Here is a 230,686-nt window from a genome sequence, read left to right as displayed (position 1 = left end):
TGGCAAATCGTCACTTGCATTTGACACACTATATGCCGAAGGTCAAAGAAGATATGTAGAGAGTCTATCTTCGTATGCGAGACAGTTTTTGGGGCGAATGAGCAAACCGGAGTGTGATTATATAAAAGGACTCCCACCTGCTATTGCTATCGAACAAAAGGTTATTGCAAAGAATCCACGCTCTACGGTTGGCACTTCAACCGAGATTTACGAATATCTGCGATTGCTTTTTGCACGTATCGGGCGTACATATTCTCCAATAAGCGGAGAGGAAGTAAAAAAACATACGACAGAGGATATTATCTCTTGTACGAAACAATATGGAGAAGGTACACGTTTTGTGGTTCTCTCCCCAATCCGTCTTCATGGCGACAGAACTCTTGAACGCCAACTACAGATGTATATACAAGAAGGTTTTTCACGTCTGTGGGTTGATAATGATTTTATAAGGATTGAGGATTTTATAGAAGGTAATAAAAATTTTGATAGGAAACCAAACGAGATGATGCTTCTTATAGACCGTCTTTCGGTAGATAATTCGCCAGATGCAATATCTCGCCTTATCGACTCTACCGAGACGGCATTCTATGAAGGAGATGGCGAATGTCGTCTGATGTTCCTGCCCTCAAACATTTTCTATGATTTCTCTACACGCTTCGAAACTGATGGAATAAAGTTCGAGGAACCTAATGACAACATGTTTTCATTCAACTCCCCGCTTGGTGCATGTCCTAAATGCGAGGGATTCGGCAATGTGATAGGTATTGACGAGAAACTTGTAATACCCAATTCTTCGCTCAGTGTATATGAAGGTTGTGTGCAGTGTTGGCACGGCGACAAGATGAAAACATGGCAGGACGAGTTCTGCCGACGTGCTGCAAACGACAATTTTCCGATATTCGAACCATATTATAGTCTTTCACAGAAATACAAAAATATGCTTTGGCACGGACTTCCAAGCGACAAGGGTCGCGCCGAAAACGAACGCGTGTCAATAGACGATTTCTTCAAAATGGTGAAAGAAAATCAGTATAAGATACAATACCGTGTGATGATGAGTCGCTATCGCGGAAAAACAATATGCCCGGAATGTCATGGCACGCGACTGAAACGTGAAGCGAACTACGTCAAAATCAATGGCATGGGAATAACAGACCTCGTAGAGATGTCTACGGCTAACTTGTATGAATGGTTCAAAAAAATAAAACTTAACGAGCAGGAAGAGAAAATTTCAAAACGATTGATTGCAGAAATAACCAACCGACTGGGGTTTATCGTTAACGTGGGATTGGGTTATCTTACATTGAACAGACAATCAAGCACCCTTTCCGGAGGAGAAAGTCAAAGAATAAACCTCACCACATCGCTTGGAAGCAGTCTCGTTGGTTCACTTTATATTCTTGATGAGCCGAGTATCGGGCTGCACAGTCGTGACACGTTCCGCTTGATAAACGTACTGAAAGGTTTGAAAGATATTGGCAATACGGTGGTTGTGGTTGAACATGACGAGGACATACTGCGAGCCGCCGACTATCTTGTTGATATAGGTCCAGATGCCGGCAGGCTCGGTGGTGAGATCGTTTTTCAAGGAGATACCGATGTCATTGCACAACTTACAAAGAATAATCATGCCGACAACAGTTCGTCAATGAGTTACACCATGCGATACCTTACCGGACAGGAAACCATTACGCTGCCAACAAGCAGAAGGCCGTGGAATATGAGTATAATGTTGAAAGGAGCACGCATGAACAACCTGAAAGGGATTGATGCACGCTTCCCATTGAACGTGATGACTGTTGTTACAGGTGTCAGTGGATCAGGAAAATCATCGCTCGTTAAGGGAATACTCTACCCTTCCATGAAACGCCATCTCAACGAGGTTGCCGACCAACCAGGCGAATACGTTGCTCTCGAAGGCGATTGGGAGCAAATAAGTCATGTCGAGATGATTGACCAGAATCCTATAGGAAAGAGTACAAGATCAAATGCCGCCACTTATGTGAAAGCGTATGATGCCATAAGACAACTGTATGCCGATCAGCCACTGGCAAAACAAATGGGATTTACTTCACAATATTTTTCCTTCAATACTGACGGAGGAAGATGTGAGGAATGTAAAGGAGCCGGAGTAATAACCGTGGAAATGCAATTCATGGCAGATATTTCACTGCAATGCGAAACCTGTCACGGCAAACGTTTTAAGAAAGACATTCTTGACGTGCATTTCAAGGATAAAGACATAAACGACATTCTTGAGATGACCGTTTCAGAGGCTATCGAGTTTTTTGATGAGTATAATGAGAAAACGATTGCTGACAGGCTGAAACCACTTGAAACAGTAGGCCTCGGATACATCAAACTCGGACAGAACTCTTCAACGCTTTCGGGTGGAGAAAACCAGAGAGTGAAACTTGCATACTATATCGGACAAGAACGTCAGGCACCGACCTTGTTTATTTTCGACGAGCCTACCACCGGCTTACACTTCCACGACATACGTAAACTGCTTTCTGCTTTCGATGCCTTGATAGAAAGAGGGCATACGATTATTGTCATTGAACATAATATGGACGTGATAAAATGTGCCGACCATATCATTGACTTGGGACCCGAAGGAGGCTCGGCAGGAGGATTTATCGTTTGTGAGGGAACACCGGAAGAAATCGTTCAGTGTAATAAAAGCATTACAGGAAAATATCTTAAATCAAAACTATAACACCCTATCCCTTAAAAGCAAATCGGTTATTATAACGCATTTACTTCGATTTGCTATTGATACCTGCTTTCATATTGCTTTAGTCCGATTGCCGGCATCCACACAGCCATTATATCTCGACGTATCCAACTATGCCTTCGATGAAATGTGAACACATCTGCTCAACAATCGAACAAAATCAGTTAAGGATTCTAAATCACCGATTATGGATAAAACAGAGCGGCAAACGGGACTCGAACCCGCGACCCTCGGCTTGGGAAGCCGATGCTCTACCAACTGAGCTATTGCCGCGTTTAAGAGAAAATAATGGTATAAGAACTTTGGAGCCGATACCGGGACTCGAACCCGGGACCTACGCATTACGAATGCGTTGCTCTACCAACTGAGCCATATCGGCATTCCATAATTCATCAATATGTGAAAGAAGCATTTCTGTTAAATGCGGTGCAAAGGTAGTTAATTTCCGTAACTTTCAATAATTATCAACCTGTTAATTATCTCAATTTATTTTTTTTAACAACTAAATCAATTTATTACTAATACCACAATATACATATAGCGAGTAACATACGGAACGTTCTTCCGCTGAGCCGCCATTTTTTATAAATGATACTTAATCGAAAAGGGCAAGGCCTCACGGTCTCACCCTTTCATGCTAAAAAAAACTTATATAATAATACACGTAGGTTCTAAAAACACGTCACGGCATAAGATACCTATGCACTATGTGCAATTTATGTAACTTTTGTCTCGAATTTTATGCCTGGCCCCCTTACATCGAGAGAAACAGACCTTCGCGGCTTAAGGCAGGTCTTCTGACTACGTCCCATACTGATGCTCCTTCCCGCCCAAGATTAAAACAAGGGGCAGTGGTATTTATGCTTCAGTACTTATAAAGGGACTCACAGCTGCGAGACAGTCGGGGAATTTCGCCCCGTTCCCTATTAATCACCAATTTGGTGAACCTTAGCGGGTGCAAATATACGACTTTTTTAATTATCCACAAACTTTTTATCACAAAATTATTAAAATATTTGCCCGATAGAACATTTCTCCTTATCTTTGCAGCGTTTTCAACAAGTTATGAGAGCAAAGACAAGTTTACTTGATATTTGCACAGGCAAGAAAATGGACATTATAAAGAACATTTTTGATAGGCCATAAGAGCAAAGACGAGTTCTAACTTAAACTTAATCTCGACTTTAAAATAATATTAATTTAAAATCACGGTTGCCTATAGAATACATCTTTACTTCGATAAAATAAAAATATAGAAGATGAAAGATTTGCATGATATGACCAACGAGGAGTTGGCACTATCTTATGTTGATGGAAATAACCGTGCATTCGACTTGCTCTTGGGACGCACTCAGGACAAACTGTTTCAGTACATATTGTTCGTAGTGCGCGACAAGGACATTGCAGAAGATATTTTCCAAGAAACTTTTCTGAAGGCTATAGCCAAACTTAATCATGGGCAGTATCGTCCGTGCGGTAAGTTTTTGGGCTGGATGATGCGCATTGCCCACAATGCTGTGATGGACTGGTTTCGCGATCAGCGGGCACAAAACATCATAGAGCCTACTCACGATAACGACTTGAGCAACCTCAACCCTAAAGATATTCTTGATGGATATGTCGAAGCAGACTACGTTAACGACCAAGTGCTTCGTGATGTAAGACGCATAATGGACAATCTTCCGCCATCACAGAGGGAGGTGGTGTTCATGAGATACTACCAAGGGTTGTCGTTCAAAGAGATTGCAGAAACAACGGGTGTGAGCATAAACACTGCGCTCGGACGTATGCGTTATGCCATAATCAACATGCGGCGAATAGCGAGAGAAAATAATGTTGTCCTCAATATGATGTAACACATTAAGGACAACATATTCTACAAATCTCAAGAATGTTTACAAATCCTTAAGTTGCCTTATTATTTCCTGCGGATTAGGTGCACCGAAAACATAACTTCCGCTAACAAGAACATCACACCCTGCGGCCACAAGTCGCGGGGCTGTTTTTCCTTGTACTCCACCATCAACCTGAATAAGAGCATTTGAGCCATGTTCGGTTATGAGTTTGCGCAAACGCTTTGTTTTCTCAATGGTATTCTCGATGAATTTCTGTCCGCCGAAACCGGGATTTACGCTCATCAGCAACACCATATCAACATCACATATAATATCCTCAAGACAAGATACCGGTGTAGAAGGATTGAGAGTTACACCGGCCTTCATTCCGGCTTCGTGTATTTCCTGTACCGTGCGACTAAGATGTGTGCAAGCCTCGTAATGAACATTCATCATCATAGCGCCGGTCTTGGCAGTCTGTGCTATGTAACGTTCAGGATTGACAATCATGAAATGCACATCAAGTGGTTTCTTGCATGCCTTGGCTACGGCCTCAAGCACAGGGAAACCGAAAGAGATATTAGGAACGAAGACTCCGTCCATCACATCCATGTGAAGCCAATCTGCCTCACTATTGTTTATCATATCAATGTCTGATTGCAAATCAAGAAAATTTGCAGAAAGCATCGAGGGTGAAACTATTGTCATATTCTTAATTCAAACAATAAACTTGAGATTTACCATTGTTCTTGAACACACGATAGGTATATGCTATCTGACGAATAAGTTTGAGCGTCTGCTCAGATGGCTTCATTTCTTCCGGTGTAAAAAACTTCATAGGCTCTGATGAATTTAAATTGATTTATTTTAGATTTCATTTTTGCTATTTATACTAATAACGAGGCAACATTCGGTTTTATTACACTAAAGCATAAAAATATTTCTCATCGTGGATATTTCGGCTCACTTTCGTATGCCATAAATCGCTAACATCAAACCAAAACAGGCTGTTTTACAAAGCAATTTGGGCGAAATTGATTGGCAAAATGGGCGAAATTGGTAAGCAAATTCGCCCAAATTACAAAATGAGATGATGTCGTATTATGGGAAGATATTTACAATACCCTCTATAAACTTACTTGTTAACGCCATTGCATCAATATTACATGAAAAAAGGAAAAAGGAAAATTATCGTAGAAAAAGTTTGCAGCATATTATAAGTATGTGTAACTTTGCATAATTACAGAATTATATAAGCAACATGTTGATTAAAGTTTGTGGTATGCGCAATGCTGAAAATATACGCGCAGTGACCGAATTGAATATAGATATGATTGGATTCATATTTAATCCGAAGAGTCCAAGATTCGTGAGAATGATTTCTGCACGTGCGGGAATAATCCCGGATTATAGTGAAGAACGTCTCAAAACATTGAAGAAAAACAAAGAAGAAGACTTGGGAGATAAGAATTCTGTCGCATGTTTCACCCCCCAAAGGGTTGGTGTGTTCATGGACGCGATGCCACAAACCATAATAACACGCATTTATAACTACAATCTCGATTATGTGCAGTTGAATGGTGACGAAAGCTGCATAATGATAGATAACCTTAAGAGAAGCGTTGATCCGGATATTCACCCAGGACTGAAAGTTATAAAAAAAATAAGCATAAGCAACAAAACGGATATTGAAAAATGGCGCGAATACGAAGGATATGCCGATATGCTTCTCTTTGATATGACATGCAAAGATGGTGAACGTAGCAGCGAACAGCCGGACTTCAGTATTTTAGATAACTATAACGGCAAAATACCTTTTCTAATAAGTCGCGAATTCAGACCAGAAGATGTAGAAACGGTAAGGCAAATAAATCACCCGATGCTCGCTGGAATAGACGTTAACAATATGTTCGAGACCGAGCCGGGAGTAAAGGATGTGGAGAAACTCGGGGCATTTGTTGAGAAAGTAAGGAATTAAATGAAAATCGTCATAATTGATAACTACGACAGTTTCACATACAATCTATCCCATCTCATAAAGGAAATAGGTGCAGAAGTTATAGTTTTTCGTAACGACCATTTCGATATTGACATACTGGAAAAATTCGACAAGATAATGCTTTCTCCGGGTCCGGGAATACCATCGGAGACTCGCATGCTGCACGATGTTATAAAGAGATATGCAGGCAGAAAGTCTATCTTCGGGGTATGCCTTGGTCATCAAGCGATTGGCGAGGTATTCGGTGCGAAATTAACCAACCTATCTGATGTTTTCCATGGTGTCGCAACCACAGGGGTTCAGTTCGGAACAGACCCTATATTCAAAGGATGTAATCGGAATATCGTAATGGGACGTTATCACTCATGGGTTGTATCAAAAGAAGATTTCCCGAACTGTCTTGAGATTACGGCAGAAAGTGATGAAGGACATATAATGGCTTTGCGACATCGTAAATACGACATTCACGGAATACAATTTCACCCTGAGAGCGTATTGACACCCGACGGGCACGACATCATTGCCAACTGGCTGTATAATTAGTCGAGTAAAATCTTTTTCAACGTAAATAAAAAGAGATGGGACGCAGATTCTTTACATATAATCTGCGTCCCCTTTCGGTTCATTTCCGTTTATTCTAAAACTCCAGTTCCAAGCCTATCATAAGTTCTTCCGGAGCAAATCGTAGTCCGAAACCATTATCGCCAACCTCGTGTTCCTCTCCAACAAAATAGTTGTTCCTGTATCCGGCAAATCCCATCCGCATGCAAAGACAGAAACCTTTTGCAAGATCCACGCATACACCAGGACGTATTCCTATTTCGTAACCATTACGTTTGGTAGCGGTATTTTGTTCGGGTTTAGAATGGTTAAAACCCATACCGCCATCCAAATAAAGGTTGAACGGTCCTCTGTGCATATAATAATACCGCACAAATGGCGAGACTTTATAAATGCGAGTAATATTCTTCACACCACCTACACGTTCCGAGTCAAATCCATATCCAAACATGATACCTGCCGCCCAAGTTTGATTGAAACGCCAGCCCATTTCAGGAAATAACTGCAGTGTTGAAGCCTTGGTATCAGTGTTGTTCCAATAGGTTAGAGAACCGCCTAAGAAAAGTCCGGTCTCCTCATCATGTTCATGGAAAGGCAGTCCGTCATTCTGAGCCGATGCGCAAAAAGCGGAAGACAAGAAGAAGATAGATAATAATAACTTTTTCATATATTCATTAAACTTAATTTTATTTTAATTACGTGTACAAAATTACAAAAAAGAAAGAATATGAAACAATACCCATAAATTATGATTTCCGTTACCTTCTTACTTACTATTCATTATGCTGCCCTATCACAGCAAAGAACGTAAGATTCTCTGTACCGCGGTTTTGCAGAGAATGGCTTCTGCCTTTCGGACAGTAATGCACTTCGTTAGGCAACACCACTTCCTCTACCCCACCATCAATAACATACGTTGCTACGCCTGACAGGATATACATTGTTTCGGAATTATTAGTATGTGTGTGATAACCTATTGAACATCCCGGCTCAAGAGTGCCGAACATCAGTTTGTTATCATCATCATCATAGGCTCGCATAATATACCGACCTTCCCCTTCTTTGAACTTCGGGAGGATTTTCTCTTCAAGTTGTTCTTTATTGATTTTCATTGTTTTTTTCTTTATAATGTGAAAACGAACTAATAAAAGAGTTTTCTACTAATATTAATAATCAATGCCTCCTTTCTATCATACAACCTTTTATTAAGGAAGTGGTGCAACTTACTGCACTCCCTTTATTAAAATTTGACAGTATGACAGAAAAGAGGCATGAAAAATTATCTATTAATATGACACCAACTTCGTTTATCAGTTAAAGATATACTTAACACCAAACTGCAGTTGCCAGCACTGACCATAATGGTAATTGGTTTCCCAAGTCTTTGTCGGGTATCGTCCGTCAACCTTGACCATAGAAAATATTGGAGTACCATTCTCTATCTTGTCAACCTTTAGGAACTGTCCATTATTGCATGGCAACATTGTCTTGCCTACTCCCCACTTAGAATTTAACAAGTTTCCTATATTCATGATGTCGGCACTGAGTTGCAATTTATGAGTATCCTTGCCAAGACGCATAACGAAATCGTGAGTCCAGCGGAAATCGAAACGATGAGTCCAAGGAGAACGGACACTGTATGCCTCTGCATACTTTCCACGATGAGAGTTCAGATAACTGTCTTGCTCAACAAATCTCCAAAATGCTGCGCGGTCAGACTCTGAAGAGAATTTTATCTGTGAGTCGTCAAGAGGGATATACATAAGGTCGTATGCCAATCCGTCTCCATTAATATCTCCCTTGTAGAAGAAACTATATCCTGAAGAACTAAAGCCTGTATAGAACAAAGTTATATTCTCCTTGAAGAAGCGATAGTTTACAGATGCGACAATACGGTCGGGAATAACAAAACGAGAGTTCTGCAAATCAAGATTGTTAGGACCATTGATTGTATAAAGATTCTTCCATGCAGAAGAAGCATTAGAACCAGGCATGCCCGAAACTTCCTTCATAACAGTATGTGTATAGGCCGCCATGATGTTCAAGTCCTTTACCGGCTCGGCATTAAGAGTTAAGTTTGCTGTCCAACCGTAACCTTTGCTGGTATTTGTCAGGACACATGCATCTGACAAATTAACACCATTCCCTTTTCTTGAATAGTAACGGAAATCTTTCGGATATATCCAACGGTTGTCGGCACCTTCCAAACGTGACCATGTATCATCAGGGTGCTTGACATTATAGTTATCAAGCATTACGGCATTGATATTCTTTGTGTAAGTGAACTCTCCGGTAATAGTCATTGGGAAACTTACAGGCAACTGATAGTCAACGGCAATAGATGACTTCCATACTTGCGGCATCTTGAAATTGCGATCCACACCTGCGAAACTCGAAGGAACTGTTCCTTGTTCCGGTGTAATGGAAGTGGGAGTACCAAGCAACGAAATTATCTCCGCCGGGTCGGTCACTATGCGACCGGCAAACTTGTCAAGACGGTCGTCTCGCGACTGAACAACTCCATTCGAATAGGTAGTAGTTGCTGTAGCAAGATACTGAATCATACCGGAGTTTGTAGGCATATTCGTAAAGAACACCAAAGGCAAACGACCCGCGAAAAGACCTGTACCACCGCGTACTTTAAATGTTTTATCGCCCAAAACATCCCAAATAAAACCTAAACGCGGAGAAATCTGAACATTACTATTCGGCCACTTGCCGGTATCAATATGTCGTCCACCAAAATCAAGATTCAGAATGGCATTGTTTGTCATAACATCATCGTTGTTGAAAATAATGTCATCAAAACGAACACCTGCCGTTAACTTCAGATTCTTACGTATATTCCATTCGTCTTGAAGATAGAATCCAAATTGGTTGAAACGTACCTGTGCTGCAGGATGAGCGTTACCATTATAACCGTATTGTATAGCGACAGATTCGGGTGCCGCACCATTCAGGAAGTCATCAAGCGAACGATAACGATAATATCCCGTACCATTACGTAAATAAGAGTTGTTAGCCAGTTGGTGCTCAAAACTGAGACCTGCAGTCAACTTGTGTGTACCAATGTAATATGTGAAGTTGTCTGTAAGGGTTGTTACTTTATTGTTTACGGCATTGTTCCAAGAGAAGAGTTCATATCCGAGTGACATATATGGTTCCAAAGTCTGAGTTACAGTACCGCCTGCATCAGTTTTATACCCGGCCATAATATCAATGAAAGGGAATGGAGCGGAGTTGCTGCCACGCTGATCTTGAATATTGCTGTATGTGAATAATAATTGATTTGAAATATTATTACCCAAGCGACTGTTAAGGTCTGCCGAAATTGACATAACCTTATTATTCATGCTATACATTGAATTGGCAAAAGCCATTGAGAACTTTGACAAGCGATCTCCAGAGAAAGGAGTGCCTACATCGGACGAAGAACGGTTGGTCGGAATCCAAGACGTATTGTTTGTATGATTGAAACGCACAGCGAGATGGTGTTTCTGGCTGATGTTCCAGTCGATGCGCGCGAGTATTTTCAAATTGTCCTCATCTGATGGGAAACTCGTATATGAACCAGTGTCATAGCCATAGTTCTTTAGCATGAAATTACGCACTGCTTCCATGTCGACAATTGTGGTACGTGAAAAATAGTTTTTTGCATCTGCCACACCATCTGCCGAAGCACGCCAGTTGTTTGTAACAGTAGGTATCTTCTCATATTCCACATTTGCAAAGAAGAAAAGACGGTCTTTAATGATAGGCCCTCCAAAGGTAAATCCATAAGTGTTCTTACGGTCTTTTTTACGGTCTCCAAGATCTTTACCATTAACAACATTACCGCGCAGGTACTCACTGCGAGCGTATGTATATGCCGTGGCACGGAAAATATTCGTACCAGACTTCGTCACTGCGTTGATTCCACCGCCGATGAAATTAGACTGACGGACATCAAACGGAGAAACGACTACCTGTACCTCGTCGATTGCATCCATTGAGATAGGACTACCTCCACCCGGAAGTTTATCGCTAAGACCAAAGTTGTTGTTGAAATTTGCACCGTCAATGGTGAAGTTTGTAGAACGTCCGTCACCACCTGCAAAACCCATCCCGTTTGCGTATGGAGAAAGTCTGGCTATGTCAGAGATGCTGCGGTTGACGCTTGGCAAAGAAGTAATCATGCGCTGATTGATGTTCGTTGTTGCTCCGGTCTTTTCTATGGCAAACTTAGAGCCTTTTCCGGTAACAACGACCTCGCCAAGTTCATTAACGTCTTCGTTAAGATTGGCATCAAGGTCATACATCTCACCAAGTTGCAATGTAATGTCACGATAGATTATGTCCTTATAACCTACGTATGAAATTGTAACCTTGTATGGACCGCCATTACGCATACCCTGCATTGTGAAACGCCCATTGGTGTTAGTCACTGCTGCATAACGCGTACCCGAAGGCTCGTGAACTGCTTGAACAGTTGCACCAATGATGGTCTCGCCTTGTGCATCACGCACGAGACCCGACATTGACGAAGTAGTAACTTGAGCCCATAACGCTGATGTCGAAATCATCAACATAGCAATTATGAAATAAATTCTTTTAAACATAGTTAGATTTATTTTTTTTATAAATTAATTCTTATAGATTGCAAAGATAAAATAATTTAAAGACATTACAAAAAATATGTGAACAAATCAATCCTTGCGATGCCAAATTCTTTGTATTTTACGGCGTATGACAATGATATTAATCAATGAAACTATAAGTAACAGAGTCAGTCCTACAAATATAGAAGGTATCATTGAGGAGTCCGGAAGTTGCGGAAACAGAGTGTAAATTATGTCGATATAATACCTGCGTACAATAAAGAGCAATGCCATAGACATACCAAGGACTGCAACATTAAGCAAAAGAGTGAGCAGTTGATATGGCCTCGCCACTTGTGACGGGCTATAGCCTATCAACAATAGATTTTCAAGTTTAGAAGCATTCTTCTGTACTAAAAGGTAAATGCTCAACATAAGTATATAGAAACTCAGAATACTTATAAGCATACCGACTGCCATCACTATGGTTACAAGCAGACGTAGGAAAGAGGCTGTTTTCTCTGTATTAAGGTCACCTTTATCAAGTTCCAATCCATGACTTTCAAGATAAGAAGTAATCTTGTTGTCAGTAGGATTATCTACTTCAAAGATAAGACGCGTGGGAGATTGTTTTGAGGAGGAAGAATAAATTCCGTTACTCCACTCCATGAATGACTGCGGCACGAGTATTGTATTGAGTTTATTTGAAAAACCTATCACTCTTCCTCTCAACTCTTTAGACTTATCGTTTCCACGTATGAAAAGTTTCACATCTATCATACTTGCCAAGCCCTCGCTAATCTTTGGCAGTTGTCTGCTTTGTGCAAAACCGAAGTTGTACATATTTATATACGACCGGGGCATTATGATAGGCACAACATCTCCATCTCCCGAGTATTTCCAATCGTTCAATGGAACATCAATGAAATCATCGGGTATGCTTTCAATGAATATTTCAGACGAAAGAATAGTCTGCCCGGATATTCCCATAGAGGCATTTACAAGGAAATCGGCAGAGGTGAACGAACCGAGTTTCTTAACAAACGGCTGATTCGACAAGTCGTCTATTTCCGAACCGTTGAATGTGTTTGAGTTCCCTGTAAGTGTGGTTGCGTTTCCTATCTGCTTGCTTACGACCATATAGTCAGACTTCATAAACGTATCTTTCGCAGTGAAGATAGGAATCACATCGTTATAGAACTGATAGCCCATCAGAACGATAAACATACCGAAAAGATTTGCGAAGAAAAAGCCAGCCAACTGTGCCACACTTATATGTTGGCGGAGTAATTTCCAAACTAAATACATATAATTTATAAGTTTAATTTTAATCAACTATCTTATAAGTTGATGATATGGTCGTATGGCATCTCTATATGCTTTCCTATACTTGTTATAATAACGCCTGCTCCCTGTCGCTTTGCTTCTTCCATCATTATTTCTCCCATAATTTGAGAATTACTATCGTCAAGATGACTGATTGGCTCATCAACAATAATAAAGTCGAAAGGCTGTACCAAGGCACGTACCATTGCAACACGCTGCTGTTGACCGAATGACATAAATCTAATTTTCACATCGAGTTTTTCGGAAATCCCCAACCGTTCGAACCATTGTTCTATATCCTTTCTCGACTTGAAGCCCGTGAGATGATTTTTTATCTCTATATTCTCAAATGCCGTCAGTTCAGGAAACAGGCGCAACTCCTGAAACATATAACTGAGATTGTTTTTCCTGACATTTGTCCATCTTGAAACAGTAAAGGTTCTGACATCTGTACCATCAAACATTATGCTTCCCGTATAATCTTTACGAAAACCGAGCATGTAACTACAGAATGTGCTTTTACCCTTACCGCTATCCGCTTCCAGAAGGTATGTCTTGCCTTTTACAAACTCCACTTCATGATTCCATATTTCACTTTGCATACCAGCATTACCGGCAAAGACATCAGGTAATACTTTTTTAAATACTATTGTGTTCACAGACTTTCTTTATTTCCTTTACTCCTTAATATATAATATCTTTGATGTTCCTCCAAACAATGATTTGGTTATATTGCCAACTGTCTCGTTGCCGATGTTGTCAATATTAATCAACATTGCAAATTTTGTCCCTTCAATCTTGGTAGCAATATCTTTAGATAAAGCCTTTGATGCAGACGGAGTTCCAGATTTTGGGGGATTAATATGACGTAACGATGAAACAAAAAGATTATTCGCATTGACGGCAAAAGAATATCTAATATCACCATCGGTATAGACATAGGAATCCTTACCAACATCAGTAATCCTTGCCCCGGCAGGACAAGAAGATTTCCAATAGCCGACATCTGCAAGGAAATCTTTCTTTCCAAGACAAGCAATAAAGTCAATATCACCTTCGGTATCAAATAACGAGAACGCCATATCACCACTTACACTCCGCAATATATTGTCCATGTCAATAGCGGTGTTTGCACCTGCAAGCAGTACTTGCATTTCTTTGTTTTGCTGCATTATCTTTAATAGTTGCTCTCCTTCGACATTCATAAACATATTGCCTACACAATCAGGTGACAACTTGTCAAATAATTCTTTTGTAATAGGACGCAATACTTTGTCATTCTCCTGCAACTTGGTGTTAATCTTAGCATTAAAAGACATTGTTTCGCCACGTATCACCATAATTTCATCTTCTTTATTCATCGTTGCAGAGAGTATTATTTGTGAAGCATCAGATTCCTTGGGGGCACAGATAGCGAACGGTAAGGCTATTTTCTCCGGCAAAGCCAATAAATTTAAGACAAACGAAATTGGAGCATCAAGCGAATCAAGCTTTTGGAACAGTCGCGCCCCTCTTGCTCCTTCCTCTTCCGTTTGTCGGAACATTTTCTGTATTTTTTGCTTTGTTGCGTCACGTTGCATTGCAGAAACCGGACCTATCACAATCATTGCATCATCAGAATATCCGGCAATCCAAGAATCACCGATTGTCACAAATCTATTGCCAAGATGCTCCTCAGGAACAGTACACTTTCCTGACGATGATAATTCTGATAACCATTCTGTTATTCTACCGGCATTTTCAACACGTGCAACAAGCCCCAATGTTCCGTCAGGAATCTCAAAAATATAAATCTTTGATAAAAAATCGACACCACATTCCTCTGTATTATCAACACCAAGAATGTTTTTGATGGCATTGTCTATTCCCATTTGTCCCGAAGAGGAAAGTTGCTGTGCGTCAACAGAAACGATTGCAACACTCTCCCGAGGTATCACATTAAGATATTCCTTTTCAGAACAGGACATTAGCAACATTATTAATGTTGCCAACACGATTCGTGACAATACCTTTATCATCAGACAATCACATTTAAATATAAAAAGTTTACTTATATTATACGACGAGACAAATGAACCATCATCGCAGCAGAAAGTGCAGCAGTTTCCGTTCGTAAACGACAAGGACCAAGTGACACAGGAACAAAACCATGTTCCATTGCCAGTTTCACCTCATCAATAGAGAAATCTCCTTCAGGTCCAATCATTACCGTAACATCTGCATCGTCGTTACCGACCGGTTGCTGTAACTCATTGAAAAGGTCTTTACTTACAATCTCCTCATAACAATGTGCTATGTATTTTTTTCCTTTCAATGGCTGAGTCACAAAACTCTTGAATGACATCATTTGGTTTACGATTGGCTTCCAAGCTTTTCTACTCTGCTTAACCGCAGAAACAACAATTTTTTCAAGTCTAACGGTTCTAAGCATACGACGTTCTGAGAATTGACAATTAAGAAACCCAAACTCGTCTATACCAATCTCTGTGGCTTTCTCGACAAACCACTCTACCCTATCCATCATCTTTGTCGGTGCTACCGCAATGCACACATGCCCATTCCATACCGGATTCTGCGGAATACATTCCACAACTTCATAAAGACATCTTTTGGTGGCGGCAAGCGTTACAACGGCTCTATAGAAACAACCATTTCCGTCCATCAGAAACATCTCATCGCCACTCTTCAATCTAAGCACCCGAAGAGCATGCATCGCCTCCTCGTCGGGAAGTTCATTGGTAGTACCCGCATCGGGAACAAAGAAAAATCTTGCTTCTTTCATAGGTTGATAATTTAATTTTCCGAACCGGACATACGCTTCTTACGCTCTTCATTAAGTAACGATGCCTGTTCATAATTCTCTTCTTTTATGGCGCGCTCTATTGCTTTATCAATCATCTCAAGACTCATAGTGTTTATCGGGAGTGGAATTTTCATTTCTCTTGAAAGTTCACGGTAAACAACAGATTGGCGCATCATAAGTTGCTCATCAATGAATAGCGGAACATCGTTTGCAACAGACAAAAGAACCGCGTCGGATACACGTATAGGTATCATCTCTTGCGTATCGGAAATTACTAACATCGAATCATATTGCCCGTCAGAAATATCGCTTATTAACAAGTGAAAACGCAAATCCTTTTGTCTGGAAATGATGTTATAAAGAACTTCGGGAAGCATGCGTTGTGTGATAGGCAACTTCTTGACACGCATATCCAACTGCACAGCCAAGTCACGACTGCACACTATTGAAATCTGTCGTTCGCGTTGCTCATCGGCAAGTAGCATGAGAGCGAGGTCATCAGTTCCCACAATCTCGGAAACACTTACAAACCGAAGCCTTATCATTTTATACATTCTGTGCTTTTTTCTTCTTGTCGGGGTGGAATATCAATGCAAATGCAATTGCCACAACAAGTGCATAACCAGAGAAAATAAACCAGCACGATTCCCAATCACCTACGAGGAAACCATTTTCCCACTTACATAAACTGTTAACAACCTCTCCTGCCACAAGCGTTCCAACTGTAGCCCCCAATCCATTAGTCATAAGCATGAACAGTCCTTGAGCCGAGGCTTTCATAGAAGAGTCACACTCTTTATCGACGAACATGGCACCGGAAACATTAAAGAAATCGAAAGCCACACCATAAACAACGCATGATAAAATAAACAAGATAACACCCGGCATTGCAGGATTACCAAGACCAAAGAATCCGAAGCGAATAACCCATGCAAACATCGCTATCAGCATAACAATCTTAATACCATAACGACGTAGGAAAAAAGGTATCATCAGAATACATAAAGCCTCGCTTACCTGAGAAATAGAGGTAAGAAGAGTTGCATTATTTGCAGCAAACGAAGAGGCTATCAAAGCATCCGTACTTCCCTTAAAACTTGTGATGAAAGGTCCGGCATAACCGTTTGTAACCTGTAACGACATACCAAGCAGGGAAGAGAAAATGAAAAACAATGCCATCTTCTTTGTCTTGAACAATTTGAAAGCATTAAGTCCGAGAGTTTCAGACAAAGACTGACTGGCTTTCTTCTCTATCTTACACTGAGGCAGTGTGAAGCAATAAAAGAAAAGCACGAGGCTCAATACACCGGAAACAAAGAACTGCATATAAGTGTATTGGAATTTATTTGCATTATCCGCAAGTGTGAAAGAAAACACTCCATCTTCCCATACAGCACAGTTAACAAACCACATGGTTATGATAAAGCCTATCGTACCAAGAACTCTTATTGGCGGGAAATCTTTCACTGTATCAAATCCGTTATTCTTAAGTATTGTAAATGCAGCAGTATTAGACAATGCCAAAGTTGGCATATAGAAAGCAACACTTAACGTATACATTATAATGAACATGCTCTTGTTTGGCAATTCATTACCTACCCCTGCCGAAAAGCCCATATACCAACAGGAAAGCATTGCTGCCCCGGCTATGAAATGACAGATTCCCAACAAACGTTGTGGTTGTATATATTTATCTGCAACAATACCCATTATCGTTGGCATAAAGATAGATACGATACCTTGTAATGCATAAAACCAAGAGATTTGCTCTCCAAGACCTGCCGAACCAAGATAATTTCCCATACATGTGAGATATGCGCCCCATACGGCAAACTCAAGGAAATTCATCAATGACAGGCGAAATTTCAAGTTCATATTATTAAGAATTTAAGTTTTTAATTTTGTCCGCAAAGGTAATGCAAAAAAAAATATAATCAAAATAAAAACGATGGAATTTATTAAGGCACGCATAAAGCAAAAAGCAAACAAACTGCTCAGTAGGAAAAGGTGAGAATTATGCATATATTTTTGTTATTCCGAATAAAATGAAACTCTTATACTTTACCTCTCTAAGAATAGTTCTGAATTATTGGTGTCCGCTAAAAGTTGAAAAATAGAGGCTTAATGGACATTCGGAAGGCTGTGTTTTTTCTCGGAAAAGTGCATTTTAATTAAATTTATAATCTGATTTCTTGTATTTCAACCGATTTATGGTAAATTTGCAAGCGGAAAGTATGAAGAAGAAAATAACATTCATAATGAACCCGATTTCAGGCACTGTAAGCAAAGCCAGATTGCCTGAACTCATAGAACGAACCATCGACAAAGACAAGTTTCAGTATGACATTGTCTTTACCGAGCGAGCCGGACATGCCACAGAACTTGCGGCAAATGCTGCAAATAATGGCATCGACATCGTCGTTGCGGTGGGAGGAGACGGAACTGTGAATGAGATTGGAAGGGCATTGGTACACACTGACACAGCAATGGCCATTATGCCATGCGGTTCGGGAAACGGATTGGCAAGGCATCTGATGCTACCCATGAATCTTAAGAAATCCATAGAGACCATAAACCAATGCATTATACACGACCTCGATTACGGAGTGATAAATGATATTCCGTTTTTCTGCACATGCGGAATGGGATTTGACGCTTTTGTAAGCATGAAATTTGCCGAGGCCGGCAGACGAGGGCCGATAACATACGCAGAGAACGTGCTGCGCGAAGGACTGAGATACGAGCCTGAAACATACGTAATTACAGACGAGGAAGGAACAAAACAAAGGAAGGCTTTTCTCATATCGTGCGCCAACGCATCACAATATGGCAACAACGCATACATCGCACCACAGGCATCTATGAGCGACGGACTGCTTGATGTGATAATAATGGAGCCTTTCGATGTATTCGATGCACCACAGATAAGCATTGACCTGTTTGCAAAAACAATAGGGAACAACAGCAAAATAAAGATGCTCAAAGCGAGCAAACTTATTATCAAAAGGAAGAACGAGGGATATATACATTTCGACGGTGATCCGATAATGACAGGAAAGGAAATCAATATACACGTTGAGCACAAGGGAATAAAAATTGTGGTGAACCCGAATGCCGACAAGTCGAAACGCAAACCGACGAGAGTTGTAAATGCCATAAGCGAGGCTTTCAACACCTTGCGAGATGACATAAACAGCAACCGCCGCTCGATACTTGCACTGAACAAAAAGCTTCTGCGCAGGCTTAACAACCTATAAAAACCCTACTTATCCTCCACCACAACATTTTCAGACAATCAATAGGCCATATAATGGAAACCAAATTGGGCGAGATTGCTTACCAATTTCGCCCAATTTGGTAAGCAATCTCGCCCAATTTACATTGCATTTTTTTGCTCAACGGTAATAGTTTTCAAAATATTCATTGTTTAATACAAATCGTTCATCAGAGTCCTTAACTGATTTTGTTCGATTGTTGAGCAAATGTGCTGTCGTTTTATCTAAGGCGTAGCGGACTAAGTCTAGATGTAATGACAGTGCAGATGTTGGCAATCGGACTAAAGCAGGCGTGAAAAATGTAGGCAATAGCAAATCCAAGCAAATGCGTTATAATGAACCGATTGGGGGTTAAGTTTCCTTAAATTCTCACTAAACTCTTGATGTAGAAATTCTGATTTAGGCTTTTCAGAAGAAAATTGATAACGTCAGTTTGAGATTTCTAACGATGACTGTTGCGGTTATTATCAGTCTCTTCTGCCATGATGAGTTCTACATTCAACTGTTCGATGAAAGAGAGTTTGATGTCGTCGTTGGACGCTGCAGGTTTGTACCATGCCTGACGGCCAAAATATTCCTGAAGATCTTTTGATTTGAAACGATAGCCGTGGCTTGCAAGAATCTCATTACGCATGATACGTAGGACAGATTTATCCATCTTTGCCAACATTCTGTCGTTTAGCAGAGTGCCACTTGCAAAACCGAAACGGCGCATCTTGGAATCAGACTTTCGGAACTCCAATTTAGTGCCTTTGCGTTCGCGTACCCAGCAGTTGAATTCTTTGTCAAAGTAAAGACGATAAAGTATAAATCCATCAAGTGTATAAACAACTTCCCATGTACCTGCAAGTCGGTTGGCGTTACCCTTGACAAAGGGGATGGTTATATAACCCAACACAATTCCGTTGAATGTCACGACATCATAAGATACAAGTTTAAGATTGACATTTATCTGATTCCAACTGATGTCTAACTTCAAGCCATCGCCAGAACTATTCACCTGATAATATTCACCTATCAGTTGATTCTTGAACTTAGCCACGCTAATCTTACTGGAATCCCATTCAGAGCCATGCGACATTACCGCTTTCAACAGGTTCTTCTTATTATAGAAGCAAAGAACATCCCAACCTTCCTTTTTATGATGACGTACTATAGCAATGCCCTTATACTCATTGACATAGCCGTTACTACCATTGGCTACAGTGTAACAATCCTTCTTGCCTGCCACGGGCACAAGCACGAACTCGTGCTCCTCGCCTTCATCCATCGCATACATCACCACTCTGCCGCCAGGCATGCTCTTGGCAGAATAGGTGATACGTCCGTTATACCAGTAGCCACTCTCTGAAATCTGTGCCTGTACGACATGAAATGAGCACAAGAACAGAAGAATAATTATAGATACAGATTTTTTCATTATTAGTTAGTAATTATGGTTATGTTTCGTTATCTTTAACTTTGTCTTGAGAGATTCTGGTATATTGACAATAGTCTCATTATTGACAATTTGACTATTCATATGGAGGTGGCAGTCTGTAGTAATTAATAAACTCGAGGACCAAAGATTTTTGTTCCGATACGCACCATCGTGGCACGACATTCCACAGCAATATCATAGTCGTGACTCATTCCCCACGAACGTTCACAGAAACTATCATCATCAGAGAAATATTCGGCCTTTATCTCATCAAAGAAGTCTGCCGCCATAAGCATCTCACGCCTTATGACATTGGCATCATCTACATTGCTTGCCATCATCATCAGTCCGCAAATAGCAACATTCTTCATGTCGCGCCACTCGCCTGCGGCAAGCATCTCACGACAGGCATCAAGCGAAAAACCATACTTCGTTTCCTCCTCGGCAATGTGAAGTTCGAGAAGAACCTTTATTATGCGGTCGTTCTTCTGTGCCTGCTTGTTTATTTCCTTAAGCAGTTTAAACGAGTCAACGGCATCAATCATTGATATGTAAGGCGCGATGTATTTCACCTTATTGGTTTGCAGATGACCGATGAAATGCCACTCTATGTCCTTTGGCAGTGCTTCCACCTTCTGCCTTATCTCCTGCTCATGGCTCTCACCGAACAGACGATGTCCTTCGGCGTATGCCTCCTCTATGTATTCAGCAGGATGATACTTGCTGACGGCAACGAGTTTAACATTTGCAGGCAATGCAGCCTTTACTTTTTTCAGATTTTCCTTGACATTATAATTCATGATTCCTTAAATTCTTCTATCTCCTTATCCTCTTTGTTCTCGGCTACGGTATATTCAAAGACATCCATGATGAGAGTTTCCGTCAGACCGACAACAACATAATCTACCATCGTGGTGCCCATCACAGCCTCTATATTCTTCAGAGCCGATTGCAACGATGAACCTTGCACGAGGTAGTTAACGGCCGTGCGCTTCTCCTTTCCGCTCTTTTCATCGAGGGTAATGAAGTTTAGTTTGGCTCTAAACCATCTGTCATCACTCGGAGCATCACTGAAGAATATCTCATCGTATGGTGTAGGTCTTATAGAAATAACATTGAACTCGCCACTTATATAAGTCGCCATCTCCTCCGTTATACGTTGCTCTGCTTCAGTGAAACTCAGCGCATCCATAACGTACAGTTCATTCACAAACTTCTGTTGTCCGTCTTCCATCACTTTTTCAAAACGGACTTTCGTCTCAAACCATTTGGTCGTTCTACTTCTCATATTATTTATTTAATCGTTAATTCCATGTTTCGGACTACAAAATTAATCAATAATCCACATCGAGCCAAATATATATTGCCTTAATTTTAAACAATCGGAATCTGCCCAACGTAAAAATACACTTAATATTTCATAAAACACAAACTTATCACTTGTTTTTCAAAACTAAATATGTAAATTTGCATTATAATTAACAGCACTGTTAAACAACATAATTAAACGATGTCTAAGAACGATAACAAAGAACAAGATATACTTCATGCAGCAGAAAAGTTGTTCGCAGAGAAAGGTTTCAAAGGCGCAACCACAACACTGATTGCTGCCGAAGCGGGAGTAACTCATGCTATGCTTCACTACTATTATAGGACGAAAGACCAGATATTTCTAAAGGTATTCGATACCTATATGGAAGAGGTAAGACATGAGTTGAAAGTTATCATGGAGCCGGATTTATATGATACTGAACAAATAAGGAAGGTAACAGAAATATGTTTTGATTTCATCAACTCACACAGAGGTCAGATAAATCTGTTTTTTGAAGTCTTAAAAGAAAGACCAGACCTGCTGGAAGAATATGTATCAGATTTCGGACGATATATTGACTCAGCGATGAAAGCACATCAGGAGAGAACAGATATAGCAGTCAAGAATGGAAAGATCAGCAACATATCATTTGTTGACTTAATTCTGGATATTATTTGTGTATGTACTTCTCCATTCTTTTTTAGTCCAATAGTGGACAAAGTAATAGGAATGAATGCAGAGCATAAGAAGAGTTTTATGGAATCACGTAAGCGGGAGGCTGTCGAACTGATAGCAAGCAGATTAGTAAAGAAACAATAATATAATAATTAGAACAAATATGGGAAACAAGAAGAAGTATTGGGGTAAGACCATTGCCTCGTTTGTCTTTGTACTATTCACAATGCCACTCGGACATGCCATGATGAGAATAATGGAGGAGACTATGTCGAGTACCGCAGTGAATATCAGTGCAGTAATTATGGGCTTTGTCGGTTTAACTATGACCATAATAGGTGTATTTGTAAAAGGCGATACCAATAGAACTATCTGGGGTTTGTTTGGTGCACTATTTTTCTGGACAGGTTGGGTAGAGTTCATGTTTGGTTATTTCGCTGCCCGATTTGGCGTTCATTATGATCTTGTAGGTTCCGGTTTTGTGCAAACAACTACCGAGTATGTAAACGGCATCGGAGTAAATCACGAGATGTTGATTAACGGAATAAATATAAATGACATCCCCGCAAACGAATTAAGGGCTATGCGAGGATCTCGACCAGAATATCTTATCTTACCGGCTTCATTCGGATTCTTTATTATGTTTGCGATTCTTTACATCTTCGGTTCCAAAACCGGATGTCATGCAATGAATTGGCTTCAAAAAGTATTTTTCGGTGGTAAGCGTAATGAAATAGTACCCCATAATATGAGCCGCCATACATCTATTACTACTTTTATGGAATTCAATCTTATTAATTGGGCATGCTACCTTTTCCTTATGTTTGTATATGACCCCGTATTCCTTGGTGACAGCCATCCTGTTACCATCGCATGTGCAGTAGGTTGTGTTATTGGTGCAGTCTTCATGTTCCGTTATCAATTAGGAATATACGCCTGGGGCGCAAACATAAGAATGTCAATTGCTACGGTTATAGTATTCTGGAGTGCTGTAGAAGTATTTGCAAGAAATGGAATGTTTACTGAGATATGGGTAGAACCGCTACATTATGTACCACAGATGATTAGCATTTTGGTGGTATTTATATTAGTAGGTTTAGGAGTGATTTACAAATCAAGAAGCAAGAGAAGAAGCAATTGATGGTAAGAAAGAAATGGTTGATAGTGGCTAATGGTCTTTTATGGATGGCCGCAGGAATGAACATTGTCAATATAGGTATAAAATCTATAATGGCAGCACATTCTCTTGTGTGGCTTCTGTCTATACCCGTATTTGCTATTTTCGCCAGTATGTTTATCAAAATCATCTCCAAGAATATCAATAGAATAGTATCCATGCAAGGAGAAAAAGCCAAGTTGTATAAATTCCTGACACCGAAAGGATATATGATAATCGCTTTTATGATGACTTTGGGAATAACACTCCGCGAATTGGGTAAAATACCCGAGTCATTCTTCGCATATTTCTATACCGGATTAGGCATAGCATTGTTTTTTTCAGGACTATGGTCATTTATAATTCTTATTTCGCGGAAACTGTACTGATATTCAGAGGGTATAATAAGTCATTCCTTTAAAAGCCCATCTCTCTGAAAAGTTAGATTTGGATAACTTTTCAGAGAAATTGGCTTTTAAAAGAGGCAACTATATACAAACATTTATTACGTCTTCTTTTATAATTGTCTGGCCTTCATATTCAATACTCCAAAAAGGAATTTTTTTTTCATTGGTAAAGTCCTTCATTCGCCAAGCACTCTCAAAACCACTCACCACAAAGTGCATCGGTATGAATAACCCCACCTTGAATTGTTCAATGAACTGCCTGGCTCCACGAGTATAACCATTGCCTATACGACCGTCAACAGGAAACATTACAACATCAAAAGAGTCTGCAATCTTTCTGATGTCTTTCAACTCACCAAGGTATTGTTTTTCTTCCTTGATAGGCTCAATCACACCAAATTCTTCGCTGAATATGGTTCCTCCATCATAATCATCTGTCAGGAAACGGGCATACCAATTATTAAGATCTCCGGCATGGAAAATCCGTTTGCCGTCAATCTCTATTATCCAAGAAACACCACTGTCATTGCTTCCTGTAGCATATACTGTTACTATTTCATCGTTCCACTTACCACCCTTGGCCATCCATACGTCTGCATTTTCTTTCTCTGCACGTTTATGTTTCAGAATATCTTTTGAAAGGATGAAGGTATAATCGTTTAAAGGATAATCATCATACCAAGTAAAAATCTCTTTGGTAAAATGATCCTCGTGGAAATGACTTACAAATACATATACCGATTTGTTGCCTGAAAGAATCTGCGGAATAACCCCTGCCGGATCCATAAAATAATCGAAGATAAGTACGCATCTGTCTGTCTCTATGGAAAAGCCGCTATGGAATATATACGTCAGTTTCATTTCGATAATCCTTTATGAACAATCTCGCAGAGTCTATCCTCTCTGATAATTTTTGGTGCAGCCTTACCTGCCAACACAAGCACTTTCTTGCCATTGCGGTAAATATGCAACTGACGTGAGCGTACAACAGCCGTCAATTCATTATCATCCTGCATAACTGTCCATATATGATGGTACACTCCATCCTCTTCAAACAGTTTTTTCTGCAAGAATGAGCACATATTGGTTGTATCAATGGTCATCATACTTTCTTTATTTCACCCAAAACACGTAGTCATCCTTACGAGGTTTCTGAGGTTTGATACCATCAGAATCTGCATAACCTATTATACAGTTTCCAATTCCCTCGTATTCCTCATTTACACCGAGTTCGCCAAGAATCTGCTTACCTTCCTCTGTCTCGAAAGTTTCTTTCGCACGATGAATCCAGCAAGAACCAAGTCCAAGACTATTGGCCGCAATCATCATATTTTCCATCACAAGTGAACCATCATAAATACGTGTTCCTATTTCTTTCTTTGCCAAGACCACCAGTACAACAGGTGCACCATAGAAAGGGTCACTATGTCCACTACTGGTAGTGAGATTCTTTCCCTTGACAATCTCCAAATTTATACGACTCAATCGGTCACGCATCTCTTTATTGGTTACAGCAAGAATGATGGAAGCCTGCTTGTTCATACCTGAAGGGGCATAAGTTCCAGCCTTAACCACCTGTTCTACCAACTCCATTGGAACAGGCTTATCCAAATATTTCTTCACACTTCTGCGAGTGATAATATCATTTATCGTCTGATTCATACCTTATTTATTTATGAAACCAATATTGTTTCCCATTCTTATTTGCAAAATTAAACATCCTTATTATAATATACAATAACTTATTTCACTTTTTTCAATGCAATTATATATTTATACCCGAATCGAGACAAAAAGTCCAAAAAATAACTTTTATAGATTGATTGAGGTGTTATAGTTAATGACTTTATAATCATCAAGAAAGCAATTTGGGCGGAATTACAAAACAAAATGGGCGAATTTGCTCAGCAATTTGGGCGAATTTGTTATGCAAAACAGGCGAAATTGCGAAGAGTTAAGGAGCCGTTGGGAAAGGGATGTAGGTGATAAGTATCAAGCACTGTTACTTATTTTCAACCTAACCCACAAATAACGCGGAATTAAACGCCAGAAAAATGTAAGCACGCGATAACGCCAATCTATCACGCATACACTCTTTCTTGAGTTAATAGCGTTAACTATCTGCTGAGCAACAACTTCTGTACGCATCAACATAGGATATTTCTTATCCTTACCGAGCAATTCGGTATCAACGAAACCGGGACGCAAATCAGTGAAACGAATGTTCAAACGACGCAGGCGTGCCTGCTGTTCGAGTGCTTCGATATAGGTAGATTGCAATGCCTTTGTGGCACTGTAAGACGGAGCGGCACCAAGCCCTTTCGTTCCGGCAATGGAAGTTATCACGGCAATATGTCCTCCTTGATGCACCGACATGTAATTATATACAGCATCTATCATACGCACGAAACCAAGCGAATTGGTCATAACCGTGCGTTCTTCCGTATCGGTATCGAGTTGCATGTTCTGCTTACCTATTCCGGAGGCATAGAAAAACAACCCCACCCCACCGAGTTGCCCTATAAGGTCATGCAACTTCTGCACTGCCATATCTTCTGTCACGTCAATACAAGACGTGATGACACGTTCGGGAAACTCACTTTTCAACTCCTCAAGCAGTATTGTCCTGCGTGCGGCCACACCAACATGCCATCCCTCGGCAAGTAACAGTCGCGCCACTTCCCTACCTATCCCTGATGATGCTCCAACTACAATGGCTCTTTTCATAATGGCACAAAAGTACCTAAAATAAATGACATATATGCAATAAACGACCCTAAAATTTGCTCATTTTAAAAAATCTGATTACTTTTGCAAAGTATAAATGTTTAGTTAGATTTATTTTATAATTATGAAAGAGTTCCTTAAATACACTGCCGCAACAATCGTCGGCCTTCTTGTTTTCACAATTATCATTGTAGGTATCGGACTGATGAGTATCGTAGGCATGATTGCCTCCAGCGAGTCATCGGGTCCTGTTGCCGAAAACTCCGTATTGGTGTTGCCGCTCACCGGCACGCTTGAGGAGAGGGCTGAAGACAACACATTGGAGCGACTCATCGGAAATGGAATAAAAGAAATTGGGCTTGACGAGATTATTGACGGCATAAACAAAGCAAGAGATAACGATAACATAAAGGGAATATACATCGAGGCAGGAGCTTTCGCAGCCGACTCTTATGCCTCGTTACAGGCAATACGTAAGGCTCTCATCGATTTCAAGAAGAGCGGAAAATGGATTGTGGCATACGGAGACTCATACACTCAGTCAACCTACTACATAGCATCGGTGGCCGACAAAGTGATGCTCAACCCACATGGAATAATAGACTGGCACGGAATGGCTTCGCAACAGTTCTATCTGAAAGACCTCATGGCGAAATTCGGAGTAAAAATGCAACTCGCAAAAGTAGGCACATACAAGAGTGCACCGGAGATGTTCACTGCCGACAAGATGAGCGATTCTAACCGCGAACAGATTACAGCATACATCAACGGTATCTGGCAGAACGTGTTGAAAGACGTATCGGCAAGCAGAAAAATCAGTACTGAAAAACTTAACCAATATGCTGACAGTCTGATAACATTTGACGACCCACAGAACTACATCAAATACAAGATGGTTGACAAACTCGTCTATACCGATGAGGTGAAAGATGTGGTAAAGGAAATGATGAAACTTGGCAAGGACGACGATTTCAAAAAGGTTACTATAAGCGACATGACAAACGTGAAAGGAAAGCGTGAAGGCGGAGAAGCCATTGCTATTTATTATGCTTATGGTGACGTTGTTGACGGCTCTGCATCGATGAGCCGTGGAAAAAACATCGACGCACAGATAGTTTGTAAGGATCTTGAGAAACTCATGGAAGACGATGACATAAAGGCGGTGGTACTGCGCATAAACACAGGTGGTGGCTCGGCTTATGCTTCTGAACAGATATGGCACTCCATGAAGAAACTGAAAGCGAAGAAGCCTGTTGTAGTATCAATGGGTGGAATGTCTGCTTCGGGAGGATATTATATCAGCAGTATCGCAAACTATATATATGCCGAACCTACCACATTGACTGGTTCAATCGGCATATTTGGTATGTTCCCCGACCCAAGCCAACTGCTTACAGAGAAATTAGGCGTAAAGTTTGATGAGGTGAAGACCAACAAGTTCAGCACCTTCGGAAGCATGGCACGCCCGATAAGCGATGATGAAATGACAATACTCAACCGCTATATCGACCGAGGTTACAGCCTGTTCCGCTCACGAGTGGCAGAAGGTCGCAAGATGTCGGTAGAGGATGTGGAGAAGATTGCACAAGGACGCGTATGGCTCGGACAAGACGCAGTGAAGATAAAACTCGTGGACGAATTAGGCGGACTGAATGATGCGCTGGCAAAGGCGGCAAAACTTGCAAAATTGGAGGAATATCATGCCGTTGCATATCCGGAACCGTCAGACTGGACAGAACAACTGACAGGAAAATTGAACCAGAACAACTATATTCAGGAACAATTACGACTTTCTCTCGGAGAATACTACGAGCCGTTCATGCTTCTCAAAACCATGAACGAGCAAAGTGCCATTCAGGCAAGAATGACGTTCTATCTGAAAGTGGAATAAATGGAAGGTGACTTTATAAAGATAAACGAATGGCAGCTGCCGTTTAGTTGGCTATACGGCATCGGCATACGACTTAGGAACAGACTCTTCGACATAGGAGTGCTGAAAAGTCGCTCTTTTGACATACCGGTGATTTCGGTTGGCAATATAACCGTGGGCGGCTCAGGCAAGACTCCTCACGTGGAGTATCTTGTGAGGTTACTGAAAGATAATACAAAGGTGGCTGTACTCAGTCGTGGATACAAAAGAAAGAGCAAAGGGTACGTATTGGCAACAAAAGATACGCCAATGAGTGAAATCGGAGATGAGTCATTTCAAATCAAAAAGAAATACCCGAACATCCACGTGGCCGTTGACAAAGACAGGTGTCACGGTATAGATAAACTAATAGGGAGTGCTGCGACAAACGACACCGATGTCATACTATTGGACGATGCCTATCAGCACAGATATGTCAAGCCGGGCATAAACATTCTGCTTGTTGACTATCACAGACTTATAACATACGATAAACTGCTACCGGCAGGGCGGCTGAGAGAACCCAAAGAGGGTAAGGCAAGAGCCGATATAGTGATTGTCACAAAATGCCCTTTAGACATGAAACCGATGGATTTCCGCGTACTAATAAAGACGATGAACCTACGGCCTTATCAAAGTCTGTATTTCACCACACTGAAATATGGCAGTCTGAAACCACTATATTGTGGTAAAGACATCGAACTTGAAGAAATAACAGAAAACCACAACATACTCCTTCTTACAGGGATAGCATCTCCAAAACAGATGATTATCGACCTGAAACCATACACTGAGAAAATATTCCCGATGAGTTTCAGAGACCATCATCGGTTCACTCAAAAAGACATTCGCAAACTTAACGAACGATTTGCCACGATGCATGAACCGAGAATAATCATCACAACCGAAAAAGATGCGACAAGACTTTTCGGAATGGATGGTCTGAGTGACGACGTAAGACACAACATATTCGCGTTGCCGATAGAAGTGGAGTTCATGTTAGATAAGCAAGATATTTTCAATAAAAAAATCATTAATTATGTACGAAAAAATTCAAGAAACAGCATCCTGGTTAAAGCAAAGGATGACCACAAGTCCGGAAACAGCAATAGTACTGGGAACAGGACTCGGACAATTAGCTTCAGAAATAACTGATACATACGAATTCCAATATAATGAAATTCCGAATATGCCCGTATCGACAGTAGAAGGACATAGCGGAAAACTCATCTTCGGAAAACTCGGCGGCAAGGACATCATGGCAATGCAGGGACGCTTCCACTTCTATGAGGGTTACTCAATGAAGGAAGTGACATTCCCTGTACGAGTGATGTACGAACTGGGGATAAAGACTCTCTTTGTGAGCAATGCCGCAGGAGGTATGAATCCGGAGTTCAAGATTGGCGACCTCATGATTATCAATGACCATATCAATTTCTTCCCGGCGCATCCGCTCAACGGAAAGAACTTCCCGACAGGCCCTCGCTTCCCGGATATGCACGAGACCTACGACCATGAGTTGATTGCACTCGCTGACAAGATTGCAAAAGAAAAAAACATAAAAGTTGTGCATGGCGTTTATGTTGGCGTGCAAGGTCCTACATTCGAGACTCCTGCAGAATATCGTATGTACCACATCCTCGGAGGCGATGCAGTAGGAATGAGCACCGTGCCCGAAGTTATTGTGGCTCACCACTGCGGAATAAAGACATTCGGTATCAGTATAATAACCGACCTCGGCGGTTTCGATAATCCTGTGGAAGTTTCGCACGAAGAAGTACAGATCGCTGCCAATGCAGCACAACCTGTGATGACAGAGATAATGAGAGAAATGATCAGAAGGTCTTAATCACTCATTATCAAAATAAGAATTCATAGTTTTAAGAATTGGAAATTTCAAAGATTGGAGAGTTCGGACTTATAGAACGACTCACCAAAGATATAAACGTACAACAATCGTCCACACTGAAAGGTGTGGGCGATGATTGTGCTGTGCTATCCTATCCTGACACACGGGTGCTCACGACAACCGACATGCTCATGGAAGGAGTACACTTCGACCTTACATACACAGACCTAAGAAACCTCGGTTACAAGTCGGCAATGGTGAACATCAGCGACATATTCGCCATGAACGGCACACCAAGACAACTGCTCGTGAGTTTCGCACTGAGTAAACGTTTTACCGTTGAAGACCTTGAAATGCTCTACGAGGGAATACGTGCGGCATGTCAGAAATGGAACGTTGACATCGTTGGCGGAGATACCACATCGTCGCTTACAGGACTTGCAATAAGTATTACATGTATAGGCGATGCACATGAAGAGGATATTGTATATCGGAACGGAGCACATGACACTGACCTCATCTGCGTAAGCGGAGATCTCGGCGCATCCTATATGGGGCTACAACTGCTTGAACGCGAAAAAAGTGTATATTATCAGCAGGTGAATGAACTGAACAAAAGGATAAAAGAGGCAAAGGCTGACGGTACGTATGACGCGAAACTTGAGACTTTCCGTCAAGAGTCAACAGCACTGAAAGATTTCCAATCGGACTTCGCAGGCAAAGAATATCTGCTGCAAAGACAACTGAAAGCAGAGGCTCGCGGCGACATCATAGAACGCTTGAGAGAGGCGGGAATACGGCCAACAGCAATGATGGACATCAGCGACGGACTATCATCCGAACTGCATCACATCTGCAAACAGTCGGGTGTGGGTTGCAGGATATTCGAGAAAAATCTGCCCATCGACTATCAAACTGCCGTAATGGCAGAAGAAATGAACATGAACGTGACAACCTGCGCACTCAACGGAGGCGAAGACTACGAACTGATTTTCACTGTCCCAATCGGAGACCATGAGAAAATAAAGAACATGGAGGACGTGCATCTCATAGGACATATCACCAGGGCAGAACTGGGAATGATGCTCGTAAGTCGTGACAATCAAGACTTCGAACTGAAAGCACAGGGCTGGAATCACATGAACTCCAATTAATAATTATCCGAGATTATTGATTGCATAAACAAGCATAATATTTTCATTTCTTGGGAATAGTACGAAAAAAGCAAGTAAATATTTGGTTATGTGCACTTCTTGCACTACCTTTGCAAGCAAATCGAAAACCTTATTTTATTAAATAACAAACACATGGAAAGAGACAATCAGATTTTCGAACTGATCGAGAAAGAGCACCAACGCCAACTGAAAGGTATGGAGTTGATTGCTTCTGAAAACTTTGTTAGTGACGAGGTAATGGAGGCTATGGGCTCATACCTTACAAACAAGTATGCAGAGGGCTATCCCGGCAAGCGTTATTATGGTGGTTGCCAAGTGGTTGACGAAGTGGAGAACATCGCTATCGAGCGCATAAAGAAACTCTTCGGAGCAGAATATGCCAACGTACAGCCGCACTCTGGTGCGCAGGCTAATGCCGCAGTGTTGCTCGCAATACTGAAACCTGGCGACAAATTCATGGGTATGAACCTTGACCACGGTGGTCATCTCTCTCACGGTTCACACGTGAACACAAGTGGTATCCTTTACACTCCAATCGGATACAACCTCAACAAAGAGAGCGGTCGCGTTGATTACGACGAGATGGAAACACTCGCAATTGAGCACAAACCAAAACTGATCATCGGTGGTGGTTCTGCATATAGCCGTGAATGGGACTACAAACGCATGCGTGAGATTGCAGATAAGGTTGGTGCACTGTTCATGGTTGACATGGCTCACCCGGCCGGACTCATTGCTGCCGGACTGCTTGACAACCCTGTTAAGTATGCTCACATCGTTACTTCGACCACACATAAGACACTGCGCGGTCCTCGTGGCGGTATCATCTTGATGGGCAAAGACTTCGAAAATCCTTGGGGATTGAAGACTCCAAAGGGTGCTGTGAAGATGATGAGCCAACTGCTCAACAGCGCAGTATTCCCCGGACAGCAAGGTGGTCCGTTGGAGCACGTAATCGCAGCAAAGGCTGTTGCATTCGGCGAAGCACTGAAGCCGGAGTTCAAAGAGTGGGCAATTCAGGTTAAGAAGAACGCCGAAGTCCTTGCCAACGAACTCTTAAAACGTGGCTTCAACATCGTGAGCGGTGGAACAGACAACCACTCTATGCTCGTTGACCTGCGTTCAAAATATCCTGATCTTACAGGTAAGGTTGCAGAAAACGCACTCGTTGCTGCAGACATCACTGTTAACAAGAACATGGTTCCGTTCGACTCACGTTCAGCATTCCAGACTTCAGGACTTCGCCTCGGTACTCCGGCCATAACAACACGTGGTGCTAAGGAAGATTTGATGGTACTTGTTGCAGAACTTATTGAGACCGTACTTAACGATCCTGAGAACGAAGAAGTAATAGCAAGCGTTCGCGCTCGTGTAAACGAGACGATGAAAGACTATCCTCTCTTCGCTTATTAAAAATCTAAATATATCATTCGGATTTCTCATTGTCATAAAGGCTTTGAGAAATCCGAATGATTATTTTATACTGTCATTCATACTAAAGCATTTTGCCTATATGTAGGAATGAACGAACCTGCAATAAATTCCAAACAAATAAAACCAAAACCGATATGGATATAGAGCAAGTCAGAGATTTTTGTCTAACGCTTCCGGGTGTCACGGAGGACTCTCCATATGGCCCGGACATGATAGTGTTTAGAATAGAGAAAAAGATTTTCCTTCATCTATCATTGGAATATGCTGAACCGCGCATTTCTATAAAAATGCCACCGGAGAAAGGGTTTGAACTCCGCGATAGATATCCTGCCATTCGTGCAGCCTTTCATCTGAATAAGACACACTGGAATGAAATTCTCATTGAAAATACTTTTCCGGAAGAACAAATCAAAAACTGGATACTCGAATCATATAATATTGTACTGAGTAACCTGCCAAAGAAACTAAGAGAGAAATATAAGCAGATACTCTGAATTAAAAGTATAGAATACATCAAGTCTGACAACTTGCTATAAAGTACATTTTTACAGTCTCATGGCTATATTCATGTAATCCACAGAATATCAACAATATAAAAGAACCGAGACACATGTTGCATCTCGGTTCTTATTCATATATGTTCTAATCAGCCATCGGTCTTTCTGTCGAACATCGTTTAACGATTTTCAAATTGGGCGAATTTGCCGAGCAATTTGGGCGAATTTGTTGAGCAATCTCGCCCAAATTGGTTTTCAAAAAGCCCTAAAATGGCAAATGACCGAAATTTTATGGATGAGTTATTTCTTATGTTTGCACTTAGAACCATTCTTGCAAGACTCATATTTTGCAAACTGTTCAGCATTGAGAATGGTCTTCAGTTCAGCCTCAAACGCTTTCTCTATCTCTTTCAGAGATTCCATTTCTTCCCTTGAAGGAGTCTTTGCACACTTCTGTTCCACGTTACATGACTTTTCAGCAGCCTGCTTATCGCACTCAGAAGTAGAGCATTTTTCCTCACATTTCTTGTCACTGTGATACTTTCTTCCAGTACAATTTACTGGAAAATTATGATATTTTTCGAACAAAACATTTAGTTTCTCGGCTTGCTCAGGTGTGAGATCCAGCATTTTAACCATCATATCGGTCTTAGTGGTGCAATTCTTTTCTTGCTTACCACACTCCTTCATGCTCTCTTTCTTTTCGCATTTAACCTTATCACACTTGCCACAGTCATCAGAGGCCTTTTCTTGTTTACCACACTCTTTGCGCTGTTCACACTTACTCTTACATCCTTCTTTACTTCCGGTCTGAGCACACTGTGCCATTGCATAACTCATTGCCATTGAGGCAACCATAACTACAAATAATCTTTTCATAACTTTAATAAATTAATATTTAAAAAACAATTTTATGATGTTCATTACATCAAAAGGTTTAAAACCAAATCTTATCTTTTTTACTTTATTCTTCCAAAGCAGAAAAAACTTTCCGACTTTTCAGATAAAATTGCCACAAGATGCTGAATTTACGCCGCTCCGGAATATCATACAATATGGCCGACGACTGTATCTTATCTCTATCTTTATCAAAATCTTTTCGCCATTTTCTGAATGAGTGGCGAGCCTTGTATATCGCCTTGAAATCTCCGACATTACCATTTAAGAGCAAAGTATGCCAGGCTGCAACGTAGTCAAGAATCCAACGAACAAACATTACATGTCGCAATTCGCGTTCCGGTAGATTCTTGTAGAGCATCGTCAGGTTATTTCGGAAATTAAGAAAGGTCTTGCGAGGATTTCCCTTTGGCAACGTACCGCCTCCCACATGGAAGATGCGGCTTTGCGGCAGGCAATATATCTTACGCCCCAACAGACGCAAACGCCAACAGAGGTCTATTTCTTCGTTGTGCGCAAAGAAACGTCCGTCAAGCCCTCCTGCTTTCCAATAGTCTTCCGACCTTATCATCAGGCATGCGCCTGTAGCCCAAAAAATCTCGCAAGGGTCATCATATTGGCCATTATCTTTTTCCACAACGTCAAAAATACGGCCTCGACAGAAAGGATAACCATAACGGTCAATATATCCGCCGCTTGCACCGGCGTATTCAAAACTATCTCTTGCCGATTCCGATAATAATTTGGGCTGACATGCGGCAACATCATTGTGCTCATCCATAAAGCCAACAAGCGGTTCAAGCCATTGTGGAGTGACCTCTATATCACTGTTCATCAGAACATAATACTCGGCTTCAACTTCTTTCAATGCTTTATTATAGCCTTCGGCAAACCCCCAGTTATGGTCTAACACAATGGTTCTCACCCCTGGGAAATGATTGCGCAGCAAATCCAAAGAGCCGTCTGAAGAAGCATTGTCGGCCACATATATGGTTACCCCGGACGAGTTTTTAATAACGGAAGGCAGGAATTTCCTTATCATTTTCTTACCATTCCAATTCAATATAACTATCGCGACTTTATCCATCAGTTTCCATTTATAATAATTCACATCTTAAAGCCGAGCCGTCATGATTAAACTCTCCAAGTTTGACTGACACGAGTTGATTGTCAAGTTCATCACAGGCAAGTTTAGGCGGGAGTTCCACTCTTATATAATTTCGCGTAAACCCATGCATAAACTTACCCTTGGCAGCCTTTTCAAGAAGCACTTCTGCCTCACTACCAATATATTTTTCGTAGAAAGAATGTGTCTTCTTATCTGAAAGTTCCAACAATTTCCGAGAACGAACCTTCTTATCCATATCACTAACAACATGTTGAATACGAAGTGCAGCAGTACCGGGGCGTTCGGAATAAGGGAATACATGAAGTTGTGTGACATCAAGTTCTTCAAGCAACCGATAGCATTCCTCAAATCTTTCGGGCGTTTCTCCTCGCGTTCCTACCATAACATCGACACCGATGAACGCATCAGGCATGGCCTCTTTTATAAGATTAATCTTGTGAGCGAATAATGCCGTGTCGTATCTGCGATGCATCAAGCGCAACACTTCGTCACTGCCACTTTGCAATGGGATATGAAAATGGGGCATAAAACATTTGCTATTGACACAGAAATCAATTATTTCATCAGTCAGAAGGTTAGGCTCTATACTGCTTATTCTATACCTTTTCACCCCTTTCACATCATCCAAAGCCTTGAGCAAATCAAGAAAACTATCGCCGGTGGAGCGTCCGAAGTCTCCAATATTCACACCGGTAAGAACTATTTCCTTACCTCCCTCGCCTACTGCCTGCTCCACTTGTTTTACAAGAGAGTCTATTGAGGGATTTCTACTGAATCCTCTTGCATACGGTATGGTGCAATAAGTGCAGAAATAGTCACACCCATCTTGCACTTTAAGGAAATACCTCGTTCGGTTTCCTCTTGAACATGAGGGAGAGAATGTCACTATATCTTTTGTTTTCTCAACATGATAAACACCTCCTTTATTTTCACTCCCCCACTCTTCTGCCAAAAACTGAATTAGATTTGCTTTCTCATTGCTACCCAAAACCAGACTGACACCCGGTATTTGAGCCACCTTATCGGCACCAAGTTGGGCATAACACCCTGTTACTACAACAAAAGAGCCCGGATTTTCACGCACCAGACGATTTATGGCCTGCCTGCATTTATGATCGGCAACTTCAGTAACACTACATGTATTTATCAAACAAATATCAGCCTTTTCTCCCTTTATCGCCTCACGCACACCCATATCTTGTAACATCCGGGCAAAAGTTGAAGTCTCAGAAAAGTTCAACTTGCAGCCTAAAGTAACATATTTCGCAGTCTTATTTTGAAAAACAGAACTATCTATCATACCTTATTATATATATAGAAAGAAAGAATAAATCTTTAACACCTGCAAAGATACAAAATAATGTCTGAAAAATGAGTATTTCAAAGTATAAGTTAACGAAGGTCTTTTGTTAACAATTATTCACCTTTTACAAGTCGCTAATATTCAACGTATTACAAAAAAGTTACAAAACAAGCACAAAAAAAAACACAAAAAAAAGAACAATGTATAAAAAAAATGCTTACCTTTGCAACGTTTTAATAAACAATGATTGTTTTACAGATTAAAAAAGCAAAGAAAATGAAAAAGTTAGTTTTAATGTTCGTGGCTATCGCTGCTATCTCATTCGCATCTTGCACAGACCAGAAAGCAAACCAGGATGCTCCTAAGGCAGACTCTACAATGAATAATTCAGCAATGAATGATTCTACACAGACTCCTACTGATAGCGCACAGGCTGATTCTGTTAAGAAGTAATCAACACTGAACAAAAAAGCAAAGAAAATTGCCGCTAAACTCTCAGAGTTTGGCGGTTTTCTTTTTGTAAACATGCGACCAAATTGTTAATTTAGTCTAAATTTACGATTTATCATGACCTTGCAATATAAAGATTTTCAATAAGATAAGGTCATTCCAAATTTTCTTCGTACCTTTGCAGACGCTTTGTGGTTTTCCACATTGCATGTATTAATTCACATAAAGTCTAACTTTATTAATAACAATTTAATTTCATTTTATGTCAAATTTAAAGAACGTTCAGCCACTGGAAGAATTCAACTGGGAAGAATTTGAGAATGGCAGTAGCGCAAGCGTAAGCAAAGAACAACTCGAAAAGGCTTACGATGAAACCCTAAACAAGGTTTCTGAACATCAGGTTGTCAACGGTACGGTAATCTCTGTTGACAAGAAAGAAGTAATCGTAAACATCGGCTACAAGAGTGACGGTATAATTCCGGCAAGCGAATTCCGTTACAATCCCGACCTCAAGGTTGGTGACATCGTAGAAGTTTACGTTGAAAATCAGGAAGACCGCAAAGGTCAACTGCTACTTTCTCACAAGAAAGCCCGCATCAGCAAGAGTTGGGAGCGCGTTAATGCTGCTCTTGACAATAACGAAATCATCCAGGGTTACGTGAAGTGCCGCACAAAGGGCGGTATGATCGTAGATGTATTTGGCATCGAGGCATTCTTGCCGGGTAGCCAAATCGACGTTCACCCAATACGCGACTACGATGTCTTCGTTGACAAGACAATGGAATTCAAGGTGGTAAAAATCAACCAAGAATATCGCAATGTTGTCGTTTCACACAAAGCCCTCATTGAGGCAGAACTTGAAGCACAGAAGAAAGAGATTATCGGCAAACTCGAAAAAGGTCAGATTCTCGAAGGTACCGTTAAGAACATCACATCTTACGGTGTATTTGTTGACCTTGGTGGTGTTGACGGACTCATCCATATCACAGACCTTTCTTGGGGCCGCGTAAGCGATCCGCATGAGGTTGTTGCATTCGAACAGAAAATCAATGTCGTTATTCTCGACTTCGATGATGAGAAGAAACGCATCGCCCTCGGTCTGAAACAACTCACTCCGCACCCATGGGATGCTCTTAGCGCAGAACTTCAGGTTGGCGATCATGTCAAAGGTAAGGTTGTCGTTATGGCAGACTACGGCGCATTCGTTGAGATTGCTCCGGGTGTTGAAGGTCTTATCCACGTTTCTGAGATGTCTTGGAGCCAGCACCTCCGCAGTGCACAAGAGTTTATGCACGTTGGCGATGAAGTAGAGGCTGTAATCCTAACACTCGACCGCGAAGAGCGCAAGATGTCTCTCGGAATCAAGCAACTCAAAGAAGACCCATGGGAAACTATCGAAGTTAAGTACCCTGTTGGCAGCAAGCACACTGCAAAAGTACGCAACTTTACAAACTTCGGTATCTTTGTTGAACTTGAAGAAGGTGTTGACGGACTTATCCATATCAGCGACCTCTCTTGGACAAAGAAGGTTAAGCACCCATCAGAATTCACACAGGTAGGCTCTGAAATCGATGTTATAGTGCTCGAAATAGACAAGGAAAACCGTCGTCTCTCACTCGGTCACAAGCAACTCGAAGAGAATCCTTGGGACACATACGAAACACTCTACACCCCAGGTTCTGTTCACACAGGTAAGATTACAGAGGTTATTGACAGAGGTGCAGTTATCGCTCTCAACGAAGGTGGCGAAGGTTTCGCAACTCCGAAACACCTCATCAAAGAAGATGGCACACAGGCTCAACTTGGCGAAGAACTCGAGTTCAAGGTAATCGAATTTGTCAAGGATACCAAGCGTATCATACTCTCTCACAGCCGCACATTCGAGGATGTGAAAGAAGATGCAAAGAAAGCAACACGCAAACCACGCGCAGCAAAGAAAGAAGAATCTGCTCCGGCAATCAACAATGTTGCCGCAAGCACTACTCTCGGCGACATCGCAGGTCTTGCAGAGTTGAAAGCAAAACTTGAAAAGGGCGAATAATATTCCGCACTTTAAATAACAAAAATCCACCCCACGGTTGAAAATCCAACCGTGGGGTTTGTATATAAAAATAGTCCGTGAGATGTTCACAAGTTATTTGTTAAACCACACTCTCTCTTTAATACAAAACAAAGTAGAAGAAACAACACAAAGACTACAGAGATTAAATCTAATTAACAACATATACGAATGCCTATTAATAAGAACTTTTCAAATGAAGCGATTTCAGAATATTTGCTTTAATCCAAATCAACCATTAGAGTCCTTGAGTGATTTTGTTGGATTGTTGGGCAGATGTACTGATGTCTCATCGAAGGCGTATCGGGCTACGGCGAGATGTAATGGCTGCACAGATGTCGGCAAGCTGACTAAAGCAGTAAGGGAGCATGCCAACAATAAAAAATCTAAGCAAATGCGTTCTAATGACCCATTGGAGTTTAATTTTGCACTTGCTTCTGGAATCCACCCAAAAGTGGCGAACGGTTAAAAAATAGTAAATAATACACATTAAACATACAAGTTAGCGTTTTTTTCTCTAATTTTGCATAGAATTGCGCTAAATGCCAAATCACTTGTTTGACTGTCAATGATTTACACATTTTAAGGTATAAGAAGAGATGAGACAATTAAAAATTCAGAAGAGTATTACAAACCGCTCAAGCGAGGCACTTGATAAGTACCTTGTAGAAATCGGACGTGCCCCACTTATTTCCATTGACGAGGAAATAGAACTTGCACAGAAGATAAAAAAGGGCGGACGCGAAGGCGAAAAGGCAAAAGACAAGTTGGTTACAGCAAACTTAAGATTCGTAGTTTCTGTTGCCAAACAATACCAACACCAAGGTTTGACGCTTACCGACCTTATCGATGAGGGTAATATCGGTCTGATAAAGGCAGCACAGAAATTTGATGAGACCCGCGGATTCAAATTCATCTCTTATGCAGTATGGTGGATTCGTCAAAGCATTCTACAGGCAATTGCCGAGCAGAGCCGCATTGTTCGATTACCACTCAATCAGGTTGGTTCGCTAAGTAAAATAAATCATGAAATTAACAAGTTTGAGCAACAAAACCAGCGTCACCCGTCAGTGACTGAACTTTCAGAAAAAACGAACATTGACGAGGAGAAAATCGGACAAAGCCTTGCAGCCGACGGACATCATGTAAGTATTGATGCACCTTTCCAAGACGGCGAGGACAATTGTATGCTTGACGTAATGGCAAGTGGAGATGACAGTCGTACAGACCGTTACGTAGATCATGAGTCAATGGCACAAGAGCTTGAGACAGTTCTTACTAAAGTGTTGAAAGACAGAGAAATAACTATAATACGCGAATGTTTTGGTATAGGTTGTCCAGAGAAAGGACTCGAAGAGATTGGCGACCAACTCGGGCTTACACGTGAACGTGTGCGTCAGATAAGAGAAAAAAGCATTGCGAAACTTCGCGACAGCGGTAACGCAAAAATATTAATGAAATATCTCGGATAAGAAAGTCATATAAACAAACAAAGGCTACGCCTCAAAAGGATGTAGCCTTTGTTTGTGTTTATAAGTCCAAAAATCAAGCCAAAACCACATCAAGTACCATCATAAGCACAAAACCTATGGCAAAGCCTATTGTTCCAAGATTGCTATGTGTTCCCTCGGAAGCCTCCGGGATAAGTTCCTCAATGACGACATAGAACATTGCTCCTGCTGCAAATGCCAACAGATAAGGCAACAAAGGAGTTATCATTGATGCTAAAAGAATGACAAGAATACCACCAATCGGCTCTACCACCCCACTGAGACTGCCTATCACGAACGACTTAAACCTACTATTACCCTCAGCCCTCATCGGCATGGATATAATTGCGCCTTCCGGAATATTCTGTATCGCAATACCCAGAGACATTGCCAATGCTGCGGCAGTGGATATACCTATACCATCCTGCAAAGAACCGGCAAGAACTACTCCGACCGCCATACCTTCTGGCAGATTATGTATAGTGACGGCAAGAGAGAGCATCGTTGTCCGTGACAGACGCGTTCTTGGCCCTTCTGGGGTATTTGAATCGAAATGCAAGTGAGGCGTAACATAATCTATAACAAGCAAAAATGCTATACCAAGACAAAAACCTATTGCTACAGGAAGCACTGCCCATCTGCCGGCATCAGCCGACATATCCATTGCAGGAATTATCAACGACCATACCGAAGCGGCTACCATTACTCCGGATGCAAAACCGAGCAATGTCTTCTGCAGCAGTATAGGCATTTCTTTTTTCATGAAAAAGACAAATGCCGAACCAAGCATAGTGCCAAACAACGGCAGCAATAAACCTATAATTACTCCTTCCATAATTACATATTTTAGATGCAAAGATAATACAATACAAGGGAACAGAAACAAAAAGCAATAATTATTTAAACAAAATCACCAAAGATAATGATTAAAAACAAGATACAAAGAATTTCACTAATCAGCAAACCGCATAAAAAACGTCACATAACCGATAATTAAACCGGATATGTGACGATAATATTTGTAATATGCTTCGGATATTAACCGTTAACCTTCTTCATGTAAGCAATTAGGTCAAGAACCTTGTTAGAGTAACCAATCTCGTTGTCATACCAAGAAACAACCTTAACGAAAGTATCTGTCAAAGCGATACCGGCCTTAGCATCAAAAATAGATGTCAATGGGCAGCCAAGGAAGTCTGAAGAAACAACAGCATCTTCAGTGTAGCCCAAGATACCCTTCAATTCGCCCTCAGAAGCCTCTTTCATTGCTGCACAGATTTCCTCGTACTTGGCAGGCTTAGCCAAATTAACGGTGAGGTCAACAACAGAAACGTCCAAAGTAGGAACACGCATTGACATACCTGTCAACTTACCATTCAGTTCTGGAATAACCTTACCAACAGCCTTCGCAGCACCGGTAGAAGAAGGAATGATATTTCCGGCAGCAGCACGACCACCACGCCAGTCTTTCATTGACGGGCCATCAACAGTCTTCTGTGTAGCAGTAGTTGCGTGTACTGTAGTCATAAGACCATCAGTGATGCCGAACTTGTCGTTCAGAACCTTAGCAATTGGAGCCAAGCAGTTTGTGGTGCAAGAAGCATTTGAAACAAACTGTGTACCTTTAACATAAGATTTCTCGTTTACACCGCAAACAAACATTGGTGTGGCATCCTTTGAAGGAGCAGACATAACAACATATTTAGCACCTGCCTCGATATGAGCCTGTGCCTTATCCTGTGTCAAGAAGAGACCGGTTGACTCAACAACGTATTCAGCCTCGATTTCGTTCCACTTCAGATCTGCCGGATTGCGCTCTGCAGTAACACGAATAGCCTTACCATTAACGATAAGTTTAGAGTTTTCTACATCAGCCTCAATAGTACCCTGGAATAAGCCGTGCATCGTGTCATACTTCAGCATGTAAGCAAGGTAATCTACCGGGCATAGGTCGTTTATACCTACCACCTGAATGTCATCGCGTGTCTGAGCTGCGCGGAAAACAAAACGGCCAATACGACCGAAACCATTAATACCAATTTTTGTCATTTTATTTTAGTACTTTAAAAGTGTTAAATAATGTCCTCTATACATCTTTTCCATACCTATTATAAGTTATGAAAAGACATTTTGCGACTATTAATAAAGAAAAAAAGCCATTTTAAGCATTTTTTTGTCATTATCGACTGCAAAGTTACAAATTTTATCTATATTTGCATCATCTTTATGTATTAATTATTATAAAAAAGCAATTAATAGAGAAATTGGTATGTAAAAACATACTGCTCCATGTTGCATTTCCTACTAAATACTAAGATTATCAAAGAACGAAATAAAAAATATCATAATAACTTTACAATTAAAAAGAATGGGATTTATTAAAGAGTTCAAAGAGTTTGCCATGAAAGGCAATGTTATGGATATGGCTGTCGGTGTTATCATTGGTGGGGCTTTTGGAAAAATCGTCACATCTCTCGTTAATCATATCATTATGCCGTTGGTAGGAATGGTAACCGGTGGTGTCAATTTCAACGACATGTTCGTCAACCTCAGCGATGAGAAAGCAAGTTCGCTGGCAGAAGCGACAGAAAAGGGTATCGCGGTATTTGCATACGGTGCTTTCATACAGAGCATAATTGATTTCCTCATTATTGCAATCTGCATATTCTTAATGATAAAGGCGATGAACAAACTCAAAAAGAAGAGAGTAGCAGAACTGGAAGCAACTCCGGAACCATCAGCAGAGGAGAAACTGCTTACAGAAATTCGTGACATAATAAAAAACAAATAATATTCACGTAGGTAATTAAATTAACGGGAATCACACCGAGAGGTATGGTTCCCGTTTTCTTTCTCGCGTACATAACATATTATACTTTCACACGATACCATAATAATACTCCATATCACACAACAAAACAATTTCCTCAAATTGTTTTTATCACAGACATACTCATATAAGTATATAATGTGTCTTTATTCCATGAAATATTTTCTGCAAAATATTGAAAAGCACGGTTTTGCAGCCACCACCACAATTGCTTGTCAATAAACCAAAATAGATTCATTAGGAAGATTGTTTTCATGGCAATCTTTGTAATTAACGGCTCAACGGATAACAAGTTTTTTTATGAATTGATATTTATAATGACCGCCATTAGAGATATAACTCCATAAATGGCTTATTTCCAATTTATTATAAACATGATTATGGATTCCACAACATATAATGACCAATTTGTGATAAAATCCTCTTTTAATGTTTTTTCATATCAATAAAGTTTGCGTGATAAATATTTTTTGTATATTTGCAAGCGCAAATCTATAGTTACGAAAAACTACTTCATAACAAACTGATGGTTTACATAAAACTTCCTCGTGAAGAGGAACGCAGATTGAGTTTTTATCTTGCAATGGAAGAATATGTTGCAAGAGAAGTTGATGTGCGTGATGCTTTCTTCATCTGGCAGGTACTTCCGTCTGTTATTTTCGGTAGAAATCAACTGATAGAAAACGAAGTGAACATAGATTATTGCCGCCGAAACGGCGTGATGATGTATAGGAGGAAAAGCGGAGGAGGATGTGTTTATGCCGACAAGAGCAACATGATGCTATCGTTCATTACAAGCAGTGACTGCGTAAGCCTTACATACAATAGATATATAATGATGGTGGTTGATGCGCTGCACAAAATTGGCATTCCTGCAACTGCAAACGGTAGGAACGACATAATGATTGAAGGGCGAAAAGTGAGCGGCAATGCTTTCTATCACATCCCGGGTAGAAGCATCGTACATGGCACTATGCTTTATGACACCGACATGCGTAACATGACCGCATGTATCACTCCAGACGATGAGAAACTTTTAAGTAAGGGAGTGAAGAGTGTACGACAGCATATCGCATTGCTTAAAGACTACACCACGATGCCCATAGATATGGTCAGAAAGTCTATAATAGAAAACGTATGCGACACAACAATGACACTGACCGATAGTGACGTGGAGAAAATTGAGGAGATGGAAAAAAAGTATCTCACCGATGATTTCATCTACGGAAATAATCCTAAATACACGGTAATCCGCAAGCAAAGGATAGAAAACGTGGGAACTATTGAGGCACGAATGGAGGTAAAGAACGACACGATAAGAGACATCGACCTTAAAGGCGATTTCTTCCTTACTGGTGACATTGATGCGATAAGAAATGCTCTGAAAGGAGTTTCGCTCAATAATGATGACATAATTGCCGCGTTGCCCGACAACATTAGTGATATAATAATGAATCTTAATAAGGACGACTTGGCCGGAGTGATATTGAAACAAAAAACAAAAGAACAATCATAACAATTCGAAATAAAAGAATTTATTAACTTTAAATAAAAAAATGGAAACAAAAAAAACATGTCTTTATGACAAACATGTGGCTCTTGGTGCAATGATGCAGCCTTTCGCAGGCTTCAACATGCCTATCCAGTATTCCACAATCATTGAAGAACATAATGCAGTACGTCAGGCCTGCGGAGTATTTGACGTTTCGCACATGGGTGAAGTTACAGTAAAAGGTAACGAGGCGGAACGCTACGTTAACCACATCTTCACAAACGATGTTACAAATGCTCCTATCGGACAGGTTTTCTATGGCATGATGTGCTACGAGAACGGCGGAACAGTAGATGACTTACTCGTTTACAAAATGGGCGAACAGGATTTCTTCCTCGTAATCAACGCTGCCAATATCGATAAGGACTGGGCTTGGATTGAAAAGAACGCCGAAGGTTTCGACGTTGAAATAAAGAACTGCTCAGACTATTATGCACAATTGGCAGTACAAGGACCGGAGGCAGAAACAGTTACAGAAGAAGTTCTCGGACTGCAATGCAAAGACCTTGTGTTCTACAACGCAAAGAGGGTAGAAATTGACGGAGAAACTATCATACTAAGCCGCACAGGCTACACCGGTGAAGACGGATTCGAGATTTACGGCTCCAGCGAGTTCATCGTACGCGCATGGGACAAACTAATGGCGAGCAAGCGTTGCCTGCCTTGCGGTCTTGGCTGTCGCGACACTCTGAGATTTGAAGTCGGTCTGCCACTATACGGTGATGAACTGAGCGACGACATTACACCGGTAATGGCTGGTCTGAGCATGTTCTGTAAGTTCGAAAAGCCAGAGTTCATTGGCAAAGAAGCATTGCAAAAGCAAAAGGCAGAGGGCCCGAAGCAAAGAGTTATCGGTATCGAACTCACCGACCGCGCCATACCACGTAATGGTTATGCTGTTATGTTCGAAGGCGAAAAAGTTGGAGAAGTTACCACTGGTTACAACTCTATCAGTACAGGCAAGAGTGTATGCATGGCATTGGTTGATACCGCTCACGCTAAATTAGGTACCGAACTCGGTGTTCAGATAAGGAAAAAGACATTCCCCGGCATCGTGGTTAAAAAGAAATTCTACGACAAACATTATAAAAAATCTTAAAAGAATAAACATTATGGCAAAAGTAATTGAAGGACTCTATTATTCAGAGAGTCATGAGTATGTGAAGGTTGAAGGTAACGTTGCTTACATCGGAATTACCGACTATGCACAGAATGCACTCGGAAACGTGGTTTATGTAGATATGCCTGAGGTTGATGACGAAATAGAAGCAGACGAAGATTTCGGAGCAGTAGAGAGCGTTAAGGCCGCAAGCGACCTCAAGTCGCCTGTAAGCGGAACAGTGCTCGAAGTTAACGAACTTCTCGAAGACAAGCCCGAAAGCATCAACGAAGACGCGTACGCTAACTGGATTATCAAACTCGAACTCACAGACACCGCTGAACTCGACAACCTGATGAGTGCAGAGGAGTATGCAAAATTCTGCGAGGAACAAGGATAATATAAACCTTGCGAACGCAGTTATTAAAACTTACAAACCTAACGAACTTAACAAAAATGTTCAAATATTTCCCTCATACAGAGGAAGAAATCCAAAATATGCTGAAGGTGGCCGGTGTCAAGTCTCTCAAAGACTTGTATTCCGATGTACCTGAAAGTATACGTTTCAAGGACGATTATGAAATTCCGGAGGCAAAGAGCGAACTCGAAGTGAGACAACAACTCGATACTCTCGGATTGCTTAACGACCAATTGATATCATTTGCCGGTGCAGGTGTTTACGACCACTACGTTCCCTCAGTGGTTCCTAACCTCATATCACGCTCGGAGTTCCTTACAAGTTACACCCCGTATCAGGCTGAAATTTCACAAGGAACACTGCACTACATCTTCGAATACCAGTCGATGATGGCAGAACTGACAGGTATGGAAATCTCCAATGCGTCAATGTATGATGGTTCTACGGCAACGGCCGAAGCTGCTATCATGGCCATGTCGTCCGGAAAGAAATGCACAAAGGTGCTTGCAAGCCGTACTGTTGACCCAAAGACACTGCGTGTAGTAGAAACATACGCCAAGTTCCAAGGATTCAAAATCGAACTTATCGATGAAAAAGATGGCGTTACAGACCGCGAGGACATGCGTCGTCGTCTTGATGAAGGTGGTGTGGCAGGTGTGATACTACAGATACCTAACTATTATGGTATCGTGGAAGACTACTCTGGTTTTGCCGATGACATACACGACAAGAAGGCTCTGATGATAATGAACAGCGTTGCAGCAGACCTCGCCATACTGAAAACTCCGGGGGAATGGGGAGCGGACATTGCCGTCGGCGAAGGTCAAAGTCTTGGTATCCCGATGTCATTCGGTGGTCCATATGTAGGATACTTATGCTGCCGCGAGAAACTTATCCGCAAAATGCCGGGACGTATTGTTGGTATGACAAAAGACAGCAACGGCAAGCGCGCATTCGTTCTCACACTACAAGCACGCGAACAGCACATCCGCAGACAAAAAGCAACATCCAACATCTGCTCTAATGAGAGTTTGATGGCTCTAAACGTGACAATCTATATGTCACTGATGGGTAAGGAAGGACTTAAAGAAGCGGCCGAACAGTCGTATGCCGGAGCACACTATCTTTGCGACGAACTCGTTAAGACAGGACTCTTCACATTGGCTTACAACCAGCCTTTCTTTAATGAGTTCTGTGTGAAATACGATGGTGACATTGATGCACTACAAAACCGATGCATCGCTGCCGGTTATCTCGCAGGTGTTAAGATTGACGAACACACACTGATGCTCGCCGTCACAGAGAAACGACAGAAGAGTGAGATTGACGAACTTGTAGAACTAATGAAGGAGGACGCAAAATGAACAACAAACTGTATGGAAACCTGATTTTCGAACTTTCACATCAGGGACGCAAAGGATATTCTCTGCCTAAGAACAACTTCGGCGAGCATTCCATAAAAGAGTTGCCGGAGGCTATGCGTCGTAAAGAAGATGCCGAAATGCCGGAGTGCGATGAACTCACTGTGGTTCGTCACTACACAAATATGAGTGGAAACAATTTCGGTGTAAACAACGGCTTCTATCCTCTCGGTTCTTGCACGATGAAGTATAACCCTATCATCAATGAAGAGATTGCTGCAATGCGCGAGTTCTCATCTCTCCACCCACTGCAACCTGCAGAGACTTGCCAGGGAGCACTTGAAGTTTATTATCGTCTTCAGGAGATGTTGAGTGAACTGACCGGTTTTAGCGAATTTACGCTTAATCCGTTTGCAGGTTCTCACGGAGAACTTTCTGGTCTTATGGTAATCAGGGCATATCACAAGGCTCGCGGTGACGAGAAACGCACCAAGGTACTTATACCCGACTCTGCTCACGGTACAAACCCCGCCTCTGCCGCTGTCTGTGGACTTGATGTCGTTGAGGTAAAGAGTCTTGAGGACGGTACGGTTGACGTAGAAGACTTGAAGACAAAACTCGATGACACCATTGCTGCAATGATGATGACCAACCCCAACACCCTCGGTTTGTACGAGAAAAAGGCTCATGAGATTACTGCTCTCGTTCATGAGTTTGGTGGTTTGATGTACTATGATGGTGCCAACCTCAACCCAATGCTTGGTGTTGCACGTCCCGGAGATATGGGATTCGACGTTATGCACATTAATATACACAAGACATTCTCAACACCTCATGGTGGTGGCGGTCCTGGCGACGGTCCTATAGGTGTTCGCGCAGGTTTGGAGAAATTCCTCCCTACCCCACGCGTGATACTGAAAGAAGACGGTAGCCTTGGCGTTAAAACATCGCTACCAGAATGTCTTACCGGCATATGCGACCCTGACGACACCTCTTTTGGTTCCGTAGGCGCATTCTTCGGAAACTTCGCCGTTATACTGAGAGCTTTCAGTTATATCCTCACCATTGGTAAGGAGAACATGAAGATGGTTGGTCCTTTAGCAACCCTTAACGCAAACTATATCAAGGAGAGTCTGAAAGACGTTTACGAACTTCCTATACCCGGAATCTGCAAGCATGAGTTTGTATTTAACGGAGTGAAGGATAAGTCAAAAGGTGTCACCACAATGGACGTTGCCAAGCGCCTGCTTGACTATGGCTACCATGCTCCTACTATATATTTCCCATTGCTGTTCCACGAGAGTCTTATGATTGAGCCTACCGAGAACGAAAGCAAGGAAACCATTGACGGTTTCATTGCAGTAATGAGAAAGATTGCGGAAGAGGCAAAGGAAAATCCGGAAATTGTGAAAAGTGCTCCACATAACACTCCTATCGGACGTGTTGATGATGTGCAGGCAGCAAAACATCCCATCGTCACATACAAACAACTGAAAAATGAACTTTGACCTTATCATAATAGGCAGCGGTCCCGGTGGATACCAAGCCGCTGCCTATGCATCAAAAAACGGACTGAAAGTAGTCATTATAGAAGAGAGACACGCTGGAGGAACATGCCTGAACGAAGGTTGTATTCCTACCAAGACACTCTGTCACGAAGTTGATGTGCTCGAAACGTTGAAAACTGTAATGCCATCGGCAAAAGTTGACTATGGTCATGTTAACCAAAGGCTTGAAGAGGTTATCGGACAATTACGTTCGGGTGTAGAGCAACTCATGACAATGCCGGGTATAACAATGGTAAAGGGTCATGCCGCGTTCAAGGATGCCCACACCGTGTGTGTAGGAAACGAAGAATATTCTGCTTCAAAGATTATTATTGCCACAGGTTCAAAACCAAAGATGCCACCTCATGCCGACATCGACATGAATGTTGTATCCACCTCTACCGAGATGCTGCAACTCAACTACGTTCCAGAGAGTATTGCAATCGTTGGAGCCGGCGTTATAGGAATGGAATTTGCGTCAATCTTCAACAGTTTCGGAAGCAAAGTTACTGTAATTGAGTTCTTGAAAGAATGTCTGCCTGCCGTTGACAGCGACGTGGCAAAACGACTTCGCAAGCAACTTGAGAAACGTGGCATCAGTTTCAGCATGCAGTCTGCTGTGAAGCGCATAAGCACTGAAGGTGTAGTGTTCGAGCGTAAAGGCAAAGAAGATACCGTCAGCGCAGAGATAGTACTCGTGGCAACAGGCAGAATGCCTAACACCGAGGGACTGAACCTTGAAGCAGCAGGTGTGGAATACTCTCCAAAGGGTATCACAACCGATGACAGAATGCACACTAACGTAGAAGGTATATATGCCATAGGCGATGTGAACGGAAGACAGATGCTTGCACACGCAGCAACAATGCAAGGCTACATGGTAGTGAACGAAATTCTCGGAAAGCAGTCAGGCATTTGTCTCGACATCATGCCGGCAGCGATTTTCACACGCCCCGAAGCGGCATGCGTCGGAGTAAGTGAGGATTTCTGTAAAGAGAAAGGCATGGAATACACCTATCGCAAGGCTTTTTTCCGCTCTAACGGAAAGGCTTTATCAATGAACGAAACTGAAGGAATGTTGAAAATAATTGCTGACAACAATGGTAAGATTATAGGTTGTCACTGCTTCGGCCCTCACTCCGCAGACATAGTTCAGGAGATAAGTGTACTGATGTGTCGCGAAACCACCATCAGCCAACTTGCCGATATGGTTCATATCCACCCCACATTAGGTGAAATTATCCATGATGCAGCAATGGAATAAATGTTTATACAATACATTTCCACATAAAAGAAGAGGGTGTGTCAAACTGATATGAACCCCGAAAGTTAGACAAAAAACTTTCGGGGTTCATATCAAACACCAACTTTCTTTTGTTTAGTGCAGTAATCTTCTATCATCCTTTTGCATGCTTTACCACAATCCGTATCTGGTTCATAACCGGGATATTGAATCTTTTCAGGTTTTAGATATTCCAAAATAGCAGGTAATTCTGATTCCGAACAATGATCCTTATCCCAACTTGTTATGTGTAGGTTTGCAAGATTACTGGCTCCTGTGATTTTCATTTCATGACAAATGCTGGGTGCATTTGTTGCATTAAACCGCGCCTCTATAAGTGTAAAATTATCATCAACGATGTAAGAGAAAGAGGAACCTTTCTCTCCAAGTTGATATGCTCTAAAACGAGTTTTTTTCATACGCATTCTCAAAAGTTAGGATTGGGGCGTTCTTCAACAATAGTAGTAAATTCGCTTTGATATATCTGAAAGCGGAATAGCAAACGTTCTAAAGTTTCTGCACACATAGTTTCTCCTATATGAAAGTCAATCTGCTCTTTATCCCTTACTTGCGGATTAAAATCATAAGAATAGTGAGTGAGAACATCATCTCCTTCATTTTTATAGATTCTGAAATCTACAACTCTGTCACCTAATGTGACTTTACCTTCAAAAAGTACTTTTTTATTCATAGGCAAAATTCAAATTATAAATGTTGAGGGCAATATTACCTACACGCCAAGACGCAATATTCATTCCAAAACAGAAAGGATAAGACAAAAGAGAAAATCTGTCACAAAATCATCCTACAAGTGACAACTTGTCATACCCTTGTTCAAAGAAGCAAAACACAAAAACAAAAGGCCATCTTTTTCCTACTGAGCCCTCTTTTGGGGTGTAATAAAGGGTGTAAATCGCTTAACTCGCTGATTTACACCCTTATTTGCGGAGAGAGAGGTTTGTGAACCAAACTCTCGTATCTCGTTGTATATAAACTTTCTATATGTTTTGACAAATCATCAGTGTAGCATTTTTGTAGCAGTATTCTGACCGCTTAATGACTACCATTCTGACTACCTGTTGAAAGCTCAACCGCTCTCTTTTCTTGGGTACAAAGATATATAAAAATGTACTACCATCCAAATCTTTGCATCATAAATATTTAGAGATTTTACTGCTACATTTTCCAGTGCAAGGTGCAAGCCCTTATATATAAAGGGTCTTGCACCTTGCACTGCGTGTTTTTAAAGCAATTTTAATTGTCTAAACTGTATTTCATATTGTCTTTTTTCAGATTAAAATCATTATATTAGCCAATATATTATGTGTTCCGCTACTGTTAAACAAACTTGCACTGGCTGCAAGACGGATTGCATAGTATGCAAACATTTTCATGTAGCGGGTTGCTCTTGTGACAGTGCTTTAGTAATTTTATAAGTATGAAAGAATTATTGGAAATGCTGAAGTCGGCAAGAGTGAAAAATGGTTATTCGCAGGAGTATCTGTCTGTTATTCTGAAAGTTAGTTCGAGCCGAATCTCGCGCTGGGAAAAAGGAAAGACAGCAATGACCCTTGATCAAGTTCTGATGTACGCTTCTAAAGTGGACATCCAGCCTACCAAAATATTCGAGTTTCTTGCACGTAATGGGCAGACTGATCCTTTACCTATAGCAGAAATTCACCTGGAGGTTTTCACTGAGGAAGCATTCAGAAGACTTTCACAGTTAGTCTGTGAACTCGGAATAGAACATGTAACAATTAAAACCAAACGATTACGCTGATGGAAATAATCGCAGTAGAAAGCCAAGCCTATCAAGAACTGATAGACAAGCTCAATCGTATTGAGCAGTATGTTGAGCGCACCTCCCGTCTTATCCAAGACATTGACGACGAGCTGGAGATGACCACGAAAGACCTAATCGGGACTCTGAATGTTTCAGAGTCCACCCTTTACCGCTGGCGCAAGAAGCAGCTGGTGCGTTACCGCTACACGGAGGGCGGCGATGTGCGTTATTTTTTCAAATCAATCATTATTGCCGTGAAATGTAACCGGCTCCGTGTATCAGGGATGAGGAACGATGAGATTCTCGGACGACTCAACCGCTTCAAGGACAATCTTATAATGAGTTCTTGCCTTAATCCTAAAAATAGATAAAGTATGATAGATAAAGAACAAATACTTTTGCTTACACAAGGAGGGTTGAACGTGTTCTCCCATTTCCTTGGTTTTGAGGTGAACCTTCATCGCAACTTCCGCAGTCCTTTCTATGATGACAGGCGGGCTTCCTGTCATATTTTCTATGACAGGAAGAGCTCATCCTATAAGTTCTATGATCATGGCGATACCGCCTATTCAGGAGACTGTTTCTGGTTTGTGGCAACCTTGCACAGCCTAAACCTGAAAACCGATTTCCCAAAAGTCTTGAAAATCATCGTACAAGAACTGGGACTGTATTCTTTGTATGACGGTGAGAGGTGTAGCGAGGGCAAAATTGCTACGCCGATTCAGAAAAGTCTAGTCATCCCAAGTTCAAAGGCTGACATTACCGAAAGTAAGGAAGAACGTCCATACAGTTTCGAGATACAGCCATTTGACAATGGGCTGCTGAACTATTGGGGGCATTATGGCATCCATGAGGATACACTCCGCCTTTTTCGGGTACGGAGTCTTAAACGCTATGAGAGTATTTCTTCTGATGGAAGAAAATTTGAACTTTATGGCTCACCTACGGAACCTATCTTTGCTTATATCGGAAACGGGTATGTCAAAATATACCGTCCCCACAGCCCGAAAATCCGCTTTCTTTATGGTGGGCGGATGCCTGCCACCTATTGCTTCGGAATGGAGCAGATTCCTGCCAAAGGAGATATGCTCTTCATTACAGGCGGGGAAAAGGATGTACTCTCATTGTATGCACACGGCTTCAATGCAATCTGCTTCAACAGTGAAACGGCACAGATACCGACAAGCATCATCGAGAGCCTTCAGCTTCGCTTTCGGCATATCATACTTCTGTATGATGCTGACGAGACAGGCGTACGCGAGAGTCACAGACAAGCAGAACATCTGGCAGAATACAAAGTATTGAACCTTTCACTTCCGCTAAGTGGTACGAAGTCTGAAAAAGACATTTCAGATTTCTTTGCCTTGGGCAACGGTGCAAAGGAACTGAAAGAGCTGCTTGCCAAGATGTTCTCAGACCTATACAGCCAAACCATGATGATGTTACGTTCCTGTGAGATTGACTATGAGAATCCACCGGACATTTCCAAATCAGTAGTAGCAGTAAACGGTGTGCCACTCGGCACGCAGGATAACCTGTTCTGCATTACCGGAGGTGAGGGGACAGGCAAGAGCAACTATGTCGGAGCCATCCTTGCCGGAGCGTTGGGAGAAAAACGATTGCCGATAGAGAATACCTTGGGATTGGAGATTACCGCCAATCCCAAAGGCTTGGCAGTCCTGCACTATGACACGGAACAGTCCGAGGCACAGCTGCACAAGAACTTGGGTAAGACACTGCGTAGGGCTTCTTTGACGGCAGTACCGGAGTTTTGCCATTCCCTGTATCTTGCCTCTCTGTCCCGCAAGGACAGGCTGAAGCTTATCCGCGAGAGTATGGACTTGTTCCATCACAGGCATGGAGGCATCCATCTTGTGGTGATTGACGGAATAGCCGACTTAATACGTTCCGCCAACGATGAAACGGAAAGTATTGCCATTGTGGACGAGCTTTATCGCTTGGCGGGGATTTATAATACCTGTATCATCTGCGTGCTGCACTTCGTACCGAATGGTATCAAACTCCGTGGTCATATAGGCTCGGAACTGCAACGCAAGGCGGCCGGTATTCTCTCCATTGAGAAAGACGACAATCCCGAATACTCTGTGGTGAAGGCATTGAAAGTCCGTGACGGAAGTCCGTTGGACGTACCGATGATGCTTTTCGGCTGGGATAAGACAGAGGGCATGCACGTCTATCGTGGTGAGAAGTCCAAGGAGGACAAGGAAAAGCGCAAGACTGATGAGCTTATTGGCGTTGTCAAAGAAGCCTTCCGAAATTCTTTCAAGCTCACTTACCAAGAACTTTGTGAGGTTCTGATGCGAGAGATGGAAATCAAGGACAGGACCGCAAAGAAATATATTGCCTATATGAAGGAGCAGCGTATTTTGATACAAGATACAAGTGGTAACTATCAAAAAGGAGAATTATGCCATACTTAGATCAACAGCCAGAAGATACATGGCAGAAACGCCTGTTTGATAAACTGAAGAATATGGAAGACAAGCTCGACCGTCTGCTTGTCCTACGGGAACAGGAAGTAGATACGACCGTTCACCCTCCATTGAAACCCGAATACTTGGATATCATAGATGTCTCCAAAATTTTGAAGGTGGAACAAAAGACCATTTACAACTGGGTTTGGGCAGGGAAAATACCCTACCTCAAAGCCAATGGTCGATTGCTTTTCCTTCGGGAAGAGATAGATGAAATGTTGCATAAACGAGATGGTTGGTAACGGCAGGCAGTATACCGACATGTTAGATTTTGGCAATATATTTGTTTTATTGCCAAAATCTAACTATCTTTGCACCGAACCATTAATGATAGCAGAATGAATGTCAGTAATATCATTGTAGATTTTGCAAACGCCAATAAGGAATTCAAGACGAATGACTTGTCTGAGTATCTTTCCGGGAAGATTGAACTTTCCAAGAAGATGCTGTCCTGGCATTTACGCAAGTTGTTGGACGAAAAAAAAATATTCAGAATAAGCAAAGGAGTATATACGACAACCCCAAAAATCATTTTCCGTCCTGTTCCTAATGCTCACTCCATTCGGTTGTATAAGAAATTAAAAGCGGTATATCCCTTATTGGACTTTTGTGTCTATAACGGTGAAATACTGTCTGACTTGCAGCATCACCTGTCGTACAACAACAATATCTATATAGAAACGGAGCGTGATGCCACTGAAACCATTTTCCACTTTGTACAGGATATGCACGAACGCAGTTTCCTTTCGCCAAAGGAGGATATTATGTCCGATTATATCCGGTTGGACAAAAGATCCTTTATTGTGAAGCCTCTTGTTTCAGAATCGCCCATACAGGAAGTAAACGGCATAAATGTACCAAGAATTGAGAAACTCTTGGTTGATATCCAATGTGACAGGGATTTCTTCTACCTGCAAGGTCAAGAGTCCTTGTACATGATGCAGAATGCCTTTGCCAACTATAATGTGAATATTGGCATGTTACTGCGATATGCCTCACGGCGCAATATTAAACCGCAAATAGAAAAATATATCAAGGAATTTGTATGATCAAGAAAGAATGTATGACCGCCGAGTGGATAAAATCCATTTCTGTGCGTAACAAGTATAAAGACCTGAATCTGATAGAGAAAGTCATCAGGGCAATGTACCTGTTGGAGATGCTGAGATTGTCCGGTTGCCCTTTCTGTTTCAAGGGTGGTTCGGCTCTGATGCTTATTTTGGGTGAGTCCGCTCACCGACTATCCATAGACATTGACATTATCTGCCCGCCCGGGACGGATATTGAGCCCTATCTGAAAGATATAGAAAAGTTCGGGTTCATATCCAAAACCCTTGAAGAACGGCAGCAGAGGGACACGAATATTCCCAAGAGTCACTCGAAATTCTTTTATCACATCGCTTATAAGAACGATGATAAACCTGCGTATATACTGCTTGATGTCCTGTACGAGGATTTACAATATCACGCTACTGAAGAAGTCGAGATTAAAGGACCTTTTATAGAATTGGACGATGAGCCGTTGAAGGTAACCGTGCCATCCGCTGATGATATTCTCGGTGATAAACTTACGGCATTTGCTCCCAATACCTCTGGCATTCCTTATATCAAGGGAGACAGGGATTGCTCACTGGAAATCATCAAGCAGCTATACGATGTAGGCAGGCTGTTTGAACATTCCGGTAACTTTCAGCACACTAAGGATACTTTCACCCAAATCGGGAAAATAGAATTGCAATATCGGGGCTTACCCGCTGAACTGTCACTCATTTATGAGGATATTAGGGAGACCGCCTTGTGTCTGGGCACTAGAGGGCAGATGGGTAAAGGTGATTTCAAAATGCTGCAAAGTGGCATTAAGAAAATAGACGGCTACATCTACAAAGGGAAATATCGCATAGAAGAAGCTATCGTAGATTCGGCTCGTGCGGCTTACCTTGCTACCTCAATAGAAAAATCAAGCACAAGAATTGAGAAATACGATGGAAATCCAAACACCATACTTGCCATGGAATTGTCTCCTTCCGTCAATAATAAACTCAACAAATTGAAGAAAATACTACCTGAAGCTTTCTTCTATTGGGTCAAGACAAGCGAACTATTACAAAAATAACCAGTTAAATTTTGGCAATAATACTCGTTTATTGCCAAAATCTAACCGGCTCGACAAATAATTACAAATACACTTCCATTAGTGTCTCCACTTGGGTCTGAAACTCTGTAACCGGCTATCCTCTTCTTTATCTTGGACAGGGTTGTTTTCATTTTTTATTTTGGCAGAATAATTATTGTTGGGTAAATTCTCTTCTTGCTCCTTTTCTTCCGTTTCATCTTTTTCCTCATCAGGTGGAGCAAGTGTAAGTGCAATCTTTCTGTCCAGCTCCGCAGCTTCACTTTTAAGTGAGCGAAGCTCGTCCTCTTTTTTCCACGAGCTGTTTGCAATAGTAATGTAAACATCCTTATTGGCTGTTACTTTCTCCATTTCCTTCTCGTGCGATTCTATCACCTTTGGAATACGCTCCAAGGCATTAACGAAGTTCTGACAGGCAAGTTTCGGGTCTGTTGCCAACTTACCATTATTATAGGTATAGTAGATACTCTCCTGCCCTTTCACAAAGAAGCGGTTCACCGAACAGTCAAACAAGTCTTTTGAAGTACTCTCCGTCTTGACCATGATGGAAAACCCATAAATCTCACCGATTTTGTTGTACTCTCCTTTGGTGCGAGCTTTTTCGTCTATTTCCTGTAAACGTGCAGCAATAGTCTTGATGTCAGTACAGTCTTCCACACCTTTGATTGTCAGTTTATTTATAGGTGTGCCTTCCTCATCACGCTCCACACGCTTCTCAAAAAGAGCTAAGTCAGACTGTGCCTCTTTGATTTTATCCGTATGGAAGGACACGGAACTCTCAATCTCCGCCAATTTCCCCGTTGCTGCATCACGCTCACGAAGGAAGCTCTTGCGCTCTGATTCCAAGGTAGTAATCTTCTTATCCAATCTTGCTTTTTCCAAAAGGTCGGTATTGCCTGAAAGCACTGCTACATACTCTGAGAAGTTCATGCCGCTGTCCTCATCCATCGAGCCCTCGTCGATGGTGCGACAACCAAGCTGGTTACTTTTCAGTTGATTGATGAACAGCTGCTTGTTATGCAGCAGGTTAAACTTGTAGCTATCCAAGGAACGCTCTACGGCATAGATAATCACATCGACCTTGTTGTTCGCAAACTCTTTGGCAACAAGGTTTCCTTTACGGATGGCACGTCCGTTACGCTGTTCCAGATCCGATGGTCGCCACGGCGTGTCAAGTTGATGGACCGCGACTGCCCGCTGCTGTGCGTTCACACCTGTGCCCAACATGGAAGTAGAACCGAAGATGATACGGATGTCGCCTCGGTTCATGGCATCCACCATCGCTTTCTTGGCTTTCTCGTTCTTACACTCCTGAATGAAGCGTATCTCGTAGGATGGGATATGATAGTCTTCTACCAGCTTACGCTTGATTTCCGAATAGACATTGAAGTCTCCACCGGGCTTATAAGTACCTAAATCAGAGAAAACGAACTGCGTTCCTTTCTGTGCGTCGAACTTTTGGTAATAGTCATTGAGCATCTTGGCACAGTGACTTGCCTTGTTGTCAATATGATCTGAGTACGCATTTTCATCAATCATGCGTAAATCAAGGCTCATCTTGCGAGCATAGTCTGTTGCAATCAGCATCTTTGCCCTTTCCTCGCTCTCACTCAGTGGCGCTCGTCCCAAGATTGTGGCATCGCCACTCTTGGCAAACTCCATCAGCTTGCCGATAAAAACTTCCTGCTCGGGTGTTGGCGGTATGTTATGCAGTATCTCATTCTTCTCCGGTCTGTCGATACCGATGTCTTTGGCGGTACGAAAATCGCAAATCTCCGCATAAAAGTAATGGGTGTGAATGTAATCAGCTGATTACTAATAGAAAACAGAATATATTTGACAATAAGGTGAACGACTAAGAAACGAGCGAGTTTCTTCCTCTTTCTTTATTCTGCAATGTCTCAAAGAACACTTAAATTGATTGTGCAAAGATAATGTTTTCTGATGAAAACAGTGTGCTTTTACGGAAATAAATTGTAGGTACACCTTAAATTAGTCACATCTAATTCTATTGGAAGTCATTTGTTCAAGTTTTAGCGTTGTTATTATGCTATCAAAAAGGCTCATAATCAATTATTTTACACTGTAAAGTGAGATAAAGAGAGAAAAATAAAACTTTTTGGAGAAAAATCCCCCGAAATATTTGGCGGATTGAAATAATTTGCATAATATTGCACTTATAAGCACGGAACAAACGTTCTGTTTTGAATTTAGCAAGTATGAAATAATGGAAAAACAAATAGTTAAAGAAAGCATAAGCAAAAGGGACATTATCCTTAATGAATCGTTCAGGCTATTTCTGAAAAAAGGTTACGCAGCAGTATCATTTTCGGATTTAGTGGAAGCGACCGGCATTTCTCGTGGCAATATGTTTCATCACTTCAAGAATAAGGAGGATATATTCAATCATGCCGTTGATAGGTTTGTATTTGAATTCTTGACCAATGATGCTACAGACTTTCTTGAACTTACAAGCTCGACACCATTAAAGGACTTCATTGATAATCGTGTAGAAAACATCGGTCGCCGTATGAAATCATTTTTTATAATGACAAAAGGCACAGTCACTTGTAGTGTACTGAATAAGTTGACACTTTCTAAATCAAAAAGGAGTAAAATTTATGTCTCAGTACAATGAATCAGAGAAAATACTGTTATTACATCAGTATGTAACAAGTGGCTTAACCTTGCAAGAGTTCTCTTCTCGTCATGGTATCCCTTTAAGCACATTCCATCGTATTTATACCGAATATGGCTCACCCGACGTCTCGTCAGTAGCATATCTTATGAAAAAAGAAGATATCCCCGTTCAGCTCGAAGAGCTCCAAGCGCAGCTTTTACGCGAGCGTAAGGCTCATGAAAAAGAAATCAAACGTCTTGAAAAAGAATTGGCCGTTGAAAAACTTTATGGTTTGGCCAACAAGACGATGATCGATCTTGCCGAGAAGAAATACAACATCCGCATACGAAAAAACTCCGCTGCCAAGTAATCAAGACCTTGTCGCAGGGAAAAGAAAGACAGGAGCTGGTAACTCATCCTGTCAGTTTACTCTGCGGTTATCTTGGCATAAGCAGACAAGGATATTATCGCCATGTGGATCGCTCTTTGGAGTTGGACGTCCTGCGCAGCAGCATCGTGTTCTATGCGCAGGAGCTCCGCACCTCTTTACCCAAGGCCGGCATACGCATCCTTTACGAGCTATGTCGTCGCAAATATGCAGATAAGTTTACCATCGGGCGCGACCAATGCTATGAGCTCTTCCGCTCCAATGGTCTGTGCCTTCGCCGTCGCAAACGCCCAAGGACGACCAACTCCAATCACCACTACCACATCTATGAAGACCTTCTCAACACAACGCCCAAGCTACATCCCGCCCGCTTCGGCGAGCTGTGCGTTACGGATATCACCTACGTAGCAACCTCTTCAGGTTGGGCCTATCTCTCCTTGGTAACCGATGCCGCTTCACGTCTGATCGTGGGCTGGTGCCTGCATCCGACCCTTGAGAGACAAGGTCCGATGAAAGCCCTCTCTATGGCCATCGATTTCTACAGAAAGTATAATGTCGAACTCTCGCAACTCATACACCACTCCGACCGCGGCGTGCAATACTGCTGCAATGAGTACGTCGACAAACTCAAATCTCTTGGAATACAAATAAGTATGACACAAACCGGAGACCCATTACACAACGCCCTGGCCGAGAGGATGAACAATACGCTCAAGAACGGATGGCTCTTCAGTACAGAAGACAAAAGTCTGCAGCAGGTCAGGCGCCTTACAAAGAAAGCCATCGACCTGTACAACACGTTCAGACCGCATCAGAGCCTGCAGATGAGAACGCCAATGGAAGAAGTCGGAAGGTTGACGGCATAACTTCATCGGCACACATTATTAAGTCAAACAATAAAAGAAGGAGGTAGAAACAACCACAACAAGAAAATAAAAGATTAATTTTGCAATTAGAAGACAACTGTCAACTAACTATGTAGTTAAGAAAAGAACAAGACAAGCCTAGCTGAACTTAGCAAATAAACTTGTCAAAGAAGAATGAAATTAAGAAACCAAAGTTGTCAACTAATTCTAGGACATTACACTCCTGCCAATTTCATGTCATTTATCCTGTATCTGAAAGACAACTATCCGGATTGGAAAGAGAAGTTTCAAGAATACGAGAAAAGAAAGAGCCTTGAGTGGAAAGAGGTGATAGAGCTTGCCAAACAGAAAGGAGAGATTACTCAAACTGTGGAAACAGAAAAGATTATATCTTCCATTAGAAATATATATCTTGGATTGTCATACAGAAGTGCATTGAGCAGCCAACTTTCTATTTCCGAATTGAAAGAGCAAATATACACAATATACTATTTAATAACCAAATAATATTCCTATGAAAAAAGCAGCATATATCAATAGCGTATCGGCATATCTTCCTAATTCTCCCATCGCCAATGAGGAAATGGAGGACTATATCGGGGAAATTGGTGGAAATCCGTCAAGGGTTCGTTCCATTGTCCTTAGACAAAATGGCATCAAAACGAGATATTACGGGTTGGACAAAAACCAAAACCTAACACACTCGAATGCAGAGTTGGCAAAGGAGGCCGTATGTGGGCTATTTGAGAATAGACAAATTCCAAATGACCTGACCCTATTGGCTTGTGGAACAAGTACACCCGACCAACTGCTTCCTTCCCATGCGTCTATGGTTCACGGAGAATTAGCCAACTATCCTATGGAAATATTCTCCTCTGCAGGTGTATGCCTTACCTCATTGCAGGCATTGAAAATATGCTATAGCAATATTCTTGCAGGACTGCATCAAAAAGCTGTATGCGTGGCATCAGAATTAACTTCACCTGCATTGGTATCCAAATTTTATGACCCGGAGTATGAAGCTACACATGACAATCCTGACAAAGACCCCTATATGGCTTTTGAGAAGGATTTTATGCGATTTATGCTTTCTGATGGTGCAGGAGCGGTATTGGTGCAAGATCATCCCGAAGGAATATGTTCTCTCAAAATCGAATGGGTCGATATGACTTCCTATGCCAACGAACTACCCACCTGTATGTTTATGGCATCAGAGTTGCAAGAAAACGGACGGCTCAAAAGCTGGAAGGAGTTCTCTCCTGATGAGATTAAGGAGCGTGCCGTACTTGTGGGCAAACAGGACATTCGGCAGCTAAAGAAATACATTATCAAGTATTGGGTTGACCATATCGAAACCGTACTTGCCAAACATCATGTAAAAGCAGAAGAGATAGATTATGTCATACCTCATGTATCATCAATGTTTTTCTATGAGAAATTAAATGACGAAATTGCTGCTCGTAACATTGCCCTGACAAAAGAGAAATGGTTTACAAATCTAACTTCTGTAGGCAACATCGGTTCCGCTGCCATTTATGTGGCTTTGGAAGAATTTATAAGGACAAAAGGTATAAAACGTGGAAACAAGATACTTCTCCTCGTTCCCGAAAGTGGAAGATTCTCATATGGAACAGTATTACTTACTGTAGAATAGGCGAGAACCAACTTATCGCTCTTTTGCAAGGACACGATAAGCTTTATATATAGAAGTTAAGTATTCATTAAAATCAAGGATATGCAATCAGATAATTAAACACACAAACTTAATAGTTTGGAAGCTGTAAAATTGATTACAGTGCAGCAATATCCTTACCGATCAATTCGGAAAACTGTATGAAAAAAAGGACGCGGATTCGAAAAGCGACATGAGTAGAAAAAACATAGAATTATACAAATATGGATACAATTAATAATAGAAAAATAACGTTAGATGCAGATTTGTTATTAGATGCAGAAATGCAAACACTTGAGGGCGGAGTCGCCTCTGAAGGTTGTGCTGTAGACCACAGTGAGAATTCTACAATACAAGCCCCATGGGGTGGCTGTAGTTCATGCAACAAAACTCAAAGTTGCCAAACACGCACTTAATTATAACAATTATAACATATGTCACTGCATCGAATATCACTTTTGGTGCAGTGGCACTAAAACTTAGAATAAGTATGAAACTAATTTTGAACCCAGAATATATGTTGAAACCCGAAAAGGGTAAAGCTTTACTTTTAACTGCAGATCCTTTTCGAGCAAAGAATAATGAGAAATTAGAATCAGTAATACATCCTATCCATGCGATGATATTGTCATTCTTTGACGGAAAGGAGAAAGACTTATGCATAGATAATGCCGCTCAATATTTAAATGTTGATAAGGGTAAGATTTCCAACTTTGTATCAAAGTTAATAAATAATGAGCAACCTGTAATTGTTTCTCTTGGAAAGAAGTATATATATTTCCCTCAATACACTCTTGTTGGGGTTGAAAATACTACTTCTGAGAATATTCGGCTGTATAATCCAAATGATTTCAAGTATGATTTTTTAGACTTGAAAATGGGAAGGCATTCTATGATAACCGATGTTACCCTTATGCTTACAACTCGATGCAAAACAGATTGTGTGTATTGCTATGCAACAAAACAACATTGTAATAAAGAACTCCCTCTTTCTAGAATAATGTCACTTATAGATGAAGCATATAAGTTAAAAATGAGAGGTTTTGATATCATTGGAGGAGATGTGTTTGCCCATTCACATTGGAAGGAAATCCTTGCTAAACTATATTCAAAAAAATTCAACCCCTTCGTCTCGACAAAAGTACCTTTGAATGAAGAAGATGTGAATTTTTTAGCTTCGATAGGAGTCAGAGATATACAAATATCTTTAGATACATTAGTCCCGTCAAATCTAGACAAAATTGTACACTCTACGAGTAAATACCATGAAAATATAATAAAGACCTTAGACTATTTAGATAAATACAATATCAAGACAGTCATACATACCATTATTTGTAGAGATAATAACTCCATAGAAGATATTAAAAGCTTGGAAAAAGAATTGTTCAAGCATCCGAATATCGATTTATGGCGTATAGATCCTGCTACATATTCTATGCCAAAAGGAGTAAAGTCTTTTGAAAAATATAAGGTCACTAAACACAATTTATTAGAGATATATGATTATATAAAATCTCAATCATATCCTATAAGAGTTCTTGCAAATAGCTTGTATAATAACGCAAATAAAAGTCAGAAGAAAAAGAATAATGATTTTATAGAAAATAGGGTTCTTTGTACTGCAAATTATTCTCACTTATTCATTTTGCCTGATGGGAAAGTTACTATATGTGAGCAACTTTATTGGAACTCTAAATTTATTGTTGGAGATGTATTAGAATCTTCTCTTGCTGAGATTTGGACTTCAGATAAAGCTAAGTATTTATACAACCTACCTCAAAAAGACATAAGTGACGAAAGCGCTTGTAAGACTTGTAAAGTATACACAATTTGTCGGCAACAGTCAGGTGGAGTATGTTGGAAAGAAGTAATTGCGGCATATGGAACAGACAAATGGGACTATCCAGACCCTAGTTGTCCTCATGCTCCAAATGTCTACAATGATATTTATTTGTAATTTTATGTTTCGAATGAGAAGTTCTCGTATTTTCAAAAACATCTTCTCTATATTAAGTAGGGAGATGAAGTTTGTAAGCTTATTAGTTCTTGTTTTGTTGTCTATACAGAGTTCTTATGGACAGCAGGTTTCGGGAGTAGTACAGCATGACAACAATGCGATAGAGTATTGTAATGTGATGGTTAAAAATGTGGAAGATTCTGCATTCGTTTCCGGAACAGTAACAGACCAATTGGGAACCTTCGTGATTGACAAGATAGATGTTGGCAACTACTTCTTGGAAGTTTCATGTGTAGGCTATGAAAAACAGAGAGTCCCCTTTACAATTACTTCCAACCAGAATATCCATTTGCGAGTAGAGCTTCTACGCAGTGAAACTTTCTTGGACGAAGTTACAGTTACGGCTTCTCATAAAATTTGGAAGAGAACGAATAATTCATTAGCGATGAAAGTTGAGGGGACTCCGCTTGCCGATATGATTTCCGCTATTGATGTTTTAGCATATATGCCGGGAGTTATAGCTGATAATTCCGGCATAAAACTAATTGGCAAAGACAATCTGCTCATTTTGATAGATAATCGTGTAGTATCTTCATTTTCAGAAATAGAAAACCTAAATGTTAACTCTATTAAAACAGTTGCTCTTGAGAAAAATGCAGGCGTGCGATATAACAGCAAGTATAAATCTGTCTTGCGAATTACCACAAAGGAGCGCAGTGGTAATTCTGTGGAAATAAGCCAAAGAACGAAAGTAGGTAGGAAAATTTCCAATACAGAAAACGCCAACTTTTATCTCGCATCAAATAAAATAACACTTAATGGCGGAGTTATCACGAGTTTCCGTAACGATTTGAATTACTACACTGTGGAAACACAAAATGTAGAGAATAATGTCCAATACATTAGTCGGCAGTCAATACAAAACAAACGAAAAGGCTTTGATGCTTCGTTTGGACTTAAATATGAGTTCAGCAACAACCACTACTTGCAGCTATATGATGATTTCTATTATGCGGGAAACAAGCTGATTAACAAAAGTACTACAGAATATATTGAACCCGGCTTGCACGAACAGATATTCACAGAGATTGCACCAAATTACAATGAAAAGAATAATCGGTTGAACCTCTTCTATAATCTGCCGGTATTGAAAGATAGTCATTTAGAATTAAATCTTGACTACATATATCAATCTTCCGATGACAACCAAACAATCAAGAACTCCAACAAACAAAAAACAAATGAGTTTTGCATAATTTATAAAGGGCGTTATAACGTTTATCTGGCTCAGCTAAACTATGTGGGCACACTTTGGCGTTCATTTGACGGAAATCTGGGCTTAGACTATATGAACTTGACGAACAATACCTTTTCCTATAATAACGCGGAAATGGCGAAAGCGATAAATAACGAGGGAGAACATAAAGAACAACAGATTACATATTACATCAACCTGAAAAAGCAATTAAATAAATTTGGGCTTCAAGCAGGTATCAGATACGAAACGGTTTGGCTGAAATATAAAGATACGAAAGAATATGCCGAACAAACAAAACGAATTAGCAGTCTGTTCCCGTTTATGTCTTTGGAGGTAAATTTGTCTTCCAAATGGAACCTTTCCCTGACGTACGACAGAAAGATGAACCTTCCTTCTTATCAACAATTAAATCCCATCATAACCTATTACGACAAGTATAGTTATAGAATAGGAAATCCGAATTTGGAACCGGTTTACTTTAACAATTTCTCATTAAGTGCATTGTACGACAATATTTTGAACCTTTATGCGGAATACTCATTCATAAGGAACCAAATACAGGAAGTACCGATGACTGATGCTGCCAACCGACAAGTGATTAAAGTAATTCCTGTCAATATAGCGAAGAACCATCAAATAAGCATCGGAGCAAACCTGACGAAACGATTTGGAAAGCATCAGATAGGTTTCCACAGTGCACTGTTAGCGCAAAAAAATCAATTAGACAATTTACAGGTTGAAAAACATCGTTTTTTTACCTCTGTCTATGTGTCGGTTAATTATAACTATCGCTTACGGGATAATATAAACTATTACGTGAGAATGAATTATACCGGAAAGACAGAAGATACCGTCTTTAAACAGTATCCGGCATTCAGCACCAGCACTGGCATTACTTTCAGTTTCTTTGATAAGAGAATGCAACTGAATATTGCTTGCAACGACCTTTTTCGTACCGAAAACTCCGATTGGGAAGTCAAGTATTTAAACATTAACAACTTACAAAGAAACAACGCAGACTCGCGATATTTTTCTATTTACCTTAAATACAATGTCAACAAGACTTCTCGCAAGAATAAAGTAAAGAGTTTGGATAATATACTGAATAGGCTGTAGTGCAACATTAACTTTGCTTTTAACTCTATTGTATGATTTTTTATAGTTTTGCAAAACAATGTGATGCAATGGATTGTGGTCCCTCTTGTTTGGTAATGATTGCCAAGCACTATGGAACACACCCCAATATTGAAGCTATACGAAAGACTTGCGATCTCGGTAAGGGAGGTGTTTCTCTCCTCGGGATTAGTAAGGCGGCAGAGGAGATTGGCTTTAAAACTATCGGTGGTCGATTGAGTTTTGACACGCTTACGTCAGAAGTACCCTTACCTTGCATCATTCATTGGAACCAGAACCACTTTGTGGTTGTTTATAAGATAAAGAAACGCAGAGGTAATCAATATGAAGTTTATGTGGCAGATCCTGGAAAAGGACTTATAACCTATACCAAGGAGGAATTCTGCGAGCATTGGGTGAGTACTAAGACCAACGGCGAGGAGAAAGGTATTGCCCTTCTTCTCGAACCGACAGAAAAGTTCTATGTACAAAATGATACTGAAACTATTCCGACTCAGAACCGCGTAAAATTTCTTTGGAAATACCTCAGGAAGTACAGACGCTTCTTCATTCAATTGATACTTGGCTTGTTGCTCGGTTCGCTCCTGCAACTCGTCTTTCCTTTCCTCACACAAGCCATTGTGGATACGGGTATCGGAGGAAAGGACATTGGGTTCGTGTGGCTGGTTTTATTGGCTCAAATGATGCTTCTTTTCAGTCGTACAGCCATTGACTTCATTCGCTCCAAAATACTCTTGCACATTTCCACGCGCATCAATATCTCGCTTATCTCGGATTTCTTTATTAAACTGATGAAGTTGCCGATGAAGTTCTTCGATACCAAATTGATGGGCGACCTATTGCAACGCATTGAAGATCACCGACGTGTAGAACAGTTCCTCACATCAAGCAGTCTAAGTTTATTATTCTCGTTTTTCACTTTCCTTGTGTTTGGCATTGTGCTTGCGGTCTATAATCTCGGAATATTCCTTGTCTTCCTATTTGGGACATCGCTTTACGCAGTCTGGATTATCCTCTTCCTCAAAAAGCGCAGGCAGCTCGACTATAAATATTTTGAGCAGGCAGGGCGAAACCGTAACGTTACCTACCAGCTCATCAATGGAATGCAGGAAATCAAGCTGCAGGGATGCGAGCAGCGCAAACGTTGGGAGTGGGAGGATGTGCAAGCCGATCTATTCAAAGTTAATCTGCAATCACTCAATCTTCAGCAAGTACAACAAGCCGGAAGCATTACCATCAACGAGGTAAAAAACATACTTATCACGGTACTTGCTGCCACTGCCGTGATACATGGCAGTATGACACTTGGTATGATGCTGGCAGTACAGTACATTATAGGACAACTCAACAGTCCCGTAGAACAACTCATCCAGTTCATCTACTCTTGGCAGGACGTGAGCATCAGCCTTGACCGCATGAACGAAATCCACACCGAGACCAACGAGGAAAATGTCGAACGGACACGTACCGCCTATACGGACAAGACCACCGAAAGACATTCCCTCACGATAAAAGACCTATCCTTCAAATATGATATCTACAGTCCGAAAGATATTCTATCGAATATCAACCTCTCTATTCCCAACGGCAAGGTAACGGCAATCGTGGGAGCGAGTGGAAGCGGAAAGACAACGCTCGTAAAACTCCTTTTGGGATTCTATGAGCCACTGAATGGAAACATTGAGATAGGCAATGCCAATTTAAGTGAATATAACCTCGGCTGGTGGCGAAGCCAATGCGGTGCGGTGATGCAGGAGGGATATCTCTTCTCCGATACCATTGCGAGAAACATCGCCATATCTGACGATGAGCCCGACATCGAACGTATCCGTCATGCTGCCCGTGTAGCAAACATAGCCGACTATATAGAAGCCCTGCCTTTGGCTTACAACACGATGATAGGACAGGACGGACAGGGTATCAGTCAGGGACAACGACAACGCATTTTGATAGCAAGGGTAGTCTATAAGAATCCAATGTTTGTCTTTCTGGATGAAGCGACCAATGCCCTCGATGCCAACAATGAACGAGCCATTACAGAAAACCTCTCGGAGTTCTACAAGGGAAAAACAGTTGTAGTAGTGGCACATCGTCTTTCCACAGTCCGCAATGCCGACCAAATTGTAGTTTTGGATGAAGGTAAAATTGTAGAGGTAGGTACACACGAGGAACTGACTGCCAAACGTGGTAAATATTTTGCCTTAGTAAAGAATCAATTAGAACTTGGCAACTAATATGAAAGAAGAAAAGAAACCAGAACGGAGCTTTGAACTGCGTAGCGAAAAAGTTCGTAGTATCGTGGGACAGATACCCTCCTCGCTTATCCGTTATGGCATTACCGCCATCGGAATGGTGTTACTCTGCCTTTTTGCTGTAGCCTATTTCCTGCCCTACAAGCAGGTTTATTATGGAACGGCTACTGTGCGTGAAATAAATAACACTCCAACCGACAGCATAGAGATAGCCATCTTGCTTCGATTCGAGAACAAACATCTCGAAAATATAAACGGACAAATAATTTATCTGCAATCGCCCTATGGAACGTTCGCAGGGCAGCTACGAGACCTTTTTATCGTACGTGACACTTTGGAACGTCAGGAAGCCCTCTGTCGTTTTAAGTCAGCCGAAATAAAATCAGTGGAAACCCAAACTGTAGACTTTCAAATAGTACACTCATCTGGTAATCTCCTACAAAAAATGCTTGGGGAATTATAATGGAGTCGGACATTTATCATCCCTCTCTCGATAATCAATCGTCAAACTCACCGCCTTCTCTTGTAGGGCGGTGAGTTCTTTTGTCAAGCGGATAAGCTCCTGCAACAGGGTTTGTGTCATTGTTTCCCTCTCGGTGATGTGGAGAAAGCGCACCACCTGATTATAGTTCACTCCAATTTTATGGACTTCGGCAGTGAGTTCGGAGAGCTTACGGTAATACTCCACAGCGGACTTGTCCACCGTTATCACCTTAAAATGCTCTCCTAATAACCTTGCACGCACGAACTCTGACTTGGACTTTGAGCCTGACTTGTGATAGAGGTCTATCACCCGAAGTTGGTCTTTCGGGTCGGGCAGGCGGACGTGCCAGTCGTCCCACTTGTCGGGCATATCACCATACCTTTGGGGTACTCTTTTCCTTGAATTATCACTTGCCATATTCTCTTGTTTTCGTTTCTCTAATTACGACTTTGGAGTGATTTATTCCCCCTTTCGGGGCAAGGGTCTTTGTGGGACAAACGGCAGTTTGTGTCACAAAGACACACCTTGCTGATGTAGAAAATGGGATTATAAGCCCATGCCGTGTTACTGCATTCATTGAATACAGTAACTCAGCGTAGGCTTGCATTCGAGGAATGCAGTACTTCAGAGTTTCCGCCATCTTTCCACATCATCTTTGTATTGGTCGAGATGTTCTCGAAGCACCTGCTCCACATATCCTGAAACGCTTGCTCCCTGCTCACCGATTTTCCTCACCACGAAGTCCAACTTTCGTTGAGTTTCCTCTGATACATACACGGCTTTGCGGTGGCTGTTGCGAAAGGGCTGGAGATATTTCCCCTGAAACTCGGATAATTGCTTCCTGTCCTTTGTTTTTCCCATTCGTTGATGATTCTCTTCGGTAGAAGTAGCCCTTTCCGTTGGTGACAACTCTGTTTCTTGATAGGACGGTTGAGAATAGTCCTCGTGACTCTTCTTGTCATTTTGTTCCTCAACTTTAACAGGCTCAAATCTTTTCTTTTCCTCCTCATAATCTATCGGCTGGTCAAAATCGGGCAATTCTTCGGGCTTGCGGAGCTTAACGCCATAATTGCCCATATCTCGAAGGGCTTGTTCCAGACGTTGTTTCCTTTGTTCATCTATTCTTGCCATAATTTCTTGGGTATTGCGTTATAATGCCTTTCAAGCATTGTCTGTATGTCGCTCTGCTTGTAAAGTATCTTCCCTCCGATTTTGTAGAAAGGAAGTGTTCCTGCATTTCTGTACTCTTGGAGCGTGCGTGTGCTGAGCCGTAATTGGCTGCAAACCTCCTCGCCAGTGAGGTAAACCTCTCCGCCCAACATCGGACGGGCTGTGGCGCAATAACGCTCCAATTTCTTCAATATTCCTTCCATCAGTTGTGAAAACAACTGCATCTGAGGGTCTTCCTGCGTAATGATTTCATTCTCCGCCATAGTTCATTCATTGTTTGCGTTCAATAACTCCGTGATGTCGCTCTCCTTGTAATAGCACTTGTGTCCAATCATTGAGAAAGGGATTTTTCCCGTATCTCTGTATGATTGCAGGGTACGTTTGCTGATGCTCAAACGCTTGCACACGGCTTCGTTGTCAAGCCATTCGTCCGTTTCAGGCGGATTGCCGATGAGTTGTTCGATACTGTGGATAAAGTCTGCAAATTCAGAGTGGTGTCGCTCCCACGCTTTGCGGTCGATGATAATGAGTTTCATTGCCTTAATTTTGTTTTGATTACTTTATTGTTACTCGGCAAACAAACTGTTATGCAGTCCATTGCCGTACTTATCAAGTGCAAAAGTAAACCCTCGGAAGCACCGCTGCAAGAAATGAGGATAAGCAGGGAAATAGAGAGAAAACAAGAGAAAAGACCAAAGGAGATCCATCTGTGTTATTGCGGTAATGAGATGAGGTGCCAGCTCGTTCCTTTTATTATTTTGTTGTTTTATCAATAATTCGATAGTTCGACAAATCGAGATATCGAAGTGTCGATAGATAGTTTTATCAATAGATTATTTTGACGATATATAGTTTTGACAACAGATAGTCATGACAACAAATTGTACAAACAACAGATTGTCCGTATTATCGTCAGTCCTATCTGTTGTTGGTTGTTACGCCTTGCGTCCAAAGAGCCTGAGTATGCCGTATTCTTGTCGTGCCAATGCTCTCTACGGCAGCCCAGCCCTGCAAGGTTGGGAGAGATGAATACGACCGCACGAATATAGAAAATGGCAATACTGCCTTGAAAAAGAAAAATCCTGCGGTGGAGATTCTTCTCTCCATCCGCAGGACTCGACCTTGTCAGGGCAGACAGGCTGCCGTTGTACCTTTGCACGATAAGAAACGGCATCAGGGACTTTGCGTGCGCCTTTGCTTACAACGCCTTCGGGCTTGCTTCCTCCGTCAGTCTGACTGTCGGCAGATTATTGCTCTCAATGAGCAGCACTATCGTGCCTGTGAGTTCGGTGTAAAGACGGTCGTATTGTCCGCTTGCGGCAAATGTGTCCGTCAAACCGAATTTGTCGAATGTGGCTTGAACAGCCTTGTTCGACAACAATATGGGTGCAAGCTTCTCAGGGAGTGGTGCAGGCAGTTCCCCCTCAAACTCGTTCTCCAAGACAGAAACAAGCGTGTCGTACTTGGAAAAGTGCAAGCCTTGATACAATACCTCACTTGCTATGTTCTCTGCTTCGAGGTGCGTGAAGCCTTGTGCCACTGCATCGCAGTAAGCAGTGAGAGCCATGTCTGCTCGTGTGGTGATAAACTCCGTGTCGTGCAATCTTTCGGGGTGATGCTCACTCATATAACTTCTTAATTTCAACCGAAAGTAGGAAAGTTCCTGTTTGTTGTGCTGTTTCATTTTTATCTTCATCTTCATTTAGCGTTGATATTCAATGATGGTTGCTTTGCAGCCAAAGGAAAAACTGCTTGCTCTCCGCTTGGCTTTTTTGGCGGGCAGACACGCAAAGCCTCTCTAAGTTTCCTTGTGATATTGCTGCCCATGAGTGGCTGCATCTCACGGGCAATCTTACTCTTGCTGACCTTTGCGTAGAGTTCGGTGGTGGAAATGAAACGGTGTCCGAGCATTTTACTGACGGTTTCTATCGGCAAGCCGTTCTCCAAGCAGATAGTTGTCGCAAAGGTATGTCGTGCCGTATGCGAGGTGGCTTCGGTATGAGGTGGGAGTCCTGCCTTGATGATGATGTCCCTTATCTTGCGGTTGAAATGGCTATTCGTGGGGAACTCACGAAAGAGCAAACCCTCCTTTCGTCCGTCGCTGACAATGGTGAGTATCTCTTCGGCAATGGGCAATAAGGGGACAATGCTCCTGTTCTGTGTCTTTGTGCGACAGAGCGATATGTACCTACGCCCATCCCCGAATGTATAAACATCGTCCATTCGGAGTTTCTTCAAGTCTGAGAATGCCAGCCCCGTGAAACAGCCCAAAAGGAAGATGAGCCTGCAATGGTTGTCCACCGAGCGATGAGGGCGATATGAGAGAAGTTTGTGTAAATCGTCAGAAGTGAGGGCATTGCGCTCGTAGGTGGGCGTTTCAATGTCTATCAGTTCAAAAGGGTCTGCATGGATATACCGCTCCTGCTGTGCCTTTCTAATGACCTGATGCAGGTGGCGCAGACGGTTGGAGACGGTGCTCTCCTTGTTTCCTAAGTCCCTAAGCATGAACAGACGGTAGCTTTCTATGAGGTCCTTGTCGGCTTCTTTGGGAAGACAGTCCTCATTTCCCCTTGTTTTCAGAAATTGTACAAAGCTCTTCCTGCTGTCCCTAAAAGCCCTGACGGTAGCCTTTCCTATAGTCTTACCCTGCAATTCCTCCTTACTTTCGCAGACAGCTTGGTAAAGCTCTATGAGTGATGGGGTAGGTTTGCCTTGATGCAGGAACTGCTCCTTAAGATATTCTGCCGTGATGTAGTTCTCTTCTCTTAACGTGAGTTCATAGAGTGCGTGAAGTCGTTTATCTATTGAGTCCAGTTGATGATTGACACCATTCGCTCTGTTAGCTGCCACTTTTATACGTCCTATCTTTGATTGCCAATCAACGGGAGAGGTGTGCAATCCTGTTGAGAATGAAGCAGACGCACCGTTGCAGGTGATACGGCAGCGTATAATGCACTCGTTATTCTCATTTGTCTTGCTTCTGTCTATATAGAATAGAATTGAAAATGTACTTTTCATTTTTCCATGTATGTTTTATCGTTTGTATTCCTTATAATTTCTAGTTAGTCAGACGATATTGTGCAATGAGAGGAATAATCCTCTCTACATCCCGAAAAATACGCTCTGGAGAAGTCTCCGCATACACTTGTGTGGTCTTTATTTGGCTGTGTCCGAGCATTTTCGATACGCTTTCGATAGACACGCCTTCTGAAAGCGTCATCTGCGATGCGAAGGTATGCCTTGCCATGTGAAAAGTCAGCGTTTTCTGAATACCGCAAAGCCGTGCTATCTTTTTGAGGTGTATGTTCACCGTATCGCAGCCCGGTATGGGCAGCAGATACCCTTTGGGCGGTTCGTGACGGAACGCCCTTGTATGGATACCCCTGTACCGCTCGATGATGGCGGACGCTTCGGGCAATAGCGGAATGTGGCATAGGTTGCCCGTCTTCACTCTCGGCTTGCGTATCCAATCCATATCGGACTCGTGGATGATATGCTCTGCCGTGAGGTGGTACACATCCGTATAGGAAAGACCGGTATAGCACGAAAAGAGAAACATATCCCTTGATACCTGCTCGTAGCCTTGCAGTTCGTTATCGCTTAATGCCGCTACCCTGTTTACTTCCTCCCTTGTGATGTATCGGGGTGTACCCACGTCCCAGCGGATAGAGTGAGCGATGAAAGGATAGGTGTCTATGATGTGCCGTTTGTGCAGGTCTTTGAGCAGGGATGCCAGCATAGTAAGATAACCAGCCGAAGTGTTGAGTTTAAACCCCTTTTCTTTGGCAAAATACTCCTCCAAGTCCTTGATAAGGGCTGTATCGGCTTTTTGCACGGTAATATCGTCCACATGGTAGCGGCATCTCAGAAATTCAGACAGATGCTTGCGGAAGAGTAGCAGACATTTCAATCTTCTTTCGCTGCGGTCTATGCCCACTCGCTCACGGAAGCGGTCGATATACTCGTCTGTATGATGAAGCAGCCCCTGCGACTCGCTGTTTAACCCGAATACAAGTTCCCTTACCTGCCCTGCCGTAACAGTGTTGTTCAACTTGCCCGAAAGCGATTCATAAACTTGATGGATGCTTACTTGCAGTCGGTCAAGTTCCCTGTTCACTGATACGGCTTCGGAACTCTTTCCCACAAGTCGCTGTTTGCGACTATCCCAAAGCTTTGGGGTACAGGCACATTTGCAACTGAACTGAACCATTGAACGACCAACGCTGATGCGTCCCATAACGGGACTTTTTCCGTTTTTGTCCTGCGTACCTCTTTTGAGGTAGAAAAGCAGCTTCATTTTTTCTTTTTCCATTGTTTTTTGCTTGCAAAATTACACTTCTTCGAGGAACTTTGAGCGATGCAAAACATTGATAATGAAAGAGAAAACACCGTTTTAGTTACCATTTTCAGCTATCCTTTTCCTTTCATCGTTTGTCGAACGATTTGGTAACTGAACTCCCTCCTTTTCGCTCCATTTTCTGCCCATTTTCTATGATGCAACCCAATGAAGAAACAAGCAATACCCACTGTGTGTCAGTCAGATATGAGTTTTGTACCATTTCCTGCTTTCTACTCCCATACTTCCGCATAGAAGGCGGCAAGTTCCGGCACCTTAATGAAGGTCCTAAACCGCTCTTTCTGAATGATGTCGTTTGTGATGGAGAACTCGTAGTCAGTCGACTTCTTGGCAAAGACGGCTGCCCAAGCGTCGAAACTGTTGATACCCTGCTTCTCCAAAGCCTGCGGGCGCAGGTATTTGAAAAGCAGATACAGCTCCGTAAGTGAGTTGCTGATGGTCGTTCCTGAAAGGAAAGTGGCTCCCAAATCCTTGCCCGACCGCTCCTGTATGGTACGTATGGCAAAGAGCATGTTCAAGGCTCGCTGTGAGCCATCAGGATTGCCCAAGCCCGACACACGGTCGTGGCGTGTGTTGAACATCAGGTTCTTAAATTGGTGGCTCTCATCCACGAACAAATGGTCGATACCCATCATCTTGAAGTCTACAGCATCGTCCTTGCGCTCGGCGATGCTGTCCTGTATGTTCTGTAACTTGGCTTCAAGCGTCTGTTTGCGTTTTTCCAATCCTTTGAGCATCCCACGGGAGATGTCTCTTCCTTGCTGCCGCAACACCTCGAGGTTCTCTTCCACGGAGTCCAGTTCCTTCTGCATAATCGCTTCCTGTATCTCCAATGCTTGCGGTATCATACCGAACTGCTCGTGCGTGAGGATGATGCAGTCCCAATCGTTGTTCTTGATGTCGTTGAAGATACGTTGGCGGTTCTGCTTATTAAAATCGTTCTTACCTGGATAGAGTACCTTAGCATTAGGATAAGCTTTCCTAAAAGTATCGGCAATATCGAAGACGTTTGCCTTCAGACCGATAATCATCGGCTTGTTTGCCAGTCCCAACCGTTTCATCTCGTAAGCAGCCGTACACATGATGAGTGTCTTACCCGCTCCCACCTCATGGTCGCAGATACCGCCGCCGTTGGTTTTGAGCATCCACACAGCATCCTTCTGGCTCTTGTAAAGGTCATCAATACCCAATCGTTTGAGGTCAAGATCGGGAAAAGTCTGATGCGTACCGTCAAAATTAGGTCGCACAAAACAGTTGAAAAGGCGGTTGTAACGGTCGGATAACTGCTGCTTGAACGTGTCAGGTGTCCGTCCGAGCCAATCAACAAAGCCCTGTCTGATTTCCTCTATCTTGGCATTTGCCATCTGTATGGCATGTCCGTCCCTTACTTTAATGGTCTTGGTTTCTCCCGTAACCTTGTCCGTCACCTCCTTGCTCTTGTTGATGTCGGGAATGGTATTGTGCAGGGCATGCTTTAAGAGATTGATACCGTCATAGCGGCGGAACTCCCCCTGTACGGCATACTTGTGCCAGATATTGGCATTCTTATGGTCACATACAATGCTGTACTCGTCCATGTTGGAATGATAGGACACGCCAATGTCTGTCCCGAAGAACTCCGAGGCGAACCTGCCATAGACTTTGGCAGGTATCCAGCGTTCACCGAGATTAAAGTCAAGGTCTGCAAATGGAATGGGTGTTGGCGTGGCTGCACGCAGGGCAGCAAGGCTCTGCTTTGCTTCTTCGTGTTCGGGATGGTCCAAGAGCCACGACTCGATACGCTCCGCCTTTTCTATTACATTGCCCGAAATGAACTTGTCCACCACTTCATAGGCATTCTCTTCGGGATTGTAATAGATGCGACCTTCCAAGGAAGAAATGATGTCGCTTTCCTCCATATCAGGTAAAAGCGAACTCATGTAGTCAAGTTCCACCGTGCCGTACTTGTTGAGCGATGCACCCAGTGCCTCCATCGGGTCTGCGGCAACGGTCAGTTCCGTGGTGGAAAATGCCGTTGGATGGTCAAAGATGTCCGCCTTGATGTACCTGCCGTTCTCGGAGCGTTCCAAGAAGAGCATTTCCACGCCTGTAGCATCCATCTTGATGATGTCGGTGTTCGTCTTCTGATTGAAGTAGCCCCAGCGTGCAACATAGTCATCATACAAGTGATTGAGTCTGCTGCGATCCTCCTTGTCCTCTGCATGGTTCTCTGCCTCGTAGTCATAGAGACGATGATAGCACTCCCGTATCTCGATATAGGCTTTGAGACGGGAAAGCTGCGCATACGGCAAGTCCATCGGGTTGAAGGTCGGATGTCGCTTTAAGTCAGAAAGAAACCCCACCTGCCCTTTCTGCACGACAATGGAGCCATTTCTTAGATGTGAGTCCGGCGAAGAGAGAAAAGGGCGTGGTGAAGCGTCAAACTCCTTTCTGACTTCCGCTATCGGTTTTGGCTTGCGCTCCTCGGCTTCGTTCATGAAGTCGAAAAGTGACGGCTCACGTGGAGAGGAAGAAGCCTTTTTCCTGCTACTACGGGTACGCCGTTGAAGAATGGTCGCTGCCTTTTGCATCTTGGACTCCGATGGTTTCTGGGGAACAGTTTGTGTTATAGGACGGTGCGCCTGTGAAGTTCCTGAATTATCCTTGATTTCATTGTTCACACGGCTGACCTCTCTTGTCCAAAGGCTGTATTCTTCCGGGGCAAACAGTGACAGCTGTTCCGGTTGTCCGATGTCTTCCATGTTGTTGTCCACCACTGGATGATGATCGTCGTCAAAGAACACCGTCTGTCCGTTCATCTCTCTTGGGGCTTCAATATCCGTACGGATTTCCGACCTTTCCTGTTCGTATTGTCGGTGAAGTGTCAAGGCGGGTACACCTTCGGGTGCAGGTTCAACGTTTATGGATGGTTGCTCTGACACAGATTGCTGTGGTACAGACTCCGATGATGGTGGTTGCAATGGAGTAGTCTCTCCATTGGAAACGGTATTTTCTGTTGCCTGTGCCTTGGTAATGGTAAAATCGTTCGGCCCTATGACTTGTCCGACATTAATTCCTGTTTCAGTTTCTAATTCTTCCTTGGGCGTTTTGATTTCAGAAGTACCGTTCACCGTCTCCTTAACCGTGTCTTCTGTATTTGTTACCGCTTCTTCCTTGATTTCCTCTGCCACCACCTCTTCTTTGGTATATTGTTCCCTGACGATTTCTTCCAACTCGGCTATCTCGTGCAATTTCTTAGGAGAGAAATACAGGTCGCGTTCAATCCCCAGTCCTCTTACCTTCACACCTTCCATCTCATCAAGGGACATATTGCCAAGCTCCCAGCCGTAACCCATTGTCACGGCACCGAAGCCAATGCGGCTCTTAGGGTCATATTCCAGAAGGTAGGCTGTGTATGCTCCCATAGGGAAGAAATAGCGTGCATAGGCTATCTTATCGCCAATGAGTTCCTTTTCCGTGCTGTAAAGTTTTGGCAACTGTTTCCTGATACTGTCGGGCATGAGGTTATGGGCATCAGTATCGTCTTCCTCCTTTATTTCCAGCATTTGCGGTTTTCCTTCCGCCTGCACGGTAACTCCTAATTTTTGCAGCATTTCATTAACCCTCACCTGCCATTCTTCCTTGGTCATCGGTATACCTGTTTCATATAGTTTACGGTCGATACGTTGTCCCATTTCAAGGGAGAGTTGTGTTCGGAGACTTTCTGCCATTTCCTCAATCCCTCCTGAGAACCGATACTCCCATGCAGGTCTTCCATAAGGGTCTGTACCCATTATACGCTCTGTGGCAATGGTGCGATGAGATATGTCTTTCCAATCTCCTACAAAAAGAGAGTTATGCTTGAAGACGACAGAAGAGCCTTCTTCCTTAGCAACGGAAACGGTTTCTACGAACTGCTGTTCAATTCCTTCGCCGATTTCTTTACCCGTCTGCTTCTGTAGGACGATGAGGTCACTGCCTACGTCCGTTCCTGCATTGTCTGAAAACATACCCGATGGCAGTCTGAGAGCGGAGATAAGGCGGCTGTTCTGCATGAGGTAACGGCGTATGGCTTCATTGCGGGGACTGTCCAATACACCCTGTGAGGTGATGAATGCCAGCAAGCCACCTTCCTTGACGCAGTCCAGACCTTTCACAAAGAAGTAATTGTGAATGGCACGTGTGGACTCACGTTTAAGAGTGTCCTTACCTTTGCTATACTCTCGGTCATAGACCATGAAATCTCCAAAAGGAATGTTACTTGTAACAAGGTCGTACTTGTCCTTGTCTTCTATCTCTCCAATGGCTTCAAAAGGCTCGTTTCTAACGAACACGTTGCCTTTACCATAGGGGTGCAGGGCTTGGCTGATACGTGCAGTGAGCAAGTCCTTCTCCATTGCATCTACAACTCCAGCCTGCCTTGCAAAGGTTTCGGCAAAGGCACCCATGCCAGCCGAAGGATCCAAACATCGACGTATGGGTACATTTACAGAAGTGAGAGCATCGGCAATGGCGGTGACGATACGGGTATCGGTATAGAAGGAGGTCAGTACACTTGCCTTGATGCCCTCCCAATACCGCTTGGCGGTATTGGCATCTAAGGCTTCACGATAAATCATCTGCTTGAGCTGCTGGGTAGGTTCAAAGAGATTCTGCTCTGACTTGCTCCAATAGCGTATGTCATCGAGGTTATCTGTGCGGTTGAGTACACATTTCAAGCCACCGAAGCCCTGATAGTTCCGTAAAATACTTTTCTCTGTTTCGGTGGCTTCGCGGCGTTCTTTCTCTAATCGCAAGACCACACGGATAGCTTCTGTGTTGGCTTGCAGGACTTCTTTCTTATTGTATGCCATAAGGTATAACTTATTCTATTATGGGAATAATCACTCTGATACCAAAACTTGACCGTAATTCCGGACTTTAGTATCAGAAATGAAGTAATATGCTATTTCCGTTTTTTGTTTTGTTCAAACTCAAAGGTGGTGGTATAATCATCCTTCAAAACCAGTCGGGCATTGAATTTCTTGCCTGCCTTGCTGGTCAGTCCTTTAAGGATAGGCGTACGACCGGAGCTTATCAAGTCACGGATGTTATCTTCAGAGAGAAGTATGCCGCAGACTTCACGAAACACGTGAAATCCACAGGTCTCATGCCTACACTTAGCTACCTTGGCATAAATGCCGACACTCTGCTGTCCGCATTTTGGGCAGCGGTATACAGGATAAGACTTCTGCTCTGAAGAAAGTGAGAGGAGTTCCTCACAGATGGTACTTACATAAGAGTTGATGCCTTGTGAGAACTTATCAGATGGCATCTTTCCTGCTTCAATAGCGGCAAGGGCAAGTTCCCAACTGCCTGTCATCTCCGCATTGGCTATCTTCTTATCCTTGACAATCTCATAGACAGCTAGGCCTTTTTCTGTCGGTATGATGGCTTTCTTGTCCCTTCGGATATAATCACGGAGAATAAGCGTCTCGATGATGTTGGCACGGGTGGCAGGTGTTCCGATACCACACTCTGCCATCGCTTTCTTACTCTCTGCATTTTCGACCTCTTTTCCGGCGTTCTCCATCGCAGAAAGCAGTGTCGCTTCTGTGTAGAGCGGTTTAGGTTTAGTCTTATGCTCGGTTATTTCAGCAGAAACAAGTGGCAAAACCTCTCCCTCCGTTAGGCTAGGCAATGAAGACAAAATCTGTTCTTTACCATCTTCTTCCTTCTCAGCTTCCACTTCTTTACTTTTCTGTACGGCTTTCCAACCCAAGGAAATCTGCCTACATGCTTTCCAAGTAAAGGTGTTGGTGCCGTCCGTAAACCGCACCTGCATACGCTCTTCCTCGGAATCAGAAGAAAAGGCTTCGGAAAAGCGAGTTACTACCATATTATATATGTTCGCTTCATCCGTAGATAAGCCCGTTGGCGTCTCCCCCGTGGGGATGATGGCGTGGTGGTCGGTTACTTTTGCGTTGTCCACCGAATGGCGGTTAAGTGGATTTGAAAGTGTCTTGCCTATCTTGCGCAGCAGGGCGGGGACTTCCTCGAAGACATCCTCGCTGATGTATCGGCTGCCAGTGCGGGGATAGTTTATAGAATAAAGACAATGAAAGAAGAAAGGACAAACAAAAACGAAATCTGCTGAATAATAGCAATTTATGCACTTTATTGCTTTTTATGGAATGGCAAGGATAGGCGAAAAACGGCAGGAGTTCCGTTACCAAATCGTAACCCAACAGGGAAAAAGCAAAAATGGGTTACGAATCGAAGCTAAACAACTGTGTCATAGGTTTTTATTCCTCATCTTTCATTTTTTTGCATCGCTCTGGAGCACTTGAATGTATGTACCTTTGCATGCAAAGGAAATTTAGAAAAAACGACAGAGAAATGAAAGAAAACAAACTGAAAGTGTCGTTCTTCGTTCAAGCAGGACGAGCGGACAAAAAAGGCATGGTGCCGCTTATCGGACGGATAGAACTAGGCAGGAGGCATTCCGCCTTTTCCGCCAAAAAGAAAATCCCATTGTCTCTTTGGGACAGCAGGAAGCAACGTCTTCTCGGCAAGAGTGCCATCGCAAATTCAATCAACCGGTATTTGAATGAATGCACCGCACTCGTTCACGCTCGTTATCGGGAACTCTGCGAAAGGGGAGAGACATTCTCGGCTGCGGACGTGCGCAATGCCTATCAGGGACAGCTTTGTCAAAATGCAATGCTTTTAGAGTGTTATGCTGAATACCTCAGACAGATTGAGGAAAGAGTGGGCATAGACCGGGCTATGAAAACTTTGGAGCTGCGCACCTATCAGCAAACGCTTCTTCGGGAGTATGTGCGGAGGAAATACAAGTTAAGTGATATTCCGCTTATGGAGTTGGATATTTCCTTTATAGAAGGCTATGAATACTTTCTGACAATAGACAGGAAACTGAAGCGTGGCAGCATATGCAGTGCCTTGTCTGCCTTAAAGGCGGTCGTGAACAAGGCAGTCAAAAATGGCATGACAGACATGTATCCGTTCATTAGCTACAGTTACGAGAAACTGAAAGGAACACCGAGAAACATCACGCAGGACGACCTGCAAAAGATTATCGATCTGCCCATCAGATGGGAGAAATACCGTGTCGTCCGTGATTTGTTCGTGTTCTCCTGCTTCAGCGGTCTTGCAATTTCGGACATACGCAATCTCAAAGAGGAAAACATCATCCTTGAGGAAGGCAGGCTATGTATCAAAAACAAGCGTGTCAAGACCAAGACTCCTTTTCGCGTAGTGGTTCTCCCTCCTGCCAAGACCATTATGGAAAGATACAGGGGCATACGTGCAGGATATGTGTTTGACGTTCCCACAAGAGACGTGGTTTACAATGCAATGCACTACATACAGAGAAGCATCGGTATGGAAGCTCCGCTGACCTTCCACATGGCCCGCCATACCTTTGCATCGGTCATCACCCTGTCGGCGGGTGTCCCGATAGAAACCGTAAGCGGTATGCTGGGGCATACCAATTTGAGAACGACACAAGTGTATGCAGCGGTCAATTCCGAAAGAATCAGACAGGATATGCAGAAGATTCAACTGCAGATAGAACACACATTCACCTTAAAATTATAGCTTATGGCACGCAGCACATTCAGGACATTGTTCTACATTAACCGTTCCAAACTGAAGAAGAACGGCAAATGCCCGATAATGGGGCGAATCACCATAGACGGGCAGCAGGTACAATACAGCATGGGGCTGGAAATCAATCCTGACAATTGGGACGCAAAGCATGGCAGATGCAAAGGCGACCTTGACGAAATGAAGAGCATCAACCGCATACTGACAGAAAAGGAAGGACAGATGCAAGCCAAATACAATGAGCTGGTCTGGCAAAAGGGGTACGTGAGCGCAGAACTGCTCAAAAGCAGGCTGATGGAGGATTCACAAAGCAATGGCATGCTCATAGAAGAGGCAGACCGTTTTATAGAGGAAAAACGCCCTTGTGCAGGAGTGACCATTGCACAATCCACTTTTCGCAACTACATCTATGACAGGCAACTCATAGTGTCGTTTCTGCAGGATAAATTCGGGGTGTCGGATATTTGCTATTCACGGTTGGATTATGGCTTTATAGAGGAATTGGACTTCTACCTGAAAAGCAAGCGCGGACTGTCATCCGCCACCATTCAGATGACGGTTGTCTTCCTGAGAAAGCTCATAGGCATCGGGCAACGGAAAAAATACATCCGCCGAGACCCGTTTGTGGATTTCAAGGCGGAAAAGCCACACGGCACGAGAAGGTATCTTACAACGGAGGAGCTCAACCGCATTTTGCAAACGCCCATTATCAACAAGCAGTTCGAGCGGGCAAGGCAACTCTTCATTTTCTGTGCCTTCACGGGATTGGCTCGTGTGGATATGCTGCGACTGACCCCAAGGCATATCCACCATTATGATGACGGAACTTGTGAGATACGCATCAAAAGGCAAAAGACGGACGTGGAAGCCATCATTCCACTTCTGCCCATCGCAAAGGAGATACTTGATATTCATATAAAAGGGAAGCAACCCGATGAGTTGATATTTCCTACATTGAACGTCAGCAAGGCCTCTTTCGCCTGTATAAACATTGGTCAGATATGCCAGATAGAGAATGGCTTGACTTTTCACATGGCTCGCCACACTTTCGCCACGACCATCTGCCTTTCCAACGGTATGGCAATGGAGACGCTCAGTAAGATGCTCGGACACAGCGACATTGGTACGACACAGATTTATGGAAAAATTACCGACCTGAAAATCAGAGAGGATATGAGCCGATTGCAGGAGCGTGAAAACAAGGCTTTTTCTGATTACACCGAATCCATAGAACGACAAGTGGCATCAACATTTTAGAAATCAACAAATACCTACAAAATGAATACAGATAATAATACAAAGGAACTTTCCTACTTTCAGTTGAAATTAAGAAGTTATATGAGTGAACATCACCCCGAAAGGTTACAAGATACGGAGTTTATCACAGCACGGGCAGATATGGCTCTGACCACTTACTGCGATGCTGTGGCGCAGGGCTTCACGCACCCCGAGGCGGAGAGCATGGCAAGCGAGGTTTTGTACCAGGGCTTGCATCTCTCCAAGTACGATACGCTTGTATCTGTGTTGGAAAACGAATTTGAAAGGGAACTGCCTGCTCCGCTCCCAGAGAAGCTCGCACCCATATTGTTATCGAATGAGGCTGTTCAAGCCACATTCGACAAGTTCGGTTTGACGGACATATTTGCCGCAAGCGGACAATACGACCGCCTTTACACCGAACTAACAGGCACGATAGTGCTGCTCATTGAGAGCAATAATCTGCCGACAGTCGGTCAGACAGACAGATAAAACGTATGTCTGCATCTTATAAACAGCCTCATGCAAAGCCCTGAAACCGTAATCGGTCGGGCAAAGGTATGACGGTAGCCTTTACTTACTTGCAAGGTCGAGTCCTGCGGATGGAGCGAAAAATCTCCACCGCAGGGCTTTTCTCTGCACTTTGATACAGTCATACTTGCAAAAACTAATCTTTTGTGCGGTCGTATTTTTCGCTCCAACCTTGCAAAAGTAGGCTAACCTCCAAAGGAAAATGCCCGAACGAATACGGCATACTCAGGCTCTTTGGACGCAAGCGATAAAACAAATATTCTACCTGTCAACCGCACGGACGATTGGTCAATCTCTCTGTAGTTCGGTAGAGAACTCTCACTTTCGTTCAATATATCTATCGTTCGGACAATCTATTTCTCGAACAATAGAACGTTCGATATGTCGAATAATCGAATGTTCGAGAGTTAGTTGCTTACATTTTCGCTGAAATGGAACGAACCGACACCTCATCTCATTACCGCAATCATTTATATCTCCCCATTGTTTTTGTCTTTTACACATCACGTTTTCCTTTGCCTTCCCTCTGTTTCCCTGCTTTTCTCTGTCCCTTTTTTCTATGCCGTCATAGGCTTACCTTTGCACACGATAATAACGGCAACAGACTGTATATGAGTTTGTTTGCTAAGTAATAACAACGTAATCAAAACAAAATGAATGCAATGAAACTTATCATTATTGACCGCAAGGCATGGGAGCGACACTGTTCCGACTTTACAGATCTTATCCACCGTATCGAACAGCTTATCGGCAATCCGCCTGAAGCGGACGAATGGCTCGACAATGAAGCCGTATGTCGCAGGCTCGGCATCAGCAAGCGCACCCTGCAATCCTATCGGGACACAGGCAAGATCCCTTTCTCTATCATTGGGCATAAATGCTATTATAAGGAAAGCGACATCACAGAGTTACTGAACTCAAACACTAAATAAATTATGGCAGAGAACGAAATCATTACACAGCAAGACCCTCAGATGCAGATGTTTGCACAGTTAATGGAGGGCATATTGAAGAAATTGGAGCGTTATTGCTCTACAGCCCGTCCGATGTTAGGCGGAGAGGTTTACCTCACAGGAGAGGAGGTTTGCAAGCAGTTACGGCTGAGTCCCCGAACCCTTCAGGACTATCGGGACAACGGTACGATTGCCTACTGCAAAATCGGAGGGAAGATACTCTACAGGCAGAGCGATATACAGGCTATGCTTGAAAGACATTATAACCCGATATCCAAGAAGCCATGGCAAGTGTAAAGGAGCAGAGAGTGAACGTTTCGGGATATGTGGAGCAGGTGCTTCGGGAACACCTTGGCCAATACAAAGATGATGTGGAAAGATGGCGGAAACTCTGAAGTACTGAATTCTTCGAATGCAAGCCTGCGCAGAGTTACCACATTCACAGAATGCAGTAACACAGCAGGGGCTTATCAATCTCTTTCTTGCTACAGCAGCAAGGTGTGTCTTTGTCCGACAAATTGCCATTTGTACCACAAATACCCTTGCCCCGAAGGGGGATTAAATCACTCCAAAGTCGTGATTAGATAGCAAACAAAACAACTAAGATTATGCCCAAATTAGAAATAGCCAATAACAACCGTTACGGACACCGAAATACCGTAGAAGTGCCACGCTGGGACAGATGGGACACCCGTATGCCCGATGTAAAAGACCAGTTGCGTGCCATTGACCTGTACAACAAGTCGGGTGCGGTGAGCAAGTCCGATTTTGTTCGCGCCCGAATACTCGGAGAGAGTTTCAAGGTGATAACAGTAGATAGGTCCGTCGTGGAGTACCACCGCAAGCTCTCTGAACTTACAGTCCAAGTACATAAGATAGGCACAAACTACAATCAGGTCGTACGCTTAATGCACCTTTATACGGCAGAGAAAAGCATACAGGCATTGTTGCGGGAGCTTATTGGTTTGACAAAAGAACTCACTGCCTTGCAAGAGAAAGCAGTGAGTTTAACCATTGACTATCGGGAGAGATTATGAAAGTATTAATATTACGCTCTTTAGAGCCAGGTATTTTGTGATTGAAACAGAAAGCCATATTGTGGTATGACTTTCTGTTTATTGCTACTACAATATGTCATAGGGGGAGACCTTTGCCATGATTTCTAAGCCATATACATAACTTTGTTCGTCTGTTGTCAGAGATTTAGTTTCATAACAAGCAAGAACTATCTTCTCGGAGTGTTCACTAGTGTTTTATATGCATCAATCAGCCCGTATCCGAAATCGTTATTCCAAGAACCATTCTTTTTAATCACAGAATAATCGACTGTTATTTTTTTCGTGTTCTTTTCAATAAGATCGTTCACTTCCGTAACTCGCAGAGACGGATTCCTTTCCAATATCAAGGCTGCTAATCCTGCCACATGGGGACATGCCATGGAAGTTCCATCCATTTCTCCGGTCATGTTGTTGGGCATGGTCGACAAGATGTCGCTTCCCGGAGCCACAACGTCCAGTTTTTCCCCAACATTTGAGTATGGAGCCAAACTGCCTGTCTTCTCTATCGCACCAACAGCGATAATGGTGTCGTTGCAGTTTGCGGGATAACTGACAGGACGTCTCCAGTCATTTCCGGCTGCAAACACGATGACACAGCCTTTTCCTTCTCTGCCATACTTGAAGGCATTGTATATCGCCTGGTTAATGGCGGCGTGTTGTGTGGAAGAACCCCAAGAGTTGGAGATGACATCCACTCCGTTTCTCCATGCCCAATTGATGCCGTCAGCCCTTCTTATGCGACTGTTGGTGGTACCGTGTAAAGAGTTGCTGATGGAAACAAGTTTCGCGTCCGGGGCGACACCTGCCACATGTATGCCATTGTTCCTTACTGCCGCGGCAATCCCTGCACAATGTGTGGCATGATCACCATACAATATGCTTGGGGAGGTGTTGGTTTCCGTGTCATAACTCAAGCTTGAGACATTTTCTACGAGATCAATATGGTCCATGTCAATTCCCTGATCCAACACGCCTATCTTGATATTTCGTCCGGTGGCATAATTCCATGCGGCGCACGCTGAAATATCCATATCCGCGTAGTTGGAATTATACAGCCCCCATTGACTTCCGACCAACGGGTCATAGGAACAATACAGGTCATTTGAAGAGAAATCCGCGACGGATGATGCGAACAGCCCCGTCTCATACAATTCATTTGCCACCTCCAGGGATGTTTTTCCCGTGTTGGGTGTTATGGAAAGAATATACCACCGTGGCATGAATTTGTCCTGTTCCGTAATGACAAGGTTGTATTCCATCGCTTTTTCCCGCAACAAAGAATAGTCTGATTCTTTCTTCAATTCCACATTGAGATAATTGGTCAAAACCAATTCATCCCCGTACTCGTTCTTATAGCATGGAAGTACCATGGCATTGTCTGCCTCTGCCGCTTCTTTCATGGTCTTCAACAGCGATGGCGGACCTTCATTTCCCCTGCCAGCTTCATATACGGTTATGTCGTATATGTTGTCTTTAATGGTTTGGGAGACTTTAAACCCTGAAGATTCTTTTGCAGGTTGGAAACTTGCCCCCTTTTTATTACCTTTTTTATCCTTTACTACGCAGACTTTTCGCGCATTTTCCGCAATGTAAATTTTATTGCCATTGAAGTAATAATATGCCGATTGGGAAATGGCTTCTGAGGCAGTGATTGACACCAGTGCCATGAATAATAAAATCCTTTTCATCATATTCTAAATTTAAGAATTAAGACTGTCTGTTATATAAAAATCCTCCGTATTTATATTCTGCCCATGCAAACAAGCTGTGATCCTGACGGAACTAAGGCATGCCGCATGGACAGAATGTCAACTGTCTGTTACAGGCGTACTACCGTCAAATGACGACTTTATATGATTTCCCGTCAATGGAAACAACATAAATACCGTTTGACGTCAGGTTCAAAACGAAATTCCGTGAAGTAACAATATGGTCGGTAACTTTCTTTCCGTCCGTTGAATAAATACATACCGTCGCGCCTATCGGTGCATCTATTATCGTTATTTTTCTGTCTGACGCTTTGATTTCCATCTTGCCGTTAGACACACCGCCGAGTCCTGTGCCGATGTTCACATCGAAACTGTTCTTGGCATTTACCGACACATTGCCGTCAGCTGAGATTACCGTACCCTCGGGGATCACGATACTGCAGCCTTTTTCGGGGACTCTCAACCCACCGAAATCACAGGAAACAATCCATCGGCCCCACCTGCCATCCTCATCTTCGGACAGCGTGGGCGTGACCTCCTTGATCAGTTTGTTGTCGGTGTCGAACAATTGAATTTTGGGGTCTGACGAAAGCATGACGGCCTGCCTGTAGTAAAAGCGCACCTCGCCGAGCACGTCAATGCCGTGATTGTCAAAGAGGCTACACCATACATAGGTTATCGGCTCTATCGGCTTTGTATATCCACCGATGAAATCCACTCTCGTCTCTTCGTTGGTGATGTCCGTGCGAAATCTGGGGCTCAGACTACCTTCTGGCATTACGAGAGAATAGTGGACGCCTTTCTCAAAATTCATCTTCATCCCGAAGTCGGCATACGCCTGCCCCAGGTTCCAGTCCCAGCCCACATGCGCATCGAATGTCCTTACGGGCACTCCCTCGCGGTACAGGGTCATGGTGGGGCTGCCCACAGGCTCAGTCTCGGTCCCATAGTAGAACCAGATATGCTCTTCGGTTTCTACCGAAGAACCGTTTTCCACCGAGCACTCAGTACTTATGATCTTTTCGGGGACTTCAAAATCAAATTTCAGGTCTCCATTTTTTACGTCGGGCGCGCTCTTCAGGAAGATTGCCCCCGCCGGAATTTCCAACTTGTAGGACTTGCCCTTGGGAAGGACAAGTTTTTCAAAGGTAACAAGTGCGATGCCTTTCTCCATATAAGTATCGGAGGTAATCACACCGGTTGCCATTGTCTTGTCTCCGCAGGTTATGGTCGCCTTGGCGTCTTTGGATATGTCAACATGAGCCGTAAATTCCATGTGAACCTGATTTATAGGCTCATAGACAAGCTTATTCTCAATGCTGCACTCCTGAGGTACTAAGGTTGCAACCTCGTTGGCGTAAGCGGATATTGCGGACATGCAGAGCCCGACAATACCGAGGAATAAATGCTTTTTCATATTAAGCTCCTTTCTTTGAATTAATTTATTAATATTAAGGTCTGAACTACCGTATGGGGAAGTCTGCAAAAGACCGTAAAATCAGCGACGGGGTGTATTGACAACGGCTTTATAGGCATCTATCAACCCATAGCCGTAATGTTCGTTCCAGCTTCCGAATGCCTTGTTGGTGTCGTATGCGTATGTCCCGATTTTCTTCGCATTCTTTGCGATGATTTCCCTAACTTTATAAGCAGAAAGTTGGGGATTGCGTTCAAGTATCAAGGCAGCCAATCCTGCCACGTGCGGAGCCGCCATGGACGTTCCTCCCATATATGTAACTGCATTTCCGGGTACTGTTGACAGAATATAAGTGCCCGGAGCCGTAACGAACATGTTCGACCCGTAGGCAGAGGTTGTCGAAAGCGTCCCGTCCTGTTTCATATTTGCAACAGCTATCACTTCCGGACGATAGTCTCCGGGGAAGGAGATAGGACCGCTTGTATTGCCTGCCGACTTCACAAACACGCATCCTCGACCTTCTCGACCTCTTGACAGAGCCAAGTCGATTGCCTCCTTGACTATATCCTTATCGGAACACCACCATGAGCAAGAGATGATATCCGCACCATGCTGCCAAGCCCAATTTATTCCATTCGCCAGATTGCTTTCCAATTCAGTTGAACCAGACAGGGTGTTGCTGATAGACATTAAGGTGGCATCCGGGGCTACTCCTGCCACCTGTATCCCGTTATTCCTTACAGCTGCTGCAATTCCTGCACAATGTGTACCATGGGCACCGTAAACCTTGCTGGGAGAGCTTTTTGTTTCCGTATCATAACTCAAACTGCTGATATTGTCAGCCAGATCCTGATGGGCAAGATCTATGCCTTGATCGACAATGGCAATCGTGATGCCGCGCCCTGTTGAGTATCCCCATGCCCGGCTGACAGAAATATCCATCCCTTCATATGTCGAGTTGTACAGTCCCCATTGATTGAGGACGTTCGGATCATAGGAAATTTCAAGGGCATCGAAAGAGAAGCCCGGCGAGGAAGATGCAAACTTTCCGGATTCATATATCGAGTTTGCCACCACTACTGCATCTCTTCCAGAGGTTTCCGATAACCTCAGGCTATACCATAGTGGCATAAAGGGATTCTGCCCTATAATTTCACAGTCGTATTGTCTTGCAGTACTTTGCAGAGCCGGATAATCTTTTTCCGATTTCAGCTTTACATCGATATATCCTGTCGGGATAAGTTCCTTTCCGTCCTCAGTTACGAAGCAAGACTGTATGGAGACAGGATTGGAGACTGAAGCGTATGCAAGCGATTTGACTGTTTGGGCTGTCATAGAAGACCTAACCTTATAAACTTCTATTTTGCTTCTGCTGTCTGAAATATTCTTTTCAAATTGCAGATTACAATTGTTGACACTCGCATTGCCGGCGAGAGGGGAGATTACTACAATTTTGGAAGCATTTTCCGTCAGAGGAATCCGTTTCCCATCATAATAATAAAATGCATCCTGAGCATAGGACACTATATTCACAGCCAATGCGAACAAAAGAAATATGATTGTCTTTTTCATTGCAAATACTATTTAATGATTATTTTCTGTGTATAAATTGATTTGCCCTTCTTTGTCAAAGTGCAAATATATATGCCTTTTGAAAATTGAGGCACATCGATGTTCTTTGCCGTCACGGACGAGGAGAGAACTTTCTGTCCGTATATATTGAGAATGTCAATGTGGTCGCAGTTCGCTATGGAACTCAACTCTATCGAGCCGTTATGGTATGCCATACGGATAGTCTGCTTGTATTCAATATCGTCAATACCGGTTTCTTTGAGATTGATGACGGGACGAATGGGAAGACCGATTGTTCTCTTGCTAGATCTTCTGCCAACACTGCCTGAATCGTAATCTATATCTTTGGCTTTCGTTATAAGATCATCAGGATCTCCTTCTGCTCTATGAAGCGTTCCGGTCCAACAATATCCTTTCCAATTCTGGTTACGATATGTTGTCCCTTGATATGTAGCAGCGTATCCGGCAGCAGGAAGAAACAGGGTGTTTTCATTTGCACCATAATGGAAGCGTCTGCCCCAAATGCCGTCCACTTCCTCCCATTTATTCCAGCAGAGTCTCACGAGTTCCCCTACCTCCTCAAAAGTAGGCAGGCGCCATCGTCCGCCCCATTTTACCCTTGCTGCATCGTATTCCGTCCCGCAGATATTTTCTCCGATATTCGTGCATAACGTGTAATAGGCAACTCCGGGAATCTCCTTGTATCCTTCAAAGAATTTGTAATTCTCATTAGTATATTCCTCTTTAGGCTCTGTCTCTCCCCATGCAAAGTAGTCTCCGAAATCTATGGAAGACTCAGCGCCGATGTTGCAGGTTGCCCACAGGGTACCGCTGGGCAATCCCATGTCCACATACTCATGACCGTCTATGACGTTTGTCTGCGCATGGGAAACAGAAACGAGTAGGATGCTTAATATGGATGTAAAAAGAAATCTCATATCATATGAATTTTATAAGGAGTAGGTTCTGGCTGAAATTAGCCAATCCTACTCCTTGGTCTATGATTTACTTGACGAAAATCTTTTTCGTTTCCATACCATTCTCATATGTGACTGAGAAAGCGTAAACACCGCCGTTCTTTATGTTTAGAGAATTCAAAGCGAGTGTGACGGAAAAGGCATTCACTTTTACCGAACTTAGTTTGACACCGGACATGTCATACACTTCCAATTTGCTCATCTTCCTTCCTGATGAAATCGTTATGTCTGAAATTAGAACAGCAGGACACGGGGTAATGGAAAGTTGAGAGTCCCGTTCAATCTTTGAAACGTCTGTCGTGCCGTTCTGCTTTGCCTGTGCGGGAGCAAGGAAGGCGGACACATTCGCATCATTGCTTACACGGGCAAGAATATTGCAAGCCGATTCTGGCTTGAATGAACTGTAATTAGATACATGTATGCCCGTCGTTTCAACAAAGTATCTCTGACTGATGTATGAATCCCTATTGCTTAGGTTATATTGGTTGAGCTTTGCATAAGGACCATCATCGTTAAATCCGACCACATTTTCTGCATCATTTCCTTCAATGAAGAGCATGGGATCGTCAGTGCCGGGAGTATTGCAATTCGTCATAGTCGCATACTCGTGACCGTCTGCCGGTATTTCACACTTACAATTCGAAAAATATATCGGAGCGTTCTCATAGAAGTAATTGCCATTGACATTCAAGTCCGCCACACTCAGCACTCCATTGCCAGCACTCCGTAGTTTTATCAGATACATTCCTGTTTTCGGTATCGTGACTTTCAGTGTTGCGATTTGATTATTAGAGTTATTCAGAGCCTTTTCTGAGAGATGTCCCCAATTGAGCCCCTGCATCTCTTCCGATGTAGCAGGAGTGTAAAAAAATCGTGGTTTCATATCTCCAATTGGAATTGTGGGGAAAAGACCCTCTTGAGGGGAATTAGCGGGGAAAAGTATTTGTTTCCCATAATAGACCATATCTATTTTATGAGCTATTCTACTTGTGGAAGTTATAAAAATCTCTTGACCTTTCGTGAAAGAGAATGTCCGATAGAAAGAATATTTCAACGGCACATGTGTAAAATACTTAATGCCCGCAGCATCACGTGAATCACTTTCCGTCATTTCCGCCATGCTTACATCTGGAGTGCCATCTGATGAGACGGCTTTTCGCAGGTATGAGTTAAAACCGGCGGACTGAAATCTCGTTGCCATCATGTTCCGTGATATTTTGACGGACTCTACGTTTGGCACTTCGGGGGCATTGGTTGCAATTGATATTGTGTTAATGCCGTTTTTAAGTTGCAGGGCAGGTTTCGCTTCAACGGAAGCAGACTGCCAGTTCCCAACGGTTGGCTTAACCGAACCGGAAAGCGTGCCGTTCACATACACCTTGAATGTGGTGAATTTCCCGTTGGCATACCTTGTCGGCTGAAGCCAAAAATTAACGTAATAATCACCTGCTTCAAATGCCTGAACCTCAAAGTTTTTGTAATTTAGCACATTGTCTGTCGTTTCATACATACTTTTGATCTCTAAAACATTGTTTGAAGTCAAAGGTTTGCTCTCATTTCTCTGTGCATTTGCATGTTGTACAGGAAAAGTCGTTGTTAATGCACAGAATACTGTCATGAATAAAATTTTTCTCATGTCTTAAAACTTTTATTATTAATAACTTGCCTATATTCCCTTTTATGGGATACTGACAATTTCATATCATTCAAAATGATAGATTGTACAGAAATTTTGCTGTCAACAAATATGAATAAATTTGTAACAGATAAAAATTATTTTGCTTTTATTTATGCTTTGGATGAAATTGATTATTATTTTGTTCTCTTTTGTTTTTTACAAACTCCTTGCAAGGGACTTCATAAATACAGAGGCTAACTATCATACAGATAGAAGCACTGTTCCATACGAGAACCTTCCACTCTCCGGTACAAGAAGAAGTATCTTGTTTCCACGTTTAATTTCTTTTGTCCTTATGAGCTCTTCCAGTGCCACATAAATGGCAGCCGAACCGATGTTGCCTACAGAAGTAAGGTTTGTAAACCACTTCTCTTTTGTCAGAGCAATGTTACGAGCAGCAATTTCGTCATTTAACTTCTCATAGAAAAACATTGATGATACATGAGGTATAATATAGTCTATCTCATCTGCTTTTATATGATGTTTGGCAAGTACGGTTTCGATATGGTCTACCCAATACTTGATGATGTATTTCTTTAGCTGCCGAATGTCCTGTTTGCCCACAAGTACGGCACGCTCCTTAATCTCATCAGGAGAGAACTCCTTCCAGCTTTTGAGCCGTCCGTTTTCTTGCAACTCCGATGCCATAAACATACAGGTAGGTAGTTCGTTGGCATAGGAAGTCATATCGACCCATTCGATTTTGAGTGGGCATGTTCCTTCGGGATGATCTTGCACCAATACCGCTCCTGCACCATCAGAAAGCATAAACCGCATAAAATCCTTCTCAAAAGCCATATAAGGGTCTTTGTCAGGATTGTCATGTGTAGCTTCATACTCCGGGTCATAAAATTTGGATACCAATGCAGGTGAGGTTAATTCTGATGCCACGCATACAGCTTTTTGATGCAGTCCTGCAAGAATATTGCTATAGCATATTTTCAATGCCTGCAATGAGGTAAGGCATACACCTGCAGAGGAAAATATTTCCATAGGATAGTTGGCTAATTCTCCATGAACCATAGACGCATGGGAAGGAAGCAATTGGTCGGGTGTGCTTGTCCCACAAGCCAATAATGTCAGGTCATTTGGAATTTGTCTATTCTCAAACAGCCCACATACGGCTTCTTTTGCCAATTCTGCATTCGAGTGTGTTAGGCTTTGGGTTTTGTCCAACCCGTAATATCTCGTTTTGATGCCATTTTGTCTAAGGACAATGGAACGAACCCTTGACGGATTTCCACCAATTTTCCCAATATAGTCCTCCATATCCTCATTGACGATGGGAGAATTAGGAAGATATGCCGATACGCTATTGATATATACTGCTTTTTCCATAGGAATATTATTTGGTTATTAAATAGTATATTGTGTATATTTGCTCTTTCAATTCGGAAATGGAAAGTTGGCTGCTCAATGCACTTCTGTATGACAATCCAAGATATATATTTCTAATGGAAGATATAATCTTTTCTGTTTCCACAGTTTGAGTAATCTCTCCTTTCTGTTTGGCAAGCTCTATCACCTCTTTCCACTCAAGGCTCTTTCTTTTCTCGTATTCTTGAAACTTCTCTTTCCAATCCGGATAGTTGTCTTTCAGATACAAGATAAATGACATGAAATTGGCAGGAGTGACTGTGCCTTTTGTCATTATAAAAAATGATTTCATACGGCGACCGATATTTTCTACACGATTATCAATGAAGTCCTTTAATGGTGTCGAGCTTGTAAGTTCAAGAAAGTCTGTAGCATCATTTGTCAAGAATTCAAATACAAACCTATCAACGGCATGACTGAATATATCCTCCTTATTCTTGAAGTGATGAAACATATTGCCACGAGAAATGCCGGTCGCTTCCACTAAATCCGAAAATGATACTGCTGCATAACCTTTTTTCAGAAACAGCCTGAACGATTCATTAAGGATAATGTCCCTTTTGCTTATGCTTTCTTTAACTATTTGTTTTTCCATTATTTCATACTTGCTAAATTCAAAACAGAACGTTTGTTCCGTGCTTATAAGTGCAATATTATGCAAATTATTTCAATCCGCCAAATATTTCGGGGGATTTTTCTTCAAAAAGTTTCATTTCTCTCTTTTTTTTTCATTTTACAATAGAAAAATAGTTGTTTCTATTCATTTTTGCTGATTAGGCAATAAGGCTAAAAAATCCTGACAAATTACCTCCATTAAAATTAGTTGGTAATGATTTTAAGTGCTCCTACAAATTATTTCCGTAAAAACACACTGCTTTCATCAGAAAATATTATCTTTGCACTATCAATTTAAGTGTTCTTTGGGGCGTTGTAGAATAAAGAAGGGAAAAGAAACTCGCTCGTTTCCAACTCGTAACCCATTTATCCTTTATTCATCCTTATTCTATTGATTATCTGAAAGATACAAAATTCTAAAATCTTTTGCGGGGATAGGTCGTGATTTTCTTCTCATAGAGGCTTTGGGCAATCGAGAGGGTTTTGTCTGCAGAAAAGCCGTGGCGTCTGTTGGCTTCCTTCTGCAAGGCAGTGAGGTCGTACAAGAGTGGTGGCGGTGTACTGCCCACCTTTCTTGTGACCGATTCTACCATAAGCTGGCTCTGACTACGAAGTGTAGCGAGAGCAGTCTGTGCCGATGCTTCATTCTCATAGTCGGTACTGCCAATGGCTTTCAGCGACACGCCCTCTTTTTCTGTAAAAACAGATAATTTCCAATAAGGCACGGAAGAAAAATCACGGTTCTCTATGTACCGACGGCAGACCATAACAAGTGTTGGGGTCTGTACCCGTCCCAAAGAATAGCCGCCTTTGCGGGCAATGGACAGCGCACGACTTGCATTGATACCCACGAGCCAGTCAGCTTCGCTTCTTGCCTTGGCAGAATGATAGAGGTTGTCGTAATGGCTTCCCGGTTTGAGATTAGAAAGCCCCTCACGGATAGCCTTATCGGTGAGTGAACTTATCCAAAGTCTTTCGAAAGGCTTATGGCAATTGAGATAGGAATAGATGTATCTGAAGATGAGCTCACCTTCACGTCCTGCATCGGTGGCGACAATGATGCGGTCAGCCTTGTCAAAGCAGGAACGTATCACTTTGAGTTGCTTCAATGCTGCTGGATCGGATATATACTCCTTGTCCTTACGTACTTGTCGTACCATTAACTGAAAGGGATTGGGACGGATGGGCAAGTCCTCACGCTTATAAGCGGAAAAACCGTAGGCTTCGGGCATGGCAAGGGCGATGAGGTGTCCCATTGCCCAAGTGACGAGATACCCACCTCCTTCTAAATATCCGTCCTGCTTGCTGTTTGCCCCAACGATGCGGGCAATATCTCTGGCTACCGAGGGCTTCTCGGCAATTATACAAGTTATCATAGTGCTGAATAGTTTAAGGTTACATCTTACGTCCACGGGACTTCTTTTGTTTCTTCTCGTCCTGCTGCTGCTTTTGGGCGGCAGTAGGCTGTGTCTGTCCAGTCTTCAGAGGCTCTTTCACATTCTTCGTGGCTTCATTCGTCTTGCCGTGATTGTTCACCGCTACCTGTGTTTTGTGTTCTTCCGCCACGGCTTCCACCTTGCCGCTTTTCTGGCTCTTGTCCGGATTCCATTTATAGAAGCGTGGGCGGTTCTGTTCCTTGTCCATGCGGACGTAGGCATTGAAGGACTGCCCCTCCTTATCGACCATATTCTTCAGATAGAGCGTGCGACCACTATCCAAGGCTTCACGCTGTTTTTCTGATAACTCTAAGCCGCAAAGCTTATGTGGGACACCTTGCTGCTGAGCCTGTTTGTGTTCCTGTCGTTCTCTTAAACTCTTGCTGTCGCCAAAGATAAACTCAATGCCCTTTCGTTCGGCATTAACTTGAAGCGTGGCATCAAAGGACTTACCGCTCTTGGCAGTCATACCTTCCACCTTCACGGCTTTGCCTTCCACGAGGTCTTTGTATTGTACATCAGAGAGCGTAACGCCCTTGATTTCCTTGGGAATGTTCACACGGTCGGCACGCAGGGTTATAATTTCGTTGGTCTGCGGGTCGATGGAGACGTAGGCAGAGAAAGGTTCGCCATTCTTGGGTGTTACCTCAATGGTCTTGCCGAGATTACCCGTAGTGAGGAGTTGCTCCTTTTCTTCGGGAGAGAACTTGTAGCCCATATAGGGAAAGTCAAGCTGTGGTTCTTTTCTCAAAGGATGAATTGCCAAACCGATATTGCCATTATCGTCCGTACGGAACGCAAGGCGGGCTTCGGTGTAGATAGTCGTTTCGCCAAAGGGAACGGCAATCGTCAAGAGGTTGGTCTTCTGCCAGTTAAGCATTTTTTCCAACTCTCCACTCTGTTCCAATCTCTCACGGGACAGTCCAAGGTTGTCGAGCATCTTCCAGTCCACTTTCTCGGGGTCGATGGCAGTGGTATTCTTCTTTTGCGGCAGATAATCCTCAAAGGACACTCCAATCTCTGCCAGCTGCTGCTTGCTTTCGAGCTTCTCACGGCTTTGCAGCATGGTGCGCAGGTTATCCACGCCCTGCTCCACATTGTCTGCCAATACTTTGTACAGTCCAAAATGAGTTGGGTTATTAAACTGTTTGAGGAAGTTGGCCATGAAGTTCTTCAGAAGTCCGTCCTTGCTATTGAACTTCAAGAACGCTGCCTGATTGGCAGCGGCAGCCTCTGTGGTCTTGAGGTTTCCCTTGTCGTCAACACCGGACACGACGGACAGCTTGCCCGCTTCCTGCTCATTTTTTACTTCCGTGCGGTCTTCCAAGACCAGCACGTAATTGTCATTGCTGTTTGATTCCATTGCTTGATAATTTTTATGGTGAATACTTTTATCAAGCAGCTAAATTATAGGTATATGAAGAGATATAAAAGTTTTTGGGAAAAGTGGGAAATAAAAGGAATTTATGTGAAATAACCTGTTGTACTTAGTTTACAGGATAACCTCAAAAATCACTTAGCTAGAATATCGTTTCCATAATAAGAATATTCAATTGCTATTCACAAAAAATAAACTGAAAGTCTGCAAACCGTTTATCTATAGGCGATACAGGCATTTTTACTCTATGGGGACTTGTATTTTAGTTCCAAATAGTAAGCATCACAAAAATGCTTGTTCTTATTAGAAAATGACTTATTTTTTGGATTTAAAGTCAAAAAAAGTGGTGTTAAAGACGATTTCTATTACACAGATTGGAAGAAAAAAGTTTTACTGGACGACTTAAAAATCCCCCAATTATCACGCTAGATAAGTGGGGAATATACTTGTTATGTATCGTTCAATTAAGGCATTTTTTAATGATTTCATCACTAATGCCGTTTTCTTTCATTTTCTCTGCAACAGTATGTTTGTAATCAGTCAGATCTTGATAGTGGAATATCATATTCCCTAAATCCTCCAAAGCTTTTTCTATGCGTTTGCGACCAACCTCTGTGTTTAAGTCTATTTCTGCAAATTTAGAGCGATCCCTATGCAGGTTAAGGTAATATATACCACCAATAATCAGTGCAGATATGGCTGAGATGTCTGTATCCTTAAATTTTGTCTCGTAGATATTGACAAGAGGCAAAGTGTGCATTTCACGAAGCATGGCTGTACGAACAGTTGTCTCATTCCCTTCTGCAATTTCCCAACGTAATAGTTCTAACATCACAGATTTTTCTTGAAGTTCCTCCTGCAGATTCTTGAGAATATTGATATACCCTAATTTTGAATCTGTCGGAAATTCAATTCCAGTCAGGACACCCTTAAACCAATAATCGTATCTCTTAACGAATTCATCATAAAACTCGCTAAGATTGTCATATCTGTTATAGAAGACAAGCGGTTCAATCCTGGCTTTCTTAATAAGTTCTGTCACCAGCATTGATGCAAAGCCTTTTTTCTTAATCAGACTTTCTGCTGCCTTGATAATGTCTGCCTGTATGTCGACGTTTGTCCTTCTATATCTTTTGGTTTTGTTTTCTTCTTCTGCCATTTAAAAAGGTATTGATTTTCTGATTTCCACAAGAGCGGTTACCAATTGTTCCAACTGTACTGTTTCATGGGAAGCCAACACGCTGACTCTAAGCCGTGCTTCCTTAGTTCTTACCGCAGGGTATGTGATACCGCTTACAAAGATACATCTTTTTTGCAATTCTCGTGCTATTTCGTATACTTTTTTATTGTCTCTTACCATAATAGGAAATATGGCTGATATGGAGCAGCCTATATCAAAGCCTTCCTCTGTCAGTCGTTTGCGCAGATAATTGACATTAGTCCACAACTTCTTGCGAATCTCTGGTTGTGTCTGTATGAGTTCCAGTGCCTTTAGGGAAGATGCTGCAACCTGTGGAGTCATTGCTGCGGAAAAGACATTACTGTCAGCATAATATCTCAGATACTGAATCAGTTTTTCTGACGCGGCAACAAAACCACCGACACATCCGAAAGACTTACTGAAAGTTCCTGTAATAATATCTACTTGTCCCAAGCAATTATAATATTCGGCTGTTCCTCTGCCGTTTTCTCCCATAACTCCAATGCCGTGAGCGTCATCCATCATAAGAAGACAATTGTGTTTCTTGCAGACCGCAATGTATTGGGGAAGTTTTGATAAATCTCCATTCTGGGAATAGACCCCATCGATGATGACCAATCGAGTCTGATATTTTCCCGTTTCCCGTTCAAGGATCATGTCAAGATAGTCAATGTCGTTGTGTCCTATATGCTTTACATTGGTTCCAATTAAACCACTTGTGGCACTGGTATGGATATACGAATCAATGTAGGCTATGTCATTTTTTCCCAATATAGCACGGAGCAAACCTGCATTGGCACCAAATCCAGATGAGAAGAGAATTGCATCTTCCTGACCAACGAACTTTGCAATGCCTTGTTCCAACTGCTGATGGATGTCTAAATAGCCTCCTATGGCTTGAGCGGCACTTGCCCCTGTACCGTATTTCAGGACGGCATTTATGCCAGCCTCCTTGGTCTCAGTCCTTTGCGACATACCAAGGTAATCATTGGAAATGTATGCGGAAACTTCACCATCATAGCCCTCTATCTGCATTTTTGCTCCAACTCCCGTTTTTGCCATGACCCAATAACTCTTGCAGCCGAACTGCTCCATTTGGTCAATATAGCTTTGGAATTTTTGGCTACGCTCAGTAACATTCTCGTTGGGAGTAATCTCGAAATCTTTTAATGTAATAAATCTTTTTTCCATATAAACAATGTATAGATAGTAAATAATGCTACAAATGTAGCTAAAATACTAAGAAAATACAAATTTTGAAAAAAAAAAAAACTATTTTTCTTGTTTTAAACAATATGTATATGTATATTTGCAGCGTCAAGAAGATAATTTGTCGACAATATTATTGAACAGACATTACAAAGCAATGCCGGAAGCTAAAAGAAGGCACAAAAAAAACATTCTTATGAAGTTGAAATTCAATGAAATCGTAGAACCAAAAGATGTTTTGACAAATAGTCTAAATGACGTCAAAGGTGGTAACAGTGGTTTTTGGAAGGACTTGTTAGACTCCATCGCTGTGTGTTCAACAGGCTGCTCTACTGGAGAGAAAACCGAAAAGAAGAAGTCTGTTTCGTCAGACCAATCTCAATCTACCGTAAAACCTTGAGACTAACAACGATTAAGGGAGGACTCCTTTAGGGAGGACTCCTTTAAAGTATAAAGTTCTATATTCTATGGTAGAAAAATACACAGTTGTCAGATTTTGATAATCTGCTGAAGCTATTATAAGAATTATCTTATAATTATTTCGCTAAAAACAACTCTTATACAAAATCAAGATGACGTGTAAGTCTAAAAAATGGAGCAGAACTACCCCCTTGTCCAAAGTTAGTTTCGCAAAACATTGGCAACGGAAAAGTTTCTGCTCCAATTTCACATAATAACGATACAAATTATGAAATGGTCTCAATTTAATTATCTATTCCATTCTGAAAAGATTGGTTATTGTCTTCATAATACAAGGATGTTGTCCCTAATCAGCTTGGATAAAGAGTCTTATAATGCTCTTTTAGCGTGCGAAAAAGAACCAGATAGAGCTAATGCTCTTGTTGATTCGGAAACATTCGAATATTTGGTAAAAAACAAAATATTAGTTGATGATTTCGAGGATAATAATTACATAAATAAGTTGTCTTTTACGAAAAGGTTTGCTTGTTCTGAGAAAGGAGTCCTTAGTATAGTTTTATGCCCAACATTAGGTTGTAACTTTGCATGTCCTTATTGTTACGAACACAATCTTTCCTCTAAATCAATGCCTGAGGAAATACAAATGAAAGTTATTGATTTCATAAATCAGTATGAGGGAAAGAAAAAAGGAGTAAGTTTAAATTGGCATGGTGGAGAGCCTTTAGTTGCATTTGATACAATAAAGAGTTTTTACACCCTTTTTGATAAGTACTCGAGGCTACCCTTAGAACGTTCTTCTATGGTTTCTAATGGTTATTTATTGAATAGTGAAATATGTAACTACCTAAACCAGAGGAAACTAGATTATTTACAGATAACTATTGATGGTAATGAAGCTACTCACAATAAAACTAGAATTTTAAAGAATGGAAAAGGAACATTTGAACAGATAATTAAAAATATAGATATAGCCTTAGAACTCATGCCAAATTGCACAATTGGAGTGAGAACTAATATTGGTAAAAAAAATAAAGAAGAGTATTCTGAGATATATGATATTCTTTCAAAAAGATGGAAGAACAAAAATGTAAATATATATTATGCATTTATCTTAAACAATTCAACAATTCCACGAATGGAAGGCGGATCTTCTGTAGAGTTAAATACAAGAGAAAAATGCAATTTTATATTGTCTCTTGAGAAAAAAGGAGTTATAACTTATAAATCTCTTTTTCCAAAGATTGATTGTGGAATACGAACATGCACAGATAGTTCTGCTTTTGTAATAGATCCAGAGGGCTTGTTATATAAATGTTGGGCAGATGTTGGAATCAAAAATAGATCTATAGGTACCTTGGAAACAGGATTTAACAACTTTGATATCATTTCAGAATTAGTTCAAGGTAGCGATAAGTTTTCTGATTCCAAATGTTTAAAATGCAAATTTCTACCAGTATGCGATGGAGGATGTAACCTGTATCGGGTTAATTACAAAAAGAGGCTGATACCCTATGATATTTGTCAGTATGATGATGAGGGAATGAAGAATTTTCTTGAAGAATACACCTTAAAGAAAAATAGTGTAATATGAAAAAAATATTAGTAGTATTTTTTATGTTGTTGTTATTATCTGTAAGATTGTCAGCACAAGAGATAAACGGAAGGGTGGTTGACGAGAAAGGTGGACCACTGGCATTTGTAAATGTGGTGCTGCTTTCAAGGCAAGATTCCTCGCTGGTGAAAGGAACGATGACACGTGAGGATGGCTCCTTCACGATAGAGCCCTCTGGCAGTGGAGGTATCGTGAAGTTTTCGTTCATTGGCTATCAGACAGTTTATAGAGATTGCAACGAGCGAGAGATGGGTACCATACGCATGAAGATGGATGCCACGGAGTTGAGCGGTGTTATAGTGAAAGGGAAAAGAACTACAGTAAAAGTAGGATTGAACAAGATAACAGTGGATGTGGCACATTCATATTTGCAATATATGGGCAAGGTGATCGACGTGCTGGGTAGGATTCCAGGTTTGACCTCCGACTTGCAGTTGTTGGAGGGTGGAACGCCCACGTTCGTACTCAACGGAAGACCTGTAGACATGGCGGAGCTGAAAGTTATTCCTGCATCGGAAATAAATAAGATAGTGGTAGACTCCAACCCAACCGTAGAATATAGTGCCAGCAATAATGGAGTTGTGTATATCACCACCAAGTCGGCATTGGGGAACACACTCTCTTCGGAAGTAAGCAATACGTCTGTCTTTGCTAGAGACTATATGAATATAGCGAATGTGACCATCAACGAGAAATATAAGAAGGTGAGCAATATTCTTACGGCAGGGTTCTCGTATGTGAACACAACGCAGATAGACAATACTACCGAAACTGTGTTCCTGCCACAAAAGACTATAGAGAGTGCAAAAGAAAGACATACGCATGGGAATGCCCGGAAGTTCGACTGGTTCTATTCCATGAACTGGGATATCAGCCGACATCAGTTGTTCAGCTTCCAATATACAGGTAATGTAGGTAACACCCATCTCAACGAACCTACTAGGCAGACGATGGATGGAAACGACATGGCTTTCGGTCAAAAGAAACGAGGAACCGACTTTCTGCACAGTGCCAGCGTGAACTACAGGAACGAAATAGACTCCACACGTACTCTATCATTCATTGCCGATTATGCGCTACGCCGCTCCGATGAGACAGGATTGGCTTCCACTGTTCCTGCTGTTGCTACAGAAAGTGAAGGAAAATATCATATCGGTGGTGCACGCCTATCATACAATAGCCACCGCAAGTGGGCCGATGTGTCGATGGGACTTTTCTTCTCGGCCATGAGCAACAAGGGTAACTATGCCTACAATACAGATGCAGAGGCGTACGATGCTCACGAGAGCCTATATGGTGCATACTTGTCACTGTCGAGACAAATTAAGAGCTTTTATCTGCAAGGTGGCTTGAGAATGGAAGCCGACCATCGAAAGCTGGAGACCAACGTATCAGGAGCGTTTGCAGACTCTACAGAATGGAGACTGTTCCCTAATTTGGTAGTTACGAGGAGACTGACTGCTAAGTCATCGGTGGGTCTATCTGTGGGGCAGACCATTGGGCGCCCGTCGTTTGCCAATTTGAATCCCGGGCTTTATTATTATGATGCCATCTCATATAAGGTAGGCAATCCGCAGTTGAAGCCAAATGTTACCACTAACGTGAAACTAAGCTACAACTATGGCGATTTGTTCACCTCGATAGCTTATAATAGAAATCATGATAAAATAGTGGAACTCCCTTTATGGACGGAGACATCAGTTGACAATAAGAATATTAAGTGGATGCCTGTGAACTTCAATAAGGCAGAGAATATTGTGGCTACTGTTATTTATTACTATTCGCTCGGTCCTGTTCGAGGTGATGTAACAGGTTCGTTTACCCAACCTTTTGTCAAGGCAAACTATCTAGGGGAAGAACATTCGTGGAACAAGGCATCCTGGTATATTGATGCGAATGCGCAGTGGGCATTTAATAACCATTCGCTAGTTGTATTTAATGCTTCTTTCGACAGTGGAGGTACAAGCACGTTGTTCGATCATGAGAGTTCGTGGACTGTGAATCTTGCCTACATACTTCGCCTGATGAAGGATAGGCTGAACGTGACAGTTGCTGCTAATGACATATTCCATACTGACAGGTCGAACAACTGGACAATGAAATACAATAATATACGTACAACGATGGATACCAGCGGTGATACCCAACGCCTGATAGTGAAATTGAGTTACAATTTTGGTAAGTTGAAACTCGACAGCAGCAAGAAAATCGCTTCTAAGGAATTCTTAAATAGATTATAACTAATATGGCTTTTCCTTTTTCCTATCAAAAAGATTCTATGCAATGTGGTATTGCTTGCTTGTGTATGATTAGTAAGCATTATGGAAAAACAATACCTATGTTTTTTTTATCCAAGATATGCTTTGTGACCACAGAGGGTGTCTCCCTGAAAGGAATCGGAGAGGCTGCAGAAAATTTGGGTATAAAAACAATCGCGGGAAATATTAAAATTACTAAATTAAGCGATTCACCTCTCCCCTGCATCCTCCACTGGAATCAGAACCATTTTGTGGTGCTGTATAAAGTAAAAAAAGGCAAAATATTCTATGTAGCTGACCCAGCAAAAGGACTTGTAAAATACAATATCGAAGACTTTAAGAAGCATTGGATTAGCACACATTCGAGCGGTGAGGAGAAAGGAATAGCTATGTTCTTAGAGCCCACACCTGCATTTTATGAAAGGCAGATAGACGAGCAGCCAATAGAAGAACGCTCGTTTAAGTTCCTCTTTGGCTACATAAGACAATACCGCAGGTACTTCGGGCAGATTGTCTTAGGGCTATTAGTGGGCTGCCTTTTGCAACTCATTCTGCCTTTCCTCACCCAAGCCATAGTGGATGTGGGCATCAAAAACCAAAACATCGGTTTTATTTGGTTGATACTTCTTGGGCAACTGATTCTTACGGTGAGCCGCACCGCTATTGACTTTATTCGCCGTTGGCTCTTGCTTCACATCTCACTGCGCATTAACATCTCGTTGGTGAGCGACTTCTTTATTAAGCTCTTAAAGCTCTCTATGTCGTTCTTCGATACCAAGTTAATGGGCGACCTCATGCAACGCATAAATGATCATAGTCGCGTAAACATGTTCTTAACACAACAAACGCTCAGCATTGTGTTCTCGCTCTTTACCTTTGTGGTATTCAGCATTGTGCTGTTATTCTATAATTGGCTTGTTTTTGCGATCTTTATGCTCGGCAGTCTGCTCTATGGCGGTTGGCTTGCACTATTTCTTAGGCGCAGAAAGGTACTTGACTATGAACTCTTTGAGCAGCAAGCCATCAACAACAACAAGACTTACGAGTTTATCACCTCCATGCAGGAGATAAAACTACAAGACTGCGAGCAGCGCAGACGCTGGGAATGGGAGGATGTGCAAGCAGACCTATTCGGGGTACAGATGAAGTCGCTGAAGCTGCAGCAAACACAAGAAGCTGGCAGCATCTTTATCAACGAACTGAAAAACATCGTCATCACGGTGGTAGCAGCAACAGCCGTCATTCATGGACAGCTTACACTTGGTATGATGCTTGCCGTACAATACATCATTGGACAACTCAACTCTCCTGTAGAACAGCTGATGGGGTTCTTCTATTCGGTGCAGGACGTAAAGATAAGTCTGGAGCGTATCAATGAAATCCATTGTATGGATGATGAGAACGGAAAGCAGGGATTGGAAACGGCTGTGAAAGAAAGAAATCAAGGTATAGAACTTGAAGCCATAAACTTCAAATACGACCCACACGCACAGAAAACTATCATAGATAATGTAAGTCTCACAATCCCAAAAGGCAAGGTAACAGCCATTGTCGGAGCATCGGGTAGCGGAAAAACCACGCTCATCAAACTTATGCTGGGCTATTATCCTGTGCAGGGTGGACAAATCACCGTTGGTGGAACAGATATAAACACGCTTAATAAAAAGTGGTGGCGCAGACAATGTGGCGTGGTGATGCAGGACGGTATAATATTCTCTGAGTCGATAGCTCGCAATATAGCCGTAGATGATGGGGAGATAGACAAGGAACGATTGCAGAAAGCTGCCGAAATAGCCTGTATTCATGATTATGTAATGGGACTGCCGCTAAAGTACAACACAAAGATTGGGCGCGATGGGGTAGGTTTGAGTCAAGGGCAGAAACAACGTATCTTGATAGCGAGAGCCGTGTATAAGAGCCCCGACTATATCTTCCTTGACGAGGCCACCAACTCTCTTGATGCCAACAATGAACGCATGATTGTGGAACATCTGGACGAGTTCTACAAAGGGAAAACTGTAATTATCGTGGCACATCGATTAAGCACGGTGAAGAATGCTGATCAGATAGTGGTGCTGGATAAAGGCAGGATAGTGGAAATCGGTAACCACGAAGCACTCACAATAAAGCGTGGTATATACTATAATCTCGTGAAGAATCAACTTGAATTAGGCACTTAATCAATAATAGCCAACTAATGGTAAATCATTATTGGCAGGTAATCAACATAATTATTAACATTTAAAAAAGGAAAGAATGAAAAAAAATCTTTTCACGTTCGTAGAACGTAATGATTCCAACAAGCAGTTTGAGAATCATTTGAATGCTGCTGTAATGGCGCAAATCTTCGGAGGTGTCAATCATGCAAATGCTGGCACCGAGTTGGAAGACAAATTGCATTACTGCAACCCATGGTGGAGTTGTGATGCATGGAATTGTGCACCAGATTGCACATGTAAAAATCTAGCATAACTAATAATGAAGAGGGGATTTTCTCTCTAAAGTCCCCTCTTCTTTAAAATTTATTCTATGGATTGGTCTAAATATAATATCGTGTTAGAATCTCCTTATGGAAGATTTATTTACAACACCTACACGAATAATTTGATGAAAATGGACACATCACTTATATCTTGTATAGACAAAGTAAAGGGTGGTGATTTTTCTGATTTATCGGAGAAAGAAATACTGACGCTTAAGAAGAATATGATATTAGTTGATGATGATACTAATATTTATCGTTCTATTAAATTACAACGCTCAATGTCCCGTTTGGATACCAGTTATCTAACATTGACCATAGCACCGACTACAGCATGTAATTTCAAATGCGTGTATTGCTATGAATCGGGTATTACCCCATTGTCTGCAAAAGCTCAGACCAATTTGCTTGAAGATACGATATCATTTGTTAAATTATTCAAGAACACAAAGTATTTGCGCGTTACATGGTATGGTGGAGAACCTTTACTTCAATTTGAGTATATTGAAAAAATGTCACACAGACTATTGGAAATGTTTGACAACTATAACGCCCATATGATAACGAATGCGTATCTATTAGATAAAGCAAAATCCCAGAAATTGAAGGAGTTGAAAATTTCTACTATTCAAGTGACAATTGACGGTTTAGAAGAAGTTCATAATAAACGTAGACCTCATAAACAGAACAATGACAGTTTCCAAAGAATTGTACATAATCTTGACGATTTGTTTTCTATATATCCTGAGGTTTCTATAGGATTTAGAGTTAATGTTGACAAGTCTAATCAATCAGAATATCCTCGTATATACAGTTATCTCAAGGAGAGATACGGAAAATACAGCATCAATATCCATCCGGGGTACGTCACAGATGACTTTTCTGATGAACCAAATAGCTGTTGTTTTGAAGCAGACGAAGTCAATAAGTTTGTGTTAGAACAATATGATACTCATAATATTCCTATTTCATTATATCCTCGCCCTTTGTTTGGAGAATGTAGTGCGCGTCATATTACAAGTTTTGTCATTGGTCCAGAAGGAGAACTTTATAAATGCTGGAATGATATTGGTATCAAGGAAAAAACAATAGGGACAGTTAAAGAAGTATCGTTGTCTCATGAACTGCTATTGAAATATCTATTGGAAAACGATCCTCTGACAGACGTTAATTGTGAGGATTGTTTCTGTTTCCCTATATGCGAAGGAGGCTGTCCATATAAAAGGATTTATCAAAAAGATAACCAAGAAAGTTTTTGCAAGGCAAAAAGAAAAGGTGTCATTGATAAGCTCAAAAGATATATTGATTTTAAGTATAAAGTAATTCAATAGATGAAAACATTATTTGTTATTATTATGTGCTTATGTTTCAACGTATCATATGCACAGGAACCTGACACAACGAAAACATCGGTTCAAACCAAAGAACTTGAAGAAGTGGTTGTCAAAGCATTTTATCTCGCACGTGAGAAAGATCATATCCTTGCGATTCCAACAAAAGAGCAACGTAAACATGCTGTGACTGGTTATGACCTATTGAACAATCTTATGGTCCCAGGAGTATCTGTTGAGCGTTCGACTGGCAGTGTAACAACTCCAGCTGGTGCTGCCACTCTCTACATTGATGGGCGCGAGGCTGATTTCCGGGAGGTGCAGTCATTGAGACCGAAGGATATCTCTCGCGTGGAATATTTTGACGTACCGAACGGTAAATACGCCAAAGACGCATACGCTATAAACATTGTAATGAAACCAATCAACAACGGTGGCTATACCCATCTGGATGCGTCTCAAGGTATAGGGTTTCTTTATGGTAACTATAACCTTATTTCAAAATTTGTCACAGGAACAAAAAGTCTGAATCTTTGGGCAGGATATTCTTTGGAAAATCCCAAATCATCAATGAATGAAAATGAGTTTTTTAAATTTCCTGATTATCAGTTAAACAGGCAACAATATTACAATAATGCTGGAAATAAGGAAACGGGAAAATATGTGCAAGCTTCGATAAGTAACCGAGGAAGAAAATATATATGGATGCTTCGTGGTGGTATGGCATGGGATGATAAAAGAAACAACATCAATGGCGGAAGGATTAACTATTGGCACACAAACGCATCCATCAAGAATAGCAGTATTTTAAATATTGACAGTCGAAACAAATCTTATCGTCCGAGTGTTTATTTCTACGGACTGCACACTTTTTCCGATACGAAGTCATTAGATTATGTATTTGATGGATATTATTCTCGGAACGACTATAACCGTTTTTATAATGAGGATGATGAGTCATTTCATTCACTTGTCAAAGAAGATTATTATTACGTCAAAGCGAATGCTAACTATTCAATGGCGTTCAGTCATAGGAACAGATTGGCTTTCAGCTTATTCGAGTTCATGAGAATTAGTGATTCTGAATACACGGGAACTTCGATATATAATCAAAATTTGCATTCTTCGGAAACAATCCTTTTTGCTGACTATTCCCAGCGTTTTGGAAGATTTTTCTTTGATATCAACCCTGGATTATCTTTTCTTACATATAGTTTAAAGGGGATGGAGCCTATTAATCACCTTACGCCAAGACTTCAGACAAGAGCAGCATATAAGATAGATAAAGTACAGCAACTTCAATTTACATTTGCTTTGGGAAATACTTATCCGAGGATTAATACTATTAACAATGTCGAACAACAGATTGATCCTATCATTATTCTTAAAGGTAACCCGGATATGGACAACTCAATTCTTTTAAACCCACGATTAAGTCATACATTGAATCTTAATAAATTCGCTTTACAAACAGGGGTGTCATACTTCTACCAAAATCATTCAATTATTTCGGATTACTACATACGGGACGGACACCTCATCAGCACTTTTAGAGATGATTGTATCTATCATCGCCCCAGTGCTGATATATCTATGACCTATAAACCTTCCGGTTCACTCAATATGAAATTATCCAGTCAATGGATTGAACATTTGGTGCGGGGAGGGACTGAACATCGTAACTTGTCCTCAATCTCAGGATCTGCTATGGTAAACTACTATATTCAGGATTTTTCTTTCAGTGTATCTTTGGCGACACCATCCCGTGATTTAATAGACAGCCAAATTAGTAGGAAGACTTATTGGCAATATCAACTGTCGGCAATGTGGAAACATGGGAATTGGGCTATCGAAGCTAATGCAAACAACTTATTCATGATGAAGAATAATATTGTGGATGAATTGTCAACACCATATTATTCCTTCAAACAAACGAATCAAAGTCGCAGTTACAACCAGTACGCAACATTGAAAATTGTTTATAGTTTTGATTACGGTAAGAAGACATCCAAAACACCTGATTATGAACATAAAAATAGTGAAAGTGCAATCTTAAAATAAATCACAATGAAAAAAGAAACAGGAATAGAATTACGCTCTGAAAAGGTTCGTAGTCTTCTAGGTGAAATACCTTCACCTTTTTTAAGATGGGGAACAGTGATAATAGTTGTCATCATCTTAGTTTTATTATTAGTTATTTGTATCATACCTTATCCTGATTTGAAAAGTGAAAGTATTTTACATTATTTATTGATGTGACTTTCTACCAAAACATGTTAGTTTTTCTGCAATTTTATTCCTCTAAAAAACAATAACATCTTGAAGAATATGTAAGAACTAAATATCACGCATAAAATTAGAGAATTATTCTTTGATAAGGTGTGTCAATGTCGGATCTGCTTTGATACGTTCAATCTCACTCTTCACAAAAGTCTGCACATCTTGTTTGACACATTTATAGTTGGCCTCGATGGTCTCTTTGAGATTGTCGGAGCCATCTTCGTTTACGAAGTTTGTGATTATCGGGATTGGCTGGTAAGCTTTCATTTCTACTGATACCCTGGCACTATCGACAACAATCTCTGCATGGAATATCTTTTGGTCGATACGTTCATCGAAGTTTTCGGATACTGCACCTTCAAACATACCCTGACCCGTTGGCGGAATTAAGGCCGAGTTTACCAAGTCTTTTGAAAAGAATTGCATATATTAAGGATTTTTGCGAAATTCGCATATAAGTTGTGCATACGGATTATTGAACTTAGTGTGTTGGTTATTACTAAGTTACAAAACATCTTTTATATGCAACTTTTCTTGCATATTAATTTATCCTTTAATTTAATTCCGCCAACGAGTTATATAGTAAATAATACAGCAAATATAGTGAAAATACTAAGGAAATACATTTTTTTTGAAAAAAAACTTGTTTTTCTTGTTTTAAACAATATAAATTTATATATTTGTGGCAGAATATCTTATTCAGATAGCTAAAGGAACAATAAGGCTTTAATCGGTCTTGGATGCTAAGATAATAATGCTAAAAATAATAAAAACTTAAAATAAGATTCTATGGTACAGATACTTAAAAAGCTGGTGAAATTAGATGCATATAAATATGCCTATATATTTGTTATAGTTATTTTATTTGCAAGTTATTTTTCTGATGCGAATGCTCAAAAATCCTCGTATCAAAATAATTTGTCGATCAAAGAACAACTGAATAAGATGTTCGTTAAGATTAATCGTAAAATAGTGCCAACTGGTTTTCTTTTGGATTATGCAGAGGAATACGAGCAATTATCTAATTTCAGTCCTAACAAAAATGGGAATATAATACGGAAATGTGATTTGGGTACATATGTTAAATTAGTAGAAACATTACGTTCAGCATATCTTTTTGGCAATCCCTACAAGGGTTATGATAAAGCATATAGTGAAAATATTTCACAACAGAAAGACGGGACTATCGGATTGTGCGTATTATTCTACCAGTATTCACATATTAAAAAGGATGCTTTAAAAGATGGGTATATATCATATACTAATGGTGTGGTTGAATGTTACAGCCCCAAAGCTTATCAAACCCAAATGGTAGGTGCTGGAAGCATAATACAAAATACGTCTAATACAAATGATATAACATTTTACCTTCCTGAAAAGTTAATCCTCGCAAATGTAGGTATAAAAAATGTAGAATTGGATTACGGAAGTGGTTTTATGAGTGTATTGGGATCCAAAATAAAAGCTCACATTAGGAATGGACAGCACAATATAAAAATAAAGATTACTTCCGACGATGGGTATATAGGCATTTATACTACTACATTAAATGTCTGTAACACAATGGACATAAAGAAGAATACTAGGGCTTCAACATTCCTTCAGCCGATAGAAATTGCAGTGCAGGGAGATTCTTATAGAGGAATATCTACAACTGCAAATGTAACGATTATCCCTTCAAGGCTTGGGAACGGGAAAATATCAAAACCATTTATATTTGTTGAAGGGTTTAATCCCCAAACAAGCAATAACGCTCAAAGCGACCAGAGGTCTTTACTTTTTTACTATAGAGCTTGGTCTAAATTTATTACAGATAATGGATATGATTTCGTTTATATTGATTGGTGTACACCTGAAGAATATATTCAAGCGAACGCTTATACATTAATAAAGATAATAGAAACTATAAACAATATGTCTGCTCAAAACAGTGAACCAAGCCTTCTAATAGGCCACAGTATGGGTGGACTTGTAGCTAGATATGCTTTAAAAACAATGGAGAACAGAAACAAGCCACACCATGTGGGGACTTATGTCAGCTATGATGCTCCACATTTAGGAGCTAATGTTCCTATTGGGCTATTGCATGGCTTTTATGGAATAAGAAAATTTCTACAAGAAAAGAATTTGATAGATAAGCTTATTAAAAAGATACCAACTGCAAAGAGTTATTTAGAAATAGGTGAAAAATTGGCATATTCGACAGCTGCTCAACAGATGCTTTGTAATAGTATTGATGCTGCTGGACATTTAAATAACTCTCTACATGTACAATGGCAGGAGGAACTCAGGCAACTTGGCTTTCCTAATGGAGATAAAGGGAAAAACTTCCAAATGCTTGGTATTGCTAATAGCGATTATTCAACATCTAAAGTTCCTAGTTATTATATTAACCTTAATGCCAACGCTGGAACAGAATTAACATCTGATTGGATTTCACCATTGACAGGCCTAGTTATCGGAATTGGGTTGCAAGATGTAATTGCTGGATTGTTAGCATCTCTACCAGGAAGGACCTCGGCTGACTTTCAATTTGAATGCCTACCGGGGAAATCACAAGGACAGAGAGTAAATTATTTCAAACTTGCTTTAAAAAAGGATTTTTTATGGACCATCCCTATTAAGAAAAGTATATTTAAATATGAAGGCTTTAATAGTAGTCCTTTGCTGTATGATATATATCCATCCTCAAAATTCGATTTTAAAAAGATGGATATAGGTGATGGAGGAACAATTCCTTTTCTTGCTGATTATTGGTATTCATGGGGGATAAATATAAATATTCCATTTATCCCCACATCAAGTGCATTGGCATACAACGGTATTTCATTATCTCCTAGCTCTTTTACATTTAATATAGATAATACCCGAACTGCATTTGGTAACAATTTCTATCTTGAAACAAATGACACCTATAAACAACATATGTCTTTCTCTCAGAGTGCACAAAATTGGATATTATCCCACATAAATCAAACTGTTACAGGGCCTATTTTTGGGTATTCTGGAGCAAAGTACACTTTATCTGGAGCGAAAGGAACTGTTGTATGGAGTACGTCGGATGCATCAATTGGAACCATTAATCAAAATGGGATACTTACCGTATCTAAAAATGGTTGTGTATATGTAATTGGTGAAACTAATGGGATGAAGTTTAGCAAATTGGTATATATAGGAGTCCCAACTTATTTGCTTTCTTCCAAACATAAACCAGATGGTTTTGAAATTGAAGCAAAATGCATAGATGAAACCTACAAAGCCAATATTGATAATATAAATTCATCGTTAATATTTAGATGGGGAGTAAAATTTCCAAACAAAGATATACGATGGATTGATACCAATAGCCCATCAGTATTCATACCTATAGAAGACAAAGATGCTGTTGTATTTCTTAAAATTATAGACAGTAATGGAAAAGAATCTCTACTTCAATCTGTAAAGTGTACAGCGACGGATATTTTTTACGCATCAAATAATAGGCTGTTACTTGACGCAGCAAAAAAAATATACAAAGAAGATGGGACTACGTATTCATACAAATACGGCAAGATATACCTTACTAGAGATATTTCTTTGTCTAAAGAATATGAAGGTGACATCTGGACTTCTACGAAAGCTAAAGTATATAGCCCGTTTAATAGTACCTACATAATACCTGTGTCAAGAGGGGAAATGTCTATTAAAGATGTTCTTCCACAAGAAGAATTGGACTATATTACACACAACATGCAGGTTGATCATACATGCCTTTATACGATAGCATTGCTAAACCCGGAGGACAAGTTTATACAAATTATTCCTGTAACTATAAAAATAAAATAATATGTTCAAGCACATTTTAATTTTCTCTACAACATTGCTTATTACGTGTAGCTTGATAGGTTGTTCAAAAGATAAAGATGGAACCATCACTGTGTATGGATATGCTAGCGTTAATGGTGTCGCATATAAAGATTATGTGTCTATATATGATGCTTTCCACCCTGATCTTCCAATAAAGCCAACATTGTTCAATGGTGATAGATTAGGTGTTTATAACGATAGTATTTTTATTTTCCAATTTATGTTTAGAAGTATTCAAAGTCAAACACCATTATGGTTGTTTGGAGCTTTTCGTATCCCTCAAGGTGAAGTCTTTCCAAATTTGGATAAATCTTACCAATTATCAAAGAATTTAATGTACGATAAAGACAGAACTATCTTTGAAGATTTCTTGAAATATATACCAGTTTCTGAAAACAACAATGATAGTAGGGGTATCGCTATTATTATAGATTATAATAAGTTGCCATCAGCAACATCTATAGATGGCACTATTATTTTTAAGAAATTTAATAATAGAACTAAAAAGTTAGACGGTGAGATTTATCTCTATTCCAATGATGAATTCCCTATTTCATATAAGTTAGAGGGACATTTTTCTGATGTTTTATCCTATAACAAAGTACAATTACAATGAAAAAAAGTGTTTTTAGATTTATTCCGTTATTTGCTCTAATGTTTTTCTTTACAGCTTGCCATGACGATATTTACTCAGATATAACTAATGGCGGGAATGGTGTAGAGCATAATAGACAGCCTTTGGACAGTATGGATTTATACAATATCCAAATAGACAAGAGTACTATCCTGACTAATCTTATCCGCAATAATAATGGCAGATATTATCTCGACCTTACAGAACAGGATGCAGAAATTTTAGGTATAAAATCAGAGCTTTACAACAACGCTCTTCGAAATGTTGAGCAAATGAATAACAATAAATAATTTTTACAAATGTTTACAAATCGGTATGTTCAAGTTGTCATGAACTCTTTATTGACAACAGTATTAGCTTTATCTGTGGCATCATGCTCTAATGATGATGCTATACAAACAGAAACAACTCACAGTGAGAAACATGTTGCGTACGTTGCAACATTGAGTACAGAACAGCAAAAGTTGCTACTATCAACAGGAAATCCTTTTGGTAACGTCCAACAAAAGGATGCATGGACAACAACCATTGCATCTACAATTCCAACACGTTGGGGATTGTTTGACGATCCACGTATTTCAGTTTCTACAAGAGCAATTGGCATATATGGATTTTATCCTGCACAATATTGGACAATGCTTAGAGTGAAGTTCCTTAAGCTCCCTGGAAAGATAAAAGATGGGGCTATTCTTGCTATAGCAGAAATGGAAGAACAGACAAATGTACGTTTCTATAACTCTATAGAGGATCCGGAATACTATGAGCCATATCACATAAAACTTCCAAACATTGCTGTCAGAATGGATTCTGGTAGAGAAGGAAGCGGTAACTACGGCTTAGTAGGTGGTGAACAATATATAAATGTCCCAACAACTCTTGAGAATGCAGACGCAAATGAGATAAAGCGATTCTTCTTGCATGCATTCTGTAATGCTGCAGGAATGTTCAATGAACAACAGCGACCAGATCGTGATAATTACGTGAAAATTGATTTTAACAATGTCAAGGACAATTGCAAGTCGGCTTTTGATAAGATAAAGAGCAACTACACTACTATGGGAATGTTTGATATGTTCTCCATTACCCTTGCATCGTCAAAAGATTTCTCAAAGAATGGATTAAATACTATAACTACAAAAACGGGACTTGGTATTGCTATAAATTATACACTTTCTACACAGGATAAGGCTTTCCTGAATTCTCATTATCTACCTTACATAGCAAGAAAAGACAACTATGTTGAATTAGATGATGTGTATGATCAATCAGGCAGACGCCTAACAGAAGAAGAGCGTTTGCAGCTACAGAACCAAATAAATGCCCAAAGAGGACTTTATGGAGTTCCTCCTGCAAATGGTCGTACAGAGTTGGTAGACTGGTAATTAAAATTTGTCTTTATCTGCAAAACATTTGTTAGTTGTCCTCTATGTGTTACCATATTTGTAAGAGGAAATATGTAGTACACCCCCTAATTATGGTCAGTAATTCACATAACGAAATATCAAAATAGTATTTAATATATGTTAGAGGAATTGTCTTTTATTAGATAACATAGCGATGGAGGACAATATTTCTTTCTGTTTATGACAGAGCAAGAGAGTCTTTCTCTCTTTAGCTCACGATGGTTGGCTTCGATAGTCTCTTTGAGGTTATCGGAGCCGACTTCGTTTTGGAAAGGCTTGATTTCGGGAATAGATATAGAGACATTTATCTCTGCTGAAGCCTTTTCGAAATCTGCGCCATTCTTATTTGGGCAGATGATAAAACTGTTCTACAGCATATGATAGGATAGTAAATGATGGCATATACAAAAATGTTCTGTATTTATCAGAACTATAATTCTTTTAATAAATATTTTAACCGAGGCTCTTTTTTGATTCGTTCAATCTCAAAATCAACGAGGAAAAGTATATCCTGTTTGATTCTCTTATAATTGGCTTCGATAGCCTCTTTGAGGTTATCGGAGCTATTTTCGTTTCGGAATATATTGATTACAGGGATGGGCTGGTATGCTTTCATTTCGGCAGAAACTTTGGCACTATCCACCACAATCTCAGCGTGGAAAATCTTCTGCTCAATTCGCTCATCAAAGTTGTCGGACACAGCTCCTACAAACATACCTTGGGTAAGGTTGCTAATCTTACTGGCAGGAATCAAACTGTCCAACTGCGTAGATATGGACGTGGACTTATCGTTGCGGTTGATAGTCATTGATTGACGTTGCTGGAGGACTTTGCCAAAGCGTTCCGAGAGCGTTTTGGCTGTTTCTCCAACTACCTGCCCCGAGAACACATTACCAACGGTGTTTTGTATCACCTTGCTTTCTTTGTCTCCATAATCACGGGTTAACTGCGAAAAGTCCTGAAAACCCAGACACACTGCTACTTTATTACTTCGTGCAGTGGCAATCAGATTGTCCAAGCCACGGAAGTAGATTGTCGGTAACTCGTCGATAATAACTGAAGATTTGAGTTGCTTCTTCTTGTTGATGAGTTTTACGATACGGCTGTTGTAGAGTCCGAGTGCTGCTGAATAGATATTCTGGCGGTCTGGATTGTTTCCCACGACGAGGACTTTCGGCTCATTAGGGTTATTGATGTCAAGCGAGAAATCATCGCCTGTCATCACCCAATAAAGTGCAGGAGAAATCATACGTGATAGCGGTATCTTGGCACTGGCGATCTGTCCCTGCAACTGGTCCTGTGCTCCACCCTCCCATGCGTCCATAAAAGGAGAAAGATAATTGGCTAGTTCATCGTAGGAAGTGAGTATCGGAAATATCTGTGCATAGGGTCTGTTCAGAAACTCTATGGCGTGAGGAAAAGTGCAATACTTCCCATTCTCATAGATTTTCAGAAACCAGATGATGGCTGCCAGCAAGATAATCGGTGACTCCACAAAGAAGTCTCCCTGCTTTTGTATCCACGAACGGTTGAGGTTGAGCATGATGGTGTAGGCACTCTCATAGGCATCCGATATATCCGTCATAAATGCTGGATTAATGGGGTTGCAACGATGCGACTTTCTCGGATCATCGAAGTTGATGACATAAAACTGCGGTTTCACCTTATAAGCATCCAAATGCCGAAGCAGATGATTGTAAGCAATCTCGGAAAGGTCGGGAAACTTGTAGTCGTAGATATACATGGCAAAGCCTTTTTCAATCTGCTGCTTGATATAGTTGTTCACAATGGCGTAAGACTTGCCAGAACCCGGAGTTCCGAGCACCATCGAGGCACGAAATGGATTGACCACGTTAATCCAACCTTTGTTCCACTTCTTCTTATAGTAAAAACGTGTAGGCAGATTGACAGAATACTCATTCTCCATCAGTCGGGTTTCCTGCATGAAGCTTTCATTTTCCGTGTTGAACACATCGTCCATCAGGTTGTTTTTGAGTAAACGGCTCATCCATACACCTCCCATCAGCAGACAGATATAGCCCACAGAGAGCGTGAAGATATAAAGCGAGGCTGCACCGACCTTACCGATCGGCAATGCTAAGAGCCACCAGTTGAGGAAGAAAAGCACAAAACCGGAGAAAAGTATTGTCCAAATCTTCGGCCACGTGATTTTCTCTTCCTTCACGCCTTTTGTCCCCAAACAGGACAGTGCAAGGAATACCACACAAAAGAGTTTCGTCCAAAGTATGGACGAGAACAAGCCCGCCGTGTGTTGGAAATTCATCAGAATTCTGTTGACGACGCCGAGTGTAAAATGCCACTGCTGAAATGCCTCGTAGCAGAACCAATAACAGTTGGTAAGTAGGAATATCACTGATATGCCCCGCATAAAGTCCATCACCTTACCCAATGCCCTTAAATCATCTTCTTGTGCCATAATCGTATTGCTTTTATATTTGTTGTATTATCGTTATTTGAATTGCGTTTGAATACTGTTCAAACAAAATTTGAAATACCTACTTATCTTTTCCTCCGTCTGAGATTGACTTTGCTTTGCCTGCGAAGTTTACGCTGCCAAGCCGCTTCTTTCCAATCATCGTTGTTCGTAGATGTGGATGGGTCGCCCATCATGTCCTCGATTAGTTCATTGACAAGGTTGTCACCTTCCTCAGCATTGGATTGTAAAGGTTGGCCAGTTGCCGATTGTTCCAAACGAGCAAACGGACTGCCATACAGCGTTTCGTCCAAGAATGAGTTATGAGCAGGATTGGAAAAATAGCCATTGAATACATTGGCGGCATATCCCTTGCCCAATCTGGAACCATTGAGTGCAACACCCTGCTCGTCATCAATAAAGGTAATGCCGTAAATTCTTCCATTATCATTCTTTCGGATTACCACACGCAAGCCTTGTTCCTCCAATCTTTGCCGAAGTTCTTTCTCCGTATTGGGAGAGGTACGCATTGTTTGTAACACCTTGTTCCTTATGGTTGGTATCAGCGGCTTGATGGCTCGTTTTGATTTCTGCATCCTGTTCTGCACGGCAGTATAGCCCACACCACGGCCGATGTCCGAGGCATGGATGGGTGTGCTTACTTTATTGTTCTTGTCATCTGTCGGAACATAGACCAGTCCGTCATACTTCTTTCCCCGAAACTCCGTCTTCACTTCTTCTACGGCAAGGTTATATTTGTTCAGAATGGCATTCAGTTCGCCCAATGAACAGAACTTATAATGCTTCAGCACCATGCGGATAACGCTTGCCACCTGCTCCTTGATGTTTCCTCTATCAATATCCACCTTGGGCGTTTCTGTTTCCACCTTACCGCTAACCTTTGAACTTGGAATGAGACCAAATTTTCTTTCCAAAGCATCGGTAATTTGCTTGCTCCGCCGTTTCTCGAAACGGTCGTTGATCTTTCGTCCTTCATCATCCACACGAAGTGACACAATGTGGATATGCTCACGGGCGATGTCGTTGTGCTTGAACACGATATAGGGTTGCTTGCCGTAGCCGAGTGCCTCCATATACTCCTTGGCAATCTGCGTGAGTGTTTCATCTGAGAGCTTCTCGTCTGGATGCGGGTTAAGGGAACAATGGAACACCGTCTTCTTCGTTCGGCATTTCTTGGGTATCAATGCCTCCATGTCGGCAAGCACGTCCTCCATCGTATAACGTCCCTCTCTGTCCTGATACAACTCAGCGGCAAGGAGAATGCTTGCTTCCCCTTTCTCCACCTTTTTGAAGTTATAGCCGAGTGCCCCTCCAAGGTTTTCCGTGGCAGAAATCTTGGCAATCATTTCTTGCGGTAGTCTATGGTCAGACGGATAGCCTGTTCTTGCAAGACAATGATTTGAGCCGACAACTCCTCCAACTTTTCAAGTAGGATTTGTGCTGTCTTTACGCTATGATAGCTGTTGATGGCACGCACGGTCTGATTATATAGCACGCCAATCTTATGGATTTGTGCCGTCAATTCTGAGAGCTTCCGGTAATATTCCACTGCGGATTTATCCACCGTAATCACCTTGAAACTCTCTCCAAGAATACGACCACGCACGAAATCTGACTTTGTTTCTGCACCCGAACGCTGAAACAAATCGATTGCCCGTTGCTGGTCTTTGGGGTTGGGCAACCGTACATGCCAGTTGTCCCAACGGGGCTTTTCCGCTTGTTTTCGTTCTGAACCGTGTTCCGTGTCCTTATTCATGTCCCTTCTGTTTTTTAATTACGACTTTGGAGTAATTCATCTCCCCTTCGGGGCAAGGGTCTTTGTGGTACAAACGGCGGTTTGTGTTACAAAGACACACCTTGCCAATATCAAGAGTTGATACGATTGAAGTATCCACCCTTTTGGGGTGTCTGCTTCGGGATATTACCTCCATGTATTATTCTCGCCTGCAAAGTTACGGCGGATTTTCAAATATCTCATTATCAGCGACATTCACTCTTTTTCCTTGCATCTCCCTGTACTTCACAGGTAGTTGAAATTTAGGATAAAACCTTGTTATTTTGCAAGCAGATTCAGTTGAAAGACAGCTTGAAACCTATATGGATGAAGAGTCCAAAATAATGATTTCAACTTCAAAAATCTCAATCAAGAAAGGTTTGAACTGCGGAGGGTTTTATGTTTTTGAGCTGAGTCAAAATTGAGCTGGGTCAAAACCAGACTTTTAGGTCGAGTCAAAAATATGGTTTCAACAACAAATATGACATGACTTGTCAGTCAAGATATACATTAGCTTATAACATAAGTAACAACCGACTATGAATATGGAAAAGAAAAAAAACAATCCCATCTATCTGGGTTTCGCCTCACAGAAAGGAGGAGTGGGCAAAAGCAGTCTTGCCGAAGTGCTGGCATCCATTCTGTACTACGAGAAGAACATCTCCCTTGCCGTCGTGGATTGCGACGGTACGCAGGAATCTTTCTACAAACTCCGCGAACGCGACAGAGACCTCATCGAGTCCTCACCCGAACTGGGCAAGGAACTTCACGAGCGCCTGTCCCGCTACGGCAAGAAATCGTATCATATCATCAGAAGCAAACCAGAAAGAGCCGTTTCCGATGTCATGAAATACTTTCGTAAAATGAAGACGGCACCGCAACTGATTATCTTTGACTTTCCTGGTCATGCCCTTACCAGTGCCATGATGGATTTGTCCATTACGATGGACTACATCATCTCACCTATAGAAGCCGACCCACAGTCGCTGGCATCGAGTTTTGCATACGCCAAGACAATCAGGGATTTGGGCATCGGTTTCGAAGGCTCACGCATTCAGGACTTCTTCCTGCTTTGGAACAAAATCAACCGCAGTGCCAGTACCACGGTCATCGACCTGTTCAGTCAGAATGCTGAGGAGCAGGGACTGCCGATTTTCGATACCCGTATCTATAACTCCGTCCGCTTCAGCAGGGAATTGGCACAAGGGGGTGTCAAAGGTGTATTCCGCTGCTCCTACCTACCCCCTGCACCGGCCCTCCGCCCTCAGACTGGAGTGGATGAGTGGGTAAAGGAGGTCATGGAGAAACTCAACCTGAAAACTGAGAACGGCGTATGAAATCACTGAAAGAGCAACGTGAAAAGCTGCTTCAAGCGAAATTGGAGGAGATGGCAGACATTGGTGTCAAGAAGCGCACAGAGGAGAACACACCAGACTTTGACGACCCCATTGATTTGGATGATGATTCAGACTCTGTGGAAGAAGATGCAAGTGCCTCTCTTTCTAAAATTGACGAACAGGAGGAAATACCGGAAGAAACTTCGTTTAATGGCAGCAATGCCAAAATAGCGCCGCCCTCGAAAAGAAAGAGAAATGCCAGAACGAAGGATTCTTCCCCAGCAATGGACTTTCCTGACTACGAACAGCGATTTCTGACGGGTGTCCGCAACGGGCGCAACAAGTCGGGCTTCAGTATCCATACTGAGATACTCCAGATACTGCGTGATGTGCTGAACGACATCAGATCGGAGGCTTCCATCACGGGGTATATTGAGAATATCCTTCTCGATCATTTGAAAACGTATCAGGATTTGTTGAACCATACCGCCTCACAGCGCAGGCGCGATAAGATCATAGACTTATGATAATAGATATATTGTTGGGCATATTGCTCCTGCTGGGGATTGCATGGGTGACCCTCGGCATCGCATATCTCTGGAGGCTGTTCCAAGACTCTACAACCCAATCGGGGGAAAACAACCCGAACCGGAAAGGAAACAGGCAAGGCGAACGTCCAAAGCCTTCTGTTTCCCAAGAGCAGATTGACAATGCCCGCCATCTTTTGGTGGGCAGGAGTAAACCTTTCGTTTCCCCGTCTATCTCCAAAGTTCCCGCTGTTTCCTCAACTGAAAATCCAGCCGATAATCCCAATACCTTTGCAGCGGAAAACTCACTGGTGCCCGAAGAAACAGAAGATGCGGAAGGCACGGAAGAGGACAACGAGCTGCAGGTTGACTACACAATGGACGAATCTGACGAAGACAGCATCGTTCGTGAAGAGCTGCAAATCGCTGACGCTGCTTTACCCGAAGTCTCACCCTCCGCTATTCTTGCAAGGGAAGTAGTCCGTATTACCGGCTGGCACAAGAATGACGATGCGCTTTATGAGGAAAACGAAGCAGAGGTGCAGAATATGCTGCAAAGCATACGGGGCACGCAGCTTATGGACTATATCAAGGAGGCAACGCTCAAGCAGGAGAAAGACCATCAAAAGCTACTTGCTGCCATTCGCAAAACGGAGGAAGCGGAATTAGAGGAAAGTAATATTAGCTCTTCTTCTGACTTTGAAACGAACTCAAACGTAGAGAGCAGCAACAGCGATGTTTCGGAAGATGACGAGCATCCACTTTCATACTATCTGTAAAAATAGTGTTTGTTCATATTGTACCGTGATCGAGGGGTGGCTCAAAAGTAAAACAATCAACCAATATCAGTCATACGATAAAACCGAGCCACCCCTTACCATCTCTACCCAAAAGAAAACAATTCATTTAACAACTTAAAAATAAACAGAACAATGGACAAAAAGAAAATCATGATGCTGTTCCTGCTGACGGCTACTGCCATAGGAGCGTATGCACAGGGCAACGGCATTGCCGGAATCAATGAAGCAACGAAAATGGTAACCTCCTACTTCGACCCCGGCACGAAACTCATCTATGCCGTAGGGGCGGTAGTGGGGTTGATAGGAGGAATAAAAGTGTACAACAAGTTCTCAAGTGGTGACCCCGATACGAGCAAGACAGCAGCCTCTTGGTTCGGTGCGTGTATCTTCCTCATCGTGGCTGCCACTATCCTGAGAAGTTTCTTCCTGTAAGGCGATGGCTGCATTTGAAATCAACAAGGGTGTAGGCCGGACGGTAGAGTTCAAGGGCTTAAAGGCGCAGTACCTCTTCCTCTTTGCAGGAGGGCTGCTGGCAGTCTTCATTCTCGTGGTCATTCTCTATCTCTGCGGCATCAGTCAGATAGCCTGTCTTGTCATAGGTGTAGTGGGTGCCACCATAGTGGTGTGGCAAACGTTCACCATGAACAGAAAGTACGGGCAGTACGGACTGATGAAGAAAGGAGCAGTGCGTATGCACCCACGCTACCTTGTGAACCGCCGTACGGTCTGCCACCTTATCCGTAACCTTCAACCAAAGAAAGCGAAGAAATGAGAAATAAAAGCAAGATAACCACCTTGGAATCTAAGTTTCCACTGCTCTCCATAGAGCAGGGCTGTCTGGTGAGCAAAGATGCTGACATCACGGTGGCTTTCCGTGTGGAGCTGCCCGAACTCTTTACCGTCACCTCTACAGAATACGAAGCAATGCACTCTGCCTGGCATAAGGCAATCAAGGTGCTACCCAATTACAGCATCGTACACAAGCAGGACTGGTTCATCAAGGAGGACTACCAAGGAAAGCTCTCCGATGGCGGACTGAGCTTCCTTGCCCGTTCCTCTAAACGGCATTTCAACGAACGTCCGTATCTCCACCACTCAGTCTATCTCTTCCTTACCAAGACCAACAAGCAGCGCATGGCACAGCAGAGCAACTTCTCTTCACTCTGCCGTGGACACCTGCTGCCCAAGGAAATCACCAACAAAGACGAAGTGATGAAGTTCATGGAAGCCGTCGATCAGTTCGAGCGCATCATCAACGACACCGAGCAGATAAGAATTGTCCGCATGACAGAAGAGGAATTGATAGGTACAAAGGAAAAAGGCGGTCTCTTGGATCGTTATTTCTCCCTCTCGGAAGAAGGACACGCCTCATTGGAGGACATCCGCTTGGGAGCAGACCTTGTGCGTGTGGGCGACAATATGCTTTGTCTACACACACTCTCCGACACGGATGACCTGCCGACAACGGTCAGCACGGATAGTCGGTATGAGCGACTATCAACAGACAGGAGCGATTGTCGTCTTTCCTTTGCCTCTCCCGTAGGGTTGATGCTACCCTGCAACCATATCTATAACCAGTACCTCTTCATCGAGGATAGCGATGTCAACTTGGAACGCTTCGAAAAGCAGGCAAGGAATATGCACTCGCTGGCACGCTACAGCCGTAGCAACCAAATCAACGAGGAGTGGATACAGGAGTATCTCAATATTGCCCATTCACAGGGACTGACCTCTATCCGTGCTCACTTCAACGTGCTGGCATGGAGTAGCGATAAGGAAGAACTTCGCCAGATTAAGAATGACGTGGGCTCTGCACTTGCTCTTATGGAATGCCACCCTCGTCACAATACCATTGATGCGGCAACGCTCTACTGGGCGGGTATTCCCGGCAATGCGGCAGACTTTCCTGCAGAAGAGTCATTCTATACTTTCATCGAGCCTGCCCTCTGCTTCTTTACGGCAGAGACGAACTACAAGGACTCGCTCTCTCCCTTCGGCATCAAGATGGCTGACCGTCTTTCGGGCAAGCCTATCCATTTGGATATTTCTGACCTGCCGATGAAGAAAGGTGTGATTACCAACCGAAACAAATTCATCTTGGGTCCTTCGGGAAGTGGCAAGAGTTTCTTTACCAACCACATGGTACGCCAGTATTACGAGCAAGGGGCGCACGTCCTCTTGGTCGATACAGGAAACTCGTATCAGGGATTGTGCGAACTTATCCACCGCAAGACCAAGGGAGAGGATGGTGTTTATTTCACCTACACTAATGAAAGTCCGATATCCTTCAACCCTTTCTATACGGATGATTACTTCTTCGATGTAGAGAAAAGGGAGAGTATCTGTACGCTGCTGCTCACGCTCTGGAAGAGTGCAGATGAGCATATTACTAAGACCGAGGCTGGTGAACTTGGTTCTGCCGTAAACTCCTATATCGAGCTGATATGTGCTGACCACAGCGTTACGCCCTGTTTTAATACCTTCTATGAGTATCTGCGAGACGTCTATCGCAAGGATATGGAGAAACGGGACATCAAGGTAACACTCTCGGACTTCAATATCAACAATCTCCTGACAACCCTCAAGCAATACTACCGAGGGGGACGTTACGATTTCCTATTGAACTCGGACAAGAACATCGACTTGCTCAGTAAACGCTTCATCGTCTTCGAGATTGATCAAGTGAAGGACAACAAAGACCTCTTCCCCGTGGTGACGATTATCATCATGGAAGCTTTCATCAACAAGATGCGAAGACTCAAAGGTATCAGGAAAATGATACTCATTGAAGAAGCGTGGAAAGCCATTGCTTCGGCTAACATGGCAGACTATATAAAATATTTGTACAAGACGGTGAGAAAGTATTTCGGGGAAGCCATTGTCGTGACGCAGGAGGTGGACGATATCATCCAGTCTCCGATTGTCAAGGAGAGCATCATCAACAACTCCGACTGCAAGATACTGCTCGACCAGCGCAAGTACATGACTAAGTTCGATGGTATACAGGCGATGCTCGGCTTGTCGGAAAAGGAAAAGAGCCAGATACTATCCATCAACCAGAACAACGACCCTAACCGACTCTACAAGGAAGTGTGGATAGGTCTGGGCGGTATGCAGAGTGCAGTCTATGCCACGGAAGTGAGCATGGAGGAATACCTGACCTACACCACGGAGGAAACCGAGAAGGTGGAGGTAATGAACAGGGCGGCACAGCTTGGTGGGGATATCGAAACGGCTATCCGGCAGCTTGCACAAGAGAAACGGGCTGCACGAAATCGTTAATCGGACAAGACATGTAAAAAATGTATTGGTTTAGCCAAACGTGGATAAACAATTGGACAAACGTGTCCAATCAATTAGACAGTCGTGTCCAAATACTTGGACTAACTTGTCCAACTTATCCCTATAACAGCAAGCTGAATAGACATCCCTTAGTGGACATTCAGACAAACATAGTATTCACATCATAAACAAAAAGAACAATGAAAACAAGAATTTTAATGCTGCTGATGGGCATCGTCCTTTTATTCAGCGGAAAGGCCCACGCACAGTGGGTGGTGACTGATCCCGGTAACTTCGCCGGCAACATCGTCAATTCGGTCAAGGAGATAGCCACCGCCTCCAAGACGGTGAAGAACACCTTGGACGGATTCAAGGAGGTGGAAAAACTCTACAACGACACCAAGAAGTATTACGATGCGCTTAAGAAGGTGAACAATCTCATCGGAGATGCCTACAAGGTCAAGGAGTGCATCCTGATGGTGGGCGACATCTCGGAGATTTACGTCACCTCGTATAAGAAAATGCTCTCGGACAAGAACTTCCGCCCTTCCGAACTCGCGGCGATGGCTTCGGGCTATGCCAAGCTTCTGGAGCAGAGCGGTGAGAGTCTTAAGGAACTAAAGTCCATTGTTAAGAGTAATGTCTTCTCGATGAACGACCACGAACGAATGCAGGCCATTGACCGCATTTATACCACGCTTAGGGAAAACCGCTCGCTCGTGTCATACTACACAAGGAAGAACATCTCCGTGAGCTATGTGCGTGCAAGGGAGAAGAACAACCTTGCCTCTGTTAAGGCACTCTATGGTAATACGGCAAGCAGGTATTGGTAAATCCACAGACAAAAAAAGAACTTGAAAGAACTTTCATAAAACACTTTTGCTTATGGATTTTGCCAGTTTACATGAGCTACTACGCTCCACCTATGACGAGATGATGCCGCTCTGTGCCCAGATGACAGGCATTGCCAAGGGTATTGCAGGCTTGGGTGCACTCTTTTATATTGCCCTTCGGGTATGGGCTTCCATAGCCCGTGCCGAGGCGATAGACGTCTTTCCCCTTCTCCGTCCCTTTGTCTTGGGTTTCTGCATCATGTTCTTCCCGACAGTCGTACTGGGTACGATGAATGCCGTTCTCTCGCCCGTAGTGCAGGGAACGGAAAGCATGGTGCACCAACAGGAGACCAACTTGGCGGAGCTTACCGCCAAACGTAACCGTCTGCAGGAGGAAGCCTACCTGCGCAATCCCGAAACAGCCTACTTGGTATCCAACGAGAAGTTCGACCAAAAGATAGAGGAGATGGGTATCATCGGACCTGAAGATGCCGTGACGATAGCGGGTATGTATGCCGAGCGTGCTGCCTATCAGACCAAGCAGTGGGTGATGAAAATGGTGCACGACCTCATGGAGCTGCTGTTCCATGCCGCAGGACTTATCATCGACACGCTACGCACCTTCATACTCATCGTTCTTGCCATCCTCGGTCCGATAGTCTTCGGCATTGCCGTGTGGGACGGGTTGTCGGGTTCGCTCACGGCTTGGTTCTCACGCTATATCTCTGTCTACCTGTGGCTGCCTGTCAGCTCTATCCTTACGGCACTGCTTACGAAGATACAGGTGCTGATGGTACAGAAGGACATCGAAGCGCTCAGTGACCCCAACTACCTGCCTGATTCGGGGACGTGGTACTACATCGTCTTCTTCCTCATCGGCATCGTGGGCTACTTCTGCGTTCCCACCGTTGCAGGCTGGATTATCGAAGCAGGAGGTGGTATCGGCTCATACGGTCGCAACGTCAATCAGACTGCACAGCGTGGCGCACAGGGTGCATACACGGGTGGTAAATATGTGGCAGGCGGAGCGGGTGCCGCTATCGGCAACGTGGGCGGACGCATCAAGGGAGCGTTGCTCAAAGGGAAATGAAACAAGCCGCATAATGGACACTAAGCCCCTCGATTTGTACCCCACTTGTGGGGTATCGTAAGGGGGGCACTAGTGGGGTACGAGCACACCCCACGAGTGTGGTGCGGAAAGGGATGTTAATGGGTGGAAAATCCCGTACCCTTACTCTGCTACCAAACAACGATTACAGATTAAACAGAAAGAACATTAAACAAAAAGAAATGGAATTTAAATCACTCAGAAATATCGAGACCTCATTCAGGCAGATACGGCTCTATGCCTTTGTCTTTGCCATCGTCTGCGTGGCAGTAAGCGGTTATGCTGTCTATGCCTCGTACAGCTTCGCTAAGGAACAGCGGGAGAAAATCTATGTACTTGACCAGGGAAAGTCACTCATGCTTGCCCTCAGTCAGGATGCAAGCCGAAACCGTCCCGTGGAGGCAAGAGAACACGTACGTCGTTTCCATGAGCTGTTCTTTACCATTGCGCCTGACAAGGATGCCATTGAGAAGAACATGGAGCGTGCCTTTGTACTGTGTGACAAGTCGGCTTTCAACTATTACAAGGACTTGGCGGAGAAGGGCTATTATAACCGTGCCATATCGGGCAATGTCAATCAGCGCATAGAGGTGGACTCTATCCACTGCAACTTTAATACTTACCCTTATGCGGTAACGACCTATGCACGGGAGTTTATCGTCCGCCAGAGTAATGTTACAGAGCGTAGTCTCATTACGACCTGTACGCTGCAGAACTCTGTCCGTTCGGACAACAACCCGCAAGGCTTCCTGATGGAGAACTTCCTCGTCAAGGAGAACAGAGACATACAGACTTATAAACGGTAAGGCTATGGCAAGGAAAAGAAACTTTTTACTCTCACGTCACTATCTGCGCTTTCACCTATGGCTTCGCCATCGGTGTGAACGGCTCACGATAAGGCAGAGAAAGGAAATCGTCTATGGGCTGAGTTTCATCTATCTGCTCTGCTCGCTTTGGATGATAGCGCAGTTCTTCCTTCCTCCAAAGAAGGATAAACTATCCATCCCCACGGGAAAGCTGACGGACAGTCCGATACGGACGGACAGTACTTTACAAGAGTTACACGGCAATTTTTACCTACAACATCATCAAACAATCAAAGAAAATGGATAATAAACAGAAAGAACAAATGAAAAAAGGCTTGGTCTTCGGAGGATTAGGGCTGCTGTTTGCCCTCTCAATGTGGTTTATTTTCGCACCTTCGAGCAAGGATAAGACCGCTGCGGAGCAGGGACTCAATGACAGCATCCCGCAGGCAACGACGGAAAAGCTCACCGAAAACAAGCTCAAAGCCTATGAATTAGGCGACAAGGCACACGAGGAGGAACAGACCCGCGAGGAGATGGGCAGACTATCGGACTATTTCGCACAGAACACCGCCCCATCAGAGGCGCAGCGTGCAGAGACAGCTGCTTCTACGGCAAAGATAGAAAGCTCCATGCATCGCTATGAAGAGAACTATCGGCTCTTGAACTCCTTTTACGCTCCCGACCCACACGAGCAGGAGCGTGAAGCCTTGCGCTCGGAGATAGATAACCTTAAAAAGGAACTCTCTGCCAAAGACAGTAGGGAGGACAATGAAGAGAAACGACAGCTTGCCTTGATGGAAAAGGGCTATCAGATGGCAGCGAGGTATCTTCCCAAGGCTTCTGCCGTTCCACCATCTTTGGGTAATGACTTTACCGAGGGTAAAGGGCAAACGGCAACGAACAAAGGTCAGAGTATGGGCAGTAATATAAGCGGAGGTTCGGCCGACTTGCCTGCAATGGAAATCTTGGCGGAACGCAAACAAGTAGTGTCCTCACTGGGGCAGCCGATGAGCGATGCTGACTTCATCAAGGAGTATGGCACGAAAGCACGCAACTTGGGCTTTCACTCGCTCGCAAGCACGGCTGCACCTACGATGCGCAACACACTGAAAGTAGTAGTGGACAGGACAACGACGCTCAAAGAGGGCGATAATGTCGTGCTCCGTCTGCTTGAAAGTGCCAAAGTGCAGGGCTTGCGTATTCCACGACAGAGCCGACTGATAGCCGTCGCTAAGATTGAGGGTAACCGTATGCACCTGCTTGTCAAAAGCATAGAGGTAGACGGCCATATCATAGCCGTCAAGCTCTCGGCATACGACATGGACGGACAGGAGGGTGTGTATATACCAGGTTCGGAGGACATCAATGCGCTTAAGGAAGTTGGGGCGAACATCGGTGGTTCAATGGGAACATCCTTTACCTTCGCTTCCTCTGCCAAGGACCAGATTATCTCCGAGGCTGCCCGTGGGGTGATGCAGGGTGCAAGTCAGCTGCTTCAGAAGAAACTGCGCACCATCAAGGTAACGCTCAAGGATGGCTACCGCCTTTTCTTGGTTCAGTCCAAATAAAACAATCGAAAATGATAAGTAAAAAATAACATCAAATAAAAAAGGAACAATGAAGAAAATTATTTTATCAATGGCTATGCTTACCATGGTGGGAGCAACAGCCACAGCACAGGAAAACAATGATGGTCTGACACCAAGCCGTCCGCTTACTTCGGGCGAACTCTTTCAAGGTATGAGCCGTGCCATACCAAAGGGGCGTATCGTTCTGCCGTATGGTCTTGACGTTACCTTTGACAAGACCGTGCATCTTATCTTCCCTTCTGCCATCCGCTATGTAGACTTGGGTTCACAGAACATCATCGCAGGGAAGGCGGAGGATGCTGAGAACGTACTACGTGTAAAGGCTTCAGTGAAGGACTTTGAGACGGAGACCAATATGAGTGTCATCTGCGAGGACGGCTCATTTTACGCTTTTAATGTAAAATATGCCGATGAACCGGAAAAGTTAAGTATCGAGATGAAAGACTTTCTCTCTACAACAGAAGGCAGGCTGCCAAGCAATCGCTCTGACATTTACTTCAAGGAACTCGGTAATGAGTCGCCCGTATTAGTAAAGCTGATGATGCAGACCATCTATCAGAATGACAGACGCAACATTAAGCACATTGGTGCACAGCAGTTCGGTATGAAGTTCCTGCTTCGTGGCTTGTATGCCCATAACGGCTTGCTGTATTTCCACATTCGAATGGAAAACGGCACGAATATGCCGTACTCGGTGGATTTTATCACCTTTAAGGTTGTAGATAAGAAGATGGCAAAGCGCACCGCTATACAAGAGCAGCTGTTGCAGCCGCTTCGTGCCTATCATCAGGTGATGCAGGTGCGTGGCATGGGCAGTGAACACACTGTGTTTGCGCTCGAACAGTTTTCTCTTGCAGAGGACAAGCAGCTTGAAGTGACGCTTTATGAGAGAAATGGCGGTCGCACGCTGACCTTCCATGTAACGGCAGAAGACCTACAACTGGCAAAAAAGATTGATAACCTCAAACTGAAATGGTAGACATTATGAAGAAGAAAATCATTTTATCGGTTTGTGCAGCGGTGGCAATGGCTTTTAGCTTGCCATCGCAGGCACAGCGACTGATACCCAAGCAAAGGGGCGTAGAGGTCGTAGGGAGTGTTCCGCTTATCAAGGGTGAAAAGTTCCTTGCTGCTGACAATTTCGGTATAGGAGCATCACTCACCCGATATTTGGGTCGTGAGAATTATACCTTTGTTATGGCAGAGTATGAACAGCAGAATATGCCGTACAGAAGTTATAACGTAAAACTCAAGGATATACTCTTGCAGGTGGGCTATATGCACCCTGTTCTCTCCGACAGAGGTAAAAACGTGTTTCTCTATGGTGGTATATCCGCCTTGGGTGGCTATGAGCAACTGAATGAGGACAAGAAGCTGCTGCCCGACGGGGCAACACTGCTCGACCGCTCCCGCTTTGTCTATGGCGGTGCCGTGCATGGTTCGGTGGAAGTGTTTCTGACGGACAGGGTGCTCTTTCTTGTCAAGGCACAGGGGCGGTTGCTCTTCGGCTCAGACGTACATCGTTTCCGTCCTGCACTCTCGGCAGGACTTAGGTTTAATCTTTAAGCAAGAAGAAAAATGAAAAAGAAGATATTAAGTTCGATATGGATAATGGGCGTACTTGCCCTTGCCGTGTTTTGCCTATCTGCTTGTGATAGGGATTTGGATGTTCAGCAGTCTTATCCGTTCACGGTCGAGACGATGCCCGTTCAGAAGGACATCATAAGGGGGCAGACGGCTGAGATACGTTGCACACTGAAGCGAGGCGGTGAGTTTGCCGACACTCGCTATACGATACGTTATTTCCAGTCTGACGGCAAGGGCTTGCTAAGAAATGATAACGGTACTGTCTTCAAGCCTAACGACCGCTATCCGCTTACAAAGGACGTGTTTCGCTTGTACTATACCTCGCTCTCATCTGACCGCCAGACGATTGATGTGTATGTGGAAGACAACTTCGGCAGAATGCAGCAACTGACTTTCAGTTTCAACAACGAAAAGGCGGAAAATAAGGAAAAGTCCTCCGCAACAGTTACCAAAGTATTGAAAGATGCAGACAACTAAACACTTTGCTTTATTCTGTATTTTATGTTTATTCTGCCAGCCCATCCTTGCCCAGCGTAGGGTGCGGTTGGCAGACTTGTCTCCTTTCGAACGTGGTGTGGTTGTTGTTAAATACTTTGAGGGTATGCACAGCTGGAAGAATTATCCGTATGTTGGATATGGGCATCAGCTGCAACCAGGAGAGCACTTCACGGCGGATATGACGGAACGGCAGGCAGACTCCCTGCTCCGTGCCGACCTTTGGAAATGCTTTGAACACTTCAAAGACTATGGCAAGGATGCGCTGCTATTGACCTTACTTGCCTACAATGTGGGCGTGGGGCGATTGCTCGGATATGGCAAGCATCCCAAGAGCCGATTGCTGCGAAAAATTGAGGCTGGAAACAGGAACTTTTATCAAGAGTATGTTTCATTCTGCCGATACAAGGGAAAAGTTTTGAAAGGATTGGTGAAACGGAGGCAAGTGGAGTTTGCCATGTTTTATATACCTTGATACATCTATCCATCCACGCAACAGACTTGGTAAGAGTTTAGCTCTAATTTGAAGGCTCTTTTGTAGGATACAACTATACTTTCAAAGAGAGATTCCTTATCAAGAGTTGATGGATAGGTTATCCTCTTGCTTAGCCTTTTCTGTCATTCTTTTCTTTCATCCACCCTTCCTGATGTAGCAGAATGCCGTTGACTCCTTGTACGATGGTGATGTTTTCTTCGTCGATGATTTTTGTTACGCTCATAGTCTTATGTTTTGGGGTTATTGTTCGTTTTCAGTGGTTTCTCTTTGTGGTTTCACGCAGCGGAACAAGCAGACGGAAGCCATTTTTTCTGTCAGCACGTCATCGCCATACATACTCCGAAGTCGGCTTTCGGCTTCAGCGAAGGTGTCGTATGGAGGGTGGAAAAATCCTTTTCTTTCCATTACTTTCTTAACAAATAAATCAGCCAATCGGCGTTCGCCCTTGACATAAAAGCAGCCGCAGAAGCAACCGCCGGGTTTCAGCACGCGGAAAATCTCGGCAAAGGCTTTTTCTTTCTCAGGGAAAGCCTGAAAGCCGTTCATCGACAGTACGCAGTCGAAGATCTCGTTGGCATAGGGAAGTTCTCCGACATCTCCTTGCTCCAAAGACAGGTTGGCTATCTCCTCTGTCTCTTTCCGCAAAGCCGCAATGGCTATCATTTCTTCCGAATAGTCCAAACCAACGATCTCGGCATCTTTCATCCGGCGATACTTCTCGGCGGTGAAAATGGCAGTGCCGACAGGCACGTCAAGCAGTCGTCCCCGAAAATCGTCCGGTATGAGATCAAGCACTTTCCGAGCCAAGAGATTAGTGTCTTCGTTCCAAATAAATCGCATATATATCCTTGACCACCACTTCCGTCCGGTCAATAGGTCGTCGTAATGTTCCATCATCCTTTGGTAGGAATTGCTCTGTCTGTTTGCCATCATCTTCTTATCAAGAATGTTCATTTCTTATTTTGCAAAAGTACGATATCTGCTTCGTCTCTGCAATCGCCAATAATAATGATTTTTATTTCGAACATCCTCCATGTATGTGGATTGGGAATCACAGAACATCATTGTGGATAAGGTAGAAGATATTGAGAATACGCTGCCTATAAAAACAGCAATGGTAACGGCAAGGATGCTTTACTGCTTACCTTGCTTTCCTACAGTGTGGGCGTGAAGCGACTACTTGGTTACGGTAAGCAACCCAAGAGAAAGATAGAGGCTGGTTACGAAAAATTTGTTGTGAGTATGTATCCTTTTGCCGATGCAGGGGCAAAAGATTGGTGAAGCAGAGACGTGTGGAGTTAGCCTTGTTCTTTCTTCCTTAGCAAATATGAAATGTAATTTCCCTGCGACTTTCTTTTGCTTCTTTGCTTTGGTCGCCTGCTCGCTCAAAGACAAAGAAAAGAAGCCACGCAAATTTTCGGTTTGCGTGGCTCTTGGTCTTATTCAAGGTGCTGTTTCTACACTTTCGTTATTTTGTCTATTCGTCTGTTAGGGTGTATATCGAAAGCCCAATTTATCTCATCATCGGGCAAAGTGCTGTGAATGCTTCCACCCATAGCCAACCCACAATTTTGTAGGACTTTCTGCCGTGCTTCCTCCTTGCTCTCGGCAACCACATCGAATACGCCGTCAAAAACATATTCCGTATAGACTAAAAATCTCTGTTTCTTCATCATTCCTAATCTTAAAATTCAACCTTTAATAATCTGTACTGCTTTGGCTCTCCATTGGATAACTTGCGGTGTGTGAGCCAAAAGTGATGTGCGCCATAACCATAGGCGAAAAACTTGTCAAGTTCCGTTTCTTCGGCTATTTTTCCTATTGCCGTCCTTAACTCTTCCTCATTGTCGGATAGGGTTATCGCATTGATAACCCTGATGAGAATATGCGGTATCTCGTCCGTGTAGTTATAGATGATGTTTTCTATCTCTGTTTTCATATCTCTGATATTTTAATGGTTCATACTTCATGCAGTTGCTTTCATTCTTCGGCTTATTAGTTCTCGATTAGCATTAACAAGGTTCACTATCTGTTCGTGATACTCCGTATTCTTGTTGCACACTCCACGACTTTGCACCACTTTGAGCGTGTCCAGATTGACCTCAATCGTTTCTATCCGTCTGCCCTCAATGGTTGCCGAAAGGATAAGAGAGTTTTCTTTGAGATAGTAAGCATTGTCGAACACGCAATGGTGCATTGATACTCCTTCCTCCAAATGTTCCTGCACACTCTCCAATACGTGAACTTGGATTGTGCCGTCCGTGAAACAGATACCGAAGAACTTGGATTTGAGTTCGTGGAAACGCTTCTCTTCCTCCATTGCCTTTTTGCGTTTCGCCGCCTTTTCTTCCTTTTCCCTTTGTCTGCGGAGTTCGCTTTGTCTTAGGTCGTGTTCCCTATGCAGGTCGGTGGGGCAAACATACTTCGGGCTGTGTATGTCTTTATTCAATCTGCGGAGCATATCCACATAGTCGCACCATAGAGAAATATCCTCTATCTCATAGCCGTTGCGAGTGGCAACTTTGTAGGACTGCCAACAAGCGTCAAATGTCGAATTGTTGTTGAGGAAATAGCGTAAATGCCCCATTCGTCCTGCTTTCATCAATGTTTCAGCCCGGCTGTCAGAAAGCAATGCAGGAATGAATATTATCGGGGCTATATCGTGAAAATCATCTTCAAATCCATTCCTGCGGAGTGTGTCTGTAACCTTGAATTTAGGATATATCTGCGAATAGGCTGCATATCGGTAGGCTTCATTGTCGTTACGGATAGCCATAGGGGTATAGTAAGAAAAGGTATCAACATATCTGCCCAATGTGCGTGGAATGGCAACAATGGCTTGCCGTCCTTTTGCGTTCCACCAATACTGACCGATTTCAAGTGCGTGATATTGTGCCTTACTGCCTTTCTCCATTCCCACAACAAGGAGGAACATACGCAATACTTGATACTCTCCACAAGCGGTTAGCGTGGTGAAATACCGCTTCTGCTGCAATTTACGCTCAAAGGTTTCCTTGACCTGCAACTTTGTCCTGCAATGAGGGCAAGTGCAAGTTTCTCTATGTTTGTCCATTATCCAACTATACCCACAATCCATACAAGTGGTGCGACCTTTTGGCAGGCGGTAGGCTAAATGGTCTATGCACTTACGGAATGCCCACTTTGTCTGTGTCTTGGTTATCGGGCGAAGGTGCCTGCTCTCGGCAAGGACTGCCTTCTCAAACTTGTTTCTCGGTTTCATAGACTTAAAAATCGAATAGGGATGGTTGTACTTGGGTTGCTGCATTCTCGGTCTTCTTCACTCGTGTGTTACGGCTCTGTATCTTGGCGAGTTCCTCACGCTGATATTGTTTAATGGCTTCCTGCCTTGCTTCGGCTTTTTCTTCCTCTGTGAGTTCCACAATGTGATTGACGGCTACTTGGCAAGAAACAGCCTTACCCACCTCTATATCGTCCTCATCGTAGTAGTGAACAGCCATAGAGAAAATTTCATCATCATCAAAGCCATTGCAACCGCTTTTCTGCACTTCATTAAGAATGTAGGTGATGCACTCCTCGATATTCTTGTTTGGCTTCAACAAGTTAGGGGCAAATAATGGGTCTGTCATAGCACGCTGATTAAGATACTCGGCTATTGTCCGTGTGAAATGTTCTGTTCCTTTCATTGTCGTATATGTTTTGATGTTGTTAATACTTGGGAATTTCAACTATTTGATTGATACGTCCATACAGGTAGGCTCTTAGGCTTGTTCTATCGGGTGCGTAATACTCTGTCCATTGTCCGTACTGATTGACAAGGTATTTCTTCAGCACGTCAAAGAAGTCAAAGCGATAGCCTTGTAGGGGAACGGCAGTACGGAAGTAGGTATTAGAGTTCACCGCTTCACATAGCCAATTCTTTTCCTCACGGCTCATACGCTCGCCACGATAGAGTTTCACACGTAGGAGATATACTTTGCTATTACAAAGGCTCTCCAAAGGGGGAACGTCCCATTGTACAAACTTAATTGCCAACACTTGCTCACTTTTTTCAACCACAGAGTTAATGCGGTAATGAGAGGAGGAGCTATATCCTTTTCTTTTCATCGAAGATGTTGTATTTACTTTTTGCTTATCCATAGCGACATTTTTTTTATGCGTCCAAAGATCGGAGTATGCTGATTCCTTTTTGTAGCAAAATAGAGGTAGCGGGGCGAGGCTTGCACAAGGTTTTGGCGGAAAATACTACCCATAGGTGTGGAGATTTTCCAGACAAACCCAGCGGCACTGACCTTTTGAAAGCCACAAGCCCCGTACTACCTTTGCGGATAAAAAGGGAACAGCATCCGTCTTCTTCATTTCGCATATTGTGGAGCATAGGAAAAGAAGCAAAAGTGCAACGCCCATAGTGGAAAACAGAAAAGGTGGCTATCTCAAAATGCGAGATAACCACCTGATGAACGATAAATGAAAGTGTTTACAGATTACATCGTCGTGCTTCTCAAAGCACGCAAAGCAGGATGGCACAGAGTATCGCCAGCCAGAAGAGAAAGCTCAGCAGCGTAAAGGTAACTTGGAGAATGACTCTGACAATAAAGCGCAGTATCAGAAAGCCTGCAATGACTGACACGGCGGTAACGACCTGTGGCGTTACTATCTTTGAGATAAGCCAAACGACACCGATAACGATGGAGAGCAGGATGACCAGTTCGATGAAGCGTGTCCAACTGAAACGGCGGACTTGCTTGAAAGAAATCGGCTGCTGCTTGATGTTATTGCTTTTGTTCGATGCGTCTGCCTTGATGAAGGCAGGTGTGTGGACATCTTGATTCATGATGATTGTATTCATAATCGGAGCTTTGAATAGTTCAAGAGCAATAACAAGATGCGCAGGCTACACAAAGACAAGTGTTGGTACAAACTCTTGGCGTGTGGAGCGGAGCGTTTATCTTGGCTCTTGACACTACAAAAGCTCCCGATGGTGCTGCATCAAGTCATGTTCTCACCGCCTATCGTTGGCAGACCATTGACCTCAATGAGCAGAACGATTGTTCCTGTCAGTTCGGTGTAGAGTTTCTCATACTTAGGACTTGCGCCAAAATCGTCCGTGAGTTCATACTTGTCGAAAACGCTTTGCACAGCCTTGTTCTTCAGGAGTATCGGGGATAGTCTTTCGGGGAGTGGGGAGGGCAGTTCTTTCTCAAACTCATTCTCCAAGACAGATACAAGCGTGTCGTACTTTGAGAAATGCAGTCCTCTATACAACACTTCGCTTGCCATACTCTCAGCTTCGGGATGCGAGAAGCCTTGTGCCACTGCATCGCAGTAGGTGGTAAGAGCTTCGTCGGCTCTTGCCGTTATGAATGGTTTGTCACTCAGCATTTCGGGGAAATGCTCACTGAGGTAGTTCTCTAACTTCAGACGGAAGTAGGATAGTTCTTTCTTAGTTGTCATAATCTTCTTGGTTTAGGGTTATACATTATTATATTATCGGATTCCCATTGCCTTGTTGAACTTACCGAGTTTGTCGGCAAGCTGTTCCATGTCATGCTCAATCTTCTTGTTGGTGATGCGAGCATAAATCTGTGTGGTCTTTATGTTGGTATGTCCCAGCATCTTCGACACACTTTCCATCGGAACGCCCTTACTCAAAGACATGGTGGCAAATGTATGCCGGGCAAGGTGAAAGGTCAGGTTCTTCTTGACACCGCAAAGGTCGGCTATTTCTTTCAAATACGCATTAGTCTTCTGATTCGTCAGTATGGGGAATAGTTTGCCATCCCGATAGGTCTTTCCACTATACTTTGCAATGATGCGCTTCGGAATATCGAGAAGTAGGACATTTGTTTCCACGCTTGTTTTCTGTCTTTTGGTCATAATCCACTGCTTGTCATCGAGCGTGACGATGTTGTCCGGTGTGAGATTGGACACGTCAATGTATGCCAGCCCTGTAAAGCAAGAGAAGATGAAAACGTCCCTTACCAGTTCCAAACGCTGGATGCCGAAATCCTTGTTGGCTATCTTCATGATTTCTTCGTCCGTGAGGAAACCACGGTTTACCGGCTCCAAGTGGAAACGATGATTGAGAAAGGGGTCGTGAAGGAGATAGCCACGCTTTTGTGCATATATGGTTACGGTTTTGAGAGCCTTCATTTTCTTGACCGACGTATTGTAAGCGCAGCCTGCCACAGTACTCAGATATAACTCAAAGTCTTGTACCACGGATGGTGTGAATTCTGTCAGTCCTATATCCTTTCTTCCATATTTATGGATAAGGAACTCTGAGAAATGTCTTCTCAAAACACTGTACTTTTGCAGACTGTCTTTGCTGATGGTGTGTCCGACACGCTGCTTGATGTCTTCGTTGAACTTGTCGAATACCGGGAGGAAAGTTGTGTACTCCCTGTCTTTTCCTATAAAGAAAGAACGGATTTTCTCCAATGACAGGGACTCGTCATCCTCAAACTTGCGGTAAATTCCATTCAATGTAGTGGAAATAGAGTCCAATGCGGCATTGACGGACAAACTTTCTGCCGTCCTACCTTTAAGCCGGCTTGTGGCATTATTCCACATTGTCTTATCCACGAAAATTTTCGTAGAGCCAAAATTTGCCATTTCTCCGTTAAGGAATACACGGAGCATTACAGGCGACTTTCCTTCTTTGTTCTCATAGTTTGAGCGTAGGTAGAAGGATACCTTGAAATTTGTTCTCATAATGCATCATTCTTTTGTGTAGCACTCGGCTGCAAAGTTAATATATAACATACTGAAACAGAAAGAATTGATGCCGTCAATATGGTATTCAGAATCCCGTCACTGCTACATTTTTTATTGCTACAATTTTTGTGTAGCAGTTTATGTAGCAGAATTTGACCGAATAATGACTGTCAAAACATAGGGTTATGCCGTCAGGCGATAGAGGTATATACAAAGAAAAATCGTTGTAAAACCTTGATTTTACAACGATTAGCTAATTTTTGAAGGCTAAATTGACAACCTTTGTGAAGTCCTTTTGAAGCCTATTAGCGGAGAGAGAGGGATTCGAACCCCCGGTGCCTCTCAGCACGGCGGTTTTCAAGACCGCTGTAATCGACCACTCTACCATCTCTCCTTGCTTATCATCAGTCGATTTCCGAAAAGCGAGTGCAAAGGTAATACTTTTTATTTTTAATCACGAATTGAAAAGAAAGAAATAATCTGCGTTTAGAATAAATTAACACTAAGAGAATTTAAAGTATTATTTCTTGTTTCTTAATTCTTGATTAAAAGAAGTACCTTTGCACCATGATTTACCCAAACACTTTTGAAAAGAAGATTGGATTCAGTGAGATAAGAACCTTGCTGAAGGAGCATTGCATTAGTAAACTTGGCAAGGAACAGGTTGACAGTATGATGTTTTCATACGACGTGGAAATAATAGGTCAACGACTGCAACAGATAAGAGAGTTCCGTAGATTACAACAGGAGACCGAAGATTTTCCTTTGCAGTATTTTCTTGATATGAGACAACAGGTGGCAAGACTGCGACTTGAAGGTACTCATCTCGAAGAGGAGGAATTATTCGACTTGAAACGCTCACTTAATACGATATATCTTATAGTAAAATTCCTGAGAAAGACGGAAGGAAGCAATGACGAAGATACGAAGAACTACCCTTACCCTGCACTGAAACTGCTCACTGATGGCATAGAAACATTTCCTGAACTGGTTCAGAAAATTGACTCCATACTCGACAAGTATGGTCATATACGCGACAACGCATCACCACAATTGGCACAGATACGCAGCGAACTGGCCCGAACCGAGGGCGGCATATCACGGTCGCTAAACAATATTTTGAGACAGGCTCAAAGCGAGGGATTGGTAGAAAAAGACGTTGCCCCGACCTTACGCGATGGTAGATTGGTTATACCTGTGGCACCTGCACTCAAACGCAAAATACGCGGAATAGTGCATGACGAGTCGGCATCAGGAAAAACAGTGTTTATTGAACCGGCTGAAGTTGTGGAGGCAAATAACCGAATACGCGAACTTCAAGCGGATGAGCGCCGCGAAATAATACGCATACTGACAGAGTTTGCCAAAGAAGTAAGACCTCATGTGCGACCCATAGTGGCATCATACAAGTTGCTTGCCATGGTTGATTTTATCCGTTCAAAGGCACTATTCGCTGAAGAAACAAACGGATTTGAACCAGAGATAACACCCTCTCCCACTGTTGATTTCATAAGTGCCATTCATCCTTTGCTACGAATATCATTGGCTAAACAAGAGAAAGAGGTGGTACCACTCGACATAATGCTGACAGCAGAGAAACGGATATTACTTATATCCGGCCCTAACGCCGGAGGTAAGTCGGTTTGCCTCAAGACAATGGGATTACTGCAATACATGTTGCAGTGCGGCATATCAATCCCCGTTTCCGAGCGCAGCAAAGCCGGTATCTTCGAGAATATCTTGATAGACATCGGTGACGAACAAAGCATTGAGAACGACTTGAGTACATATTCGAGCCATCTGATGAATATGAAATACATGATGCGTGCAGCAAACGAACGTACACTGATACTTATAGACGAATTCGGAACAGGAACCGAACCACAAATCGGTGGTGCAATAGCGGAGAGCGTATTACAACAGTTCTGCAAGAAAAAGGCATGGGGCGTGATAACAACTCACTATCAAAACCTTAAACAATTTGCCGACAGTCATAGCGGAGTGGCAAACGGAGCAATGTTATATGACCGTAGTGAGATGCGCCCACTATTCCAACTCCAGATAGGACAGCCCGGCTCTTCATTCGCCATTGAGATTGCAAGAAAAACAGGACTTCCTGAAGAAGTTATCGCGCAGGCAGAGGCTATTGTAGGAAGGGACTATATACAAAGTGATAAATACCTGCAAGACATTGTCCGCGATAAGAGGTATTGGGAAAGCAAACGGCAGAATATTCACAGCCACGAAAAACAGATGCAGCAGACCATCGCCCACTATGAGGAGGAACTGCAAGAGGTGGAGAAAGAACGTAAGCAAATATTAAAACGCGCTCGCATACAAGCCGAAGAACTTTTAAAAGATGCTAACAAACGAATAGAGAATACAATAAGGGAAATTAAGGAGGCACAGGCTGAACGCGAAGCAACAAAACGTGCCCGCGAGGAACTACAACTCTATAAAGAGGAGGTGAGCGAGATTGACACTACCGCAAACGACGAGATGATAGAGCGCAAAATGAAACAAATTCTTGCGAGAAGGGAACGCAAAGAGAAACGCAAGGCAGAGAAAGAACGTAAGAAGGCGTTAGATGCTGAACGTTTAGCTGCAGGCGAGAGTCCAAACAGTAGTAATCGAAACAGTTCCGCTAAACTCCAACAGGAAAAGCTTTCAGAGCGAAGCGAAGAAAGAACCCTCAACCCTCAACTCAACATCGGTGATACCGTGAGACTGAAGACACTGGGCAGCATAGGAAAGATTACCGGTTTGTCCGGCAAAAGTGCCACAGTAACAATAGGAGGCATGAGCAGCAAAGTAAACATAGACAAATTGGAAAAAGTTTCAGCATCAGCAATCAAGAAATCTACCGAATCAAAACCGATATTCATGGTTCAGAGCAGAAGTACTCGCGAGACCATAGACAGCCGTCGCTCAAATTTCCACCAAGACCTTGACATCAGAGGGCTGCGCGTTGATGAGGCTCTCGATGTTGTGATGCACTTTATAGATGATGCAATATTAATCGGGATTTCTCGTGTGCGCATACTTCATGGCACCGGTACCGGAGCACTTCGTCAACTCGTCAGACAATATTTGGGAACCGTGCCAAACGTAGAAAAATATAACGATGAAAACGTTCAGTTCGGAGGGGCAGGCATAACAGTGGTTGATATTGGTTGAAGAATTGTCTTTCTGTTTGCAATATACAAAACATTCCTCTACAAAAAGACATCTTTTGAAAACCAATTTCGGCGGAATTGGTGAGCAAAATCGCCGAAATTGCTCACCAAAATGGGCGAAATTGTTTTGCAATTCCGCCCAATTTGCTTTCTTCTAAAAACTCAGTCATACGGATATTCATTTCTCATAACACTCAATACGATTATCTTTGATGGAAAAAGACATAAACGAAAAATCCATACCCTATACGCTTTTAGCGTGAGCAGGTATGGATTCCACATTTATGATTGTAGTTTTTAAAAGTCTCTATTTTCTATTTTTGCATACTTCTCGCTTGAACATCTGACGATGAAAGCGATGTTGAGCCCTCAGCGCATCATACACCTTACATGCCGGGAGTAGTTTCAAGAAACGGTTGTGATACTGCTGCTGTAGTTCCTTGATTTGAATTTCAATCATGTCACGGGTCCTTACAGCCTCGGCACATCCCTGTTCGGTTGCCGGTTTCACTCGTTGCAGTGTGGAAATCTGGTCGAACAAGGCTCTTTCCTTACGAAGCATTTCATTGAAAAGAGGAAAAAACTGCGATGCTTCCTGTGGCGTAAGACATGCTTCCGTTGTAATGAACTGCTCCATTTCTGCCTTGAATTTGGCCGGATCGAAGTCATGTTTTCCATGATGTCGCTGCGCAAAGGTCACAAGCGATGATGCCCCAAACAATAATAATATAATAAGGTATCGTTTCATAATTCTGAAATAATTTTATTCGTCCAAGAGATAAGCATAGAAGTCTTCGTTCTCCATCATAACATAATCAACCGCCTTATCAATATAGTAATCATTATTGGCAGCAACACTACTGTTGTTATCAGCCGGCATTGTCACGGCAGGCTCTCCATTCCTGAGCATAACATATCCTCCAATAACGATACCTGTGCAAGCCGCTACAGCAACATATTTCCGAAGTTTTTTCCACATCGAAATCTCCACTGCAACATTAACTTGCGGTGTCTTCCTCTCCGGCATTCTATCCATTACACGCTTTTCAAGTGTAACGAAATAATCCTCCGGCACACGAAACGGGTTTTTATTTCCGAAATTTGTTTTCAAGGAATCTTCTATAGTCATAACTTCTCTCTTTTAATCCTTAGATGTAAAGTTATCGTTATGGTTTAAAACATATTGCGATATTTTCCTCACAGCAATATGATATGATGCTTTCAATGCCCCTTCCGATGTTCCAAGAACCTTACTCATATCACTGTATTTCATTTCATCATAGTATCTAAGCAAAAATACCGTACGTTGAACATCGGGCAAAGTGGAAATAGCCTCTTGCAACAATGCTGCTGCATTATCGCCATCGAAATAGTCATCGGCCATCAGACGGTTGGCGACAGAGATTTCCGCATCGGCACTCACCTTATTCTTCGAGCGTCGCAGATGGTCGAGAGCCTCGTTTATAGCGATGCGATAGAGCCAAGTAGAAATTTGTGATGTACCTTGAAAGTCGTCCAATGCTCCCCATGCCTTCATGAAAGTGTTCTGAAGCACATCGTCTGCATCATCATGTGAGAGTACTATACGCCTTATCTGCCAATACATGCGCTCACTGTATAGTCTCACCACCTCCGCAAAAGTCTCTCTGCGAGTTTTCGGATTTGAAAGTTTAGAAACAAGTTTGCCCTCTTCCTTGGTCATCTACAATTCAGGTTATCTGCGTTTCGCGTATGGTTTCAACTGCTCTATGATACGTCTGTCGTAACCATAAACATCCTTGTATTCAACCAATTTGCCGCTATTGTCAGGATAAAGAGTGTAATATGTGAGAAAGACCGGAATGTTAGGTTCCACCTTTACGCTTCTCACCAGGCTATCTTTTTTAACCGATGATTTGACAAGATTTCCCTCACTATCTTTCTTCATACTGTATGTCATTGAATATTTTATTTTCCCGGCAAGGTTCATATCTTTTTCTTTCATTAAGAACACGGCAAGTTCATAAGGTTTTTCCACCCTCACACAGCCATGAGAAATGGCACGGTTTGCACTCTGGAAAGCCCATGGAGAGGACGTGTGATGCAAATATACCGAGAAGTTATTCTCGAACCTGAAGACTATACGCCCAAGCGAATTGCCAGGCCCGCCCTCCTGTACTATGCGTTGCTGGCCGCTCAATATCAGTTCGCGAGATGCTTCACTCACCGGTAGTCTTCCTTTTTTCTTATCGTATATGAACATGTTATTACGCACCATATAACCAGTACTACCAGCAATGCCTTTCGCTATGGAGTAAGGAACATTCCACATAGGATTAAGTTCCATCCTAACTATCTCGCTCGTTAGCAGCGGAGTCTTTGTCCTCGGCTCACCGCAACACACTCTCATCGTCAGAACACTGTCACCATCTACAGCCTTGAGCATGAACGAGGGAATATTCACAAGTACATATTTTTCGCAGTCTTCCTCCACTATTTTCTCATTCCACCTGCACCGCTCCATGTTACAGAGTGTTGTGAACCATTCCTTTTCGGATAGAGTTCCACTGTTCAGACGATCTTGCAACTGATTGTATAGTTTTCTCTTCGGCTGGATTTCGCGCAAGAAGCCTCCCATGTCTCCACCTCTCATAACCATTAAGGTTTTCTTATAGAAAGAGTCTGTGGGGTGCTCTATCTTTATGTCAAACTGATATTTGTACACCATTCGGGCAGACTCACCATTGTTATCCGGGTCGCGATTCAATATTACCGATGGGTTAACAAAACCGAAATTCTGTCCTGTAGAATATCTTATAAATGCTCTTGAAAGATTATATTCAAGGCGTGCAAATACTTTGTTAATGCTGTTTGAAGACTTGTCAAAGTCAAGTTTCCGTACCCTATTCAAGTCTTCTTCTATCTGACTGACGCGGAAAAGTTCTTTCTTGAAACCCATTTCATCAACCTTTGAAATGAAAGCAAGCAAGGTGTCGGCACGCGAATCCATGCCATGACGGTCTATCCAAATAAACGAGCCATCAGAAGAATAATAGTTTCGAATATATCTTACGGCAACCGATGAAGAAGATTCACTCTTTATCAACTGCCTTATCTGCCCGCGTATGTCATCATAATCCAACTCATACTCCGACACTTTCATAACAGAAAGTGCTTCGGGTGTAATATCTTGATATGGTTGTACGTCGCCATCGGTGCATGAAAATAGTGTCAATAGCACCACAAAGCAAACGCATATATGCTTTTGCAAAACCGTTGGTTTAATTAATTTTGTATTAAAGACCTATATTAAGCCTTATTTTATTGATACCTTTCGAACCGTCTTACCCACTTTCACAATGTAGCAACCTTTGTTAAGGTTCAGTTCATAGCGGCGGTCGTTACTATCAACCTTTATGCTTTTGATCATCATTCCTGCTACATTGTAAATCTGAAGTATTTGTCCGTTAGCACCGGTGACATGCAATACCGACTCTTGCACAGAGATTGTAACAGTCTGATAATCATTATCAATTATCTCTATTGCAGACTCTGCACGGCTTACTCCCGGCATTCCGAATATCAATACCGAAGCCAGAGAAAAAAATAATATATTCTTTATCATACGCGCATCATGTTGATTAATCGTTGCAAATATAGTTTTTTTTTCTGAAACCTGCAAATATTTTTAAGAATTAAACTTCAATAACCATTTTTTCATTTGCAAGATATGTATCAGGAAAGACTTCTTGTGCCTGTTTGAGCAAAACCTCCTCGTTATCATATCTTGAACTGTAATGGCCTAACAGCAGTCGTTTCACACCGGCATCCCGCGCCACACACGCTGCTTGTCGTGCCGTACTATGATAATAAGTCTCTGCCATCTGCATGTTGTCGTCGCCATATGTGCTCTCATGATAGAGCAAATCTACGTTTTTCAGACGCTCATACAGTGTCGGCATGTAGCGTGTATCAGAGCAGTAAGCGTATGAACGCACCGAATCCGGAGGTGACACAAGACGACTATTGGAGACCACTGTACCATCTTCACACACCCAATCGGCTCCCAACTTGATATTGTTTATCTGACTTACCGGTATTCCAAGATAATCTATCATGTCTCGGCGGATATGCGGCAAGGTGGGTTTCTCACGGAAAAGATAGCCGCAACATGGTACACGATGTTCCAAAGGAATGGTTTCAACAGTAAGGCTATTATCCTCATAAACAACACTTTGTCCTGACGTATCGACTGCATGAAATACCACATCAAAACTCAAATGCGTACAGAAAAATTTCAGTTGCGACATCAACATTTCTTCAAGTTCTTTAGGCGAATAGACATGCAGCGGAGCGGTTCGTCCCTGCAAACCGAACGTACTAATCATTCCTATCAGTCCGAAACAATGGTCACCATGTAAATGAGATATGAAAACGGCTCTTATTTTATTGAAACCTATGCGCGAACGGCGCAACTGTATCTGTGTTCCCTCGCCACAGTCAACCATGAACTGTTTGCCCCGCAACTCAACGATTTGCGACGAAGCATAATGGCGAGGGGTTGGCAATGCACTGCCACACCCCAAGATGTATAACTTGAAAGGTGTCATCTATTATTTCACCCTCTTATAAGCAAAGATTCCAACCTTGTTTTCGAGATATAGAGAGTCTGCCCCAAGTTCATAGATATGGAACGTGTCTGTGCTGAGAACAAGTTTTCCGTTCACTATCTTCCATGACGTGTATGGCTTCTGCTCGTTGACAACGGTCTCCACCACCCCACCTTCTTTTATCTCAAAATTACGGTCAATACTCTGCCATTTACCGAGAAGTGTGGTAAGATTGATTACACTCGCTGCTATGGTTTGTCCGTAAGCGTCCTTGCCGAGCATCACTGCCACACGGTCGCCAACGGCAATACCTCCGCGCACCGGCGACACCTCGGCATCAGGGTCGTAACCAAGGTAAACCGTATCACCTTTATCTGAGATGAGTTGCAGCGTGTTCATCGCGCAATCTTCACCACATCGGCCATACAAAGAGGAGTCCTGTTCGGCCATACTATCAAGCAACAAAGAGTCGCCATGCCCCAAGTTATTCTTCTTATTCTGCCCCTCACAGCCGGCAATCATCATAACGGCAACGGCAGCAAGACATAACAATAATAGTTTTCTCATATTATTACTTTTCTAAATTCTTTGCTTCATTCCATAGTTTATCCATTTCCTCCAAACTCATATCGTTCAAAGGCTTACCTATTTTGATTGAATGTTCTTCCACATAGTTAAACCTGCGTATAAATTTCTTATTTGTATGCTCCAGTGCATTATCCGGATTCAGGTGATAGAGACGTGCGGCATTGATTACCGAGAACAGGAAATCTCCAAGTTCTTGTGTTGATTTCTCCTTGTCCTCACGCCTCAACTCTTCCTCCAACTCATCAAGTTCTTCACGCACCTTTGCCCAAACATCCTGTTTGTCTTCCCAATCGAAACCCACATTACGTGCCTTGTCCTGAATACGATATGCCTTTATAAGCGACGGCAGAGCGTCGGGCACTCCGGAGAGCACGCTCTCGTTGCCTTCCTTCTCGCGCAATTTAATCTGTTCCCAGTTCTCAAGCACCTGCTCGGTGTTGAGTTCCTTGCCTTCTTCCGCATGTATCAGCGGCGAATGTTTCAGAGATTCAGCCTCGCCATATACATGCGGATGACGGAAAATCAGTTTATCCGATTCCTTGTCGCATACGTCGGCAATATCAAACTTTCCTTGCTCCTCGCCAATCTTAGCATAGAACATCACATGCATTATCACATCACCAAGTTCCTTGCAGATGTTCTTTGAATCGTCTTTCATCAGTGCATCGCACAGTTCGAAAGTCTCTTCTATCGTGTTCGGCCGCAAACTTTCGTTCGTCTGTTTGCGATCCCACGGACATTCCTCTCTCAATCTGTCGAGCACATCAAGCAGTTTTCCAAAGGCTTCAAGTTTTTCTTCTCTTGTATGCATCGTTTGTTTATTTTGATGCAAAAGTAACAAATAAATCTGAGATGCAGCAACTTCACGAATGAAATTTATTTCATTTATTATATATATTGCTTTTTTTTTGTAACTTTGCAGCGTTTTTTATTCAACTAATATAGATAACGAAGTAAAACAAGATAACAAATGGAATTAGCAACGAAGTACGACCCGCGCGAAGTGGAGTCGAAATGGTATCAATACTGGCTTGACAACAAACTCTTCAGTTCAAAACCTGACAAGCGCGAGCCATACACAATAGTAATTCCCCCACCAAACGTAACCGGCGTGCTACATATGGGACACATGCTGAACAACACCATACAAGATATTCTTGTGAGGCGTGCCCGCATGAAAGGCAAGAACGCTTGTTGGGTACCGGGAACTGACCATGCCTCGATTGCAACAGAAGCAAAGGTCGTGAAACGCCTTGCCGAGCAGGGTATAAAAAAGCACGACCTATCGCGCGACGAGTTTCTCAAGCACGCATGGGACTGGACAAACGAGCATGGCGGAATCATCTTGAAGCAACTCCGAAGACTCGGTGCGTCGTGCGACTGGAATCGCACGGCTTTCACGATGGACGACAAACGCTCTGACAGCGTGACACGGGTATTCATCGACCTTTACGAGAAAGGACTGATATACCGCGGATTGAGAATGGTGAACTGGGATCCGAAGGCTCTCACGGCTCTTAGCAACGAAGAGGTAATTTACAAGGAGGAACAGTCAAAATTATATCATCTCAAATATTATGTTGATGCCGACTCTTGCAGTTCTTTTGACGAAACAACCTTGGACGAGGGCAATGTAATTCATAAGGACGAAAACGGCTACTATGCCGTAGTGGCCACCACTCGCCCGGAAACAATAATGGGCGACACCGCAATGTGCATAAACCCGAAAGACCCAAAGAATCAATGGCTGAAGGGAAAGAAGGTTATTGTACCACTCGTTGGCAGGGTTATCCCTGTAATAGAAGACCGCTATGTTGATATTGAGTTCGGAACCGGTTGTCTGAAAGTTACTCCCGCACACGATACCAACGACCACATGTTGGGCAAAAACCACAATCTGGAGACAATCGACATATTCAATGCCGACGGAACAATATCCGAACAGTCGCCGATGTACGTCGGAATGGATCGCTTCGAATGTCGCAAGCAAATAGTGAAAGACATAGAAAAGGCCGGACTTATGGAGCGTGTTGAGGACTATACCAACAAGGTGGGCTACTCCGAGCGCAACCCTGAAACAGCAATAGAGCCGCGTCTCTCGCTGCAATGGTTCTTGCGCATGCAGCACTTTGCCGACATCGCACTACCACCGGTGCTCAACGGAGAGATGCACTTCTACCCCTCTAAATATGTAAACACATACAAGAATTGGCTTGAGAACATACAAGACTGGTGCATCTCGCGTCAACTTTGGTGGGGACATCGCATTCCGGCATATTATTACACACCTGACAACGATGAAACCACGAACACGAAAGGAGAGACGGAAGAGCATTTCGTAGTTGCCGATTCGCCTGAAAAGGCTCTTGAACTGGCACGCAAAGAGAGCGGAAACAACGCTCTTGAACTATCAGATCTGCAACAGGACAAAGATGCTCTTGATACCTGGTTCAGTTCATGGCTGTGGCCTATCTCACTCTTCGATGGTATCAACAATCCGAACAACGAGGAGATTAACTACTATTATCCAACGAGCGACCTCGTTACAGCACCTGACATTATCTTCTTCTGGGTGGCACGTATGATAATGGCCGGAGAGGAATATATGGGTAATTTCCCATTCAAGAACGTGTATTTTACAGGCATCGTGCGCGACAAACTGGGACGCAAGATGTCGAAAAGTCTTGGCAACTCGCCCGACCCGATTGAACTTATTGACAAATACGGAGCCGATGGCGTGCGCATGGGAATGATGCTTTCTGCCCCGGCAGGCAACGACATCCTCTTCGATGAGAGCCTTTGCGAACAGGGCAGAAACTTCAACAACAAGATTTGGAATGCCTTCAGACTCGTTAAAGGTTGGGAGACGGCAGACGTGGAACAGCCTGAAGCAAACAGAATTGCTGTGGAATGGTTTGAGGCTATTCTACGTACAGCAAACGAAGAACTGAACGACCAGTTCTCAAAATATCGCATCTCAGAGGCACTTATGACCGTTTACAGATTGTTCTGGGACGAGTTCTCAAGTTGGTATCTTGAAATGGTGAAGCCGGCTTATCAGCAACCTATCGACCGAAAGACATACGAAGCAACACTCGGCTTCTTCGATGTCTTGCTGAAAATGCTACATCCTTTTATGCCATTCATAACTGAAGAGTTATGGCAGCACATCAGCGAACATGAATCAGGTGAAAGCATAATGCGCGAAAAACTTGAGATTGGTTCTGCTACCGATAGCGATAAGCGTCTTGTGGCCGACATTGAGACCGTGAAACAGATTGTATCGGGAGTGCGCACGGTGCGCAACCAAAAGAACATTCCTAACAAGGAACAGATGCAACTGCAAGCCATAGGAGAAGATGCATACGCCGAATACGCTGCAGTAGTGGTGAAAATGGCCAACCTCAAAGGCATAGAGACTGTGACAGAGAAGCAAGCCGACGCATCGCAATTCATGGTGGGAACACACGAATATGCTGTTCCGCTGGGCGAAATGATTGATGTTGCAGCGGAGATTGAGAAACAAGAGGCGCAGTTGAAACATCTCGAAGGCTTCCTGTTAGGTGTTACAAAGAAACTATCAAACGAAAAGTTCGTTGCACATGCACCGGAGGCTGTAGTGGCATTGGAACGCAAGAAGCAAAGCGACTCTGAAGAGAAGATTGCTTCTCTGAAACTTTCGATTGCCGAACTGAAAAAGAAACTATAGCATACCCATATGCATGAAAAAACTCATACTGCTACTCTTTGCCACGATTATCATTGTATCTTGCCATGACGACTCACCAAAAGAAAAGCATGAAACGCATTACGTACAGACAATATTGATGTATATGCCGTGGTCGGGTAGCAATATGACCCTCCCTTTCCTTAATAATATAAAAGGTATGGAAGATGCTATAACAAAATCAAAAGGCACTTCCGACAGGCGAATTGTCGTCTTTATGTCGGGAGGTAGCCAAAAGGCATCTCTCACGGAAATTATATACAGGAATGGCAGGTGCGCACATGACACACTTAGGAAATATTCTTTCAGTGGCAACGAATACACCACACCGAGCGGTATCGCTAATATTTTGAGTGACGTGAAGACTTTTACCAAGACTCCGCGCTATGCAATGATAATAGGATGTCACGGGATGGCATGGTTGCCAAAGGGAACGAGGATTTACAAGAACCTCGCCATAGCGAAACGACAAAGCGGAACAGTAGAAGATGAATGGAAACAGACACGCTTCTTCGGGCATTCAAGCGACGAAGCATACCAGACTGACATAACAGACCTGTCGCAGGCACTCACAATCGCAAACATACATCCCGAATACATTCTCTTCGACGATTGTTACATGGCTAACGTGGAAACGGCATACGAACTGCGCAACGCAACTGATATAATCATTGCTTCGCCAACCGAAATCATGCTATACGGGATGCCATACGACATGATGGGAGAGGCAATAATAGGAATGGACTGGCAGACGGCATGCAATGAATTCCTTTCATTTTACACTAACTATAAGTACCCATACGGCACTATATCGGTAATTCGTTGCGACGAACTCGACAACATGGCAGCAATTATGCGTGAAATAAATACAACTCATTCTTTTAACAACGAAATGCTTTCCAAGATACAGGCATTTGATGGCCTGAAATCCCATTTATTTTTCGACATGCACGATTACGTCAGGGAACTGTGCAAAGACGATAACGCTCTATACTCACGCTTCACGCAATCGCTTGCAAAATTAGTCCTCGTAAAGGCTGCCACCCAAACATTCTATTCTGCTTACAACAATGCCGAGACACCCATAAACACATATTCAGGCATCTCAATTAGTGACCCTTCAATAAACCATTCCGCTTTATCAAAGAAAGAAACGGCATGGTGGAAAGCCACTCATTATTGATTCCACGACCTTTGTATGCAAGAAATAAGACATCGGGCATAAAAAAAACAGATAAAATTTGGAGGTAAGAAAAATTATACTTACCTTTGCACACGCAAAAAGAACGAGGTGTAGCGCAGTTGGTAGCGTTCCTGGTTTGGGACCAGGCTGTCGCAGGTTCGAGTCCTGTCACCTCGACAAAGGAGAACGGTTCTTAAAAGACTCGTTCTCCTTTTATTATAGGGGCTCTGTATGAAAAAGGGGCTCAGCGGAAGTTTCATATCGGAATATTCATAAAATGAAGAAAACATTAAAAAAAATAAAGGTATGGCTTGCCTCACTATCATTCCGTACAGGGGTGATAGTTTTAGCAACGTGCATACCTTTTTATATAATTTCATTTGCACAGGCTACCTTTGACACACCAAAAGAAACAAAAGCATTGTTATGGGTTGTATTCTTCGGACTTGCAAAGACATTACAATATGGAGGACTTACAATACTCGGAGTAGATGGATTAAAACGTGTGAAACGTTATTTCAAGAAGAGTTCGGAAAATGAAATTAAGTTTGATTAGCAATTTTCATAACCATTTGAATGTTCATTCTGACCAATGGATGTTTTTACTATAATTTTGTTCATAAAACCACTTTCCTGCCATTCTGTATATAAACCTCTTTAGGCAGATTATTTAATGTGATATTACGGACTATTCCAGAATTATGTATCTCGCATTTGGTGTGTTCGCAATCAATCAAAATGATTATAATATTTACTGTTATAATAAGGCAAATCATTATACGTTCAATTTTGAATAACTACATATATCTTCTTTTTTATCCTTTTTCTCTGCAATTTGAGTAAAATGTTTGGGTAATTAGAACAATTCCGCTAATTTTGCATGCGACTATCCAAATGCGATTATCATGAAACCAATATTCATAGCCGGTCCTTGCGTAATAGAGTCTGCAGAATTGCTTGATGCTGTGGCACGCGAAATTAAACATATCAACAGTGTTCATGACATAGACATTATATTCAAGTCATCGTTCGACAAAGCAAACCGAACGAGCATAAACTCATACAGAGGGCCGGGACTGAAAAAAGGGCTACAAATGCTTGGAGACATCAAAGAGAAATACGGACTACGCATACTTACCGATATACACGAAAGTTATCAAGCCGAAGCGGCCGGTGAAGTGTGCGATGTTCTGCAAATTCCGGCATTCCTTTGTCGCCAGACCGATTTGCTTATTGCAGCGGCAAAAACAGGAAAAACGGTAAACATAAAGAAAGCACAGTTTCTCAGTGGGCAAGATATGCGCTTCCCTGTGGAAAAAGCAAAGGAAGCCGGAGCCAAGAAGGTGTGGCTTACCGAGCGTGGTAATTCTTTCGGATATAACAATCTTGTGGTTGATTTCAGAAATATTCCAGATATGCTCGAAATAGTAGAAACAGTGATTATGGACTGCACCCATAGCGTGCAACGCCCCGGAGCAGGCGGAGGAAAAACATCGGGTGACCGACGTTTCGTACCTCACATGGCACTCGCAGCGAAAGCTTTCGGAGCAACAGGATATTTCTTTGAGGTACATCCCGACCCCGAGAAGGGATTGTCTGACGGACCTAATATGCTTTACCTCAAAGACCTTGAACATATAGTGAAACAACTTATAGATTAATACCAAATGGGACAGCAGACTGAAAAACCTGTAACGGTGCGCCAATATGCCATACAATGTATAAAAGACGAGTGTAATGCAGTGCTAGACTTGATTAATCAGATTGACGAAGAGTTCGACCGCGCCGTGGAACTTATGCTCAACTGTAAAGGAAAAGTGATAGTCACCGGTGTTGGAAAGAGTGGTCATATAGGTGCAAAGATTGCCGCAACACTATCGAGTACAGGAACACCGTCATTCTTTATCAATCCTCTTGATGTATTTCATGGTGATCTCGGAGTTATGACAAGAGACGATATTGTAATGGCAATAAGCAACTCCGGAAATACCGACGAACTGCTGAGGTTTATACCTATGGTGCTTCACATGCAAATTCCAATTATAGGAATCAGTGGAAACGAAAACAGTCTGCTGGCAAAACACAGTACAGTACATATTAAAGTAAAAGTTGATAAAGAGGCATGCCCGCTTAATCTTGCACCTACCAGCAGCACTACCGCAACCCTCGTAATGGGTGATGCCATCGCAATAGCACTTATGGAAGTTCGCAACTTCAAGCCTACCGATTTCGCCCAGTTCCATCCGGGTGGCGAACTTGGCAAAAGACTGTTGACAACAGCAAAAGACGTGATGCGCTCTGACGACTTGCCAATCATTCCAAAGGATATGCATTTGGGTGAAGCAATAATACTCGTGAGTAAAGGAAAACTCGGTCTTGGAGTTTCACTCGATGAAGACAAGAGAATAGAAGGACTTATAACCGATGGTGACATAAGACGAGCAATGGAAAAATGGCAAGCCGAATTTGTGAACCATAAAGTGGAAGAGATAATGACACGCAAACCGAAATGCGTACTTGCAGATACAAAGATTACCGAAATACAGAAAATAATGCACCGTAACCTTATACACACGGTTCTCGTGGGAGACAATGAAGGACATTTGTTAGGCGTGGTAGATCATTATTCCTGCATGATTTAGAAGATGTCAAGACTATTACCACTGATTGTTCTCTGCTTGCATTGCATGATTTGCAACGCACAAAGAACCGACTCCTTGATAGTAAGAGAACTGCGCGATAAAGGCGTTTCGTTCAGCAATGACAATTCGGCTGTGCTTCTAATGTCGGGACAAGAGAAGTTCGATGATATGTTTCAGGCAATCCGAAATGCTAAGAGTTCGGTACATTTGGAATACTTCAACTTCAGGAACGACTCCATCGCTGACCTGCTTTTCGAAATACTTGCAGAAAAAGCAAAGGAAGGTGTGGAGGTTAGGGCTTTGTTCGATGGTTTCGGAAACAAGTCTAACAATAAACCACTGAAAAAGAAACATATAAAGTTGCGTCGTGAGCAAGGAATACAACTATACGAGTTCAATCCCGTGGAATTTCCTTGGCTTGATGACTTATTCGGACGAGACCACCGCAAGATTGTCGTAATAGACGGAAATATCGGATATACAGGAGGAATGAACGTTGCCGACTATTATATAAAAGGTACTAACATTGTCGGTGAATGGCACGACATCCACTGCCGTATAGAAGGAAGTGCAGTGAACGAACTGCAAGAGATATTCGTAAGGATGTGGAAAAAGGTTACCGGCGAACAACTTTACGGGACGAAATATTATCGTGGAGAAAATCAGAAGACTCCCCAATATTTCACCGAACTTAAACCTGACACCTCTATCACGGCAGGGAAAAAGATGATTGGTATAATCAATCGTGAACCACGACGTTCGCCAAAGATTATAAGACAGTTCTACCTAAGCGCGATAAATAATGCCAAAGACAGCATCAGAATCATCAACCCTTACTTCACGCTTATACCAAGCATTAAGAAAGCATTACGTAAGGCAATAGGAAGAGGAGTGAAAGTAGAACTCATGATTGCTGCCAACAGCGACATTCCATTAACTTCAGATCGTAGTTTCCACAACATGTACAAACTGATGAAGAAAGGGGCGCATGTATGGATATACCTTAACGGATTCCATCACTCAAAGATAATGACTGTTGACGGGCAGGTTTGTACGGTGGGAAGTGCCAATCTTGATGCACGCAGCCTATGTTTTGATTATGAAGATAATGCAGTGATTGTTGACTCTTGCACAACAAAGGAACTTGACAATATGTTCGAACGTGACAAATGCCATTCATTTAGACTCACCAAAGAGTCTTGGGATAAATGGAGAACGCCGTGGCAAAAATTCTATGGTTGGATTGCCGGCCTGCTTAGTCCGTTCCTCTAACTTTCTTCTCCACAAGATCTGACATAAGCATCATATCCACAGGCTTTATTCCGTGACGTGCCAACATGCGGGAATCATTCTCCATTTCTGCTGTAAGCCAATCGGCAGACAACTCCCTGTTTCCAAGTGCTTCCTTGTAATCTACAAAGAGGTTAACTGCTGTATTGGTTTCTCCTTGTATCCAATGACAATAGGCAGCATTGAGAAAATCTTCCGGTGCAGTAGATTCGTCAAGTAAAAGTTTATCATACAATGCCTGTGCCTGTTCAAGTTTACCCTCTCCCATTAAAGCCCATGCCATAGCACGTGATGTATTGGCTGAATGATGTTCATAATCAAGACGATACAGAATATTAAGAGCATCGTAATAGCGTTCCTGTTTCATCAGAGCCACACAGTAGTTCTGTGCATATATTCGGTTGTCGGGATACAAATCATAAAGACGAAGATAGCAAGCGACTGCCAACTCAAAATTTTTTTCCAATAATGAAAGTCTGCCCAATATCTTCAAAGACATCAAGTCATCATCAAGTTTATTATTGTCCCATGCCTCCTTTAATATACTCATTGCCTTTGAAGCATCGTTGGCATATTCCGAATAGTAAATGGCGGATAAATGAATGAAATCTGTAGAAAGTCGATTCTGTTCCAAATCCATAAACCTCTTTGCAAGAACCATAAAAGCATTCTTCATCTTCCGCTTGTGCATAAAAAATAAAAGTTCTGCAAGTCTGTTGTCTATTTCCGTTCCTACAAATGCTTTGTTTGCCACAAAAAGATAGACATTGGCATCGGCAAACGGACTTTTCATATCAGACTTGTGCATATTAAGGCGGAAGAAACGGTAAAGGTCTTGAAGATACATACGACGAATATACGCAGCAGAGTTACGGTCGCTGTCATTAACAATGCTCCCAAGATCATAGCCTCCCTGCAACATCTCGCGCACATTATCAGGCAAACGTTCGAAAACGGTCTTCATTGTGAGCAAGAAAGAATATTTGTCGCTCTCGCAGAAAGGTCCGGATGCGAGCATATCACTAAGGAAATCAGCCTTACCAATCTTGTCTAATGCTTCCTGAACGGCAGGATGTTCAATGAAGAACGGCCAAAACCAATTTGCCATATCATTGAAAAAAGGAAAACGCTTCATCTGGGAGAAGCCACCGAAATATATGTCAGACCCTTCTTTCTGCATCTGCTCCATACGGTGCATGCTGCTTTCAAGTTTCTCCATACGCTCGTCTGCGGCAGACGGATTAAGAATATCCTCCATCGGGTCATCTTCTTTTTCGGTGATTCCGAATCTTGTTATGTTCAAGTTCTGATTTCTCATCAGTTCGGGAATTATATCCTGCTGTATCACCTGATTATCCTCATCGGCATTAAGGCAGAACATAACTTGTTTCTGCATGTCTGCCAACTCATTTGCCACCTCATTATCATTGCATAGAGAAATGACATCTTCGGTTGTTCTACCTTCCATGGCCGTGGCAAAAGCCCATCCGACCAATGCTCTTTGTTTTATGTTTTCGTCGGTTGATAGACGATAGATATTGGCAAGAGCCAATGTTTTCTGTTCGTCATAATGATTCATAACAGCAATCGAAATCGAACTTACCAACAGTTGTGCATCGAACGAGTCGATTGTCGGCGATGAGAGAATTTCGGCAATATGCTTACCCATGCCGTCTGTCCATTGTGTCGAAACAATAATAGTATGGAAGAAGCGCGACATTTGTCCGATATGATTTTCATATATCTCACGACTCTTTGTCTTCTCATCATCCGCTCCGAGCAATCCTGTCATTGCCTGTTCACTGACAAAGTTTTCGAGTACACTTCTTAACTGTTCGGTTTCTAAAGTTACACCACCTGCTTTGTTATATGCTTCTATATAGAAAGAAGACAATTTTATCTTGTCTGAAAGCATAATATTTCTTATGCAACGTTCAAGACGTTTGCTTATACGACTATGAACTTTCTCGCGTTCCGGGTCGATAACACCTCGTCCCATATAGTCGAGCATCAGTTCGTAGTCGCACGATATTCTCTCCAGTTCATCACGCCACTGCCCTACTCCATAGTTGTCGGCATATTCTTTCATCATTCCGATTGCATGAAATACGTGTCCGTTTGCTATTTCCGTAAGTGAACGTCTCAATATATTTTGTTCCATTGTCACAACCCTTTTTCTGTTAATAGTTATCTAAGCCACTTGTTTGCTCTTTCAATGTCCACGGCACGAGGCAGTCCGGCATGCTCATATTTTATATTATGCAAGGCTTTAATGGTCTTATCATCAACATCCATGTATTTCTTTATTACCTCGGCATAATTTGCAATACCATATCGGTTGATTGAGTCGCAGGCCTGATTGTAGGCCTTTAAGAACTCATTTATCTGCACTCTTCGTTCTGAATTGTCCACTGCTTTCTGTGAGAAAACAATTACCCCCATTTTAATGTCATGGTTATTTGAATCCATAAGCACATGATGGCCGGCAAGACGTGCCACTGTGGCCTGAGGTTCGGGAAGCAACACAGCATCCATCTCATTGTTAATCAACATTGACAGCCTTATCTGTGGGTTGTTAATCTGAACTCGGAACACATTCTCTGATTTCAGTTTTACGCTGTCAACAACATAATCTGCCAACATTGAAGTTGCCGAGAATCTGCTCACGGCCACCATCTTATCGGTGAGTTGATTCAAAGTCTTCAATCGAGCCTTTTTGTTTGTAATAAACTGCCATGACAAAGGTGTGGTTGCAAAATATTCTATTGCCACTCCTTGACGTTTCAGTCTCTCAACTCTCACTATATCTGTTGCCATACCCTCTATCTTACCTTTCTTTAAAGCGTCATCTGCAGCAATGTGAGATTCGATTTCTTTCATTCTCACATCAGCACGTGCAGTATCTATCCATCCACGCTCTTTCACAATGTACATCGGCAGACAATCTATCGTAGGTAGCACTCCTATCTTCAATGCCAAAGAATCTTGCCTTTTAAGCATGGCTCTTTCGTGTGCCGTCCGAACCTTCGCCTCTTCATAAGTCTGTCCACAACCGATTATTATTATCGTGGATAACAATATAAAAAATAATTTCTTCATCTCGTTTAATTCAAAAAAGGGCTACCCCTATATACAGAGTCACCCTTCGCTCATTATAATTATATACCTCCTTTCAATGCTGCAAAAGTAACCAATTATTTTGTAACAAGAAAAAATATTTGTAATTTTGTTGCTAAAATGAATCTATATGGCTAAAGATAAGATTGCATACGTTTGTTCAAATTGCGGACAAGAGTCAGCAAAATGGATAGGGAAATGCCCTTCATGTGGACAATGGAACACATTTAAGGAAATAAGAATCAGCAATGATACCGGACAGATGGCTGCACGTTCTACAGCATCAAATCTGATAAAAGCACATCATAACGAGAAGAATAAACCACTAAGATTGAACGAGATTTCATCTAACGATGTCCCAAGAATCGACATGCGCGATGACGAACTAAACCGCGTACTTGGCGGAGGATTGGTACGAGGAAGCATCGTATTGCTCGGTGGCGAACCAGGAATCGGAAAGAGTACGCTTACATTACAGACCATTCTTAACCTTACGGACAGGCGTATTCTCTATGTAAGTGGTGAGGAGAGTGCACAGCAACTCAAAATGAGGGCAGAGAGATTGATGAATTTTGAGAATAAAAAATCAAGTAATAAATGTGAACTACCTGATATAAAAGACAATTCAAATCTGCTGATACTTACAGAAACTTCTCTTGAAAGCATTTTCAACAACATCAAGGAGACACTGCCCGATGTTGTCATTATAGACTCTATACAAACTATATCCACCGAAGATGTGGATTCATCACCGGGCAGCATAACCCAAGTAAGGGAATGTGCCGCGGCATTGTTACGTTTCGCAAAATCAAGTGGAGTGCCGGTCATATTAATAGGTCATATAAACAAGGAGGGCTCTTTGGCCGGACCGAAAATACTTGAACACATAGTAGATACCGTGATACAGTTTGAGGGCGACCAGCATTACATGTATAGAATCTTACGTTCCATAAAAAACCGCTTCGGAAGCACTTCCGAACTCGGCATATACGAGATGGGACAAAACGGACTACGACAGGTTAATAATCCATCGGAATTACTCCTTACCCAAGACCATGAAGGACTTTCCGGTATAGCAATAAGTTCTGCAATAGAAGGAGTACGACCTTTCCTCGTTGAGACACAGGCTCTTGTTTCTACTGCTGCATACGGAACACCGCAGCGTTCGGCTACAGGATTCGACCAACGACGACTGAATATGCTACTTGCTGTTCTTGAAAAACGTGTAGGATTCAAACTTATACAGAAAGACGTGTTCCTGAATATTGCCGGAGGACTGCGGGTAACCGATCTCGCAATGGATTTATCGGTGATTGCCGCCGTACTTTCATCTAATGTTGATACGCCGATAGAAAGCGGATGGTGCATGGCTGGTGAAGTAGGACTTAGCGGAGAAGTCCGACCGGTTAGCCGTATTGAACAACGTGTTGCAGAAGCAGAGAAACTTGGTTTCACTGACATGATAATATCCAAAAACAACATGCAGGGAATGAGTCATCGCAGTTTTAATATACGTCTGCATCCGGTAAGAAAAGTAGAAGAATCATTAAGACTGTTATTCGGGTAATGTTATAAGACTTACCTTATACCTTATAAACAGACCTTCATATTGAAAAAGCAAGCGGATTTGCTGAGTTAATCAAACAAATCCGCTTTTTATTTTGCAAATAAATATGTTGTTATTCTATCTCATAACCTTTATTGCAACATTTCCCTGACTCAACAAGATTGCTTTATTTGCCGGCAAAGCAACCGTTGCAGAGCCATTCGCATCAGTCTTTCCACTGTATAGAAGTTTACCGGAAAGGTCGAAAATACGGAAACTATCCGATGCTACAAGGCCAGTAATAATAACATTTCCTCCTTCCATTACGACATTAACAGCAGAGGCATCAACCTCACCAATACTGCTTGCCAACGTGAAGACGGCAGCCAATACACCATATTTGCTTATATTGAACTTGTTATTTGGCACTTCCACACCATCTAAAAGTACTTTTTCCAATTCATATCCATTCATTGGCGAAGCAGTAACCTTGACTTCTTTACCCTTTGTTATAGGAGTCAATTCCGGCACAATAACACCTTCAACCATAGTTGTAATTGTTCCATTATCATTTGACACGAAACGCAAACGTGCAGTTTCACATCCTGTTCCATTTCCGGTAAAGTTAACTTTCCAATTCATTCCGTCGAGAATTGTATTATCACAAGTAGCCGAACCATCGTTATGAGCCATTCTCAATATAGCACCATCACTTTCCTCTCTCTCCGGAAGCAAAAACATAACATCATTGATAGAACAAGCATCAAACTTGTTATGATCCATATCAATAGTCATAATAAGTGGATTGTGCGTAAGGTCGATTGTTGAGAGTTTATTGTTAGAGAGGTCAAGTTTTTTAAGTTTTGGAAGCATGCTCAAGTCTATATTTGATATACCGGTATTTTCAAGGTCAAGCGATTTCACGGAAGGAGTCTTGGTGAAGTCGGGCAATGCATCAAACGCATTATTGCTGGCCGTAAGAATTTCCAACTTTGAGTTATTGTTCAGATTTAGTTCGGTAAGTCCCATTTCTACACAAGAAAGCACACTGAGGTTTGGATTCATCGTAGTACGAAGTTCTCCCACATTATTATAACTGCCATAGAACTCTTCCAGTTTCGGAAGATTACTGATGTCGATTGAAGTAATCTTGTTGTCTGTCAACCATAGTTCACGGAGTGCCGGAAGTTTTGTCAGGTCAACATCCGTTATTTTATTCTGACTGAGATTCAAAACTTCAAGTTTATCATTCTTGCCAATCTCTGCCTTGGTAAACTTGTTAGATGAAGCATTCAGCATCGAAAGATCTCCATAAATCTTTATGAAATCTCCAGGATCTACTCCTAACTTTACATTTCCGGACACATTAGCACTGACAGTATAATCCGTCTTTCCGTAACCGTCTTCAATCTGAATTACCTGATTTTCTTTAATGCCTTTAAGTTCGAGATTTACGAACAATTCTTCTTTTTCTCCATCTTCATCTTCTTCCAAAACAAGGTTTGGATCTACTCTGAACGTGAAGTTCGGAGTTGCTTCCGGATTATTTTCGGGTTCAGGGTCACCGTTCTTCACACAATAAATCATACCTTTCCAACCTGGCTTGTTAGAGAAACAATAGAAAGCAACCGATACTGCTCCATCGGCAGATGCAGACTTCACAACAACAGGCAATGCAGTCGGGTTACCCTTGATTGTAGTATTTGGTACGAGATTCTTTGGCCAACCATATTCGTATTCTCCATCCTCATTAGCCTCGTTATTCAGTTCTATCAGACCGTCGTAAATTCTCAGTTCGTCATGCTCATCAATATCCATTTCTTCGAAAACGATGGTGATGTGCGAGTCAGAATTAAGTGGTTTCAGACGCAGAAGCGTGTAAACAAGATTTCCGCGCATCCCTTTGTCCGGACCGCCTGCATCATAATATTCCTTTGGTTTTCCCTGTTCTATCGCGTATTCAAAATACGGGCCGTCACTTCCCGGCTGAAAGATTCTACCACTACTCTGTGCATGTACTGCCGTGAACGACAAGACCAAGACCACAAAAGTTAAAAGTTTCTTCAACATAATATTGTTAGTTGTTAATTTAAAGTGGGTTCTGTAAATACATTTGGAGCATCTCTCAGGTTGAACCCATCTACCTGATTTCAGCCTTTTCTCAAAATAAGTTTGCAAATATAAATAATTTTTCATGTTGCACAAACTAACTTTGAGGCTTTTAATTCTTTATAAATCATTTTGAGTATTGTTAAGCCTTAACCTACTATGCGCATACTACATTTTCAAGTCCCATTCTCTTATTATTTTCTTGGCTTTCCTGTAATGTTTACGGTCACGTCTTGCCCGACGGTCAATAATGTTTGCAAAGTCGAAAGTAAAGATACTTGTACTTGTCGGTTCAAGCATCATTCGCTCATGATTCTTTTTCATTGCTTTCATCAAGTCCGGATTGACTCCCGTAACCACGACTTCCGGTAGCATCATATTTCTCGAAACGAGGAACATCGTGTCCGTAAGTTCCTCGTATTTGATTTTTTCAGAAAGATATTTCAAATGACTGAAACTAACAGTTTCAAACAACTCCGAGATGTCTGCCTTTCCATTATGGTCGGTCATCACTGCACGACACGTATCAACCTTCACACTGATACCTTCAATCGGAATATGCGTATCAAAATCTACTACAACAATATGTCGCTGCGCCTTTGAAACAAGCACAAAAGAGAGCATCATAAACAACACAAATAACCTTTGCATATACTTACTGTATTTATTATAAGCAGGTGTTATATTTTTGTGCAAAGATAGTTTTTTTAGTGCATAGCAAAATAATATTTAAATCGAATTAACAAAGAACAAGTAATATTGAGTTTTAACCAAAACCGGTTATTATGGCACTTATGCTTACATATTGTTCAATCGCTTACCGAAAACTTTCATCCGACTGTAATCATCTTGTATATCATCTCTCTCGACATAGTTCGCTACGTCTTCTATAATCAGCATAACAATCAAACATAATCAGTAAATGTTCTAATGTTCAATTAGGAGATAAGTAAACAAAAAGAGGATGTGCCTATTTTTTGACACACCCCCATTCTCTTATTGAATAAAATCTGTTATGCCACCTTTTCAAGACGCTTCATCATTGTAAACATGAAGAGTGCTGACAAGAGGCAAAGAGTGATGAACACGAGCCAAACAATCCAAAGAGGAAGTGGTCCCCAGAGATAACCTCCAACCATTACAAGCAAGTTACCAATGGCGGTAGCAACAAACCATCCACCCATCATCATACCTTTATATTTAGGTGGTGCCACCTTAGATACAAATGAAATTCCCATAGGACTCAACAAAAGTTCACCAAATGTAAGCACGAGATACGTACCTATCAACCAGTTAGGAGAAACAAATATACCAGCACCTTCTTCTACTGCAACTTTCTGTTCGTTGGGTGTAAGCAGTCCCATTGATCCAATGAGCATAACGCAGAAACCTGCTGCAGCAACTAACATACCATAAGCAATCTTGCGAGGTGCTGAAGGTTCTTTGCCTTTACGAGCCAAACTAGCAAAAATAGCCATACTAATTGGAGTTAAAGCCACCACATAGAAGGGGTTGAATTGTTGGAAGATAGGAGCACTAACGGTTACTCCTCCTTCAAGATTTAAATATTTTACAACCAAGACACCAGCCGCAGCAAGCACAACAAGTCCTGCTATAATTTTAGCATTACTGCTCTTTCCTTGGAATAGAGCAAAGAGAGCATAGACTATGATAATAACCATAAACAAGTTAATAACATCAAATGCCATGCTTTGCAAACCTGAAGAACTACGCTGAGTAAACTCATCGGCAAAATAAGTCAAACTCAAACCATTCTGATGGAAAGCCATCCAGAAGAAAATAACAACAGCAAATACCAAACAAAGAGCAACAATGCGTGCCTTGGTATCGGCAGGTGAAAGTTCTTCTGCCGCATCATTCTGTGTCTTTACACGCGCCCCGCCTTCAACGTGTTTAAAAGTAGAACGGAATGTGAAGTAAATAATCATTGATATAATCAAAGACAAGCATGCCACCGCAAATGAGAAGTGATAAGCAGCGTCGCCTGAGAAACCCAAAGATTCTTCTGCATATCTCTTAATCTCAACTGCGGCTGTAGGAGCAAAAAGAGCACCAATATTAATAGCCATATAGAAAATAGAGAAAGCAGAGTCACGCTTAGAAGCAAGTTCCGGCGTGTCATAAAGATTTCCCACCATCACTTGAAGGTTTCCTTTGAATAGTCCTGTACCAAAACTAATAAACAAAAGAGCCGCAAGCATGCTAACAAATGCTATCGTTCCTTTTCCCAATGGAATTGACAGGAATAAATAACCAAGGAACATTATGGCAATGCCAATGGTCACCATTTTACCAAATCCAAACTTATCGGCCATTATACCGCCAACAAAGGGCAGGAAATAAACTAAGCCAAGAAAACTACTATAGATCAATCCGGCAGTACCCGGATCAAGTCCAAAATTAGCTCTTAGGAAAAGAGCAAACACTGCGATCATGGTGTAATACCCAAATCGTTCACCGGTATTGGCCAAAGCCAATGCATAAAGACCTTTCGGTTGTCCTTCAAACATAAAAATTTATATTTAATTGTTAATAATTAGTTGCCTTTTGTATGTGTTATATCAAATAAGTAAGTCATTTTTATATATATGGTATTATGGTTTGAACGACCGAAATAGTCGCGTTTAGTATTTCCAAATACATTTCCTAAACCATAATAATATCTTCCTTCCAAAAGTAAATGCCCCATTTTTGGTAAGTTATATTCAAGACCTACTCCTGCTGCAATGCCATAATCAAATTTATTCTCTACGCTTAATTGTTCTTGCTCAAAGATGGAATTTGCTCTATCAGAAATATTACGAGAGGCTGGTTCATAATTAGATATGGTCTTCTCGTTTAAGAACAAGCCAAACTGTGGGCCTGCCTGAAAGAAGAACTGCAATCCATTCTGTTCCTTTCCCCAAGCAAGATGAGCAAAAACCGGCACTTGAATATAGTTCATCGTGCGCTGATACTCTTCCGGCAGTCCGGTTACGGCGTTGATTACCGGTTGGTTTTGGACGTTAAGAATATCCTCCTTCCAGCCAATGCTGGCATAGTTTATCTCTGCCTGAACTGCGCATAAGGCTTTGAAATATTTCTCGCAAACATACTTTAGTGTTACGCCTCCTGTAATGCCACCGTGCATTACCTGACTAACTTTCGGTTGGAAAGACACGTTACTGAACACGTAACCTGCGTTGACACCGATGGTCAAGTCGTTACGATACTCACCAACCTGTGCTGAAGCCGTTACAGCCATTGCAAGAAAACAAGTGAAAGAATAAAACCTTAACCTCCGTATCATCCGAAATCAGAAATTAATTGTTGAGATTGAATTGTCTTTGTTATAATGAACAAACAAGAAACTGGTATTCTGATAACCTCCGGTCTTACCCACCTTTTGGAAGTGAAGACGCGTCTGCAAAGCTGTTTTGTCTGCCGTTGAGCCATTAAACTTTACGCCATACTGATGAAGTCCTCTAAGGAAGAACACGCCATGGTCATAGCCGGTGATTGCAAATCGTGGAAGATAATCCTGCATGTCCGCACGGAACCATTGTTTGTATGACCTTTCGAAATTACCGATAGCCTGAGACATGGCATTATAATAGAAATAAGCAGGTATGTATGTGTCGTACGTGCAATACTTTCCCATATTATATTTTGCATACATAAGCCATTCGGTATGACCGAAGAAAGTAAGTTTCAGTTGCGGGTTAGCCGCTCTCAACGAGTCAAGACGCAGTATGACACGGTTAAGGCATGGCGACTTTTCCGAATTGAGTATTATCACATTCTGCTTGTTAGGCAAGAATGAGCGTGCAAAATTTTTCCACTCCGAGTTTATGTTTGTTATGCTGTAAGCAATGTTTCTCGCCTCAAGTTCCTTGCGTAGTTGGGTGGTAAAGTTTCCTTTTGTGCTCGAAGGGTCGTTACAATCTATGAATACCGGATGTGAAGACTCAAAACGCTTGACGAATTGTGACACCACTTCCTGATTGAAGAATGTAGGGTTCTGATATATCTGGAACACATTGGGATTATTTTTCACAGCATCACTCTCTATGGAGAATGGTATTACTACCTTTATTCCGTATTTGCTTGCAAAATCTGCAAGCGGCTTGACCTGCTTTGTGTATAACGGACCGAAAATTATGTCACACTTGTCTGCTCCCTTGTCAAGCAGTGTCATGCGTATATCTGCATTAATATCCACATTCCAGGCATACACATCAACAGATATTCCTTCACGCTTCATCTGGTCGCAAGCTAAAAGCAGACCACGATAATACTCCACCATACGACGACCGTCACCATCGACATTATGCAACGGAAGCATCACTCCCATTCTTATGGCACGCTTTTTTACATCCGATTTCTCTCCGCTACGAGTAACAACCTTGTCAGCCGCTGCTATTGCATCTGCTTCGTTGGCGTATGGAATGAAGATAAATTCACCTTTTTTCAACTTATATCCGGGTTTATTCATCTCTGGATTGGCAGTTCTGAGTTGCTCTTCGGTGATGCCGTACTCGCGCGATATGCCATATATAGTTTCTCCCTTGGCCACTTTGTGCATATCTCTCCATTTCGTAACCTGAGCATTAGAGACTGAACATACAAGCAATAAAGCTAATACTAATGAGTATCGGAAAAAATGTATCATAATTAGTTTAATTCTTATTTACTTCCATAAATTTTCTGCAAAAATAAACAATAAAGTTGACTTAACCGCTGTTTTTTTTGTAATTTTGCATCTATTAAAAGAAAAGAAAATGAAAAAATACCGTTTAATAGCCTTTTTAGGCCTTATATTATGTGCAAACAGTGTCGTTTTTTCACAAAATGAAATACCGACAATACAGCCCGTAGCAAAATTCATAAACAAAGAAGGTGTTGAAGAAGAAAGCAACAACTACTCCGGCGATGCCCCACTCACGGCACGATTCAAGGCAAATCCGCAAAACCAAGGCGATTATACGGCACATTACGAATGGCGTTTTACTCGCGAAAACGAAACTACTCCATATCTCATAAGATATGAAGAAGATACCGAATTCACATTCACCGAAGCGGGAGCACATTCCATAGTATGTTACGTCACATTCACGAAAGGAGACGAAAAAATAGAATATACAGAGGAATACTGGAAAGATGCCGGTGCCATAAAAGTAACCATAAGCGAGAGTTCGCTCGATATGCCAAATGCTTTCTCCCCTAACGGAGACGGTTATAACGATATTTACAAAGTAAAGACGTACAAGAGTCTTGTGGAGTTTCATGCAAGCATTTTCAATCGTTGGGGACAGAAACTGTACGAATGGGATAACCCCGAAGGTGGTTGGGACGGCACTTTCAAAGGCAAGGACGTAAAACAAGGTGTGTATTTCGTACTCGTAAAGGCTGTCGGTTCTGACGGCAGGAAATACACAATACGCCGTGATGTGAATTTATTAAGAGGATACACAGAGAATACCGGCACGCTTGAAAACTAACTACATAAATGAATAACGAAGCAGAAAAGATAAATGTATGGGGTGCACGCGTACATAATCTTAAAAATATCAACGTGGAAATTCCACGCGACAGCCTCACTGTAATTACCGGACTTAGTGGTTCGGGAAAATCCTCGCTTGCCTTCGACACACTTTTTGCAGAAGGTCAGAGACGCTATATAGAGACGTTCTCGGCATACGCACGAAACTTTCTTGGAGGTATGGAACGCCCTGATGTAGATAAGATTACAGGACTCAGTCCGGTTATAAGCATTGAGCAAAAGACAACCAACAAGAACCCGCGCTCAACGGTGGGCACCACTACCGAGGTGTATGACTTCTTGCGACTTCTGTATGCTCGCGCAGGAACGGCATATAGTTACATGACCGGCGAGAAGATGGTGAGATATACCGAAGAGAAAGTCCTTGAAATGATAAACAACGACTATTCGGGCAAACGCATCTTAATTCTTGCGCCACTTGTGAGAAACCGTAAAGGACATTATAGGGAATTGTTCGAAAATCTAAGGAAAAAGGGCTATCTGTATGTCAGAGTAGATGGTGAAATAAGCGAAGTGGAACGAGGAATGAAGGTTGACCGTTATAAGAATCATAACATAGAAGTTGTGATTGACAAAATGGCGGTCAAAGAACAAACGAAAAATGCTGACGGACAGATTATTAGTGATGGAAGGTTAAAGAAAAGTGTAGCCACAGCCATGAAGCAGGGCGATGGCTTGATAATGATATTGGACAAGGATTCCGGAGAGGCTAAATATTTCAGTCGCCGCCTGATGTGTCCAACTTCAGGAATCAGTTATGGAGACCCTGCACCCAACAAGTTCTCATTCAACTCTCCCGAAGGGGCATGTCAGGCTTGTAAAGGTCTTGGGGTTATAAACCAAATAGACATTACCAAGGTAATACCTGACACAAGTATGTCGATATATCAAGGTGCTATCATTCCGCTTGGGAAATACAAGTCACAGATGATTTTCTGGCAGATTGATGCCATTCTGAAAAAACATGAATGTGGATTGAAAACACCTGTAAAGGATATTCCTACTGAAGCGATGGACGAAGTGCTGTATGGCTCTATTGAAAATGTACGCATTGAAAAAGAACTCGTACACACCACAAGCGACTATTTCGTGGAATATAACGGCGTGATAAAATATCTTCGCAATGTTATGGAAAACGATGAGAGTACAAGTGGGCAGAAGTGGGCTGACCAATTCCTCGCAACATGCGAATGTCCGGAATGTAGAGGAATGAGACTGAACAGAGAAAGTCTGTCTTATAAGATTTGGGACAAGAACATCAGCGAACTCGCCAAGATGGATATTGGCGAACTCAGCGACTGGCTGAAACAAACAAAGTTGCACCTTGACAACACCCAAAAGAAAATTGCAGAAGAGATAATAAAGGAAATACAGACCCGATTGGGTTTCATGTTGGAAGTGGGACTTGACTATCTTTCTCTCGACCGCCGCTCGGCTTCGTTGTCCGGTGGAGAGAGTCAGCGCATAAGACTGGCCACACAAATTGGCTCACAACTTGTGAATGTACTTTATATTCTCGATGAACCGAGTATCGGACTGCACCAACGTGACAACGAGAAACTGATAAGTTCGCTAAAAGAATTGCGCGATATAGGCAACACGATGGTGGTAGTAGAGCACGACCGCGACATGATGCTTGCCGCAGACTATATAATAGACATCGGTCCCAAGGCAGGAAGAAAGGGAGGAGAAGTGGTTTTCCAAGGAACTCCGGCGGAAATGTTGAAGGAAAGAAATACGCTCACAGCAAAATATCTCGAAGGTATGATGCGCATAGAACTACCGGAAGAAAGACGGAAAGGAACTGGGAAAACGCTGAAAATATCTGGTGCAAAAGGAAATAACCTAAAGAATGTGACCGTGGAATTTCCTCTCGGCACCTTGATTGTTGTATCCGGAGTTTCGGGGTCAGGAAAATCAACTCTCATCAACGAGACACTGCAACCTATCCTTAGCCAAAAGTTTTATCGTTCGTTGAAAAATCCGATGGAATATGATAATATTGAAGGAGTTGAGAATTTAGATAAGGTTGTGAGCGTTGACCAGACTCCATTGGGTCGCACACCACGCAGTAACCCTGCCACATATACAGGAGTTTTCAGTGATATACGTTCTTTGTTCGTTAATCTTCCGGAAGCAAAGATACGCGGGTATAAGCCGGGAAGATTTTCATTCAACGTAAAGGGTGGCAGATGCGAGACCTGCGGAGGCAATGGTTATAAGAATATTGAAATGAACTTTCTACCCGACGTAATGGTTCCATGCGAGGTGTGTCACGGCAAACGATACAACCGCGAGACACTTGAAGTGAGATATAAGGGAAAATCCATTGCCGACGTTCTCGATATGACAATAAACCAAGCAGTGGAATTTTTCGAGAATGTACCGGATATATTGAGGAAGATAAAAACAATTCAGGACGTAGGACTCGGTTATATAAAACTCGGACAGCCATCGACAACACTCAGCGGAGGTGAGAGCCAACGTGTGAAACTTGCCACAGAACTGAGTAAAAAAGACACAGGAAAGACATTATACATCTTGGATGAGCCAACAACCGGACTTCATTTCGAAGACATAAGGGTTTTGATGGATGTTCTACAGAAACTCGTTAACCGTGGCAACACAGTTATTATAATTGAGCACAACCTTGATGTAATAAAACTTGCCGACCACGTTATTGACATGGGACCGGAAGGAGGACGACGCGGTGGAGAACTTGTGGTATCAGGAACACCGGAGTTTTTAGCAAAAAGCGGTAAGGGATATACGGCAAAATTCATAAAAGAAGAACTCGAAAGGAATAACAAATAATCCTCTGTTTGTCATATTACATTTCACTTGAAATATCTTTCATGAATACAAAATGGGCGAAATTGGAAAGCAAAATGGGCGAAATTGGAAAGTAATCTCGCCCATTTTGCTTTCCAAATTCGCCCATTTCACTTTATAAAAGGATTTCCTCTGAGTAGCAATCATTGAACCCCGTCTTCACGAAGTTTCTTCTGCCAGTGCCATGCCGAACGCAAAACATCATCTATGTTGGCTTCTGCTTTCCAACCAAGAACATTGTTTGCCTTGTCAACATTACCCCAAACCTTCTCAATATCCCCCTCACGGCGCGGGGCGTATGTCCAATTCAGTTTTACTCCTGTTGCTTTCTCGAAGCCGTTTACCACTTCAAGCGTACTGAGTCCTCGACCTGTACCGATATTGAACACTTCCAATGGTTCGGAGTCTTTGTTGTCTAATACTCGCTCCATTGCCTTCACATGAGCCTTGGCAAGATCGACAACATAGATATAGTCACGAATACAAGTACCGTCAGGAGTATCATAGTCGTTGCCGAAAATCTTCAGTTGCTCACGTATTCCCATTGCAGTCTGAGTTACAAACGGTATCAGATTCATAGGCACACCGTTAGGAAGTTCGCCTATAATTGCTGACGGATGAGAACCAATGGGGTTGAAATATCTCAGAATAATAGCCTTTATATCAGCACCGCTATGTATGAAATCATGTATGATATCTTCGTTTATCTGCTTTGTATTACCGTATGGCGAAAGGGCTTTCTGTATCGGTGCTTCCTCCGTAACAGGCAGATTTTCCTTTGACGGCTGTCCATAAACCGTGCATGAAGAAGAGAAGATTATGCCGGAAACGCCATGTTTAGGCATCAGTTCAAGCAGGTTGACAAGCGAATTGATGTTGTTGCGATAATACATGAGTGGCTTTTCAACACTCTCCCCTACTGCCTTTGATGCAGCAAAGTGTATTACGCCCTTGATATCAGGGTGTTTACAGAACACCTGTTCAAGAGCAGCAAGGTCGCAACAATCCACTTTCTCGAATGCCGGTCGCATACCTGTAATTTTCTCTATGCCGTCAATAACATCCTCATTTGAATTTGAGAGATTATCGACAATAACCACTTTATAGCCGGCCTCAATAAGTTCTACCGTGGTGTGGCTTCCGATGAAGCCAGTACCTCCGGTCACAAGAATAGACTGTTTCATTTTTATTATTGTTTGTTTATATCTTTCTTCTGAAATAACCTGCCATGCCTCTGCACGGAATCAATCTATACCGAAAAGGGCTCTGAGACCTCCGTCAACACCAGAGAATCCCATGAAAGCAAGCGACAGCAGCCCTGCAGTGACAAGCACTATGCTAACTCCGCGCATTCCCTTTGGAATGTTAACAAGTGAAAGTTGTTCGCGTATTCCGGCAAATACGGTCAGCGCAAGGGCAAAACCAATGGCCGTGGAGAAAGCGTATATAATGCTTTGAAGCAAGGAAAAGTCTTTCTGTATCACAAGTATTGCCACACCGAGCACTGCACAGTTGGTTGTGATGAGCGGAAGGAATATTCCGAGTGCCTGATAGAGTGGTGGCGACAGTTTTTTAAGAATAATCTCTACCATCTGAACCAATGATGCTATCACAAGTATGAACGCTATCGTTTGCAGATATTGCAGTTCGAGCGGTACAAGAATGAAGTGCTGGACAAGATAGGTAACAATGGTTGCAAGTGTCATTACGAAAGCCACGGCAACGCCCATGCCCAACGAAGTGGTCACTTTCTGCGACACTCCGAGGAACGGACAGATGCCGAGAAACTGCGACAATATTATGTTATTGACAAATATCGCGGATATGAATATCAATAGAAATTCCATGTTATATTCTTTTTTAAATGGTTCTACTTTTGCTTTGCAGTTAGTTTGTTAATTATTGCAACAAGGTATCCGAGAGTTATAAATGCCCCCGGAGGAAGCACGAACATCAGCATGTTGTAGGTTTCCGGTAGCAATGTATAGCCGAACACGCTGCCGGTACCGAGTATCTCGCGACAAATGCCGAGCAATGTCAGTCCGAGCGTGAAACCAAGACCGATACCCACACCATCCATGAGACTCTCAACAGGACCATTCTTTGCGGCAAAAGCCTCTGCTCTACCGAGTATGATACAGTTAACAACAATCAATGGGATGAACAGCCCGAGCGTGGAATATATGCCGGGCACGTATGCTTGCATCACCATCTGAAGTATTGTCACAAAAGATGCAATGACAACTATGAACACCGGTATTCGTACCATGTCCGGGGTTAGGTTCTTTATTAACGAAATGACAAGGTTTGAACAAATCAGTACGAACATCGTTGCAAGTCCCATTGACAATCCGTTTATGGCACTTGTCGTCGTTGCAAGTGTCGGACACATGCCAAGCATAAGCACAAAGGTTGGATTTTCCTTTACTATGCCGTTGATTATTATATTCAGATGTTTCATTTCTTGGATTCTTTTTTATGGTCTGCTTTACATTCTTTAGGAGCCTCCGGATTTGTATCAACAGTGGTCGCTTTATAAGCCTCATAAGCATTATTCACCGCAAGTAGGAAAGCACGGCTGGTAATTGTAGATGCCGTGATTGCATCAACTTCGCCTTGCTTATTGTCGGTCTTGCGGGTATCGTTAGTTACAAGAAGCACATCAGACTCCGGACTCTTTCCTACAATACATCCCTTGCCGTCTTTCTGAAACCACTTGTCTGCCTTCGCACCAAGACCGGGGGTCTCTGCATGTTCAAGTATTGTATAACCGAGTATCTTGCCATCAAGATCAAAGCCCACAAGTATCTTCAAATCGCCTCCGAAACCACCAACGGTACTCTCAACGGCTGCACCAAGGTCTTTCTTATTTGAATCCTGTGCCTGATATATTATATATGTAAGTTCCTTACCTTTGGCATCGGTCTGTTTCACGGTGTCGGTCTTTGCAACACTGAGTTCACCACCGCCCATAACCGTCTTTATTCCTTCGGCAAGCGTCTTATCTTTTTGCAATTTAATCGGTTCTTCTGTAATATGATTGACAAACGCAAGGATTGAACCTGTAATAACGGCAATCCCCGTGAGCACAAGCACCATATTTGTTATAGATGACTTTAGTTTTTTCATAATCTCTTCTTTCTATACATACTATTTCGTATTTTCGGTATTAGACGGAATCTCACCGAAACGCTTTGGCTTGATATATGTGTTTATCAGTGGCGTAAAGCCATTCATTATCAATATTGCGAAAGACATTCCTTCGGGATATGAGCCCCAGTTGCGTATAACGACCGTAAGGAAACCTATTGCAATTCCGTAAATGATTTGTCCCTTTCCGGTCATAGGCGACGTAACATAATCGGTAGCCATGAATATTGCACCAAGCATAAGACCGCCGGCGAGTATCACATCCACAGGGTTTGCATATACGGGATTTGCAAGATGCAACAAACCACTTGAAACGAAGACTGTTGCAATGATACTTACCGGTATATGCCATGTTATGATTTTCTTCCAAAGCATATAAACCAGACCTATCAGCAATGCGAGAGCACATATTTCGCCTGCAGTACCCGAACCCATCATAGTTCCATCGGCAAGTTGCGAGGAGTGATTACCCAAGAGTAAGGAGAAAGAATCAGGAAGTTGTCGTAACACTTCTGCATCTCCGCTCTTTATGGCATACTTCATTATCGAAAGTGGTGTGGCTCCGGTAGTAGCGTCAAGATAACTCTCTAATTGTCCGGCAACAGGCCATGATGTCATCTGTGCAGGAAAACTTACAAGGAGAAAACAACGTCCTACGAGCGCCGGATTAAACGGATTATTACCAAGTCCGCCAAAAGTCATCTTCCCAATCCCTATTGCGACCAATGCTCCTATTATGATAATCCACACCGGAAGATTTGAGGGAAGATTGAAACCAAGTAATAATCCCGTAAGAATGGCTGAGCCATCTGTTATTGTAGTGCGTTCACACTTCAATATGAACTTCGCAATCGCCCATTCAAAAAATACACATGCCACAACACTCGCAGAGAGAACAACTCCGGCTCCGACACCAAAGAAGTAAAGACTGGCGATAAGTGCCGGTATCAGCGCAATGAGAACGCCATACATATTCTTCTCTACACTGTCGGTACCATGTGCATGTGGAGATAGCGATACTATTAATTTACCCATCTTGGTTATTTTTTCTGTTTACTGTTTTACTTTACTATTTCTTGATGCTACGTGCCCTTATCATACCCATCACCGTGGATTTTCCAATACGTATATTATCAAGAAGAGGACGATGAGCAGGACATGTGAATTGGCATGAGCCACACTCTATGCAAGAAGTAATATCTTCTGCCTCCACCTTCTCCCAGTTCTTCATTGACGAACACGTGGCAAGAAGATAAGGTTCAAGTCCCATCGGACATACACTGACACACTTGGCACACCTGATACATGGTTGTGGCTCTTTACGACGAGCATCATCATCTGTAAGAACCGTAACAGAGTTTGTTCCCTTACATATCGGAACATCTATCGATGTCAACGCCTTACCCATCATCGGACCGCCCGCAAGTATCTTGTTATCGCCTTCGGGAAGACCGCCACAAGCATCTATCAGTTCCCGCATCGGTGTTCCCATGCGAACGAGGAAGTTTCCGGGAGTCTTCAATTTCTTGCCGGTAACAGTGGTATAACGCTCAAACAAGGGCTTATTTTTCATCACAGCCTGATAAACAGCGAATGCTGTACCAACGTTCTGAACCACAGCACCAACATTCACCGGAATGGCGGGGGGGGGCGGCACTTGTCTTCGAATAACGGCATCAACGAGTTGTTTCTCTCCGCCTTGGGGATATTTCTGTGCAAGTGGCACAACTTCAACACCCTTAATGTTTGCTGTTTTTTCCGCAATAAGTTTTATTGCTTTAGGCTTATTATCTTCAATACCGATATATCCTTTCTCCACATTCACCGCCTTCATCAACAGTTGGAGTCCTACGATTATCTCGTCTGCATGTTCCAACATCAGTCGATTGTCCGAAGTTATGTACGGTTCACATTCCACGCCATTGATTATAACACACTCTGCCTTTGCATTTGGCGGGGGCGTAAGTTTTATAAACGTTGGGAAACCTGCCCCTCCCATACCTGTGACACCTGCCATTTTTACACGGTTCACGATCTCTTCGGATGTCAATTCGGCATGCATCTCCAACGTTTCAAGTTTGTCGGAGCGGTCAATAGAGTCTTCCCATTCGTCACCTTCAACATTAATAATAATAGAAGGCTTACGATAACCTGTGGCATCTATTGCATCCTCAATTTTGAATACAGTACCTGATACAGATGAGAAAATAGGGGCTGAAACAAAACCACCGGCCTCTGCAATAAGAGTTCCGACCTTAACCTTATCTCCTTTCTTGACCACAGCCTTTGCCGGAGCACCTATATGTTGCTGCAATGGGAATATAGCCTGTTTCGGCAACTCTGCTACCTTTGTCGGAATATCAGCAGTAAGTTTGTTTTCTTGCGGATGCACACCGCCAATTCTGAACGTTCTTAGTTTCATTCCTTTACCTCCTTTCCTAATTTGTTAGCAGATGATTGTAGTTCCGTTGCGGCTGCGTTTTCATTAACTTTTGGTGCAGGGAAGTTGCTTGATACTATGGCATTGGTAGGACATACGGCAACACATTTTCTGCATAGACGACACTTATTCGGGTCTATATAACTAAGATTGTTTTCTATTGTTATAGCACCGAAAGCACATTCCTTGAAACATTTACTGCAACCTATACATGCTGCTTTACATGCTTTCATTGCAACAGCACCTTTGTCCTTGTTGACACAACGCACATATACGCGCCGTCCCTTTGGCCCTTTCTTCCTAAGTTCGATGATTACGCGCGGACAAGCCTTGACACATGCACCGCATCCGGTACACTTATCCTCATCAACCTCTGGCAATCCAGTCTCTTCGTTAATGTGAATAGCATTGAAATTACATGCATCGACACAATCTCCACAGCCCAAACAGCCATAGCCGCAACCAGTCTCTCCGGCACAAGCAGAATGCATGGATGCACAACTGCGCAAACCATCGTAAGATGTAATTCGCGGACGTAGTTCACAAGTACCATTACATCTTACCACTGCAATCTGTACCTCCGAATTGGCAATTGCAATACCAAGAAGGTCGGCAACCTTACTCATTACCTCTGCTCCTCCTACCGGACAGTTCAGTCCATCTATCGAACCGGAATCTGCCGCCTTGACCAAAGCCCCGGCAAGTCCCGAACAACCGGGAAAACCGCAGCCACCACAATTTGCACCGGGAAGCGCACTTGTCACCAAGCCTAATCGTGGATCCTCTTTAACAGCAAATTTCTTGGAGCATACGTATAGTATCACAGCCGACACTAATGCTATTGTCCCAAGTACAATTACTGCAGTTAGAATAAAGTTCATAATTTCTTTGTATATGTTTTAGTATAAAAAATTAACGTGTATTATTATCAGTTTTTTCTATTTTGAATGAGAATTTCTCTCGAAACCTATGTCTTAATATATACATTAATATATAATAAGGTATTAATGCGCATATACCTGCGAGTGCCATAAACGGCTCTTCATCTGTGATTCTGCTAACGATAAATACCACACTTACGAGAATTAGGAAAGGTACACCGAAAGCAACCAATACGGCATTCATCCCGATTTGTGAAGACGCTATCACAGTAACGGTATCGCCGACTTTGTAATCCGTACGGGAAGAGAAATCATAAACGTCAACGATTTTCTCTTTCTTCTCTGATGCTTGACAAAGATACGCTGCATTACAAGAAGAACAGGCAGACATCTGGACTATGCGTACCTTTATGCAGTCATCGTCAATCTTATCTATTATACCGCTATGCTTAATCCTATTTCCCATAATCAGACAGCCAAATTGCAATCTCCAAATTACAAATGCAAAGATAATATTATATTTTAAAAATGCAAATAAAAATGATATTTTATTGCCTTTTCTGAAAGAAAATATAAGCAAACGGTTGTTATTGATTACTTTTCGGCAAGCAGTTGATTAAGAAAATCGTCAAGTTCCTTATCAAGTCCTTCCATCAAGTCTCCCCCGATTATAATCGTGTCGTCATCTACCACATAGAGTTCTGCAACGTGTTCATTCTCATCATTTTCCAAAACAAAGTTATAAGGTTTGACGATACCGAGATTCTCAACCTTATCTTTATTATTAATGATTATTTCACGCAAAACCTTTACTACTTCAGAATAGAAGCCTGCGTCCTTATTATCTATCCATTGGTTGACAACACAACGAGTAATCTCATTCCCATCTTCATCAAAAGCAAGCAGTTCTCCGCTGTCCTGAACAACCTTTATGTGTAAATCGGTCATCAAAGCCAATTCGGAATCGACAGGAAACTTCTGAACTATCTTTCCCAGAAATCGTTCAATCTTTTGAGTAGTTTGTTCGTTTGTGTTCATATCTTTTTCTTTTTTCCTTTACTTTCATTACCCATACGGTCAAGAGCAGTTACAACGTATGTTGTCTTCTCCAGTTCCTTTATGTCATAAAATGTATTTGTAGTGATAGCAACTATCTTGGCAGGATTGTCAATATCAATCCTTTCTCCACTTGCAAAGCGATAGACTACATATTTCACAGCCTCGTCTTCCCAACCTTTTCCTTTAGGAGCTGTCCAGAACAAGACTTTACCTTCTGGCATATTTATCACTTTCATCTTTCTAACCTTCTTAGGAGCATCTCCATCAATGAAAGGCATTGTGGGTTGAAGTGCAGGGTAACGCCAATAAACATTACGTAGCGTCTTTCCGTAATTTCCGATATTATCCACGGCTGCTTTGGCATACCATAACACTGTACCTTTTACATTCCGCATCTCACTATGCAACTTGAACTTCGCAGGCATCTGATTGATTTTCGGGTTATTAAGGTCTGCCTTTTTCACCGTGCGTTCAATATCTTCACCTATATATAAAGGGCGTTTTGACGTATGAACATTCCACCACTTTATAAGCGTTTCATAGTCTGCTGCCTTGTGCCCAATCTCCCAGTATAATTGTGGCACTACATAATCAACCCAGCCATTGTTAACCCACATAAGGACATCGGCATAAAGGTCATCATAGTTCTGAAGCCCATTGGTCTCACTACCTATAGGAGAGTTTTTCTTGTTACGATAGATTCCGAAAGGCGAAACGCCGAACTTAACCCACGGTTTTACAGAACTTATGGAGTTATGCAGTTGTTGTATGAACAAATTAACATTATAACGTCGCCAATCGCCTATATTCTTAATACCATTGTTATTCGCTTGATATTGTCTGCTATCATCAATTTTCTGACCTGCAACAGGATAGGGATAAAAGTAATCATCAATGTGAAGCCCATCAATATCGTAACGCCTCACAATATCATCTGCTACCTTGCAGATATACTCTCGACATTCCGGAATACCGGGATTCAAAATCAACTGGCCATCATACGCGAACACCCACTCAGGATGGCGTATTGCCACATGATTCCTTGAGAGTTCGTTCGTTCCTTTGGTTTTTGCACGATACGGGTTAATCCACGCATGCAACTCCATTCCACGTTTATGACATTGGTCAACCATCCATTGCAGCGGATCCCAATATGGCTTTGGAGCGACACCTTGAGTTCCAGTCAGAAAGCGGCTCCACGGCTCCATCGAACTTGCATACAGGGCATCACACTCCGGACGTACTTGGAAGATTATTGCATTCACCCCATCCTTTTGCAATTCATCAAGTTGATACGTAAGTGTGGATTGCATTGCCTGTGTGGACATCCCCAAAAATTGTCCATTAACACATTGTATCCACGCACCGCGAAATTCTCTTTTTGACTGCCCAGACACATTGTCAACAAAACATGTCAGAAACAACAAAACAAATATAACTATTTGGTATTTAAATATTTTCATAAAAAGTATTTAATTTGATTTCAAAGGTACAAAAAAAATATATAATCTCCAAATTTTTCATTAACATTACGCACACAGGGATTATTTAACGCAAAAATCGGGACAGTTTCCTATCCCGATTTCTTGTCTTTTGTAGTGGATAGGGGAATCGAACCCCTATGCCAAGATTGAGAATCTTGTATCCTAACCGTTAGATGAATCCACCATCTTTCTTTGTCGGTCAAATCCCCTGCGGAAGGAGGGGGATTCGAACCCCCGGTACGGTTACCCGTACGACAGTTTAGCAAACTGTTGGTTTCAGCCACTCACCCATCCTTCCTCGGGCCGCTTTGTTGCCGAAACAACTGATTTCTCAATTGCGGGTGCAAAGTTAACGTATTATTTTTATCCCTGCAAATATTTCATATATTTTTTTCAAAGATTCATCATTTTTCTTTCTTTATCCCGAACATCTATGTTTTTACGATACATAAAAACCTCTTTTAATAAAAGAAAGGCTGAATCTGGTAAATAATAATCTCCCTATTTGCTATCCGCACATATTGTTTGATTTAGTAAATTAGGCGAAATTGGTCAGCAAATTGGGCGAAATTGCAGACCAAAATAGGCGAATTTGGTTTACAATAAGGCATGAATAGCAAAGTAGATCATTGTTTTCAGAAAAACTTTTTGATTTAAATCATTTATTCGACTGATATTCATTTATATATGTCCAAAATCACAATACGTTTTTGCATATATCAAAGAAAAATACTAATTTTGCATGAACGAAAATACTTTAACAAAATAAAAAGAACAATATGAGCAACATTAAACTTGACATCATCAATGCAGCATGTTTCCTTCAACCGGGTACAGTTGAGGCTTTCGAGCCAAAAGTAAAAGCCGCTCAAGAGGCTTTGGAAAATGGGACATGTCCGGGTAACGACTTTTTAGGCTGGCTACATCTTCCTTCGAGCATAACAGATGAGTTTATCAGCGAGATAGAGAATACGGCTAAAGTGCTACGCGAGAACTGTGAAGCAGTTGTTGTTGCGGGAATAGGTGGCAGTTATTTGGGCGCGAAGGCTGTAATCGAAGCACTTGGCAACAGTTTTGAGTGGCTCATGAATGATAAGAACAACCCCACAATACTCTTTGCAGGAAACAATATCAGCGAGGATTATCTCTACGAACTCACCGAATACCTTAAAGGGAAACGATTCGGAGTGATAAATATATCGAAGAGTGGCACGACTACCGAAACCGCACTCGCATTCCGTTTGCTGAAAAAGCAATGCGAAAATCAGATGAGTAAGGAAATGGCAAGAAAAGTAATAGTCGCCATTACTGATGAGAAAAAAGGTGCAGCAAGAATTTGCGCCGACAAAGAAGGGTATAAGAGTTTTATTATCCCCGATAATGTGGGGGGACGTTTCTCAGTGCTTACGCCGGTAGGACTGCTCCCCGTGGCATGTGCCGGCTTTGACATCAAAGCACTCGTAAGGGGCGCACAGGAAATGGAGGCAGCCTGTGGCAAGGATGTTCCATTTGCCGAAAATCCTGCCGCACAATATGCTGCGGTACGCAATGGACTATACGAGAGTGGCAAGAAAATAGAAATAATGGTAAACTTCCAACCAAAACTTCATTTCATGAGCGAATGGTGGAAGCAACTTTATGGTGAGAGCGAGGGTAAAGAGGGTAAAGGAATATTCCCTGCATCATGCGATTTCACCACAGACTTGCACTCTATGGGACAATGGGTTCAAGAGGGAGAGCGCAGTATCTTTGAAACAGTGATAAGCGTTGAAGAACCTAATAAGAAGTTGCTTTTCCCAAGCGACGAGGAAAATCTTGACGGGCTGAACTTCCTTGCAGGCAAACGCGTTGACGAAGTGAACAAAATGGCAGAACTTGGCACACGTTTAGCCCACGTAGATGGTGGAGTACCAAATATATGCATATCAATTCCAAGACTCGATGAGAAATATCTCGGACAATTAATCTATTTCTTTGAAATTGCCTGCGGTATCAGTGGCAACGTTCTTGGAGTAAATCCTTTCAACCAACCCGGCGTTGAAGCATATAAGAAAAATATGTTTGCACTGCTCGACAAACCCGGATACGAGGCTGAGTCTGAAGCGATAAAAAAGCGAGTAGGCGTTGAGGGATGAACGTTGAATGGGTAACGTTGAGCATATTTGCTTAATTTAGAGATGGTATTTAATAATACTTGGGAAGAGCAATACGTTATAATATAAAATTATGATGGCAGAAGATAATAAAGAGCCTACGGCAAATGAAAGTTTGAAATCGGCTTTAGGGCATGCAAAGTGCGTACTTTTCGACATGGATGGCGTACTCGTTGACAGCATGCCCAATCACGCCATTGCATGGGTACAATCCATGACTTCGTTCGGGATAACAATGACTGCAAACGATGTTTACCTGACAGAAGGCGCGCGCGGTGTGGATACCATACGAAAAATGGTGAAAGAGCAACAAGGACGCGACATTGACGAGGCAGAAGCACAGAAGATGTACGATGATAAAACACACCGATTCGGACTGCTTCCCAAACCAAGGATTATGCCATACGCCATAGAATTGCAGGAAAAATTGCACTGCATGGGAATCAAAATAGGTATAGTCACCGGTAGCGGACAGCGACCATTGATAAACCGATTACTAAAAGAGTTCCCAAGAGTAACGGAGGATAAACTTGTCACAGCCTATGATGTGAAAAACGGAAAGCCCCTACCCGACCCATATTTGGCTGGCATGAAGAAATGTAATGTCTGTCCAAGCGAAACAATAGTGATAGAAAATGCGCCTTTAGGCGTAATGGCCGGAGTGGCCGCCGGTGCATTCACCATTGCCGTTAATACAGGACCACTACCCGACTCCGCACTTATCGAGGCGGGAGCAGACATAATTTTCAAAAACCTTAAAGAGGTTTATGAAGCAATATAAACAAGTAGGTGTTCACAATCAATTTGTGTATTGTGAACACCTGCTTAACAAAAATGAACTATACCAGTTCTCCGGAACCATAACATTTATGGTGATCTGAATCATATATCACACAAAACTGCCCCGGTGCCACGCCTTGAATAAGGTCTTCGGCACAAACTTTATACGAGCCTTTGCCGAGAGACTGTAACGTGGCTTTATGAAATTCGGGAGTGTGGCGAATCTTAAACGTCACACTTTCAGGCAATTCTTTTTCGGTAAGGAAATGGAAATCTTTCACTTCAAACTCCTTTCTCCATGCCTGACGAGGCTCATATCCGTTAGCCACATATAACACGTTGTTCTCTATGTCCTTACGAACAACATTCCAAGGGCCACCACCAAAGCCTAAGCCATGACGTTGTCCGATGGTATGAAACCAAAGGCCGCGATGCTTGCCAAGAATCTTGCCGGTAGCCATATCAACAACATCACCGGGATTTTCTCCGAGATAACGTTTTATGTAATCGTTATAGTTTATCTTTCCGAGGAAACATATACCCTGCGAGTCCTTACGCTTCGCATTGACAAGATGTTCGCGTTCGGCAATCTCACGCACCTCGTCTTTCATGTAATGACCTATCGGGAATATTGCTTTCTTCAACTGCCAATCGAATATTTGTGCGAGGAAATCGGTTTGATCTTTCACCGGGTCAGGGCTTGTAACAAGCCATTTGCGACCATCAATCCATTCGGTTCCGGCATAATGACCTGTCGCTATCAGGTCATATTCATGCCCCATTTTCTCATCAAACGCTCCAAACTTTATCAGTCGGTTGCACATCACGTCAGGATTTGGCGTAAATCCGGAACGCACTTTATCAATCGTATAACGCGTAACCTTATCCCAATATTCCTTATGACAGTCCACAACCTGTAGTTTACAGCCATATCTGGCAGCAACAGCAGTGGCCATTTCAAGGTCTTCTTCTGAAGAGCAATCCCACTCTTCAGTTTCTTCCGGCCCTATCTTTATGTAAAAACAATCCGGCGACAGCCCCATTGAGGCAAACTCATGAACTACCACCGAACTATCTACTCCACCGGAGAGCAGTACGGCTATGCGTTTTCCCGATAATTCTTCTTTTTCTATCATAAATTATTTCTTCACAGGATCGAATGTCAGGCCACAACCAAGTTTCTTGAAAATCTTACGGTCAACCTCACTGAGCATTACCGTTGCATGCACCTGACATCCGTCAAGTTTTGGCAGAGTGTCAAGTGCACGTCGACAATTCTCATCTTTCTGACTTAAAACAGCAAGTGCCACAAGTACCTCATCGGTATGAAGTCGCGGATTATTGCCATGAAGCATGGATGTTTTCATCATCTGAATAGGAACTATCATCTCTTGAGGTATCAACTTGACCTCGTGGTCTATACCTGCCAAATGTTTCGTTGCGCTGAGTAACAAGGCTGCACTTGGCCCCAACAGCGGACTCGTATCGGCTGTTATCAGTGTACCATCGGCAAGTTCTATGGCTGCCGAAGGCGTACCGGAACGCAGTTTGCGCTCGTATGCGGCAACAGTACACGGTCTGTTGGCTGTCGTAAGTTTCATCTGTTTCATCAACAGCACAAGTTTATTGACCTCGTGATCGTCACTTTTCCCATCCGTCATATTACACAGTGCCGTATAATAACGACGTATTATTTCCTGTTTTGAAGCCTCACAGCACACCTCGTCGTCACTGATACAAAAACCTGTCATGTTCACTCCCATGTCGGTGGGCGACTTATAAGGACTTTCACCATATATCCCCTCAAATATTGCATTGAGCACCGGGAATATTTCTATATCGCGGTTATAGTTAACTGCGGTCTTTCCGTATGCTTCAAGATGAAAGTGGTCAATCATATTGACATCGTTAAGGTCGGCTGTTGCCGCCTCGTATGCCAAATTTACAGGGTGTTTCAAAGGAATATTCCAAATAGGGAACGTCTCGAACTTGGCATAACCGGCCTTTAGTCCCCTGCGGTTGTCATTATAAAGTTGACTCAGACACACCGCCATTTTCCCACTTCCGGGGCCGGGAGCCGTAACAACAACAAGTGGACGCGTTGTTTCTACATAGTCGTTCTTTCCGAATCCGGCATCAGAGTCAATCAATTCCACATTGGTTGGATACCCCTCTATCAGGTAGTGATAATACACTTTGACCTCACCGATGCGCTCTAAACGCTCTCGGAACAATACGGCACTTGACTGTCCGTTGAATTGTGTTATCACAACACTGCTTACATAGAGACCTCTTTCGGAGAATACCTCTTTCAGTCTCAATACGTCTTTGTCGTATGTGATGTCCAAATCGCCACGAACCTTGTTGTGTTCAATGTCCTCGGCACTTATCACAATTACGATTTCGACATCATCTTTGAGTTGCATCAGCATGCGCAATTTGCTATCCGGCTGAAAACCGGGCAGCACACGACTTGCATGGTGGTCATCATATAGTTTGCCACCAAACTCAAGATAAAGTTTATCACCAAATTGTGCTATTCGTTCTTTGATATGCTCCGACTGAATACGGAGGTATTTTTCGTTATCAAAACCAACCTTCATTTTGTATATTACAGTTAATACATGACAATGCTTTTATTCCGACCGCAAAAGTAATAATTTATAGTGATAATGCCTAATGAAACATAAACAATTTGCCAAAGAAACAATACTTTATTTTCAATAGCAGAATTAATTATCCAATCTTACACTATTCGTCTTTTAAATTAACTAAACATTATAACAAGCTATTGTTCAAAACTTTAACAAGAAATCGCAAGTAAGTTTCTTATACCATTCCGAATATTCGGAATTAGATGCGTGTATCGTCCCTCTCTCATCATTGACAGGTTGCGGAGCGAGCGCGAATGCCATAAGCAATCTGCGTGGAGATTTGCTCGGAGTTGTGCTTACGGTGCATCTACGGACAAGAAAGAAACCATTTACGGCAGCCGAAACCATTATCTTCGACTCCAAATCAAACGGCACGATTATAGAAAAAACACCTCCATTCGCCAAAAATCGCCTTGAATGTCTGAACAATTCATCAAAAGGAAGCGCAACGGCATGGCGAGCCAAAGTGCGCTTTGAGTCTGGTGGTAGCAATGATTGCGTGAAATATGGAGGGTTACATACTATTGCATCATATCGTTTTGCAATATCAAACTCCTGCAAAGAAGTACACATTACCGTGACTCTATCGGCAAATGGCGAGTCTTCGACATTCTCTTTTGCCTGTAAAGCGGCATCAGGGTCTATATCTATTGCATCCACAATAGCACCGGAAAAGCGTTGAGCCATCATAAGTGCGATGAGACCTGTTCCTGTTCCGATGTCAAGAATAAGCCCTCCACCGTCTGCCCATGCGCCCAACAAAAGTCCGTCCGTACCGACCTTCATCGCAGCACGTTCCTGTCTTATATTGAATTGTTTAAGTGAAAAATCGTTACTCACGACCGCAAAGGTACGAATATTTTATAATTATACTAATAGAATTAGGAATTAATTTAGTAACTTTGCAGCCGATTTATACTTATTTATTTAGGAAATGAGCGAAAGACAAAATAACCAGTTCTCTATGATTGCAGATTACGAAGGTGATGTAAGACATCTTTTCGAGGCACCGGTAGAAGGCAATATGCCTATTCTTGCCACCCGAAACCTTGTACTTTTCCCAGGTGTCGTCACTCCTGTACTGATAGGAAGACAGAAAAGCAGACTGCTCGTAGAGAAATTAAAGAAGAATCCTGACGCATTGTTGGCAGTGATATGCCAGCGCGACCCGAATATAGACGACCCAACAGAGAAAGATCTTTTCACATACGGTGTCGCTGCAAAGATAATCCGAGTACTTGATATTCCCGGACAGGAGGATCGTATAACCGTCATAGTACAAAGCCTTGGCAGGGTTATGCTTAAAAAAATCGTGAAACAGTCACCATATCTCGTTGGCGAAATAGAAGGTGCTCCGGAAGCTATCACCTCTATCAAGGACAAAGAATACGGTGCTGCAATCGAAGATATGAAGCGTGCTTCTATCGAATACATCAAGAAGAACGAGGATATTCCGGACGAAGCTCAGTTTGCTGTTAATAATATCAGTAACGATATAATTGCCGCAAACTTCCTATGTTCGAGTCTTCCGCTTGAATTACACGAGAAAATGATGCTGCTTGAGAAGAGCAGCACCAAGGAGAGAGTTTTTGCATTGCTGAAAATCCTTTCTCGTGCGACACAGTTGGAGCAGATAAAACAAAACATCAGACTCAAGACTCGCGAGGACATTGACGAGCAGCAAAGGGAGTATTTCCTACAACAACAGATAAAGAACATCCGTGAAGAACTCGGCAACAACGAAGGTTCTCCGGAGAGAAAAGAATTGTTGGAGGAAGCACTGAAGAAGAATTGGGGAGAAGATGTAGAGAAAGTTTTCTATAAAGAACTCGACAAACTGGATATTCTGAACCAGCAAAGTCCGGAATACTCGATGCAGATGAACTATCTTCAGACTATGGTAGGACTGCCGTGGGGAAGTTATTCGCAAGACGACCTCGACCTTAACCGTGCCCAAAAGATACTCGACCGCGACCATTACGGACTGGAAAAAGTAAAGGAGCGCATATTGGAATACATGGCAGTGCTCAGTCTCAGGGGCGATTTGAAGTCACCTATACTCTGTTTGTACGGCCCTCCGGGGGTTGGAAAGACCTCTCTCGGGAAGAGCGTAGCCAAAGCAATGAAGCGAAAGTATGTCAGAATGAGTCTCGGAGGACTCCATGACGAGTCTGAAATACGCGGACACAGACGCACATACATCGGTGCCATGCCGGGAAGAATCATCAAAAGCATACAGAAAGCAGGCTCTTCAAACCCTGTTTTCATTCTCGATGAGATTGATAAAATAACCCAGAACACCATAAACGGCGACCCATCGTCGGCAATGCTCGAAGTTCTCGACCCTGAACAGAACAATGCGTTCCACGACAATTACCTTGATGTGGATTACGACCTTTCAAAAGTTCTTTTCATAGCAACCGCAAACGACCTCAACACCATACCGCGTCCACTACTCGACCGTATGGAGATAATACAAGTCAGCGGTTACACGACAGAAGAGAAGATAGAAATTGCAAAACGCCACCTTATACCTAAGGAGAAAGAGAACACCGGTCTTGACAATGAAAAGAAACTCTCTTTCAACAAGATGGGAATAGAGAAAATCATCGAACAATATACTCGTGAGAGCGGTGTGCGCCAATTAGAAAAGCAGATAAACAAAGCACTGCGCAAGATGGCACTGATAAAGGCGCGCGAAGGAGAACTACCATTCCTTAAAGTCAGCGCGGGAGAGATTGAGGGATTGCTCGGCAAACCACCTTTCTATCGCGACATATACCAAGGTAACGACTATGCCGGAGTGGTTACAGGCTTGGCTTGGACAAGCGTAGGAGGCGAAATTCTTTTCATTGAGACAAGCCTCAGCAGAGGAAAAGGCTCGAAACTGACACTTACCGGAAATCTCGGAGATGTCATGAAAGAGAGTGCTGTGCTCGCATTAGAGTATGTCAAGGCTCATGCCGATGACTTGAAAATAGACTATCGCATATTCGACAACTGGAACATTCACATCCACGTGCCTGAAGGAGCAACTCCAAAAGACGGTCCAAGTGCCGGCATCACGATTGCAACAAGCATTGCATCGGCTCTGACACAGCGCAAAGTGAGAAAGGACACGGCAATGACCGGCGAGATAACACTGCGTGGCAAAGTGCTACCTGTTGGCGGAATAAAGGAAAAAATACTTGCTGCCAAACGCGCCGGAATATCCGATATTCTGCTCTGCAAGGACAACAAGAAAGACATTGATGAGATTTCAGAGCAATATCTAAAGGGAATAAGTTTCCACTACGTTGAAAACGTTGGTGACGTATGGGATTTTGCGCTCACCGATGAAGTCGTTGCGCGCCCTGTAAGTTTTGAAATTGACGAGAGCAACAAATGACATTCCAACTTCAACATACAGATAACGCAAGTGACGCTCGTGCCGGCCTCATAACAACCGCTCACGGACAGATAGAAACCCCGATATTCATGCCGGTGGGTACGGTAGGAAGTGTGAAGGGAGTTCATTTCGAAGAACTGCGCCGACAGGTAGGAGCACAAATAATCTTGGGCAACACCTATCATCTTTATCTGCGTCCGGGGCTTGACACTCTCTACAAGGCAGGAGGCCTGCATAAGTTCATTTCGTGGGACAGGCCGATGCTGACAGACAGTGGCGGCTTTCAAGTGTTCTCTCTTTCCGGTATAAGGAAACTTACTGAAGAGGGTTGTATGTTCACTTCTCACATTGATGGTTCGCGACATTTCTTCACTCCGGAGAACGTAATGGACACCGAACGAACAATCGGTGCCGACATAATGATGGCACTCGACGAATGTCCTCCGGGCAAGAGCGATTACGAATATGCACGCAAAAGTCTGGCAATGACGCAGAGATGGCTTGACCGTTGCTTCAAGAGATTCAACGAGACAGAGCCACGATACGGATATAAGCAAAGCCTTTTCCCCATAGTACAGGGTTGCACCTATAAAGATTTGAGGCGCGAGGCGGCAAAATTCGTTGCCGATAAAGGTGCCGATGGAAATGCAATAGGAGGGTTGGCGGTAGGCGAACCAACCGATGTGATGTATGAAATGATTGAAGTTGTTAACGAAATATTGCCGAAAGACAAACCCAGATACCTCATGGGAGTAGGAACTCCACAGAACCTGCTTGAAGGAATTGCCAGAGGAGTGGATATGTTCGACTGTGTTATGCCTACGAGAAACGGCAGAAACGCCATGCTCTTCACCTATCAAGGCACAATGAACATGAGGAACAAGAAGTGGGAAAACGACTTCTCTCCCATCGATCCGGACGGTTGTGAGATTGATCGAATACACACCAAGGCATATCTCCACCACCTGTTCAAGGCTCAGGAATTACTTGCGATGCAAATAGCGAGCATACACAACCTCGCTTTCTATCTGAGGCTCGTAGGAGATGCACGAAAACATATCATTGCCGGCGACTTCACGCCGTGGATGAAAAGTATCGTAGAGCAACTTGGAAAAAGAGTTTAGAGGTAGTCGCATCTCACCTCCATAGAAAACAAAGGAATTGGAATACGACAAGATAAGACGCAGAAGAAAATCCCTAAAAGCCATAAAGACGGTAAAAAGGGCATTGGCACCCGTTTCTAAAGTGATGAAGCGGGCAGCCAAATATATGGGTTGGCTTAAATACATCAATCCTAAGCGTTATGTGAAAATACTTGATTGGTACATCATTAAGAAGTTCATAGGAACCTATTTCTATGCCATTGCACTGATAATTTCCATATCCATTGTTTTCGACATCAACGAAAACCTTGCAAAGTTCACGCAATATCACGCTCCATTGAAAGCAATAGTATTCGACTATTACGTGAATTTCGTGCCATACTTTGCCAATCTTTTCTCTCCACTCTTTGTTTTTATTGCCGTAATCTTCTTCACTTCAAAACTCGCAGGCAACAGTGAGATAATCTCAATGCTCGCCGCCGGAGTAAGCATGAGGCGACTTATGCGGCCATACATGATTTCTGCGGCACTCATTTCGGCTCTCACTTTCTATCTCGGTTCTTACGTTATACCCAAGGGAACAGTAATAAGACAAAACTTCGAGACACTATATAAGAACAAAAAAAAGAATACCGCAGCCGAGAATGTTCAGATGCAGGTGGGCAAAGGAGTAATTGCCTATATACAGTTCTACGACAACAACCGTAAGAAAGGATACGGTTTCTGTCTCGACAAGTTCGAGAATAAGAAAGTGGTAAGTCACATGACAGCCACCGAAATACAGTATGATACTATCTCCGACTCCAAATTCCACTGGCAGGTCATAAACTGGCGAATACGAGACATGAGAGGAATGCGTGAGAAAATCACCAATGGAGATATTCTTGACACACTCGTGATGATGGAACCAACCGACCTTGTGTTCTCAAAAGGGCAACAAGAAACATTCACGAGTCCGCAGTTGAGGGATTACATAAGCAAGCAAATAGACCGAGGTTCAAGCAATGTGGTGCAGTATGAAGTGGAATATCACAAACGTATCGCATCATCATTTGCCTCATTCATCCTCACCACGATAGGCCTTTCGCTGTCATCTCGAAAGCGTAAAGGAGGAATGGGAATGTATCTCGGCATAGGATTGGCGTTGAGTTTCGCCTATATCATGTTACAAACGGTGTCGGCAACATTTGCAATACAATCAGATACGCCGGCAATACTTGCAGCATGGATTCCGAATATCGTGTTTGGTATAATCGCGTGGTTCTGCTATCGAAAAGCCCCGAACTGATGATAATGGGGGCAAAACAGACAAAATACAATTAAAAAAAGGAGACACTAATATGGAATTTTACGATTTAGACCTCAACGATAATACCCTCGACGCACTCGAAGACATGCACTTCTACACCTGCACACCGGTACAGGAAAAGTGTATTCCTGAAATTCTCGATGGGCACGATGTTCTCGGAGTGGCACAAACAGGCACAGGAAAGACTGCAGCCTACCTACTCCCGATATTGAGCATGCTTGACGACGGCGGCTTTCCGAACGATGCTATAAACTGTATCGTAATGAGCCCCACACGTGAGTTGGCACAACAGATAGACCAAGCAATGCAGGGCTTTGCATACTACATGTCCGAAGTAAGCAGTGTTGCGGTATATGGCGGAAACGATGGCAATAGGTACGACCAAGAGGCTAAGGGAATGAAAATGGGAGCCGATGTTATCATCGCCACTCCCGGCAGACTGAAAAGCCACATAACAATGGGAAATATTTACCTTGGGCGCGTCTCTTTCTTCGTCCTCGACGAAGCCGATCGCATGCTCGACATGGGTTTCAGCGATGACATCATGGCCATTGCAAAACTACTTCCCGAAACTTGTCAGACAATAATGTTCTCGGCAACAATGCCGCCAAAGATAGAAGAACTGGCAAGAACCCTGCTGAAGAATCCGATAACAGTGAAACTCGCAGTAAGCAAGCCTGCCGACAAAATTCAACAGTCTGCATACGTATGTCACGAGACACAGAAACTCGACATACTGAAGCACCTGTTCAAGGGCAAGCGACTTAACCGTGTGATTATCTTCTCAAGTTCAAAACAGAAAGTAAAGGACATCGCACGCGACATGAAACGTATCGGAATAAACTGCGATGAGATGCACTCGGATCTCTCACAACAGCAGCGTGACGACGTGATGTATCGCTTCAAGTCTAATCAGACAGACGTTCTCGTTGCCACAGACATTGTTGCTCGTGGTATTGATATTGACGACATTGCCACGGTTATCAACTTTGACGTTCCTCACGATGCGGAAGATTATGTGCACAGAATAGGACGAACCGCGCGTGCCGACCGAGACGGAGTGGCAATAACACTCGTAAGAGGTTGGGAAATAGTGGATTTCATGGAGATAGAAAGATTTCTCGGCTACGAGGTAACAAAAAATCCACTGCCCGAAGGCATCGGCGAAGGACCTGAGTATGTTCCGATGGTAAAGAAAGGAAGGCATGGCGGAAAATCCCAAAAAAGAAATTCGAGAAGAGGAAAGCCCACTGATAACAGTCAGAAAAGAAGTAGTAGGAAAGACCATAAGAAAGGATACGGAAAGCAAAACAAGCAGGACAACTGAATAAATTGGGCGAAATTGGTTGGCAAAAAAGGCGAAATTGATGAGCAAAATCGCCGAAATTGCGAAGCAAAACAGCCTATTTTGAATAATGATTGATTGTAAATGATGATTTAAAAGTATATAAATATGCTTATAGATTATAATAGGGTAAGTATTTACCAAGATGATTTATGCGTACTCAAAGACATTGATTTCAATGTTGATGAGGGCGAGTTCGTATATATTATAGGTAAGGTGGGGGCAGGAAAGAGTTCTCTCCTTAAAACACTATATTGCGAACTTGACATCGAAAGTGCCGAAAAGGCAGAAGTACTTGGCAGAGACCTGATGAAGATAAAACGCAGGGAAGTGCCGGAAATGCGCAGGGAAATGGGTATTATATTCCAAGATTTCCAACTGTTGCACGACCGCACGGTAGGCAAAAACCTTGATTTCGTTCTCAAAGCAACAGGGTGGAAGAAATCTGAACGCAATCAGCGTATAGACGAAGTGCTTGAGGCCGTAGGACTGTCTGACAAGGTGAACAAGATGCCCCACGAACTTTCCGGGGGCGAACAGCAGCGAATAGCCATTGCAAGGGCGTTGCTCAACAAACCGAAAATCATCGTGGCAGACGAGCCTACAGGCAATCTCGACCCGGAAACGGCAAGCAATATCGTTTCACTGTTGCGGCAGATAAGTCTCACCGGTACGGCGATAGTAATGTCAACCCATAACATACCGATGCTTAACAAGTATCCGGGAATAGTATATAGATGTTCGGAAACATCAATAAGCGATATAACAAACACCTACAACAGCATTGACCTTACCGAAGATAAGGAAAGGGCGTAAAGTTGAAAAATATCTCAAAGATGAAAGTAATGAAATTCGGCGGAACCTCCGTTGGCACGCCGGAACGCATGAAAAGCGTCGCATCATTGTTGACAAACAGTGGGGAGCAGGTTTTCGTTGTGCTCTCTGCCATGTCGGGGACTACCAATTCGCTTGTTGAGATTTCTAATTATCTCTACAAAAAGAATCCGGAGAAAGCCAACGAGGTTATCGACAGCCTTGAAAAGGCATACATGCAACACGTCGATAACCTTTACTCCACAGAAGAGTATCGCAACACCACGCGCGACTTTCTTCGCGAGGAGTTCGATTATCTACGCTCTTTCACCACGGAACTATTCACAAGTTTCGAAGAAAAAAACATCGTGGCACAAGGCGAGATAATAAGCACGAACATGGTTGTAAACTACATGAAGGAGAATGGATTCGATGTTGTGCTCCTGTCGGCTCTCGACTTTATGAGAACCGACAAGAACGAAGAACCTGACTCCACATATATTCACGACAAACTGAATGTAATAATGGACAAGGAAGCGGGACATCAAGTGTATGTCACGCAGGGGTTCATCTGTCGCAACGCATACGGTGAAATAGATAATCTACGTAGAGGAGGTAGCGATTATTCGGCATCGCTTATCGGTGCGGCCATTGATGCAGAGGAAATACAGATATGGACAGACATTGACGGTATGCACAACAACGACCCTCGTATTGTGGAAAAGACAGAAGCCATAAGCCAACTACATTTCGAAGAGGCTGCCGAGTTGGCTTACTTCGGTGCCAAGATTCTTCACCCTACTTGCATACAACCGGCCAAACATGCCGGTATTCCGGTGCGTCTTAAAAACACAATGCAACCGGAAGCACCGGGCACTATTATCAATAGCGAGAAAGTAAAAGGGAAGATTAAAGCAGTTGCCGTAAAAGACAATATAACAGCCATAAAGGTAAAGAGTTCGCGCATGCTTCTCGCCACAGGTTTCTTGCGTAAAGTGTTTGAGACATTCGAGGGCTATCAGACAGCCATTGATATGGTGGCAACAAGTGAGGTCGGTGTGTCAATGAGTATTGATAACGACGTTCATCTTAACGAGATTGTTGACGAGTTGAAGAAATATGGCACAGTAACGGTTGATACCGGAATGTGTATAGTATGTGTCGTAGGCGACCTTGATTGGAACAATGTAGGATTTGAGACGATGGCAACCGAAGTCATGAAGAACATACCGGTAAGAATGATTTCATACGGCGGCTCAAATTATAACATATCATTCCTGATACGTGAAACAGACAAGAAACAGGCGCTGCAAAGCCTTTCTGACACATTATTCTATAAATAAAAGGGCATACCGTTGCCCTAATGACATACTATAATGCTACATACGATAATAATATTGACACTTGCAGTAGTTGCAATAGCCTCACCTATAGTTAGCGTTTACATGCGAAGACAGAGATTTACCGCACCCGACAAGGATTGCGACAAGAAGCCTGTGTCTGTGATAATAACCCTGCATGAAAATGCAAAAGAAATAGAACGCAACCTTCCCATATTCTTGGAACAAGACTATCCGGAAGGTTTCGAGATAATTGTCGTTGTGGCAAAAAGCGAAGATAATACAGAAGATGTGCTTAAAAGGTTTGAAAGGCACAAAAGACTATATACCACATTCATTCCCGACTCTTCAAGATATATCAGCAGAAGAAAACTTGCCATGACACTCGGGGTTAAGGCTGCACACAACCCTTGGCTGATATTCACCGACATTACCTGCAGACCAACGTCAGACCAATGGATAAAGACAATGGCCGAATGTATGACAGAGGGGCACAATATTGTTATCGGGCCTACCATATTCGATGACCCCCCCCCCTATCCTACCGTTTCCAGCGTATGCACGATGACATTTCGCATGCTCATGAAGCAATATTTGGCATTGCATACCGTTCTGAAACAAAGAACATAATGATTCTGCGAGAGGACTTCATGACTCATAGAGGGTTTGAAGGCAATCTGAAATATTTGAGAGGAGAATATGATTTCATTATCAACAAATATGCCATGAAAGGTGGAACAGCAATTACAAACTCTCCCGATGCGCTGCTTATAGAAGACACGCCGACAAAAAGAGAATGGCGAAACCACCGTCTTTTCTACATGGAAACACGTAGGCATCTGCTAAGAAAGAAAACTCATCGTATGCCACAAATTATCGATGGGCTGTTTTTCCATGCGAGTATGCTACTTCCTATCGTGGTTGCGGCATATCAAACAGTGGAATACAACCTGCCGGTTATGATTTCGGCAGCAGTATCTTTACTGCTTTCTATCGTTTTGAGGACAATCATTGCACGCAGAAGAATGCCGCAGTTCTTTGCCGACATACCGGCATGGAAAATTGTTCCGCTCGAGATATGGCAAACATTTCAGAAACTCATACATTGGCTTGCATACAAGCGGGCTGACAAATATGATTTCATTACGCATAAAATATAATATCTAATCCAAATAAATCATTAACTACAAAAAACCTAACGCTATGAATCAGTACGACATTGTAAAAGACATGCGCTACTTGGAATTGCTCTCACACACATTCCCTACAGTGGCAGAAGCAAGTACGGAGATTATAAATCTCCAGGCAATCCTCAACCTTCCTAAAGGTACAGAGCACTTCCTTGCAGACATTCACGGAGAATATGAGGCGTTTCAGCATGTGTTGAAAAACGCATCAGGCAACATCAGAAGAAAAGTAAACGAACTGTTCGGAAACGAAATCCGCGACAACATCAAACGAGATTTGTGCACCTTGATTTATTATCCGGAACAAAGACTGGAACTGATAAAGAAAAAGGAAGAAGACCTCAACGAATGGTATCAAATAACAATACACCGACTTGTAAGGGTGTGTCGTGAGGTTTCGTCAAAATATACCCGCTCTAAAGTGAGAAAATCGTTACCACATTCATTCTCATATATCATTCAGGAATTGCTACATGAGCGTCCGGACGACGTGAACAAGAGTGCATACGTGTCTGCAATCATAAACACCATTATCTCGACAGGCCGTGCCGATGACTTCATTATAACAATTTCCAATGTTATACAACGACTCGCTATAGACCAACTGCACATTCTCGGCGACATCTATGACAGAGGTCCCGGAGCACATATTATTGCCGACACGCTGAGCAAATATAGTTCGTGGGATATGCAATGGGGAAATCACGATATACTATGGATGGGCGCAAAGGCCGGAAACGATGCTTGTATCTGCAATGTATTGAGAGTTTCGATGAGATACGCCAACCTCGACACGCTTGAAGACGGATACGGAATAAACCTTGTGCCGCTGCTATCGTTCGCGCTTGACACCTACGGTGGCGACCCATGTACCGAGTTTATGCCTAAGTGTAGCAAAGACGACATGATGGATGACCGCACACAACTTAGAATAGCAAGGATGCACAAGGCTATTGCAGTAATCCAATTCAAGGTTGAGGCCGCACTTTACGAGAAATATCCTCAATGGAAAATGCAAGACCGCGAACTGCTGAAGAACATCGACTACAAACGCGGAATATGCACGATTGACGGAAAAGAATACAAAATGACAAGTTGTAATTTCCCGACAATCGACCCGAAAAACCCAAACAAACTCACAAAAGAGGAGAGCGAATTGCTAAAACGTTTGCATGACTCGTTTGTGCATAGTGAAAAACTACAACAACACATGTGGACCATGTTGTCGCATGGGTGTATGTATTCAATATTCAACAACAACTTGCTTTTCCATGCTTCCATACCGCTTAATCCGGACGGAACACTGAAAGAAGTGGAAATTTACAAAGGACGTAAATATTCAGGGAAAGACCTTATGCACCATACAGGAATGCTGGTACGTGCCGCATTCCAGAACGATTCTTCTCCGAAAGAAAAGGAGTATGCCATAGACTATTTCCTATATCTTTGGTGCGGACCGGACTCTACATTGTTCGATAAAGCAAAAATGGCCACCTTCGAGCGTTATTTCCTGACAGACAAAGATACTCACAAGGAGGAAAAAGGCGTATTCTTCCACATGCGCGACAATGAAGAGGTGATGGATAGGATTATGGATAACTTTGGTTTGACGGGTCCTAATCGCCACATCATCAACGGGCACGTGCCGGTTCATGTGACAAAGGGCGAAAATCCGATAAAGGCAAATGGAAAACTTATGGTTATAGACGGTGGTTTTTCGCGTGCATATCATAAGGAAACAGGTATCGCAGGATATACATTGGTGTATCATAGCCGTGGGTTCGAACTCGTGCAACATGAGCCATTCACAAGTGCGGAAGACGTGGTAAAAACAGGTGCCGACATCAAGAGAACAACACAAATCGTAGAAATGTCATCGCGACGTATGAAAGTGGCTGATACAGACAAAGGTGTTGAGTTGCGCAAACAGATAAGCGACCTCGAAGAACTACTCTACGCATATCGTCATGGCTTCATAAAGGAGACACGATAAGAGTATTTCACTATAAGAGTTGGAACAACGAATTACGTCTCGTTTTCATGGAAATGCACACAAAATACCATGAACGAGACGTAATTTAATTAATAGATAACACCTCGCTCAACCCTCAACTCTCATCGCTCAACCATGAACGAGACGTAATTTAATTGAAAGAGAACAAACCACAGTAAACAATATTGAGGAAAGATTACATCCGGCATTTGCAATAATATCAGCAAAACATCGTTATAATGAAGATGAAAAGAATAATATCAAACCTCATATTTATCTTTGTTGTAACAACAACATTCGCTCAGTCGTTCACGTTGCAAGGTCGCGTAACCGACCAAGAGAACAACCCTGTGGAACTCGCGTCAGTGGTAAGTCAGGGTAAACTGACCATGACAAATCTTAATGGGGAGTTCAGCATTGAACTACAGTCTGCCGACTCCGTAAGTGTAAGATTCTCAATGATAGGATACAAGACCAAGACAAGAGTGCTACGTCGTCCGAAAGGAAAACTCACATTACAGGTACAACTATTCGATGCCGGACTGCTTGATGAGGTTGTAATAACAGAACAACGAAGACAGACAGGCACAACACAGGAGATTGATGCCAAACAACTTGGTGTCACACCGTCTGCTTCGGGAAACAAGGTGGAAGAACTTATACAACAACAAGCAGGAGTAAGTACACACAGCGAATTGTCATCACAATATAACGTGCGTGGTGGAACTTTCGATGAGAACTCAGTATATATAAACGATGTTGAAGTGTATCGCCCTTTCCTTGTTCGTAGCGGACAACAGGAGGGACTGTCGGTAATCAATGGGGACATGGTGGAAAAGATTGGTTTCTCTTCCGGAGGCTATGAGGCGAAATATGGCGACAAGATGTCGTCGGCTCTTGACATAACATACAAACGTCCAAAGAAGTTCGAAGCCAATCTGGCTGCAAGTTTTCTCGGTGCAAGTGCATACGTGGGATTCCGTACAAAGAAATTATCATGGACAAACGGTATCAGATATAAAACAAACAAATATCTGCTTGGTTCGCTTGAAACCAAAGGAGAGTACGACCCTACTTTCATTGATTATCAGACATATCTCAGTTATCAACCGAATAAGAGGTGGACTATAGACTTCATCGGGAATATTTCTGACAACCGATATAATTTCAAACCTGAAGACCGTGAAACAAACTTTGGAACGATGAAGAACGTAAAGTCGTTCAAAGTTTATTTTGACGGACAGGAGAAAGACTTGTTCCGCACGTTCTTCGGTTCACTCAATATAACAAGAAACTTCACCGAGAACACTAAGGTTTCGCTAATCGGTTCGGCATTCAAAACGCGAGAACAAGAAACATACGACATACAAGGACAATACTGGCTCACACAAACCGAAACAAGCGAAAACCTCGGAGTGGGCACGTATATGGAACATGCAAGAAACTATCTGAACGCTACCGTTGCGAGCATTAAAATGACATTAAACCACAAGACAAGGAAACATAACATACAGGCGGGAGTAACTTTCAAATTTGAAAAGATAGAAGAGAAGACTCGCGAATATGAAATGAGAGATTCCAGCGGATATAGTGTACCACACACCGGTAAAGACCTTTATATGATTTATTCGCTCGATGCACGAAACAGACTGGAAGCAAAAAGAATAGAAACATATATTCAAGACACTTATAAGTTTTCGTCTAACGGCAACTTCTTCACTCTCAACTATGGAGTGCGGTTCTCTCATTGGGATTTCAACAAGGAAAGCATATTCAGTCCGCGCCTGTCACTCGGCATTGTGCCTGCGTATAATGAGAACGTGACATTCAGATTTGCCACAGGACTGTATTATCAAGCCCCGTTCTTCAAGGAGTTAAGAGACACAATGACCGTAAACAACATTACATACGCAAAGTTGAACAACAAAGTTAAGAGTCAACGCTCCATACATTTCATAGCAGGAATGGACTACAGATTCAAAATGAATAAACGACCATTCAAGTTCTCTGCCGAAGCATATTTTAAGTTATTGGGGAATCTTGTGCCTTACTCCGTCAACAATGTTAAGGTGGTGTATGACGCAAGTCAGCAGTGCAATGGTAATGCTATGGGATTAGACCTGAAACTGTTCGGTGAATTTGTTGAGGGAAACGACTCTTGGGTGACGCTATCAGTAATGAATACGAGAATGAAACTAAACGGACATAGCATACCATTGCCTACCGATCAGAGATTTGCTCTCAACCTATTCTTCACAGATTATTTCCCCGGTACCGACAAATGGAAAATGTCATTGAAACTTGCCTATGCCGATGGATTGCCATTCGGAGCACCACACCGCAGGCTCGACATAATGCCGTTCCGTGCCGCTGCGTACAAGCGCGCCGACATAGGTATGAGTTTCCGTGCTTTTGACAATGACAAGAGACAAAAGAAAAGCATGTTCCGAAATATCTGGATTGGCATTGACTGCCTTAACTTGTTCGGTATAAACAACGTAAACTCATACTATTGGATTACCGATGTTACAAACCAGCAGTACGCTGTTCCAAACTATTTGACAGGGAGACAGATCAACGGAAGAGTATTGTTTGAGTTTTAAACAGGTACATATTCACAATTAATTGGCATAATATTTATGATTATTTCATTAATAAAATTGTTTCGTTTAAAATAATTTTTGTACCTTTGCAGACATCATATAACCATTTATATTAAAAAATATTATGAAGATATCTCACATTGAGCATTTAGGCATCGCCGTTCCGAGTATAGAGGAAGCGTTGCCCTATTTCGAGCAAGTGCTTGGATTGAAGTGTTATGCAGTAGAAGTGGTTGAAGACCAGAAAGTGAAAACTGCATTCTTGAAATGCGGCGAAACAAAAATCGAACTGCTTGAACCCACATCACCGGAGAGCACCATACAGAAGTGGCTCGACAAAGGTAACAAGGGTGTTCACCATGTTGCATTCTGCATCGAGGACGGCGTGGCAAATGCACTTGCAGAGTGTGACGAGAAAGGCATACGTCTCATCGACAAAGCCCCACGTAAAGGTGCAGAGAATCTTAACATCGCATTCCTTCACCCAAAATCAACATACGGTATCCTGACGGAACTTTGCGAACACTAAAAAATGTCAAAAGGCGAATGTGTAATCTTTAATAAAGACATCCTGCCACGACAACTAAACGAAAATAAACTTATATTAAAATAAAAGATGAGCAAACAATTAGAAAAAATCAAAGAGCTTATCGCCAAGCGCGAGCAGGCTCGTCTTGGAGGTGGTGAGAAAGCCATCGAAAAACAGCATGCCCGTGGTAAATATACAGCACGCGAGCGCATAGATATGCTTCTTGACGAGGGCAGTTTCGAAGAAGTGGATATGTTCAAACTCCACCGTTGCACAAACTTCGGTATGGAAAAGAAACAATACCTCGGCGACGGTGTGGTTGCCGGCTCCGGAACAATCGACGGACGACTCGTTTACGTTTTCGCTCAAGACTTCACCGTAAATGGCGGTTCTCTCTCAGAGACAATGGCAGAGAAGATATGCAAGGTGATGGATATGGGTATGAAAATGGGTGCTCCTGTAATCGGAATCAACGACTCCGGTGGTGCACGTATCCAGGAAGGTATCAACGCACTCGGAGGATATGCAGAAATTTTCGAACGTAATATCCTTGCAAGTGGTGTCGTTCCACAAATCTCAGGAATATTCGGTCCGTGTGCAGGTGGTGCCGTTTACTCTCCCGCACTTACCGACTTCACCCTTATGATGGAGAACACCTCATACATGTTCCTTACAGGCCCGAAGGTTGTTAAGACCGTAACCGGTGAAGACATCGATCAGGAACACCTCGGTGGTGCATCTGTTCACGCTTCAAAGAGCGGTGTTACACACTTCACTGCAAAAACCGAAGAAGAGGCTATCGAAATGATAAAGACTCTCATCAGTTACATTCCGCAGAACAACATGGAGGAAGCACCACGCAAGGAGTGTACCGACCCGATTGACCGCAAGGCTGACATACTGAATGAAATCCTTCCGGACGACCCGAACAAGGCATACGATATGTATAAGGTGATTACCGCTGTTACCGACAACGGTGAGTTCTTCGAAGTTCAACCTAAGTTTGCAAAGAACATCATCGTAGGTTTCGCACGTTTCAATGGTCAAAGTGTTGGTATCGTTGCCAACCAGCCTTCAGCATACGCCGGTGTACTTGATGTTAATGCAAGTCGCAAGGGAGCACGCTTCGTTCGTTTCTGTGATGCGTTCAATATTCCTATCGTGTCATTGGTTGACGTTCCGGGATTCCTTCCGGGAACAGGTCAGGAGTACAATGCTGTAATCCTCCACGGAGCACAACTTCTTTACGCTTACGGCGAGGCAACAGTTCCAAAGGTTACTATCACTCTGCGTAAGAGTTACGGTGGTTCACACATCGTTATGGGTTGCAAGCAACTTCGCACAGACCTCAACTACGCATGGCCAAATGCAGAAATCGCAGTTATGGGCGCATCCGGTGCCGTTGCTGTTCTTTATGCAAAGGGAGCAAAAGAGTCAGAGAACCCTGCAGAATATCTGGCAGAGAAAGAGCAGGAATACAGCGACCTCTTTGCCAACCCTTATCAGGCAGCGAAATATGGATATATCGATGATGTTATCGAGCCACGCAACACTCGTTTCCGCATTTGTCGCGCATTAGCACAACTTGCAACAAAACGCGATTCGTTGCCGGCAAAGAAGCATGGTAATATCCCAATGTAAGGAAACATTTAATACTAAAATAAATGAAACAAAACGAAGTATTTGCTGCCATTGCTCTTGCGATGCATGAGTTTCAAGGCAATAATGTGCACGATAAGGAGGCTGGTATCATAACCATTAAGGAGCGCCGCTCTGACTGGTCTTCAAGAATACTCACGATGACAGCCCATCCTTTACATTAAAACGTCTAATAAAGTATGAAAGAATACAAGTATACAATCAACGGCACTAAATATGAAGTGCAAATCGGTGAAGTAGAAGAAAATATTGCCACCGTAACCGTTAATGGAGAAGAATACAAAGTTGAAATGGAGAAAGAGGCAGAACCTGAAAAGAAAAAGGTTGTCGTTAATCCGGCTGCTGCCAAACAAACCGAATCAACAGAAGGTGCCCCTGCAACGGGAAATGTTAATACGGCAAACGCCCTCAAGGCTCCTCTGCCAGGTGTCGTAACAGACATAAAGGTTGCTGTTGGCGACGATGTTAAAGAAGGCGATACTATCGTAGTTCTCGAAGCAATGAAAATGGCTAACAATCTTGACTCGGAGAAGACCGGAAAGGTTGTTGCTATTCTCGTAAAAGTTGGAGACAGTGTGATGGAAGACACTCCACTCGTAGTTATCGAATAAAATCTTTAATATACAACAAATAAAAAGACACGGATTAAAGTCCGTGTCTTTTTATTTGTATATTATATCAATGCCTAAAGCATGTTCCCCTCTTTAGGAAAAACAACCGTGGGCTTATATGATTTGGCCTCCTCGAAATCCATCATACAATAAGCAATTATAATAACGGTATCGCCAACAGCACACTTACGCGCAGCCGCACCATTAAGACAAATGCAACCTGAACCACGCTCTCCTTTTATGATATATGTCTCCAGACGCTCACCATTATTGTTGTTTACAATCTGAACTTTCTCTCCGGAGATAAGACCTGCGGCATCCATCAAATCCTCATCAATAGTAATGCTGCCCATATAGTTAAGATTTGCTTCCGTAATCGTAACGCAATGCAACTTACTCTTTAAAACTTCTATCAACATGGTATATCTATTGATTAAAAATTATCCTTATATTTAATATGGTCAATCAAGCGTATAGGGGTCTTGCCGCAATATACGGTAATACAACCAACAATATACTTGCTATCCTCCCATGTTTTCACGTCTTGCAAAGAATCTCCGTCCACAATTGAGAAATACTCGACATCCAATCCCTCCATAGAATTAACGTCGGCAATAACCTTCTCTTTGGTTTCATCAAGTGTATGGGTCTTGGCATAGTCAACACTTGACTTCAATGCCTCATAAATCTTCGGAGCGACTGCACGCTCGTCAGGCGCAAGTAGTGTGTTGCGAGAACTCTTAGCCAAACCATCACTATCTCTAACAATAGGGCACTCAACAATATTCACACTGATACCCAACGCCCTTACCATAGCCTTTATAACGGCAATCTGCTGCCAGTCTTTCTCACCGAAATAAGCCTTATCCGGACGAATGATATAGAAAAGACGACTCACTACCTGGCACACTCCATTGAAATGACCCGGACGATGAGCACCTTCCATAACAGTAGAGACAGGCGGATATTCAAAACTCCTATTATCAGGTTCGGGATATATATCTTCAACCGTAGGAGCAAAGACGTAATCTGCTCCGACGCTTTCAAGAATACTACAATCGGAATCTATGGTACGAGGATAGTTGTTCAGGTCATTCTTATCATTAAATTGGGTGGGATTAACGAAAATACTTACAATAGTAATATCGTTCTCACGCACACTGCGTTCAACGAGGGATGCATGGCCTTCATGCAACGCTCCCATTGTGGGAACAAGTCCTATGACCTTTCCTTCTTTGCGAACTTTGAACAATTCGTTCTGAAGTTCAACAATTTTTTGAAAAACTTTCATCTAAATCAATTAGTATTTAAAAGCGGCTGCAAAGTAACTACTTTTTTATGAATTATGCAAAGATTACTTTTAAAATTTGCCAATATTCATCCACATTTGCCTAAATTAAACAAAAAGGTAATAATAATAGGATTATATTTTGTACCTTTGCATATATTTTATAAAAACGAGTATAAGATGAAAGCAAAAAAAGTATTATTCATAAATCAGGAGATAACCCCCTACGTACCGGAAAGTGAACTTTCCCTGCTTGGAAGAAACGTACCACAAACCATACAAGAGAAAGGTTATGAGATAAGAACTTTCATGCCAAAATGGGGAACAATCAACGAACGCAGAGGCCAGTTGCACGAGGTTATACGCCTGTCAAGAATGATGCTTATAATAGATGAAACCGATCATCCGCTTATCATTAAAGTCGCTTCAATACCACAAACACGAATACAAGTGTATTTCATTGATAATGACGACTATTTCAACAAACGACAGATGGAGGCCGACGAGAACGGCAAAGAATATACCGACAACGGCGAACGAGCCATCTTCTTTGCGCGCGGAGTACTTGAAACAGTGAAGAAACTGAGATGGATTCCGGACATCATACACTGTCAAGGATGGATGAGTAGCGTGATTCCTCTTTATATAAAAACGGCATATCACGACGAACCGTCATTCGCTAATTCAAAGGTAGTAACATCATTGTTCAGCAAAGAACTGCGCAACGATCTCGGTGAAAACTTCAAGAGATGCGTAGAATATAGAGATGCCACGTCTGAAATACTTAACAAATACAACGAGAAGTTCGACTTCATGGAACTTGGTAAACTCGCCATTGATTATAGTGACGGAATAATAACCGCCGGAAACGAAGTGAATCCGGAACTTCTTAAATACGCATCCGAAAGAAACATGCCTATCATGCCTTTCAAGGCTGACGCTAATGGAGATGACTATAGTAATTTTTACGATATTGTTTACAGTAACGAATAAACATCATTAAGAAAAACAACTTCAATGAAAAACAAATTAATATATATATTGGCATTGTGTGCTTTTGTGATGATTTCTTGCGATGACACCACCGACTCTATCGGAACATCACTTACAAACACAAACGATCATCTCAAAATAACAACGGACACGTTCCTCGTTTCATCCCGCTCAATCCTTGCAGACTCTGTATTGTCAAGAAGCAATACAGGCTATCTCGGACGCATAAAAGACCCGGAAACCGGAGCAACAATAACAGGCAATTTCATGGCTCAGTTCCATGTTCAAGAAGATTATAATTTTCCTACCGACGACGAAATTGTGACAAAAGACGATAATGGAATTTATGCCGATTCATGCGAGTTACGTCTTTATTACAGAAATTTCTATGGTGACTCGCTTGCTGTTATGAAAGTAACGGCATACGAGATGAATAGACCTATGGAAGAGGGTTCCGTATATTACTCCAATTACGACCCGATAGAACAAGGTTACATCAATGCCAATAGTTTAAAGATTAGCAAGATGTACACATTGGCAAATCTCAACTACAGCGAAGAAAGCAGAAAATCAAGTTCCTACGTACCGCACATATCCATTCCGCTCAACCATGAATATACAGACAAGGATGGAAAGAAATATAAGAACTACGGAACTTATATAATGCATAAATACAAGGAGAATCCCGAATACTTTAAAAACGCATACAACTTTATACACAACGTATGTCCCGGATTCTATTTAAAGATGGACAATGGTATTGGCTCCATGGCAAACATATTCATGTCACAAATTAATGTCTTCTATAAAGTCAAGAGAAAAGACAAGCCTGTCGTTGCAACATCGTCATTCTCCGGAACCGAAGAGGTTATACAAAAGACCGTTATAAGCAACGATAAGAACTCCATAAAAAGCCTTGTCGAGGACAACTCATGCACATACCTGAGAACGCCGGCCGGTATATTCACAGAGTTGACATTGCCTGTTGAAGAGATGCAGAAGGGACACGTCAACGACACACTCAACACTGCAAAGATCATATTGAGAAAACTCAATACAGACATAGGCTCGAAGCACTCATTTAGAAATGCTTCCAGACTTTTGCTTATTCAGAAAGACAGCCTTTATAGTTTCTTTGAGAAGCACAAACTATACGACAACAAGCAGACGTTCTTGTCTGATGCAAAGTCATCGTTAAGCAAGGCGGAAAGTTCATATAACAACACTTATGTCTTCAGCAACATATCATCACTCATAACATTCATGAACAAATTAAAATCCGATGGTGAGAAGAGTGATGCTGACTGGAAATCAAAACACCCTGATTGGAACAAAGTGGTGGTAGTACCGGTTTCCGTGAGAATGACAGCACGCACCGCATACACACCTCCGAAAGTTATTGCTGTGGATAATGAGATGGGCTTAACGAGCACCAAACTTGTCGGAGGTAGCGCAAATCCATATGCTCCGATAGAAATCAGCGTGGTATATAGTAAATTCTCTGACAAATAGTTTTACGATGGCCGACAATTTCCTGGAATATCGACAGCAAGAATACGAAAAGAGGAAAGAAGAATGGCAAAGAAAGAAAAGATGTTTGCCAAAAGTAAAAAGACAGATAGAACGACCGGAAAACGAGTCGCTGTAAAATACCGGAAATATAAAAGCAGGTGGTCATGTATTATCGACCACCTGCTTTTTTATTTCCCAATAGACATTCATACATCATCATCTATTTTCTCATACATTATGTTTCAGTCTGCAATTTGGGCGAATTTGCTCACCAATCTCGCCCAAATTGGTAAGCAAATTCGCCCAAATTGCAGATATAAAGAATAAATCGGTTCTTATGAACTCAAATCATCACTCCTTAAGAAATTCATTTTTCATTTTAGCATTACATATTACTATCCACAAAACACGCAGAATCATTCACTTTGCAAAGGAGAATGATTCATGACAACCACTATTTCAATTATTGCTATATAGTCCTTCCTTAAAAAAGGTTTATTTTATTGATTTATAGTCAATTATCCTCTTATTTATTTTTGTCATATAAGCCTTATTTTTATATTTCTGCAAGTTTTTGTACCTTTACAGTATAAAACTTGCAGAATTTCATGTTAAAAAGAACCTCCAATCAACTATCATTATTCTCTTCCTTAGAGGATATGCTCAATCATAACCATCCTCTTTACAAGCTTGCCAATAAAATCAATTGGCGTAGATTTGAAGATTCGTTTTCTCCTTTATATTGTAGAACCAATGGTCGCCCTGCCCATCCTATTCGTTTGATGTGCGGTCTTTTAATCTTGAAACACGTGCGTAATATTTCCGACGAAAGCGTCGTTTTACAGTGGAGTGAAAATGCTTATTATCAGTATTTCTGCGGTCAATTGGAATTTCTTCCCAAGGAACCTTGTGAAGCTTCCGATTTGGTTCATTTTCGAAACCGTATAGGCGAGCAAGGAATTGAAATAATCCTTGCGGAGAGCATTCGTGTCAATACGGAGAACGATGATGAGAATCATTTTGGCACGGCTTTTATTGATTCTACGGTACAGTAGAAGAATATCACTTATCCAACGGATGCGAAGTTGCATAAAAAGATAATCAAACGGGTTCTCAAAATCGTTCGTGAAAAGAAACTTCCTTTACGTCAGAGTTACCGAAGAACTCTGAAAAAGATTTCCCTTGACCGGCGTTTTCGCAATCACCCCAAGAATCACAAGAAGGCAGTCAAGGCAGACCGAAGTTTGCGCACGATAGCCGGTCGTTTGGTCAGAGAACCTGACCGCAATCTTCCCGATAAGAGAGGTTATGAAAAGATGTTTGAACTCTTCTATAAAATTCTTTCTCAAAAACGTAACAGTCCTGATAAGATATACTCGCTTCACGAACCGGAAGTACAATGCATCAGCAAGGGCAAGTAACACAAGAAATATGAGTTTGGCAACAAAGCCTCCTTTATCCGCTCCTTCTCGGGAATTATTCTTGCAGCGGTTTCTTTCAGGAATGAATATGACGGGCATACGGTAGAACCCACCTTACAACAAATGGAAAGGATGACAGGCAGGTGCATTGATAACTTGGCATGTGACAGAGGATATAGAGGAATAAAGCAAGTCGGAACAACAAAGATACTCATACCGGAGTCCCCAAAACACAAAGATGGTTATTATCAAAAGAAAAAGAAACACAAACTGTTTTGCAAGCGCGCAGGAATAGAACCTACCATAGGACATCTTAAAAGTGATTACAGATTATCTCGCAACTTTTACAAAGGTGTGAAAGGAGATGCTATAAATATAATGTTGGCAGTGGCGGTGTATAACTTCAAAAGAGCAATGAGAGTTCTTTTGTGCTTTATAAAAACAATTACCGAAAAGTTAAATTGGGATAACTTTTCGGTAAAATGGGCTTTTTAAGGAACGACTATTTAATTTGTTTTCCGTCAGAGAAAGCATTGCCAACAGTCTTTCCCAACTGAATGTAAGTGTGGTGTACTGGATCGAAGATGAGTAGTTCCATTTTCTCTACATCAGGCTTGCCATCTTTTGCCAAGTACTTTTCATCACAAAGAATATTCACGATTTCTGCTATGAGATAATATCCAGTCTCACTTTCGTCGATTTTCTGCTTAACGCGACATTCAAGTGTCATCGGGAAATCTTTGAAAATCGGAGCATTGACATTGGGAGCCTTTTCTATACTCCAACCAGTCTTCTGCATCTTGTCAGGCGTATTTCTACCACTGACGATGCCTACATAGTCAGAGGCTACCATCGTATCAGCAGTTGCAAAAGCCACTGTGAACTCAGGATTCACGGCCAGGTTCTTCGTCGTCTGATGAGAGCCGAGTGAGATTATGATTTCGTGCATATCCCACTGTCCACCCCATGCCGCATTCATTGCATTGGGCTTACCTTCTTTGTCATAAGTGCCGATAATCAGCACTGGTTGTGGAAGAATCCACGCATTTGATTTGAAACTCTTCATAGTTCTGGTTTGTATTATTGATTTCATTTTTAATGTGTCTTTTCTTTATCATATAAATAATCGTTATCTTTACCAACAGAATCAGTGGAAGACCATACTTGAACTTATTGTTCATTGTCTTATGATGCCAAATCTTCATACCAAGCAATGCACCGAAACTACCACCAATAACAGCAAGTATCAGCAATGTAACTTCTGATATACGCCAACTAACCTTGTTTTGCCTTTTACTTGTCTATGCCATAAACGAGGATGGTCATAATGTTGATGACTATCAGATAGTATAGTATTAGTTCTCTTGTCATTTCAATTCCTTTTCTGGCCAACCGTACTCCTGATACATGGTTGCACATACTCAGCCTGCCCCTTTGGGCTCGGTTTATCACGGTAACTTCTTTCCATATTACTCGATTATTTATTGCAAAAAACTTTATATGCTTGCCATGTCTCGATGATATTCTGTGGACAGAATGCATCTTCAAAGAAAGTCGCTTGGCAGTTGTCTTTGAAAGGAGTCCAGTTCCCGCAGACAGTTCCATCGTAGGCTATGATGGGTTGGAATATGCCGTTATTGTTGTGGGCATAATGCTTGTGCTCGGGAGGGAGCACGATGTCACGAAACTTATAACTGATAAGATATTCATCGTAGGAAGGAATCAATAGAAACTTGCCTTTTCTGAATCCTCTTGTGCGACAGTCATCAGTTAAGTAAAATTCCCTGTTTCGCCACTTCTCCACATGAATACTGTCACCTAAGAGCGCAATTCCCTTGCGACACTCGCTGATGTTCAGTCCAGACCACCATACGAAATCCTCTAATGTTGCAGGTTGTCGGCTTTTGAAGTATTTGTGGGTAAAGCGCATCAGGGCTTCGTCCCTGTCCATTTTCGCCGATGCTTTCACCTTATTTGCAGTAAGTGCGTATGTAGCTTTCATAGGTAGTAATTTACCGCTACAGAGCGTTCCTGACATCTCAGCTATGCGGATATGGTAAGATAGACGATGGTTCTCCATCCGCAGGCCTTTTTCGGTCAAGGCACGTAGAAAGTCCTCTTTAGTTGCACTTCCCAAGTCGTCAGCCGTCCTACCCAAAATCTCGCGAACGCGCATCAGTTCCTCCTCAGAAATAGTTATGTTGTTGCTGCTCATATAGCCATTAGTCAAGGCAATGATGGCCTTGGGTGCACAGAGGTCGATCATCATCCAGTAGTCCTCAGCGGCAACTAACTGCCATGTTCCTCGCATCAGGTGCAAACGTATAATCCTTCCGCTGTCGAAGGCCTGTTTGAAAGTCTTTGCCGAAGGTCTGCGTGTCCGCATCTCCACGGCCCACCGCATCATGCGGTACTCCTGCGCCTGCATGGCACCCATATGGCTGACCACCTCGGCAGGTTCATTGTACTGAGGTGCAATCAACTGTTGGTTTAGAAGTCTGATGGCTATCGGGTTCATTTCGTTTCTAATTTTTTCGTTATCCTTGCCAAATAATCGTAATGCTCTCCTTCTGCAACCACCTCTACAGCATAGCCGTTATTCGCTGCTTTTTCTTTCAGAGTGTCAGCGTCTATATATAGCCATTCAAAGGATTCGCCGATGACGTTCTTATACTTCATCCGGAAACTATGCTCACCATAGTATTCCATTTCGGGAGGAATGTCTATCATACCATTATCGTCCTCAAAGACGTAACTAATATCTGAAGAATCACACAACACCTGACCTCCCGGAGCCAGTATTTTGTCGAGATGACAGAAGAACTCCTGCAGACGTTCCAAAGTTCCTACAATGCCAATGCCGTTCATCAGCATAAGGATGGTATCGTACCGTCCATCCAATGTGAAAAAGTCCTGTTCCGACACCTTTTTAACACCACGTTTTTTCATGGTTTCAACAGACAATGGAGAGATGTCTATAGCAGTCACATAGATACCTCTTTCCTGAAGGACAAGCGAATGACAACCAGCCCCTGCTCCTACATCGAGTATTTTTCCTTTTGCCAAATCAAGAGCCTTCCGTTCTATTATTGGCATTTCCTCATACTTACGGAAAAGTGTTTGCAGGGGTATCTCATCCTCCTCAAACATTGGGGAGAGCACTCTGAGCCTATCTGCATTTCCTGTTTTATGGTAGTCGGTTATGGCCATTCCCATCGGATCCTTTTTAATGTCCATACCTTTTATTCCATTCTTCCCCATTTCATTTCTTCTCCCTCTTTGTCATACTGCTTACGCTTACCAACGGGAGGCTCTGTCAAAGTGATGCGAACCACTGCTGTACGTTCAAGGCTGCGGGCAATGGCATCATCGAAAGCGTCCATGTGGTGAGGAAGAAATCGCCGGCAGATAATTTTCAGACCAGCAACCTTCTCTTCGCGGTCTGTCACAATCTCTGCTTTCCCGATGGCAGTAGCAGATTTGTACTGAAGGGTAAAGTTCCCATCTTTTGGGCCAATAGTGGGCGCACATTTGGTAACAGCAGAAATAAATACCGTCGGATTATGTGCTATGCAGTCTAGTTTTTCACCTTCCATAGCGCAGTGAAAATAGAACGTTCTTTCATCTGTCCGAGCCAATGACAAAGGCAATCCGTATGGACTCCCATCAGGTCGCGTCATGCTTACTGTCACATATGGAGCCTTATCCAAAACCTCCAATGCGAATGCTGCATCCATTTCTCTGCTCGCTTTTCTCATCTTATTTCCTCTAAAGCACCTGTTCCTGAATCAATGATGAATCCTCTGACAACAATGTCTTGGGGTGTCCTTGAATCCTTCCAACCATTGGTCGAGGTCGATGCCACACTTGCGTATGGTGTCGAGTGTTTTATCTGTCACTCCACGGGCAATCATCTCGTGGTGAAAGTGCTCATAACTAATGTGGCAGGCTCCGCAGTGAGAGTGAGCCACCACCATAATTTCCTTCACCCCCAATTCATATATGGCAACAATCAGACTTCGCATGGCAGAGTCAAATGTCGAGATTACCAAACCTCCGGCATTCTTAATTATTTTAGCGTCACCATTCTTTAGTCCGAGTGCCGCAGGGAGCAGTTCAGTAAGTCTTGTGTCCATACACGAAAGCACTGCCAGTTTTTTGTCAGGATACTTGTCCGTGATATACTTCTTGTAACCCTTTTGTTCAACGAAAGTCTTGTTGTAGTTAATAATTTGGTCAATCATAATAGTGTTATAATAATGTTATTTGCCTATTTATGTGAATCTTGAAACTTGCAATCATCATGAATGATAGTATAGAATAACATCTTCTCCGGTCGAACTCAATATTGCTTATCGCCGTAATGGGCTTGGTAAATAATAATTCGCTCCTTGGTCTCTGAATCGAAAGCCTTGCAAACATAACGATAGTGGCCTCCTTTGAAGCGTAGGAAGTATCTTCTTCATACCCAAACAAAGTTTTCTTTGCCGGCACCAATCTCAAAGTGATATTTGGCTATTCCTAAATCCATCTTAGTATATCCAATAATGGAGAATCCTCTTTTGGCATGTATTTTATGACGGTTATTTTCCATACCAATATATTCAAATGAAAATTTCTGCTGGTTCACGGCAGTAGGAGCAAGCAGGGCTGCTTCAACTCCATTCTTGAACCACGATGGGATTATATCGCTGGCATTGCTCACTTGTTCAGTAGTCTTGATTTTATGCCCGACTCCCTGTGTTTCACCATAGCCGATGGCGATATAACAAGCTATCTTTTCACCCTCATCAAGTACATACGTACCTGGAACTTTTGAGTAACTGAGTCCTACCCAGCAAGTGTTCAGGCCAAGCGTCTGAGCCAGTAATACCAGATGTTCACCAAAGTATCCAACACGTTCATCCAAGTCATCTGCCTTTTTACCGGCCATGACAATATAGTTGTTGGCATTGCAGAACTTGCCATATTTAGCCATAGTTCCTTGGAATGCCTTTGGCTCGTTCAAGATAAGTTGAATATGCAAATTGCCTTCTCGGTTCAAAACTGCAATCTGTTCTTCAAGCACCTTGACAACATCCTCTGTCAAAGGCTTTTCTTTATATGCCCTTACACTGTGCCGGGCTTCTATTGCTTCTTGTATAGTCATTATTTTATTCGCTAGTTCGGGATAAAACTCATCATTAAATTTGGTAATCTGAAGATATTGTTGTACCCTTATAGTGTTATAAATCAATAAAATACAAACAAAATCCGCTATTATTACCGAGGACAAAATTACAGAAAATTTCTGTATTATCGACGAATTTAACAAGAATTTTAACACTGAACTTGACAAAAATTTGTTTTTACTCAGTTCAACATTCAAATTCTTGTCAAATTCGTCGATAATACAGAATACTTCCGTAACTTTGTCTTTGGTAATCATCGCTTAGTTGTTTTGTAAGTTATTGATTTTCAACTATAAAGTCACAAAAAACTAACGACATTACTAACTTTTAAAAGGACTTTCTTAACCCGAACTCGCGTAATATTGGATGCTAACGCGGTTTCTTATTATTTCGTTAGCATAACACGCCTTTTCACTTCTTCAAGATCTTTTCTGAAAGTATTACCGGTCTCGACACCTATTTCAATCATACGGTTTATGTCTTTCTTACTGAAACTCGCAGCATCATAACCTTCAAGGTTTGGATTGATATATATGTCGACAAGTTCAAGATTTTCGTTGTGTTTTTTCCAATCGGGACGAGATACAAGCCAGTCAAGCAGTCCGCCTATGCCGAATGTCTCTTTTAGCGAGAAGTCGCGCGTTTTGTGTTTTTTTTGCGTCAGGTCTATCGCAATTACAATATCTGCTCCCATATCCCGAACCACATCGACAGGCAGATTGTTGAACATACCGCCATCAACAAGTACCCTGCCATTAATCTTAACAGGTTTGAAAGCCCCAGGTATGGCCATACTCGCACGCATAGCCTGTGCAAGTCTGCCGCTTTTCAGTACAACCTCTTGATGTTTTTTCATGTCAGCGGCAACACATCGGAACGGAATCGGTAATTGTGAAAAGTCTATCGAGTCTTTATAACCTACCATATTCTCAAGAAGTTCCAGTGTATTGCCATTCACAAACAAATCTCCCCACTTCTCATTACGGAACAATGAGTCAATTTGTTCCACACTATATCCCACTGAATATAATCCACCAACAATGGCACCAATACTTGTCCCGGCAATATAATCTATCGGAACACCTACTTCATCTATAACCTTCAGTACGCCAACCTCGGTTGCACCCTTGGCACCACCGCCACCAAGAACAAGCCCTACTTTCAAACGCTTGCCGTTATTTGGCCTACCTGCCGAGATACTGATTGAGAAAAAGAGAACAAGTAGGCAAAGAATCGACATATTCTTTATCCAATATGTATTCCGACAAAACATATCAATCATTACCTATTTCGCCAAAAACACCTTCCAACAAGCCTTCCAACTCACTGGCATATTTACTGATACGGTCGAGTAAACCATTCTTTGCTCCCTTCACCATATAACTTGCACACTCACCCTCTATCTGTCCGATAACACGGTATTCCTCGGAAGAATATTCATATTTCCTAACTTTCTCGCGTAGTTCTGCAAACCTATCAAGAGCATTTTTCCAATCTTCAACATCATAATATGTACTATTGTCGCGCAACTCGTATGAGAATTTGCGGAGGTCATTTATCGCCCTTTGCTTAGTACTACACGATGTTAACATAAATGTTGCAATAAATAACATGCAACAACTGACATTAATCAACATTTTTAACCTCATACCAACTCCAAACTATATTATTTAAAACAACAATCATTCTTTCTCTATTTCCAAGAGAAAAAGTTTCTTGTCAAGACCACCATTATATCCTGTAAGCGAGCCATCAGTTCCTATTACGCGATGACACGGAATAAAAATACTGATAGGATTCCTGCAATTGGCACTTGCAACTGCCCTTATGGCCTTAAGATTACCATATAGCAAAGCCTCTTCCTTATAAGAAATAGTAGTGCCATACGGAATTGTTTTCAGTATGTCCCATACCTTACGCTGAAAGTCTGTACCACTTATATAGCACAAAGGGACATCAAACTTACGCCTTTTTCCAGAAAAATATTCATCAAGTTCACGAATAGCGTTAACCAAGACATCATTCATACCATCCTCACCACAATCAATAGGATGCCATTCGGCAAAACACAATCCTTCTGCAACGGCACCTAAATAAATATTGCCGCAAGGCGAATGATAGATTGTTTTCACGAATGGCATCATTACTTTATCGAATATAGTAATAGGTTTGATATATTTCCTGCCACGAAAATCAGTGCCTTTCTTAGCAGGCAACAATTATGTATTAATTACTTATTCCCACTCTATCGTGGCAGGTGGCTTTGAAGATATGTCGTAGCAGACACGATTCACGCCTTTAACTTTATTTATTATCTCGTTAGACACCTTGGCAAGGAACTCATACGGAAGATGAGCCCAATCGGCTGTCATGGCATCCATACTTGTAACAGCACGCAATGCAACAGGATTTTCGTACGTACGTTCGTCACCCATAACACCAACAGATCGTACTGAAGAAAGAAGTACCGCTCCTGCCTGCCATACATGATCATAAAGGGATTGACCGTCTTCTGCCTTCCATGAATGTAATCCCTCAATGAAAATGTCGTCAGCCTCTTGCAATACTCTCACTTTCTCCGGCGTAATATCACCGAGAATACGAACTGCAAGACCTGGACCGGGAAAAGGATGGCGCTTTATGAGATTTTCAGGCATGCCAAGTTGATATCCCACACGACGCACTTCATCTTTGAACAACCACTGAAGAGGTTCACAAAGTTTCAGGTGCATCTCCTTTGGCAGTCCTCCAACGTTATGATGACTCTTTATTACCTTGCCCGTAATATTCAGACTCTCAATACGGTCGGGATAGATTGTTCCCTGCGCAAGCCAGCGAGCATCGATAATTTTCTTTGCTTCGACATTGAAGACCTCAACGAAGTCTCTACCGATTATCTTGCGTTTCTGCTCTGGATCTTCCACTCCGGCAAGGTCACGGAAGAATTTCTCCGATGCATCAATACCAACAACATTGAGACCAAGAGAAGAATAACTATCCATAACTTTGTTGAACTCATTCTTGCGCAACATTCCATGATCAACAAAGATACAAGTGAGATTCTTGCCTATTGCCTTGTTTAGCAGTACTGCACAAACTGAAGAATCCACTCCTCCGGAAAGACCAAGAATCACACGGTCGTTACCCAACTGCTTTTTAAGTTCTTCAACCGTGGTCTCAACGAACGATGCAGCACTCCATTCCTTACGACTACCACAGATATCAACAACAAAATTCTTCAACAATAACGACCCCTGAACCGTGTGGAATACCTCCGGGTGAAACTGTACGGCAAAGGTAGGACTGACATTGAGAGATGAGGCTTGAACATAGTTGCTGTATGCGGCAAACTTAACATCTGCCGTAGATGCAACACAATTAAAGCCTTCGGGTATCGCAGTGATAGTATCACCATGGCTCATCCATACCTGAGAATCGGGCACAAAGTCCTTAAAGAGCGGACACCCTGCATCGAAACCATGCAGGTTGGCACGACCATACTCACGAGTGTTTGCCTTCTCAACCTTTCCACCAAGTGTGTTGCTGATATACTGCGCACCATAACAGATACCAAGTACCGGCAATCGACCGATAAAACGGTTCAAGTCAACCTTGAAAGCCTCATTGTCATGTACTGAATATGGTGAACCACTGAGAATTACTCCTATAACATCGCTATCGTCCTCTGGATATTTATTATAAGGAAATATCTCACAGAACGTGTCCAACTCACGAATACGCCTTCCGATAAGTTGTGTCGTCTGGCTTCCGAAGTCAAGAATTATAATCTTTTGTTGCATATATTTTAATTGATTATTTTAGCATACTTATTATTATGAATTGCTAATTAAAATTCTGTGATAAACTTCTCTGCTTTGTCGAGCGCATCAAGTTTACCTACATCTACCAGATTAAGGTCTTCTTTCAAATATCCTTGAAAATGGCAAATGCCAGACCATTTCAAATAGAACTCCATTATGCTGAACCGTTCAGGCATTTTCTGAAAGTAAGAGAAAACCGAAGGAGCAATTACATGAATACCACTGAAAGCCAACATAGTAAGTTGGTCTTTGTCAATAGTGGCTTGATTATTATCCATTATCAACTCTCCTGTCTCTATATTCGTCCACCCCTTCAATAGCATTGCGTCATCAAAGAGCAAATATCGTTTTGTCTTGCGCTGACTGACTAGCAACGTTGCGTCATTATCCTTTGCTTCTTCATAAAATAAAGACAAATCCACATTACTGAGGATATCAACATTATGAATAAGTATCGGGCTGCCGGCATTGAATAGAGGCAACGCTTTCTTTATACCACCACCTGTTTCCAGCAAACATTCACGTTCATCACTGATGCGAATGTCTACCCCGAAATTATCATTTTCAGCAATATATTTGATTATTTGGTCGGCAAAATGATGCACATTCACCACTATACGCTCAAATCCTACAGCCCGCAATTTCGTCACTACATGATAAATAAGAGGCTGCCCCCCAACCCTTACCAATGCCTTTGGTATCGAGTCGGTTATCGGTTTAAGTCTTGTACCGATTCCTGCAGCAAATATCATCGCCTGTTTCATTGTGCAAAGATAACAAGAATAATTAAAAAACAAGAAACCAAACCGATAAATACGAAAAATATTTTAAATTATAAGTGATGCAATATTTTTAATTTAAACTCAATATATTCCTTTGTTAATAAGGGTTTCAGAGCGGTCTTTGATTTTTTGATTTGAAAATGACAGAGTATTTTTGCAGTCTAGACTGCAAGATTATGAACGTCGGTAGCTATATTTTCTCCCAAGTTGTGGATTATATCCCTCGTTATCAGTTCGACAAACTCGTAGATAAGTATCGTGGAAACTGGCACGCAAAGGACTTGACATGCTACAACCAGTTGCTACACCTGTTGTTCGGTCAGATTACAAGTTGCGATTCCCTGCGTGATATATGCATGTGCCTCGAAGCACATAAGCCGATTCTCTATCACATTGGTTTTCGAAATACCGTCAACCAGTCGTCACTCTCCCGTGCCAACGAGAAGCGGGACTATCGCATATACGAGGAATTGGGAACATATCTCATCAGCGTTGTAAGGCCGTTGTATGCAAAGACTTCTATTCCAGAGATAACCGTCGACAATGTCCTCTATGCACTTGATTCCACAACCATCTCCACCAGTATAAAACTGGCTACATGGGCCTTGGGGAAATACAGCCGGGGTGCTGTGAAGATACATACGCTGCTGGATCTGCGAGGCAGCATTCCTGCCAACATTCATATAACCAATGGCAGATGGCATGACAGCAACGAACTGGATGTCCTCGAACCTGAGCCTTTCACCTTCTATATGATGGACAAGGCTTATGTCGACTTCGACGCACTGTTCCGTTTCCACTTGGCAGGTGCTTACTGGGTAAGCCGTCCGAAGGAGAACATGAAATATGAAGTCTTAGGACACAGGAAACTGAGCGCTTCCGATGTGGAAGGTGGTATCATAGGTGATTTCACCATTCGCCTGACCACCAAGACGGTTGCCCTCTATCCAGAGCCGATACGCGCAGTCTGCATCTATGATGAAGAAGCCGAAGAAGAAATCGTATTCATTACGAACAACTTCGAAATCAGCGCATTGGAAGTGGCTTGCCTGTACAGACACAGATGGGATATTGAAGTTTTCTTCAAATGGGTCAAGCAGAACATTGTAGTGAAGACCCTGTGGGGATACTCCGAGAATGCCGTGCGCACCCATTTGTGGATAGCAATCATCGCTTATCTGATTATAGCCAGAATCAAGGCGGACTACAAAAGTCCATATTCCATCACCGAGGTGGCCACGCTGATAAGAATATCAGCCTTGGAGAAGACTTCACTCAGAGAAATCATCACCAAGCCATGCGAATCTGTCAGTCTCAATCAATATGTCAAAGAACTCACTCTTTTTGATAATGTATAACTTAACGCGATTTTATCGCATCAGTAATAATTTTAAATAAAAAAAAACGAGATTGGTAATACCAACCTCGTTTTGTGACTCCGGCGGGATTCAAACCCACAACCTTCTGATCCGTAGTCAGATGCTCTATTCAGTTGAGCTACGGAGCCTCATTTCTGAAATGCGTGTGCAAAGGTACATTGTTTTTTGATAACAACAAAACATTTCACGGTTTTTTTTCAAAAAAACCATTAAAAAGTTCACAAAAAACCAATATTAAGACATAGTTAAGGAACTATCTCTCCAGATCTTCTGCCTTAAGATGAGGCAAACTGATGCGATATTTTACTGCAAGCACACGAACAAGTACTACAATCAAAAAGCAAACAATTGCGCAAATGGCATCACTAACTCCGACTATAGACAACAACAGGAAAAGTAATCCACCAGCAATGCTGGCAAGGGCATAAATCTCTTTCCTAAATATAAGCGGAATCTCGTTTATAAGCACATCGCGCACTATTCCGCCCGCAGCTCCTGTTATGCAACCCATGATTATGGCAACCCAAAACGGAAAACCATACATCAACGATTTCTGTATTCCGGCAACAGTAAAGAAAGCAAGGCCGAAAGTATCAAATATAAACCATGTGTTATTTAGCCTAACAAGATATTTCTTGAATATCAATACCACTATAAGTGCTATTCCCGTACATATTATATATATACTCTTAGTCATCCAGAATGGCGTGGCATCAATCATTACATCGCGCAACGTTCCTCCGCCGATGGCAGTGGCAAGCCCTACTACATATCCGCCAAACCAATCGAACTCCTTGGCAGCAGCAAGTCTTACACCGGAAATCGCCGCTGCGAATGTTCCTAAGAACTCTATTATCTGTATGAATGTTTCCATTTGAAGATATGATTATTTATCAATAAAAGGAGCAGGTTGCATTTCCTGCAAAGCATAAATTTAAACCTTGAAGCGTTCGCCCCAGCACTGCAACATACGTTGGTAAAGTTTCTCCTCCGATGGAGAATGCTGTGCGTGCCAGAAACGCTCATTGCCAAGTTCTTCAGGCAGAAAATCTTGCGTGACAAAATTATCCGGATAATCATGGGAATATTTGTACCCATCGCTATAACCAAGTTCTGCCATCAGTTTGGTCGGAGCATTACGAAGATGTAGCGGCACCGGTTGGTTGCCGGTCTTTCTCACTACATCAAGTGCTTTATCTATTGCCATGTATGCAGAATTGCTCTTCGGTGATGTTGCAAGATATATGGCACACTCGGCAAGCGGTATTCTTCCTTCCGGCCAGCCTATTTTCATCACGGCATCGAAAGCAGCATTGGCAAGAAGCAAGGCATTAGGATTTGCCAGTCCTATATCCTCAGATGCACTTATTACCATGCGGCGTGCAATGAACTGTGGGTCTTCACCTCCCTCAATCATACGCGCCATCCAATATAGTGCGGCATCAGGGTCACTTCCACGAATACTCTTTATGAAGGCGGAAATAATATCATAGTGCATCTCACCATCTTTATCATAGGCAAGAGGATTTTGTTGCAGACGGTTGACAACAACATCATCGGTAATGACAACATCTTCACCAATTGGTGATGCCTCTACAACAAGTTCAAGGATATTGAGCAATTTACGCGCGTCTCCACCACTGTAACGCAACATTGCAGCAGTCTCAAGAAGTTCTATTTTCCGCTTTTTAAGTTCAATGTCATTCTCTATGGCATGGTGCAATAAGTGAAGTAAATCTTCCTTGTCAAGCGGTTTTAAAACATACAACTGACAACGGGATAACAGTGGGCGTATCACTTCAAAAGATGGGTTTTCCGTTGTTGCACCGATAAGTGTCACCACGCCTTTCTCCACAGCACCAAGCAACGAGTCTTGCTGACTTTTACTGAAACGATGAATCTCGTCAATGAAGAGAATAGGACTTGCAGAATTGAAAAAACGTCCATTCCTGGCCTTCTCTATAACTTCACGAACGTCTTTAACTCCGCTCGTAACAGCACTCAAAGTATAGAATGGAGTTTCCAACTTATTGGCTATTATCTGTGCCAATGTTGTTTTTCCTACTCCCGGCGGTCCCCATAATATAAAAGAAGATATGCGTCCTGCATCGATCATTCGACGCAAGACGGCATCCTCACCAACCAAATGCTTCTGACCTATATAGTCATCAAGAGAGCGAGGTCGCATCCTTTCTGCCAACGGTTCTGCCATATTATATTATGCAAAATTAAGAAATAAAAACGTAAATAAGAAAGGAGACAGGTGTTTTTTTCATTGTAATCGTTTTTTTTCATTTAAAAACTTGCAAATAGAATTTTGATATAGTATTTTTGCAGACGAAAACCAACCATTGTCCGACAAAAAGCCGGCAAAGGGTGAAGGAGAATAAAAAATTAATATTGATATTTTAAAATCATTATGAAAGAAATCACAAATAACACATTGACACTGAAAACATTAAATAAAAATAATGTATGGGATGTTCAGGAGAATGACATTTTCCGTATGCTCGAAGTTGCAGAAAAAGATGCTGACTTGAAAGACAACGTGCGTCACTACAAGGATATTATTAAGAGTGCTTTCGATATTGAGGAAGTAAAAATAGACAAACCAGAAGTAATAAAAAGTTATGAGGCTAAAGGTTTCAAGGTAGCCCAAGTATCTTCGGACGAAAATGGCAAATTGAAACTTGCAATCAAGAAGCACTCTATAATGAGAGTGACAGACCTTACATACGAGAACATCGGGCATATTTCTGCCGCTAAACTTATCGAAGTGCTCGAAAGAAATTTCGGTGGAGGTTGGGATTCGCTTTCACAAAGCATTCAGGACATCATTCAGCACGGTTTCGACATAAGTACCACCACCCTTCCGATGGATCGTCTGCACAAAAAAGGAGGAATGTATGAAAAGAAAGTTGAGGACGGTTTTGAAGTTCTTGAGATTCCAAAAGGTAATTGGGTGGAGGCTATTTTCGCAAAAGAAAAACCAAAAGTGGAGCATAAGCGCATGAAATTCGACATAGATGACGAAGATTTTGATACGCCCGACAATGACACTATGGATGAGGATGCCGATGAAGAGATAGTTGACAACTACCATAAAATCGATGATGAAGACGATTACGACGAAGACAAACTCACCGAGGAAAGTTATCGCACTACCATTGAAGAAGATCCGGAATCATTATCGCTTGAGGCAGCAGAAATCGTTGAGGACGACGATTATTAAACAATTTTGCCAACAATTATCATCTTGTAGTGATGTGAAAACAACTCTGCTTAACTTCATATTTTACATAACAACGACCATTCTCACGCATATCGCGCAACACTTCTGATAGAACCCATTTCAACTTATCATTACCGACAGACTCTGAAACGGGATTATATCTTGTATATGATATGTCGAAAGTAGTGCCATACATGTGGCAACTATTCTCTGTTGCATTTCTGTTATGACGGCGAAGTTTCGCCACATCTTCACGTGTACGCGTTGCACTTGTCACAATGAAACGATTCAACGGAAGCCCTTTTATCTGAAGGCTGTCAAAGAAAATCCGGCCAATATCGTTCAGAAGTTCTGCGGCACGCGGAACAAGATAAGGAATACTCTGCCTCATAGGGTCTATATTGTAATAAGGATTGGCACCGATATATACAAGTCCGGTCTTAGCGTTTTCGGCATCTGCGCGATGTTCCACCGGTTTTACACCCCATTTTTGGGCAGAAAGCAACTGCAAAGCATTTGAATCAGGAAAGGCTTCGTTATAGTTTCTAACGCTGAGAATTTTATGTTTCAGCAAATTTCCCGAATCATCAAAGAACTTTGTTGAGTTGACACTCAATGGCTTCGTTTCTTGTTCTGTCATTTCAGAATTAGTGTTGTCATGTTTCGCCTCAGCCACAATTGCACTGTCGTTTCCATCGCCTCCATGCACCTTTGCCACAGGTGTTGCAATATCAGGAAAAATGCAACGCACAAGGGCTAGCAGAATGACCACTATCCCAAAACCTCCCAAAAACCTATTCTTGGTAATATAAAACTTCATAAAAAGCAAATTTCGAGGTACAAAGTTAATGGTTTTATCTGATATTTTTATTGTTTTTATTCAAAAGTTGTAAGACAAAGCATAAAATAAAAAGAAAGAAAGCGTGATTTGGAATTATTTTTGTACTTTTGCACTTGAGTTTTACACCTTATTATTTTTATAATAATACTAAAATCCAGTCAAGGAAAATATAACGTGACAGAGAAACATATAGTACTCGAAGATATAGATCCCGTAGTGTTCTACGGTGTTGGCAACAATCATCTTCAGATGATAAAAGCGCTCTTTCCAAAATTGCGTATCGTTGCACGCGACAATGTGTTACGCGTAATTGGTGACACCGAGCAAATGAGTCTGTTCGAGACCTCAATAGAGGCAATGCGCCTTCATGTTCTAAAATTCAACGCCATAAGCGAGGAGGACATTCTCGACATCGCCAACGGCAGAAAAACAAAAGGCGATGCGGTAAAAGATGTTGTTGCATACAGCATATCAGGCCGTCCTATAAAAGCACGTAGCGAAAATCAGCAGAAACTCGTTGATGCTTTCGACGACAATGACATGATATTCGCCGTTGGACCAGCTGGAACAGGAAAAACATATCTCAGCATTGCGCTTGCCGTAAGAGCAATGAAGGAGAAACAAGCAAAGAAGATAATTCTCTCAAGGCCTGCTGTGGAAGCCGGTGAAAAACTCGGCTTTCTACCGGGTGATATGAAAGACAAAATTGACCCATACCTACAACCATTGTATGACTCTCTTGAAGACATGATTCCGGCGGTGAAATTACAGGACATGATGGATAAGCACATAATACAGATTGCCCCACTTGCGTTTATGCGCGGAAGAACTCTAAGCGATGCCGTAGTAATTCTCGACGAAGCGCAAAACACCACTTCTGCACAGTTAAGAATGTTTCTCACAAGAATGGGTTGGAACACCAAAATGATTATCACGGGAGACATGACCCAGATTGACCTACCGAACGACACGCATAGCGGACTACGCGAGGCAATGAGAATACTGAAAGGAGTGGAAGGAATTTCATTTATCGAACTTGGCAAGAAAGACATTGTACGTCATAAACTCGTGACAAGAATAGTGAATGCCTATGAGGCTCACGACAAAGATAAGGCATTAAAGGAGAAAGACAAGAAATCCTCAGTTCAAAGTTAAAAAGTAATTTGTAACTCGTAAATCATAAATAAAAAAATGAAAGCATTAACAACGACAGATTTTCATTTCGAAGGACAGAAGAGTGTTTATCATGGTAAGGTGCGAGATGTGTATAACATCAATGACGACTTACTCGTAATGATTGCCACCGACAGGATTTCGGCTTTCGATGTAGTATTGCCTAAAGGCATTCCGTTTAAAGGTCAGGTGTTAAACTTGATTGCAGCAAAGTTCCTTGACACTACGACAGATATCTGTCCCAATTGGAAACTTGCTACGCCCGACCCAATGGTAACTGTGGGATTGAAATGCGAAGGATTCCGCGTGGAAATGATTATCCGCTCCATACTGACAGGCTCTGCATGGCGCGAATACAAGAACGGATGCCGCGAACTGTGCGGAGTGAAACTGCCAGATGGTATGCGTGAGAACGAGAAATTCCCAGAACCAATCATAACCCCGACTACCAAAGCAGACGAAGGTCATGATATGAATATCTCAAAAGAAGAAATCATTGCACAAGGCTTGGTATCAAAAGAAGACTATGAGGTGATGGAAGACTACACCCGCAGAATTTTTGCACGCGGACAGGAAATTGCAGAAAAGCATGGACTGATTCTTGTAGATACTAAATACGAGTTCGGTAAGCGTGATGGAAAAGTGTATCTGATTGACGAAATACATACACCCGACTCAAGCAGGTATTTCTATGCTGATGGATATGAAGAGAAACTGGCAAATGGCGAACCTCAACGTCAACTGTCGAAAGAGTTTGTTAGACAATGGCTCATAGAACACAATTTCATGAACGAACCCGGACAGGTGATGCCAGAAATAACCGATGAATATGCCGAAAGTGTGAGCGAACGTTATATCGAACTCTACGAGCATATAACAGGAGAAAAGTTTGATCGCACAGAAAAAGGATGTTCTTGCTGTTGTGATGCTTCCGGAAGCAATGGCATAGCAGAACGTATAGAAAAGAACGTGAGTGAATATCTCGCGACACGCAAATAATCATTCAGTGTATAAACAAGAAACGATAAAGCCTTACAATCAAGGCGAGGACAAAACAAAGCAGGTGGAGGAGATGTTTGACAACATAGCCCCCACCTACGACACCTTAAATCACCGTCTATCGTTAGACATTGACAAGGGATGGAGACAGAAAGCGATAACTCAACTATCTGAATACAAGCCGCAAAAAATGCTCGACATAGCCACCGGTACCGGTGATTTCGCAATACTGGCAGCACAGATGCTCCGACCTGTTTCGCTCATCGGTGCAGACATCTCCGAGGGCATGATGGAAATAGGAAAGAAGAAAGTTAAGCAAGCCTCGCTTGAAAATATAATATCTTTCAAAAAAGAAGATTGCTTGAAACTCACATTCGCCGACAATACTTTTGATGCCGTTACAGCAGCGTTCGGAATAAGGAACTTCAAAGACCTCGACAAAGGACTTGGCGAAATGTGTCGTGTACTGAAACCGGGAGGACATCTGAGCGTCGTTGAACTATCGCAACCCGTGAACTTTCCAATGAAACAACTGTTTCGGATATATAGTCACACGATACTGCCAATCTATGGTAAACTGATTTCAAAAGACCAAAGCGCATACAAATATCTCACGGCTACTATCGAGGCATTCCCACAAGGTGAGACAATGATAGGTGTATTAAAGAAAGCCGGATTCCGAGAGGCGAAATTCAAAAGACTCACATTCGGAGTATGCACACTGTATCTGGCAACGAAGTAAAATTTTCATATAAGCCACATTAATATATATTATTGATAAGACATTATGGACAAGTATGGTTTGATAGGATACCCTTTGGTGCATTCGTTCTCACAAAATTACTTCAATGCGAAGTTCGAGAATGAGAGAATCAACGCGCGCTACATCAACTTCGAGATTCCCTCGATAGACGACTTGGCAGAAGTACTGGCAAGAAATCCGGAACTGAAAGGACTTAACGTGACAAGACCTTACAAAGAAAAAGTGATACCATTTCTTGACAGTATCAGCCCGGAGGCAAAATCCATCGGGGCGGTGAACGTGATAAGGGTAAGTCGTAAAGGCAGCAAAACCATACTGAAAGGTTTCAATAGCGATGTTATAGGATTCACCAAGAGCATCGAACCGATGCTGGAGAGTTGTCATAAGAAAGCGATGATACTCGGAACAGGAGGCGCATCAAAGGCTGTTGACTACGGACTGAAATCCCTCGGCCTTGAAACAATGTTCGTAAGTCGCTTCAATCGTCCCGGAACAGTAAGATACGACAATATCACTCCTGAAATGATGAAAGAGTATAACGTCATTGTCAACTGCACTCCATGCGGCATGTATCCGCACACCGACGAATGCCCTAACCTGCCATACGAAGCAATTGACGAGCACAACATACTCTACGACCTTCTATATAACCCGGACTTTACACTCTTTATGGAGAAAGGTGCAGAAAGAGGTGCTACGATAAAGAACGGACTTGAAATGCTACTACTGCAAGCATTTGCATCATGGGAGTTCTGGCATGGATAGAAAGACAGATAATTTTTAAAGAATCACTCATAT

General features: G+C 42.4%; 205 protein-coding genes, 7 tRNA genes, 12 pseudogenes and 1 riboswitch (1 of these 225 cut by a window edge). Of the genes and pseudogenes, 110 read left to right on the top strand and 114 right to left on the bottom strand.

The window, feature by feature from the left end; genetic code table 11:
* On the top strand, nucleotides 1-2,719 hold the 3' portion of the coding sequence (gene uvrA / locus EHV08_RS03325; protein WP_126677960.1) for an excinuclease ABC subunit UvrA. The gene continues 107 nt to the left of window position 1, outside the view; only the last 2,719 of its 2,826 coding nucleotides appear in the window; the start codon falls outside the window, past its left edge; it ends in the stop codon at nucleotides 2,717-2,719.
* Between the two features lie 218 nt (nucleotides 2,720-2,937).
* Here uvrA (EHV08_RS03325) and EHV08_RS03320 read toward each other — a convergent pair.
* A tRNA-Gly gene (locus EHV08_RS03320) sits at nucleotides 2,938-3,010 on the bottom strand.
* A gap of 30 nt (nucleotides 3,011-3,040) precedes the next feature.
* Nucleotides 3,041-3,116, bottom strand: a tRNA-Thr gene (locus EHV08_RS03315).
* Between the two features lie 391 nt (nucleotides 3,117-3,507).
* A riboswitch (cobalamin riboswitch) is annotated at nucleotides 3,508-3,703 on the bottom strand.
* 293 nt (nucleotides 3,704-3,996) lie between these two features.
* Here EHV08_RS03315 and EHV08_RS03310 point away from each other — a divergent pair.
* Complete coding sequence (locus EHV08_RS03310) at nucleotides 3,997-4,593, top strand: RNA polymerase sigma factor (protein ID WP_126677958.1); 597 nt, start codon at nucleotides 3,997-3,999, stop codon at nucleotides 4,591-4,593.
* A 39-nt stretch (nucleotides 4,594-4,632) separates the two neighbouring features.
* On the opposite strand, the gene rpe is transcribed toward EHV08_RS03310, so the two are convergent.
* Together rpe and EHV08_RS11785 are read right to left on the bottom strand one after the other, a co-directional pair.
* Nucleotides 4,633-5,280, bottom strand: coding sequence for a ribulose-phosphate 3-epimerase (gene rpe, locus EHV08_RS03305; RefSeq protein WP_126677956.1), 648 nt, complete (start codon nucleotides 5,278-5,280; stop codon nucleotides 4,633-4,635).
* A gap of 4 nt (nucleotides 5,281-5,284) precedes the next feature.
* Nucleotides 5,285-5,410, bottom strand: a complete 126-nt coding sequence (locus EHV08_RS11785; protein WP_262707379.1) for a hypothetical protein — start codon at nucleotides 5,408-5,410, stop codon at nucleotides 5,285-5,287.
* A 423-nt stretch (nucleotides 5,411-5,833) separates the two neighbouring features.
* Between EHV08_RS11785 and EHV08_RS11525 the strand changes: the two genes are divergently transcribed.
* Nucleotides 5,834-6,550 (top strand): phosphoribosylanthranilate isomerase, encoded by a 717-nt coding sequence (locus tag EHV08_RS11525; protein WP_203227044.1) that lies wholly within the window; start codon nucleotides 5,834-5,836, stop codon nucleotides 6,548-6,550.
* The gene (locus EHV08_RS11520; RefSeq protein WP_203227043.1) at nucleotides 6,551-7,114 is read left to right on the top strand and encodes an anthranilate synthase component II; all 564 of its coding nucleotides are present in this window, start codon (nucleotides 6,551-6,553) and stop codon (nucleotides 7,112-7,114) included.
* A 94-nt stretch (nucleotides 7,115-7,208) separates the two neighbouring features.
* Here EHV08_RS11520 and EHV08_RS03295 read toward each other — a convergent pair whose 3' ends face one another.
* From EHV08_RS03295 to EHV08_RS03255, 9 genes are all read right to left on the bottom strand, one after another.
* Nucleotides 7,209-7,799, bottom strand: coding sequence for an autotransporter outer membrane beta-barrel domain-containing protein (locus EHV08_RS03295; RefSeq protein WP_126677954.1), 591 nt, complete (start codon nucleotides 7,797-7,799; stop codon nucleotides 7,209-7,211).
* A gap of 106 nt (nucleotides 7,800-7,905) precedes the next feature.
* A complete protein-coding gene (locus EHV08_RS03290; RefSeq protein ID WP_126677952.1) occupies nucleotides 7,906-8,244 on the bottom strand; it encodes a cupin domain-containing protein in 339 nt (112 codons plus the stop codon).
* A gap of 198 nt (nucleotides 8,245-8,442) precedes the next feature.
* Nucleotides 8,443-11,730 (bottom strand): TonB-dependent receptor, encoded by a 3,288-nt coding sequence (locus EHV08_RS03285; protein WP_126677950.1) that lies wholly within the window; start codon nucleotides 11,728-11,730, stop codon nucleotides 8,443-8,445.
* 87 nt (nucleotides 11,731-11,817) lie between these two features.
* Nucleotides 11,818-13,017, bottom strand: a complete 1,200-nt coding sequence (locus tag EHV08_RS03280) for a cell division FtsX domain-containing protein (RefSeq protein WP_126677948.1) — start codon at nucleotides 13,015-13,017, stop codon at nucleotides 11,818-11,820.
* A gap of 32 nt (nucleotides 13,018-13,049) precedes the next feature.
* On the bottom strand, nucleotides 13,050-13,694 hold the full coding sequence (locus EHV08_RS03275) for an ATP-binding cassette domain-containing protein (RefSeq protein WP_126677946.1): 645 nt from the start codon (nucleotides 13,692-13,694) through the stop codon (nucleotides 13,050-13,052).
* 18 nt (nucleotides 13,695-13,712) lie between these two features.
* Entirely contained in the window at nucleotides 13,713-15,053 is a 1,341-nt protein-coding gene (locus tag EHV08_RS03270; protein WP_126677945.1) for a DUF4836 family protein, read from the bottom strand.
* 32 nt (nucleotides 15,054-15,085) lie between these two features.
* A complete protein-coding gene (locus EHV08_RS03265) occupies nucleotides 15,086-15,817 on the bottom strand; it encodes a 16S rRNA (uracil(1498)-N(3))-methyltransferase (RefSeq protein WP_126677943.1) in 732 nt (243 codons plus the stop codon).
* A gap of 11 nt (nucleotides 15,818-15,828) precedes the next feature.
* Nucleotides 15,829-16,392, bottom strand: a complete 564-nt coding sequence (locus EHV08_RS03260) for a bifunctional nuclease domain-containing protein (RefSeq protein ID WP_126677941.1) — start codon at nucleotides 16,390-16,392, stop codon at nucleotides 15,829-15,831.
* Entirely contained in the window at nucleotides 16,385-17,713 is a 1,329-nt protein-coding gene (locus EHV08_RS03255; RefSeq protein WP_126677939.1) for an MFS transporter, read from the bottom strand. The genes EHV08_RS03260 and EHV08_RS03255 overlap by 8 nt, the downstream gene beginning before the upstream one ends.
* A gap of 359 nt (nucleotides 17,714-18,072) precedes the next feature.
* Here EHV08_RS03255 and EHV08_RS03250 point away from each other — a divergent pair, with 359 nt between their 5' ends.
* Nucleotides 18,073-19,095 (top strand): diacylglycerol/lipid kinase family protein, encoded by a 1,023-nt coding sequence (locus EHV08_RS03250; RefSeq protein WP_126677937.1) that lies wholly within the window; start codon nucleotides 18,073-18,075, stop codon nucleotides 19,093-19,095.
* Between the two features lie 460 nt (nucleotides 19,096-19,555).
* Here the strand turns inward: EHV08_RS03250 and EHV08_RS03245 are convergent, their stop codons facing one another.
* From EHV08_RS03245 to EHV08_RS03235, 3 genes are all read right to left on the bottom strand, one after another.
* On the bottom strand, nucleotides 19,556-20,533 hold the full coding sequence (locus tag EHV08_RS03245; RefSeq protein ID WP_126677935.1) for a YARHG domain-containing protein: 978 nt from the start codon (nucleotides 20,531-20,533) through the stop codon (nucleotides 19,556-19,558).
* Nucleotides 20,534-20,658: 125 nt separating this feature from the next.
* A complete protein-coding gene (locus EHV08_RS03240; RefSeq protein ID WP_126677933.1) occupies nucleotides 20,659-21,333 on the bottom strand; it encodes a YggS family pyridoxal phosphate-dependent enzyme in 675 nt (224 codons plus the stop codon).
* Complete coding sequence (locus EHV08_RS03235; protein WP_126677931.1) at nucleotides 21,330-21,821, bottom strand: DUF4494 domain-containing protein; 492 nt, start codon at nucleotides 21,819-21,821, stop codon at nucleotides 21,330-21,332. The genes EHV08_RS03240 and EHV08_RS03235 overlap by 4 nt, the downstream gene beginning before the upstream one ends.
* Before the next feature lie 222 nt (nucleotides 21,822-22,043).
* Here EHV08_RS03235 and EHV08_RS03230 point away from each other — a divergent pair, with 222 nt between their 5' ends.
* Genes EHV08_RS03230 through EHV08_RS03220 form a run of 3 tightly spaced genes read left to right on the top strand, consistent with a single transcriptional unit; the run spans nucleotide 22,044 to nucleotide 24,065 of the window.
* Nucleotides 22,044-22,664 (top strand): TetR/AcrR family transcriptional regulator, encoded by a 621-nt coding sequence (locus tag EHV08_RS03230; RefSeq protein ID WP_126677929.1) that lies wholly within the window; start codon nucleotides 22,044-22,046, stop codon nucleotides 22,662-22,664.
* Nucleotides 22,665-22,683: 19 nt separating this feature from the next.
* A complete protein-coding gene (locus tag EHV08_RS03225; RefSeq protein WP_126677928.1) occupies nucleotides 22,684-23,661 on the top strand; it encodes a hypothetical protein in 978 nt (325 codons plus the stop codon).
* Nucleotides 23,661-24,065: a hypothetical protein gene (locus EHV08_RS03220; RefSeq protein WP_126677927.1), complete on the top strand. Its 405-nt coding sequence runs from the start codon at nucleotides 23,661-23,663 to the stop codon at nucleotides 24,063-24,065. The genes EHV08_RS03225 and EHV08_RS03220 overlap by 1 nt, the downstream gene beginning before the upstream one ends.
* Before the next feature lie 99 nt (nucleotides 24,066-24,164).
* Here EHV08_RS03220 and EHV08_RS03215 read toward each other — a convergent pair whose 3' ends face one another.
* The 4 genes from EHV08_RS03215 to EHV08_RS03200 form a co-directional block, all read right to left on the bottom strand.
* Entirely contained in the window at nucleotides 24,165-24,944 is a 780-nt protein-coding gene (locus tag EHV08_RS03215; protein ID WP_126677926.1) for an MBL fold metallo-hydrolase, read from the bottom strand.
* Complete coding sequence (locus EHV08_RS03210) at nucleotides 24,941-25,186, bottom strand: hypothetical protein (protein WP_126679401.1); 246 nt, start codon at nucleotides 25,184-25,186, stop codon at nucleotides 24,941-24,943. Before EHV08_RS03210 ends, EHV08_RS03215 begins: the two co-directional genes overlap by 4 nt.
* A gap of 10 nt (nucleotides 25,187-25,196) precedes the next feature.
* Entirely contained in the window at nucleotides 25,197-25,745 is a 549-nt protein-coding gene (locus EHV08_RS03205; RefSeq protein ID WP_126677925.1) for a nitroreductase, read from the bottom strand.
* Between the two features lie 330 nt (nucleotides 25,746-26,075).
* Nucleotides 26,076-26,810 carry an SDR family NAD(P)-dependent oxidoreductase gene (locus EHV08_RS03200; protein ID WP_126677924.1) on the bottom strand — a complete coding sequence of 245 codons (735 nt, stop codon included), beginning with the start codon at nucleotides 26,808-26,810 and terminating at the stop codon, nucleotides 26,076-26,078.
* A gap of 124 nt (nucleotides 26,811-26,934) precedes the next feature.
* Here EHV08_RS03200 and sppA point away from each other — a divergent pair, with 124 nt between their 5' ends.
* The 6 genes from sppA (at nucleotide 26,935) to EHV08_RS03170 (ending at nucleotide 33,671) form a co-directional block, all read left to right on the top strand.
* Nucleotides 26,935-28,701 carry a signal peptide peptidase SppA gene (sppA, locus tag EHV08_RS03195; RefSeq protein ID WP_126677923.1) on the top strand — a complete coding sequence of 589 codons (1,767 nt, stop codon included), beginning with the start codon at nucleotides 26,935-26,937 and terminating at the stop codon, nucleotides 28,699-28,701.
* A complete protein-coding gene (lpxK, locus tag EHV08_RS03190) occupies nucleotides 28,702-29,874 on the top strand; it encodes a tetraacyldisaccharide 4'-kinase (RefSeq protein ID WP_126677922.1) in 1,173 nt (390 codons plus the stop codon).
* Nucleotides 29,759-30,568, top strand: coding sequence for a purine-nucleoside phosphorylase (locus EHV08_RS03185; protein WP_126677921.1), 810 nt, complete (start codon nucleotides 29,759-29,761; stop codon nucleotides 30,566-30,568). The genes lpxK and EHV08_RS03185 overlap by 116 nt, the downstream gene beginning before the upstream one ends.
* A 38-nt stretch (nucleotides 30,569-30,606) precedes the next feature.
* Nucleotides 30,607-31,722, top strand: coding sequence for a thiamine-phosphate kinase (gene thiL / locus EHV08_RS03180; protein WP_126677920.1), 1,116 nt, complete (start codon nucleotides 30,607-30,609; stop codon nucleotides 31,720-31,722).
* 153 nt (nucleotides 31,723-31,875) lie between these two features.
* Entirely contained in the window at nucleotides 31,876-33,156 is a 1,281-nt protein-coding gene (gene glyA, locus EHV08_RS03175; RefSeq protein WP_126677919.1) for a serine hydroxymethyltransferase, read from the top strand.
* A 155-nt stretch (nucleotides 33,157-33,311) separates the two neighbouring features.
* On the top strand, nucleotides 33,312-33,671 hold the full coding sequence (locus tag EHV08_RS03170; protein WP_126677918.1) for an MmcQ/YjbR family DNA-binding protein: 360 nt from the start codon (nucleotides 33,312-33,314) through the stop codon (nucleotides 33,669-33,671).
* Nucleotides 33,672-33,974: 303 nt separating this feature from the next.
* On the opposite strand, the gene EHV08_RS03165 is transcribed toward EHV08_RS03170, so the two are convergent.
* The 3 genes from EHV08_RS03165 to mtaB all read right to left on the bottom strand — a co-directional run bounded on the left by EHV08_RS03165 (nucleotide 33,975) and on the right by mtaB (nucleotide 37,000).
* A complete protein-coding gene (locus EHV08_RS03165; protein WP_126677917.1) occupies nucleotides 33,975-34,553 on the bottom strand; it encodes a DUF4890 domain-containing protein in 579 nt (192 codons plus the stop codon).
* Nucleotides 34,554-34,638: 85 nt separating this feature from the next.
* Nucleotides 34,639-35,658 (bottom strand): glycosyltransferase family 2 protein, encoded by a 1,020-nt coding sequence (locus tag EHV08_RS03160; protein WP_126679400.1) that lies wholly within the window; start codon nucleotides 35,656-35,658, stop codon nucleotides 34,639-34,641.
* Nucleotides 35,659-35,668: 10 nt separating this feature from the next.
* A complete protein-coding gene (gene mtaB / locus EHV08_RS03155; protein WP_126677916.1) occupies nucleotides 35,669-37,000 on the bottom strand; it encodes a tRNA (N(6)-L-threonylcarbamoyladenosine(37)-C(2))-methylthiotransferase MtaB in 1,332 nt (443 codons plus the stop codon).
* A gap of 279 nt (nucleotides 37,001-37,279) precedes the next feature.
* Between mtaB and EHV08_RS03150 the strand changes: the two genes are divergently transcribed.
* The 4 genes from EHV08_RS03150 to EHV08_RS03135 all read left to right on the top strand — a co-directional run bounded on the left by EHV08_RS03150 (nucleotide 37,280) and on the right by EHV08_RS03135 (nucleotide 40,984).
* Nucleotides 37,280-37,456: a PG1828 family lipoprotein gene (locus EHV08_RS03150; protein ID WP_126677915.1), complete on the top strand. Its 177-nt coding sequence runs from the start codon at nucleotides 37,280-37,282 to the stop codon at nucleotides 37,454-37,456.
* A gap of 259 nt (nucleotides 37,457-37,715) precedes the next feature.
* Nucleotides 37,716-39,494, top strand: coding sequence for a 30S ribosomal protein S1 (gene rpsA, locus EHV08_RS03145; RefSeq protein ID WP_126677914.1), 1,779 nt, complete (start codon nucleotides 37,716-37,718; stop codon nucleotides 39,492-39,494).
* 214 nt (nucleotides 39,495-39,708) lie between these two features.
* Entirely contained in the window at nucleotides 39,709-39,981 is a 273-nt protein-coding gene (locus EHV08_RS03140; protein ID WP_126677913.1) for a hypothetical protein, read from the top strand.
* Nucleotides 39,982-40,111: 130 nt separating this feature from the next.
* Nucleotides 40,112-40,984: a sigma-70 family RNA polymerase sigma factor gene (locus EHV08_RS03135; protein WP_126677912.1), complete on the top strand. Its 873-nt coding sequence runs from the start codon at nucleotides 40,112-40,114 to the stop codon at nucleotides 40,982-40,984.
* Between the two features lie 73 nt (nucleotides 40,985-41,057).
* Here EHV08_RS03135 and EHV08_RS03130 read toward each other — a convergent pair whose 3' ends face one another.
* Together EHV08_RS03130 and gap are read right to left on the bottom strand one after the other, a co-directional pair.
* Nucleotides 41,058-41,837 (bottom strand): ZIP family metal transporter, encoded by a 780-nt coding sequence (locus EHV08_RS03130; RefSeq protein ID WP_126677911.1) that lies wholly within the window; start codon nucleotides 41,835-41,837, stop codon nucleotides 41,058-41,060.
* Nucleotides 41,838-42,040: 203 nt separating this feature from the next.
* Nucleotides 42,041-43,051, bottom strand: coding sequence for a type I glyceraldehyde-3-phosphate dehydrogenase (gap, locus tag EHV08_RS03125; RefSeq protein ID WP_126677910.1), 1,011 nt, complete (start codon nucleotides 43,049-43,051; stop codon nucleotides 42,041-42,043).
* Between the two features lie 319 nt (nucleotides 43,052-43,370).
* Between gap and mscL the strand changes: the two genes are divergently transcribed.
* The 7 genes from mscL to lpdA all read left to right on the top strand — a co-directional run bounded on the left by mscL (nucleotide 43,371) and on the right by lpdA (nucleotide 51,073).
* A complete protein-coding gene (gene mscL, locus EHV08_RS03120; protein WP_126677909.1) occupies nucleotides 43,371-43,793 on the top strand; it encodes a large conductance mechanosensitive channel protein MscL in 423 nt (140 codons plus the stop codon).
* A 565-nt stretch (nucleotides 43,794-44,358) separates the two neighbouring features.
* Entirely contained in the window at nucleotides 44,359-45,348 is a 990-nt protein-coding gene (locus tag EHV08_RS03115; protein WP_126677908.1) for a lipoate--protein ligase, read from the top strand.
* Nucleotides 45,349-45,388: 40 nt separating this feature from the next.
* Nucleotides 45,389-46,483, top strand: coding sequence for a glycine cleavage system aminomethyltransferase GcvT (gcvT, locus tag EHV08_RS03110; RefSeq protein ID WP_126677907.1), 1,095 nt, complete (start codon nucleotides 45,389-45,391; stop codon nucleotides 46,481-46,483).
* Between the two features lie 13 nt (nucleotides 46,484-46,496).
* Complete coding sequence (gene gcvH / locus EHV08_RS03105; protein ID WP_126677906.1) at nucleotides 46,497-46,883, top strand: glycine cleavage system protein GcvH; 387 nt, start codon at nucleotides 46,497-46,499, stop codon at nucleotides 46,881-46,883.
* Nucleotides 46,884-46,939: 56 nt separating this feature from the next.
* The gene (gene gcvPA / locus EHV08_RS03100) at nucleotides 46,940-48,265 is read left to right on the top strand and encodes an aminomethyl-transferring glycine dehydrogenase subunit GcvPA (protein ID WP_126677905.1); all 1,326 of its coding nucleotides are present in this window, start codon (nucleotides 46,940-46,942) and stop codon (nucleotides 48,263-48,265) included.
* The gene (gene gcvPB / locus EHV08_RS03095) at nucleotides 48,262-49,770 is read left to right on the top strand and encodes an aminomethyl-transferring glycine dehydrogenase subunit GcvPB (RefSeq protein ID WP_126677904.1); all 1,509 of its coding nucleotides are present in this window, start codon (nucleotides 48,262-48,264) and stop codon (nucleotides 49,768-49,770) included. The genes gcvPA and gcvPB overlap by 4 nt, the downstream gene beginning before the upstream one ends.
* Complete coding sequence (lpdA, locus tag EHV08_RS03090; RefSeq protein WP_126677903.1) at nucleotides 49,760-51,073, top strand: dihydrolipoyl dehydrogenase; 1,314 nt, start codon at nucleotides 49,760-49,762, stop codon at nucleotides 51,071-51,073. Before gcvPB ends, lpdA begins: the two co-directional genes overlap by 11 nt.
* Before the next feature lie 92 nt (nucleotides 51,074-51,165).
* Here lpdA and EHV08_RS03085 read toward each other — a convergent pair whose 3' ends face one another.
* Nucleotides 51,166-51,510 carry a hypothetical protein gene (locus tag EHV08_RS03085; RefSeq protein ID WP_126677902.1) on the bottom strand — a complete coding sequence of 115 codons (345 nt, stop codon included), beginning with the start codon at nucleotides 51,508-51,510 and terminating at the stop codon, nucleotides 51,166-51,168.
* Nucleotides 51,511-51,518: 8 nt separating this feature from the next.
* Nucleotides 51,519-51,782 carry a hypothetical protein gene (locus EHV08_RS03080; protein ID WP_126677901.1) on the bottom strand — a complete coding sequence of 88 codons (264 nt, stop codon included), beginning with the start codon at nucleotides 51,780-51,782 and terminating at the stop codon, nucleotides 51,519-51,521.
* Between the two features lie 765 nt (nucleotides 51,783-52,547).
* Between EHV08_RS03080 and EHV08_RS03075 the strand changes: the two genes are divergently transcribed.
* The 6 genes from EHV08_RS03075 to EHV08_RS03050 all read left to right on the top strand — a co-directional run bounded on the left by EHV08_RS03075 (nucleotide 52,548) and on the right by EHV08_RS03050 (nucleotide 57,482).
* The gene (locus tag EHV08_RS03075) at nucleotides 52,548-52,871 is read left to right on the top strand and encodes a helix-turn-helix transcriptional regulator (protein WP_004353888.1); all 324 of its coding nucleotides are present in this window, start codon (nucleotides 52,548-52,550) and stop codon (nucleotides 52,869-52,871) included.
* Entirely contained in the window at nucleotides 52,871-53,245 is a 375-nt protein-coding gene (locus EHV08_RS03070; protein ID WP_061869213.1) for a hypothetical protein, read from the top strand. The genes EHV08_RS03075 and EHV08_RS03070 overlap by 1 nt, the downstream gene beginning before the upstream one ends.
* A 3-nt stretch (nucleotides 53,246-53,248) precedes the next feature.
* The gene (locus EHV08_RS03065) at nucleotides 53,249-55,315 is read left to right on the top strand and encodes a bifunctional DNA primase/helicase (protein WP_126677900.1); all 2,067 of its coding nucleotides are present in this window, start codon (nucleotides 53,249-53,251) and stop codon (nucleotides 55,313-55,315) included.
* On the top strand, nucleotides 55,303-55,611 hold the full coding sequence (locus EHV08_RS03060) for a helix-turn-helix domain-containing protein (RefSeq protein ID WP_025068443.1): 309 nt from the start codon (nucleotides 55,303-55,305) through the stop codon (nucleotides 55,609-55,611). The genes EHV08_RS03065 and EHV08_RS03060 overlap by 13 nt, the downstream gene beginning before the upstream one ends.
* A gap of 96 nt (nucleotides 55,612-55,707) precedes the next feature.
* Nucleotides 55,708-56,418 (top strand): DUF6577 family protein, encoded by a 711-nt coding sequence (locus tag EHV08_RS03055; protein WP_126677899.1) that lies wholly within the window; start codon nucleotides 55,708-55,710, stop codon nucleotides 56,416-56,418.
* Complete coding sequence (locus tag EHV08_RS03050) at nucleotides 56,415-57,482, top strand: nucleotidyl transferase AbiEii/AbiGii toxin family protein (protein ID WP_097646958.1); 1,068 nt, start codon at nucleotides 56,415-56,417, stop codon at nucleotides 57,480-57,482. Before EHV08_RS03055 ends, EHV08_RS03050 begins: the two co-directional genes overlap by 4 nt.
* Nucleotides 57,483-57,560: 78 nt before the next feature.
* Here the strand turns inward: EHV08_RS03050 and EHV08_RS03045 are convergent, their stop codons facing one another.
* Entirely contained in the window at nucleotides 57,561-59,162 is a 1,602-nt protein-coding gene (locus EHV08_RS03045) for a helicase C-terminal domain-containing protein (protein WP_238987997.1), read from the bottom strand.
* 565 nt (nucleotides 59,163-59,727) lie between these two features.
* Between EHV08_RS03045 and EHV08_RS03040 the strand changes: the two are divergent.
* From EHV08_RS03040 to EHV08_RS03000, 9 genes and pseudogenes are all read left to right on the top strand, one after another.
* A pseudogene (locus EHV08_RS03040) lies at nucleotides 59,728-60,069 on the top strand (TetR/AcrR family transcriptional regulator); the annotation flags it as partial.
* Between the two features lie 217 nt (nucleotides 60,070-60,286).
* Nucleotides 60,287-60,490: a hypothetical protein gene (locus EHV08_RS11610; protein WP_006255059.1), complete on the top strand. Its 204-nt coding sequence runs from the start codon at nucleotides 60,287-60,289 to the stop codon at nucleotides 60,488-60,490.
* 8 nt (nucleotides 60,491-60,498) lie between these two features.
* A complete protein-coding gene (locus EHV08_RS03030) occupies nucleotides 60,499-61,374 on the top strand; it encodes an IS3 family transposase (RefSeq protein WP_158676041.1) in 876 nt (291 codons plus the stop codon).
* 210 nt (nucleotides 61,375-61,584) lie between these two features.
* Nucleotides 61,585-61,881, top strand: a pseudogene (locus tag EHV08_RS03025) (TetR/AcrR family transcriptional regulator); the annotation flags it as partial.
* A gap of 7 nt (nucleotides 61,882-61,888) precedes the next feature.
* Entirely contained in the window at nucleotides 61,889-63,028 is a 1,140-nt protein-coding gene (locus EHV08_RS03020; protein WP_099984709.1) for a beta-ketoacyl-ACP synthase III, read from the top strand.
* Nucleotides 63,029-63,536: 508 nt separating this feature from the next.
* The gene (locus tag EHV08_RS03015) at nucleotides 63,537-65,006 is read left to right on the top strand and encodes a radical SAM/SPASM domain-containing protein (RefSeq protein WP_158676040.1); all 1,470 of its coding nucleotides are present in this window, start codon (nucleotides 63,537-63,539) and stop codon (nucleotides 65,004-65,006) included.
* The gene (locus EHV08_RS03010) at nucleotides 64,930-67,380 is read left to right on the top strand and encodes an outer membrane beta-barrel family protein (RefSeq protein WP_317125805.1); all 2,451 of its coding nucleotides are present in this window, start codon (nucleotides 64,930-64,932) and stop codon (nucleotides 67,378-67,380) included. Before EHV08_RS03015 ends, EHV08_RS03010 begins: the two co-directional genes overlap by 77 nt.
* A 32-nt stretch (nucleotides 67,381-67,412) precedes the next feature.
* Nucleotides 67,413-69,632, top strand: a complete 2,220-nt coding sequence (locus EHV08_RS03005; protein ID WP_112199764.1) for a peptidase domain-containing ABC transporter — start codon at nucleotides 67,413-67,415, stop codon at nucleotides 69,630-69,632.
* A gap of 1 nt (nucleotide 69,633) precedes the next feature.
* On the top strand, nucleotides 69,634-70,113 hold the full coding sequence (locus EHV08_RS03000) for a hypothetical protein (protein WP_112200199.1): 480 nt from the start codon (nucleotides 69,634-69,636) through the stop codon (nucleotides 70,111-70,113).
* Here the strand turns inward: EHV08_RS03000 and EHV08_RS02995 are convergent.
* The 11 genes and pseudogenes from EHV08_RS02995 to EHV08_RS02945 form a co-directional block, all read right to left on the bottom strand.
* Complete coding sequence (locus EHV08_RS02995; RefSeq protein WP_112199763.1) at nucleotides 70,108-70,551, bottom strand: plasmid mobilization protein; 444 nt, start codon at nucleotides 70,549-70,551, stop codon at nucleotides 70,108-70,110. The genes EHV08_RS03000 and EHV08_RS02995 overlap by 6 nt on opposite strands.
* Before the next feature lie 207 nt (nucleotides 70,552-70,758).
* Entirely contained in the window at nucleotides 70,759-71,265 is a 507-nt protein-coding gene (locus EHV08_RS02985; RefSeq protein WP_126677894.1) for a DUF3408 domain-containing protein, read from the bottom strand.
* A complete protein-coding gene (locus EHV08_RS02980; protein ID WP_126677893.1) occupies nucleotides 71,253-71,567 on the bottom strand; it encodes a helix-turn-helix domain-containing protein in 315 nt (104 codons plus the stop codon). Before EHV08_RS02980 ends, EHV08_RS02985 begins: the two co-directional genes overlap by 13 nt.
* A gap of 3 nt (nucleotides 71,568-71,570) precedes the next feature.
* Complete coding sequence (locus tag EHV08_RS02975) at nucleotides 71,571-71,840, bottom strand: helix-turn-helix domain-containing protein (protein WP_126677892.1); 270 nt, start codon at nucleotides 71,838-71,840, stop codon at nucleotides 71,571-71,573.
* Nucleotides 71,841-72,172: 332 nt separating this feature from the next.
* Complete coding sequence (locus EHV08_RS02970; protein ID WP_126677891.1) at nucleotides 72,173-72,478, bottom strand: hypothetical protein; 306 nt, start codon at nucleotides 72,476-72,478, stop codon at nucleotides 72,173-72,175.
* Nucleotides 72,479-72,502: 24 nt separating this feature from the next.
* A complete protein-coding gene (locus EHV08_RS02965; protein ID WP_126679398.1) occupies nucleotides 72,503-72,988 on the bottom strand; it encodes a DUF1896 domain-containing protein in 486 nt (161 codons plus the stop codon).
* Between the two features lie 14 nt (nucleotides 72,989-73,002).
* Nucleotides 73,003-74,322 (bottom strand): site-specific integrase, encoded by a 1,320-nt coding sequence (locus EHV08_RS02960; RefSeq protein ID WP_126677890.1) that lies wholly within the window; start codon nucleotides 74,320-74,322, stop codon nucleotides 73,003-73,005.
* A 40-nt stretch (nucleotides 74,323-74,362) separates the two neighbouring features.
* Nucleotides 74,363-75,616: a site-specific integrase gene (locus tag EHV08_RS02955; protein WP_126677889.1), complete on the bottom strand. Its 1,254-nt coding sequence runs from the start codon at nucleotides 75,614-75,616 to the stop codon at nucleotides 74,363-74,365.
* A 112-nt stretch (nucleotides 75,617-75,728) separates the two neighbouring features.
* Nucleotides 75,729-75,863, bottom strand: coding sequence for a hypothetical protein (locus tag EHV08_RS11780; protein WP_006948342.1), 135 nt, complete (start codon nucleotides 75,861-75,863; stop codon nucleotides 75,729-75,731).
* 10 nt (nucleotides 75,864-75,873) lie between these two features.
* Nucleotides 75,874-80,493, bottom strand: coding sequence for a DUF2958 domain-containing protein (locus EHV08_RS02950; RefSeq protein ID WP_126677888.1), 4,620 nt, complete (start codon nucleotides 80,491-80,493; stop codon nucleotides 75,874-75,876).
* A 92-nt stretch (nucleotides 80,494-80,585) separates the two neighbouring features.
* Nucleotides 80,586-81,719, bottom strand: a pseudogene (locus tag EHV08_RS02945) (DNA topoisomerase); the annotation flags it as partial.
* 299 nt (nucleotides 81,720-82,018) lie between these two features.
* Here EHV08_RS02945 and EHV08_RS02940 point away from each other — a divergent pair.
* The 7 genes and pseudogenes from EHV08_RS02940 (at nucleotide 82,019) to EHV08_RS02905 (ending at nucleotide 87,026) form a co-directional block, all read left to right on the top strand.
* Nucleotides 82,019-83,239, top strand: a complete 1,221-nt coding sequence (locus EHV08_RS02940; RefSeq protein ID WP_126677887.1) for a site-specific integrase — start codon at nucleotides 82,019-82,021, stop codon at nucleotides 83,237-83,239.
* A 3-nt stretch (nucleotides 83,240-83,242) separates the two neighbouring features.
* Nucleotides 83,243-84,505, top strand: a complete 1,263-nt coding sequence (locus EHV08_RS02935) for a site-specific integrase (RefSeq protein ID WP_004365204.1) — start codon at nucleotides 83,243-83,245, stop codon at nucleotides 84,503-84,505.
* A 21-nt stretch (nucleotides 84,506-84,526) separates the two neighbouring features.
* A complete protein-coding gene (locus EHV08_RS02930; RefSeq protein ID WP_004365205.1) occupies nucleotides 84,527-84,997 on the top strand; it encodes a DUF1896 domain-containing protein in 471 nt (156 codons plus the stop codon).
* 701 nt (nucleotides 84,998-85,698) lie between these two features.
* Nucleotides 85,699-85,968, top strand: coding sequence for a helix-turn-helix domain-containing protein (locus tag EHV08_RS02925; RefSeq protein WP_004365206.1), 270 nt, complete (start codon nucleotides 85,699-85,701; stop codon nucleotides 85,966-85,968).
* Between the two features lie 3 nt (nucleotides 85,969-85,971).
* Complete coding sequence (locus EHV08_RS02920; RefSeq protein WP_004365213.1) at nucleotides 85,972-86,286, top strand: helix-turn-helix domain-containing protein; 315 nt, start codon at nucleotides 85,972-85,974, stop codon at nucleotides 86,284-86,286.
* Between the two features lie 2 nt (nucleotides 86,287-86,288).
* Nucleotides 86,289-86,384 (top strand): annotated as a pseudogene (locus tag EHV08_RS11495) (DUF3408 domain-containing protein); the annotation flags it as partial.
* A 213-nt stretch (nucleotides 86,385-86,597) separates the two neighbouring features.
* Complete coding sequence (locus EHV08_RS02905) at nucleotides 86,598-87,026, top strand: plasmid mobilization protein (RefSeq protein ID WP_004364588.1); 429 nt, start codon at nucleotides 86,598-86,600, stop codon at nucleotides 87,024-87,026.
* A gap of 188 nt (nucleotides 87,027-87,214) precedes the next feature.
* Here EHV08_RS02905 and EHV08_RS02900 read toward each other — a convergent pair whose 3' ends face one another.
* The 11 genes and pseudogenes from EHV08_RS02900 to EHV08_RS02850 form a co-directional block, all read right to left on the bottom strand.
* Nucleotides 87,215-88,738 carry a S8 family peptidase gene (locus EHV08_RS02900; RefSeq protein ID WP_051040201.1) on the bottom strand — a complete coding sequence of 508 codons (1,524 nt, stop codon included), beginning with the start codon at nucleotides 88,736-88,738 and terminating at the stop codon, nucleotides 87,215-87,217.
* Between the two features lie 145 nt (nucleotides 88,739-88,883).
* Complete coding sequence (locus EHV08_RS02895) at nucleotides 88,884-90,173, bottom strand: DUF6383 domain-containing protein (protein ID WP_203227042.1); 1,290 nt, start codon at nucleotides 90,171-90,173, stop codon at nucleotides 88,884-88,886.
* 81 nt (nucleotides 90,174-90,254) lie between these two features.
* On the bottom strand, nucleotides 90,255-91,745 hold the full coding sequence (locus tag EHV08_RS02890) for a S8 family peptidase (RefSeq protein WP_126677886.1): 1,491 nt from the start codon (nucleotides 91,743-91,745) through the stop codon (nucleotides 90,255-90,257).
* Nucleotides 91,746-91,753: 8 nt separating this feature from the next.
* Nucleotides 91,754-92,683 (bottom strand): T9SS type A sorting domain-containing protein, encoded by a 930-nt coding sequence (locus tag EHV08_RS02885; RefSeq protein ID WP_004364594.1) that lies wholly within the window; start codon nucleotides 92,681-92,683, stop codon nucleotides 91,754-91,756.
* A gap of 67 nt (nucleotides 92,684-92,750) precedes the next feature.
* Nucleotides 92,751-94,232 carry a T9SS type A sorting domain-containing protein gene (locus tag EHV08_RS02880; protein WP_158676039.1) on the bottom strand — a complete coding sequence of 494 codons (1,482 nt, stop codon included), beginning with the start codon at nucleotides 94,230-94,232 and terminating at the stop codon, nucleotides 92,751-92,753.
* 369 nt (nucleotides 94,233-94,601) lie between these two features.
* The gene (locus EHV08_RS02875; protein WP_126677884.1) at nucleotides 94,602-95,738 is read right to left on the bottom strand and encodes a StlD/DarB family beta-ketosynthase; all 1,137 of its coding nucleotides are present in this window, start codon (nucleotides 95,736-95,738) and stop codon (nucleotides 94,602-94,604) included.
* 7 nt (nucleotides 95,739-95,745) lie between these two features.
* On the bottom strand, nucleotides 95,746-96,372 hold the full coding sequence (locus tag EHV08_RS02870) for a TetR/AcrR family transcriptional regulator (RefSeq protein WP_004364597.1): 627 nt from the start codon (nucleotides 96,370-96,372) through the stop codon (nucleotides 95,746-95,748).
* Between the two features lie 448 nt (nucleotides 96,373-96,820).
* Nucleotides 96,821-97,768, bottom strand: a pseudogene (locus tag EHV08_RS02865) (DNA topoisomerase); the annotation flags it as partial.
* Nucleotides 97,769-97,787: 19 nt separating this feature from the next.
* On the bottom strand, nucleotides 97,788-99,191 hold the full coding sequence (locus EHV08_RS02860; RefSeq protein WP_126677883.1) for a DUF4099 domain-containing protein: 1,404 nt from the start codon (nucleotides 99,189-99,191) through the stop codon (nucleotides 97,788-97,790).
* Nucleotides 99,192-99,666: 475 nt separating this feature from the next.
* Nucleotides 99,667-100,365: a TetR/AcrR family transcriptional regulator gene (locus EHV08_RS02855; protein WP_004352624.1), complete on the bottom strand. Its 699-nt coding sequence runs from the start codon at nucleotides 100,363-100,365 to the stop codon at nucleotides 99,667-99,669.
* Nucleotides 100,366-101,598, bottom strand: a complete 1,233-nt coding sequence (locus tag EHV08_RS02850; protein ID WP_004352629.1) for an aminotransferase class I/II-fold pyridoxal phosphate-dependent enzyme — start codon at nucleotides 101,596-101,598, stop codon at nucleotides 100,366-100,368.
* A 793-nt stretch (nucleotides 101,599-102,391) separates the two neighbouring features.
* Here EHV08_RS02850 and EHV08_RS02840 point away from each other — a divergent pair.
* From EHV08_RS02840 to EHV08_RS02815, 6 genes are all read left to right on the top strand, one after another.
* Nucleotides 102,392-103,627: a radical SAM/SPASM domain-containing protein gene (locus EHV08_RS02840; RefSeq protein ID WP_238987994.1), complete on the top strand. Its 1,236-nt coding sequence runs from the start codon at nucleotides 102,392-102,394 to the stop codon at nucleotides 103,625-103,627.
* Nucleotides 103,624-105,888: an outer membrane beta-barrel family protein gene (locus EHV08_RS02835; protein ID WP_004352626.1), complete on the top strand. Its 2,265-nt coding sequence runs from the start codon at nucleotides 103,624-103,626 to the stop codon at nucleotides 105,886-105,888. The genes EHV08_RS02840 and EHV08_RS02835 overlap by 4 nt, the downstream gene beginning before the upstream one ends.
* Nucleotides 105,889-105,893: 5 nt before the next feature.
* Entirely contained in the window at nucleotides 105,894-108,086 is a 2,193-nt protein-coding gene (locus EHV08_RS02830; RefSeq protein ID WP_004352635.1) for a peptidase domain-containing ABC transporter, read from the top strand.
* Between the two features lie 433 nt (nucleotides 108,087-108,519).
* Nucleotides 108,520-109,719, top strand: coding sequence for a radical SAM/SPASM domain-containing protein (locus EHV08_RS02825; protein WP_238987993.1), 1,200 nt, complete (start codon nucleotides 108,520-108,522; stop codon nucleotides 109,717-109,719).
* On the top strand, nucleotides 109,720-111,780 hold the full coding sequence (locus EHV08_RS02820) for a TonB-dependent receptor (RefSeq protein ID WP_126677881.1): 2,061 nt from the start codon (nucleotides 109,720-109,722) through the stop codon (nucleotides 111,778-111,780).
* Nucleotides 111,781-111,786: 6 nt separating this feature from the next.
* Entirely contained in the window at nucleotides 111,787-111,978 is a 192-nt protein-coding gene (locus EHV08_RS02815; protein WP_004364400.1) for a hypothetical protein, read from the top strand.
* Nucleotides 111,979-112,083: 105 nt separating this feature from the next.
* Here the strand turns inward: EHV08_RS02815 and EHV08_RS02810 are convergent.
* Nucleotides 112,084-112,377, bottom strand: a pseudogene (locus EHV08_RS02810) (conjugal transfer protein TraG); the annotation flags it as partial.
* Between the two features lie 411 nt (nucleotides 112,378-112,788).
* Between EHV08_RS02810 and EHV08_RS02805 the strand changes: the two are divergent.
* The 4 genes from EHV08_RS02805 to EHV08_RS02790 are packed head-to-tail and all read left to right on the top strand — an operon-like array spanning nucleotide 112,789 to nucleotide 117,861.
* Nucleotides 112,789-115,824, top strand: coding sequence for an esterase/lipase family protein (locus EHV08_RS02805; protein ID WP_126677880.1), 3,036 nt, complete (start codon nucleotides 112,789-112,791; stop codon nucleotides 115,822-115,824).
* Nucleotide 115,825: 1 nt separating this feature from the next.
* Complete coding sequence (locus EHV08_RS02800) at nucleotides 115,826-116,461, top strand: hypothetical protein (protein WP_004364917.1); 636 nt, start codon at nucleotides 115,826-115,828, stop codon at nucleotides 116,459-116,461.
* Complete coding sequence (locus EHV08_RS02795; RefSeq protein WP_004364918.1) at nucleotides 116,458-116,769, top strand: hypothetical protein; 312 nt, start codon at nucleotides 116,458-116,460, stop codon at nucleotides 116,767-116,769. Before EHV08_RS02800 ends, EHV08_RS02795 begins: the two co-directional genes overlap by 4 nt.
* Before the next feature lie 39 nt (nucleotides 116,770-116,808).
* Nucleotides 116,809-117,861 carry a M12 family metallopeptidase gene (locus tag EHV08_RS02790; protein ID WP_148301612.1) on the top strand — a complete coding sequence of 351 codons (1,053 nt, stop codon included), beginning with the start codon at nucleotides 116,809-116,811 and terminating at the stop codon, nucleotides 117,859-117,861.
* Between the two features lie 451 nt (nucleotides 117,862-118,312).
* Here EHV08_RS02790 and mobC read toward each other — a convergent pair whose 3' ends face one another.
* The 3 genes from mobC to EHV08_RS02770 form a co-directional block, all read right to left on the bottom strand.
* Nucleotides 118,313-120,319, bottom strand: a complete 2,007-nt coding sequence (gene mobC / locus EHV08_RS02780; RefSeq protein ID WP_126677879.1) for a conjugal transfer protein MobC — start codon at nucleotides 120,317-120,319, stop codon at nucleotides 118,313-118,315.
* An 83-nt stretch (nucleotides 120,320-120,402) separates the two neighbouring features.
* Nucleotides 120,403-121,683, bottom strand: a complete 1,281-nt coding sequence (gene mobB / locus EHV08_RS02775) for a conjugal transfer protein MobB (protein ID WP_126677878.1) — start codon at nucleotides 121,681-121,683, stop codon at nucleotides 120,403-120,405.
* Nucleotides 121,680-122,093, bottom strand: a complete 414-nt coding sequence (locus EHV08_RS02770; RefSeq protein WP_004353762.1) for a plasmid mobilization protein — start codon at nucleotides 122,091-122,093, stop codon at nucleotides 121,680-121,682. The genes mobB and EHV08_RS02770 overlap by 4 nt, the downstream gene beginning before the upstream one ends.
* Before the next feature lie 557 nt (nucleotides 122,094-122,650).
* Between EHV08_RS02770 and EHV08_RS02765 the strand changes: the two genes are divergently transcribed.
* The 15 genes from EHV08_RS02765 (at nucleotide 122,651) to EHV08_RS02695 (ending at nucleotide 134,953) form a co-directional block, all read left to right on the top strand.
* On the top strand, nucleotides 122,651-123,448 hold the full coding sequence (locus tag EHV08_RS02765; RefSeq protein WP_100356154.1) for a ParA family protein: 798 nt from the start codon (nucleotides 122,651-122,653) through the stop codon (nucleotides 123,446-123,448).
* The gene (locus EHV08_RS02760; protein WP_126677877.1) at nucleotides 123,445-123,975 is read left to right on the top strand and encodes a DUF3408 domain-containing protein; all 531 of its coding nucleotides are present in this window, start codon (nucleotides 123,445-123,447) and stop codon (nucleotides 123,973-123,975) included. The genes EHV08_RS02765 and EHV08_RS02760 overlap by 4 nt, the downstream gene beginning before the upstream one ends.
* Entirely contained in the window at nucleotides 123,972-124,754 is a 783-nt protein-coding gene (locus tag EHV08_RS02755; RefSeq protein WP_126677876.1) for a hypothetical protein, read from the top strand. The genes EHV08_RS02760 and EHV08_RS02755 overlap by 4 nt, the downstream gene beginning before the upstream one ends.
* Nucleotides 124,755-124,907: 153 nt before the next feature.
* The gene (locus tag EHV08_RS02750; protein ID WP_004343295.1) at nucleotides 124,908-125,207 is read left to right on the top strand and encodes a DUF4134 domain-containing protein; all 300 of its coding nucleotides are present in this window, start codon (nucleotides 124,908-124,910) and stop codon (nucleotides 125,205-125,207) included.
* 4 nt (nucleotides 125,208-125,211) lie between these two features.
* Nucleotides 125,212-125,547: a DUF4133 domain-containing protein gene (locus tag EHV08_RS02745; protein WP_008566149.1), complete on the top strand. Its 336-nt coding sequence runs from the start codon at nucleotides 125,212-125,214 to the stop codon at nucleotides 125,545-125,547.
* A complete protein-coding gene (locus EHV08_RS02740; protein ID WP_126677875.1) occupies nucleotides 125,544-128,057 on the top strand; it encodes a TraG family conjugative transposon ATPase in 2,514 nt (837 codons plus the stop codon). Before EHV08_RS02745 ends, EHV08_RS02740 begins: the two co-directional genes overlap by 4 nt.
* 200 nt (nucleotides 128,058-128,257) lie before the next feature.
* The gene (locus EHV08_RS02735; RefSeq protein ID WP_004346336.1) at nucleotides 128,258-128,890 is read left to right on the top strand and encodes a DUF4141 domain-containing protein; all 633 of its coding nucleotides are present in this window, start codon (nucleotides 128,258-128,260) and stop codon (nucleotides 128,888-128,890) included.
* Between the two features lie 52 nt (nucleotides 128,891-128,942).
* Nucleotides 128,943-129,980, top strand: a complete 1,038-nt coding sequence (traJ, locus tag EHV08_RS02730; RefSeq protein ID WP_100355972.1) for a conjugative transposon protein TraJ — start codon at nucleotides 128,943-128,945, stop codon at nucleotides 129,978-129,980.
* 200 nt (nucleotides 129,981-130,180) lie between these two features.
* On the top strand, nucleotides 130,181-130,804 hold the full coding sequence (traK, locus tag EHV08_RS02725) for a conjugative transposon protein TraK (protein WP_100356173.1): 624 nt from the start codon (nucleotides 130,181-130,183) through the stop codon (nucleotides 130,802-130,804).
* A gap of 4 nt (nucleotides 130,805-130,808) precedes the next feature.
* On the top strand, nucleotides 130,809-131,111 hold the full coding sequence (locus EHV08_RS02720; protein ID WP_126677874.1) for a hypothetical protein: 303 nt from the start codon (nucleotides 130,809-130,811) through the stop codon (nucleotides 131,109-131,111).
* On the top strand, nucleotides 131,104-132,375 hold the full coding sequence (traM, locus tag EHV08_RS02715) for a conjugative transposon protein TraM (RefSeq protein WP_126677873.1): 1,272 nt from the start codon (nucleotides 131,104-131,106) through the stop codon (nucleotides 132,373-132,375). Before EHV08_RS02720 ends, traM begins: the two co-directional genes overlap by 8 nt.
* A gap of 49 nt (nucleotides 132,376-132,424) precedes the next feature.
* A complete protein-coding gene (gene traN / locus EHV08_RS02710; protein ID WP_126677872.1) occupies nucleotides 132,425-133,375 on the top strand; it encodes a conjugative transposon protein TraN in 951 nt (316 codons plus the stop codon).
* Nucleotides 133,369-133,962 carry a conjugal transfer protein TraO gene (locus EHV08_RS02705; RefSeq protein ID WP_100356175.1) on the top strand — a complete coding sequence of 198 codons (594 nt, stop codon included), beginning with the start codon at nucleotides 133,369-133,371 and terminating at the stop codon, nucleotides 133,960-133,962. Before traN ends, EHV08_RS02705 begins: the two co-directional genes overlap by 7 nt.
* Before the next feature lie 12 nt (nucleotides 133,963-133,974).
* Nucleotides 133,975-134,460, top strand: a complete 486-nt coding sequence (locus EHV08_RS02700; RefSeq protein ID WP_100356176.1) for a DUF3872 domain-containing protein — start codon at nucleotides 133,975-133,977, stop codon at nucleotides 134,458-134,460.
* Nucleotides 134,447-134,953: a glycoside hydrolase family protein gene (locus EHV08_RS02695; protein WP_100355975.1), complete on the top strand. Its 507-nt coding sequence runs from the start codon at nucleotides 134,447-134,449 to the stop codon at nucleotides 134,951-134,953. The genes EHV08_RS02700 and EHV08_RS02695 overlap by 14 nt, the downstream gene beginning before the upstream one ends.
* Before the next feature lie 261 nt (nucleotides 134,954-135,214).
* Here the strand turns inward: EHV08_RS02695 and EHV08_RS02690 are convergent, their stop codons facing one another.
* Complete coding sequence (locus EHV08_RS02690) at nucleotides 135,215-135,928, bottom strand: class I SAM-dependent methyltransferase (protein WP_126677871.1); 714 nt, start codon at nucleotides 135,926-135,928, stop codon at nucleotides 135,215-135,217.
* A gap of 162 nt (nucleotides 135,929-136,090) precedes the next feature.
* Between EHV08_RS02690 and EHV08_RS11605 the strand changes: the two are divergent.
* Nucleotides 136,091-136,296 (top strand): annotated as a pseudogene (locus EHV08_RS11605) (glycoside hydrolase family protein); the annotation flags it as partial.
* A 135-nt stretch (nucleotides 136,297-136,431) separates the two neighbouring features.
* Here the strand turns inward: EHV08_RS11605 and EHV08_RS02680 are convergent.
* The 9 genes from EHV08_RS02680 to EHV08_RS02640 form a co-directional block, all read right to left on the bottom strand.
* Nucleotides 136,432-136,650, bottom strand: coding sequence for a hypothetical protein (locus EHV08_RS02680; RefSeq protein WP_036860629.1), 219 nt, complete (start codon nucleotides 136,648-136,650; stop codon nucleotides 136,432-136,434).
* Nucleotides 136,651-136,658: 8 nt separating this feature from the next.
* Nucleotides 136,659-136,913, bottom strand: a complete 255-nt coding sequence (locus tag EHV08_RS02675) for a hypothetical protein (protein WP_021672826.1) — start codon at nucleotides 136,911-136,913, stop codon at nucleotides 136,659-136,661.
* A gap of 27 nt (nucleotides 136,914-136,940) precedes the next feature.
* Nucleotides 136,941-138,215 (bottom strand): PcfJ domain-containing protein, encoded by a 1,275-nt coding sequence (locus EHV08_RS02670; protein WP_100355977.1) that lies wholly within the window; start codon nucleotides 138,213-138,215, stop codon nucleotides 136,941-136,943.
* Nucleotides 138,216-138,219: 4 nt separating this feature from the next.
* Nucleotides 138,220-138,639 (bottom strand): PcfK-like family protein, encoded by a 420-nt coding sequence (locus tag EHV08_RS02665; protein WP_027952915.1) that lies wholly within the window; start codon nucleotides 138,637-138,639, stop codon nucleotides 138,220-138,222.
* A 22-nt stretch (nucleotides 138,640-138,661) separates the two neighbouring features.
* The gene (locus EHV08_RS02660; RefSeq protein ID WP_126677870.1) at nucleotides 138,662-139,093 is read right to left on the bottom strand and encodes a hypothetical protein; all 432 of its coding nucleotides are present in this window, start codon (nucleotides 139,091-139,093) and stop codon (nucleotides 138,662-138,664) included.
* A gap of 361 nt (nucleotides 139,094-139,454) precedes the next feature.
* Nucleotides 139,455-139,802, bottom strand: a complete 348-nt coding sequence (locus EHV08_RS02655) for a hypothetical protein (protein WP_007367138.1) — start codon at nucleotides 139,800-139,802, stop codon at nucleotides 139,455-139,457.
* 140 nt (nucleotides 139,803-139,942) lie between these two features.
* Nucleotides 139,943-140,407 (bottom strand): DUF1896 domain-containing protein, encoded by a 465-nt coding sequence (locus EHV08_RS02650; protein ID WP_021583761.1) that lies wholly within the window; start codon nucleotides 140,405-140,407, stop codon nucleotides 139,943-139,945.
* A 33-nt stretch (nucleotides 140,408-140,440) separates the two neighbouring features.
* Nucleotides 140,441-141,667: a site-specific integrase gene (locus EHV08_RS02645; protein ID WP_070668451.1), complete on the bottom strand. Its 1,227-nt coding sequence runs from the start codon at nucleotides 141,665-141,667 to the stop codon at nucleotides 140,441-140,443.
* A gap of 312 nt (nucleotides 141,668-141,979) precedes the next feature.
* Nucleotides 141,980-142,064 (bottom strand) — tRNA-Ser (locus tag EHV08_RS02640).
* Nucleotides 142,065-142,237: 173 nt separating this feature from the next.
* On the opposite strand from EHV08_RS02640, the gene EHV08_RS02635 reads away from it, so the two are divergent.
* Entirely contained in the window at nucleotides 142,238-144,847 is a 2,610-nt protein-coding gene (locus tag EHV08_RS02635; protein ID WP_126677869.1) for an endonuclease MutS2, read from the top strand.
* A 306-nt stretch (nucleotides 144,848-145,153) separates the two neighbouring features.
* Here EHV08_RS02635 and EHV08_RS02630 read toward each other — a convergent pair whose 3' ends face one another.
* From EHV08_RS02630 to mazG, 8 genes are all read right to left on the bottom strand, one after another.
* Nucleotides 145,154-145,594 (bottom strand): hypothetical protein, encoded by a 441-nt coding sequence (locus tag EHV08_RS02630; RefSeq protein ID WP_126677868.1) that lies wholly within the window; start codon nucleotides 145,592-145,594, stop codon nucleotides 145,154-145,156.
* 15 nt (nucleotides 145,595-145,609) lie between these two features.
* A complete protein-coding gene (locus EHV08_RS02625; RefSeq protein ID WP_126677867.1) occupies nucleotides 145,610-145,975 on the bottom strand; it encodes a hypothetical protein in 366 nt (121 codons plus the stop codon).
* Between the two features lie 12 nt (nucleotides 145,976-145,987).
* Nucleotides 145,988-146,548 (bottom strand): RNA polymerase sigma factor, encoded by a 561-nt coding sequence (locus EHV08_RS02620; protein ID WP_126677866.1) that lies wholly within the window; start codon nucleotides 146,546-146,548, stop codon nucleotides 145,988-145,990.
* 12 nt (nucleotides 146,549-146,560) lie between these two features.
* The gene (locus EHV08_RS02615) at nucleotides 146,561-148,096 is read right to left on the bottom strand and encodes a L,D-transpeptidase scaffold domain-containing protein (RefSeq protein ID WP_238987992.1); all 1,536 of its coding nucleotides are present in this window, start codon (nucleotides 148,094-148,096) and stop codon (nucleotides 146,561-146,563) included.
* A 45-nt stretch (nucleotides 148,097-148,141) separates the two neighbouring features.
* A complete protein-coding gene (locus EHV08_RS02610) occupies nucleotides 148,142-148,450 on the bottom strand; it encodes a T9SS type A sorting domain-containing protein (RefSeq protein ID WP_126677865.1) in 309 nt (102 codons plus the stop codon).
* Between the two features lie 70 nt (nucleotides 148,451-148,520).
* Complete coding sequence (locus EHV08_RS02605) at nucleotides 148,521-149,435, bottom strand: ribonuclease Z (protein ID WP_126677864.1); 915 nt, start codon at nucleotides 149,433-149,435, stop codon at nucleotides 148,521-148,523.
* A 3-nt stretch (nucleotides 149,436-149,438) separates the two neighbouring features.
* Nucleotides 149,439-150,002: a lipocalin family protein gene (locus tag EHV08_RS02600; RefSeq protein ID WP_126677863.1), complete on the bottom strand. Its 564-nt coding sequence runs from the start codon at nucleotides 150,000-150,002 to the stop codon at nucleotides 149,439-149,441.
* A 4-nt stretch (nucleotides 150,003-150,006) separates the two neighbouring features.
* A complete protein-coding gene (mazG, locus tag EHV08_RS02595; RefSeq protein ID WP_126677862.1) occupies nucleotides 150,007-150,834 on the bottom strand; it encodes a nucleoside triphosphate pyrophosphohydrolase in 828 nt (275 codons plus the stop codon).
* Between the two features lie 159 nt (nucleotides 150,835-150,993).
* Between mazG and EHV08_RS02590 the strand changes: the two genes are divergently transcribed.
* The 7 genes from EHV08_RS02590 (at nucleotide 150,994) to EHV08_RS02560 (ending at nucleotide 158,847) form a co-directional block, all read left to right on the top strand.
* Nucleotides 150,994-153,732: a valine--tRNA ligase gene (locus EHV08_RS02590; protein ID WP_126677861.1), complete on the top strand. Its 2,739-nt coding sequence runs from the start codon at nucleotides 150,994-150,996 to the stop codon at nucleotides 153,730-153,732.
* Nucleotides 153,733-153,745: 13 nt separating this feature from the next.
* Entirely contained in the window at nucleotides 153,746-154,933 is a 1,188-nt protein-coding gene (locus EHV08_RS02585) for a clostripain-related cysteine peptidase (RefSeq protein WP_126677860.1), read from the top strand.
* Between the two features lie 104 nt (nucleotides 154,934-155,037).
* Nucleotides 155,038-155,110, top strand: a tRNA-Pro gene (locus EHV08_RS02580).
* 100 nt (nucleotides 155,111-155,210) lie between these two features.
* Complete coding sequence (locus tag EHV08_RS02575; RefSeq protein ID WP_126677859.1) at nucleotides 155,211-155,489, top strand: hypothetical protein; 279 nt, start codon at nucleotides 155,211-155,213, stop codon at nucleotides 155,487-155,489.
* Nucleotides 155,490-155,838: 349 nt separating this feature from the next.
* Nucleotides 155,839-156,594, top strand: coding sequence for a 3-deoxy-8-phosphooctulonate synthase (kdsA, locus tag EHV08_RS02570; protein ID WP_126677858.1), 756 nt, complete (start codon nucleotides 155,839-155,841; stop codon nucleotides 156,592-156,594).
* A gap of 6 nt (nucleotides 156,595-156,600) precedes the next feature.
* Nucleotides 156,601-157,575, top strand: a complete 975-nt coding sequence (locus EHV08_RS02565) for a KpsF/GutQ family sugar-phosphate isomerase (protein WP_126677857.1) — start codon at nucleotides 156,601-156,603, stop codon at nucleotides 157,573-157,575.
* Between the two features lie 3 nt (nucleotides 157,576-157,578).
* Nucleotides 157,579-158,847 carry a phospholipase D-like domain-containing protein gene (locus tag EHV08_RS02560; protein WP_126677856.1) on the top strand — a complete coding sequence of 423 codons (1,269 nt, stop codon included), beginning with the start codon at nucleotides 157,579-157,581 and terminating at the stop codon, nucleotides 158,845-158,847.
* On the opposite strand, the gene EHV08_RS02555 is transcribed toward EHV08_RS02560, so the two are convergent.
* Both EHV08_RS02555 and EHV08_RS02550 read right to left on the bottom strand, forming a co-directional pair.
* Nucleotides 158,831-161,026, bottom strand: coding sequence for a tetratricopeptide repeat protein (locus EHV08_RS02555; RefSeq protein ID WP_126677855.1), 2,196 nt, complete (start codon nucleotides 161,024-161,026; stop codon nucleotides 158,831-158,833). The two genes, EHV08_RS02560 and EHV08_RS02555, sit on opposite strands and share 17 nt — an antisense overlap.
* 26 nt (nucleotides 161,027-161,052) lie before the next feature.
* Complete coding sequence (locus EHV08_RS02550) at nucleotides 161,053-161,964, bottom strand: ABC transporter substrate-binding protein (protein WP_126677854.1); 912 nt, start codon at nucleotides 161,962-161,964, stop codon at nucleotides 161,053-161,055.
* A 148-nt stretch (nucleotides 161,965-162,112) separates the two neighbouring features.
* Between EHV08_RS02550 and radA the strand changes: the two genes are divergently transcribed.
* Nucleotides 162,113-163,549 (top strand): DNA repair protein RadA, encoded by a 1,437-nt coding sequence (gene radA, locus EHV08_RS02545; protein ID WP_126677853.1) that lies wholly within the window; start codon nucleotides 162,113-162,115, stop codon nucleotides 163,547-163,549.
* Between the two features lie 117 nt (nucleotides 163,550-163,666).
* On the opposite strand, the gene EHV08_RS02540 is transcribed toward radA, so the two are convergent.
* The 5 genes from EHV08_RS02540 to EHV08_RS02520 all read right to left on the bottom strand — a co-directional run bounded on the left by EHV08_RS02540 (nucleotide 163,667) and on the right by EHV08_RS02520 (nucleotide 170,309).
* Nucleotides 163,667-165,598: a leucine-rich repeat domain-containing protein gene (locus EHV08_RS02540; RefSeq protein ID WP_126677852.1), complete on the bottom strand. Its 1,932-nt coding sequence runs from the start codon at nucleotides 165,596-165,598 to the stop codon at nucleotides 163,667-163,669.
* 207 nt (nucleotides 165,599-165,805) lie between these two features.
* Complete coding sequence (locus tag EHV08_RS02535; RefSeq protein ID WP_126677851.1) at nucleotides 165,806-166,288, bottom strand: hypothetical protein; 483 nt, start codon at nucleotides 166,286-166,288, stop codon at nucleotides 165,806-165,808.
* 362 nt (nucleotides 166,289-166,650) lie between these two features.
* On the bottom strand, nucleotides 166,651-168,168 hold the full coding sequence (locus EHV08_RS02530; RefSeq protein ID WP_126677850.1) for a peptide MFS transporter: 1,518 nt from the start codon (nucleotides 168,166-168,168) through the stop codon (nucleotides 166,651-166,653).
* A gap of 26 nt (nucleotides 168,169-168,194) precedes the next feature.
* Nucleotides 168,195-168,947, bottom strand: coding sequence for a porin family protein (locus tag EHV08_RS02525; protein ID WP_126677849.1), 753 nt, complete (start codon nucleotides 168,945-168,947; stop codon nucleotides 168,195-168,197).
* A 6-nt stretch (nucleotides 168,948-168,953) separates the two neighbouring features.
* A complete protein-coding gene (locus EHV08_RS02520) occupies nucleotides 168,954-170,309 on the bottom strand; it encodes a LysM peptidoglycan-binding domain-containing protein (protein ID WP_126677848.1) in 1,356 nt (451 codons plus the stop codon).
* 109 nt (nucleotides 170,310-170,418) lie between these two features.
* On the opposite strand from EHV08_RS02520, the gene EHV08_RS02515 reads away from it, so the two are divergent.
* Together EHV08_RS02515 and uvrA (EHV08_RS02510) are read left to right on the top strand one after the other, a co-directional pair.
* Complete coding sequence (locus EHV08_RS02515; protein ID WP_126677847.1) at nucleotides 170,419-171,138, top strand: gliding motility-associated C-terminal domain-containing protein; 720 nt, start codon at nucleotides 170,419-170,421, stop codon at nucleotides 171,136-171,138.
* A gap of 8 nt (nucleotides 171,139-171,146) precedes the next feature.
* Nucleotides 171,147-174,014, top strand: a complete 2,868-nt coding sequence (gene uvrA, locus EHV08_RS02510) for an excinuclease ABC subunit UvrA (protein WP_126677846.1) — start codon at nucleotides 171,147-171,149, stop codon at nucleotides 174,012-174,014.
* Between the two features lie 161 nt (nucleotides 174,015-174,175).
* Here the strand turns inward: uvrA (EHV08_RS02510) and galE are convergent, their stop codons facing one another.
* The 12 genes from galE to EHV08_RS02450 form a co-directional block, all read right to left on the bottom strand.
* On the bottom strand, nucleotides 174,176-175,216 hold the full coding sequence (gene galE, locus EHV08_RS02505; protein WP_126677845.1) for a UDP-glucose 4-epimerase GalE: 1,041 nt from the start codon (nucleotides 175,214-175,216) through the stop codon (nucleotides 174,176-174,178).
* Nucleotides 175,217-175,276: 60 nt separating this feature from the next.
* Nucleotides 175,277-175,879: an electron transport complex subunit RsxA gene (gene rsxA / locus EHV08_RS02500; RefSeq protein WP_126677844.1), complete on the bottom strand. Its 603-nt coding sequence runs from the start codon at nucleotides 175,877-175,879 to the stop codon at nucleotides 175,277-175,279.
* 23 nt (nucleotides 175,880-175,902) lie between these two features.
* Entirely contained in the window at nucleotides 175,903-176,493 is a 591-nt protein-coding gene (gene rsxE / locus EHV08_RS02495; protein WP_126677843.1) for an electron transport complex subunit RsxE, read from the bottom strand.
* Entirely contained in the window at nucleotides 176,490-177,161 is a 672-nt protein-coding gene (locus EHV08_RS02490; RefSeq protein ID WP_126677842.1) for an RnfABCDGE type electron transport complex subunit G, read from the bottom strand. The genes rsxE and EHV08_RS02490 overlap by 4 nt, the downstream gene beginning before the upstream one ends.
* A 21-nt stretch (nucleotides 177,162-177,182) precedes the next feature.
* Nucleotides 177,183-178,217 (bottom strand): RnfABCDGE type electron transport complex subunit D, encoded by a 1,035-nt coding sequence (locus tag EHV08_RS02485; protein ID WP_126677841.1) that lies wholly within the window; start codon nucleotides 178,215-178,217, stop codon nucleotides 177,183-177,185.
* Nucleotides 178,218-178,251: 34 nt separating this feature from the next.
* Nucleotides 178,252-179,604 (bottom strand): electron transport complex subunit RsxC, encoded by a 1,353-nt coding sequence (rsxC, locus tag EHV08_RS02480; protein WP_126677840.1) that lies wholly within the window; start codon nucleotides 179,602-179,604, stop codon nucleotides 178,252-178,254.
* On the bottom strand, nucleotides 179,601-180,503 hold the full coding sequence (locus EHV08_RS02475) for a Fe-S cluster domain-containing protein (RefSeq protein WP_126677839.1): 903 nt from the start codon (nucleotides 180,501-180,503) through the stop codon (nucleotides 179,601-179,603). Before EHV08_RS02475 ends, rsxC begins: the two co-directional genes overlap by 4 nt.
* A 31-nt stretch (nucleotides 180,504-180,534) precedes the next feature.
* On the bottom strand, nucleotides 180,535-180,969 hold the full coding sequence (locus tag EHV08_RS02470) for a SoxR reducing system RseC family protein (RefSeq protein WP_126677838.1): 435 nt from the start codon (nucleotides 180,967-180,969) through the stop codon (nucleotides 180,535-180,537).
* A 128-nt stretch (nucleotides 180,970-181,097) separates the two neighbouring features.
* A complete protein-coding gene (locus EHV08_RS02465) occupies nucleotides 181,098-181,541 on the bottom strand; it encodes a hypothetical protein (protein ID WP_126677837.1) in 444 nt (147 codons plus the stop codon).
* On the bottom strand, nucleotides 181,538-183,025 hold the full coding sequence (locus EHV08_RS02460; protein ID WP_126677836.1) for a glycoside hydrolase family 10 protein: 1,488 nt from the start codon (nucleotides 183,023-183,025) through the stop codon (nucleotides 181,538-181,540). The genes EHV08_RS02465 and EHV08_RS02460 overlap by 4 nt, the downstream gene beginning before the upstream one ends.
* A gap of 133 nt (nucleotides 183,026-183,158) precedes the next feature.
* A tRNA-Glu gene (locus EHV08_RS02455) sits at nucleotides 183,159-183,230 on the bottom strand.
* Nucleotides 183,231-183,257: 27 nt separating this feature from the next.
* Nucleotides 183,258-183,344 (bottom strand) — tRNA-Ser (locus EHV08_RS02450).
* Between the two features lie 481 nt (nucleotides 183,345-183,825).
* Here EHV08_RS02450 and EHV08_RS02445 point away from each other — a divergent pair.
* Both EHV08_RS02445 and EHV08_RS02440 read left to right on the top strand, forming a co-directional pair.
* Nucleotides 183,826-185,181 (top strand): glucose-6-phosphate isomerase, encoded by a 1,356-nt coding sequence (locus tag EHV08_RS02445; RefSeq protein ID WP_126677835.1) that lies wholly within the window; start codon nucleotides 183,826-183,828, stop codon nucleotides 185,179-185,181.
* 91 nt (nucleotides 185,182-185,272) lie between these two features.
* The gene (locus tag EHV08_RS02440; protein ID WP_126677834.1) at nucleotides 185,273-185,980 is read left to right on the top strand and encodes an HAD family hydrolase; all 708 of its coding nucleotides are present in this window, start codon (nucleotides 185,273-185,275) and stop codon (nucleotides 185,978-185,980) included.
* Between the two features lie 58 nt (nucleotides 185,981-186,038).
* Here EHV08_RS02440 and mnmA read toward each other — a convergent pair whose 3' ends face one another.
* The 3 genes from mnmA to EHV08_RS02425 all read right to left on the bottom strand — a co-directional run bounded on the left by mnmA (nucleotide 186,039) and on the right by EHV08_RS02425 (nucleotide 189,473).
* Complete coding sequence (gene mnmA / locus EHV08_RS02435; protein ID WP_126677833.1) at nucleotides 186,039-187,115, bottom strand: tRNA 2-thiouridine(34) synthase MnmA; 1,077 nt, start codon at nucleotides 187,113-187,115, stop codon at nucleotides 186,039-186,041.
* A 3-nt stretch (nucleotides 187,116-187,118) separates the two neighbouring features.
* Nucleotides 187,119-188,582: a DUF1846 domain-containing protein gene (locus EHV08_RS02430; RefSeq protein WP_126677832.1), complete on the bottom strand. Its 1,464-nt coding sequence runs from the start codon at nucleotides 188,580-188,582 to the stop codon at nucleotides 187,119-187,121.
* Nucleotides 188,583-188,774: 192 nt separating this feature from the next.
* Complete coding sequence (locus tag EHV08_RS02425; protein WP_203227041.1) at nucleotides 188,775-189,473, bottom strand: tRNA1(Val) (adenine(37)-N6)-methyltransferase; 699 nt, start codon at nucleotides 189,471-189,473, stop codon at nucleotides 188,775-188,777.
* Nucleotides 189,474-189,567: 94 nt separating this feature from the next.
* Here EHV08_RS02425 and lon point away from each other — a divergent pair, with 94 nt between their 5' ends.
* The 14 genes and pseudogenes from lon (at nucleotide 189,568) to EHV08_RS02360 (ending at nucleotide 206,513) form a co-directional block, all read left to right on the top strand.
* Nucleotides 189,568-192,021: an endopeptidase La gene (gene lon / locus EHV08_RS02420; RefSeq protein WP_126677831.1), complete on the top strand. Its 2,454-nt coding sequence runs from the start codon at nucleotides 189,568-189,570 to the stop codon at nucleotides 192,019-192,021.
* The gene (tgt, locus tag EHV08_RS02415) at nucleotides 192,018-193,145 is read left to right on the top strand and encodes a tRNA guanosine(34) transglycosylase Tgt (protein WP_126677830.1); all 1,128 of its coding nucleotides are present in this window, start codon (nucleotides 192,018-192,020) and stop codon (nucleotides 193,143-193,145) included. The genes lon and tgt overlap by 4 nt, the downstream gene beginning before the upstream one ends.
* Nucleotides 193,146-193,269: 124 nt before the next feature.
* Nucleotides 193,270-194,412 (top strand): LptF/LptG family permease, encoded by a 1,143-nt coding sequence (locus EHV08_RS02410; protein WP_126679394.1) that lies wholly within the window; start codon nucleotides 193,270-193,272, stop codon nucleotides 194,410-194,412.
* A 52-nt stretch (nucleotides 194,413-194,464) separates the two neighbouring features.
* Nucleotides 194,465-195,727, top strand: a pseudogene (locus tag EHV08_RS02405) (DEAD/DEAH box helicase); the annotation flags it as partial.
* 159 nt (nucleotides 195,728-195,886) lie between these two features.
* On the top strand, nucleotides 195,887-196,594 hold the full coding sequence (locus EHV08_RS02400; protein ID WP_126677828.1) for a cell division ATP-binding protein FtsE: 708 nt from the start codon (nucleotides 195,887-195,889) through the stop codon (nucleotides 196,592-196,594).
* A 20-nt stretch (nucleotides 196,595-196,614) separates the two neighbouring features.
* Nucleotides 196,615-197,934 (top strand): aspartate kinase, encoded by a 1,320-nt coding sequence (locus EHV08_RS02395; protein WP_126677827.1) that lies wholly within the window; start codon nucleotides 196,615-196,617, stop codon nucleotides 197,932-197,934.
* 33 nt (nucleotides 197,935-197,967) lie between these two features.
* The gene (locus EHV08_RS02390; protein WP_126677826.1) at nucleotides 197,968-198,561 is read left to right on the top strand and encodes a glycosyltransferase; all 594 of its coding nucleotides are present in this window, start codon (nucleotides 197,968-197,970) and stop codon (nucleotides 198,559-198,561) included.
* Entirely contained in the window at nucleotides 198,561-199,091 is a 531-nt protein-coding gene (locus EHV08_RS02385) for a hypothetical protein (protein WP_126677825.1), read from the top strand. The genes EHV08_RS02390 and EHV08_RS02385 overlap by 1 nt, the downstream gene beginning before the upstream one ends.
* Before the next feature lie 43 nt (nucleotides 199,092-199,134).
* Complete coding sequence (locus EHV08_RS02380; protein ID WP_126677824.1) at nucleotides 199,135-201,111, top strand: fructose-1,6-bisphosphatase; 1,977 nt, start codon at nucleotides 199,135-199,137, stop codon at nucleotides 201,109-201,111.
* A gap of 239 nt (nucleotides 201,112-201,350) precedes the next feature.
* Entirely contained in the window at nucleotides 201,351-203,714 is a 2,364-nt protein-coding gene (locus EHV08_RS02375; RefSeq protein WP_126677823.1) for a TonB-dependent receptor, read from the top strand.
* 124 nt (nucleotides 203,715-203,838) lie between these two features.
* A complete protein-coding gene (mce, locus tag EHV08_RS02370) occupies nucleotides 203,839-204,243 on the top strand; it encodes a methylmalonyl-CoA epimerase (protein ID WP_126677822.1) in 405 nt (134 codons plus the stop codon).
* Between the two features lie 87 nt (nucleotides 204,244-204,330).
* Complete coding sequence (locus EHV08_RS02365) at nucleotides 204,331-205,884, top strand: acyl-CoA carboxylase subunit beta (protein WP_126677821.1); 1,554 nt, start codon at nucleotides 204,331-204,333, stop codon at nucleotides 205,882-205,884.
* Between the two features lie 23 nt (nucleotides 205,885-205,907).
* On the top strand, nucleotides 205,908-206,066 hold the full coding sequence (locus EHV08_RS11510; RefSeq protein ID WP_203227040.1) for a hypothetical protein: 159 nt from the start codon (nucleotides 205,908-205,910) through the stop codon (nucleotides 206,064-206,066).
* A 15-nt stretch (nucleotides 206,067-206,081) separates the two neighbouring features.
* Complete coding sequence (locus EHV08_RS02360; RefSeq protein WP_126677820.1) at nucleotides 206,082-206,513, top strand: biotin/lipoyl-containing protein; 432 nt, start codon at nucleotides 206,082-206,084, stop codon at nucleotides 206,511-206,513.
* Between the two features lie 74 nt (nucleotides 206,514-206,587).
* Here the strand turns inward: EHV08_RS02360 and panD are convergent, their stop codons facing one another.
* Together panD and panC are read right to left on the bottom strand one after the other, a co-directional pair.
* Entirely contained in the window at nucleotides 206,588-206,932 is a 345-nt protein-coding gene (gene panD / locus EHV08_RS02355; RefSeq protein ID WP_126677819.1) for an aspartate 1-decarboxylase, read from the bottom strand.
* A 14-nt stretch (nucleotides 206,933-206,946) separates the two neighbouring features.
* Nucleotides 206,947-207,804, bottom strand: a complete 858-nt coding sequence (gene panC / locus EHV08_RS02350; RefSeq protein WP_126677818.1) for a pantoate--beta-alanine ligase — start codon at nucleotides 207,802-207,804, stop codon at nucleotides 206,947-206,949.
* A gap of 177 nt (nucleotides 207,805-207,981) precedes the next feature.
* Here panC and EHV08_RS02345 point away from each other — a divergent pair, with 177 nt between their 5' ends.
* The 4 genes and pseudogenes from EHV08_RS02345 (at nucleotide 207,982) to EHV08_RS02330 (ending at nucleotide 212,222) form a co-directional block, all read left to right on the top strand.
* Nucleotides 207,982-208,794 (top strand): glycogen/starch synthase, encoded by an 813-nt coding sequence (locus EHV08_RS02345; RefSeq protein ID WP_126677817.1) that lies wholly within the window; start codon nucleotides 207,982-207,984, stop codon nucleotides 208,792-208,794.
* Between the two features lie 24 nt (nucleotides 208,795-208,818).
* Entirely contained in the window at nucleotides 208,819-210,306 is a 1,488-nt protein-coding gene (locus EHV08_RS02340; RefSeq protein ID WP_126677816.1) for a DUF4270 domain-containing protein, read from the top strand.
* Nucleotides 210,307-210,369: 63 nt separating this feature from the next.
* Nucleotides 210,370-210,633: a hypothetical protein gene (locus tag EHV08_RS11850; RefSeq protein ID WP_158676038.1), complete on the top strand. Its 264-nt coding sequence runs from the start codon at nucleotides 210,370-210,372 to the stop codon at nucleotides 210,631-210,633.
* A 281-nt stretch (nucleotides 210,634-210,914) separates the two neighbouring features.
* Nucleotides 210,915-212,222, top strand: a pseudogene (locus EHV08_RS02330) (IS5 family transposase).
* A gap of 7 nt (nucleotides 212,223-212,229) precedes the next feature.
* Here EHV08_RS02330 and EHV08_RS02325 read toward each other — a convergent pair.
* The 14 genes and pseudogenes from EHV08_RS02325 to EHV08_RS02265 all read right to left on the bottom strand — a co-directional run bounded on the left by EHV08_RS02325 (nucleotide 212,230) and on the right by EHV08_RS02265 (nucleotide 221,483).
* Nucleotides 212,230-212,793, bottom strand: a complete 564-nt coding sequence (locus tag EHV08_RS02325) for a flavin reductase family protein (RefSeq protein ID WP_126677814.1) — start codon at nucleotides 212,791-212,793, stop codon at nucleotides 212,230-212,232.
* Nucleotides 212,729-212,980 (bottom strand): DUF1294 domain-containing protein, encoded by a 252-nt coding sequence (locus tag EHV08_RS02320; protein WP_238987990.1) that lies wholly within the window; start codon nucleotides 212,978-212,980, stop codon nucleotides 212,729-212,731. The genes EHV08_RS02325 and EHV08_RS02320 overlap by 65 nt, the downstream gene beginning before the upstream one ends.
* Before the next feature lie 224 nt (nucleotides 212,981-213,204).
* Nucleotides 213,205-214,245, bottom strand: coding sequence for a winged helix DNA-binding domain-containing protein (locus EHV08_RS02315; protein WP_126677813.1), 1,041 nt, complete (start codon nucleotides 214,243-214,245; stop codon nucleotides 213,205-213,207).
* Nucleotides 214,242-214,964 (bottom strand): class I SAM-dependent methyltransferase, encoded by a 723-nt coding sequence (locus EHV08_RS02310; RefSeq protein WP_203227039.1) that lies wholly within the window; start codon nucleotides 214,962-214,964, stop codon nucleotides 214,242-214,244. Before EHV08_RS02310 ends, EHV08_RS02315 begins: the two co-directional genes overlap by 4 nt.
* A gap of 5 nt (nucleotides 214,965-214,969) precedes the next feature.
* Nucleotides 214,970-215,485, bottom strand: a complete 516-nt coding sequence (locus EHV08_RS02305) for a pyridoxamine 5'-phosphate oxidase family protein (protein ID WP_126677811.1) — start codon at nucleotides 215,483-215,485, stop codon at nucleotides 214,970-214,972.
* Nucleotides 215,482-215,971: pseudogene (locus EHV08_RS02300) on the bottom strand (beta-class carbonic anhydrase). The gene EHV08_RS02305 and the pseudogene EHV08_RS02300 overlap by 4 nt, the downstream one beginning before the upstream one ends.
* 98 nt (nucleotides 215,972-216,069) lie before the next feature.
* Nucleotides 216,070-216,162 (bottom strand): annotated as a pseudogene (locus EHV08_RS11775) (DUF1653 domain-containing protein); the annotation flags it as partial.
* 27 nt (nucleotides 216,163-216,189) lie between these two features.
* Nucleotides 216,190-216,876 carry a nitroreductase family protein gene (locus EHV08_RS02290; RefSeq protein WP_126679393.1) on the bottom strand — a complete coding sequence of 229 codons (687 nt, stop codon included), beginning with the start codon at nucleotides 216,874-216,876 and terminating at the stop codon, nucleotides 216,190-216,192.
* 180 nt (nucleotides 216,877-217,056) lie between these two features.
* Nucleotides 217,057-217,155: pseudogene (locus EHV08_RS11920) on the bottom strand (IS982 family transposase); the annotation flags it as partial.
* 128 nt (nucleotides 217,156-217,283) lie between these two features.
* Nucleotides 217,284-218,138: a patatin-like phospholipase family protein gene (locus EHV08_RS02285; RefSeq protein WP_126677810.1), complete on the bottom strand. Its 855-nt coding sequence runs from the start codon at nucleotides 218,136-218,138 to the stop codon at nucleotides 217,284-217,286.
* Nucleotides 218,139-218,172: 34 nt separating this feature from the next.
* Nucleotides 218,173-218,490 carry a hypothetical protein gene (locus tag EHV08_RS02280; RefSeq protein ID WP_126677809.1) on the bottom strand — a complete coding sequence of 106 codons (318 nt, stop codon included), beginning with the start codon at nucleotides 218,488-218,490 and terminating at the stop codon, nucleotides 218,173-218,175.
* Between the two features lie 90 nt (nucleotides 218,491-218,580).
* A complete protein-coding gene (locus EHV08_RS02275) occupies nucleotides 218,581-219,042 on the bottom strand; it encodes a methylated-DNA--[protein]-cysteine S-methyltransferase (RefSeq protein WP_126677808.1) in 462 nt (153 codons plus the stop codon).
* 90 nt (nucleotides 219,043-219,132) lie between these two features.
* Nucleotides 219,133-220,698, bottom strand: coding sequence for a glutamine-hydrolyzing GMP synthase (gene guaA, locus EHV08_RS02270; protein ID WP_126677807.1), 1,566 nt, complete (start codon nucleotides 220,696-220,698; stop codon nucleotides 219,133-219,135).
* Nucleotides 220,699-220,745: 47 nt separating this feature from the next.
* Entirely contained in the window at nucleotides 220,746-221,483 is a 738-nt protein-coding gene (locus tag EHV08_RS02265) for a nucleotidyltransferase family protein (RefSeq protein ID WP_126677806.1), read from the bottom strand.
* A 194-nt stretch (nucleotides 221,484-221,677) separates the two neighbouring features.
* Between EHV08_RS02265 and EHV08_RS02260 the strand changes: the two genes are divergently transcribed.
* A complete protein-coding gene (locus EHV08_RS02260) occupies nucleotides 221,678-222,859 on the top strand; it encodes an IS4 family transposase (protein ID WP_126677805.1) in 1,182 nt (393 codons plus the stop codon).
* 75 nt (nucleotides 222,860-222,934) lie between these two features.
* Here EHV08_RS02260 and EHV08_RS02255 read toward each other — a convergent pair.
* The 3 genes from EHV08_RS02255 to EHV08_RS02245 all read right to left on the bottom strand — a co-directional run bounded on the left by EHV08_RS02255 (nucleotide 222,935) and on the right by EHV08_RS02245 (nucleotide 225,092).
* A tRNA-Arg gene (locus EHV08_RS02255) sits at nucleotides 222,935-223,008 on the bottom strand.
* 125 nt (nucleotides 223,009-223,133) lie between these two features.
* Nucleotides 223,134-223,754, bottom strand: coding sequence for a trimeric intracellular cation channel family protein (locus tag EHV08_RS02250; RefSeq protein WP_126677804.1), 621 nt, complete (start codon nucleotides 223,752-223,754; stop codon nucleotides 223,134-223,136).
* Between the two features lie 60 nt (nucleotides 223,755-223,814).
* The gene (locus EHV08_RS02245) at nucleotides 223,815-225,092 is read right to left on the bottom strand and encodes a replication-associated recombination protein A (RefSeq protein ID WP_126677803.1); all 1,278 of its coding nucleotides are present in this window, start codon (nucleotides 225,090-225,092) and stop codon (nucleotides 223,815-223,817) included.
* 207 nt (nucleotides 225,093-225,299) lie between these two features.
* Here EHV08_RS02245 and EHV08_RS02240 point away from each other — a divergent pair, with 207 nt between their 5' ends.
* A complete protein-coding gene (locus EHV08_RS02240; RefSeq protein ID WP_126677802.1) occupies nucleotides 225,300-226,112 on the top strand; it encodes a hypothetical protein in 813 nt (270 codons plus the stop codon).
* 19 nt (nucleotides 226,113-226,131) lie between these two features.
* Here EHV08_RS02240 and EHV08_RS02235 read toward each other — a convergent pair whose 3' ends face one another.
* Nucleotides 226,132-226,932 (bottom strand): DUF5715 family protein, encoded by an 801-nt coding sequence (locus EHV08_RS02235; RefSeq protein WP_126677801.1) that lies wholly within the window; start codon nucleotides 226,930-226,932, stop codon nucleotides 226,132-226,134.
* A gap of 195 nt (nucleotides 226,933-227,127) precedes the next feature.
* On the opposite strand from EHV08_RS02235, the gene EHV08_RS02230 reads away from it, so the two are divergent.
* Genes EHV08_RS02230 through EHV08_RS02215 form a run of 4 tightly spaced genes read left to right on the top strand, consistent with a single transcriptional unit; the run spans nucleotide 227,128 to nucleotide 230,653 of the window.
* Nucleotides 227,128-228,108 (top strand): PhoH family protein, encoded by a 981-nt coding sequence (locus EHV08_RS02230; protein ID WP_126677800.1) that lies wholly within the window; start codon nucleotides 227,128-227,130, stop codon nucleotides 228,106-228,108.
* A 36-nt stretch (nucleotides 228,109-228,144) separates the two neighbouring features.
* Nucleotides 228,145-229,125, top strand: a complete 981-nt coding sequence (locus tag EHV08_RS02225) for a phosphoribosylaminoimidazolesuccinocarboxamide synthase (RefSeq protein ID WP_126677799.1) — start codon at nucleotides 228,145-228,147, stop codon at nucleotides 229,123-229,125.
* A 7-nt stretch (nucleotides 229,126-229,132) separates the two neighbouring features.
* Nucleotides 229,133-229,867 (top strand): bifunctional demethylmenaquinone methyltransferase/2-methoxy-6-polyprenyl-1,4-benzoquinol methylase UbiE, encoded by a 735-nt coding sequence (gene ubiE / locus EHV08_RS02220; protein WP_126677798.1) that lies wholly within the window; start codon nucleotides 229,133-229,135, stop codon nucleotides 229,865-229,867.
* A gap of 45 nt (nucleotides 229,868-229,912) precedes the next feature.
* On the top strand, nucleotides 229,913-230,653 hold the full coding sequence (locus EHV08_RS02215) for a shikimate dehydrogenase family protein (RefSeq protein WP_126677797.1): 741 nt from the start codon (nucleotides 229,913-229,915) through the stop codon (nucleotides 230,651-230,653).
* Nucleotides 230,654-230,686 lie beyond the last annotated feature (33 nt).

Source organism: Prevotella koreensis, assembly GCF_003977605.1.
In the GTDB taxonomy this organism is placed as follows: Bacteria; Bacteroidota; Bacteroidia; order Bacteroidales; family Bacteroidaceae; genus Prevotella; species Prevotella koreensis.
Note: the sequence above shows the minus strand (reverse complement) of the source record. Positions and strands in the feature narration are given on the sequence as shown.

What these genes read in the sequence shown, in the direction of transcription:
- EHV08_RS02815 (WP_004364400.1), top strand. Translation starts at nt 111,787, where the DNA reads ATGAAAAAAGAAACAGGAATAGAATTACGCTCTGAAAAGGTTCGTAGT.
- EHV08_RS02560 (WP_126677856.1), top strand. Translation starts at nt 157,579, where the DNA reads ATGTCAAGACTATTACCACTGATTGTTCTCTGCTTGCATTGCATGATT.
- EHV08_RS02805 (WP_126677880.1), top strand. Translation starts at nt 112,789, where the DNA reads ATGGTACAGATACTTAAAAAGCTGGTGAAATTAGATGCATATAAATAT.
- mnmA (WP_126677833.1), bottom strand. Translation starts at nt 187,115, where the DNA reads ATGATAGAAAAAGAAGAATTATCGGGAAAACGCATAGCCGTACTGCTC.
- EHV08_RS02535 (WP_126677851.1), bottom strand. Translation starts at nt 166,288, where the DNA reads ATGCAAAGGTTATTTGTGTTGTTTATGATGCTCTCTTTTGTGCTTGTT.
- kdsA (WP_126677858.1), top strand. Translation starts at nt 155,839, where the DNA reads ATGAAACCAATATTCATAGCCGGTCCTTGCGTAATAGAGTCTGCAGAA.
- EHV08_RS11780 (WP_006948342.1), bottom strand. Translation starts at nt 75,863, where the DNA reads ATGGTACAAAACTCATATCTGACTGACACACAGTGGGTATTGCTTGTT.
- EHV08_RS02265 (WP_126677806.1), bottom strand. Translation starts at nt 221,483, where the DNA reads ATGAAACAGGCGATGATATTTGCTGCAGGAATCGGTACAAGACTTAAA.
- EHV08_RS03045 (WP_238987997.1), bottom strand. Translation starts at nt 59,162, where the DNA reads ATGGAGTTTGCCAAGAGTGGCGATGCCACAATCTTGGGACGAGCGCCA.
- EHV08_RS03140 (WP_126677913.1), top strand. Translation starts at nt 39,709, where the DNA reads ATGAAGCGATTTCAGAATATTTGCTTTAATCCAAATCAACCATTAGAG.
- EHV08_RS02540 (WP_126677852.1), bottom strand. Translation starts at nt 165,598, where the DNA reads ATGTTGAAGAAACTTTTAACTTTTGTGGTCTTGGTCTTGTCGTTCACG.
- EHV08_RS03310 (WP_126677958.1), top strand. Translation starts at nt 3,997, where the DNA reads ATGAAAGATTTGCATGATATGACCAACGAGGAGTTGGCACTATCTTAT.
- EHV08_RS03135 (WP_126677912.1), top strand. Translation starts at nt 40,112, where the DNA reads ATGAGACAATTAAAAATTCAGAAGAGTATTACAAACCGCTCAAGCGAG.
- gcvPA (WP_126677905.1), top strand. Translation starts at nt 46,940, where the DNA reads ATGTTCAAATATTTCCCTCATACAGAGGAAGAAATCCAAAATATGCTG.
- EHV08_RS02790 (WP_148301612.1), top strand. Translation starts at nt 116,809, where the DNA reads ATGAACTCTTTATTGACAACAGTATTAGCTTTATCTGTGGCATCATGC.
- EHV08_RS02645 (WP_070668451.1), bottom strand. Translation starts at nt 141,667, where the DNA reads ATGAGAACAAATTTCAAGGTATCCTTCTACCTACGCTCAAACTATGAG.
- EHV08_RS02465 (WP_126677837.1), bottom strand. Translation starts at nt 181,541, where the DNA reads ATGAACACAAACGAACAAACTACTCAAAAGATTGAACGATTTCTGGGA.
- EHV08_RS02565 (WP_126677857.1), top strand. Translation starts at nt 156,601, where the DNA reads ATGGGACAGCAGACTGAAAAACCTGTAACGGTGCGCCAATATGCCATA.
- EHV08_RS02800 (WP_004364917.1), top strand. Translation starts at nt 115,826, where the DNA reads ATGTTCAAGCACATTTTAATTTTCTCTACAACATTGCTTATTACGTGT.
- EHV08_RS02885 (WP_004364594.1), bottom strand. Translation starts at nt 92,683, where the DNA reads ATGAGATTTCTTTTTACATCCATATTAAGCATCCTACTCGTTTCTGTT.
- EHV08_RS02765 (WP_100356154.1), top strand. Translation starts at nt 122,651, where the DNA reads ATGAATATGGAAAAGAAAAAAAACAATCCCATCTATCTGGGTTTCGCC.
- tgt (WP_126677830.1), top strand. Translation starts at nt 192,018, where the DNA reads ATGACATTCCAACTTCAACATACAGATAACGCAAGTGACGCTCGTGCC.
- EHV08_RS03205 (WP_126677925.1), bottom strand. Translation starts at nt 25,745, where the DNA reads ATGAATCAGACGATAAATGATATTATCACTCGCAGAAGTGTGAAGAAA.
- EHV08_RS02760 (WP_126677877.1), top strand. Translation starts at nt 123,445, where the DNA reads ATGAAATCACTGAAAGAGCAACGTGAAAAGCTGCTTCAAGCGAAATTG.
- EHV08_RS03115 (WP_126677908.1), top strand. Translation starts at nt 44,359, where the DNA reads ATGGTTTACATAAAACTTCCTCGTGAAGAGGAACGCAGATTGAGTTTT.
- EHV08_RS02430 (WP_126677832.1), bottom strand. Translation starts at nt 188,582, where the DNA reads ATGAAGGTTGGTTTTGATAACGAAAAATACCTCCGTATTCAGTCGGAG.
- EHV08_RS02380 (WP_126677824.1), top strand. Translation starts at nt 199,135, where the DNA reads ATGAATCAGTACGACATTGTAAAAGACATGCGCTACTTGGAATTGCTC.
- EHV08_RS03230 (WP_126677929.1), top strand. Translation starts at nt 22,044, where the DNA reads ATGTCTAAGAACGATAACAAAGAACAAGATATACTTCATGCAGCAGAA.
- EHV08_RS11510 (WP_203227040.1), top strand. Translation starts at nt 205,908, where the DNA reads ATGAAACAAAACGAAGTATTTGCTGCCATTGCTCTTGCGATGCATGAG.
- EHV08_RS03010 (WP_317125805.1), top strand. Translation starts at nt 64,930, where the DNA reads ATGGAACAGACAAATGGGACTATCCAGACCCTAGTTGTCCTCATGCTC.
- EHV08_RS02665 (WP_027952915.1), bottom strand. Translation starts at nt 138,639, where the DNA reads ATGAAAGGAACAGAACATTTCACACGGACAATAGCCGAGTATCTTAAT.
- EHV08_RS02920 (WP_004365213.1), top strand. Translation starts at nt 85,972, where the DNA reads ATGGCAGAGAACGAAATCATTACACAGCAAGACCCTCAGATGCAGATG.
- EHV08_RS02395 (WP_126677827.1), top strand. Translation starts at nt 196,615, where the DNA reads ATGAAAGTAATGAAATTCGGCGGAACCTCCGTTGGCACGCCGGAACGC.
- EHV08_RS02340 (WP_126677816.1), top strand. Translation starts at nt 208,819, where the DNA reads ATGAAAAACAAATTAATATATATATTGGCATTGTGTGCTTTTGTGATG.
- EHV08_RS02925 (WP_004365206.1), top strand. Translation starts at nt 85,699, where the DNA reads ATGAAACTTATCATTATTGACCGCAAGGCATGGGAGCGACACTGTTCC.
- EHV08_RS02460 (WP_126677836.1), bottom strand. Translation starts at nt 183,025, where the DNA reads ATGAAAATATTTAAATACCAAATAGTTATATTTGTTTTGTTGTTTCTG.
- rpe (WP_126677956.1), bottom strand. Translation starts at nt 5,280, where the DNA reads ATGACAATAGTTTCACCCTCGATGCTTTCTGCAAATTTTCTTGATTTG.
- uvrA (WP_126677846.1), top strand. Translation starts at nt 171,147, where the DNA reads ATGAATAACGAAGCAGAAAAGATAAATGTATGGGGTGCACGCGTACAT.
- traJ (WP_100355972.1), top strand. Translation starts at nt 128,943, where the DNA reads ATGGATTTTGCCAGTTTACATGAGCTACTACGCTCCACCTATGACGAG.
- EHV08_RS02670 (WP_100355977.1), bottom strand. Translation starts at nt 138,215, where the DNA reads ATGAAACCGAGAAACAAGTTTGAGAAGGCAGTCCTTGCCGAGAGCAGG.
- EHV08_RS02890 (WP_126677886.1), bottom strand. Translation starts at nt 91,745, where the DNA reads ATGAAAAAGACAATCATATTTCTTTTGTTCGCATTGGCTGTGAATATA.
- EHV08_RS03130 (WP_126677911.1), bottom strand. Translation starts at nt 41,837, where the DNA reads ATGGAAGGAGTAATTATAGGTTTATTGCTGCCGTTGTTTGGCACTATG.
- EHV08_RS02520 (WP_126677848.1), bottom strand. Translation starts at nt 170,309, where the DNA reads ATGATACATTTTTTCCGATACTCATTAGTATTAGCTTTATTGCTTGTA.
- EHV08_RS03005 (WP_112199764.1), top strand. Translation starts at nt 67,413, where the DNA reads ATGATTTTTTATAGTTTTGCAAAACAATGTGATGCAATGGATTGTGGT.
- EHV08_RS02700 (WP_100356176.1), top strand. Translation starts at nt 133,975, where the DNA reads ATGAAAAAGAAGATATTAAGTTCGATATGGATAATGGGCGTACTTGCC.
- rsxE (WP_126677843.1), bottom strand. Translation starts at nt 176,493, where the DNA reads ATGAAACATCTGAATATAATAATCAACGGCATAGTAAAGGAAAATCCA.
- mscL (WP_126677909.1), top strand. Translation starts at nt 43,371, where the DNA reads ATGGGATTTATTAAAGAGTTCAAAGAGTTTGCCATGAAAGGCAATGTT.
- EHV08_RS03080 (WP_126677901.1), bottom strand. Translation starts at nt 51,782, where the DNA reads ATGAATAAAAAAGTACTTTTTGAAGGTAAAGTCACATTAGGTGACAGA.
- EHV08_RS02470 (WP_126677838.1), bottom strand. Translation starts at nt 180,969, where the DNA reads ATGGGAAATAGGATTAAGCATAGCGGTATAATAGATAAGATTGACGAT.
- EHV08_RS02280 (WP_126677809.1), bottom strand. Translation starts at nt 218,490, where the DNA reads ATGTTAACATCGTGTAGTACTAAGCAAAGGGCGATAAATGACCTCCGC.
- EHV08_RS02935 (WP_004365204.1), top strand. Translation starts at nt 83,243, where the DNA reads ATGGCACGCAGCACATTCAGGACATTGTTCTACATTAACCGTTCCAAA.
- EHV08_RS03085 (WP_126677902.1), bottom strand. Translation starts at nt 51,510, where the DNA reads ATGAAAAAAACTCGTTTTAGAGCATATCAACTTGGAGAGAAAGGTTCC.
- lon (WP_126677831.1), top strand. Translation starts at nt 189,568, where the DNA reads ATGAGCGAAAGACAAAATAACCAGTTCTCTATGATTGCAGATTACGAA.
- EHV08_RS02315 (WP_126677813.1), bottom strand. Translation starts at nt 214,245, where the DNA reads ATGAACCCGATAGCCATCAGACTTCTAAACCAACAGTTGATTGCACCT.
- panC (WP_126677818.1), bottom strand. Translation starts at nt 207,804, where the DNA reads ATGAAAGTTTTTCAAAAAATTGTTGAACTTCAGAACGAATTGTTCAAA.
- EHV08_RS02735 (WP_004346336.1), top strand. Translation starts at nt 128,258, where the DNA reads ATGAAAACAAGAATTTTAATGCTGCTGATGGGCATCGTCCTTTTATTC.
- EHV08_RS02360 (WP_126677820.1), top strand. Translation starts at nt 206,082, where the DNA reads ATGAAAGAATACAAGTATACAATCAACGGCACTAAATATGAAGTGCAA.
- EHV08_RS03075 (WP_004353888.1), top strand. Translation starts at nt 52,548, where the DNA reads ATGCTGAAGTCGGCAAGAGTGAAAAATGGTTATTCGCAGGAGTATCTG.
- EHV08_RS02345 (WP_126677817.1), top strand. Translation starts at nt 207,982, where the DNA reads ATGAAAGCAAAAAAAGTATTATTCATAAATCAGGAGATAACCCCCTAC.
- EHV08_RS02590 (WP_126677861.1), top strand. Translation starts at nt 150,994, where the DNA reads ATGGAATTAGCAACGAAGTACGACCCGCGCGAAGTGGAGTCGAAATGG.
- EHV08_RS02325 (WP_126677814.1), bottom strand. Translation starts at nt 212,793, where the DNA reads ATGAAGAGTTTCAAATCAAATGCGTGGATTCTTCCACAACCAGTGCTG.
- EHV08_RS02605 (WP_126677864.1), bottom strand. Translation starts at nt 149,435, where the DNA reads ATGACACCTTTCAAGTTATACATCTTGGGGTGTGGCAGTGCATTGCCA.
- rpsA (WP_126677914.1), top strand. Translation starts at nt 37,716, where the DNA reads ATGTCAAATTTAAAGAACGTTCAGCCACTGGAAGAATTCAACTGGGAA.
- EHV08_RS03285 (WP_126677950.1), bottom strand. Translation starts at nt 11,730, where the DNA reads ATGTTTAAAAGAATTTATTTCATAATTGCTATGTTGATGATTTCGACA.
- EHV08_RS02675 (WP_021672826.1), bottom strand. Translation starts at nt 136,913, where the DNA reads ATGAAAACAGAGATAGAAAACATCATCTATAACTACACGGACGAGATA.
- EHV08_RS02410 (WP_126679394.1), top strand. Translation starts at nt 193,270, where the DNA reads ATGAAGCGGGCAGCCAAATATATGGGTTGGCTTAAATACATCAATCCT.
- EHV08_RS11520 (WP_203227043.1), top strand. Translation starts at nt 6,551, where the DNA reads ATGAAAATCGTCATAATTGATAACTACGACAGTTTCACATACAATCTA.
- galE (WP_126677845.1), bottom strand. Translation starts at nt 175,216, where the DNA reads ATGAAACAGTCTATTCTTGTGACCGGAGGTACTGGCTTCATCGGAAGC.
- EHV08_RS02880 (WP_158676039.1), bottom strand. Translation starts at nt 94,232, where the DNA reads ATGTATGAAACGACAGACAATGTGCTAAATTACAAAAACTTTGAGGTT.
- EHV08_RS03220 (WP_126677927.1), top strand. Translation starts at nt 23,661, where the DNA reads ATGGTAAGAAAGAAATGGTTGATAGTGGCTAATGGTCTTTTATGGATG.
- EHV08_RS02740 (WP_126677875.1), top strand. Translation starts at nt 125,544, where the DNA reads ATGAGAAATAAAAGCAAGATAACCACCTTGGAATCTAAGTTTCCACTG.
- EHV08_RS02485 (WP_126677841.1), bottom strand. Translation starts at nt 178,217, where the DNA reads ATGGGTAAATTAATAGTATCGCTATCTCCACATGCACATGGTACCGAC.
- EHV08_RS02285 (WP_126677810.1), bottom strand. Translation starts at nt 218,138, where the DNA reads ATGTCGATTCTTTGCCTACTTGTTCTCTTTTTCTCAATCAGTATCTCG.
- EHV08_RS02875 (WP_126677884.1), bottom strand. Translation starts at nt 95,738, where the DNA reads ATGGAAAAAGCAGTATATATCAATAGCGTATCGGCATATCTTCCTAAT.
- EHV08_RS02275 (WP_126677808.1), bottom strand. Translation starts at nt 219,042, where the DNA reads ATGATGCCATTCGTGAAAACAATCTATCATTCGCCTTGCGGCAATATT.
- EHV08_RS02980 (WP_126677893.1), bottom strand. Translation starts at nt 71,567, where the DNA reads ATGGCGGAGAATGAAATCATTACGCAGGAAGACCCTCAGATGCAGTTG.
- EHV08_RS02630 (WP_126677868.1), bottom strand. Translation starts at nt 145,594, where the DNA reads ATGAAACGATACCTTATTATATTATTATTGTTTGGGGCATCATCGCTT.
- mce (WP_126677822.1), top strand. Translation starts at nt 203,839, where the DNA reads ATGAAGATATCTCACATTGAGCATTTAGGCATCGCCGTTCCGAGTATA.
- EHV08_RS11850 (WP_158676038.1), top strand. Translation starts at nt 210,370, where the DNA reads ATGGCAAAGAAAGAAAAGATGTTTGCCAAAAGTAAAAAGACAGATAGA.
- EHV08_RS02895 (WP_203227042.1), bottom strand. Translation starts at nt 90,173, where the DNA reads ATGAAAAAGCATTTATTCCTCGGTATTGTCGGGCTCTGCATGTCCGCA.
- EHV08_RS03070 (WP_061869213.1), top strand. Translation starts at nt 52,871, where the DNA reads ATGGAAATAATCGCAGTAGAAAGCCAAGCCTATCAAGAACTGATAGAC.
- EHV08_RS03165 (WP_126677917.1), bottom strand. Translation starts at nt 34,553, where the DNA reads ATGAAAAGATTATTTGTAGTTATGGTTGCCTCAATGGCAATGAGTTAT.
- EHV08_RS02995 (WP_112199763.1), bottom strand. Translation starts at nt 70,551, where the DNA reads ATGGCAAGTGATAATTCAAGGAAAAGAGTACCCCAAAGGTATGGTGAT.
- EHV08_RS02555 (WP_126677855.1), bottom strand. Translation starts at nt 161,026, where the DNA reads ATGGAACAAAATATATTGAGACGTTCACTTACGGAAATAGCAAACGGA.
- EHV08_RS02635 (WP_126677869.1), top strand. Translation starts at nt 142,238, where the DNA reads ATGATTTACCCAAACACTTTTGAAAAGAAGATTGGATTCAGTGAGATA.
- EHV08_RS03210 (WP_126679401.1), bottom strand. Translation starts at nt 25,186, where the DNA reads ATGACCATTGATACAACCAATATGTGCTCATTCTTGCAGAAAAAACTG.
- EHV08_RS02225 (WP_126677799.1), top strand. Translation starts at nt 228,145, where the DNA reads ATGAAAGCATTAACAACGACAGATTTTCATTTCGAAGGACAGAAGAGT.
- EHV08_RS02240 (WP_126677802.1), top strand. Translation starts at nt 225,300, where the DNA reads ATGAAAGAAATCACAAATAACACATTGACACTGAAAACATTAAATAAA.
- EHV08_RS02680 (WP_036860629.1), bottom strand. Translation starts at nt 136,650, where the DNA reads ATGATGAAGAAACAGAGATTTTTAGTCTATACGGAATATGTTTTTGAC.
- EHV08_RS02245 (WP_126677803.1), bottom strand. Translation starts at nt 225,092, where the DNA reads ATGGCAGAACCGTTGGCAGAAAGGATGCGACCTCGCTCTCTTGATGAC.
- EHV08_RS03280 (WP_126677948.1), bottom strand. Translation starts at nt 13,017, where the DNA reads ATGTATTTAGTTTGGAAATTACTCCGCCAACATATAAGTGTGGCACAG.
- EHV08_RS02305 (WP_126677811.1), bottom strand. Translation starts at nt 215,485, where the DNA reads ATGAGAAAAGCGAGCAGAGAAATGGATGCAGCATTCGCATTGGAGGTT.
- traK (WP_100356173.1), top strand. Translation starts at nt 130,181, where the DNA reads ATGGAATTTAAATCACTCAGAAATATCGAGACCTCATTCAGGCAGATA.
- EHV08_RS02385 (WP_126677825.1), top strand. Translation starts at nt 198,561, where the DNA reads ATGATTCTGCGAGAGGACTTCATGACTCATAGAGGGTTTGAAGGCAAT.
- EHV08_RS02525 (WP_126677849.1), bottom strand. Translation starts at nt 168,947, where the DNA reads ATGATACGGAGGTTAAGGTTTTATTCTTTCACTTGTTTTCTTGCAATG.
- EHV08_RS02835 (WP_004352626.1), top strand. Translation starts at nt 103,624, where the DNA reads ATGAAAAAAATATTAGTAGTATTTTTTATGTTGTTGTTATTATCTGTA.
- EHV08_RS02600 (WP_126677863.1), bottom strand. Translation starts at nt 150,002, where the DNA reads ATGAGAAAACTATTATTGTTATGTCTTGCTGCCGTTGCCGTTATGATG.
- EHV08_RS03250 (WP_126677937.1), top strand. Translation starts at nt 18,073, where the DNA reads ATGAAGAAGAAAATAACATTCATAATGAACCCGATTTCAGGCACTGTA.
- EHV08_RS02625 (WP_126677867.1), bottom strand. Translation starts at nt 145,975, where the DNA reads ATGACTATAGAAGATTCCTTGAAAACAAATTTCGGAAATAAAAACCCG.
- EHV08_RS02440 (WP_126677834.1), top strand. Translation starts at nt 185,273, where the DNA reads ATGATGGCAGAAGATAATAAAGAGCCTACGGCAAATGAAAGTTTGAAA.
- EHV08_RS02900 (WP_051040201.1), bottom strand. Translation starts at nt 88,738, where the DNA reads ATGATGAAAAGGATTTTATTATTCATGGCACTGGTGTCAATCACTGCC.
- EHV08_RS02985 (WP_126677894.1), bottom strand. Translation starts at nt 71,265, where the DNA reads ATGGCAAGAATAGATGAACAAAGGAAACAACGTCTGGAACAAGCCCTT.
- rsxC (WP_126677840.1), bottom strand. Translation starts at nt 179,604, where the DNA reads ATGAAACTAAGAACGTTCAGAATTGGCGGTGTGCATCCGCAAGAAAAC.
- EHV08_RS11525 (WP_203227044.1), top strand. Translation starts at nt 5,834, where the DNA reads ATGTTGATTAAAGTTTGTGGTATGCGCAATGCTGAAAATATACGCGCA.
- EHV08_RS02750 (WP_004343295.1), top strand. Translation starts at nt 124,908, where the DNA reads ATGGACAAAAAGAAAATCATGATGCTGTTCCTGCTGACGGCTACTGCC.
- EHV08_RS02965 (WP_126679398.1), bottom strand. Translation starts at nt 72,988, where the DNA reads ATGAAACAGCACAACAAACAGGAACTTTCCTACTTTCGGTTGAAATTA.
- EHV08_RS02515 (WP_126677847.1), top strand. Translation starts at nt 170,419, where the DNA reads ATGAAAAAATACCGTTTAATAGCCTTTTTAGGCCTTATATTATGTGCA.
- panD (WP_126677819.1), bottom strand. Translation starts at nt 206,932, where the DNA reads ATGTTGATAGAAGTTTTAAAGAGTAAGTTGCATTGCGTTACGATTACG.
- EHV08_RS02940 (WP_126677887.1), top strand. Translation starts at nt 82,019, where the DNA reads ATGAAAGAAAACAAACTGAAAGTGTCGTTCTTCGTTCAAGCAGGACGA.
- EHV08_RS03170 (WP_126677918.1), top strand. Translation starts at nt 33,312, where the DNA reads ATGGATATAGAGCAAGTCAGAGATTTTTGTCTAACGCTTCCGGGTGTC.
- EHV08_RS02550 (WP_126677854.1), bottom strand. Translation starts at nt 161,964, where the DNA reads ATGAAGAAATTATTTTTTATATTGTTATCCACGATAATAATAATCGGT.
- lpxK (WP_126677922.1), top strand. Translation starts at nt 28,702, where the DNA reads ATGGAAGGTGACTTTATAAAGATAAACGAATGGCAGCTGCCGTTTAGT.
- EHV08_RS02975 (WP_126677892.1), bottom strand. Translation starts at nt 71,840, where the DNA reads ATGAAACTCATTATCATCGACCGCAAAGCGTGGGAGCGACACCACTCT.
- glyA (WP_126677919.1), top strand. Translation starts at nt 31,876, where the DNA reads ATGGAAAGAGACAATCAGATTTTCGAACTGATCGAGAAAGAGCACCAA.
- EHV08_RS03050 (WP_097646958.1), top strand. Translation starts at nt 56,415, where the DNA reads ATGATCAAGAAAGAATGTATGACCGCCGAGTGGATAAAATCCATTTCT.
- EHV08_RS03295 (WP_126677954.1), bottom strand. Translation starts at nt 7,799, where the DNA reads ATGAAAAAGTTATTATTATCTATCTTCTTCTTGTCTTCCGCTTTTTGC.
- EHV08_RS03240 (WP_126677933.1), bottom strand. Translation starts at nt 21,333, where the DNA reads ATGAATTATAATGTCAAGGAAAATCTGAAAAAAGTAAAGGCTGCATTG.
- EHV08_RS03215 (WP_126677926.1), bottom strand. Translation starts at nt 24,944, where the DNA reads ATGAAACTGACGTATATATTCCATAGCGGCTTTTCCATAGAGACAGAC.
- EHV08_RS02770 (WP_004353762.1), bottom strand. Translation starts at nt 122,093, where the DNA reads ATGAATAAGGACACGGAACACGGTTCAGAACGAAAACAAGCGGAAAAG.
- EHV08_RS03185 (WP_126677921.1), top strand. Translation starts at nt 29,759, where the DNA reads ATGTACGAAAAAATTCAAGAAACAGCATCCTGGTTAAAGCAAAGGATG.
- EHV08_RS02400 (WP_126677828.1), top strand. Translation starts at nt 195,887, where the DNA reads ATGCTTATAGATTATAATAGGGTAAGTATTTACCAAGATGATTTATGC.
- EHV08_RS03245 (WP_126677935.1), bottom strand. Translation starts at nt 20,533, where the DNA reads ATGAAAAAATCTGTATCTATAATTATTCTTCTGTTCTTGTGCTCATTT.
- EHV08_RS02650 (WP_021583761.1), bottom strand. Translation starts at nt 140,407, where the DNA reads ATGACAACTAAGAAAGAACTATCCTACTTCCGTCTGAAGTTAGAGAAC.
- EHV08_RS03255 (WP_126677939.1), bottom strand. Translation starts at nt 17,713, where the DNA reads ATGAACTTGAAATTTCGCCTGTCATTGATGAATTTCCTTGAGTTTGCC.
- EHV08_RS02955 (WP_126677889.1), bottom strand. Translation starts at nt 75,616, where the DNA reads ATGGAAAAAGAAAAAATGAAGCTGCTTTTCTACCTCAAAAGAGGTACG.
- EHV08_RS02530 (WP_126677850.1), bottom strand. Translation starts at nt 168,168, where the DNA reads ATGTTTGAAGGACAACCGAAAGGTCTTTATGCATTGGCTTTGGCCAAT.
- traN (WP_126677872.1), top strand. Translation starts at nt 132,425, where the DNA reads ATGAAGAAAATTATTTTATCAATGGCTATGCTTACCATGGTGGGAGCA.
- EHV08_RS03015 (WP_158676040.1), top strand. Translation starts at nt 63,537, where the DNA reads ATGAAACTAATTTTGAACCCAGAATATATGTTGAAACCCGAAAAGGGT.
- EHV08_RS02860 (WP_126677883.1), bottom strand. Translation starts at nt 99,191, where the DNA reads ATGGAATCAAACAGCAATGACAATTACGTGCTGGTCTTGGAAGACCGC.
- gcvT (WP_126677907.1), top strand. Translation starts at nt 45,389, where the DNA reads ATGGAAACAAAAAAAACATGTCTTTATGACAAACATGTGGCTCTTGGT.
- EHV08_RS02215 (WP_126677797.1), top strand. Translation starts at nt 229,913, where the DNA reads ATGGACAAGTATGGTTTGATAGGATACCCTTTGGTGCATTCGTTCTCA.
- EHV08_RS02290 (WP_126679393.1), bottom strand. Translation starts at nt 216,876, where the DNA reads ATGACTATACAAGAAGCAATAGAAGCCCGGCACAGTGTAAGGGCATAT.
- EHV08_RS02575 (WP_126677859.1), top strand. Translation starts at nt 155,211, where the DNA reads ATGAAGAAAACATTAAAAAAAATAAAGGTATGGCTTGCCTCACTATCA.
- EHV08_RS02855 (WP_004352624.1), bottom strand. Translation starts at nt 100,365, where the DNA reads ATGGCAGAAGAAGAAAACAAAACCAAAAGATATAGAAGGACAAACGTC.
- EHV08_RS03000 (WP_112200199.1), top strand. Translation starts at nt 69,634, where the DNA reads ATGAAAGAAGAAAAGAAACCAGAACGGAGCTTTGAACTGCGTAGCGAA.
- EHV08_RS02930 (WP_004365205.1), top strand. Translation starts at nt 84,527, where the DNA reads ATGAATACAGATAATAATACAAAGGAACTTTCCTACTTTCAGTTGAAA.
- EHV08_RS02960 (WP_126677890.1), bottom strand. Translation starts at nt 74,322, where the DNA reads ATGAAAAGTACATTTTCAATTCTATTCTATATAGACAGAAGCAAGACA.
- EHV08_RS03060 (WP_025068443.1), top strand. Translation starts at nt 55,303, where the DNA reads ATGCCATACTTAGATCAACAGCCAGAAGATACATGGCAGAAACGCCTG.
- EHV08_RS02660 (WP_126677870.1), bottom strand. Translation starts at nt 139,093, where the DNA reads ATGGATAAGCAAAAAGTAAATACAACATCTTCGATGAAAAGAAAAGGA.
- sppA (WP_126677923.1), top strand. Translation starts at nt 26,935, where the DNA reads ATGAAAGAGTTCCTTAAATACACTGCCGCAACAATCGTCGGCCTTCTT.
- EHV08_RS03290 (WP_126677952.1), bottom strand. Translation starts at nt 8,244, where the DNA reads ATGAAAATCAATAAAGAACAACTTGAAGAGAAAATCCTCCCGAAGTTC.
- mobC (WP_126677879.1), bottom strand. Translation starts at nt 120,319, where the DNA reads ATGGCACAAGAAGATGATTTAAGGGCATTGGGTAAGGTGATGGACTTT.
- EHV08_RS02795 (WP_004364918.1), top strand. Translation starts at nt 116,458, where the DNA reads ATGAAAAAAAGTGTTTTTAGATTTATTCCGTTATTTGCTCTAATGTTT.
- EHV08_RS02445 (WP_126677835.1), top strand. Translation starts at nt 183,826, where the DNA reads ATGAGCAACATTAAACTTGACATCATCAATGCAGCATGTTTCCTTCAA.
- EHV08_RS02870 (WP_004364597.1), bottom strand. Translation starts at nt 96,372, where the DNA reads ATGGAAAAACAAATAGTTAAAGAAAGCATAAGCAAAAGGGACATTATC.
- gcvH (WP_126677906.1), top strand. Translation starts at nt 46,497, where the DNA reads ATGGCAAAAGTAATTGAAGGACTCTATTATTCAGAGAGTCATGAGTAT.
- lpdA (WP_126677903.1), top strand. Translation starts at nt 49,760, where the DNA reads ATGAACTTTGACCTTATCATAATAGGCAGCGGTCCCGGTGGATACCAA.
- gcvPB (WP_126677904.1), top strand. Translation starts at nt 48,262, where the DNA reads ATGAACAACAAACTGTATGGAAACCTGATTTTCGAACTTTCACATCAG.
- EHV08_RS02825 (WP_238987993.1), top strand. Translation starts at nt 108,520, where the DNA reads ATGGACACATCACTTATATCTTGTATAGACAAAGTAAAGGGTGGTGAT.
- EHV08_RS02850 (WP_004352629.1), bottom strand. Translation starts at nt 101,598, where the DNA reads ATGGAAAAAAGATTTATTACATTAAAAGATTTCGAGATTACTCCCAAC.
- EHV08_RS02235 (WP_126677801.1), bottom strand. Translation starts at nt 226,932, where the DNA reads ATGAAGTTTTATATTACCAAGAATAGGTTTTTGGGAGGTTTTGGGATA.
- EHV08_RS03055 (WP_126677899.1), top strand. Translation starts at nt 55,708, where the DNA reads ATGAATGTCAGTAATATCATTGTAGATTTTGCAAACGCCAATAAGGAA.
- traM (WP_126677873.1), top strand. Translation starts at nt 131,104, where the DNA reads ATGGATAATAAACAGAAAGAACAAATGAAAAAAGGCTTGGTCTTCGGA.
- rsxA (WP_126677844.1), bottom strand. Translation starts at nt 175,879, where the DNA reads ATGGAATTTCTATTGATATTCATATCCGCGATATTTGTCAATAACATA.
- EHV08_RS02705 (WP_100356175.1), top strand. Translation starts at nt 133,369, where the DNA reads ATGGTAGACATTATGAAGAAGAAAATCATTTTATCGGTTTGTGCAGCG.
- EHV08_RS03150 (WP_126677915.1), top strand. Translation starts at nt 37,280, where the DNA reads ATGAAAAAGTTAGTTTTAATGTTCGTGGCTATCGCTGCTATCTCATTC.
- EHV08_RS02260 (WP_126677805.1), top strand. Translation starts at nt 221,678, where the DNA reads ATGAACGTCGGTAGCTATATTTTCTCCCAAGTTGTGGATTATATCCCT.
- EHV08_RS02970 (WP_126677891.1), bottom strand. Translation starts at nt 72,478, where the DNA reads ATGCCGTTTCTTATCGTGCAAAGGTACAACGGCAGCCTGTCTGCCCTG.
- EHV08_RS11610 (WP_006255059.1), top strand. Translation starts at nt 60,287, where the DNA reads ATGAAAAAAGAAGATATCCCCGTTCAGCTCGAAGAGCTCCAAGCGCAG.
- EHV08_RS02905 (WP_004364588.1), top strand. Translation starts at nt 86,598, where the DNA reads ATGCCCAAATTAGAAATAGCCAATAACAACCGTTACGGACACCGAAAT.
- EHV08_RS03160 (WP_126679400.1), bottom strand. Translation starts at nt 35,658, where the DNA reads ATGGATAAAGTCGCGATAGTTATATTGAATTGGAATGGTAAGAAAATG.
- EHV08_RS03225 (WP_126677928.1), top strand. Translation starts at nt 22,684, where the DNA reads ATGGGAAACAAGAAGAAGTATTGGGGTAAGACCATTGCCTCGTTTGTC.
- EHV08_RS02745 (WP_008566149.1), top strand. Translation starts at nt 125,212, where the DNA reads ATGGCTGCATTTGAAATCAACAAGGGTGTAGGCCGGACGGTAGAGTTC.
- EHV08_RS02610 (WP_126677865.1), bottom strand. Translation starts at nt 148,450, where the DNA reads ATGATAAAGAATATATTATTTTTTTCTCTGGCTTCGGTATTGATATTC.
- EHV08_RS03065 (WP_126677900.1), top strand. Translation starts at nt 53,249, where the DNA reads ATGATAGATAAAGAACAAATACTTTTGCTTACACAAGGAGGGTTGAAC.
- EHV08_RS03200 (WP_126677924.1), bottom strand. Translation starts at nt 26,810, where the DNA reads ATGAAAAGAGCCATTGTAGTTGGAGCATCATCAGGGATAGGTAGGGAA.
- EHV08_RS02950 (WP_126677888.1), bottom strand. Translation starts at nt 80,493, where the DNA reads ATGGCATACAATAAGAAAGAAGTCCTGCAAGCCAACACAGAAGCTATC.
- EHV08_RS02820 (WP_126677881.1), top strand. Translation starts at nt 109,720, where the DNA reads ATGAAAACATTATTTGTTATTATTATGTGCTTATGTTTCAACGTATCA.
- mobB (WP_126677878.1), bottom strand. Translation starts at nt 121,683, where the DNA reads ATGATTGCCAAGATTTCTGCCACGGAAAACCTTGGAGGGGCACTCGGC.
- EHV08_RS11785 (WP_262707379.1), bottom strand. Translation starts at nt 5,410, where the DNA reads ATGAAGTTTTTTACACCGGAAGAAATGAAGCCATCTGAGCAGACGCTC.
- EHV08_RS03020 (WP_099984709.1), top strand. Translation starts at nt 61,889, where the DNA reads ATGAAAAAAGCAGCATATATCAATAGCGTATCGGCATATCTTCCTAAT.
- EHV08_RS02390 (WP_126677826.1), top strand. Translation starts at nt 197,968, where the DNA reads ATGCTACATACGATAATAATATTGACACTTGCAGTAGTTGCAATAGCC.
- EHV08_RS02250 (WP_126677804.1), bottom strand. Translation starts at nt 223,754, where the DNA reads ATGGAAACATTCATACAGATAATAGAGTTCTTAGGAACATTCGCAGCG.
- EHV08_RS02310 (WP_203227039.1), bottom strand. Translation starts at nt 214,964, where the DNA reads ATGGACATTAAAAAGGATCCGATGGGAATGGCCATAACCGACTACCAT.
- EHV08_RS02755 (WP_126677876.1), top strand. Translation starts at nt 123,972, where the DNA reads ATGATAATAGATATATTGTTGGGCATATTGCTCCTGCTGGGGATTGCA.
- EHV08_RS03235 (WP_126677931.1), bottom strand. Translation starts at nt 21,821, where the DNA reads ATGAGAAGTAGAACGACCAAATGGTTTGAGACGAAAGTCCGTTTTGAA.
- gap (WP_126677910.1), bottom strand. Translation starts at nt 43,051, where the DNA reads ATGACAAAAATTGGTATTAATGGTTTCGGTCGTATTGGCCGTTTTGTT.
- guaA (WP_126677807.1), bottom strand. Translation starts at nt 220,698, where the DNA reads ATGCAACAAAAGATTATAATTCTTGACTTCGGAAGCCAGACGACACAA.
- EHV08_RS02720 (WP_126677874.1), top strand. Translation starts at nt 130,809, where the DNA reads ATGGCAAGGAAAAGAAACTTTTTACTCTCACGTCACTATCTGCGCTTT.
- mtaB (WP_126677916.1), bottom strand. Translation starts at nt 37,000, where the DNA reads ATGATAGATAGTTCTGTTTTTCAAAATAAGACTGCGAAATATGTTACT.
- EHV08_RS03265 (WP_126677943.1), bottom strand. Translation starts at nt 15,817, where the DNA reads ATGAAAGAAGCAAGATTTTTCTTTGTTCCCGATGCGGGTACTACCAAT.
- EHV08_RS02695 (WP_100355975.1), top strand. Translation starts at nt 134,447, where the DNA reads ATGCAGACAACTAAACACTTTGCTTTATTCTGTATTTTATGTTTATTC.
- EHV08_RS02830 (WP_004352635.1), top strand. Translation starts at nt 105,894, where the DNA reads ATGGCTTTTCCTTTTTCCTATCAAAAAGATTCTATGCAATGTGGTATT.
- EHV08_RS02475 (WP_126677839.1), bottom strand. Translation starts at nt 180,503, where the DNA reads ATGAACTTTATTCTAACTGCAGTAATTGTACTTGGGACAATAGCATTA.
- EHV08_RS02375 (WP_126677823.1), top strand. Translation starts at nt 201,351, where the DNA reads ATGAAGATGAAAAGAATAATATCAAACCTCATATTTATCTTTGTTGTA.
- EHV08_RS02365 (WP_126677821.1), top strand. Translation starts at nt 204,331, where the DNA reads ATGAGCAAACAATTAGAAAAAATCAAAGAGCTTATCGCCAAGCGCGAG.
- radA (WP_126677853.1), top strand. Translation starts at nt 162,113, where the DNA reads ATGGCTAAAGATAAGATTGCATACGTTTGTTCAAATTGCGGACAAGAG.
- mazG (WP_126677862.1), bottom strand. Translation starts at nt 150,834, where the DNA reads ATGCATACAAGAGAAGAAAAACTTGAAGCCTTTGGAAAACTGCTTGAT.
- EHV08_RS03260 (WP_126677941.1), bottom strand. Translation starts at nt 16,392, where the DNA reads ATGTATAAAATGATAAGGCTTCGGTTTGTAAGTGTTTCCGAGATTGTG.
- EHV08_RS03270 (WP_126677945.1), bottom strand. Translation starts at nt 15,053, where the DNA reads ATGATAAAGGTATTGTCACGAATCGTGTTGGCAACATTAATAATGTTG.
- EHV08_RS02620 (WP_126677866.1), bottom strand. Translation starts at nt 146,548, where the DNA reads ATGACCAAGGAAGAGGGCAAACTTGTTTCTAAACTTTCAAATCCGAAA.
- EHV08_RS02490 (WP_126677842.1), bottom strand. Translation starts at nt 177,161, where the DNA reads ATGAAAAAACTAAAGTCATCTATAACAAATATGGTGCTTGTGCTCACG.
- EHV08_RS02690 (WP_126677871.1), bottom strand. Translation starts at nt 135,928, where the DNA reads ATGAACATTCTTGATAAGAAGATGATGGCAAACAGACAGAGCAATTCC.
- EHV08_RS02585 (WP_126677860.1), top strand. Translation starts at nt 153,746, where the DNA reads ATGAAAAAACTCATACTGCTACTCTTTGCCACGATTATCATTGTATCT.
- EHV08_RS02655 (WP_007367138.1), bottom strand. Translation starts at nt 139,802, where the DNA reads ATGAATACAATCATCATGAATCAAGATGTCCACACACCTGCCTTCATC.